The 229,091-nt window shown below is 68.3% G+C and carries 204 protein-coding genes and 2 pseudogenes (1 of these 206 only partly in view); 102 read left to right on the plus strand and 104 right to left on the minus strand.

Translation table 11 applies throughout. From position 1 onward, the window contains the following. From PQB87_RS30185 to PQB87_RS30225, 9 genes are all read right to left on the minus strand, one after another. A protein-coding gene (locus PQB87_RS30185) for an efflux RND transporter permease subunit (protein WP_489243147.1) crosses the window boundary here: on the minus strand, positions 1-2,342 show its 5' portion. The gene continues 883 nt to the left of window position 1, outside the view; the window shows 2,342 of its 3,225 coding nt (coding positions 1-2,342); its start codon is at positions 2,340-2,342; its stop codon lies off the left edge, out of view. Positions 2,343-2,503: 161 nt separating this feature from the next. Continuing rightward, on the minus strand, positions 2,504-3,979 hold the full coding sequence (locus PQB87_RS30190; protein ID WP_489243148.1) for an efflux RND transporter periplasmic adaptor subunit: 1,476 nt from the start codon (positions 3,977-3,979) through the stop codon (positions 2,504-2,506). 34 nt (positions 3,980-4,013) lie between these two features. Next, positions 4,014-5,324, minus strand: coding sequence for a TolC family protein (locus PQB87_RS30195; RefSeq protein ID WP_489243149.1), 1,311 nt, complete (start codon positions 5,322-5,324; stop codon positions 4,014-4,016). 250 nt (positions 5,325-5,574) lie between these two features. Continuing rightward, entirely contained in the window at positions 5,575-6,765 is a 1,191-nt protein-coding gene (locus PQB87_RS30200; RefSeq protein ID WP_021157392.1) for a phosphotransferase enzyme family protein, read from the minus strand. A gap of 36 nt (positions 6,766-6,801) precedes the next feature. Further along, on the minus strand, positions 6,802-7,434 hold the full coding sequence (pnuC, locus tag PQB87_RS30205; protein WP_021157393.1) for a nicotinamide riboside transporter PnuC: 633 nt from the start codon (positions 7,432-7,434) through the stop codon (positions 6,802-6,804). Positions 7,435-7,493: 59 nt separating this feature from the next. Further along, on the minus strand, positions 7,494-9,725 hold the full coding sequence (locus tag PQB87_RS30210; RefSeq protein WP_489243150.1) for a TonB-dependent siderophore receptor: 2,232 nt from the start codon (positions 9,723-9,725) through the stop codon (positions 7,494-7,496). A 616-nt stretch (positions 9,726-10,341) separates the two neighbouring features. Next, positions 10,342-10,545 (minus strand): DUF2970 domain-containing protein, encoded by a 204-nt coding sequence (locus PQB87_RS30215; RefSeq protein WP_059684670.1) that lies wholly within the window; start codon positions 10,543-10,545, stop codon positions 10,342-10,344. 123 nt (positions 10,546-10,668) lie between these two features. Next, positions 10,669-12,849 (minus strand): pyridoxamine 5'-phosphate oxidase family protein, encoded by a 2,181-nt coding sequence (locus tag PQB87_RS30220; RefSeq protein ID WP_489243151.1) that lies wholly within the window; start codon positions 12,847-12,849, stop codon positions 10,669-10,671. A 36-nt stretch (positions 12,850-12,885) separates the two neighbouring features. Further along, positions 12,886-13,530 (minus strand): glutathione S-transferase family protein, encoded by a 645-nt coding sequence (locus tag PQB87_RS30225; protein WP_021164120.1) that lies wholly within the window; start codon positions 13,528-13,530, stop codon positions 12,886-12,888. Positions 13,531-13,657: 127 nt separating this feature from the next. Between PQB87_RS30225 and PQB87_RS30230 the strand changes: the two genes are divergently transcribed. The 12 genes from PQB87_RS30230 (at position 13,658) to PQB87_RS30285 (ending at position 26,162) form a co-directional block, all read left to right on the plus strand. After that, a complete protein-coding gene (locus tag PQB87_RS30230; RefSeq protein WP_059684677.1) occupies positions 13,658-14,593 on the plus strand; it encodes a LysR family transcriptional regulator in 936 nt (311 codons plus the stop codon). Between the two features lie 230 nt (positions 14,594-14,823). Next, positions 14,824-16,518, plus strand: a complete 1,695-nt coding sequence (locus PQB87_RS30235) for a 5-guanidino-2-oxopentanoate decarboxylase (RefSeq protein WP_489243152.1) — start codon at positions 14,824-14,826, stop codon at positions 16,516-16,518. After that, positions 16,515-17,987 carry an aldehyde dehydrogenase family protein gene (locus tag PQB87_RS30240; protein ID WP_489243153.1) on the plus strand — a complete coding sequence of 491 codons (1,473 nt, stop codon included), beginning with the start codon at positions 16,515-16,517 and terminating at the stop codon, positions 17,985-17,987. Before PQB87_RS30235 ends, PQB87_RS30240 begins: the two co-directional genes overlap by 4 nt. Positions 17,988-18,137: 150 nt before the next feature. After that, positions 18,138-19,235, plus strand: coding sequence for an ABC transporter substrate-binding protein (locus PQB87_RS30245; RefSeq protein ID WP_059622354.1), 1,098 nt, complete (start codon positions 18,138-18,140; stop codon positions 19,233-19,235). A gap of 4 nt (positions 19,236-19,239) precedes the next feature. Beyond that, complete coding sequence (locus PQB87_RS30250; RefSeq protein ID WP_489243154.1) at positions 19,240-20,163, plus strand: ABC transporter permease; 924 nt, start codon at positions 19,240-19,242, stop codon at positions 20,161-20,163. Beyond that, entirely contained in the window at positions 20,160-21,002 is an 843-nt protein-coding gene (locus PQB87_RS30255; RefSeq protein ID WP_021162908.1) for an ABC transporter permease, read from the plus strand. The genes PQB87_RS30250 and PQB87_RS30255 overlap by 4 nt, the downstream gene beginning before the upstream one ends. Before the next feature lie 40 nt (positions 21,003-21,042). After that, positions 21,043-22,116 (plus strand): ABC transporter ATP-binding protein, encoded by a 1,074-nt coding sequence (locus PQB87_RS30260; RefSeq protein ID WP_489243155.1) that lies wholly within the window; start codon positions 21,043-21,045, stop codon positions 22,114-22,116. 40 nt (positions 22,117-22,156) lie between these two features. Beyond that, positions 22,157-22,975 carry a transporter substrate-binding domain-containing protein gene (locus PQB87_RS30265; protein ID WP_021162906.1) on the plus strand — a complete coding sequence of 273 codons (819 nt, stop codon included), beginning with the start codon at positions 22,157-22,159 and terminating at the stop codon, positions 22,973-22,975. A gap of 43 nt (positions 22,976-23,018) precedes the next feature. Beyond that, positions 23,019-23,783, plus strand: coding sequence for an amino acid ABC transporter permease (locus PQB87_RS30270; protein ID WP_153489939.1), 765 nt, complete (start codon positions 23,019-23,021; stop codon positions 23,781-23,783). Then, entirely contained in the window at positions 23,780-24,436 is a 657-nt protein-coding gene (locus PQB87_RS30275; RefSeq protein WP_059693821.1) for an amino acid ABC transporter permease, read from the plus strand. The genes PQB87_RS30270 and PQB87_RS30275 overlap by 4 nt, the downstream gene beginning before the upstream one ends. A gap of 41 nt (positions 24,437-24,477) precedes the next feature. Continuing rightward, complete coding sequence (locus tag PQB87_RS30280) at positions 24,478-25,203, plus strand: amino acid ABC transporter ATP-binding protein (RefSeq protein WP_091920165.1); 726 nt, start codon at positions 24,478-24,480, stop codon at positions 25,201-25,203. Between the two features lie 56 nt (positions 25,204-25,259). Further along, complete coding sequence (locus tag PQB87_RS30285) at positions 25,260-26,162, plus strand: LysR substrate-binding domain-containing protein (RefSeq protein WP_489243156.1); 903 nt, start codon at positions 25,260-25,262, stop codon at positions 26,160-26,162. 668 nt (positions 26,163-26,830) lie between these two features. Here PQB87_RS30285 and PQB87_RS30290 read toward each other — a convergent pair. Next, a complete protein-coding gene (locus PQB87_RS30290; protein WP_489243157.1) occupies positions 26,831-27,472 on the minus strand; it encodes a TetR/AcrR family transcriptional regulator in 642 nt (213 codons plus the stop codon). 103 nt (positions 27,473-27,575) lie between these two features. Between PQB87_RS30290 and PQB87_RS30295 the strand changes: the two genes are divergently transcribed. The 3 genes from PQB87_RS30295 to PQB87_RS30305 are packed head-to-tail and all read left to right on the plus strand — an operon-like array spanning position 27,576 to position 31,034. Beyond that, entirely contained in the window at positions 27,576-28,478 is a 903-nt protein-coding gene (locus PQB87_RS30295) for an SDR family NAD(P)-dependent oxidoreductase (RefSeq protein WP_021163138.1), read from the plus strand. Continuing rightward, positions 28,475-30,040, plus strand: coding sequence for a flavin-containing monooxygenase (locus PQB87_RS30300; protein WP_489243158.1), 1,566 nt, complete (start codon positions 28,475-28,477; stop codon positions 30,038-30,040). The genes PQB87_RS30295 and PQB87_RS30300 overlap by 4 nt, the downstream gene beginning before the upstream one ends. 7 nt (positions 30,041-30,047) lie before the next feature. Further along, positions 30,048-31,034: an alpha/beta fold hydrolase gene (locus PQB87_RS30305; protein ID WP_153489941.1), complete on the plus strand. Its 987-nt coding sequence runs from the start codon at positions 30,048-30,050 to the stop codon at positions 31,032-31,034. Positions 31,035-31,107: 73 nt separating this feature from the next. Here the strand turns inward: PQB87_RS30305 and PQB87_RS30310 are convergent, their stop codons facing one another. Next, positions 31,108-31,506, minus strand: a complete 399-nt coding sequence (locus PQB87_RS30310; RefSeq protein ID WP_059687689.1) for a carboxymuconolactone decarboxylase family protein — start codon at positions 31,504-31,506, stop codon at positions 31,108-31,110. Positions 31,507-31,865: 359 nt separating this feature from the next. On the opposite strand from PQB87_RS30310, the gene PQB87_RS30315 reads away from it, so the two are divergent. The 4 genes from PQB87_RS30315 to PQB87_RS30330 all read left to right on the plus strand — a co-directional run bounded on the left by PQB87_RS30315 (position 31,866) and on the right by PQB87_RS30330 (position 37,520). Beyond that, complete coding sequence (locus PQB87_RS30315; protein ID WP_489243159.1) at positions 31,866-34,052, plus strand: collagen-like triple helix repeat-containing protein; 2,187 nt, start codon at positions 31,866-31,868, stop codon at positions 34,050-34,052. A 120-nt stretch (positions 34,053-34,172) separates the two neighbouring features. Further along, positions 34,173-35,456 carry an isoprenylcysteine carboxylmethyltransferase family protein gene (locus PQB87_RS30320; RefSeq protein ID WP_111939098.1) on the plus strand — a complete coding sequence of 428 codons (1,284 nt, stop codon included), beginning with the start codon at positions 34,173-34,175 and terminating at the stop codon, positions 35,454-35,456. A gap of 759 nt (positions 35,457-36,215) precedes the next feature. After that, on the plus strand, positions 36,216-36,893 hold the full coding sequence (locus PQB87_RS30325; protein ID WP_489243160.1) for a histone acetyltransferase: 678 nt from the start codon (positions 36,216-36,218) through the stop codon (positions 36,891-36,893). A gap of 54 nt (positions 36,894-36,947) precedes the next feature. Next, positions 36,948-37,520 carry an NADPH-dependent FMN reductase gene (locus tag PQB87_RS30330; RefSeq protein ID WP_489243161.1) on the plus strand — a complete coding sequence of 191 codons (573 nt, stop codon included), beginning with the start codon at positions 36,948-36,950 and terminating at the stop codon, positions 37,518-37,520. A gap of 79 nt (positions 37,521-37,599) precedes the next feature. Here PQB87_RS30330 and PQB87_RS30335 read toward each other — a convergent pair whose 3' ends face one another. Then, positions 37,600-37,905 carry a DUF4148 domain-containing protein gene (locus tag PQB87_RS30335; protein ID WP_489243162.1) on the minus strand — a complete coding sequence of 102 codons (306 nt, stop codon included), beginning with the start codon at positions 37,903-37,905 and terminating at the stop codon, positions 37,600-37,602. 248 nt (positions 37,906-38,153) lie between these two features. On the opposite strand from PQB87_RS30335, the gene PQB87_RS30340 reads away from it, so the two are divergent. After that, positions 38,154-38,657, plus strand: a complete 504-nt coding sequence (locus PQB87_RS30340) for a DM13 domain-containing protein (protein WP_027790874.1) — start codon at positions 38,154-38,156, stop codon at positions 38,655-38,657. 34 nt (positions 38,658-38,691) lie between these two features. Here the strand turns inward: PQB87_RS30340 and PQB87_RS30345 are convergent, their stop codons facing one another. From PQB87_RS30345 to PQB87_RS30360, 4 genes are read right to left on the minus strand one after another with little or no spacing between them, the layout of a single operon-like run. Next, complete coding sequence (locus PQB87_RS30345; RefSeq protein WP_048020256.1) at positions 38,692-39,315, minus strand: DUF2894 domain-containing protein; 624 nt, start codon at positions 39,313-39,315, stop codon at positions 38,692-38,694. Beyond that, a complete protein-coding gene (locus PQB87_RS30350) occupies positions 39,312-39,956 on the minus strand; it encodes an OmpA family protein (protein WP_174413631.1) in 645 nt (214 codons plus the stop codon). Before PQB87_RS30350 ends, PQB87_RS30345 begins: the two co-directional genes overlap by 4 nt. Before the next feature lie 3 nt (positions 39,957-39,959). Next, the gene (locus tag PQB87_RS30355; RefSeq protein WP_489243163.1) at positions 39,960-43,007 is read right to left on the minus strand and encodes a DUF802 domain-containing protein; all 3,048 of its coding nucleotides are present in this window, start codon (positions 43,005-43,007) and stop codon (positions 39,960-39,962) included. 10 nt (positions 43,008-43,017) lie between these two features. Further along, positions 43,018-43,779 (minus strand): DUF3348 domain-containing protein, encoded by a 762-nt coding sequence (locus PQB87_RS30360; RefSeq protein WP_489243164.1) that lies wholly within the window; start codon positions 43,777-43,779, stop codon positions 43,018-43,020. A gap of 337 nt (positions 43,780-44,116) precedes the next feature. Here PQB87_RS30360 and PQB87_RS30365 point away from each other — a divergent pair, with 337 nt between their 5' ends. Further along, positions 44,117-45,328, plus strand: coding sequence for a DUF1444 domain-containing protein (locus PQB87_RS30365; protein WP_489243165.1), 1,212 nt, complete (start codon positions 44,117-44,119; stop codon positions 45,326-45,328). Between the two features lie 79 nt (positions 45,329-45,407). On the opposite strand, the gene PQB87_RS30370 is transcribed toward PQB87_RS30365, so the two are convergent. Beyond that, positions 45,408-46,046 (minus strand): LysE family translocator, encoded by a 639-nt coding sequence (locus PQB87_RS30370; RefSeq protein WP_489243166.1) that lies wholly within the window; start codon positions 46,044-46,046, stop codon positions 45,408-45,410. 282 nt (positions 46,047-46,328) lie between these two features. On the opposite strand from PQB87_RS30370, the gene PQB87_RS30375 reads away from it, so the two are divergent. Beyond that, positions 46,329-46,907: a hypothetical protein gene (locus PQB87_RS30375; protein WP_111939090.1), complete on the plus strand. Its 579-nt coding sequence runs from the start codon at positions 46,329-46,331 to the stop codon at positions 46,905-46,907. Between the two features lie 107 nt (positions 46,908-47,014). Here PQB87_RS30375 and PQB87_RS30380 read toward each other — a convergent pair whose 3' ends face one another. After that, the gene (locus tag PQB87_RS30380) at positions 47,015-49,309 is read right to left on the minus strand and encodes a Hint domain-containing protein (RefSeq protein WP_060065088.1); all 2,295 of its coding nucleotides are present in this window, start codon (positions 49,307-49,309) and stop codon (positions 47,015-47,017) included. 73 nt (positions 49,310-49,382) lie between these two features. After that, positions 49,383-51,860, minus strand: coding sequence for a phage tail family protein (locus PQB87_RS30385; protein WP_233342680.1), 2,478 nt, complete (start codon positions 51,858-51,860; stop codon positions 49,383-49,385). Positions 51,861-52,072: 212 nt separating this feature from the next. Here PQB87_RS30385 and PQB87_RS30390 point away from each other — a divergent pair, with 212 nt between their 5' ends. After that, positions 52,073-52,429, plus strand: a complete 357-nt coding sequence (locus PQB87_RS30390) for a hypothetical protein (protein WP_146756260.1) — start codon at positions 52,073-52,075, stop codon at positions 52,427-52,429. Between the two features lie 219 nt (positions 52,430-52,648). After that, the gene (locus PQB87_RS30395; protein WP_489243167.1) at positions 52,649-54,028 is read left to right on the plus strand and encodes an FAD-containing oxidoreductase; all 1,380 of its coding nucleotides are present in this window, start codon (positions 52,649-52,651) and stop codon (positions 54,026-54,028) included. Positions 54,029-54,238: 210 nt separating this feature from the next. Here the strand turns inward: PQB87_RS30395 and PQB87_RS30400 are convergent, their stop codons facing one another. Continuing rightward, entirely contained in the window at positions 54,239-55,132 is an 894-nt protein-coding gene (locus PQB87_RS30400) for an SDR family oxidoreductase (RefSeq protein ID WP_060317093.1), read from the minus strand. 95 nt (positions 55,133-55,227) lie between these two features. On the opposite strand from PQB87_RS30400, the gene PQB87_RS30405 reads away from it, so the two are divergent. The 3 genes from PQB87_RS30405 to PQB87_RS30415 all read left to right on the plus strand — a co-directional run bounded on the left by PQB87_RS30405 (position 55,228) and on the right by PQB87_RS30415 (position 58,510). After that, positions 55,228-56,067 (plus strand): helix-turn-helix transcriptional regulator, encoded by an 840-nt coding sequence (locus PQB87_RS30405; protein WP_489243168.1) that lies wholly within the window; start codon positions 55,228-55,230, stop codon positions 56,065-56,067. 297 nt (positions 56,068-56,364) lie between these two features. Continuing rightward, positions 56,365-57,594: a cyanate transporter gene (locus PQB87_RS30410; RefSeq protein ID WP_489243169.1), complete on the plus strand. Its 1,230-nt coding sequence runs from the start codon at positions 56,365-56,367 to the stop codon at positions 57,592-57,594. Positions 57,595-57,739: 145 nt separating this feature from the next. Further along, complete coding sequence (locus tag PQB87_RS30415; RefSeq protein WP_027790860.1) at positions 57,740-58,510, plus strand: ABC transporter substrate-binding protein; 771 nt, start codon at positions 57,740-57,742, stop codon at positions 58,508-58,510. 78 nt (positions 58,511-58,588) lie between these two features. Here PQB87_RS30415 and PQB87_RS30420 read toward each other — a convergent pair whose 3' ends face one another. Continuing rightward, entirely contained in the window at positions 58,589-58,972 is a 384-nt protein-coding gene (locus tag PQB87_RS30420; RefSeq protein WP_048020274.1) for a hypothetical protein, read from the minus strand. Positions 58,973-59,200: 228 nt separating this feature from the next. On the opposite strand from PQB87_RS30420, the gene PQB87_RS30425 reads away from it, so the two are divergent. After that, complete coding sequence (locus PQB87_RS30425; RefSeq protein WP_489243170.1) at positions 59,201-59,674, plus strand: GNAT family N-acetyltransferase; 474 nt, start codon at positions 59,201-59,203, stop codon at positions 59,672-59,674. A 134-nt stretch (positions 59,675-59,808) separates the two neighbouring features. Here PQB87_RS30425 and PQB87_RS30430 read toward each other — a convergent pair whose 3' ends face one another. The 5 genes from PQB87_RS30430 to PQB87_RS30450 form a co-directional block, all read right to left on the minus strand. Further along, positions 59,809-61,293, minus strand: coding sequence for an amidohydrolase family protein (locus tag PQB87_RS30430; RefSeq protein ID WP_489243171.1), 1,485 nt, complete (start codon positions 61,291-61,293; stop codon positions 59,809-59,811). 121 nt (positions 61,294-61,414) lie between these two features. After that, positions 61,415-62,893 (minus strand): sodium:solute symporter family protein, encoded by a 1,479-nt coding sequence (locus tag PQB87_RS30435; RefSeq protein ID WP_222155412.1) that lies wholly within the window; start codon positions 62,891-62,893, stop codon positions 61,415-61,417. Beyond that, positions 62,890-63,102: a DUF3311 domain-containing protein gene (locus tag PQB87_RS30440; protein WP_059687666.1), complete on the minus strand. Its 213-nt coding sequence runs from the start codon at positions 63,100-63,102 to the stop codon at positions 62,890-62,892. Before PQB87_RS30440 ends, PQB87_RS30435 begins: the two co-directional genes overlap by 4 nt. Positions 63,103-63,141: 39 nt before the next feature. Further along, positions 63,142-64,278: a porin gene (locus PQB87_RS30445; RefSeq protein WP_404842540.1), complete on the minus strand. Its 1,137-nt coding sequence runs from the start codon at positions 64,276-64,278 to the stop codon at positions 63,142-63,144. Between the two features lie 303 nt (positions 64,279-64,581). Beyond that, positions 64,582-65,478 carry an IclR family transcriptional regulator gene (locus tag PQB87_RS30450; protein ID WP_489243172.1) on the minus strand — a complete coding sequence of 299 codons (897 nt, stop codon included), beginning with the start codon at positions 65,476-65,478 and terminating at the stop codon, positions 64,582-64,584. Between the two features lie 294 nt (positions 65,479-65,772). Between PQB87_RS30450 and PQB87_RS30455 the strand changes: the two genes are divergently transcribed. The 8 genes from PQB87_RS30455 to PQB87_RS30490 all read left to right on the plus strand — a co-directional run bounded on the left by PQB87_RS30455 (position 65,773) and on the right by PQB87_RS30490 (position 74,112). Further along, entirely contained in the window at positions 65,773-66,855 is a 1,083-nt protein-coding gene (locus PQB87_RS30455) for an ABC transporter ATP-binding protein (protein WP_059687664.1), read from the plus strand. After that, complete coding sequence (locus tag PQB87_RS30460) at positions 66,856-67,836, plus strand: ABC transporter permease (protein WP_060065059.1); 981 nt, start codon at positions 66,856-66,858, stop codon at positions 67,834-67,836. After that, positions 67,833-68,627 carry an ABC transporter permease gene (locus PQB87_RS30465; protein ID WP_489243173.1) on the plus strand — a complete coding sequence of 265 codons (795 nt, stop codon included), beginning with the start codon at positions 67,833-67,835 and terminating at the stop codon, positions 68,625-68,627. The genes PQB87_RS30460 and PQB87_RS30465 overlap by 4 nt, the downstream gene beginning before the upstream one ends. Then, positions 68,627-68,974 carry a (2Fe-2S)-binding protein gene (locus PQB87_RS30470; protein ID WP_111939072.1) on the plus strand — a complete coding sequence of 116 codons (348 nt, stop codon included), beginning with the start codon at positions 68,627-68,629 and terminating at the stop codon, positions 68,972-68,974. The genes PQB87_RS30465 and PQB87_RS30470 overlap by 1 nt, the downstream gene beginning before the upstream one ends. Further along, positions 68,971-70,404: an FAD/NAD(P)-dependent oxidoreductase gene (locus PQB87_RS30475; protein ID WP_489243174.1), complete on the plus strand. Its 1,434-nt coding sequence runs from the start codon at positions 68,971-68,973 to the stop codon at positions 70,402-70,404. Before PQB87_RS30470 ends, PQB87_RS30475 begins: the two co-directional genes overlap by 4 nt. Then, positions 70,397-71,548 carry an NAD(P)/FAD-dependent oxidoreductase gene (locus PQB87_RS30480; protein WP_489243175.1) on the plus strand — a complete coding sequence of 384 codons (1,152 nt, stop codon included), beginning with the start codon at positions 70,397-70,399 and terminating at the stop codon, positions 71,546-71,548. Before PQB87_RS30475 ends, PQB87_RS30480 begins: the two co-directional genes overlap by 8 nt. Next, a complete protein-coding gene (locus tag PQB87_RS30485) occupies positions 71,545-72,591 on the plus strand; it encodes an ABC transporter substrate-binding protein (protein ID WP_489243176.1) in 1,047 nt (348 codons plus the stop codon). The genes PQB87_RS30480 and PQB87_RS30485 overlap by 4 nt, the downstream gene beginning before the upstream one ends. A gap of 165 nt (positions 72,592-72,756) precedes the next feature. Then, positions 72,757-74,112: an MFS transporter gene (locus PQB87_RS30490; protein ID WP_226214856.1), complete on the plus strand. Its 1,356-nt coding sequence runs from the start codon at positions 72,757-72,759 to the stop codon at positions 74,110-74,112. 122 nt (positions 74,113-74,234) lie between these two features. On the opposite strand, the gene PQB87_RS30495 is transcribed toward PQB87_RS30490, so the two are convergent. Both PQB87_RS30495 and PQB87_RS30500 read right to left on the minus strand, forming a co-directional pair. Next, positions 74,235-75,245, minus strand: a complete 1,011-nt coding sequence (locus PQB87_RS30495) for a 3-hydroxybutyryl-CoA dehydrogenase (protein WP_489243177.1) — start codon at positions 75,243-75,245, stop codon at positions 74,235-74,237. Beyond that, on the minus strand, positions 75,242-76,348 hold the full coding sequence (locus PQB87_RS30500) for an NAD/NADP octopine/nopaline dehydrogenase family protein (protein ID WP_489243178.1): 1,107 nt from the start codon (positions 76,346-76,348) through the stop codon (positions 75,242-75,244). Before PQB87_RS30500 ends, PQB87_RS30495 begins: the two co-directional genes overlap by 4 nt. A gap of 149 nt (positions 76,349-76,497) precedes the next feature. Here PQB87_RS30500 and PQB87_RS30505 point away from each other — a divergent pair, with 149 nt between their 5' ends. Both PQB87_RS30505 and PQB87_RS30510 read left to right on the plus strand, forming a co-directional pair. Continuing rightward, complete coding sequence (locus PQB87_RS30505) at positions 76,498-77,472, plus strand: AraC family transcriptional regulator (RefSeq protein ID WP_489243179.1); 975 nt, start codon at positions 76,498-76,500, stop codon at positions 77,470-77,472. After that, positions 77,469-78,503, plus strand: a complete 1,035-nt coding sequence (locus tag PQB87_RS30510; RefSeq protein ID WP_153489975.1) for a LysR family transcriptional regulator — start codon at positions 77,469-77,471, stop codon at positions 78,501-78,503. The genes PQB87_RS30505 and PQB87_RS30510 overlap by 4 nt, the downstream gene beginning before the upstream one ends. Before the next feature lie 47 nt (positions 78,504-78,550). Here the strand turns inward: PQB87_RS30510 and PQB87_RS30515 are convergent, their stop codons facing one another. Further along, positions 78,551-79,669 (minus strand): porin, encoded by a 1,119-nt coding sequence (locus tag PQB87_RS30515; RefSeq protein ID WP_174413613.1) that lies wholly within the window; start codon positions 79,667-79,669, stop codon positions 78,551-78,553. 411 nt (positions 79,670-80,080) lie between these two features. Between PQB87_RS30515 and PQB87_RS30520 the strand changes: the two genes are divergently transcribed. Then, complete coding sequence (locus PQB87_RS30520; RefSeq protein WP_059687652.1) at positions 80,081-81,478, plus strand: spinster family MFS transporter; 1,398 nt, start codon at positions 80,081-80,083, stop codon at positions 81,476-81,478. 156 nt (positions 81,479-81,634) lie between these two features. Beyond that, the gene (locus tag PQB87_RS30525; protein ID WP_489243180.1) at positions 81,635-82,624 is read left to right on the plus strand and encodes a PDR/VanB family oxidoreductase; all 990 of its coding nucleotides are present in this window, start codon (positions 81,635-81,637) and stop codon (positions 82,622-82,624) included. 25 nt (positions 82,625-82,649) lie between these two features. On the opposite strand, the gene PQB87_RS30530 is transcribed toward PQB87_RS30525, so the two are convergent. Continuing rightward, a complete protein-coding gene (locus PQB87_RS30530; protein WP_153489980.1) occupies positions 82,650-83,570 on the minus strand; it encodes a LysR family transcriptional regulator in 921 nt (306 codons plus the stop codon). Positions 83,571-83,708: 138 nt separating this feature from the next. Between PQB87_RS30530 and PQB87_RS30535 the strand changes: the two genes are divergently transcribed. The 3 genes from PQB87_RS30535 to PQB87_RS30545 all read left to right on the plus strand — a co-directional run bounded on the left by PQB87_RS30535 (position 83,709) and on the right by PQB87_RS30545 (position 85,944). Then, positions 83,709-84,992, plus strand: a complete 1,284-nt coding sequence (locus PQB87_RS30535) for an aromatic ring-hydroxylating oxygenase subunit alpha (protein WP_060317039.1) — start codon at positions 83,709-83,711, stop codon at positions 84,990-84,992. After that, complete coding sequence (locus PQB87_RS30540; protein ID WP_059687649.1) at positions 84,989-85,492, plus strand: aromatic-ring-hydroxylating dioxygenase subunit beta; 504 nt, start codon at positions 84,989-84,991, stop codon at positions 85,490-85,492. The genes PQB87_RS30535 and PQB87_RS30540 overlap by 4 nt, the downstream gene beginning before the upstream one ends. 65 nt (positions 85,493-85,557) lie before the next feature. After that, positions 85,558-85,944, plus strand: a complete 387-nt coding sequence (locus PQB87_RS30545) for a tautomerase family protein (protein ID WP_489243181.1) — start codon at positions 85,558-85,560, stop codon at positions 85,942-85,944. Positions 85,945-86,153: 209 nt separating this feature from the next. On the opposite strand, the gene PQB87_RS30550 is transcribed toward PQB87_RS30545, so the two are convergent. Then, a complete protein-coding gene (locus PQB87_RS30550; RefSeq protein ID WP_489243182.1) occupies positions 86,154-87,701 on the minus strand; it encodes an ATP-binding protein in 1,548 nt (515 codons plus the stop codon). Between the two features lie 166 nt (positions 87,702-87,867). On the opposite strand from PQB87_RS30550, the gene PQB87_RS30555 reads away from it, so the two are divergent. The 5 genes from PQB87_RS30555 (at position 87,868) to PQB87_RS30575 (ending at position 92,053) form a co-directional block, all read left to right on the plus strand. After that, entirely contained in the window at positions 87,868-89,061 is a 1,194-nt protein-coding gene (locus PQB87_RS30555; protein ID WP_489243183.1) for an acyl-CoA dehydrogenase family protein, read from the plus strand. A 113-nt stretch (positions 89,062-89,174) separates the two neighbouring features. Next, positions 89,175-89,552 carry a hypothetical protein gene (locus PQB87_RS30560; RefSeq protein WP_021161073.1) on the plus strand — a complete coding sequence of 126 codons (378 nt, stop codon included), beginning with the start codon at positions 89,175-89,177 and terminating at the stop codon, positions 89,550-89,552. Between the two features lie 8 nt (positions 89,553-89,560). Beyond that, the gene (locus PQB87_RS30565; protein ID WP_059687645.1) at positions 89,561-90,094 is read left to right on the plus strand and encodes a nuclear transport factor 2 family protein; all 534 of its coding nucleotides are present in this window, start codon (positions 89,561-89,563) and stop codon (positions 90,092-90,094) included. Positions 90,095-90,125: 31 nt separating this feature from the next. After that, entirely contained in the window at positions 90,126-91,250 is a 1,125-nt protein-coding gene (locus tag PQB87_RS30570) for an amidase (protein WP_489243184.1), read from the plus strand. Between the two features lie 59 nt (positions 91,251-91,309). Next, positions 91,310-92,053, plus strand: coding sequence for an SDR family NAD(P)-dependent oxidoreductase (locus PQB87_RS30575; protein ID WP_060065007.1), 744 nt, complete (start codon positions 91,310-91,312; stop codon positions 92,051-92,053). Between the two features lie 143 nt (positions 92,054-92,196). Here the strand turns inward: PQB87_RS30575 and PQB87_RS30580 are convergent, their stop codons facing one another. Continuing rightward, the gene (locus PQB87_RS30580; protein ID WP_048020328.1) at positions 92,197-92,829 is read right to left on the minus strand and encodes a response regulator transcription factor; all 633 of its coding nucleotides are present in this window, start codon (positions 92,827-92,829) and stop codon (positions 92,197-92,199) included. Between the two features lie 353 nt (positions 92,830-93,182). Between PQB87_RS30580 and hpaC the strand changes: the two genes are divergently transcribed. Further along, on the plus strand, positions 93,183-93,728 hold the full coding sequence (gene hpaC / locus PQB87_RS30585) for a 4-hydroxyphenylacetate 3-monooxygenase, reductase component (RefSeq protein ID WP_489243185.1): 546 nt from the start codon (positions 93,183-93,185) through the stop codon (positions 93,726-93,728). An 11-nt stretch (positions 93,729-93,739) separates the two neighbouring features. Here hpaC and PQB87_RS30590 read toward each other — a convergent pair whose 3' ends face one another. Together PQB87_RS30590 and PQB87_RS30595 are read right to left on the minus strand one after the other, a co-directional pair. Then, complete coding sequence (locus PQB87_RS30590) at positions 93,740-95,008, minus strand: YbfB/YjiJ family MFS transporter (RefSeq protein WP_489243186.1); 1,269 nt, start codon at positions 95,006-95,008, stop codon at positions 93,740-93,742. Between the two features lie 183 nt (positions 95,009-95,191). Continuing rightward, positions 95,192-95,737: an RBBP9/YdeN family alpha/beta hydrolase gene (locus PQB87_RS30595; RefSeq protein WP_489243187.1), complete on the minus strand. Its 546-nt coding sequence runs from the start codon at positions 95,735-95,737 to the stop codon at positions 95,192-95,194. A gap of 123 nt (positions 95,738-95,860) precedes the next feature. On the opposite strand from PQB87_RS30595, the gene PQB87_RS30600 reads away from it, so the two are divergent. The 3 genes from PQB87_RS30600 (at position 95,861) to PQB87_RS30610 (ending at position 97,839) form a co-directional block, all read left to right on the plus strand. Beyond that, positions 95,861-96,316 carry an Lrp/AsnC family transcriptional regulator gene (locus PQB87_RS30600; protein ID WP_011356102.1) on the plus strand — a complete coding sequence of 152 codons (456 nt, stop codon included), beginning with the start codon at positions 95,861-95,863 and terminating at the stop codon, positions 96,314-96,316. Positions 96,317-96,704: 388 nt separating this feature from the next. Next, positions 96,705-96,827, plus strand: coding sequence for a hypothetical protein (locus tag PQB87_RS30605; RefSeq protein ID WP_021158412.1), 123 nt, complete (start codon positions 96,705-96,707; stop codon positions 96,825-96,827). 58 nt (positions 96,828-96,885) lie between these two features. Further along, positions 96,886-97,839: a CgnE/CgnB domain-containing protein gene (locus PQB87_RS30610; protein ID WP_060317024.1), complete on the plus strand. Its 954-nt coding sequence runs from the start codon at positions 96,886-96,888 to the stop codon at positions 97,837-97,839. Between the two features lie 16 nt (positions 97,840-97,855). On the opposite strand, the gene PQB87_RS30615 is transcribed toward PQB87_RS30610, so the two are convergent. After that, positions 97,856-98,365 carry a GNAT family N-acetyltransferase gene (locus PQB87_RS30615; RefSeq protein WP_059687639.1) on the minus strand — a complete coding sequence of 170 codons (510 nt, stop codon included), beginning with the start codon at positions 98,363-98,365 and terminating at the stop codon, positions 97,856-97,858. Positions 98,366-98,420: 55 nt separating this feature from the next. After that, entirely contained in the window at positions 98,421-99,452 is a 1,032-nt protein-coding gene (locus tag PQB87_RS30620; protein WP_489243188.1) for an AraC family transcriptional regulator, read from the minus strand. A gap of 297 nt (positions 99,453-99,749) precedes the next feature. On the opposite strand from PQB87_RS30620, the gene PQB87_RS30625 reads away from it, so the two are divergent. The 4 genes from PQB87_RS30625 to PQB87_RS30640 all read left to right on the plus strand — a co-directional run bounded on the left by PQB87_RS30625 (position 99,750) and on the right by PQB87_RS30640 (position 104,924). Beyond that, positions 99,750-101,459 (plus strand): GMC family oxidoreductase, encoded by a 1,710-nt coding sequence (locus PQB87_RS30625; RefSeq protein WP_489243189.1) that lies wholly within the window; start codon positions 99,750-99,752, stop codon positions 101,457-101,459. Beyond that, positions 101,446-103,896, plus strand: coding sequence for a flavin-containing monooxygenase (locus PQB87_RS30630; protein WP_489243190.1), 2,451 nt, complete (start codon positions 101,446-101,448; stop codon positions 103,894-103,896). The genes PQB87_RS30625 and PQB87_RS30630 overlap by 14 nt, the downstream gene beginning before the upstream one ends. Positions 103,897-104,265: 369 nt before the next feature. Beyond that, positions 104,266-104,598, plus strand: coding sequence for a type II toxin-antitoxin system RelE/ParE family toxin (locus PQB87_RS30635; protein WP_059687635.1), 333 nt, complete (start codon positions 104,266-104,268; stop codon positions 104,596-104,598). After that, positions 104,595-104,924, plus strand: a complete 330-nt coding sequence (locus PQB87_RS30640; RefSeq protein WP_011356110.1) for a helix-turn-helix domain-containing transcriptional regulator — start codon at positions 104,595-104,597, stop codon at positions 104,922-104,924. Before PQB87_RS30635 ends, PQB87_RS30640 begins: the two co-directional genes overlap by 4 nt. Before the next feature lie 16 nt (positions 104,925-104,940). On the opposite strand, the gene PQB87_RS30645 is transcribed toward PQB87_RS30640, so the two are convergent. Continuing rightward, entirely contained in the window at positions 104,941-106,959 is a 2,019-nt protein-coding gene (locus tag PQB87_RS30645) for a VTT domain-containing protein (RefSeq protein WP_489243191.1), read from the minus strand. Between the two features lie 102 nt (positions 106,960-107,061). Continuing rightward, positions 107,062-107,514 (minus strand): hypothetical protein, encoded by a 453-nt coding sequence (locus PQB87_RS30650; RefSeq protein WP_027790814.1) that lies wholly within the window; start codon positions 107,512-107,514, stop codon positions 107,062-107,064. A 320-nt stretch (positions 107,515-107,834) separates the two neighbouring features. Between PQB87_RS30650 and PQB87_RS30655 the strand changes: the two genes are divergently transcribed. Together PQB87_RS30655 and PQB87_RS30660 are read left to right on the plus strand one after the other, a co-directional pair. After that, positions 107,835-108,479, plus strand: coding sequence for a response regulator (locus tag PQB87_RS30655; RefSeq protein WP_111939053.1), 645 nt, complete (start codon positions 107,835-107,837; stop codon positions 108,477-108,479). Next, positions 108,476-110,272 (plus strand): sensor histidine kinase, encoded by a 1,797-nt coding sequence (locus PQB87_RS30660; RefSeq protein WP_111939052.1) that lies wholly within the window; start codon positions 108,476-108,478, stop codon positions 110,270-110,272. The genes PQB87_RS30655 and PQB87_RS30660 overlap by 4 nt, the downstream gene beginning before the upstream one ends. Positions 110,273-110,319: 47 nt before the next feature. Here PQB87_RS30660 and PQB87_RS30665 read toward each other — a convergent pair whose 3' ends face one another. The 4 genes from PQB87_RS30665 to PQB87_RS30680 all read right to left on the minus strand — a co-directional run bounded on the left by PQB87_RS30665 (position 110,320) and on the right by PQB87_RS30680 (position 113,447). Next, complete coding sequence (locus PQB87_RS30665) at positions 110,320-110,568, minus strand: type II toxin-antitoxin system RelE/ParE family toxin (protein WP_489243192.1); 249 nt, start codon at positions 110,566-110,568, stop codon at positions 110,320-110,322. Between the two features lie 47 nt (positions 110,569-110,615). Next, positions 110,616-110,891 carry a YlcI/YnfO family protein gene (locus PQB87_RS30670; protein ID WP_111939050.1) on the minus strand — a complete coding sequence of 92 codons (276 nt, stop codon included), beginning with the start codon at positions 110,889-110,891 and terminating at the stop codon, positions 110,616-110,618. A 117-nt stretch (positions 110,892-111,008) separates the two neighbouring features. Then, positions 111,009-112,319, minus strand: coding sequence for an MFS transporter (locus PQB87_RS30675; RefSeq protein ID WP_104767379.1), 1,311 nt, complete (start codon positions 112,317-112,319; stop codon positions 111,009-111,011). A gap of 111 nt (positions 112,320-112,430) precedes the next feature. Continuing rightward, positions 112,431-113,447: an ABC transporter substrate-binding protein gene (locus PQB87_RS30680; RefSeq protein ID WP_027790810.1), complete on the minus strand. Its 1,017-nt coding sequence runs from the start codon at positions 113,445-113,447 to the stop codon at positions 112,431-112,433. 238 nt (positions 113,448-113,685) lie between these two features. Here PQB87_RS30680 and PQB87_RS30685 point away from each other — a divergent pair, with 238 nt between their 5' ends. Then, a complete protein-coding gene (locus PQB87_RS30685; RefSeq protein WP_021158397.1) occupies positions 113,686-114,351 on the plus strand; it encodes a response regulator transcription factor in 666 nt (221 codons plus the stop codon). After that, on the plus strand, positions 114,338-115,759 hold the full coding sequence (locus tag PQB87_RS30690; RefSeq protein ID WP_431208422.1) for a sensor histidine kinase: 1,422 nt from the start codon (positions 114,338-114,340) through the stop codon (positions 115,757-115,759). The genes PQB87_RS30685 and PQB87_RS30690 overlap by 14 nt, the downstream gene beginning before the upstream one ends. Before the next feature lie 125 nt (positions 115,760-115,884). On the opposite strand, the gene PQB87_RS30695 is transcribed toward PQB87_RS30690, so the two are convergent. The 7 genes from PQB87_RS30695 to PQB87_RS30725 all read right to left on the minus strand — a co-directional run bounded on the left by PQB87_RS30695 (position 115,885) and on the right by PQB87_RS30725 (position 125,219). Beyond that, entirely contained in the window at positions 115,885-116,856 is a 972-nt protein-coding gene (locus PQB87_RS30695; protein WP_489243193.1) for a formylglycine-generating enzyme family protein, read from the minus strand. Between the two features lie 75 nt (positions 116,857-116,931). Continuing rightward, positions 116,932-118,557: a sulfatase gene (locus PQB87_RS30700; RefSeq protein WP_489243194.1), complete on the minus strand. Its 1,626-nt coding sequence runs from the start codon at positions 118,555-118,557 to the stop codon at positions 116,932-116,934. 128 nt (positions 118,558-118,685) lie between these two features. Further along, on the minus strand, positions 118,686-119,096 hold the full coding sequence (locus tag PQB87_RS30705; protein WP_059687626.1) for a BON domain-containing protein: 411 nt from the start codon (positions 119,094-119,096) through the stop codon (positions 118,686-118,688). A 66-nt stretch (positions 119,097-119,162) separates the two neighbouring features. Then, entirely contained in the window at positions 119,163-120,200 is a 1,038-nt protein-coding gene (locus tag PQB87_RS30710; RefSeq protein WP_489244308.1) for a porin, read from the minus strand. Positions 120,201-120,360: 160 nt separating this feature from the next. Continuing rightward, the gene (locus PQB87_RS30715; protein ID WP_489243195.1) at positions 120,361-121,848 is read right to left on the minus strand and encodes a sulfatase family protein; all 1,488 of its coding nucleotides are present in this window, start codon (positions 121,846-121,848) and stop codon (positions 120,361-120,363) included. A 31-nt stretch (positions 121,849-121,879) separates the two neighbouring features. Further along, positions 121,880-123,127, minus strand: a complete 1,248-nt coding sequence (locus PQB87_RS30720) for an MFS transporter (RefSeq protein WP_489243196.1) — start codon at positions 123,125-123,127, stop codon at positions 121,880-121,882. 34 nt (positions 123,128-123,161) lie between these two features. Next, positions 123,162-125,219, minus strand: coding sequence for a beta-glucosidase family protein (locus PQB87_RS30725; protein ID WP_489243197.1), 2,058 nt, complete (start codon positions 125,217-125,219; stop codon positions 123,162-123,164). A 370-nt stretch (positions 125,220-125,589) separates the two neighbouring features. Between PQB87_RS30725 and PQB87_RS30730 the strand changes: the two genes are divergently transcribed. Then, the gene (locus PQB87_RS30730) at positions 125,590-126,210 is read left to right on the plus strand and encodes a TetR/AcrR family transcriptional regulator (RefSeq protein WP_021158387.1); all 621 of its coding nucleotides are present in this window, start codon (positions 125,590-125,592) and stop codon (positions 126,208-126,210) included. A 57-nt stretch (positions 126,211-126,267) separates the two neighbouring features. On the opposite strand, the gene PQB87_RS30735 is transcribed toward PQB87_RS30730, so the two are convergent. The 4 genes from PQB87_RS30735 to PQB87_RS30750 are packed head-to-tail and all read right to left on the minus strand — an operon-like array spanning position 126,268 to position 130,934. Continuing rightward, the gene (locus tag PQB87_RS30735; RefSeq protein ID WP_155629109.1) at positions 126,268-126,996 is read right to left on the minus strand and encodes an ABC transporter ATP-binding protein; all 729 of its coding nucleotides are present in this window, start codon (positions 126,994-126,996) and stop codon (positions 126,268-126,270) included. Positions 126,997-127,025: 29 nt separating this feature from the next. Next, positions 127,026-127,883 (minus strand): ABC transporter ATP-binding protein, encoded by an 858-nt coding sequence (locus tag PQB87_RS30740; protein WP_489243198.1) that lies wholly within the window; start codon positions 127,881-127,883, stop codon positions 127,026-127,028. A gap of 11 nt (positions 127,884-127,894) precedes the next feature. Then, entirely contained in the window at positions 127,895-129,706 is a 1,812-nt protein-coding gene (locus PQB87_RS30745) for an ABC transporter permease (RefSeq protein WP_489243199.1), read from the minus strand. A 34-nt stretch (positions 129,707-129,740) separates the two neighbouring features. After that, a complete protein-coding gene (locus PQB87_RS30750) occupies positions 129,741-130,934 on the minus strand; it encodes an ABC transporter substrate-binding protein (protein ID WP_175891054.1) in 1,194 nt (397 codons plus the stop codon). A gap of 298 nt (positions 130,935-131,232) precedes the next feature. Between PQB87_RS30750 and PQB87_RS30755 the strand changes: the two genes are divergently transcribed. From PQB87_RS30755 to PQB87_RS30770, 4 genes are read left to right on the plus strand one after another with little or no spacing between them, the layout of a single operon-like run. After that, positions 131,233-132,339 carry a LysR substrate-binding domain-containing protein gene (locus tag PQB87_RS30755; RefSeq protein ID WP_502291555.1) on the plus strand — a complete coding sequence of 369 codons (1,107 nt, stop codon included), beginning with the start codon at positions 131,233-131,235 and terminating at the stop codon, positions 132,337-132,339. Then, positions 132,336-133,769: an NAD(P)-binding domain-containing protein gene (locus PQB87_RS30760; protein WP_489243200.1), complete on the plus strand. Its 1,434-nt coding sequence runs from the start codon at positions 132,336-132,338 to the stop codon at positions 133,767-133,769. Before PQB87_RS30755 ends, PQB87_RS30760 begins: the two co-directional genes overlap by 4 nt. A gap of 44 nt (positions 133,770-133,813) precedes the next feature. Next, the gene (locus PQB87_RS30765) at positions 133,814-134,344 is read left to right on the plus strand and encodes a CMD domain-containing protein (protein ID WP_021158378.1); all 531 of its coding nucleotides are present in this window, start codon (positions 133,814-133,816) and stop codon (positions 134,342-134,344) included. Next, positions 134,341-134,934 carry a peroxidase-related enzyme gene (locus PQB87_RS30770; RefSeq protein WP_153490008.1) on the plus strand — a complete coding sequence of 198 codons (594 nt, stop codon included), beginning with the start codon at positions 134,341-134,343 and terminating at the stop codon, positions 134,932-134,934. Before PQB87_RS30765 ends, PQB87_RS30770 begins: the two co-directional genes overlap by 4 nt. A gap of 59 nt (positions 134,935-134,993) precedes the next feature. Here the strand turns inward: PQB87_RS30770 and PQB87_RS30775 are convergent, their stop codons facing one another. Further along, positions 134,994-135,425 (minus strand): Lrp/AsnC family transcriptional regulator, encoded by a 432-nt coding sequence (locus PQB87_RS30775; RefSeq protein WP_059687614.1) that lies wholly within the window; start codon positions 135,423-135,425, stop codon positions 134,994-134,996. A gap of 296 nt (positions 135,426-135,721) precedes the next feature. Here PQB87_RS30775 and ocd point away from each other — a divergent pair, with 296 nt between their 5' ends. Beyond that, a complete protein-coding gene (gene ocd / locus PQB87_RS30780) occupies positions 135,722-136,801 on the plus strand; it encodes an ornithine cyclodeaminase (protein WP_489243201.1) in 1,080 nt (359 codons plus the stop codon). Positions 136,802-136,859: 58 nt separating this feature from the next. Further along, positions 136,860-137,846 carry a citrulline utilization hydrolase CtlX gene (gene ctlX, locus PQB87_RS30785; protein ID WP_489243202.1) on the plus strand — a complete coding sequence of 329 codons (987 nt, stop codon included), beginning with the start codon at positions 136,860-136,862 and terminating at the stop codon, positions 137,844-137,846. Positions 137,847-138,372: 526 nt separating this feature from the next. Here ctlX and PQB87_RS30790 read toward each other — a convergent pair. From PQB87_RS30790 to PQB87_RS30810, 5 genes are all read right to left on the minus strand, one after another. After that, on the minus strand, positions 138,373-141,372 hold the full coding sequence (locus PQB87_RS30790; RefSeq protein WP_489243203.1) for a KAP family NTPase: 3,000 nt from the start codon (positions 141,370-141,372) through the stop codon (positions 138,373-138,375). 345 nt (positions 141,373-141,717) lie between these two features. Continuing rightward, positions 141,718-144,468 carry an Hsp70 family protein gene (locus tag PQB87_RS30795; RefSeq protein WP_489243204.1) on the minus strand — a complete coding sequence of 917 codons (2,751 nt, stop codon included), beginning with the start codon at positions 144,466-144,468 and terminating at the stop codon, positions 141,718-141,720. A gap of 5 nt (positions 144,469-144,473) precedes the next feature. Next, entirely contained in the window at positions 144,474-146,315 is a 1,842-nt protein-coding gene (locus tag PQB87_RS30800; RefSeq protein ID WP_048020397.1) for an Hsp70 family protein, read from the minus strand. Then, entirely contained in the window at positions 146,312-146,920 is a 609-nt protein-coding gene (locus PQB87_RS30805; RefSeq protein WP_111939038.1) for a DUF2760 domain-containing protein, read from the minus strand. Before PQB87_RS30805 ends, PQB87_RS30800 begins: the two co-directional genes overlap by 4 nt. 250 nt (positions 146,921-147,170) lie before the next feature. Next, positions 147,171-147,611, minus strand: coding sequence for an Rrf2 family transcriptional regulator (locus PQB87_RS30810; protein ID WP_042974024.1), 441 nt, complete (start codon positions 147,609-147,611; stop codon positions 147,171-147,173). Between the two features lie 139 nt (positions 147,612-147,750). On the opposite strand from PQB87_RS30810, the gene PQB87_RS30815 reads away from it, so the two are divergent. After that, positions 147,751-148,665, plus strand: coding sequence for an NAD(P)/FAD-dependent oxidoreductase (locus PQB87_RS30815; RefSeq protein WP_489243205.1), 915 nt, complete (start codon positions 147,751-147,753; stop codon positions 148,663-148,665). A 27-nt stretch (positions 148,666-148,692) separates the two neighbouring features. Here PQB87_RS30815 and PQB87_RS30820 read toward each other — a convergent pair whose 3' ends face one another. Then, positions 148,693-149,547, minus strand: a complete 855-nt coding sequence (locus tag PQB87_RS30820; protein ID WP_060064914.1) for a hypothetical protein — start codon at positions 149,545-149,547, stop codon at positions 148,693-148,695. Between the two features lie 230 nt (positions 149,548-149,777). Here PQB87_RS30820 and PQB87_RS30825 point away from each other — a divergent pair, with 230 nt between their 5' ends. From PQB87_RS30825 to PQB87_RS30840, 4 genes are all read left to right on the plus strand, one after another. Then, a complete protein-coding gene (locus PQB87_RS30825; RefSeq protein WP_104767397.1) occupies positions 149,778-150,704 on the plus strand; it encodes a LysR family transcriptional regulator in 927 nt (308 codons plus the stop codon). 131 nt (positions 150,705-150,835) lie between these two features. After that, the gene (locus tag PQB87_RS30830) at positions 150,836-151,966 is read left to right on the plus strand and encodes a DSD1 family PLP-dependent enzyme (RefSeq protein ID WP_233342633.1); all 1,131 of its coding nucleotides are present in this window, start codon (positions 150,836-150,838) and stop codon (positions 151,964-151,966) included. A gap of 109 nt (positions 151,967-152,075) precedes the next feature. After that, on the plus strand, positions 152,076-153,047 hold the full coding sequence (locus PQB87_RS30835; protein ID WP_489243206.1) for an ornithine cyclodeaminase family protein: 972 nt from the start codon (positions 152,076-152,078) through the stop codon (positions 153,045-153,047). Between the two features lie 23 nt (positions 153,048-153,070). Beyond that, positions 153,071-153,793: an HAD family hydrolase gene (locus PQB87_RS30840; RefSeq protein WP_489243207.1), complete on the plus strand. Its 723-nt coding sequence runs from the start codon at positions 153,071-153,073 to the stop codon at positions 153,791-153,793. A 108-nt stretch (positions 153,794-153,901) separates the two neighbouring features. Here PQB87_RS30840 and PQB87_RS30845 read toward each other — a convergent pair whose 3' ends face one another. Both PQB87_RS30845 and PQB87_RS30850 read right to left on the minus strand, forming a co-directional pair. After that, positions 153,902-154,519 (minus strand): glutathione S-transferase family protein, encoded by a 618-nt coding sequence (locus PQB87_RS30845; protein ID WP_059494557.1) that lies wholly within the window; start codon positions 154,517-154,519, stop codon positions 153,902-153,904. A gap of 88 nt (positions 154,520-154,607) precedes the next feature. Beyond that, positions 154,608-154,976: a hypothetical protein gene (locus PQB87_RS30850; protein WP_060208321.1), complete on the minus strand. Its 369-nt coding sequence runs from the start codon at positions 154,974-154,976 to the stop codon at positions 154,608-154,610. A gap of 81 nt (positions 154,977-155,057) precedes the next feature. On the opposite strand from PQB87_RS30850, the gene PQB87_RS30855 reads away from it, so the two are divergent. Next, positions 155,058-155,525 (plus strand): MarR family winged helix-turn-helix transcriptional regulator, encoded by a 468-nt coding sequence (locus tag PQB87_RS30855; protein WP_060331711.1) that lies wholly within the window; start codon positions 155,058-155,060, stop codon positions 155,523-155,525. Positions 155,526-155,543: 18 nt separating this feature from the next. On the opposite strand, the gene PQB87_RS30860 is transcribed toward PQB87_RS30855, so the two are convergent. Then, positions 155,544-156,155 carry a TetR/AcrR family transcriptional regulator gene (locus PQB87_RS30860; RefSeq protein WP_059624172.1) on the minus strand — a complete coding sequence of 204 codons (612 nt, stop codon included), beginning with the start codon at positions 156,153-156,155 and terminating at the stop codon, positions 155,544-155,546. Positions 156,156-156,272: 117 nt separating this feature from the next. On the opposite strand from PQB87_RS30860, the gene PQB87_RS30865 reads away from it, so the two are divergent. Together PQB87_RS30865 and PQB87_RS30870 are read left to right on the plus strand one after the other, a co-directional pair. After that, on the plus strand, positions 156,273-157,319 hold the full coding sequence (locus PQB87_RS30865; protein ID WP_301863329.1) for a saccharopine dehydrogenase family protein: 1,047 nt from the start codon (positions 156,273-156,275) through the stop codon (positions 157,317-157,319). Continuing rightward, positions 157,316-158,077, plus strand: coding sequence for an isocitrate lyase/PEP mutase family protein (locus PQB87_RS30870; protein WP_153490016.1), 762 nt, complete (start codon positions 157,316-157,318; stop codon positions 158,075-158,077). Before PQB87_RS30865 ends, PQB87_RS30870 begins: the two co-directional genes overlap by 4 nt. A 66-nt stretch (positions 158,078-158,143) precedes the next feature. On the opposite strand, the gene PQB87_RS30875 is transcribed toward PQB87_RS30870, so the two are convergent. Together PQB87_RS30875 and PQB87_RS30880 are read right to left on the minus strand one after the other, a co-directional pair. Next, positions 158,144-158,485: a hypothetical protein gene (locus PQB87_RS30875; RefSeq protein ID WP_196483172.1), complete on the minus strand. Its 342-nt coding sequence runs from the start codon at positions 158,483-158,485 to the stop codon at positions 158,144-158,146. A gap of 15 nt (positions 158,486-158,500) precedes the next feature. Next, positions 158,501-158,896, minus strand: coding sequence for a hypothetical protein (locus PQB87_RS30880; protein WP_489243208.1), 396 nt, complete (start codon positions 158,894-158,896; stop codon positions 158,501-158,503). A gap of 144 nt (positions 158,897-159,040) precedes the next feature. Between PQB87_RS30880 and PQB87_RS30885 the strand changes: the two are divergent. Further along, positions 159,041-159,196, plus strand: a pseudogene (locus PQB87_RS30885) (transcriptional regulator); the annotation flags it as partial. Positions 159,197-159,233: 37 nt separating this feature from the next. Here PQB87_RS30885 and PQB87_RS30890 read toward each other — a convergent pair. Then, the gene (locus tag PQB87_RS30890; RefSeq protein WP_059857390.1) at positions 159,234-160,133 is read right to left on the minus strand and encodes a LysR family transcriptional regulator; all 900 of its coding nucleotides are present in this window, start codon (positions 160,131-160,133) and stop codon (positions 159,234-159,236) included. A 95-nt stretch (positions 160,134-160,228) separates the two neighbouring features. On the opposite strand from PQB87_RS30890, the gene PQB87_RS30895 reads away from it, so the two are divergent. Next, positions 160,229-161,107 carry an aldo/keto reductase family oxidoreductase gene (locus PQB87_RS30895; RefSeq protein ID WP_059488999.1) on the plus strand — a complete coding sequence of 293 codons (879 nt, stop codon included), beginning with the start codon at positions 160,229-160,231 and terminating at the stop codon, positions 161,105-161,107. Between the two features lie 67 nt (positions 161,108-161,174). Here the strand turns inward: PQB87_RS30895 and PQB87_RS30900 are convergent, their stop codons facing one another. Beyond that, positions 161,175-162,377: an MFS transporter gene (locus tag PQB87_RS30900; protein ID WP_301863328.1), complete on the minus strand. Its 1,203-nt coding sequence runs from the start codon at positions 162,375-162,377 to the stop codon at positions 161,175-161,177. A gap of 70 nt (positions 162,378-162,447) precedes the next feature. Between PQB87_RS30900 and PQB87_RS30905 the strand changes: the two genes are divergently transcribed. Further along, positions 162,448-163,497, plus strand: coding sequence for an AraC family transcriptional regulator (locus tag PQB87_RS30905; protein WP_174393306.1), 1,050 nt, complete (start codon positions 162,448-162,450; stop codon positions 163,495-163,497). Positions 163,498-163,612: 115 nt separating this feature from the next. Here the strand turns inward: PQB87_RS30905 and PQB87_RS30910 are convergent, their stop codons facing one another. Together PQB87_RS30910 and PQB87_RS30915 are read right to left on the minus strand one after the other, a co-directional pair. Further along, positions 163,613-163,780: a hypothetical protein gene (locus tag PQB87_RS30910; RefSeq protein WP_181522981.1), complete on the minus strand. Its 168-nt coding sequence runs from the start codon at positions 163,778-163,780 to the stop codon at positions 163,613-163,615. A gap of 63 nt (positions 163,781-163,843) precedes the next feature. Further along, the gene (locus PQB87_RS30915; protein WP_489244310.1) at positions 163,844-165,727 is read right to left on the minus strand and encodes a DUF3857 domain-containing transglutaminase family protein; all 1,884 of its coding nucleotides are present in this window, start codon (positions 165,725-165,727) and stop codon (positions 163,844-163,846) included. 198 nt (positions 165,728-165,925) lie between these two features. On the opposite strand from PQB87_RS30915, the gene PQB87_RS30920 reads away from it, so the two are divergent. Beyond that, positions 165,926-166,084, plus strand: coding sequence for a hypothetical protein (locus tag PQB87_RS30920; RefSeq protein WP_155637249.1), 159 nt, complete (start codon positions 165,926-165,928; stop codon positions 166,082-166,084). Here PQB87_RS30920 and PQB87_RS30925 read toward each other — a convergent pair. Continuing rightward, a pseudogene (locus PQB87_RS30925) lies at positions 166,072-167,057 on the minus strand (hypothetical protein). The gene PQB87_RS30920 and the pseudogene PQB87_RS30925 sit on opposite strands and share 13 nt — an antisense overlap. A gap of 539 nt (positions 167,058-167,596) precedes the next feature. Here PQB87_RS30925 and PQB87_RS30930 point away from each other — a divergent pair. Continuing rightward, positions 167,597-168,460, plus strand: coding sequence for a crotonase/enoyl-CoA hydratase family protein (locus PQB87_RS30930; protein WP_021161677.1), 864 nt, complete (start codon positions 167,597-167,599; stop codon positions 168,458-168,460). A gap of 45 nt (positions 168,461-168,505) precedes the next feature. On the opposite strand, the gene pdeR is transcribed toward PQB87_RS30930, so the two are convergent. The 4 genes from pdeR to PQB87_RS30950 form a co-directional block, all read right to left on the minus strand. After that, the gene (gene pdeR / locus PQB87_RS30935) at positions 168,506-170,509 is read right to left on the minus strand and encodes a cyclic di-GMP phosphodiesterase (RefSeq protein ID WP_489243209.1); all 2,004 of its coding nucleotides are present in this window, start codon (positions 170,507-170,509) and stop codon (positions 168,506-168,508) included. A 587-nt stretch (positions 170,510-171,096) separates the two neighbouring features. Next, positions 171,097-174,735 carry a hydantoinase B/oxoprolinase family protein gene (locus tag PQB87_RS30940; RefSeq protein ID WP_489243210.1) on the minus strand — a complete coding sequence of 1,213 codons (3,639 nt, stop codon included), beginning with the start codon at positions 174,733-174,735 and terminating at the stop codon, positions 171,097-171,099. Between the two features lie 121 nt (positions 174,736-174,856). Then, the gene (locus tag PQB87_RS30945; protein WP_021161674.1) at positions 174,857-176,155 is read right to left on the minus strand and encodes an MFS transporter; all 1,299 of its coding nucleotides are present in this window, start codon (positions 176,153-176,155) and stop codon (positions 174,857-174,859) included. Between the two features lie 102 nt (positions 176,156-176,257). Then, complete coding sequence (locus PQB87_RS30950; RefSeq protein WP_027790773.1) at positions 176,258-177,031, minus strand: putative hydro-lyase; 774 nt, start codon at positions 177,029-177,031, stop codon at positions 176,258-176,260. A gap of 205 nt (positions 177,032-177,236) precedes the next feature. On the opposite strand from PQB87_RS30950, the gene PQB87_RS30955 reads away from it, so the two are divergent. Continuing rightward, entirely contained in the window at positions 177,237-178,169 is a 933-nt protein-coding gene (locus PQB87_RS30955) for a LysR family transcriptional regulator (RefSeq protein WP_021161672.1), read from the plus strand. A 222-nt stretch (positions 178,170-178,391) separates the two neighbouring features. Here the strand turns inward: PQB87_RS30955 and PQB87_RS30960 are convergent, their stop codons facing one another. The 6 genes from PQB87_RS30960 to PQB87_RS30985 form a co-directional block, all read right to left on the minus strand. Continuing rightward, entirely contained in the window at positions 178,392-178,718 is a 327-nt protein-coding gene (locus PQB87_RS30960; RefSeq protein ID WP_059494543.1) for an antibiotic biosynthesis monooxygenase family protein, read from the minus strand. A 65-nt stretch (positions 178,719-178,783) separates the two neighbouring features. Further along, entirely contained in the window at positions 178,784-179,770 is a 987-nt protein-coding gene (locus PQB87_RS30965) for a flagellin N-methylase (RefSeq protein ID WP_489243211.1), read from the minus strand. Beyond that, the gene (locus PQB87_RS30970; RefSeq protein ID WP_060320817.1) at positions 179,764-180,582 is read right to left on the minus strand and encodes a MetQ/NlpA family lipoprotein; all 819 of its coding nucleotides are present in this window, start codon (positions 180,580-180,582) and stop codon (positions 179,764-179,766) included. The genes PQB87_RS30965 and PQB87_RS30970 overlap by 7 nt, the downstream gene beginning before the upstream one ends. Beyond that, a complete protein-coding gene (locus PQB87_RS30975; protein WP_060064879.1) occupies positions 180,579-181,628 on the minus strand; it encodes a formylglycine-generating enzyme family protein in 1,050 nt (349 codons plus the stop codon). The genes PQB87_RS30970 and PQB87_RS30975 overlap by 4 nt, the downstream gene beginning before the upstream one ends. A gap of 15 nt (positions 181,629-181,643) precedes the next feature. Further along, entirely contained in the window at positions 181,644-183,602 is a 1,959-nt protein-coding gene (locus PQB87_RS30980) for an arylsulfatase (RefSeq protein ID WP_489243212.1), read from the minus strand. Positions 183,603-183,819: 217 nt separating this feature from the next. Further along, entirely contained in the window at positions 183,820-184,539 is a 720-nt protein-coding gene (locus PQB87_RS30985; RefSeq protein ID WP_059589405.1) for an SDR family oxidoreductase, read from the minus strand. 419 nt (positions 184,540-184,958) lie between these two features. Here PQB87_RS30985 and PQB87_RS30990 point away from each other — a divergent pair, with 419 nt between their 5' ends. Beyond that, positions 184,959-185,108 carry a curlin repeat-containing protein gene (locus PQB87_RS30990; protein ID WP_153490029.1) on the plus strand — a complete coding sequence of 50 codons (150 nt, stop codon included), beginning with the start codon at positions 184,959-184,961 and terminating at the stop codon, positions 185,106-185,108. Between the two features lie 70 nt (positions 185,109-185,178). Continuing rightward, entirely contained in the window at positions 185,179-185,499 is a 321-nt protein-coding gene (gene csgH, locus PQB87_RS30995; protein ID WP_153490031.1) for a curli-like amyloid fiber formation chaperone CsgH, read from the plus strand. Positions 185,500-185,696: 197 nt separating this feature from the next. On the opposite strand, the gene PQB87_RS31000 is transcribed toward csgH, so the two are convergent. Both PQB87_RS31000 and PQB87_RS31005 read right to left on the minus strand, forming a co-directional pair. Beyond that, complete coding sequence (locus tag PQB87_RS31000) at positions 185,697-186,590, minus strand: DMT family transporter (RefSeq protein WP_059687593.1); 894 nt, start codon at positions 186,588-186,590, stop codon at positions 185,697-185,699. A 241-nt stretch (positions 186,591-186,831) separates the two neighbouring features. Further along, positions 186,832-187,743, minus strand: coding sequence for a LysR family transcriptional regulator (locus PQB87_RS31005; protein ID WP_153490032.1), 912 nt, complete (start codon positions 187,741-187,743; stop codon positions 186,832-186,834). 127 nt (positions 187,744-187,870) lie between these two features. Between PQB87_RS31005 and PQB87_RS31010 the strand changes: the two genes are divergently transcribed. Beyond that, entirely contained in the window at positions 187,871-188,890 is a 1,020-nt protein-coding gene (locus PQB87_RS31010) for a zinc-dependent alcohol dehydrogenase family protein (protein WP_059687591.1), read from the plus strand. A 49-nt stretch (positions 188,891-188,939) separates the two neighbouring features. Here PQB87_RS31010 and PQB87_RS31015 read toward each other — a convergent pair whose 3' ends face one another. The 3 genes from PQB87_RS31015 to PQB87_RS31025 are packed head-to-tail and all read right to left on the minus strand — an operon-like array spanning position 188,940 to position 192,157. Then, the gene (locus PQB87_RS31015; protein WP_489243213.1) at positions 188,940-190,124 is read right to left on the minus strand and encodes a porin; all 1,185 of its coding nucleotides are present in this window, start codon (positions 190,122-190,124) and stop codon (positions 188,940-188,942) included. A gap of 51 nt (positions 190,125-190,175) precedes the next feature. Beyond that, complete coding sequence (locus PQB87_RS31020; protein WP_489243214.1) at positions 190,176-190,973, minus strand: ABC transporter substrate-binding protein; 798 nt, start codon at positions 190,971-190,973, stop codon at positions 190,176-190,178. A gap of 50 nt (positions 190,974-191,023) precedes the next feature. After that, on the minus strand, positions 191,024-192,157 hold the full coding sequence (locus tag PQB87_RS31025) for a M20 aminoacylase family protein (RefSeq protein ID WP_489243215.1): 1,134 nt from the start codon (positions 192,155-192,157) through the stop codon (positions 191,024-191,026). Positions 192,158-192,341: 184 nt separating this feature from the next. Between PQB87_RS31025 and PQB87_RS31030 the strand changes: the two genes are divergently transcribed. Then, on the plus strand, positions 192,342-193,301 hold the full coding sequence (locus PQB87_RS31030) for a LysR substrate-binding domain-containing protein (protein ID WP_059687587.1): 960 nt from the start codon (positions 192,342-192,344) through the stop codon (positions 193,299-193,301). A gap of 79 nt (positions 193,302-193,380) precedes the next feature. Here PQB87_RS31030 and PQB87_RS31035 read toward each other — a convergent pair whose 3' ends face one another. From PQB87_RS31035 to PQB87_RS31070, 8 genes are all read right to left on the minus strand, one after another. Next, a complete protein-coding gene (locus tag PQB87_RS31035; RefSeq protein ID WP_489243216.1) occupies positions 193,381-195,693 on the minus strand; it encodes a TonB-dependent receptor in 2,313 nt (770 codons plus the stop codon). A 212-nt stretch (positions 195,694-195,905) separates the two neighbouring features. Then, positions 195,906-197,123: an MFS transporter gene (locus PQB87_RS31040; protein ID WP_489243217.1), complete on the minus strand. Its 1,218-nt coding sequence runs from the start codon at positions 197,121-197,123 to the stop codon at positions 195,906-195,908. Next, complete coding sequence (locus PQB87_RS31045; protein ID WP_489243218.1) at positions 197,120-198,196, minus strand: ABC transporter substrate-binding protein; 1,077 nt, start codon at positions 198,194-198,196, stop codon at positions 197,120-197,122. Before PQB87_RS31045 ends, PQB87_RS31040 begins: the two co-directional genes overlap by 4 nt. 34 nt (positions 198,197-198,230) lie before the next feature. After that, positions 198,231-198,641: an ExbD/TolR family protein gene (locus tag PQB87_RS31050; RefSeq protein WP_009694203.1), complete on the minus strand. Its 411-nt coding sequence runs from the start codon at positions 198,639-198,641 to the stop codon at positions 198,231-198,233. Then, on the minus strand, positions 198,641-199,357 hold the full coding sequence (locus tag PQB87_RS31055) for a MotA/TolQ/ExbB proton channel family protein (RefSeq protein WP_091920302.1): 717 nt from the start codon (positions 199,355-199,357) through the stop codon (positions 198,641-198,643). The genes PQB87_RS31050 and PQB87_RS31055 overlap by 1 nt, the downstream gene beginning before the upstream one ends. 41 nt (positions 199,358-199,398) lie before the next feature. Beyond that, entirely contained in the window at positions 199,399-200,229 is an 831-nt protein-coding gene (locus tag PQB87_RS31060; protein ID WP_489243219.1) for an energy transducer TonB, read from the minus strand. Positions 200,230-200,262: 33 nt separating this feature from the next. Continuing rightward, positions 200,263-201,309 (minus strand): ABC transporter substrate-binding protein, encoded by a 1,047-nt coding sequence (locus PQB87_RS31065; protein ID WP_059687581.1) that lies wholly within the window; start codon positions 201,307-201,309, stop codon positions 200,263-200,265. A 44-nt stretch (positions 201,310-201,353) separates the two neighbouring features. Continuing rightward, entirely contained in the window at positions 201,354-202,526 is a 1,173-nt protein-coding gene (locus tag PQB87_RS31070) for an LLM class flavin-dependent oxidoreductase (protein WP_059687580.1), read from the minus strand. A gap of 475 nt (positions 202,527-203,001) precedes the next feature. Here PQB87_RS31070 and PQB87_RS31075 point away from each other — a divergent pair, with 475 nt between their 5' ends. Genes PQB87_RS31075 through PQB87_RS31090 form a run of 4 tightly spaced genes read left to right on the plus strand, consistent with a single transcriptional unit; the run spans position 203,002 to position 206,841 of the window. Then, positions 203,002-204,078, plus strand: a complete 1,077-nt coding sequence (locus PQB87_RS31075; protein WP_059676736.1) for an ABC transporter substrate-binding protein — start codon at positions 203,002-203,004, stop codon at positions 204,076-204,078. A 40-nt stretch (positions 204,079-204,118) separates the two neighbouring features. Beyond that, positions 204,119-205,216: a PhnD/SsuA/transferrin family substrate-binding protein gene (locus tag PQB87_RS31080; RefSeq protein WP_230953592.1), complete on the plus strand. Its 1,098-nt coding sequence runs from the start codon at positions 204,119-204,121 to the stop codon at positions 205,214-205,216. Further along, a complete protein-coding gene (locus PQB87_RS31085; RefSeq protein WP_059687578.1) occupies positions 205,216-206,031 on the plus strand; it encodes an ABC transporter permease in 816 nt (271 codons plus the stop codon). The genes PQB87_RS31080 and PQB87_RS31085 overlap by 1 nt, the downstream gene beginning before the upstream one ends. Positions 206,032-206,052: 21 nt before the next feature. Continuing rightward, a complete protein-coding gene (locus tag PQB87_RS31090) occupies positions 206,053-206,841 on the plus strand; it encodes an ABC transporter permease (RefSeq protein ID WP_489243220.1) in 789 nt (262 codons plus the stop codon). Here the strand turns inward: PQB87_RS31090 and PQB87_RS31095 are convergent. After that, on the minus strand, positions 206,832-207,959 hold the full coding sequence (locus PQB87_RS31095) for a sigma-54 interaction domain-containing protein (RefSeq protein WP_059687577.1): 1,128 nt from the start codon (positions 207,957-207,959) through the stop codon (positions 206,832-206,834). The genes PQB87_RS31090 and PQB87_RS31095 overlap by 10 nt on opposite strands. Positions 207,960-208,089: 130 nt before the next feature. Beyond that, positions 208,090-208,770, minus strand: coding sequence for a class II aldolase/adducin family protein (locus PQB87_RS31100; RefSeq protein ID WP_027790741.1), 681 nt, complete (start codon positions 208,768-208,770; stop codon positions 208,090-208,092). Positions 208,771-209,150: 380 nt separating this feature from the next. Between PQB87_RS31100 and PQB87_RS31105 the strand changes: the two genes are divergently transcribed. The 8 genes from PQB87_RS31105 to PQB87_RS31140 all read left to right on the plus strand — a co-directional run bounded on the left by PQB87_RS31105 (position 209,151) and on the right by PQB87_RS31140 (position 216,664). Next, positions 209,151-210,434 (plus strand): lipase family protein, encoded by a 1,284-nt coding sequence (locus PQB87_RS31105; protein WP_175830029.1) that lies wholly within the window; start codon positions 209,151-209,153, stop codon positions 210,432-210,434. 142 nt (positions 210,435-210,576) lie between these two features. Beyond that, entirely contained in the window at positions 210,577-210,867 is a 291-nt protein-coding gene (gene groES, locus PQB87_RS31110; RefSeq protein ID WP_027790739.1) for a co-chaperone GroES, read from the plus strand. 12 nt (positions 210,868-210,879) lie between these two features. Continuing rightward, the gene (gene groL, locus PQB87_RS31115; RefSeq protein ID WP_021156751.1) at positions 210,880-212,520 is read left to right on the plus strand and encodes a chaperonin GroEL; all 1,641 of its coding nucleotides are present in this window, start codon (positions 210,880-210,882) and stop codon (positions 212,518-212,520) included. 185 nt (positions 212,521-212,705) lie between these two features. Further along, positions 212,706-213,998: a hypothetical protein gene (locus tag PQB87_RS31120; protein WP_489243221.1), complete on the plus strand. Its 1,293-nt coding sequence runs from the start codon at positions 212,706-212,708 to the stop codon at positions 213,996-213,998. Between the two features lie 427 nt (positions 213,999-214,425). Continuing rightward, complete coding sequence (locus PQB87_RS31125) at positions 214,426-214,797, plus strand: DUF6697 family protein (protein WP_021156747.1); 372 nt, start codon at positions 214,426-214,428, stop codon at positions 214,795-214,797. Positions 214,798-214,844: 47 nt separating this feature from the next. Next, positions 214,845-215,063, plus strand: a complete 219-nt coding sequence (locus PQB87_RS31130; RefSeq protein ID WP_021156746.1) for a hypothetical protein — start codon at positions 214,845-214,847, stop codon at positions 215,061-215,063. A 137-nt stretch (positions 215,064-215,200) separates the two neighbouring features. After that, positions 215,201-215,722 (plus strand): PTS sugar transporter subunit IIA, encoded by a 522-nt coding sequence (locus PQB87_RS31135; RefSeq protein WP_489243222.1) that lies wholly within the window; start codon positions 215,201-215,203, stop codon positions 215,720-215,722. 48 nt (positions 215,723-215,770) lie between these two features. After that, positions 215,771-216,664: an amino acid kinase family protein gene (locus PQB87_RS31140; RefSeq protein WP_489243223.1), complete on the plus strand. Its 894-nt coding sequence runs from the start codon at positions 215,771-215,773 to the stop codon at positions 216,662-216,664. Positions 216,665-216,705: 41 nt separating this feature from the next. On the opposite strand, the gene PQB87_RS31145 is transcribed toward PQB87_RS31140, so the two are convergent. The 6 genes from PQB87_RS31145 to PQB87_RS31170 form a co-directional block, all read right to left on the minus strand. Further along, positions 216,706-217,854, minus strand: a complete 1,149-nt coding sequence (locus PQB87_RS31145) for a porin (protein ID WP_059687572.1) — start codon at positions 217,852-217,854, stop codon at positions 216,706-216,708. A 677-nt stretch (positions 217,855-218,531) separates the two neighbouring features. Next, a complete protein-coding gene (locus tag PQB87_RS31150) occupies positions 218,532-220,532 on the minus strand; it encodes a family 2A encapsulin nanocompartment cargo protein cysteine desulfurase (protein WP_489243224.1) in 2,001 nt (666 codons plus the stop codon). Next, the gene (locus PQB87_RS31155) at positions 220,507-221,439 is read right to left on the minus strand and encodes a family 2A encapsulin nanocompartment shell protein (RefSeq protein ID WP_021156739.1); all 933 of its coding nucleotides are present in this window, start codon (positions 221,437-221,439) and stop codon (positions 220,507-220,509) included. The genes PQB87_RS31150 and PQB87_RS31155 overlap by 26 nt, the downstream gene beginning before the upstream one ends. A gap of 138 nt (positions 221,440-221,577) precedes the next feature. Continuing rightward, a complete protein-coding gene (locus tag PQB87_RS31160; protein WP_021156738.1) occupies positions 221,578-221,799 on the minus strand; it encodes a helix-turn-helix domain-containing protein in 222 nt (73 codons plus the stop codon). Positions 221,800-221,807: 8 nt separating this feature from the next. Continuing rightward, positions 221,808-222,746, minus strand: a complete 939-nt coding sequence (gene epsC, locus PQB87_RS31165; RefSeq protein WP_489243225.1) for a serine O-acetyltransferase EpsC — start codon at positions 222,744-222,746, stop codon at positions 221,808-221,810. A gap of 28 nt (positions 222,747-222,774) precedes the next feature. Then, the gene (locus PQB87_RS31170) at positions 222,775-223,245 is read right to left on the minus strand and encodes a rhodanese-like domain-containing protein (protein ID WP_021156736.1); all 471 of its coding nucleotides are present in this window, start codon (positions 223,243-223,245) and stop codon (positions 222,775-222,777) included. A 217-nt stretch (positions 223,246-223,462) separates the two neighbouring features. Between PQB87_RS31170 and PQB87_RS31175 the strand changes: the two genes are divergently transcribed. Both PQB87_RS31175 and PQB87_RS31180 read left to right on the plus strand, forming a co-directional pair. Then, entirely contained in the window at positions 223,463-223,783 is a 321-nt protein-coding gene (locus tag PQB87_RS31175) for a hypothetical protein (RefSeq protein WP_489243226.1), read from the plus strand. 171 nt (positions 223,784-223,954) lie between these two features. Further along, positions 223,955-224,206, plus strand: coding sequence for a DUF4148 domain-containing protein (locus PQB87_RS31180; RefSeq protein ID WP_063806884.1), 252 nt, complete (start codon positions 223,955-223,957; stop codon positions 224,204-224,206). A gap of 91 nt (positions 224,207-224,297) precedes the next feature. Here PQB87_RS31180 and PQB87_RS31185 read toward each other — a convergent pair whose 3' ends face one another. After that, complete coding sequence (locus PQB87_RS31185; RefSeq protein WP_153490051.1) at positions 224,298-225,191, minus strand: LysR family transcriptional regulator; 894 nt, start codon at positions 225,189-225,191, stop codon at positions 224,298-224,300. A gap of 106 nt (positions 225,192-225,297) precedes the next feature. Here PQB87_RS31185 and PQB87_RS31190 point away from each other — a divergent pair, with 106 nt between their 5' ends. Genes PQB87_RS31190 through PQB87_RS31200 form a run of 3 tightly spaced genes read left to right on the plus strand, consistent with a single transcriptional unit; the run spans position 225,298 to position 227,232 of the window. Continuing rightward, positions 225,298-226,422 carry a TDT family transporter gene (locus PQB87_RS31190; protein ID WP_146252452.1) on the plus strand — a complete coding sequence of 375 codons (1,125 nt, stop codon included), beginning with the start codon at positions 225,298-225,300 and terminating at the stop codon, positions 226,420-226,422. A 12-nt stretch (positions 226,423-226,434) separates the two neighbouring features. Then, positions 226,435-226,611: a DUF5993 family protein gene (locus PQB87_RS31195; RefSeq protein WP_321880032.1), complete on the plus strand. Its 177-nt coding sequence runs from the start codon at positions 226,435-226,437 to the stop codon at positions 226,609-226,611. 12 nt (positions 226,612-226,623) lie between these two features. Further along, positions 226,624-227,232: a disulfide bond formation protein B gene (locus tag PQB87_RS31200; protein ID WP_111938999.1), complete on the plus strand. Its 609-nt coding sequence runs from the start codon at positions 226,624-226,626 to the stop codon at positions 227,230-227,232. A gap of 58 nt (positions 227,233-227,290) precedes the next feature. Here PQB87_RS31200 and PQB87_RS31205 read toward each other — a convergent pair whose 3' ends face one another. Then, complete coding sequence (locus PQB87_RS31205; protein ID WP_153490056.1) at positions 227,291-228,082, minus strand: alpha/beta fold hydrolase; 792 nt, start codon at positions 228,080-228,082, stop codon at positions 227,291-227,293. Between the two features lie 83 nt (positions 228,083-228,165). Continuing rightward, positions 228,166-228,492: a DUF4148 domain-containing protein gene (locus PQB87_RS31210; RefSeq protein ID WP_059488939.1), complete on the minus strand. Its 327-nt coding sequence runs from the start codon at positions 228,490-228,492 to the stop codon at positions 228,166-228,168. Between the last annotated feature and the right edge of the window lie 599 nt (positions 228,493-229,091).

A 229,091-nucleotide genomic window follows, 5' to 3' on the forward strand; every position in this document is an offset into this window, starting at 1 on the left:
CGCAGCTCGTCGGGCAGCCGCACGACGATGTCGAAACGGCGGTCGCCCTGGAACAGCGTGCCGGCCTTCTGCCCGCCGACGGCCGCGGCCACCGTATCCTGCAGGTCGGCCACGCTCACGCCGTAGCGCGCGAGCTTGTCGCGGTCGAGATTGACGGTCAGCACGGGCAGCCCCGTGGTCTGCTCGACCTTCACTTCGGACGCGCCCGGCACCTTCTGCAATGCCGCCGCGATCTGCTCGCCGGTCTGGTTCAGCACGGCCATGTCGTCGCCGAAGATCTTCACGGCGACGTCGCTGCGCACGCCCGAGATCAGTTCGTTGAAGCGCAGCTGGATCGGCTGCGAGAACTCGTACGCGTTGCCCGGCAGCTCGGCGAGCGCTTCCTCGATCTCCCGCACGAGCTGGTCGCGCGGCTTCTTCGGGTCGGGCCACCGGTCGGCGGGCTTCAGCATGATGTAGCCGTCCGACAGGTTCGGCGGCATCGGGTCGGCCGCGATCTCGGCCGTGCCGGTGCGCGCGAACACGCGCTCGATCTCGGGGAAGCGCGCCTTCAGCGTCTTCTCGATCGACTTCTGCATCTCGACCGACTGCGACAGGCTCGTGCCGGGAATCCGCAGCGCGGCGACCGCCAGGTCGCCTTCGTTCAGGCTCGGGATGAACTCGCTGCCGAGCCGCGTGGCCAGCCCGAGCGTGACGAGCACGATCGCGCCCGCGCCGAGCATCACGCGCACCGGTCGCGTCATGAATGCCGCGAGGACCGGCTCGTATGCGCGCCGCGCCCAGCCCATCAGCCGGTTCTCCTTCTCCTCGACGCGCTCGCCGATGAACAGCGCGACGGCCGCCGGAATGAACGTGACGGTCAGCACCATCGCGGCTGCGAGCGCCATCACGACGGTAATGGCCATCGGATGGAACATCTTGCCTTCGACACCGGTCAGCGCAAAGATCGGCAGGTACACGACCATGATGATCAGTTGCCCGAAGATCAGCGCGCGCCGCGCTTCCTGCGACGCGCCGAACACCTCCGCGAAACGCTCGTCGCGCGTGAGCGGCCGGCCGGCGGCGGCCTGCGCATGCGCGAGCCGCCGCACGCAGTTCTCGACGATCACCACCGCGCCGTCGACGATGATCCCGAAGTCGAGCGCGCCGAGGCTCATCAGGTTCGCACTCACCTTCGCGTTGACCATCCCGGTGAAGGTCATCAGCATCGACAGCGGGATCACGAGCGCGGTGATCAGCGCCGCGCGCATGTTGCCGAGGAACAGGAACAGCACGGCGATCACGAGGATCGCGCCTTCGAGCAGGTTCTTCTTCACCGTCGCGACGGCCTTCTCGACGAGCACCGTGCGGTCGTACACGGGAATCGCCTTCACGCCGGACGGCAGCGTGCGGTTCACGTCCGCCATCTTCGCGGCGACGGCCTTCGCGACCGTGCGGCTGTTCTCGCCCATCAGCATGAAGACCGTGCCGAGCACGACTTCCTCGCCGTTCGACGTCGCGGCGCCGGTGCGCAGTTCGCGGCCGATGTCGACCACGCCGACGTCCTTCATCCGCACCGGCACGCCACCGACGTTGGTCAGCACGATGTTCGCGATGTCGTCGACCGTGCGCGCCTGGCCCGGCACACGCACGAGATACTGCTCGCCGCGCTTCTCGATGTAGCCGGCGCCGACGTTGTCGTTGTTGCGTTCGAGCGCGCGCACGACGTCGGCGAGCGTCAGCCCGTAAGACATCAGCTTCGCCGGGTTCGGCGCGACACGGTACTCCTTCACGTAGCCGCCGATCGAGTTGACCTCGGTCACGCCGCGCACGTTCCGGAGCTGCGGCCGCACGACCCAGTCCTGCAGTTCGCGCAGGTCGGCCGCCGTATAACGCGTGCCTTCGGGCTTGCGCGCGGCGGCATCGGCCTCGACGGTCCACAGGTAGATCTCGCCGAGCCCCGTCGACGTCGGCCCCATCGCGGGCGCGATGCCGGGCGGCAGCTTGTCCTTCGCTTCCTGGATGCGCTCGTTGACGAGTTGCCGCGCGAAGTAGATGTCGGTGCCGTCCTTGAAGATCACGGTGACCTGCGACAGCCCGTAGCGCGAGATCGAGCGCGTCTGCTCGAGGCCCGGCAGCCCGGCCATCACGGTCTCGACCGGATAGGTGATGCGCTGCTCGGCCTCGAGCGGCGAATAGCCGGGCGCGGCCGTGTTGATCTGGACCTGCACGTTGGTGATGTCGGGCACCGCGTCGATCGGCAGCTTCTGGTAGCTGAACACGCCCAGTGCGGCCACGGCCGCGATCGCCAGCATCACGAGCCAGCGGTGCGCAATCGCAAAGCGGATCAGGCGTTCAAACATGACGGGGTTCCTTGAAGCGGGGCACGGTCACCCTCGACGGACGGGCCGCCCGGCCGGCCACCCGGCGGGCCGGAAATCTGGCCGGAAATCTGGCCGCGAATCTGGCCGCGAATCTGGCCACAAACCGGGCCGTGATTCGCACAACGGCGCACACGTGATGCTCATTCATGTTCCGCGCTCCCCTTGCCGAGTTCGGCCTTCAGCACGAAGCTGTTCGACGCCGCGTATTCCTGGCCCGGCTTCAGCCCCTTCAGCACTTCGGTCGCACGTTCGTCGCGCCGCCCCGTCTCGACGGCCTGCGCGACGAAGCCCTTCGGCGAACGCACGAAAACGGACGGTGCGCCGTCGACGTCCTGCAGCGCGTCGCTCGCGACCGCGAGCGGCACGCCCTGCTTGCCCGCGTCGACCGACACGTTCACGAACATCCCGGGCCGCCACACGCCGTCCGGGTTCGGCAGCACGACGCGCGCGGGCGCGGTGCGCGTCTGTTCGCCGAGCAGCGAACCCACGTACGCGATCGGGCCGCTCGAACGCGATTCGAACGCGGTCGCGACGACCGTCGCGTCGCGGCCCACCCGCACGTCGTTGAGCCGCTGCGCCGGCACGGCCATCTCGGCCCATACCGTCGACAGGTCGGAGATCACGAACATGCTGGCATCGGCGGCGATCGCTTCGCCGGGCGTCGCATGCTTCTCGACGATCGTGCCCGCGAACGGCGCACGCAGTTCGTAGCGGTTCAGCGCGCCCGCGCCGGCGGGCGCATTCAGCGCGGCGAGCTTCTGCCGCGCGTTCTGCACGGCGATCTCGGCTTCGCGCAACTGCACCTGCGCCTGCTGGTAGTCCTGCTCGGCCGAAATACGCTCCTGCCACAGCGTGCGTTCGCGCTCGTAGGTCGCGCGTGCGCCCGACAACCGGCGTTCGGCCGTCAGCAGCTCGCTGCGCCGGTCGGCAAGATCGGTGCTCGCGATCACGGCCAGCACCTGCCCCTTCGCGACGTTCTGCCCGAGCGACACCGACACCTGCTCGACGATGCCGGCCACGCGCGGCACCACGTGCGCGGTGCGATCCTCGTTGAACTTGATCTCGCCCGGCAACTGGAACGGTGTCGCGATCTGCGCGGGGCCGGCCTTCGCGAGCGCGATCTTCGAGGTCGCCAGCTGCGCGTCGGTCAACGCGATCGCGCCGTCGGCGCGTGCGAACGGGAACGAGGCGGCGTCATTGCCCGCCTTCACGTCGATCGTCGCATCGAACACGTGCGGCTTGGCGATCGACTGCGCGGACACGAACTTCTGGCCGGCCGCGTCGAAACGCAACGGCTCGTGCGTGCGGTCGTAGCGGACCAGCGTGCCGGACACGGTGACGCCCTTGCCGGCCGGCTTGCCGTCGACGAACGGATACACGACGAGGCGCGCGTCGCCGGGCTTCTCCGTCATCACGATTTCGACGGACAGCTTGCCGCGCCTGAGCACGACACCGCCGCGCTCGCCGGCGGCTTCGGTGGATGAAGCAGCTTCGGGCGCCGCCGACGCGGACGTGTCGTTGCCGCCGCCGTTGCGCGTGACGCCGAGTGCGCCGAGGACGATCCCGGCGGCGCCGAGCACGACCGCCGCGATGATCAGGATTCTGCTGCGTGACATGATGATCCTTCAGGTAATGGAGGCGTCTGTTGCGCTATTGCGTGACAGATACAAACGGTGCAAGCGGCGTACCGACGAGCCGGCCGATGTCGGCACGCGCGGTATGGGCGTCGGCGAGCGCGCGCACGTATTGCGACTGGCCCTGGAACAGCGTGCGCTGTGCGTCGAGCACGTCGAGGAAGCTGAACTTCCCGAGTTCGTAGCCGCGCGACATCGCGTCGAGCGCGACGCGCGCAGCCGGCAGGATGTCGTCCTTCAGTCGCTGCGCTTCCTGCGCGGCGGCTTCGAAATTCGCGTAGGCCTGCGTGAGCTCCAGCCGCAGGCGCGTGCGTTCGCGATCGAGATCGGCGTTCGCCCGCGCGGCCTTGTGCGTCGCCTCGAGCAGCGCGCCCTTGTTCGTGTTGAACAGCGGAATCGGGATCGACACGCCGACCACGGCCTGGTTGTCCGGCACGCCGCCCGTGGTCACGCGCTTCACACCCGCGCTGATCGTCACGTCCGGAATGCGCCGCGCGCGTTCGAGCGATACGGCCGCGTTCGAGCGCAGCATCTCGGCGCGCGCGATCCGCGCGAGCGGCGCGTCGTCGAGTTGCGCGGTGAGCGCGGGCAGCGATTCGACCGGCGGCACGGCTTCGAGATCGCCGAGCACCGCCAGCCGGCCGTCGCGCGCCTCGCCCATCACCGCGTTCAGCTTCTCGCGTGCGACCTCGACACGGCCGCGCGCCGTCACGACTTCGATCTGCACGCCGGCCGCCGCCACGTGCGCCTTGGTCGCCTCGACCGGCGACACCTTGCCGGCCTGTGCACGACGGCTCGCGAGATCTGCGGAGCGTGCGGCGATCGCGGCCGATTCCTCGGTGACCTGAAGCTGGCGCTGCGCGGCGAGCAGCCCGTAGAACGCGGCGATCACGTCGGCGCGCACGACGGCGCCCTGTTCGTCGAGAGACGCATTGGCCGCTTCCCTGCCGTACGACGCGACGTCGAGCCGCGCGCCGCGCTTGCCGCCGAGTTCGATCGTCTGGTTGATCAGCGCGGTCGACGTGCGTTCGGCGCGACGGAAGCCTTCCTGCAGGAACGACACTTCCGGATTGGGACGCGCACCGGCCTGCATCAGCGCGCCGGCCGACGCATCGACGTCCGCGCGCGCGCCGCGCAGCGCCGGATTGTTCCGGGCCGCGGCCGCGAGCGCATCGGCAAGCGTCAACGAGGTGGAAGGGCGTGCGTCGGGTGGCGGTGTGGCGCTGCCGGAGGCAGCCGGAGCCGGCCCCGGCGACAGCGACGGCTGCGCATGGGCCGTCGCGGCCATCGCGAAGACGACGGCCGCGGCGAGGTTGAGCTTGAGCATGTTCGGTTCTGCGGTAACGGTTCGCGACCGATGCTACGGCCCGGCCGCAGTGCGAACATGAGACGAAGATGACATTTCCGTCATCTTGGGGGCGGCCGCGCGCGAGCGTGCTGTGCCCTGCGGGAATGGCATCCCGCGTGGACGATCAGGAGGATCGGGTGAACGTGCAGCGCGACGGCTGCGAGGAAGACTGCGGAGGGTCGGAGGATCGGGGAATCGGCGCGCGTGCGCCGAAACCCCGGCACGCGAATCAGGCTGTCCCTTGCTTCGCGCGCCGGCGCTGCACGAGCCAGTCGAGCAACTGCCGCCCGTCGCGTTCACCGAACCACCGCGCGTGCCCGATCAGATACCCGTCGTATGCGATATCGACGATGGCCGGCGCATCGATGATGCAGCCGAAATACGCCACTTCCGACAGCGCGAACTCCGTATGCACGATCGGCAGCATCGCGACCAGCGCCGCATAGGCTTCGTCGCCCAGCGGTTCGAGTGACTCATACCCGTCGAGCAGCGCGTCGATCTGCGCGTACTCGACGCGGCGCGCGTCGGCCGGTGCCATCCAGTCGACCGTATTGCGCTCGATCGCGAGCGCGAGGTCCATCACCGCGCAGGTGCGATCCGACAAACCGAAATCGAGCACCGTCCGCACCTGCGCGCCGGGCCCCGCCTCGGTCCACAACAGGTTCGACGCGTGCCAGTCGCCGTGCGTCCACAGCGGCGGCAGCGCGGGCAACAGCGGCACGAGGCGCGCGTGATACGGGCCGATCGCGTCGGCCACGTCGCCGCGCCAGTCGCGCGCGCCGAGTGCGCGCACGAGCAGCGGCTGCGCCTCGACCCAGCGTTCGAGCGCGCCCGCCAGATCGTCGGAGGACAGCACGCGGAAGCTCGACAGCAGCGTGCGCACGGGCCGCGCCGGCGCATCGTAGCCGGCCGACGCGCGATGCAGCTCGGCCAGCGCGCGACCGGCCGCGTAAGCGTGCGACGCATGCGTGAACGGCTGCCACGACATCACGCCGCGATACGGGTCGACGCCGGGCGCGAGCACATGCACTTCGTAGGTCCAGTCGCCGGACGCGAATGCGGTCGCACCGTTGCGATCCGCGAGCACGTCGACCACCGGCATGCCGCGTTCGCGCAGGTGCGCGATGAAGCGATGCTCTTCCTCGAGCCCCGCGACATCGCGCAGGCTCGCGTGATGACGCTTGACGAACAGCCCGCGCCCGTCCGCCATCCGCACGAGCACGGCCGCCGCGAACTGTCGCGGGCTGTGCCACGTGAGCCGCTCGGGCTCGCCGGCGCCGTCGATGCGCGCGAGCACCGCCGCCACCTCGTCGTGCGTCATCAGCGGCCAGTCGCGTTCGGCCTGCTCGCCGTCGACACCGAATTGCGGCGGCGCGACGTCACGCGGCAGGGCTCCGTCCGGCTCGAGTGGGAATGACATGAACGACGTTGCTCCGTAGTTGAATCGGCGCGTGAATCAGCGCGCGCCGCCGCCCGTTGCCAGCGCACCGCCGGCCGCCGCGCGCAGCGCCGCGGCCGTGCGGCTCCAGTCGCGCCAGCCGACGACGGCCAGCCCGATGAACAACGCGTAGAGGCCGGCCGTCAGATACAGTTCCTTGAACACGAACATCCCGACATACACGACGTTCACGACGATCCACAGCCCCCACGATGCGATGTAGCGCCGCGCGGTCCAGTATTGCGCGACGAGGCTGAACGCGGTCAGCGAGGCATCGACGAACGGCAGTGCCGCATCGGTCCAGCGCGCCATCATGCCGCCGAGCAGCGCGCTGCCGACGACGGCCGCGATCAGGTCGGGCAGCATCTGCATCGGCCGCACGCCCGTGACTGGCGCGACATCGCCTGCCGGCGCCGCATTGCCGTCGGCCTCGCTCGCGCGCTGCGCGAGCCAGCGTTGCCAGCCGTACACCTGCAGCACCGCGAACGCGCCTTGCAGCAGCATGTCCGAATACAGCTTCGCGTCGAAAAAGATCCAGCCGTACAACGCGACCGACACGAGCCCGACCGGCCAGCACAGCATGCGCCGCTTCGCGGTCAGCCAGATCGCGAGCGCGCTGACGATCACGCCGGCGATTTCGAGTGGGGACATCGTCTGTGCTCTCCAGGTTAGCTGCCGGGGCTGCGGGTCACGCGGCCGGTTCCGGACGGTCAGAAATCATAGGTCAACGACACGCGGGCGGTGCGCGGCGCCCCCGGGAACAGGTACGCATCGCCCTGCTGCTCGCCCGCATCGCGCCAGTAGAACTTGTTGAACAGGTTGTCCACCGACACGCGCAACACCGTGCGATGGCCGCCGATCTTCGTCGTATAACGCGCGCCGAGATTGAACACGAACCACGCCGGCACCTGCGCGGTGCCCTCCTCGTTCGCGTTGCGGGCCGCGCTGTACTCGACGCCGCCCAGCACGTTCAGCCCGGCCACGCCCGGCACCGCATAGTCCGCATACAGCGACGCGCGCAGCGCGGGCACGTTGATGACCTGGTGGCCTTCGTAGGCCGGCGAACCCGAATCGTACGCGCGCGCGCGAATCGCCGCGACGCTGGCGGTCAACCCCAGCCGCTCGGTCACGCGCCCGGCCGCGCCGAGCTCGATCCCCTGGTGCCGCTGCGTGCCGCGCTGCACGAACGTGTAGGTCGTGCCCGATGCGTCCGGATCGGCGAACTGGAACGGCTTGCTGATCGAGAACACGGCGGCCGTGAGGCTCAGCCGGTCGAGCCAGTCGTATTTCGCGCCGACTTCGATCTGGTGCGATTCGACCGGCGGCAGGAACGCATACGCGTTGGTCGCGCGCACGGGCGCCTGGTCGCCGAGCGACAGTGCCTTGCTGTACGACGCGTACAGCGACAGCACGTTCACCGGCTTGTAGACGAGCGCGACCTGCGGCAGGAACACCGAGCGGTCGGTGTGCGTCGCGTCGCCGTCGACGCTGCTCCAGCTGCGCTGGCGCAGCAGCACCTCCTTGCCGCCCGCGAGCACCTGCCAGTGTTCGCCGATGCTGATGCGGTCGAGCCCGAACACGCCGTACTGCCACGAATCGAGCTGCGGATACGACGACCCGGGCGTATTCGGCGACGGTGCAAACGTGACGTCGGGTCCGTAGATGTTCTCGCTGCCGACATAGTCGTACACGGCGGTCGCCATGTGCACGACACGGCGCTGCACGCTCACGCCGAGCGTCAGCTCGTGCCGCAGCGGCCCCGTCGCGAACTTGCCGGTCGTGACGGCACGCAGGTCGTCGTTGCGCCGGTATTCGCCGGGGCTGCGGAAGTCGTACACGTCGTAGTCGCCGTTCGCGCCGAAGAAGAACGGCGACGTCGCGCCGGCCGTGCAGCTCGCCGCGTATGAGCAGCCGTACGCGAACGCGCTGTTGTCGTCGATCATCGTGCGGCTGCGGCCGGCGGCGATATACGCCTTCCAGTCGTCGTTGAACTGGTAGTCGAAGCGCGCGTTCAGGTTCAGCGCGTCGGTCGTCACCGGCTTCGCCCACGGCTGCGTGCCGAGCGCCTTCGACGTCGTCTTGACCGACGGCACGACGGTGCCGCCGAGCAGCTGGTAGCCGGGTGCGGAACGCTGGATCCACTGCTGGAATTCGGCGTTGAACTGCAGGCTCGCGCGCGGGCTGATGTCCCAGTCGGCGGCGATCGAGCCGAACGTGCGCCGTCCGTTCGTGCCGTCGATGTAGGAGTGCATGTTCTCCTTCGCGGCATTGATCCGGAAACCGAACTGATTGTCGGGGCCGAAGCGGCGGCCGAGATCGACGGCCGCCGACGTCGAGCCGCGGCTGTCGACGCCCCCCGTCACGCTCGCGACGTTCGCCGAGCGCTTCGTCACGAAGTTGATCACCCCGCCGGGCGCGACGACGCCGCTGTCGATGCCGGCGAGCCCCTTCAGGATCTCGACGCGCTCCTTGTTCTCGAGCGGCACGTTCTGCTCGCCGGACACCGTCAGCCCGTCGATCCGGATCGCGCTCGCGAGATCGACCGGAAAGCCGCGGATCGCAAAGCCTTCGAAATAACCGACCGGCGCATAGTCGTTGACGACCGACGCGTCGTTGCGCACGACGTCGCTCAGCCGCTTCGCCTGCTGGTCGTCGAGCTGCGCGCGCGTGACGACGCTCACCGACGCCGGCGTATCGCGCAGCAGTGCGTCGTCGAGCCCCGCGACGGATGCCGTGCGTGCGCGCAGCGCGTTGCCGCGCTCGCCGCTCACCGTGATCGTCGGCAGCGTCGCGCTGCCGGCCGCGCCGGCGTCCGGCGCCGGCGTGTCGCCCTGCGCCGCAGCGGCCTGGGCCGCGAAAAGCGTGATGCCGAAGCCGACACCAAGCCCGACCTTCGCGCGCCGCCGCCGTGCGGGCGACGCTGTTGTTCTATTCACCGTCATTGCTCTGGATGGAAAACTCGCCACTCGACCCTGTCGAAACCCGTTACGAAGCTGCGAAGCGTGCCCGCGACCGGATCTGCCTCCGCCGGACGCATGCGCCGGCACGACAATCGTCAGACGAACCGGGCGAACCAGACGATCCGGCACGCAAGCGGGCCGCTCGGTCGGGAAGACGCAGGATGGGACATCGGATTCAGGTGACGCACCGGGAACCGACGCTGCCGTCGACCGGTTCGTCGGGGCGTGTCGGGCGGCCGGCTGCATCGCGCGGTCTTGTCATGCGGGGGGACGCTTCGAACGCCCCGGTACGGGCGCGACGGTCTGGTGCGCGCCGTTCGCTGGAACGGCGGCGTGCCCGTCGCGCACGACATCGCGGCGCGGCGCGCATTTTACCCCGGGCGGGGCGGGCTGCCCTGGAATCGGGCGAATCGGGCAAATCGGGTGGGCGGGGAAGGCGGGAACGGGAACCGCGCGATTCGTGCGGCAAGGCGACGGTGCCGATATGCGCATGACTGGCGTCGTGCGCGGCCACCTCGATGACCGGCACTGTCACACGCCGGTCATGCGGCCGGAAACCGGAGCGGGAACGTTCGCCCGCTCGCGATTCGGCGGCCGGTCAGAATCCCTGCATCGTCGCGGTCGGGTCGACGACCAGGTGCACGACGCCGTAGATCACCGCGCCGACGAGCAGCGCGAGCACGATCGCCACGAACGGCAGCAACGTGTAGTTGACGTTCGCGAGATCGCTCGCGTGCGCCTTGCTGTTGCGTACGCCGAAGAAACTCCACAGGACCAGCTTGATCATGCCGAGCAGTTTCATGGTTGTGCTCCTTTCATCGAATCGGTTGACGCTATCGTCGATCCGACCGGCATCCGAAAAAAGAAGCAGTTGCGCGCGCTTTTCGCGCAGCAGGCCGTCTGCGGCCGCATGTCGCAGGGCGCGTCAGCGGTCGAGCACGAGCGGCTCCGACCCTTGCGCGGGCCGCGCGACGCACAGCAGCGCGCAGCCGGGTTCGACCGGCGCATCGGGCGCCTGCTCGTAGTCGACCGCGCCGGACAGCACGCGCGTCGCGCACGTGCCGCACGACCCGGAACGGCATTCGGACGGCACGGCCACGCGCTGCCCTTCCGCGAATTCCAGCAACGTGCCGTCGGCGGGCGTCCATGCGGCATCGCGGCCCGTGCGCCGGAATACCACCGGCACGCTCGCGACCGGCGCCCCGGTCGTGCGGGTCGCGCTGCGTGCCACGCTCGACGGCCCGAACGCCTCGAAGCGGATGCGTTCGTCCGGCACGTTCAGCGCGCGCAGCCCGTCGTACAGGTCGCGCATGAACGCCGACGGCCCGCACAGGTAGAAGTCGTAATCGTCGAACGTCAGGAGCCGCTTCAGTTGCGCGAGGTCGATGCGGCCTGCCTGCGCTGCCGAGCCATCGTGAGGATGGCTGTCGAACCAGTGGAGCGACAGCCGTGCGTCGGCGGCCGCGATGCGTGCCAGCTCCGCCGCGAACGGCCGGTCGGCCGCGTCGCGCGCGCCATGCACGAACACCACGCGGCGCGATGGCCGATCGTCCGCCAGCGCGCGGCGCAGCATCGCGGTCATCGGCGTGATGCCGATGCCGGCCGACACGAGCACGGCCGGGCGCGGGCTCGCGAGATCGAACGTGAAATGCCCGCGCGGCATCTGCGCGTCGAGCGTCATGCCCGCCTGCGCGTGATCGTGCAGCCACGCCGACACGCGCCCTTCGCGCTTCACGGTGATCCGGTAATGCGTGCCGCCCGGCGCATCGGAGAGCGTGTAGCTGCGGATCGTCGGCGCGTCGCTTCCCGGCAGCGCGACGCGCAGCGTCAGGTGCTGCCCGGCTTCGTAGGCGGGCAATGCAGCGCCGTCCGCCGGTTCGAAATGGAACGAGCGAATCGCGCGCGCTTCGTCGACGATCTTCGCGATGCGCAACGGCCGCCATGCGGGTGCGGGTGCGGGTGCGGGTGCGGATGCCGATGCCGATGCCGATGCCGATGCCGATGCCGATGCCGATGCCGATGCCGATGCCGATGCCGATGCCGATGCCGATGCCGATAGTGATTCTGATGCGGGTGCGATGACCGATGCGGTTGAAGTCTGCACCAACCCGCCCGCCGCACCCGCACCCGCGCCCGCCGCCATCGCCGCGAACTGCGGCGCACGTTCGACCGCCGACCACCGGAACGGCAGCACCGCGCGCATGCGCCGCACTTCCCGCACATGGAACCGCACGACCCGCTGCGCGCCGTCGAACGACGCGACGAGCGGCCCGTCCCACACGATCTCGGCGCGCGCGGCCACAACCAGCAGGTCGCCGTTGTCGAAATCGACGAACAGCAGCCCCGCGCGCGGATCGTGCTGCAGGTTGCCGAGCGTGTTGAAGAAGCGGTTGCCGCTGAAATCCGGCGTCGTCAGCGTGTGCGCATCGTCGACGCGCACGAAGCCCGGCATCCCGCCGCGATGCGACACGTCCGCGCCACGCGCAGCGCCCGCGTCGGTCGACATGTTCGCGCTCGCGACGAAAAACGTATCCGCCTGCGCAAGCAGCGCTCGATCGGCGTCGTTCAACGCGTCCGATACGTCAGGCCCGGCGGACGCGCCGGCTTCCCGGGCGATGAACGTCGGCTTGCGTCCCTGGATGTACTTCGCGCAGTTGCCGAAGCTCTGCTCGACCGCGATCGTCAGCGCATCGCCGTCGACCGCGCGCACGACGCCGTTGACACGATTGCGCCGCCGCGTATCGAATTCGATCCCGAGCCCGCCGAGCGGCGCGCCCGGCTGCCACGCGCCGTCCAGCGGATCGCCCGGCAACGCGTGCGCCGCGATGCGCAGCGTACGCGGGTCCGGCGACGTCACGAACCCCGGCGCGCCGGCCCGCAGCGTCGCCCACGGCTGGCCGTTCGCATCGACGCCGCCAAGCACGAAAAACGGCAGTTGCGCGAAAAACGTCCGGTGCTGGTCCGGCATGAAACGCCGGATCCCGCGCCGGCCGGCCGAGCCCGCGGCCTCCGTCACGCCCGCGCGCTGCTGCACGGCAAGCTCTCCCGCGTGAAACGGCGCGGTATCGAGTTCCCAGCCCGGTACGACGGCGGTCGGGGTGTTCATCGCGTTCTCCATGGGCAGGCGCGGCGTCGGTGGGCGTTACGCGGCAAGCAGGCCGGCGCGTGTCGTCGGCATCGCAACGAAGCCCGGCAGCGCCTCGACGCGTGCCAGCCACGCACGCACGTGCGGATACGGTTCGAGCGACACGCCGCCTTCCGGCGCGTGCGCGATGTACGAGTACGCGGCAACGTCCGCAATCGTCGGCTGCGCACCGGCCGCGAAAGGCTTGCCGGCCAGCTCGCGATCGATCACGTCGAGCACTTTCGCGGCCGTACGCTTGGCCGCTTCGTGGTCGAGCTTCGCGCCGAACACGGTCACGAGCCGCGCGGCAGCCGGCCCCGCTGCGATCGGCCCAGCCGCATACGAGAGCCAGCGCTGCACGACGGCCGCGCCGGCCGGGTCGTCGGGCAGCCAGTGCGCGTCGCCGTAGCGCTTCGCGAGGTACACGAGGATCGCGTTCGAATCGGCGATCACCGTGCCGCCGTCGTCGATCACGGGCACCTGCCCGAGCGGATTGAGCGCGAGGAACGCCGGCTCGCGCTGTGCGCCGGCCGCGAGATCGACGTCGACGGTCTGCGAAGGCAGGCCGAGCAGCGACAGGAACAACCGGACGCGATGCGCATGCCCGGACAGCAGGAACGAGTAGACGCGAATCGGCGAAGCAGGCTTGCGGACGGCAGACATGGAAAACACTCCGGAATCTCGCGCCGCCGGGGATCGGCGACGAACACCTGCAGCGTAGCGCTCGCCGTTCGTCGCCAGAAGACGGATAATCGTGGAAACATTATCCGCTTCCATAGGACAATCGACGATGGCCGATCTGCGCGACGTGAACCTGAACCGGCTGGCGGTCTTCGTCGCGGTGGTCGACGCCGGCTCGCTGACGGCCGCGGCCGAGCGGCTCGGCCTAGCGAAGACGGTCGTCAGCACGCACATGCAGCGCCTCGAGTCCGAGGTCGGCGCGAACCTGCTGGTGCGCACCACGCGGCGGCTGAGCGTGACCGACGCCGGGCGGGCCTTCTACGACGCGTGCCGCGACATCGTGCGCGCCGCCGAAAGCGCGCTCGACGCGGTGTCGTCCGACGCGGGGCCGCTGCGCGGCACGCTGCGCGTGAGCGTGCCGATCGACTACGGCGCGCTGGTCGTCGCGCCTGCCGTCGTCGCGTTGCGCGACCGGCATCCGGGCCTCGACGTCGAACTCGTCGCGAACGACCGCGTCGTCGATCTCGTCGCGGACAACCTCGACGTCGCGATCCGCATCGGCCGCCTCGCCGATTCGAACTATCGCGCGGTGCAGCTCGGCACCTACGAGAAATGGCTGGTCGCGAGCCCCGCGTTCGTCGCGCGCCACGGGCGGCCGCAGGATACCGATGCGCTCGCCGCGCTGCCGTTCGTGATGCTGTCGACGCTGCCGCGCCCGCATACGCTCGAACTCGAAGACGCGAACGGCGGCACCGCTTCGGTGCGCTGTGTCGCGCACGTCGTGTCGAACACTGCCACCGCGTGCCGGGCGATCGTGCTCGCGGGCGGCGGCTTCGGGCTGCTGACGGACTTTTCGACCGACGACGACGTCGCGGCCGGCCGCCTCGTGCGGCTGCTGCCCGCGTGGCGCTCGGCGCCGGCCGGGATCCATGCGGTGTATCCGTCGACGCGGCTGCCTTCGCCGAAGGTGCGGGCGTTCATTGATGCGATGAAGCAGAGGATCGACGACACGCGGCCGGCACGCAAGACGAAACGCGAACGCTAGCGCACGCCGAATTCCGTTGCGGCTGCGCGCCGCGCCGTTGCCGGCCCGCGCATTCCATTCCTCCGATGTATCGCGACATCCTCGCGACCACGCATCGCCATGCAAGGCGCTCATGCGCGGCATGAAAACTAATCGATTGTTGGCGCCCCGGATCGACGCCGACAATCCGCTGCATGCCCCCTCGTTTGCGGTACGGGCCACTCCCCCTCCCAATCGGCACGTCACGATCCATGAACCATCCAGTCCCCCTCTCCCGCATCGCCGAGGCCCGCACGGCCGCGCCGGCACCGTTCCTTGCCCGTCCCCGCACCTGCGGCGAAGCACTCGTCGACCTGCTCGAACGTTATGGCGTCGAATGCGTGTTCGGCATTCCCGGCGTGCATACCGTCGAGCTGTATCGCGGGCTCGCCGACTCGTCGATCCGCCATGTGACGCCGCGCCACGAACAGGGGGCCGGCTTCATGGCCGACGGCTACGCGCGCGTCACGGGCCGGCCGGGCGTCTGCTTCATCATCACCGGGCCGGGCATGACCAATATCGCGACCGCGATGGCCCAGGCCTACGCGGATTCGATCCCGATGCTGGTGATCTCGAGCGTCAACGCACGGCGCGAGCTCGGCAGCGGCGACGGCCGCCTGCACGAGCTGCCGTCGCAGCGTGAAGTCTTCGCGGGACTCACCGCGTTCTCTCACACGCTGCTCGACGCGGCCGACCTGCCGCAGGTGCTCGCGCGCGCGTTCGCGGTCTTCGAAAGCGCACGGCCACGGCCCGTGCACATCGAGATTCCGCTCGACGTGATCGTGATGCCGGCGCCCGCGCTGCCCGCCGCGCCACCCGCGCTGCCCGCCCGCCCCGCACCGGACGCCGGCGCGCTCGCGGCGGCCGCGGACCTGCTCGCCCATGCGCGCCGGCCGCTGATCCTGGCGGGCGGCGGCGCCGTGCATGCGGCGGCCGAATTGCGCGAGCTCGCCGAACGCCTGCACGCGCCGGTCGCGCTGACGATCAACGCGAAGGGTCTGCTGCCGGCCGGCCATCCGTTGCTGATCGGCTCCACGCAATCGCTGCCCGCCACCCGCGCGACGATCCGCGACGCCGACGTGGTGCTCGCCGTCGGCACCGAGCTCGGCGAAACGGATTACGACGTCACGTTCGACGGCGGCTTCGCGATCGATGGCCGGCTGATTCGCATCGACATCGACGCGCAGCAGCTGATGCGCAATGCCCGCGCGGAGATCGCCATCGCCGGCGATTCGCGGCTGGCGCTCGGCGCGCTGTCGACCCGCCTGCACGAAAAACCGACGACGCCTCCCGAAGCCGGCTGGGGCGCGCCGCGCGTGGCCGCCGTGCGCGTCGCGATCGCGGCGGGCCACGACGGCCCGGCGCGCGCGCAGGCGCGGCTGATCGACACGATCGTCGCGGCGCTGCCTGGCGTAATCGTCGCCGGCGATTCGACCAGCCCCGTGTACGTCGGTAATTTCACCCACGACGCGCACGCACCGCGCAGCTGGTTCAACTCGTCTACCGGCTACGGCACGCTCGGCTACGGGCTGCCCGCCGCGATCGGCGCGAAACTCGCCGCGCCCGCACGCCCGGTCGTCTGCCTGATCGGCGACGGCGGCCTGCAGTTCACGTTGCCGGAGCTCGCGAGCGCGGTCGAGGCCCGCGTGCCGGTGATCGTGATCGTCTGGAACAACCGCGGCTACGGCGAGATCCGCAAATACATGGTCGCGCGCGACATCACGCCGATCGGCGTCGATCCGTACACGCCCGATTTCCTGGCGCTCGCGCGCGGCTTCGGCTGCGCGGCGCACGCGGCCGCGACACCCGACGCACTGGCCGCCACGTTGCGCGACGCCGTCGCGCGCGCGATCCCGACCGTGATCGAGATCGACGAAGCGACATGGTTCGAGCAGGTGCAGCAATGAGTCAGGCCCCCGATTTCCACTTTGATCCGCCGCTGCGTACCGGGCTTTTCATCGCCGGCGCGTGGGGGGCCGGCGCCGACGGCGCCACGTTGCCGATCGTCGATCCGTCGACTGAAGCGGTCCTCGCGCATGTGGCTGCCGGCGGCAGCGCGGACGTCGAACGTGCCGTCCAGGCCGCGGCCCGCGCGTTTCCCGGCTGGAAACGCACGACGGGTGCCGCGCGCGCGGCCCTGCTCCGCGCGATCGCGCGCGGCGTCGACACGCACCGCACACGGCTCGCGACGCTGCAGTCCTTCAATAACGGCAAGCCGTTCGCCGAAGCGGAGATCGACGTCGCCGACGTGATCGCCACGTTCGACTACTACGCCAGCCTCGCGGAACGCATCGACACCGACGGCGAAACCGAGGTCGCGCTGCCCGGCGACGACCACCGCGCATGGATCCGGCGCGAACCGGCCGGCGTCGCCGCGCTGATCGTGCCGTGGAATTTCCCGATGGTGACGACCGCGTGGAAGCTCGCGCCGGCGCTCGCGGCCGGCTGTACCGTCGTGCTGAAGCCGTCCGAGATCACGCCGCTGCCGGAACTCGAACTCGTCGCGATCGCCGCCGCAGCGGGCCTGCCGCCCGGCGTGCTGAACGTCGTGACGGGCACCGGCCCCGACGTCGGTGCCCGGCTGTGCGCGCATCCGCTCGTCGCGAAGGTGTCGTTTACCGGCAGCACGGCGGTCGGCGCACAGGTCATGAAAACGGCCGCGGACACGATCAAGGGCGTCGGCCTCGAACTCGGCGGCAAGTCGTCGATCATCGTGTTCGACGACGCCGATCCCGACCACGCGGTCGAGCTGATCGCGGGCGGCGGCCTGTTCAACGCGGGGCAGATGTGTTCGGCGACCTCGCGCGTGCTCGTCGCCGCGCCGCTCGCCGACGACCTGATCGCACGCCTCGCGCGGCGGATCGACGCGACCGTCGTCGGCCCGCCGTTCGCGCCCGGCGTGCAGATGGGCCCGCTGACGAACCGCGCGCAATACGAACGCGTGAAGCGCCACATCGCGCAAGGCCGCGCCGACGGCGCGCGGCTCGTGACGGGCGGCGACGTGCCCGCCGGCCCCGGTTACTTCATCCGGCCCGCGCTGTTCGCCGACGTGCCGGCCGACAGCCCGCTATGGCGCGACGAAATCTTCGGGCCGGTGCTGTGCGTCCGCACGTTCGATACCGAGTACGACGCGATCGCGGCCGCCAACGATACCGAATACGGGCTCGTCGCGACCGTCGTCACGCGCGACGCGGCACGCGGCAAGCGGGTCGCCGACGCGCTCGAAGCAGGCGTCGTGTGGATCAACACGCCGCAACTGATCTATCCGCAAACCTCATGGGGCGGCTACAAGCGCAGCAGCGTCGGACGCGAGCTCGGCCCGTTCGGGCTGGCCGCATTCCAGGAGATCAAGCAGGTCATGATGCCGGCCCGCTGAGGCCGTCCGGCCCATGCGTTTATGTCATGCCGCGCATGCGGATATTTCGTTTGTTGCGGAAATTTGACCTCCCTACAGTTCATCCACACCCCGCGCCGCCGTTCGGCGACCGGCATCGAACCACCCGGCATCGTTCATCAGGAGACGGCCATGCAACACTTCAAGGCGGGCAGAAGGCAGGTGATCAAAACCCTCGGCACGGCACTCGCCGCATCCGCTCTTCCGATGCCGTTCATCAGTACTGCGAAGGCACAGACGAGCAGCTTCGCGGGCAAGACGCTGCGTATCCTCACCTGGTCTGACGATACCGGTGCGGCCGCGCTGCGCAACATCGCGGAAACGTTCAGCAAGCAGACCGGCGCACGCGTGATCGCCGACCGCGCGGACGGCACGTCGGGCATGGTCGCGAAGGTCAAGGCCGCCGGCGAGCGGCCGACCTACGACGTGATCACGCTGGCCGGCGTCGGTGCGGCCGGCCTCGCCGATGCAGGCCTGCTCGCGAAGCCGGACCTGAACCGGCTGCCGAACCTGAAGGACGTCGCGCCGCAGTACCGCACGGGCGCAAACGGGTTCGGTGTCGGCTACCTGCTGTGGTCGGACGGGCTGATCTACAACACGTCGACCGTCAAGACCGCACCGGCGAGCTACGAAGCGCTGTGGGATCCGAAATATGCGGGGCGCCTGTTTCTTCCGCCGCCGGAGTGGGCCGAGGCGGTCGATCTCGCGATCGTCGCCGCGAAGCTGGCCGGCGGTTCGCAGCAGAACATCGAGCCGGGCTTCCGCAAGCTCGCGGCGCTCAAGGATCGTGTGATGACGCTCGGCGAAAACCCGAACCAGGTCGCCGACCTGTTCCGCACCGGCTCGCTCGACATCGGCGGCATCTATTCGCCCGCGTTCTTCCCGGACCAGATCCGCAAGCCCGACTACAAGATGGGCGTGACCTACGGGATGAAGGAAGGCTTCGCGACGCAACTGATGTTCACGGTGATTCCGAAAGCGCACCCGGGCGACCTCGACCTGATCCATGCGTTCATCAACCACACGCTCGACGCGGGCGTGCAGGGCCGGATGGCGGCGGACGTGCTGAACGGGCCGGTGAATTCGAAGGCCGTGATCCCGGCGGAAAGCCGCGCATTCGTGCCGTCGCCGCAGCAGATCGCGGAAAAGGCCATCCTCCACGACGACAAGGCGCTCGCCGTCGTTCAGCCGGCGTGGATCAAGCGCTATACCAGCCTCTTCGCGGCCTGAAGACATGGCCTCGCTGCCTTCCTCCCGTCACGCGGAACCCGTCGCCGCCGGCCCGGCCGGCGGCGCTTCGGTCGCCGCTGCCGCGCGGCCCGGCGTGCCGGCGTGGCTGCTGCTTGCGCCGATCCTCGCATTCCTCGCGGTGCTCGCGGCGGCAACGCTCACCGTGCTGCGGATGAGCGTCGGTACGCCGGGCGACGAATGGCGCACGTTCACGCTGCAGAACTACGCCGACCTCGCCGACCCGTACTTCATGCACTCGCTGTGGCTCACGCTGCGCCTCGCGTTCCAGAGCATGGTATGCGCGGTGCTGCTCGCGATCCCGGTCGCGCTGGCGATGGCGCGCGCCGAATCGCGGCTCGCGCGGCGGCTCATGCTTGCCGGCGTGCTGCTGCCGCTGCTCGTCAACCTGCTGCTGCAGGGTTACGGCTGGCTCGTGATGCTCGGCCCGGCGGGCCTGCTCAACCGCTCGCTGCTGGCGGCCGGCGTCATCGAACGGCCGCTGCAGCTGCTGTACCGCGAACACGGCGTGCTGCTCGGGCTTATCCAGACCGCATTCCCGCTCGCCGTGCTGCCGCTGTCGAGCGCGCTGCGTGCCGTGTCCCGCGCGTACGACGAAGCCGCCGCGACGCTCGGCGCGACGCGCTGGCAGACGCTGCGGCACGTGACGCTGCCGCTCGCGATGCCGGGGCTCGTGTCGGGCGCACTGCTCGTGTTCGCCTACAACGCGAGTGCCTTCGCGGTGCCGCTGCTGCTCGGCGGCCGGCGCGTACCGATGCTCGCGGTGCTCGTGCATGACCAGGTCGCGCCGCTGCTGAACTGGCCGGCCGCGTCGGCCTCGGGTGTCGTGCTGATGGGCGCGACGCTCGTCGTGATGGCGGTTTCCCAGCGCCTCGTGCGCGCCCTGCAACGTGACGAGGTGAGCCGATGAATGCCCTTCTGCCGCGAGCGCCGCTGCCCGGCCGTCTGAGCCGCGCGACCGGCACCCTCGCGACGCTCGTGCTGTGCCTCGCCGCACTGCCGATCGTGACGATGATCACGATGTCGTTCGGCTCGTCGGGCACGCTCGAATTCCCGCCGCGCGATTTCAGCCTGCACTGGTACCGCGCCGCCTGGCAGACCTTCGTCACCGCCGATGCCGGCAGTGCGCAATCGATGGGTGCCGCGCTGACGACGAGCCTCGTCGTCGCGATCGCGACGATGCTGGTCGCGACTGCGGTTTCGGTACCCGCCGCCTACGCGCTGTCGCGTTATCGCTTCCGCGGCAAGACGTTCGTCGAGCAGCTCGTCGCGCTGCCGATCGTCTATCCGCTCGTCATGCTCGGCCTCGCGCTGCTGCTCGTGTTCAACGCACTGCCGGTCGAACTCGGGCTCGTGCGGCTCGTCGTCGCGCACGTGATCCTGACGCTGCCGTTTACCGTGAAGAACTGCGCGGCATCGGTCGCGTCGATCGGCCCGGAATTCGAGGAAGCCGCGTGCCTGATGGGCGCGAGCCCGCGCCGCGCGTTCGTCGATGTCGTCCTGCCGCTGATGCGGCCGGGCGTCCTCGCCGGCATGCTGTTCGCGTTCATCGTGTCGTTCAACGAGTTCACGGTGACGTTCTTCCTGTACAGCGTCGACACGATGACGCTGCCGGTCTGGCTCTACAGCCGCACCGTGTCGTCGCTCGACCCGACCGTGTTCTGTTTCGCGGTGTTCACCGTCGCGATCGATTTCGCGCTGATCTGGATGCTCGAAAAACTCGTCGGCGACAAGGGCGTTGCGCTCTGATACGCGCACGACTCCGCCCTCGCCCATCCAAGGACTCCCCATGACCCAGCTCACCCTTCAGAGCGTGACGAAGCGCTTCCACCACGCGTATGCCGTGGATCACGTCGACCTGTCCGTGCCGGACGGCAAGCTCGTCTGCTTTCTCGGCCCGTCGGGCTGCGGCAAGACCACGCTGATGCGGATCATCGCCGGCCTCGAGACGCCGACGTCGGGCACGATCACGTTCGCCGGCCGCGACCTCACGCACATGCCGGCCAACCGGCGCGACTTCGGCATGGTGTTCCAGTCGCTCGCGCTGTTCCCGCACATGACGGTCGCGCAGAACATCGCGTATCCGCTGCGGCTGCGCAAGACGGCCAGGACGGCTCAAACGCAGCGTGTCGCGGAGCTGCTGGAACTCATCCAGCTTCCGCACCTGGCCGACCGGCTCGTCACGCAACTGTCGGGCGGGCAGCGCCAGCGCGTCGCGATCGCACGCGCGATCGCTTCGTCTCCGCGCCTGCTGCTGCTCGACGAGCCGCTGTCGGCGCTCGACGCGAAGCTGCGCGAGGCGATGCAGGTCGAGATCCGGCTGCTCCAGCAACGGCTCGGCATCACGACGATCATGGTCACGCACGACCAGCGCGAAGCGATGACGATGGCCGACGAGATCGTCGTAATGGAGAAAGGCCGCATCCAGCAGGTCGGCCGGCCGCTCGATATCTATCGCGATCCGGTCAACGAATTCGTCGCGGATTTCATCGGCCTCGGCAACATCCTGCCGGTCGCGCGCGACGGCGACGACGCGATCGTGCTGCCGGGCGGACAACGGCTCGCGATCCGGCGCGCGCCCGACGCGCCGCGCGCGGACGACGCCGTGCGCCTGCTGATTCGCCCCGAGGACGTGTGCGTGCGCGCGGCCTCGGTCTCGCCGTCCGCGCCGAACACGCTCGCCGGCACGGTCACGTTCGTGCGCGACGTCGGCGCGTCGATCGAGGCGACGATCGATTGCCGCGGCTTCACGCTGACGGCAGCGACGACGCCGCGCGAAACGCCCGACCTGCACGTCGGCATGCCGGTCGCCGCCGAGCTACCCGCGCATGCATGCAAGCTGATCGCCGCACGCGGCGCCTGATTTCCGGTTCTTTCCCCAGCGCAGCAACAAGGACTCCATCATGAACGCATCGACCCAAGCCCACCGTCTCGTGCGACGCCTGCTCGCCCGCACCGCCCTCGTCTGCACCTGCGCGGCGGGTCTCGCCGCCATCGCGCCGCTCGCACATGCCGACGCACTCGACACGATCGCGAAATCCGGCGTCGTGCGCATCGGCGTGTTCGAGGACTACCCGCCGTTCGGCTCGATCGGCCCCGACATGAAGCCGCAAGGTTACGACATCGACATGGCGGCGCTGATCGGCAAGGCGCTCAACGCGAAGGTCGAGCTCGTGCAGGTCACCGGCGACAACCGAATGGCGTATCTCGCCGACCGCAAGACCGACATGCTGCTGTCGGTCGGCCAGACGCCGGAGCGCGCGAAGGTGATCGATTTCTCGAACGCGTATGCGCCGTACTATCTCGCGGTATTCGGCCCGAAATCGCTCGCCGTGAAAGGCACCGCCGATCTCGCCGGCAAGTCGGTCGCGGTCGCGCGCGGCACGCTCGAGGACCTGAGCGTGAGCAAGGTCGCGCCGCCGAACGCGACGATCAAGCGCTTCGACGATCCAAACGGCGCGATCGCGGCGTTCCTGTCGGGGCAGGCGCAACTGCTCGTGATCGGCAACGACGTCGGCGCGACGATCATCGCGCGCCATCCGTCGATCGATCCGGAGCAGAAGTTCTCGCTGTTCAGCTCGCCCGATCACGTCGGCCTGAACAAGAACGAGCCGCGCCTGATGCAGAAGGTCAATGACGCGATCGCCGGCGCGAAGAAAAGCGGCACGCTGAACACCCTGTCGCAGAAGTGGCTGCACGCGGCACTGCCGGCCGACCTGTGATGCGCGTCGCGCCCGCCCCGCATTCACGACGGAAGGTATCGTTATGACCTACGTGTTCGACTTCAGCGATTTCGGCCTCTACGCCGGCATGCTCGCACGCGGGATCGGCGTGACGCTCGGCCTCACCGCGGCCTCCACCGCGCTCGGCGGCCTGATCGGCACCGCCGGCGCGTGGGCCGCGCTCGCCGGCCCGCGCTGGGCACGCGCGCTGGTCGCGGCCTACGTCGAGCTGATCCGCAATACGCCGTTCCTGGTCCAGCTGTTCTTCATCTTCTTCGGGCTGCCCGGGATCGGCGTGCACATCGACGAAGCGCAGGCGGCCGTGCTGGCGATGACGGTCAACCTGGGCGCGTATGCGGTCGAGATCCTGCGGGCCGGCATCGAATCGGTTCCGCACGGGCAAACGCAGGCCGCACGTGCGCTCGGGCTGCACGGCCGGCAGGTGTTCGGTCAGGTCGTGCTGCCGCAGGCGCTCGCGAACGTGTACCCCGCGCTGCTCGGGCAGGTGCTGATCGTGATGCTCGGTTCGGCCGTCGTGTCGCAGATCTCGGTGCCCGACCTGACCTATGCGGCGAACTTCATCCAGTCGCGCAATTTCCGTGCGTTCGAGATCTACATCGTCGTGACTGCGATCTACCTACTGCTGTCGATCGCGCTGCGCATGCTGCTCAATCGCGTCGGCCGCCGCCTGTTCGCGGGCCGCGCACCGCACGGTGCGGCCGCCGCACCGCGCCGCTCGTGCGTTGCCCGCTTTACATGGCGCACGCGCTCCCCTGAAACCGGCCTCCCGACGGAGCGTGCCCGATGATCGAATTCACCTTCCAGGATATTGCGTGGAACCTGCTACTGGCCGCGCGCTGGACCATGCTGCTGTCGCTGATCACGTTCGTCGGCGGCAGCGTCGCCGGGTTTGCGCTGCTCGCGATGCGCATCTCGCCGATGCCGGCGCTGCGCCGCTTCGTGAGCCTGTACGTCGAGCTGTTTCAGGGCACGCCGTTGCTGATGCAGCTGTTCCTCGGTTTCTTCGGACTGCCGCTGATCGGCATCGACGTGACGCCGTGGACCGCCGCATCGGTCGTATTGACGTTGAACGCGAGTGCGTACCTGGCCGACATCTGGCGCGGCTGCGTCGACGCCGTGCCGCGCGGCCAGTGGAGTGCGGCGGCCAGCCTCGGCATGACGTGGACGCAACAACTCCGTTACGCGGTGTGGCCGCAGGCATGGAAAATCGCGCTGCCGCCGACCGTCGGCTTTCTCGTGCAGGCGGTGAAGAGCACGGCGCTGACGTCGATCATCGGGCTGACCGAACTCACGAAGACCGGCAACATCATCACCAATGCGGTGTTCAAGCCGTTTCCGATCTACGCGATGGTCGCGCTGCTCTACTTCGCGATGTGCTTCCCGTTGACGTGGTACGCCCGCGTGCTAGAACGCCGCTACCGCGTCGCGAAGGCACGCTGAACCGGCGCCGCGCGCGCCTCATTACGATGCAGGTATCCCCCATGATTTCCATCAGCAACGTTTCGAAGTGGTACGGCCCGTTTCAGGTCCTCACCGACTGCACGACCGAGGTCAGGAAAGGCGAAGTGGTCGTCGTGTGCGGCCCGTCGGGCTCGGGCAAGTCGACGCTGATCAAGACCGTCAACGGCCTCGAGCCGTTCCAGCAGGGCGAGATCCTCGTGAACGGCCAGTCGGTCGGCGACAAGAAGACGAACCTGTCGAAGCTGCGCTCGAAGGTCGGGATGGTGTTCCAGCATTTCGAGCTGTTCCCGCACCTGTCGATCACCGAGAACCTGACGCTCGCGCAGATCAAGGTGCTCGGCCGCGGCAAGGACGAAGCGAACGAGAAGGGCCTGAAGCTGCTCGATCGGGTCGGCCTGAAGGCGCATGCGCACAAGTTCCCGGGCCAGCTGTCGGGCGGCCAGCAGCAGCGTGTCGCGATCGCGCGCGCGCTGTCGATGGATCCGATCGCGATGCTGTTCGACGAGCCGACGTCCGCGCTCGACCCCGAGATGATCAACGAAGTGCTCGACGTGATGGTCGAACTCGCGCAGGAAGGGATGACGATGATGGTCGTCACGCACGAGATGGGCTTCGCGAAGAAGGTCGCGCATCGCGTGATCTTCATGGACAAGGGCGCGATCGTCGAGGACGACCGCAAGGACGATTTCTTCTCGAATCCGAAATCGGAACGCGCGAAGGACTTCCTCGCGAAGATCCTGCACTGAACGCTGCCGCGACGCATCCGCCCCTTCCGATCGCCCGTTCCATGCCGGCCTTTCCGATGAAACGACTGCCTTCCCTCAACGCGCTGCAGATCTTCGACATCGTCGCCCGCCACGGCAGCTTCACGCGCGCCGCCGAGCAGCTGTGCCTGACGCAGGGTGCGGTGAGCCGGCAGGTCCTCGCGCTGGAGGCGTTCTACCAGTTCCCGCTATTCAAGCGCACGCCAAAGGGACTGACGCTGACGGCGGAAGGCGAGCTGCTGTTACCGACGGTGCGCGAGAGCTTTGCGCGCATCGAAGAGGTATCGATGCGCCTGTCGCGCCGGCGCACCGAGCTCGCGCTGAAGGTGCCGACCTGCATGATGCAGTGGATGTTGCCGCGGATCATGCGGTTTCAGTCCGAGCACCCGGAACTCCAGGTGCAGATCACGACGACCTGGGGCCATCACGTCGATTTCCGCATGGAGCCGTTCGACGCCGCGGTGATCTACGCCCCCGGCGCCGGCCCCGACATGTACGCGATCCCGCTGTTCGAAGAGCGGCTCACGCCGGTATGCTCGCCGGACCTGCTGAACCGGCATTCGCTCGCAAGCGTCGACGACCTGGCCAACCATACGCTGCTGCATCCGACCCGCGATCACCGCGACTGGAAACGGTGGCTCGACCATGCGGGCGCACCGCACGTCGACTCGACGCGCGGATTGAGCTTCGAAACGCTCGACCTCGCCACCCACGCGGCGATCGACGGCTACGGCATCGCGATCGGCGACCGGACGCTCGTCGACGAAAGCGTGGCGGCGCACCGGCTCGTGACGCCGTTCGACGTGTCGATGCCGACCGGGATGGGCTATTACTTCGTGTATCCGGGCGGCGCCGAGCAGCAGCAGAAGATCCAGCTGTTCGGCGACTGGATCACGGACGAACGCGAGCGCCAGACCTCCGTTTTCAATCGGCGCGCGTGAGCCGGCTCATCGGCACGGCACGCAAGCGCTTGCGTACCGCATACGGCCGCCCGGCGCACCCGACCGGATCCGGCCCGCGCAATGCCGGCAGGCGGCGATTTCCCCTCGCTTCCAGTTCGCTTTCAAACCGCCCCGCAACCGTGAATAAACGGGATTATTGAATCCAAAGAATTCGATATTTTATTTTCGGATTATCCTCTAAACTTTTTCATGGCAATTCGCCGACCTGCGTTTGCCGAATCACTTCAATTCTCCGACTCATTAAATCAATCAAGGAGTTTGAAATGTAAGCTGCCGCAATTTCATCGGGAACCACACCGTCGATTCGTGTCGGCGACGTGCTGGCGGCTCGGCAGCGGCGGCACGACGACCGAGTATCGCCGGGACGGTGAAGGCCGAACCGGGGCGGATACACGGGTTCCTGATCGAGGTGCCTGGGCGCGAGGGTTTCGCGCCATGAACGGCGCAATGCGAACTGCCTTTTTGCATTGCGCCGCCTTTTTAATTTGATCCGGATTGCTTTAACCCATTCATCGTCACACGCAAACCGAATCAAATCAAAAAAGAAACAATCCAACGCGCCGTGCGCCGTGTAGTCGCTTCTTTATTTTGACTTTGAACCTGCAGTTTGCCGGCGGACATGCCGGGAACAACGCGACACCATCCGGTCAGCTTATCTCCCGCAACGTCCCCAGCAGCACCTTCCTGCAACTCGCGACCATCTGCGCTTCCGGATCGCGATATTCCGTGAGCAGCCACGCCGCGCCGACGTTCGTCATCGCGCCGACGAGCGCGAGCCCGATCAGCCGCTGCTCGGTGCGCTCCGCGGGCGTCGCCGCTTCGCGCGGCGCGCCGATCGCCATGATCAGCTTGCCGAAGTCGATCAGCATGCGCTGGTAGGTCATGTCGGTATCCGCGCTCACGCCCATCACCTCGAGCAGCAGCACGCGCGCCGCGCACGGGTCGCGCAGGAACGCGAAGAACGCGGCGAGCCCGGCATCGATGCTCTCGCGCAGATCGCCGCCGCGCTTGGCCACTGCCCGCGCGACCGCCTCGTGCAACTGCTGCGCGTGATGCAGGTAGGTGCAGCGCAGCAAATCCTCGGTGCTGTCGAACGCCGCATAAAAATAGCGATCGTTCAGCTTCGCTTCCTGGCAGATCGACCGTACCGTCGCCTTGCGGAACCCGACCGTGCCGAACACGCGCGTCGCCGCGCGGATCAGCGCGTCGCGCCGCTCGGCGGCCCGCACCTCGGGCGCCACGCCGCCATACGAGCGGCCCCGTTTTTCCGTTTCGAGTGCTTTCTCCATTCCGCTATTTGACATCAGGACACCCGAAAACTAAAGTGGTGACGATCAACACCACATTAGACGCGCCGCCGGTACAGGGCAAGCGGAACGGGAGGAGCAACGGATGAACGGGTTTTCCGGCAAGGTCGCCGCGATCACGGGCGCCGGTTCGGGCATGGGCCGCAGCCTCGCGGTCGAGCTTGCGCGGCGGGGCTGCGAGGTCGCGCTCGCCGACGTCAACGAAACCGGGCTCGCCGGCACGGCGGCCGCCTGCGCCCAGCATGGCGTGCGCGTGAGCACGCGGCGGCTCGACGTCGCCGACCGCGATGCGGTGTTCGCGTGGGCCGATTTCGTGCGCGCCGGGCATGGCAAGGTCAACCTGATCTTCAACAACGCGGGCGTGTCGCTGGCCGCCAGCGCCGAGACCGCGGACATCGCCGATCTCGAATGGATCGTCGGCATCAACTTCTGGGGCGTCGTGCACGGCACGCAGGCATTCCTGCCGCACCTGCGCGCGTCGGGCGACGGACACGTCGTCAATACGTCGAGCCTGTTCGGGCTCGTCGCGATGCCGACACAAAGCGCTTACAACGCGACCAAGTTCGCGGTGCGCGGCTTTACCGAGGCACTGCGGATGGAGCTCGAACTCGACGGCGCGCCGGTGAGCGCGACCTGCGTGCATCCGGGCGGCGTCGCGACGAACATCGTCGACGCGGGCCGCGTCGATACCAGCATCCATGCACTCACGGGCCAGGACGAAGCGACTCATCGCCGCCAGGCGAACCGGCTGATCAACGCGACGACGGCCGACGAGGCCGCGCGGCAAATCCTCGCGGGTGTCGAGCGCAATGCGCGCCGCGTGCTCGTCGGCGCCGACGCACGCCGGCTCGACAGGATCGCGCGCCTGCTCGGTGCCGGTTACCAGTGGCTGATGCTGCGCCACGTGCGCCGCGCCCGGGCCCGCAACCTCCGCCCGAAGGAAGTCCCGGCCGCGCTCCCGACCACGCCCACCAAGGACCCCGCATGACCTCGACGACGACCGACCGGCGCGACGCGCCGCCCGCCCCCGGCGACAACCGCGACCTCGACGTGCTGATCGTCGGTGCCGGGCTGTCCGGCATCGGCGCGGCGTATCACCTGAAGCAGCGCTGCCCGTACGCAAGCGTGGCCATCGTCGAGGCGCGCGATGCGATCGGCGGCACCTGGGACCTGTTCCGCTATCCGGGCGTCCGTTCGGATTCCGACATGTTCACGCTCGGCTACAGCTTCCGCCCGTGGCACAGCGACAAGGCGATCTCCGACGGCCAGACGATCCTCGACTACATCCGCGACACCGCGCGCACCTACGGCATCGACAAGACGATCCGCTACGGCCAGAAAGTCGTCGCGGCCGACTGGGATTCGAACCGCGCGCGCTGGACGGTACGCATCGAGCGCACGCAGGGCGGCACGACCGACACGCTCGTCTACACCTGCCGCTTCCTGTTCATGTGCAGCGGCTACTACGACTACGACGCCGGCTACCTGCCCGACTGGGCCGGGATGGACACGTTCGAAGGCAAGCTCGTGCATCCGCAGCACTGGCCGAAGGACCTGTCGTATGCGAACCGGCGCGTCGTCGTGATCGGCAGCGGCGCGACGGCCGTCACGCTCGTGCCGTCGATGGCGGCCGACGCGCAGCACGTGACGATGCTGCAACGCTCGCCGACCTACATCGTGTCGCTGCCCGCGCGCGACAAGATCGCGAACGCGTTGCGCCGCGTGCTGCCGTCCCGGCTCGCGCACCGGCTCGTGCGCGTGAAGAACGTGCTGCTGACGATTTACCTGTACAACGTGTCGCGCCGCAAGCCCGACCAGACGAAGAAGTTCATCATCCGCGCGGCCAGCAAGCAGCTCGGCCCCGACTTCGACGTCGCGAAGCACCTGACGCCGCGCTACATGCCGTGGGACCAGCGCGTGTGCCTCGTGCCGAACGGCGACCTGTTCAAGTCGATCCGCGCGGGCCGCGCGTCGATCGTCACCGACGAGATCGAGCGCTTCACGCCGACCGGCCTCAAGCTGAAGAGCGGCCAGCAGCTCGACGCGGACGTGATCGTCACCGCGACCGGGCTGAAGGTGAAGATGCTCGGCGGCGCGCGCGTCACGGTCGACGGCCGCGCGGTCGACCTGCCGGAGACCGTGTCGTACAAGGGAATGATGTACAGCGACGTGCCGAACCTCGCATCGTCGTTCGGCTACACGAACGCGTCGTGGACGCTGAAGGCCGAGCTGATCGCGCGCTACGTGTGCCGGCTGCTCAACCACATGCGCGCGAACGACTTCGACACGTGCGTGCCGCGGCTCGGCGCCGGCGAGCTCGGCGACGTGCCGGCCGTCAACCTGAGCTCGGGCTACATCCAGCGCGCGGCCGGCATCCTGCCAAAGCAGGGCCATCGCAAGCCGTGGAAATTCCACCAGAACTACGTGCGCGATCTCGCGTCGCTGAAGTTCAGCGCGCTCGCCGATTCGGCGATGCATTTCGAACGCCGCGCGAAAGCCGGCACGGCCGCCGCGGCGCCGGTTGCCGAACCCGCACTCGAACCCCGTTGAGGCCGACATGACCCCTACGCTCCATCTGATCCAGAACGTCCTGCTCGGCGTCGTCGCGGTGCTCGCCGCGCTCGCGCTGTTTACCGGTTACGTGGCCCGTCGCGTGACGCGCGCGTTTCCGCCCGAAGGCCGCTTCGTCGATGTCGGCGGCGACCGCATCCACTACGTCGAATACGGTAACGGCCCGCCGATCGTGTTCGTCCACGGGCTCGCCGGGCAACTGCGCAATTTCGCGTACCTGCCGCTCGCGCGGCTCGCGCAGCAGCATCGCGTGATCCTCATCGACCGCCCGGGCGCCGGCCGCTCGCTGCGCGGCGCGGCTTCGCAGGCGAACGTGTTCGCGCAGGCCCGCACGGTCGCCGCGTTCATCGACGCGCTGCGGCTCGACAAGCCCGTGCTGGTCGGCCACTCGCTCGGCGGTGCGATCGCGCTTGCCGTCGGCCTCAACCATGCGGACCGCGTGAGCCGGCTCGCGCTGATCGCGCCGCTGTCGCACCAGCAGACCGAGCCGCCGGCGCCGTTCAAGCCGCTGATGCTGCCCTCGCCGCTCGTGCGCCGCTTCGTGTCGTGGACCTTCGCGATCCCGCTGACGATCCTGACCGGCCGCAAGGCCGTGCGCCAGGTGTTCGCGCCGGAAGACGTGCCGCGCGACTTCCCGGTCAAGGGCGGCGGCCTGCTCGGGATGCGCCCGCACGTGTTCTACGCGACGGCGACCGACCTGCTGTCGGCCCCCGTCGACCTGCCCGCGATGGAACGCCGCTACGCGGACCTCGCGCTGCCGGTCGACGTGCTGTACGGCCGCGCCGATCCGATCCTGAACTGGCGCGAGCACGGCGACGCGCTCGCGAAGAAATCGGCGCGCGTGCGGCTGAAGGTCGTCGAGGGCGGGCACATGCTGCCGGTCACGATTCCGGAGGCTACCGCCGACTGGCTGCTCGAAGTCGCCGCCGCGCCGGCCGAGGTGGCACCGCAGGCAGCGCGCGTCGCGCACTGAGCCGGGAAACCGGCGAAACCAGCGAAACCGGGCCTGATTCCGCGCCCGCCGTGCAGCCGAAGCGGTGGCCGAATCAGGCTTCGTCGTCGGGCACCGACAGCCCGAGATCCGAGATTACCTCCCGCGCGCTGCGGAATGCCTCGACCGCGGCCGGCGCGCCCGCGTACAGCGCGCTGTGCAGCAACACCTCGCGGATCTCGACGAGGCTCGCGCCGTTGTTGAGGGCGCCGCGAATGTGACCCTTCAGTTCCGTGCTGCGGCCGAGCGCCGCCAGCATCGCGCACGTGCACAGGCTGCGCGTCTTCAGGTCGATCCCGTCCCGCTGCCACGTGCTGCCCCACGCGTGCTCGTTCAGCCAGTTCTGCAGCGGGCGCGAAAAACCGTCGAGGTCGCGCATCGCGCGCTCGACGAACGCCTCGCCCATCACGTCGATTCGTCGCGCCTTGCCGTTTTCCCTGTCCTGTTCGCTCATGTCCGGGTCCTGTATGGAGTCGTGGCCGCGTCGGCATCGTCGGCAGCCGGGGATTTCGCGCCATGTTCATCGGGCCGGCGCGTTTCGTCAAAGATGCGGCCCTCGGTTCGAGGCCATCCGCGCAACGCGATATCGAACGCTACGTAACATCGCGCCGCGCGTTACGGCGGCTTACGGGAACATCGCAACCGCCGCGCCCGCGCACCGAGCATGCCCGTCGCGCGAAAGCGCCGTTACTCCGTTTAAATCGCGCCGATATTCCCGATTCCCGCAATAAAGCGCGACACCGTTTCGCGAATGCTATCGTGGCGCGGAATTTGCAGAGGAGGCTTGGACACACTTCCAATGTCGAGGCCAACATGCACACACTCTTCAAGAAGACGACGGTAACGATGGCCGTCTCGTCGCTGCTCGCACTATATGGTTGCGGCTCGGTCGATGGACCGACGACCCCGCCGACGATCAAGCCGAGCACGTCAGGGACGGGCGGCAGCTCGGGGACTTCGGGTACGTCGGGCGGTGGGACGTCGGGGACTTCGGGGGGCGGGACTTCGGGTAGTTCGGGGACTTCTGGTACGTCGGGCACTTCCGGCACGTCAGGTACGTCGGGCACCTCCGGTACGTCGGGTACCTCCGGTACGTCGGGTACTTCCGGCACCTCGGGTACCTCTGGTACGTCGGGTACTTCCGGCACGTCGGGCACTTCCGGTACCTCTGGTACGTCGGGCACTTCCGGCACCTCGGGTACCTCCGGCACGTCGGGCACTTCCGGCACCTCGGGTACTTCCGGTACGTCGGGCACTTCCGGCACCTCGGGTACCTCCGGCACCTCGGGTACTTCCGGTACGTCGGGCACTTCCGGCACGTCGGGTACCTCCGGCACCTCGGGTACTTCCGGTACGTCGGGCACTTCCGGCACCTCGGGCACTTCCGGTACGTCGGGTACTTCCGGCACCTCGGGCACCTCCGGCACCTCGGGCACTTCCGGTACGTCGGGTACTTCCGGCACCTCGGGCACCTCCGGTACGTCGGGCACCTCCGGCACCTCGGGCACTTCCGGTACGTCGGGTACTTCCGGCACCTCGGGTACTTCCGGTACGTCGGGCACTTCCGGTACGTCGGGTACCTCCGGCACCTCGGGCACTTCCGGCACCTCGGGCACTTCCGGCACCTCCGGCACTTCCGGCACCTCCGGCACCGGCGTCACCCCGCTCGGCAACGTCCTCCAGAAATCCGGCAACCTCGTAACGGCAGTCGGTACGACGGTCGCAAACGGCGGCGGCGTGATCGGCGGCGTGCAGATCCCCGGCACGAACCCGACGACGGCCAACAGCGTCGGCAACGCGGTCACGAGCCTCGGCAACGGCGTGCAGGCGCTCGGCAACGGCGTCGCGGCCGGCCTCGGCTCGATCGGCGTGTCGGCGAACCCGCTCGGACCGACGCTGACGTCGACCACCGGCCTGCTGACCGGCGCCGGCGGCGCGGTCAACAACCTCGGGAACGCGGTGAAGAGCCTCGGCTCCGGCCCGCTGTCGCCGCTGTCGCCGGTCACGACGCTCGTCGGCGATCTCGTCAACACCGTGGGCGGCGCCGTCAACTCGACCGCGTCGGGCCTCAACACGGCGCTGAACAGCTCGCCGGTCCAGCAGCTCGAGACGCAGGTCGGCAAGGTGATCAACCCGATCACGAACACGCTGACCGGCGGTGTCACGACGCCGGGCGCCACGCAGACGCTCGGCGGCGTCACGCTGCTCGGCACGCCGCTCAACGGCCTGCTGAGCGCACTCGGCAACGGCCTCGCCCTCGCCGGCACGAAGGTCGGCGGCGCAACCGGCAACCCGGTCGGCACCGGCCTCGGCGGCGTCGTGGCACAGCTCGGCAACACGGTGACGTCCACCGGCGGCCTGGTCCACGACAACAACGCGGGCAGTTCCAGCAGCGGCACGGGCGGCAGCAACCCGCTCGCCCCGATCACGGGCCTGCTCGGCACGCTGACGGGCGGCCTGGGCGGCGGCAGCTCGAGCGGTTCGGGCGGCACGAGCGGCGCGAGCAGCGGCGGCCCGCTCGGACCGGTCACGGGCCTGCTCGGCTCGCTGACGGGTGCGCTCGGCGGCCTCGGTTCGAGCGGCACGAGCGGCACCGGCGGAACGAGTGGCACCAGCGGCACCGGTGGCGCGGGTGTCGGCGGCCTGCTGGCGCCGGTCACCAACCTCGTCAATTCGCTGACGCCGCTCGGCGCCAGCCTCACGGGCACGGTCACGACGCCGGGCGGCAACGTGACGGGCACGCTCGGCGGCCTGCTGTCGAGCGGCCCGGTCGGCACGGTGACGGGTGCGCTGACGACGCCGGCAGGCGCCGCCGGCGCCATCGGCACCGCGAGCCCGGGCGGCGCGGCCGGCACGGCCACGACGCCGGCTGGCGGCGGCTCCGTGGCGGCCGGCCTGACCGGCAGCTCGAACGGCGGTGCCGCGGGCGGCGCCGGCAACCTGCTGTCGCCGGTGACGAACCTCCTCGGCGGTCTGCTGGGCGGCGGCACCAAGAAGTAACGCTTTACCTATCAGAACCACAGGCCAATGGCCGGGCGCGCATCCATACAAAGCCCGGCCGATGGCCGGCGTCACCCGCCAAGCGGGGGCGCCGGCCTTCACCCGTACGAGGATCCGATCATGAACTCCACGCTTGACGGCATCGCCGCGGTCCAGGACCGCCCACCCCGTTCCGCCACGCCCCTGCGCGCCGGCCTGCTCGGCATCGCCGCCGGACTGTTCGCGCTGTGGATCACGCGCGGCCAGCCGACTTTCGATGCAGCCACGCGCGCGGTCATCGCCAGCCTCGCGATCATCGGCACGATCGCGCTGCACGAAATCTTCATCTCGCGCGTCTACCTGCGCCCGAGCGCGGGCCTGTCGCGGCAGGCCGTCCGCCCGCTCGGCATCGCGCGCGTCGCGACTCGGCTCGGCGCGTTGGCGTCGATCTATGCGGGCATCGGCGCGATCTACTGGCTGCTGCCCGAATACCACGGCGCGTTCTACCGGCCATTCTGGTCGCTGCTGCGCTCGCTCGCACCGTATGTGATCGTCGCCGCGCCGTTCTACTTCGCGTGGATGGATCGCCACCAGCGCGAGACCGACGACGCGTACCTGCTGTGGGGCCGCTTCCTGTTCCGCCGCGAGCGGCCCGCGAGCTGGAAGCCGGTGCGCGAGATGCTGGCCGGCTGGGGCGTGAAGGCGTTCTTCCTGCCGCTGATGACCGTCTACCTGTCGAAGGACGCCGATCACCTGACCGCGTCGCTCGCGAACGCGATGCACGCACCGGCGACGATCGCGACCTTCATGTTCATGTACGACCTGTCGTTCACGATGGACCTGATGTTCGGCACCGTCGGCTACCTGTGCACGTTCCGCATCCTCGACAGCCACGTGCGCACCGTCGAGCCGACGACGCTCGGCTGGGTAGCCGCGTTGATGTGCTACCAGCCGTTCTGGTCGCTGTTCTCGAACAACTACATCCGCTACGAAGGCACGTTGTTCTGGGACAACTGGCTGCTGTCGGCCCCGACGCTGCGCGTGATCTGGGGCACGGTGATCATCCTGCTGCTGCTGACCTATGCGCTGTGCACGATCTCGTTCGGGCTGCGTTTCTCGAACCTCACCAACCGCGGGATCATCACGTCGGGCCCGTACCGCTTCACGAAGCATCCGGCGTACATCACGAAGAACCTGTCGTACTGGATGGTGTCGGTACCGTTCGTCGAGCCGCTCGGCTGGCAGGTCGGGCTGATGCACTGCGCGGGGCTCGTCGCGGTCAACCTGATTTACTACACGCGGGCGAAGACCGAGGAACGGCACCTGATGCGTGACCCCGACTATCGCGCGTATGCCGAATGGATCGCGCAGCACGGGTTGTTCGCGCGGATGAGGCAGGCGTTCGGGCAGCGCGCGCCGGCCTGACACGGCGGCGCAAGGCGGGCCCTGCGGCCCCGCCCACGCTTGCGTCGGCGTTCGCACATCGACGTTTCGCCGGTTCCGGCACAATGCGCGCGCCCTTGCGACCAGGTACGCGCGCAGCAGTGCTCACTGCCGCGACTCGATTGCGATCGGCGCAACGCGAAGCTGTGTGCGTACTACGAGGCACTCGGCTTCGCACGCGTCGCGCTTCGTCCGCTGCCCGGCGGTTACATCGCTTCGCTCTACGAGCGCGGTGGCCGATTGACGGCACCGGCCATGCGCGCACTACCCGGCAGCGACTGTCCGGCTGGCCCACCCGCCGCTCAGGCTACGGCATGCGTCCATGCGGCCAATTGTCGCGAAACGATGCGATTCTCCGCGTTTCGTCGCTTTTCTCCACCGATACGATTGCCCGCTCCCGACGCCTCGCGTATGGTGCTGGCCGTCCGCGCCCGATCGGTCGCCCGGACACCCGACCGTCGTCGCGCACGACGGCCGCGCGGGCCGTGCCCGCCGTCACCGTCTCCGCGGCACCGCCCTTCGGCGCCGCGCATTCATGAGGAGAGAGACGTGATTCACAAAGTCCTGATCCTGTTCGCACTCTGCATCGCGGGCCTCGCCGCGATCGCCGCCGGTTTCCAGCACATCCCCAGCTGATTCGCGGCCCCGGCTCGCTTCGCCGAGCCCGGGGGCCGCACCCATTCCTCCCCCCTCTTGCGATGAACCACTTTCTCGGACCGCCCGGGACGGGCGCCTTTTGCCATGCGCATCGACGTACAGCATTCCCAGCACGACATCGACGATGAACTCGACTCGCTCTACACACGCCTGCACCAGCCGGGCCATCGCCTGCACGGCCTGCCGGCCGTCGCGCTCGGCCGCTCCGGCCTGATCGTCCGCCACCGCGAGGCCGACGGCGAATACTTCCTGTACGTCGAGGATCCGGCCGCGCGCCAGCTCGCCGGCTATACGGTATTCAACCGCCTGCCCGAAATCCCGCGTCGCGCCGACCGCTACCTGCGCGCGCCGCACACGCGGCTGCGCGGCACGTCGCAACGCAAGGGCCTCGCGACGACGCTGTATCGATGGGGACTCGACGCCGGCCTGTGCCTGATCAGCGGCGCACGTCAGTCGATCGGCGCGGCGCAGCTGTGGACCGCGCTGGCCCATGACTATCGACACGGCTTCGTCGACATCGAAGGCCGCGCGCTGCGCTATCTGGGCGAAGCCGTTGCCGACGACGTGCACGGCGCGCTGCATACGCGTCGCCTGCTGCTCGGCAACGGGTGGGAAATCGGCGCATTCGCGCGCGCGGCCGGGATGGCCGACGTCGTCGCCGCAGAATGTCGCCACCCGGGATTTCCGCGGGAAAGGCGCGAACCGCACCGCTTGCTCGGGGGCGCAAAAGCGCGCCACTCCGCCCGTGCACCGATGCGATAATCCGTCGGGCCCGCGCGCCCCCATCGCGCAAACCACCCAACGACACGCTCCTCGATGGCTACCGAACTCCAACCCGATTCCGAGCGCCGCATCGACATCGTCGCGTTATGCGGCAGCCTGCGCGCGCAGTCGTATAACGCGGCGCTGCTGGATGCGGCGGCACGCGTCGCGCCGCCCGGGACACACATCACGCGCTTCGATCGCCTCGGCGAATTTCCGCTGTTCAACCCCGACGCAGAATATCCGTCGCCGGCCGGGGTGCGCGACCTGATCGATCGCCTGAACGCCGCCGACGGCGTGCTGATCGCGAGCCCGGAATACGCGCACGGCGTGACCGGCGTGATGAAGAACGCGCTCGACTGGGTCGTGGGATGCGAAGCGTTCGTGTACAAGCCGGTCGCGGTGCTGAACGCGTCGCCGCGCGCGACGCATGCGGACGCGGCGCTGCGGGAAACGCTGTCGGTGATGTCGGCGCGCATCGTCGAGCGCGCGTCGATCACGCTCCCGATCCTCGGCAGCCAGCTCGACGCGGCAGGCATCGCCGCGCATCCGCCGTTCGCGGCGGCGCTGGTCGAGGCGTTGCACGCGCTCGGCGCGGAGATTACCGAAGGCGCGTCAACACGCTGACGTTGCGTAACCGGAAATCCATCGCAGTCCGGATCAATCGGACGCCGCGCCCATCGACGGGCGCAACGTCCGGCACGGATCATCGTCCGCGATAGATCGGTCTGTCGGCCGCCATCGGACCCGATTCGCTCGCGGCCGGTGCCGCCATGCCGTATCCGCTGGTATCGGCCGCCGACGTGCCGGTCGAACCGACCTTCTTCAGCGCCTCCGCCAGCCGCGCCGGATAGTACGGGTCTTCGCCGTTCTGGCGGTAGCCGGCCGCACGCAGGGCGGCCAGTTCGGCCTTCACCTCCGCACGCGTCACGGTGGACTGCGGCGCGGCCCACGCGGAAACGGAAGCGGTCGCGGCAACCGTCGCGAGAACATACAGGGCAAGCTTGTTCATCTGATCTCTCCTGAGCATCGACGACGTTGTCGACGGAGAGTGAGTCGAGCCGCGCGCGCAAAGATGACACTCGCCGAAGAAAAAATCCGGCGTCGCGTCACGGTGCAGCTGCCACGCGGCACGCCGGCAGGAACGGCGTGTAACGGCGTGTTGAACGAAAACCCGAACGGCTGTCAGATTCCGCCGGCTCGCGCGACTACCGGCATGTGGCCCGGCGCCACCCTCTGTTTTCGTTCAAAGGGTCCGACATGAAAACCAGAATCTGGATACTGATCGCGTCGCATCTCGCGACGGGGCTCGCGGCGTTTGCCGCGGGCATCTACGTGCTGCCGATCCTCACGGCGACGGAAGGCGCAAGCGCCGTCGAACTGCAAGTGGCCGCGGAAAACGCGCGCCATACCGGCCGCTTCGAACGCAACCTGCCGGGCAGCGACGCGCTGCACTGGGCGGACGGCAAGCTGACCGTCACCGATTCGTCGATCGCGTTCGAGGGCGACATCGCACCGGGCCCCGACTACAAGCTCTATCTCGTGCCGGCCTTCGTCGATACGCGAGCGTCGTTCCTCGCGATCAAGGCGCGCGCCGTGCGCGTGGGCGACCTGAAGACATTCGGCAATTTCGTCGTGGCGCTTCCCGACGACGTGAATCCCGCGCAATACACGTCGGTCGTGATCTGGTGCGAACGCTTCTCGAAATTCATCAGCGCGGCCCGCTATCAAAGCGCGCCGGCGTCGGGCCTGACGTCGATGTGACCGGCCCCCGGCGGCGGCGGTGCGTGCCCGCGCGCTACCGGCTCTTGCCGCGCGCGCCCTTCTTCACCGTCTTCGCGCGCGGGGCTTCCTTCTCGGGCTGCGCGCCGCCGCCGGCGAGATCCTCGAGCCATGCGAGCGCATCGACGTACGACAGGAACTGCTGCAGATATTCCGGCGACAGCTCGCGCATCGTCGCGAGCGACCGGTGCACGAGACTGTTCGAATTGAGCGGCCCCGCGTTGCGCGGCACCTGGTCGAGCGACTGGCGGTATTGCTGTTCGGTGCGGACCTTCGACCACATCGTGCGGAAGTAGTCGACCAGCTCGGGATCGAGCCCGCGCCGGTCGGCCTGCGCATCGCGGCCGAGCCGTTCGACGAGCGCCGCCAGCGACGGGCCGCGTCCGGCCGCACCATCGTCGGCTTGCGCGATGCCGCTCGCGGCGGCCTTCGCTTCGTCGGCCCGCGCGACGACCGCCGCGAAGCCTTCGATCAGCGCGGCGAGCCGCGCGTCGAGCAGCCCGCGCGCGTTGCCTTCGAGCGCGGCCGCACGCCGCTCGAGCGCGTCGATCCGGAGAAAGCGCACGGGGTCGAGCCGGTCGGCGCCCTGCTCGCGCCATGCGTCGAGCGTAGCGCGAACGTGCGTCGCGTCGTCGGTCACTTCGCGTTCCCTCCGTTCGATGCCGACTTGCGCGGCACCGGCGCGATCTCCACGCGACGGTTCTTCGCGCGGCCTTCATCGTCCGCATTCGAGCTGACCGGCTGTTCCGAGCCGAACGCGGCCGCGAACACCGACGACGCCGGCACGCCGGCGTCGATCAGCGCGCGCGTGACCGTCAACGCGCGCTTGGCCGACAGTTCCCAGTTGTCCGCGAACTGGCGGTTGCCGGCATGCACCTGCTGGTCGTCGGCGAAGCCGCTGATCATCAGGATCTCGTCGCGTGTCTTCAGGTAGGCGGCGAGCGGTGCGGCCAGCGTCTTCAGCAGGTCGCGGCCGGCGGGCTGCAACTGGTCGGAGTTCAGCGCGAACAGCACGTTGCCGCTGATGCCGATGCGTCCGTTCACGAGCGTCACGCGGCCGGCCGCGAGCGGCCCGGCGAGCGCCTGCTCGAGCGACTTGCGCTGCTGCGCTTCCTGCTGGCGCGCGCGCACGGCTTCCTCGAGCTTCGACGTGAGCTGCAACTGCATGCCGATCACGCCGACGAGGATCAGCACGAACGCGCCGAGCAACACCGACATCAGGTCGGCGAACGCGGGCCACACCGGCGCGGAGGACGCACCGCCGTCGATTTCGTCGTGCATGCGTTACGCTCCGACGGACGCCCGCCGGCCGGCGAGCTGCTGCAGGTCTTCGACGATCTGCTTCTGCGACATCATGCTCAGGTCGATCACCTCGCGCGCCTGCGCGACGTAGTACTCGAGCTGCTCGTCGCTGCGCGCGAGCGACTTCTCGAGCGCGGCCTCGATGCGTTGCAGATGGGTCAGCAACTTGTCGTTCGACTCGCCGAACACCTGCACGGCCATCCCGAACGCATCGCCGAGGCTCGCGACCTCGACCGCGCCCGCCGTCACTTGCGCGGCCACCGAGTCGAGCTTGCGCGTTTCGGCGTCGACGGTGTCGTTGAAGCGCGCCCCGACGCGGTCGAGCAGGTCGGCCGACGTGCTGACGAGCGCGTCGATCGCGGTGCGCTGTTCGGTCGACGCGTGATTGACCGCGCCGAGCAGCGTTTCGAGCGTCGCGAGCAGGCGGCTGCGTTCCTCGAGCATCGCGGTGTCGTGTACCAGGCTGTCGGACAGGCGCTGGCGCAGCTCGGCGACGACGTCGGCCGCGGCCTTCGGCGCCTCCGACGCAGCCTGCACGAGGCGCGCGATCTCGTTGATCGTGTCGCTCGCATGCACCTGCGCCTGCGCGGTGATGTCGTTCGCGGTGCGGGCCAGCGTGTCGCAGATGTCCTGCTGGCGCGTCGCGGCCTGCGCGCTCGTGTGCGCCCATTCGTCGCGCAGCGCGGCCGCCATCGCGGCGAGCGAGTCGTTCCACGCGGCGAGGCGTTGTTCGTCGCGGGCGGCCAGTTGCGTCTGCAGGCCCGTGTGCGAATCGCGGATCGTCGACAGCAGGTCGTTCGAGCGTTGTTCGAACGTTGCAGCCTGCGTGGTCAGGTCGCGCGTCGTTTGCGCGAGTGCGTCGCAGATTTCCTGCTGACGGCCCGCACTGTGTACACCCGCACGCTGCCATTCGTCGCCGAGCTTCGCGGCCATCGCGGCCAGCGATTCGTTCCACGCGGTGAGGCGTTCCTCGTCGCGCGCCGCCAGTTGCGTCTGCAGGCCCGTGTGCGACTCGCGGATCGTCGAGAGCAGATCGTTCGAGCGCTGTTCGAAAGCCGAAGCCTGCGCGGTCAGGTCGCGCGTCGTTTGCGCGAGTGCATCGCAGATTTCCTGCTGACGGCCTGCGCTGTGCACACCTGCGCGTTGCCATTCGTCGCCGAGCTTCGCGGCCATCGCGGCCAGCGATTCGTTCCACGCAGTGAGACGTTCTTCGTCGCGCGCGGCCAGTTGGGTCTGCAGGCCCGTGTGCGACTCGCGGATCGTCGAGAGCAGATCGTTCGAGCGCTGTTCGAAAGCCGAAGCCTGTGCGGTCAGGTCGCGCGTCGTTTGCGCCAGTGCGTCGCAGATTTCCTGCTGAAGACCTGCGCTATGCACGCCTGCACGCTGCCATTCGTCACCGAGCTTCGCGGCCATCGCGGCCAGCGATTCGTTCCACGCAGTGAGACGTTCTTCGTCGCGCGCCGCCAGTTGCGTCTGCAGGCCCGTGTGCGACTCGCGGATCGTCGAGAGCAGATCGTTCGAGCGCTGTTCGAAAGCCGAAGCCTGCGCGGTCAGGTCGCGCGTCGTTTGCGCCAGTGCGTCGCAGATTTCCTGCTGACGGCCTGCGCTGTGCTCGCCCGCGCGTTGCCATTCGTCGCCCAGCTTCGCGGCCATCGCGGCGAGCGATTCGTTCCACGCGGTGAGGCGCCGTTCGTCGCGCGCGGCCAGCTCGGTCTGCAGCCCCGCGTGCGACTCGCGCATCGCGGCAAGCGTCGCGCCCGAATGGCGTTCGAACGTCGCGGCGGCCTCGCCCAGCGCACGCGCATGCTGGCCGGCCAGCGTCTCGCCGACCTGCTCCTGGCGCGCCAGCGCATCGCGCCAGGCATCCGACAGGCGGCCTTCGGTCGATTCGAGGCGCGTCGCGACGCCGTCGAGCAGGTCCGTCGAACGCTGCGCGAAGGTCTCGGTGAACTGGCCGAGCGTCGTCTGCAACTGCTGCGCGACGGCGTCGCCCGCGCGGCGCTGTTCGTCGAGCGCGCGGCTCCAGACGGCCGTCACGTTGCCGGTGGTCTTCTCGAAACCGTCCGTCAGCCCGTCGAGCTGACGCTGCACGGCGCCCGTCACGGTGTCGCGCAGCGCGGCCATCTCCTGCGCGAGCCCCGTCATCGTCGCGGCGACGACCGGCTGCAGCGCGGCACCGGCCACGCGCGCGCTTTCGGCGGCGCTTTCCTTCAGCGCGTCCCCGACATTCGACGCGAGGCCCGCATACGCGCGCTCGGTCCGATCGAAGAACGCTTGCTGGCTCTCGATCTGGCGATCGTGCAGCGCGACGCTGCGCGCCTCGAGCGACGTCATCATCGTCTGCAGGCGGTCGACCAGCGCCGGCATCACGTCGGCCTGGCGCTGCAGCAGCCGGAACGATTCGTCGCGCTGATGCGCGGACGAGTACACACGCAACGTCGTCGCGATCTTCGCGTCGAGCTGCTGGGCCGCGTCGATCCGCTCGCGGCGCACGAGCGCGGACAGCAGGCCGAGCATCGCGGACGTCGCGACGCCGGCAATCGACGTGCCGAATGCGAAGCCGAGGCCCTTCACCGGCGCGATCAGCGACGCGCGGATCGCGTCGAGATCGGTCGCGCTTTCGAGCGCGGCGCCCGTGCCCTTCAGCGTGACGACCATCCCGAGCAGCGTGCCGAGCATGCCGAGCAGCACGAGCAGGCCGACGAGATAAGGCGTGAGCGACGGGCCCGGCAGCGCGACGCGCGCGCCTTCGACCCGCGCGCGCACGGCGCCGCGCAGGCCAGGGTGCAGCGTGTCGAGCCACGTGTCGAGCTTCGCGGGCGGCTCGGTCAGGCCGGCGACCGCGTGCGACAGCGTGGCGGTGGCCTGCCGGTAGCGCAGCAGTTCCCATGCGCCGGCGACGTAGCACGCGGCGATCAGCAGCGTGACGGCCGACGCCAGCGGGTTCGACGCGACATAGCCGACGCCGATCCAGCCCACAGCGAGCAGACCGGCGACGAAGACAACGAGATCAAGGCGAATTCTGGACATAGCGTGTTGATTAGCAGGTGCGAAGGGCCGCGAGCAGCCCGTCTACCGTTTGGAACCGGACTTCGAGTTCGGCAAGCAGGATGCTTTGCATCTCGTCGCGAAACGTATCGAGCCATGCGCCTGGCACGATCGCCGCGACGGCCGGGCTGTTGACGATCGCCGCGCCGTCATCGGCGGGATCGGCCGCGGCTTCGGCATCGGCCAGCGCCTGCCGCTCCGCGTCGCGCAGCCGCCCGAAGCGCGTACCGAGCAGCGCGGGCACGGCCGACAGCAGGCTGCGCTCGCGCGCGCCGAGCACGCGCTCCATGATCGCGTCGAGCGTCGCGAGCCGCGCCATCCCGGACGAGCACGCGGCGAGCGCGACCCGCAGGCGGCCACGCAACTGGCCGATCGCCGTTTCCATGTCCTGCTGCAGGGACAGGTAACGCTGGCGGAAGTCCGCGAAATCGGCCGTGTCGGCGGCCGGCGGCGGCGGATCGCCGGGCCGGCGCCGCGCACGCGGCCGGTTGGTGGCCGTGATCGCCTGCGCGAGCTCGTGGCGCACGCGTGCGCAGTCGCGCTCGGCGTCGTAGCCGCGCACGCCGGCCGCGACGCCGGGCGGGCTCGCATTCAGCGCGGACGACAGCGTGATCGCGTCGGTCCAGCCGAGCCACTGGCTCAGCCGGTCGGACAGCGTCTGCCGGGATTCCGCGACGTCGGCATCGGCCAGGCGCGCGAGCAGCCGGACGAGCGCCGGGCCGCTCAGCGCCGGGCGCGGAGGTGCTTGCACCATGCTGCAAACCGTCAAAAAAGGCAGCAGTTTACACGTCGCCGGGAGGTCGACCGCCAGAATCGGGGAAACGCCGCCCCCCGGTGGCGCGTGCGGCACTCGCGAACGCCCGCCACACAAGGCTTGGCGGCCGGCCGGGGGTTGCTGCGGCGACGGTTCTGCCGCCCTTGCCCGCCGCCGCGTCGCCCGCCGGTTGCGAATTCGGGCCGCCGATACCCGCCGCGTTGCGCTACCATCGCAGCACCCGTCGGGCCACGCGTGCCGGCCGCGGGCTGCGCCCCCGAGACCGGGTGCCACCGACCCACAACGACAACAAACGGGCCCGGCCCGACCGCACACGATGCTTGCCAACCTCGTCACGCGCCTGCGCGACCGTTTCGGCAAACCGCCGACCCCGCAGGCCTTCGCCGAACGCCTGATCGCCACGCTGCGCGCATCGGGCGACACGCGCACCTGGCGCCACGAGGACGAGAAGGGCTGTCTCGTCCAGTCGGATGCTCCGTCGACCATCATCAACCTGCACAACCTGTTCCGCGACTACGCGGCCGCGAAGCCGTCCGAGCGCGACACCGTGCTGAAACGGCAGGCGAGCGCGATGATGCAGCACGAGATCCCCGAGGATTTCGCCGCGGCACGCGCGAAGCTGCGGCCCGTGATCCGCAGCGCGACCGAGCGCGGCGTGACCGCGCTGCAACTGGCCGGGCAGCCCGGCGTAACGGAACTGGCATTCCGGCCGCTGTGCGAGAACATCGAGATCGGCATCGCGTACGACGGCGAGTTCAACATCGCGCGCCTGCCGACCTCGACGCTCGACGAATGGGGCATCTCGTTCGACGACGCATGCGAGATCGCGATCGACAACCTGCGGGCCGAATCGTCGGCGCCGTGGGCCGCGCTGCCGAACGGGGTGTTCCTGTCGCAATTCAACGATTCCTACGACGCGGCGCGGCTGCTGCTGACCGACCTGCTCCACCGGCAGCCGATCGCCGGCGCGCCGGTCGTGATGGCACCGAACCGCGCGGTGCTGCTGCTCACCGGCGACCGCAATCCGGCCGGGCTCGCCGCCATGGTCGACCTCGCCGAACAGGCGCAGGCGCAGCCGCGCCCGCTGCCGCCGCTGATGCTGCGCTGGGACGGCACCGCGTGGCGGCGTTTCGTGCCGGAAGGGCTCGAAACGAAGCTGGCCGCGCTGCGCGTCGGCGAGCTGGCGGGCGACTACCAGGATCAGCGGATGCTCCTCGACGACGTGCATGAACGCGACGGCACCGACGTTTTCGTGGCGACCTACTCGGTGTACAAGCGCCAGGACGGCAGCCTGTTCAGCGTCGGCGTATGGAGCGACGGCGTACACACGCTGCTGCCCGAGACGGATATCGTCGCGCTCCATCGCGAGTCGACCGGACAGTCGGCCTACGTGCCGATGGCCGAGCTGCTGAACACGTGCGGCGACCTGATGACGGCCACCGGGCATCGCCCGGTGCGTTATGAAGTGAAGGGGTTTCCCGACGACACGCGGTTCGCGGCGCTGCTGGAGCGGTTCAGCGAAGCCTGATGCCGACGCGCGGTGCGCGCCGGCTGCCGGCCGCTGGAATGGCCGGCCGCCGTGCGATGCAGATCAGGAATGGAAGCGCTCAGATTCCCGCTTTCGGCGCGTTCAGGATCAGCCGCAGCCCGAGCAGCGTGATCGCGCCGGCCGCGACGCGGTCGACCCACTTCTTCGCGCGCAGGTAGAGCTCGCGCGGCCGGCGCGTGGAGAAGCACAGCGCGACGATCGTGTACCAGCCGAACTCGACGCCGAACACGAGCGGCGGCAGCGCCAGATAGCACCACAGCGGCGGATGCTGCGGGAGCAGCGCCGCGAAGATGCTGCCGTACCAGATCGCCGTCTTCGGGTTGCTGAGCTGGGTCGTGAGGCCCGTCCAGAACGACTTGCGCGCGCTGCCGCCGCCCATCGCCCGCGGATCGTCCATCGCGATCGGCCGGTCGGCGCCGCGCCAGATCTTCGACGCCATGTAGATCAGGTACGCGCCGCCCGCCACCTTGAGGCCCACGTACAGCCATTCGACGGCCTGCAGCAGCGTATAGAGCCCGGCCAGCGCGACGCCGCCGAACACGATGCCGCCGATGCCCATGCCGAGCGCGGTGGCCAGCCCGTCGCGGCGCGACAGCCCGATCGCATTGCGGGCAACCAGCACGAAGCTCGGGCCCGGAATCATCGCGCCGAGAAACAGCGCGGCCAGGATCGCGAGTACGGCAGCCGATGCGCTCATCGAAGTCTCCTTGTCGAGCGACGCCGAAGCGCCGGCGCCTGCGTGTCGTGTCCGACGGTCGAGCCGCCGATTCTGGCACGCTTTGCACATGGCCGAAAGCCGCGTGGCGCTGCTATGCTGGCCCTCTTTCCCGCCATTCGCACCATTCGCGCCGCCCGCCATGATCGAGATCCGCGCCGCCCGTCGCGCTCAATCCGGTGCCGGGCACCGCGTTTCCCGGGCGGGATTCGTCGCCCCGCGCGATCGGCCACCCTCTTCCTCTTTTCGACCGGACACCCCGTCATGCGCGTTTTCCACCTGCCCATCGTGCTCGCCTCGCTGCTCGCCGTGCTTTCGCCCGACGCCCGCGCGGCCGACCTGCCGAAGTCGATCGCCGCGCAGCTGCCGGCCGGCTACCAGCCGCTGCTCGCGCAAGCCGGGCCGGATCTCGACAACGGACGGCACAGCTTCCTCGTCGTCGTGCACCGGGCGGTCGATACGCGCGAGCAGCCGTCGCCGCGCCCGCTGCTGATCTTCGAGGAGCAGGCCGATCACGCGTTCCGGCTCGCCGCGCGCAACGACCAGGTCGTGCTGCGCGCGAACGAAGGCGGCCAGTGCGATCCGTTCGATCCCGACGATGCCGCCGACAACGGCTTCGCGGTGAAAGGCCGCTATTTCACCGTGCAGAACTTCGTCGCGTGCGGACAGCACTGGACCGACTACGTGACGTTCCGCTACGACCCGCACACGCATGGCTGGGTGTTTTCGAACCGGATCGTCACCGAATCGTTTCCGCTCGACGACCAGCCCGATCACGTCACCGTCACGCGCGCCGACGCGCACCGGCCGGTGTCGTTCGGTCAGTGGCAACGCAAGGACTGAGAACGGCGCGAACAGCGGAAGGTCGACTGCATGCCCGGCGCGCTCGCCTGCGCGCTCTGCCCACGTTCCGCTCTGGAACGGACAGCATCAGCAATCCAGGAACCTCATCATCTGCCGGCCAAGCCTTCGAGCGTCGTGAGTATCGGCGCGATCATAGCTGTCCCGAGCGCGTTGGAATATGCCAGGGCTGCCTCCTCTGTCCAAAGACCGCTGTGTGCCAATTCGTCCTCGGCCGTCCGCCGCGTCAGCAAGCGAGTATCGAATCGGATCGTGCCGACGGCCGCCCCGGCCGCGTCGAAAAGCTGTGCCGACTGGAAGCAATGGGCTCGATCGCCGATGACGAGGGGAGCCGCACCTGACAACGCCGGAACGGAGGCGCCATCCATCACGACCGCGAAAGTCAGGCCGCCCGTCGCGCCCAGTTTGGCTCTGTCGAGGTGAATCAACTGATCGAAATAGTGATGAAAACGGGTGTTCGCCCTGCCGCTGCGGTTCCACATCATCGCGGATGCGGATTCGCTCTGTCCTTGCGCGCGAACTTCCATCCGGATTTGGCTGGCGGTCTGGACAGGCGTGCCGGGCGCCAGCGCCATATCAAATATCGTGACCACGACGATCTCGCCGGAGGGCTCGGCCGGTTTTCTCCAGCCCAATGCCACCGATGCCGTCAGCCACGTGACAATGGTGGACATGAATCCGTCGAAGAATGCCGCGATCGCACTGGCGCCGACGACGTCGACCGAACCGAGATCCCGATACAGCTTGTCGATCCGCTCGAATAGTGGCCGCACGGGCGTCGGCGAGCCAAACGAGGGCACCGTGCGAAGTGCTGCGTCGAGCCCGGCATCGAAAATCGCCGCGCCAAATCGATGCACGAGTTCCCGCGTTGTCACCGGCCAACCGGAGAGCGTCGGGCCGCCCGCAGCAATCAGCCCCTCTAGCGCGGCAACCACCGCGACGGCAGCCGCGCCCGCCTGAGCCAGCACGGGGAATTCCGGCGACACGAGATAGAACCGGCCGTCCTTGCCGGCCCAGAATTCTTGTCTGGCGCCTGTCGTGACAAGAAGATTCAGGTCGTACAAGTAGTCGTCGCCAGTTCCCCGAGGCACCGGCTCTACCGTGGTCACGTCCACCGGAAACGACTCGCTTGACTCGGGACGACGGCCGGTCAGCACACATCCCGTGGTCAGTTTTCCTATGCCGTCTTCGCTCAGTGTCGGTACCATCCAGGCCAGATGTGCGGGATCGGCGGCAAGAATCGCGGGGGCCATTGCACGGGAATCGGATGCGGACGCATTCAGGAAAGGATGCGTATCGGTAAACACGGGGCCACCGCCGTTGATCCGATAGAGTTTCCGTTCGCCGAGTTGAGGTCGCGCGACAAAAGCCACGACAGCCGCACCGTCGCGCGTCATCACGGTATCGCCCGGTTTTACCTGATTCAGCGGCACCGGAACCCCAGCCCCCGAGAGGACTTCCGTGTCGCCGGTAAAGCAGCAACTGCTTGGCGGAGCCCGAAAGGGACTTCCCGGCTGACCACCGGCGGTGAACTCATAGCAGTTGCCATTCGGCATCCGTGCGGGCATGCCTCGACCATAGCTGGGAAGATAAGTGGTTTCCTGAATGGGTTTCGCCGTATCGCCGCCGACATCGTCGAGGTCGATATCGGGTTTGTCGCGCAGTGCTTCGGCATAGCCTCGCCAGTTGCTGCGATTGACCTGTGGCGGGATCGGCAGGCCCGCTGCAGTCAGTTCATCGATCAATGCATCCACTTGGGCGTCATCCGCGCCTAATGCGATGTATTTCGCATATTGGTTGAACATCTCCCAATCCGGGCTTGTCCACATACCCGCCTGGTACCACAGCTGCCGATTGATGACGTTGCCGAGCAACGCGTCGTGAAACTGCTGCCTGGCCGTTGCATGGTCGACCTGATTCAACAGATTGATCAACGGCGGAAAACTGGCTGCGAGGACGCGTGCGTAGGGCCGCGCGCAGCGGCCGCGCACCGTCGCGTTGAACGAGGCGACGTCATGATTGATTTTGTCCGCTCTCATTTGCCCTCGAATCCGACTGCCAAGATCCTGAATCGACTGGCACAGTACCGCGACAGAGAAATTCGCCCACCAGCCGTCATCGAGACCCATGTCGGACATGAGCGGCAGCAGTGGATCCGGTTGGTAATCGGCAAAGAAAATGCTGCGAAACGACGGCCCCGTTCCGAATATCTGTGAATAATTGCCGGGCAACGCTCCCTTCAGCCGATTGACCAGGAGCGCATGCAGACGGCGGCCACCGCTGTAGTCAGGCAGTAAGTTGACCAATTGCTCGATAACGGAGTCGGGAGCCGAGTCGGAAGACCCGCTCAGCCGAATCGCGGATCGTTGAACGGTAAGCAGCAAGGCAATCTCCTGGCAACGTGCGATTGAAAGAGAGTGGGGGTCGAGCCGCCGTGCGGGGGCTCGACACTTGCCGTTACGCGGAAACCGCGAACCCTTGGTTGACCATCGGGCCATTGACGAACTCGGTGATCGGATCCGGTGCCGGGGTAGGCGGTTCGATCAGGTTCCAGATGAACTGCACGAGGATGACAATGACGCCGACCACTGCAATGGCGAGACCCACCGGCCCTGCCCAGCCGACGCTGAACAACTCGAGTCCGATGAACACGACGTCCGCCAGCGCAAAAAACGTATTCAACGCTTCAAAGACAATCTCCCTCACCGCGCCCGATTTGATTGCGTCGTAAAGCATGAAGGACGACAGGATCATACCGACGACGGCCAACGCCGGCCCGATTCGCCGTGCCATGAATTCGGCGCTGCTCTCTCCGAAAATGGTCACGAATGCTTTCCCGAGTTTGCCCTCGGGAACGATCTTCCCGCCCGCCTTGAACCATGTGGCAATGTCTCCGGCGAAAGCGCGAAACGCCCCGCCTTCCGCTGCCTTGGAAAAATTCTCGAGAAATCTTCCAACGCCGATGGACATCATCTTCTGCACGCCCTTGACCAATGTCGCGAGCGCAAGCAAGCCGAGATTGATTTTCTCGATGATTTCCTTCGGTGTAAGTGGCCTGCCGGGGTTGTCGGCAAGCGAGTAAATAAGGTATCCAGCCGAGGCGCCGTAAAACACGACTGTCAACACGCCGCCGACTTTGCCTTTCCTCGAGAGCTCGCCCCATGCCTTGTATTGCTGGCCGTCCAGCCTTTGACCGATCATTCCCTGCAGCTCGGGATCCTGCGCGATCCGTGATAGGGGCTGGTTTCCCTTCTTCAATTGGTACTCGGTAATCGCGGCGGCGATGCCGTCCACCAGATTGTGAATCGAATCCGTTGTCGTGATCAGCGTCTTGAGCAGTTCCTGATTTTCCAACGCCGCTTGTTGCTGGATCTGATCCATGAGTGTCGGATCGACCTTGCCGGCGATCGCTTGCTCGATGAGGCTCGTGAGGAATGGTTTCAGATCGTCGGACCAACGTGACTTCGAGTAATTGACACCGAGCAGCGCCGCATAAGCGATGGTCATGAAACGCTGGCCGTAATTGCTGTCCGGATCCAGAACCTGCAATTTCACGTACCACTCGTACATGCGCTGGCGGACGTTATCGAACATCTTGCTGGCGACCTGGATCGACCAGGTCAACAGGTTGGCCTCGTCCGAGAGCCATGCGAAGTAGTCCGCTGCCCACTTCTTGGGGTTGTCCTGCAAGTACGGTTGCATTTCCGGAACGCCGTCGCGATAGCCCTCGATGTAGAGCGCGTTGCTCGCCTCCTGGTACGCGAGGCTCTCGTCTTTGTCGCCGCCCTTGGTATCGCCCAGCGATTTCCAGCTCTGCTTCATCGCATCGCCCTTGATGCGCTTTATCAGGTCGGCGTAAGTCGGACTGGTGCCCAGGTTGTCGTACAGCATTTGCCCGGTGCCGAGGACCGCCTTCTTCTGGAAAAAGCTCTTCTTGTCGTTGAATACTTTCTGGACGCCGCCCGGAAGCAAATAGGCATGCCCGTATATCCCTTCAATCCACTTGCTGTCCAGCGCGTTGACCAGGCATTTGTTGAAGTATCCGCCGCAGGTCGTCTGCGCGTGATCGATGGTCATCCGGTTGCCGTCCTTGTCGGTGACGACAGTCAGTGACGATATGTTATCGAGATCCTGCAGCGTGCGCGTGGCGGCATCGCCTTCGAGAGGCGTCGAGATGTGCGCAGTCGTTGCCAGCGCCGCAGCACCCTCGCGCACTTCCGCGAAAACCCTGGACCGCTGCTCGGATATCGATGGCGTGGAACTGCCGAACCAGCAATACGCTTCTTCGTCGTCAGACGTGTATTCGCCGCCAAAGGTTCGGTTTCCGGAGTAAAGCGTGATAACGAAGCTGTCTTGCGGTCCTGGTGGATCAAGTTGAGGAACCATCTCCAGCGTGGTCTCGCCTTTTTGGCGATCGACGGCTGTGACGCGAACCCGGTTGCTGACATCGACGTGGCCCAGTAAATAGGTAACGGTCAGAACATTGTCAATCCACTGCGCCTTGATGCTGAATTGATCCCAGGCAACAGACGGTGCATTCGGATCGCATTTGACAGCCGGATCGTCTTTGGTTTTCGGTTTGGGTCTGAGATACCGTTTCGTGTCGAAGACATTCGCGAGCGCAACGCCCCGGATTGCCTGAGGTGCGTCACCCGCAACCGCCAGCGTTCCCACGAAGGCCGAGCCGCATTCCGTCAGATTCAAGCGAGCGTTATAGCGTTGCCGACCGGTGCCGCCCTGCAATACCAATGAATGGTTGGAACCGTTGTACCCGATATTGTGCGCATGCACACCGTTGTGGGTCACCGCGTCTTCCAGAACAACCATCTGCCCATGCGCGACCCATGACGTGCCGTCGTAGATCTCGGTTTCGTAGATATTCTGATGGGCGCACTTGCAGTCACTTAACGAATGCTCGACTCTCGTGAGAAACATTGCAGCTCTCCTTCATTGTGAAGTGGCAAATGACGTGCGCGCAACCGTCCCTCGCGATGTTTCAGTCGCACTCACGGGAACGACGCAAAAACCCGTCGAGGTTTTGCGTCGAAACATACGCGTGAATCAATGCTGCTTTTTCAGAAATCTGGAAATCAGGGGAGTCGGAAGGCGACTCGAGAAAGGCGGGCAAGACAAAGGAAGGGCACCCCGTGGAACCCTCGTTTGAATCCATCCTCGATTATTTAATTGTCGCAATTATGCGGAACGGAATGTCCGGGCAATTGTTGTATCGTGCCGAGAAAAAGTCAATCGAAGTCGTCGCGAAATGCATTTCCCCATGCGAATCGTCATGCGTTGATGCGAGCGTCACGATTATGGCAACGGTCTGGATGATTCATGCATTTCCGGAAACTGAATTTCAAACATCCGCCGCACCTTGCCAATCGTCGTCATCGCTATCATCCCTCGACACCCTGCCTGAAAAACAGGCAGGACAGGTTGATTGCCCGGCTCGATTTGCAGTCGGCGTGAACACTTCGAGTGGCCGTTTGTTCCAGTCGGCGTGAGCAAGGCCGCGCCAACGCGAAAGAAAGCCGGGCGGTCGAAGAATTGACACCCCGCCGCCCCGGGCGATCGATGCAGGGACGCATCACGCGAATCGGGACCGCTCGCGACGCCCCGTCAACAGGTCTACCATAGGCGCTCGTCGCCCGTCGGGCGACCGCCGGCACGGCATACACCCTGCGCCCGCCCCTTCCCTCGCTGCACCTGCACAGGAGGACGTCATGACGCAACACTTCGACGCGATCGTCATCGGCACCGGGCAAGCCGGGCCGCCACTCGCCGCGCGGCTGTCCGCCGCCGGAATGAAGGTCGCGATCATCGAGCGCAGCCGCTTCGGCGGCACCTGCGTGAACACCGGCTGCATCCCGACCAAGACGCTGATCGCGAGCGCGTACGCCGCGCACCTCGCGCGGCGGGCCGGCGAATACGGCGTGTCGGTCGGCGGCCCCGTCACCGTCGACATGAAAGCCGTGAAGGCGCGCAAGGACCAGATCTCCGGCCGCTCGAACCACGGTGTCGAGCAGTGGGTGCGCGGGCTCGCGAACACCACCGTGTTCCAGGGTCACGCCCGCTTCGAGCGCGCCGATGCGGTGCGCGTGGGCGACGCGCTGCTCGAGGCGGAACGCATCTTCATCAACGTCGGCGGGCGCGCGCAGGTGCCCGCGATGCCGGGCCTCGACACGGTGCCGTACCTGACCAACTCGACGATGATGGACGTCGACTTCCTGCCCGCGCACCTCGTGATCGTCGGCGGCAGCTACGTCGGGCTCGAATTCGGCCAGATGTATCGCCGCTTCGGGTCGCGGGTCACGATCGTCGAGAAAGGCCCCCGCCTGATCCGACGCGAGGACGAAGACGTGTCGCAGGCCGTGCGCGAGATCCTCGAAGGCGAAGGGATCGACGTGCAGCTCGATGCGACCTGCCTGAGCGCACGGCGCGACGGTGACGGCATCGCGGTCGGCCTCGACTGCGCGGGCGGCGGCCGCGAGGTCGCGGGCTCGCACCTGCTGCTCGCGGTCGGACGCGTGCCGAATACCGACGATCTCGGGCTCGACCGTGCGGGTGTCGCGACCGATGCGCGCGGCTATATCGAAGTCGACGAGCAGTTGCGCACGAACGTGCCCGGCATCTGGGCGCTCGGCGACTGCAACGGGCGCGGCGCGTTCACGCATACCGCGTACAACGACTACGAGATCGTCGCGGCCAACATGCTCGATAACGATCCGCGCAAGGTGTCCGACCGCATCACGGCGTACGCGATGTATGTCGATCCGCCACTCGGCCGCATCGGCATGACGCTCGCGGAAGCGAAGCAGACGGGCCGCCGGCTGCTCGTCGGCACGCGCCCGATGACCCGCGTCGGCCGCGCGGTGGAAAAAGGCGAAAGCCTCGGGTTCATGAAGGTGATCGTCGACGCGGACAGCCATGCGATCCTCGGCGCGACGATCCTCGGCGTGACGGGCGATGAAGTCGTGCACGGGATGCTCGACGTGATGGCCGCGGGCGCGCCGTACACGACGATCAGTCGCGCGATGCACATCCATCCGACCGTGTCGGAGCTCGTGCCGACGCTGCTCCAGGATCTGCATCCGGTCGAATGACGCGCGACCCGGCGGGCGGCCGCGCACGCTGAAGCCGGTGATCGATCGCACGTTCGCGTTCGCGCTCGCGCTCGCGTTCGACGACATCGTGCACGCGCATCGATACGGGGAAACCGGCGTGCAGGCCGGGAAGATCGTCGTCGCGGTCTGAAGGGTGTCGCGAAGGCGGCGGGCGCGGCCGTTGCAGGCGGCCGCACGACCGCCGCCCGCTCAGCCTTCGAAATACCGCGGCCGGTCGATATCGGCCAGCAGCCCCGGCTGCGTCGGTGCCCAGCCGAGCGATGCGCGCGTGCGCTCGCTCGTTGCCGGCGCATCCATTCCCGCGAACATCGCGAACCAGCCGAAGTGCTCGCCGGCTTCGGCCGCCGTTTTCGCGACGACCGGCACGTCGAGCCGACGGCCGATCACGTCCGCGATGTCGCGGAACGGCACGCCCGTATCGTCGACCGCGTGATAACGCGCGCCGGCCGCGCCGCGTTCGACCGCGAGCCGGTACACGCGCGCCGCATCGAGCCGGTGCACGGCAGGCCAGCGGTTGCCGCCATCGCCGACGAAGGCCGATACCCCCTTCTCCCTCGCGAACGCGATCAGGCGCGGCACGAAGGCGTGATCGCCGTCGCCGTGCACGGACGGCGGCAGACGCACGACCGATGCGTGTACGCCGCTCGCCTCCAGCGCGACCGCGGCCGCTTCCGACGCACGCGGATAGACCGACGACACCGGCACGTGCGGATCGTCTTCCGTCGCCGCACGGCCGGGCGCGACGAGCGCGAGGCCCGACGTGACGACCAGCGGCCGCGCCGAGCCCGCGAGTGCCGCGCCGATCGTCTCGATCGCGCGACGGTCGAGTTCGCAGTTCTGCGCGAAGCGCGAGAAGTCGTGATTGAATCCCGTGTGGATCACCGCATCGGCGGCTTCGGCGCCGCGCGTGAGGCTGTCGAGGTCCTCCAGCGACCCGCGATGGACGTCGGCACCCGCCGCCGCAACCGACGCGGCCGCCGCGTCGGACCGCGCGAGACCGAGCACCGAGTGCCCGGCGGCCACGAGTTCGGCAACCACGGCAGAGCCGACGAATCCCGACGCTCCAGTAACAAAGACACGCATGTTCAGTACCTCCGGATGGCATGGAGGCTTACTATCTGTCGACGGCCGCTCGCGGTGAAGTCGTGACGGTTTACCGGTAAACGAACTAACAGGATATGGCTGACGCCCCCGACAACCTGCTCGGCGCGTACCTGCGGGACCGCCGCGAGAAACTCGACCCGGCCGCGCTCGGGTTGCCGGCCACGCGGCGCCGCACGCCGGGCCTGCGACGCGAGGAAGTCGCGCAGCGCGCGCACGTGAGTGCCGCGTGGTACACGTGGCTCGAACAGGGGCGCGGCGGCGCACCGTCGGCCGACGTGCTCGACCGGCTCGCCCGCGCACTGCTGCTGAACGACGCCGAACGCGAGCACCTGTTCCTGATCGGTGTCGGCCATCCGCCGGAGGTGCGCTATCACGCGACCGACCACGTGTCGCCGCGCGTGCAAAACGTGCTCGATTCGCTCGACGCGAGCCCCGCGATCGTGCGCTCGGCGACGTGGGACGTCGTCGCGTGGAACAACGCGGCGGCCGCGACGCTGACCGACTACGCGACGCTATCGCCGGAACGGCGCAACATCCTGCGGCTCATCTTCGTCGATCCGCACGTGCGCGGCGTGCAGGCGAATTGGGCACGCGTCGCGCAGTTCGCGGTGGGCGCGTTTCGCGCCGACGTCGCGCGCGGCGGCGCAACGCAGGCCGTGCAGGCATTCGTGGACGAGATGCGCGCGACGAGCGCCGAGTTCGACGCGCTGTGGCGCGACCACGATATTCGCTCGCACGAGGAAGGGACCAAGGAGATCCACCATCCCGCCGTCGGGCGAATCGCGCTCGAATACGCGGCGTTCGCCGTGAGCGGCAGGCCCGACCAGACGCTCGTGATCTTTACGCCGGAGACGGCGGACGATCGCGCGCGCATTCGGGCGCTTGTCGCGGCCCGCGAGAAATTCGAAATCTAGCGATTCGCGTAACAATCGCCCTCTTCGATAAACGACGAATCTCCTTGATTGTGCGACGCGCCGTCACTATCGGCGCGTCGATTGTCAGCCTCGGGGCGGCGATCCCGCGTTCTGACAGGCGACACCGCCAACGCCAAAGCCAATCGAGCCTCGACGACCGACGGCAAGCTCACTACGCGTGGCCATCGCATTCCGCACTGATCCCCAGTCGAATATTTAATTTTCACCTGGCGTAACACGCGCTTACCCTTTCGGCATCGCATCACAGGGCCACCGGCCCCTCCCTGGAGCATCCCGATGTCCGACCCCGGCACCGCGCAAGCTGTCCGCCGCCCGCATGCGGCTTCCGTGTCCTATGGCGCGCTCGCGCTGCTGGTGCTGGCCGGCCTCAACCTGCGTCCGTTCCTGACCGCGTTCGGCCCCGTGCTCGACGTCGTGCGCGCCGACACCGGCCTCGGCTTTCGCGCGGCCGCGCTGCTGACCACGCTGCCGTTCGTGCTGATGGGTGTCGTCGCCGGAGTCGGTGTCGGGCTCGCGCGACGCGTCGGCGAGCAGCGTGCGCTGACCGTCGCGCTGGCGCTGATCGCGGCGGGCTGCACCGCGCGCCTGTGGACGGGCGGCAGCGCCGGCCTGATCGCGACCGCCATCGTCGCGGGCGCCGGCGTCGCCGTGGTCCAGGCGCTCGTGCCCGGCCTCGCGAAGCGCTGGTTCGCCGGCCGGCTGCCGCTCGCGATGGGCCTCTATTCAGCCGCGCTGGTCGGCGGCGGCGCCTTCGGCGCGGTCGCGAGCCCGTGGCTCGCCGCGCACGGCGGCTGGCATCTCGCGCTCGCCGTGTGGGCCGTGCCCGCGCTCGTCACGCTCGCGCTGTGGCGCGCGAAGGCACCGCGCGACGCCGTGCACGCGACGGCCGCGACAGCACCGCTCAGCGCGTTCGCCCGCATTCCGCGCGCGTGGCAGCTCGCGCTGTTCTTCGGGCTCAGCAACAGCGGCTACGCCAGCCTCGTCGCATGGCTGCCCGCGTTCTACCGCAGCATCGGCATGAGCCCGCAAGCGAGCGGCAACCTGCTCGCGTGGATGGCGCTGTTCCAGGCGACCGGCGCGCTCGCGATGCCGCTGCTCGCCAAAGGTTCGCCCGACCGCCGTGCCGTGCTGTGGCTCACGCTCGCGCTGCAGGCGGCCGGCTTCGCCGGGTTCGCGACGCTGCCCGCGTTCGCGCCTTGGTTCTGGGTCGCATGCGTCGGCCTCGGTCTCGGCGGTTTCTTCTCGATGAGCCTGATCGTCACGCTCGACCACCTGCCCGATGCGCGGCTCGCGGGCGCGCTCGCCGCGTTCGTGCAGGGCATCGGCTTCCTGATCGTCGCGGCGAGCCCCTGGCTGATCGGCTGGCTGCGCGACGCGGGCGGCGGCTTCGCGACCGCCTGGTGGATGCATCTCGGCGTGATCGCCGCGATGGCCGCGCTGAACGCCGTGTTCTCGCCCGCCGGCTACCGGCACAGCATGGCGCGCATCACCGGCGCCGCCCGCTAAAGCCCCCCTTTCGAATCCGGACGCTTCGCCGGCCGCTTCCGGCAAAGCGTCCAGCCGCCCGCGCGTGGCCGGGCGCGGGCAGTCACGCCTGTCGGCCGCCAGTTCGCTTCACCACATACAACATCGACCGGTATTGGAGACAATCATGAAAAAGCTCGTTCTCGCCATTGCGCTCGCGCTGACGGCAGGCGCCGCCGCCGCGAAGGACCCAGCGGTCCTGCGCCTCGGCGTCGACCCCAGTTATGCGCCGTTCGAATCGCTCGCGCCCGACGGCAAGCTCGTCGGTTTCGACATCGATCTCGGCAATGCGATCTGCGAACGGATGAAGGTGCGCTGCGTGTGGGTCGAGAACGCGTTCGACGGGATGATCCCGGCGCTGAAGGCGCGCAAGTTCGACGGCGTGCTGTCGTCGATGAGCGTGACCGAGAAGCGCCTCGCGCAGATCGCATTCACCGACAAGATCAACAACGTTCCGCCCCGGCTCGTCGCGCGGCGCGGCTCGAACCTGCAGCCGACGCCCGAATCGCTGCGGGGCAAGAGCGTCGGCGTCGAGCAGGGTTCGACACAGGAGACTTACGCGCGCACGTACTGGGAGCCGAAGGGCGTGATCGTCCGCACGTACCAGACGCAGGATCTCGTCTACCAGGACCTGCTGTCGGGACGGCTCGATGCATCGCTGCAATCGTCGGTGCAGGCCGACCTCGGTTTCCTGAAAACCGCGAAGGGCGCGAACTTCGAATTCGCGGGGCCGCCGCTGCACGACCCGAAGACGCTCGGCGTGGGTTCCGCGATCGGCGTGCGCAAGGATGACGACGCGCTGCGCACGCAGATCAACCAGGCGCTTGCGAGCCTGATCCAGGACGGGACGTACCAGCGGATCGCGAAGAAGTATTTCTCGTTCGATATCTACAACTGACGGACGCGTAGCGCACGACACGAAGAGGCGTCGCACATGAATGCGCACACCTCTTCTTCGTTCACCGAACGATATCGACTACGCCGCTCGCTGCAATAAATCCGTTGCGAAAGACCTCGCATGCTCGACGGCTTCCTGCGCGTCGCCGAACACGCCGAGCTGATCCCAGTGTTCCTCGGCGCCATACGTACCCTTCACGGCAAGCGCCCGCTGAACGCTCAACTGCGCTGCGTACTTGCCATCCTCCAGCGGTCGAGCCGTCGCCACCACCTTGTGCGGAGGACTGGCGCGCTCCGGCTGAATCAGTTCGACCGCACCGCCGGCCGTGTCGGCGTACATCAACTCGTTCCTGGCTTTGCAGTCCGGGCAGTAGAAGCACCACCCCGCGTCCTCCTGATGGGGTCTGACCTGCCCGCGTGCGAGCACGGCGCGGCATTCAACGTTTTCGCAGATGAACGGCATGGCAGTCTCCGAAGTTGTTTGCGGAAAATCCTAGCATGTCCGCCGAAGGACAACCACCGTCTTCGTCATCGACATGGGCACCGGGCGGGTGATGCGGATCGCCGGGCCGACCGGACGCTCGCGACCCCGACGTCACCCGGGCTAAACTGTCTGCCCGACCGACGAACCGAGCCATCCCTCATGTTGATCCGCGTTGCAACCCTGTCCGATGCCATCCCGCTTGCCGAATTGAAGCGCGACACGTTTCGCGAAACCTTTCTGCAGGACGGATTCGGCATCGACTACCCGCCGAACGACCTGGCTGCGTACGAGGCCCGAACCTACTCGGTAGAAACGATCACGGGCCAGCTCAACGATCCCGAATGCCGCACGTGGGTCGCTGAAAGCGACGACGGCACGCTGGTCGGCTATGCGCACGCGGGGCCGTGCAAGCTCCCGCACCCGGACGTCGCGGAAGGTTCGGGCGAGATCCATCAGATCTACCTTCGGCGGGGTACGCAAGGAACCGGCGCCGGACGCGCCCTGTTCGACTCCGCACTGGACTATCTGGCGACGGAACGGCCCGGCCCGGTATGGCTTGGCGTGTGGTCCGGCAACGCGAAGGCGATTGCCTTCTATGAGAAGGCAGGGTTCACGCGTGTCGGTACGTACGATTTCAAGGTCGGGGAATCGACCGATCTGGAATTCATCTATCGACGCTGAGGCGGTGGGCGAAAACGCGGGGGCAATCGACACGCTGCAGCCAACCACGGCATCGTCGCCGATTCGGCGGCGCTGCCGAACGAACAAGCCGGCCACGCCGGCCCGCCACCGCACGACAACGCCCACCCGCCCGCTCAATAGCGGCTCCGCCCCCACAGCGTCTTCGGCTCGTCGAGCAAATGACGCAACCCGCTGCGCTCGATCGTGATTGCCGCGACTTCATTCACCCGTTCGAGCACCGCGTTCTCGTCGACCGACAGCACGCGCCGATCCTCCATCAGCACCCTTCCGCCCACCATCGTCATGCACACGTCGGCCGCGTTCGCGAAGCACGTCACGCGATACACGGGCATGTTCATCGGCATCATGTGCGGCCGGAACAGGTCGACGAGGATGAGGTCGGCGAGCTTGCCGGCTTCGAGCGAACCGGCCTCGTGATCGATCGACAGCGCCTTCGCCGCGTCGATCGTCACCATCTCCAGCACCTTGCCGTGCGGCAGCACGTCCGGGTCGCGGAAATGCCGGCGGTGGTAATGCATGCACTGCCACATGTGGCGGAACATGTCGTAGCCGCGATCGGGCGCCGCACCGTCCGATGCGATCGCCACCGTCACGCCCGCATCGATCAGCTCGGGCACCGGGCAGCGCCCGATGATCGACATGATCGCGCTCGGGTTGTGGACGATCGCGGTGCCCGTCTCGACGCACGCCGCGATGTCGTCGTCGGTCAGGTCGATGCTGTGCGACATGAACGACGTCGGGCCGAGCAAGCCGAGCTCGCGATGCGCGAACGCGAGCGTGCCCGCGCGGTGGCCGTCCTGCGTGAACGTCAGCCCGCGCTCGCGTGCGAGCGCGCCGTAGCGGGCGGCCTGGTCGCGGAAGTCGTGCTCGTATCGCGCCAGCTCGGGATCGTGTTCGGGCCCGTACACGGGCAGCGTGAGCGCGATGCGGATCCGGCCGTCGGCATCGCCGTGGCATTCGTCGACGATGCGCTCGCATACGTCGAACATCGTGTCGAAACCGATGTCGCGCGTGTCGCTGCCCTCCGGCGTGTGGCGCGTATAGGCACGCGGCGCGGGCGGCCGCGACGGGCCGACCGCGACGATCGAGCGCGTACCGGTGCGCACGACCGCGTCGCAATGGCGTCGCGCGTAGGCCGGATCGTCGACGCGCATGATCGAATTGCCGCCGCCGAGCAGCGACACGCCGGTCGTCACGCCGGCCTTCAGGCGTTCGAGCGCGGCGAGATGCGATTCGGCCTCCCAGAACGCCTCGTCGGACGCGCGCGTGTAGATCGTCTCGGCCGCGGCCGACCACGCATCGCCGTCCGCGCCGCCGATCGTGCGCAGCATCGCGTGGCCCGCGTGCGCATGCGCATCGATCAGGCCCGGCAGCATGGCCTTGCGGCGCGCATCGATCGTGCGCGCGGCACGGTAACGCGCCTGCAGTTCATCGGTGCCGCCCACGGCGACGATGCGCTCGCCCTTGACCGCGACCGCGCCGTTCTCGATCACGCGCCGCTGCAGGTCCATCGTGATCACGCAGCCGTTCGCGATCAGCGTGTCGATCGCTTCGCGGTCGTCCTCTCGCATGCCCCCTCGCTTGTCCTCGGTAGTCATTGTTCAGTGTCCTGTTGTGGTTCGATGGGTCTTGCTGCCATCCAGTGGCCGAGTGGCCGAGCGGCCGGGCCGCCGGGTGGAACCCCGGCGGCCCGGCGACGGCGTCATGCACGAAAAACCGTCACGCCGAACCGACCGGCGCGGCGACCCGCGCCTTCAGCTTGCGCTGCACCGCGCTGATCACGACGAACACCAGCGCGTTCACCGCGAGCGCGACGAGCCCCGGGTTGATCGACGTCAGCGTGTTCGATGCGCCCGGGAACAGCGACGCGAGCGTCACGCCATAGTAGTTCGTCATCGCGATCACGATCGCGCCGGCGACGATGCCCGCGAACGCGCCTTCACGCGTGCCGAACGGCCGCTTCAGGAAGCTCGAGGCGAGCATCGGCACGAGCTGCGTGAGCAGGCTCGACGAGAAGATCGCGAGCGTGACGAAGGTCGCGCCGCCGCGCAGCACGAAGTAGACGACCACCAGCGTGAAGATCGGCAGCGCGATGCGCGCAACGCGCGTCACCTCGCGGTCGGTCGCGTTCGGCGCGAAGCCTTCGCGGTAGATGTTGCGCGCGATCGTCGTCGATGCGTTCAGCATGATCAGCGATCCCGGCACCAGTGCGGTGAGCAGCCCCGTGCCGCCGACGATGCCGACGAACCACGCAGGGAACGTCTGCTTCACGAGCCGCAGCAAAGCGAGATCGGTCTGCGCGCCTTCGAGCCCGTGCACGGTCATCACGGCCGCGAAGCCGACGAGGAACAGGAACGCGATCAGCACCTGGTACAGCGGCATCAGGATCACGTTGCGGCGCAGCGCGCGCTCGTCCTTCGCGACGTAGATCGCGGTGAAGCCGTGCGGATACAGGTAGTAGCCGAGCGACGTGAGCAGGATCGTCGAGTTGTACCAGCTCAGGTTGAAGCCGTGCTCCGGCATGCGCAGCAGTTCGGGATGCGCGGCGTCGATCTTCGCGAACATCTCGCCGAGCCCGCCGTAGTAGTGCATCGGCAGGTACAGGCCGAGGAAGATCGCGATCGCGAGGATCAGCACGTCCTTGAAGATCGCGATGCTCGCGGAGCCGTGGATGCCCGACACGACCATGTACACGGCCATCAGCGTCGCGGCGATCCAGATCGCGGCCGCCTGCGGAATCAGCCCATATGACATCTCCGACACGATCACACCGAGCCCGCGCAACTGGATCATCAGCAGCGACACCATCGCGAACACCGCGACGATCGACACCAGCACGCCGATCGCGCGGCTGTCGTACTTCGACGCGAAGTAGTCGGCGAACGACACGAGCCCGCGCGCCTTCGCGTAACGCCAGATCGCCGGCAACATCCAGTAGCCGATCACGAACGCGAGGCAGCCGTACGACAGGATGTAGAACGCGGGCACGCCCTTGCTGTAGGTCCAGCCGCTCGCGCCGAGGAACGAGAACGTCGAGAACGCCTCGCCGGCCATCAGCAGGAACGTGAGCAGCGAGCCGAAGCCGCGCCCGCCGACCGCCCACTGCTCGAGCGTGAGCTTGCGGCCGCGGCGCGCCATCACGCCGATGGCGAGCGCGAACACGGCGAACGCCGCGATGATGACGATCGACGCGTTCATCGCGCGTCTCCCGAACGGCCGGCGCGGGCCGCGTCGCGCTCGTCGAGATGGAACAGGATCGCGAGAATCGCGGCCGTGGCCGCCATCCAGACCAGGTTCCAGACGAGCAGGAACGGCAGCCCGAACAGCATCGGACGCGCCTCGGCAAGCGAGCCGCCCGCATACATCCCGACGAACGGCAACGCCGCCAGCAACAGTTTCAGTTTCATGAGTGCCTCCTCCGGAAGACGCGCGTGTGCGTCAGAACATCAGAACTTCTGGCGGATGCCGACCACCACCGCCACCTGCGACGTCGTCGTCGACGCGCTGTCGGTGCCGTCGATCCATGCGTGGCCGACACCCGACGACGCCTTCTGGTAGAAGCCGTTCACGTACACGTCGGTGCGCTTGGACAGCAGGTACTGCACGCCGGCCGATACCTGGTGGTAATGGCCGCTTTCGCTGGCGCGCGCGACCTGCGTATAGGTGTAGCCGGCCGCCGCCATCAGCGCGGGCGTGACCATGTAGCGCAGGCTGCCTTCGTAGTTGTTGAAACGCAGCGCGCCGCCCGTCGCCTGGCCGAAGTTCGAGCCCGTGTACAGCAGGCCGAGCGTTGCCGGCCCGATCGCGTAGCTGCCGCCCGCCCCCCAGATCTGCTGGCGGATCGCGCTCCCGAGGCTCGCACCGAACACCGATGCCGACGACGGATAGTAGTTGTCCGAAGCAACTGCGCCGCTCGTGCTGACCGCCGGATGGTTCACGCGCGCATACGCGGCGCCCGCGTTGAGCGGCCCGTTCACGTAAGTGACGCCCGCGCTCCAGCTGTTGTCGTTCGCGAAGCCGGTCGAGTTCGAGAAGCCGTATACGAGGTTCGCCTGCAGGCCCGCGATCGTCGGTGACACGTACTTCACCGCGTTGTTGAGACGGAACGTGTTGTTGATGTCGTCGTTGTCGAACGGGTGCGTCGAGTACTGCGCGAGGAAGCTGCTCATCTGCAGCGAGCCGAGGATGTCCTGCGTCGAGTTGTACTGGCGGCCGAGCGTCACCGCGCCCCAGTTCGCGCCGCTCAGGCCGACCCATGCCGAACGCCCGAACATCCGGCCGCCCTGCCCGAGCGCGCCGTTCGCGACGTTGAAGCCGTTCTCGAGGCGGAAGTTCGCCTTCAGGCCGCCGCCGAGATCCTCGGAGCCGATCAAGCCCCAGCGCGGCCCCGATTCGTTGCCGCCCGTGAACTGCCACAGCGAATGGCCTTTCGCGTTGTTCGTGTAGGTCACGCCCGCGTCGACGATCCCGTACAGCGTCACCGTCGACTGCGCGTGCGCGGCGCCGGCAAACAGCATTGCGATCGCGGCACCCATTGCGGCACCCGTCGCGACGCCCGTCTTCCCACCCTTCATTCGCACCATCTCCATCATCTCCTCTCCAAACCTGCTCATCGATGTTGTGTTTTGTCGGTCCTGCCCATGCATCCCGACCGGGTTGTATAGACAGTCGCTGGATGGTATCCAGCCGCAATCACATCAAGAAATGAAATGTTCAACTGGCCGGCAGTTGAAAATCGAATGAGAGGCGATGGAGGGGAAATGAGCGGGGGTCACGCGACCCCGCAAGGGAAACGAAAGCACGCAGGCCCGTTGGACGCGGTACGTTTTGATCGGACGTGAATGGCTTGCGTAAGCAAGCTGACGAAACGGCGACGCGTGAGGCGGCTATACGGTTTTCCCTGATAACCCGTGCATCGGCCGCCGCAACGCGGCATCGAACGGATTGGTACGTGGCCCGATCGCGTCGGCCTGGCGCCGCAGCAGTTCGACGACCATCGGCATCCGGTCGTCACCGAGGCGTGACGCGAGCGTGCCGACGCTCAACGCGCCGACCGGATAGCCAGTGCGATCGAGGATCGGCACCGCGACACCGGCCATCCCGTCGAGCACGCCGCTGTTGCGGCCCGCGTAGCCGAGCTGCCGCACGCGTTCGATCTCGGTACGCAGGTACACCTCGTCGAGCACGCCGTAGCCGCGAATGCGCGGCACGTTGAAGCGGATCACTTCCTCGCGTTCGGCTTCCGGCAGGAACGCGAGGATCGCAAGGCTGCCTTGTCCGACACCAAGCGCGATGCGGCCGCCGATGTCACCGGTAAACGAACGGATCGGAAACGGCCCTTCGCACAGGTCGAGACACACGGCGTCGAAGCCGCTCTTCACCAGCAGGAAGATGGTCTCGCCGAGGCTTGCGCACAGCCTCAGCAGCGCGGGACGACACAACGTGCGCATGCTGCTCGGGTTGCCGGCCTGCGCGGCGAGCGCGAAGAAATCGACACTCAGGCGGTACAGCTTCGACTGCTCGTCCTGTTCGACCATCCCTTCCGCGATCAGCGATTGCAGGATCCGGTGCGCGGTGCCCTGCGTGAGGCCGACGGCCTTTGCCAGATGCGTGACGCGCACGCCGTCCTGCTGCATGCCGGCCAGCGCGCGCAGGATCGCGAACGCGCGCTGCAGCATGCCGGTGCCCGGTGCGCCGGCCGCATCGGGCGCATCGACGGCGTCCTCGTCCGGGCGCGGCGCGCGTGCGGCCGGCGACGTTCCGGTCGAATTGGGTTCCTGCATGCCGGCTCTCCTCGATGATTTCATTGAACGGAATACGTGAGCCACCATTGTCGTCCCGCCGAAATTCCGCGGGCATCCGGGTGTGCACGGGATTGACGCGTGCATTTCGCGGCATTGCCACGCGCCACCCAGCGGAACGATCCGCCCGCGATTTCGCCAACCGTTCCGGTCAATAGAATTTTTCCGAAATTCCTCCCGTTCATCAGAATTCGAAATTGACGCGCCGAAATATGGCTGGCTAGAGTCCGCCACATCGGTACACCGGCCACGCGGTGTGCGAACCCGGAGCTTCCCATGTCGTTTCTCACGCTTACGGATCTGACGAAAACATTCGGCGAGCTCACCGCCGTCGCCGACGTCAACCTGTCGGTCGAACAAGGCGAATTCGTGTCGCTGCTCGGGCCGTCCGGCTGCGGCAAGACCACCACGCTGCAGATGATCGCGGGCTTCGTCGACGTCACGCGCGGCCGCATTGCGCTCGACGGGCAGGACATCACGCACCTGAAGCCGAACCGGCGCGGGCTCGGCATCGTGTTCCAGAGCTATGCGCTGTTTCCGCACATGAGCGTCGCCGAGAACGTGGGCTTCGGCCTCGACATGCGCGGCGTCGACAAGGCCGAGCGCGCCGAGCGCATCCGTGCGGCCCTCTCGCTCGTGCGTCTCGACGCGCTCGCGCACCGCTTCCCGCGCGAGCTGTCGGGCGGCCAGCGGCAGCGCGTCGCGATCGCGCGCGCGGTCGTGATCGAGCCGCCGGTGCTACTGCTCGACGAACCGATGTCGAACCTCGACGCGAAGCTGCGCGAGGACATGCAGTTCGAGCTGCGCGCGATCCAGCGCAAGATCGGCACGACGACGATCATGGTCACGCACGATCAATCGGAAGCGCTGTCGATCAGCGATCGCGTGGTCGTGATGGAAGCCGGCCGCATCACGCAAACCGATACGCCGTACCGCGCGTACGAACGCCCGGAGAACCGTTTCGTGTCACAGTTCATCGGCAAGGCGAACCTGCTGCCCGGCACGATCGTCGCGCACGACGGCGATGCGATCCGCATCGACCTCGGTCACGATCTCGCGGAAACGGGCCGGACCGCGCACCTGCCGGCGCGAGAGCGCGACATGCGCATCGGCGACGCCGTATCGGTGTGCATCCGCCCCGAAAAGCTGCGGCTGTGCGCGCCCGACGCGGGCCGCTTCGCCGCGACCGTCACGAGCCGCTTCTTCCTCGGCAGCCAGTGGCTGTACCGCGTCGACAGCGCGCTCGGCGAGGTGCTCGTGTGCTGCCAGAACGAAGGAGCGGAGCCGCTCGCGGAAGGGGCGCCGGTCGGGATCGACTGGCACAGCGACGCGGTGCGCGTGATGCGCCGGGAGGCCTGAATGGGACAGCCTACCCGTCCGCTCCCGACCGACGGCGCGCCGGCCGCGCTCACCCGCTCGGTCACGGTTTCCGCTGACGCCGCACCAGCACGCGCCGCCGCGCACACGATGCGCGCGACGTGGCGCGCACATGCGCCGCTGTGGTTGATGTGCGCGCCCGCGTTCGCGCTGTTCGCCGCGCTCGTGCTCGTGCCGCTCGCGATGACGTTCATGCTGACGTTCTACCGCTTCGATCCGGCCACCGGCCCGATCGCCGCGTTCCAGTTCGGCAACTACGCGGAAGTGCTCGGCTCGTCGTACTTCCACACGATCTTCGCGCGGACGTTCGGCATCGCCGCGTTGACCACCGCGATCTGCGTCGCGATCGGCACGCCGGAGGCATACGTGCTGTCGAAAATGCGCGACCCGTGGCGCTCGCTGTTCCTGCTCGCGATCCTCGCGCCGCTGCTGGTGTCGGTCGTCGTGCGCGCGTTCGGCTGGAGCATGCTGCTGAACACGAGCGGGCTCGTGAACCAGGCGCTCGGGCTCGCCGGCCTCGGGCCGTACAAGCTCGAATACACGACCTTCGCGATCGTGATCGCGCTGGTGCACGTGATGCTGCCGTTCATGGTGATCCCGGTGTGGACCGCGCTGCAGCGGCTCGATCCGCAGACCGAGCATGCGGCGCTGTCGCTCGGCGCATCGCCGTTCACGACGCTGCGCCGCATCGTGCTGCCGCAGCTGATGCCGGGCGTGCTGTCGGGTAGCCTGATGGTGTTCGGGCTGTCGGCGAGCGCGTTCGCGATTCCGGGCCTGCTCGGCGGACGCCGGCTGAAGGTCGCGGCCACGGCCGTCTACGATGAATTCCTCGGCTCGCTGAACTGGCCGCTCGGCGCGACGATCGCCGTGCTGCTGCTGGTCGCGAACCTCGTCGTGATGCTCACTTACTACCGCGTGCTCGAACGCCGCTACGCGCGCAGCCTCGGAGGCGCATCGCGATGAGAAAGAACGGCCCCTTTGCCCTCGTCTTCCACACGCTCGTGATCCTGTTCGTGCTCGCGCCGCTCGTGATCGTCGTGCTCGTCGCGTTCACGCCCGACGAGACGCTGACACTGCCGACACACGGGTTCTCGCTGCGCTGGTTCCGCGCGATCCTCGACTATCCCGACTTCGTCACCGCGTTCTTCAACAGCGTGAAGCTCGCGTTCGCGTCGGCGACGCTGTCGCTCGCGATCGCGCTGCCGGCGGGCCTCGCCATCGGCCGCGCGACGTTTCCCGGCCGCGCCTTCCTGAACGGGCTGCTGCTGTCGCCGCTCGTGATTCCCGGCCTCGTGCTCGGCATCGCGCTGCTGCGCTTCTTCGCGCTGATCGGCGCGACCGGCTCGTTCGCATGGCTCGTGCTCGCGCACATGGTCGTCATCACGCCGTTCGTGATGCGGCTCGTGCTCGCATCCGTCGCGGGCCTCGACCGCAGCATCGAGCAGGCCGCGTGCTCGCTCGGCGCGGCCCCGTGGACGACCTTCCGCCGCATCACGCTGCCGATGATCGTGCCCGGCATCACCGGCGGCTGGCTGCTCGCGTTCATCAACAGCTTCGACGAACTGACGATGTCGATCTTCGTCACGTCGCCGCAGACGGTCACGCTGCCGGTGCGCATGTACATGTATGCGACCGAGTCGATCGACCCGATGATGGCGTCGGTGTCGGCGCTCGTCATCTTCATCACCGCCGGCGCGATGCTGCTGCTCGATCGCGTGTACGGCCTGAACCGCATCCTGATCGGCCAACACTGATGACGACTTCCGTTTCCCGTTCCACCGGCATCCCGGACGACGGCGCGCAGTTCGTGCGCGTCGCCGAACGCGAACGTGCCGCCGTCGCGTTCACGCTGGACGGCCGCCCCGCGCTCGCGCTCGCCGGCGACACCGTGCTCACCGCCATCCTCGTTGCGCAGCGCCGCGTGCGCGTGAGCGAATTCAGCGGCAAGCCGCGCGCCGGCTTCTGCCTGATCGGCGCGTGCCAGGACTGCTGGGTGCGCACCGAGACCGGTGCGCGCGTGCGCGCATGCTCGACGCCGATCGCCGAAGGCATGCGGATTCTCACGTCCGCCCGGCCGGCCGCGACCGGAGACGCAGCGTGAGCGCCGCACTGCAACCGGTGATCGTCGGCGCGGGGCCGGCCGGCGTACGCGCGGCCGAAGCGCTGGTCGACGCGGGGCTGCGCCCGGTCGTGATCGACGAGAACGCGCGCTGGGGCGGACAGATCTACCGGCAGCCGCCGGCCGACGGCGCCTTCGCGCGCGGCAAGCGCACGCTGTACGGCTTCGAGGCCGCGAAGGCCGACGCCGTACACCGGACGATGGCCGCGCTGCTGCCGCATGTCGACTACCGGCCGAATACGCTTGCCTGGTCATGCGATGCAGGCCGCGTCGACACGCTGCAGGATGGCCGCGAAGTGACGGTGCCCTACTCGCACCTGATCATTGCGAGCGGCGCGACCGACCGCTTGTTGCCCGTGCCGGGCTGGACGCTCGCGGGCGTCTATACGCTCGGCGGCGCGCAAGTGGCGCTGAAGGCGCAGGGTTGCGCGATCGGCCGTCGCATCGTGTTCGCGGGCACGGGCCCGCTGCTTTACCTCGTCGCTTACCAGTATGCGAAGGCCGGCGCGCAGGTCGCGGCCGTGCTCGACACGAGCCCGCTGCGCCGCCAGGCCGCTGCCGCGCCCGCGCTGCTGCGCATGCCGTCGACCTTCGCGAAGGGGCTCTATTACATCGGCTGGCTGCGCGCGCACGGCGTCGCGATCGAAACGGGCGTCACGCTCGAGCGCGTGCTCGGCGACCCGCACGTGACGGGAATCGCATGGCGCGCCGCCGGTGACGGCGCACCGCCGCGCCTGCTCGACTGCGACGCGCTCGGTCTCGGCTTCGGCCTGCGCTCCGAAACGCAGCTCGCCGATCTCGCCGGCTGCCGGTTCAGGTTCGACCCGCTTAACCGCGCATGGCTGCCCGAGCGCGACGCGGCCGGCCGCACGTCGGTGCGCGGCCTCTACGTCGCCGGCGACGGCGCGGGCATCGCGGGCGCCGACGCGGCCGAGGCATCTGGCCGGCGCGCGGCACTCGCGTTGCTCGACGACGCCGGCATCGCGTCGCCCGTGCCCTCCGGCAAACCCGACGGGGCGACGCTCGAACGCACGCTCGCGCGCGTCGCCGCATTCCGGGCGGGCCTCGAAGCGGCGTTCGCGCCGCCGGTCGAGCAGGCCACACGCTGCGCGGACGACACGATCGTGTGCCGCTGCGAGGAGGTCGATGCAAGGACGCTGCGCCGCTGCGTCCGCGACGGCGCGGCAACCGAGCTGAACCGGCTGAAGGCGCTGACGCGCGTCGGAATGGGGCGCTGCCAGGGTCGCATGTGCGGCGACGCGGCCGCGCTCTTGCTGGCCGCCGAAACCGGTCGCCCCCTCGCCGACGTCGGACGGTTGCGTGCGCAACCGCCCGTGAAGCCGTTCCCGATCTCGGCCGCGCTGGCGGGCGACGATGTCGCGGCGATTCCCGACGAGGCACGCGATGAATGAGACCCGGCATTACGACGTCGCGATCGTCGGCGGCGGCCTCGTCGGCGCGTCGGCCGCACTCGCGCTGACGCGGCGCGGCTTGCGCACCGGGCTGTTCGAGCGGCGCGATTGCGGTGCGCAGGCGAGCGGCGTGAACTACGGTGGCGTGCGCTGCCAGGGTCGGCCCACCGAACAGCTGCCGCTCGCGCTGCGTGCGCGGCGCATCTGGGATCGCCTGCCCGAACTGATCGGCATCGACGGCGAATTCGTCGTGTCGGGCCACCTGCGGCTCGCGCGCAGCGACGCCGACCTCGACGCGCTCGATGCCTACGCGACGCTCGCCGGCGAACACGGCCTGCCGCTGCAGGTGATGCGCGGCGATACGTTCCGGCGGCGTTACCCGTGGCTCGGCCGTGCGGCGCTCGGCGGCTCGCTGTGCGAGACCGACGGTCACGCCAACCCGCGCCTCGTGTCGCCCGCGTTCGCGCGCGCGGCCCGCGCGGCGGGCGCGGACGTGTTCGAGCACACCCCCGTCGACGACGTTCACCACGACGGCACGCGTTTTCACTTTCAGGCAGGCGGCCGCGCCTGCACCGCGACGTGGCTGATCAACTCGGCCGGCGCGTGGGCGAACACGATCGCCGAACGCTTCGGCGAAGCCGTGCCGATGGAGCCGATCTACCCGAACATGTGGGTGACCGAACCGCTGCCGCAGTTCATCATGCACAACCTCGGCGTGTATGGCGGCGGCGTGTATGCGCGGCAAGTCGCGCGCGGCAACTGCGTGATCGGCGGCGGGCGCGGCCGCGGCGACGGCGAATTCGGCCAGCCCTCGGTCGATACGACGCGCGCGGTGATGCGCGATGCCTGCGCGCTGCTGCCTGCGCTGCGTGACGCACTGCTGATCCGCACGTGGAGCGGCGTCGAAGGCTGCACGCCCGACCACAACCCGATCATCGGCGCGAGCCGCACGACGCCGCGCCTGCTTCATGCGTTCGGTTTTTCCGGCGGCGGCTTCCTGCTCGCGCCGGGCGTCGGCGACGTGCTCGCCGATCTCGTCACGACCGGCGAAACCGCCACCCCGCTCGATGCATTCTCGATCGGCCGCTTCTTCCGCGAAGCCGAGCCGACCGCCCCTTTCCGTCAAGAGGAGACCCACAAATGAAACTGCCCGCAACGATCGCGGCGGCCGCCGCCCTCTGCATCGCAGGTGCCGGTACGCCCGCGTTCGCGCAAACGAAGACGATCTACGTCGGCATGAACGGCGGCCCGATGGAGAAGGCCTACACGAGCCAGGTACTGCCCGACTTCGAGAAGGCGAACAACGTGAAGGTCGTCGTCGTGCCCGGCACGTCGTCGGACGTGCTCGCGAAACTGCTCGCGAACCGCAACAAGCCGCAGATCCACGTCGCGTTCCTCGACGACGGCGTGATGGCGCGCGCGGTCAGCCTCGGCGTGTGCCAGAAGCTCGACGATTCGCCGGTGCTGAAGGAGTTGTATCCGTTCGCCCGGATGAAGGACGACGTCGGCGCGGGTGTGCAGCTCGGGATGACCGGCATCGCGTACAACAAGAAGCTGTTCGCCGAGAAAGGCTGGACGCCGCCGACGTCGTGGATGGATTTCGCCGATCCGAAATACAAGGGCAAGGTCGTGTTCCAGTCGGCGTCGAGCAGCACGTTCGGGCTGCACGGCTTCCTCGCGATCAACCGGCTGCTCGGCGGCAACGAGCAGAACGTCGAGCCCGGCTTCAGCAAGTGGGCAAGCACGGTCGGGCCGAACGTCGTCGAGTACATCCCGAACTCGGCGAAGATCTCGGAGATGGTGCAGACCGGCGAAGCCGGCCTGTTCCCGCTCACACCGACCGGCGTCGGCGACCTGCAGGACAAGGGCATCCCCGTCGCTTACGCGAACCCGAAGGAGGGCCCCGTGCTGCTGCTCGTCGACCTGTGCGTGGTCGCGAACAATCCCGATCCGCAGCTCGCGCAGAAGCTCGCGCAGTTCCTGCTGTCCGCGCCCGCGCAGACGAAGGCGGCCGAGGCCGGCAAGCAGATTCCGACCAACCGTCTCGCGAAGATGCCCGCCGCGATGCAACAGAGCCTCGGCAATGTCGACGATCTCGTGCGCAAGGTGACCGTGGTCGACTGGACCGCGATCAACGCGCGCCGCGCGCAGTGGGATACGCGCTGGAACCGGCAGATCGAGCGGTGACGGCATGCCGGGCGCGCGGGCACGGCCGCGCGCGGCATGACCATCATTTGCGGGAGTGATGACACTCCCCTTTTTCTGCGGATTTGACCGGGGAGCGGCGGGCCGACAACACTAGCCCGCAGTGCCGCAAAGACGGCACGCGCCCGCCCCCCTTCAGAGTCCGCCATGTACCCGACCGACACCGTGCAATCCCCGAGCGCCGCCCGGCCGCTCGCCGACCGGCAGCTGCGCCGGATCGTCATCGCCTCCGTCGCCGGCAACGCGATGGAGTGGTACGACTTTTTCGTGTACGGCACGGCCGCGGCGCTCGTGTTCGGCCACGTGTTCTTTCCGCCCGGCGCGTCGCCGCTCGCGGGCAGCCTCGCCGCCTTCGCGGCATTCGCGCTCGGCTTCGTCGCGCGGCCGCTCGGCGGGATCGTGTTCGGCCACGTCGGCGACCGCTACGGGCGCAAGGCGTCGCTCGTGTGGACGCTGCTGATCATGGGCGCATCGACCTTCGCGATCGGCCTGCTGCCAACCTATGCGCAGGTCGGCCTGTGGGCACCGGCGGCGCTCGTCGTGCTGCGCCTGCTGCAAGGCATCGCGTCCGGCGGCGAATGGGGCGGCGGCGTGCTGATGATCAGCGAGAACGCGCCGCCCGAGCAGCGCGGCTACTACGCGGCGTGGAGCCAGCTCGGCGTGGGCGGCGGCTTCGTGCTGTCGTCGGCCGCGTTTCTCGCCGCGCAGGCGCTGCCGGACGATATGTTCCGCACCTGGGGCTGGCGGCTGCCGTTCCTCGCGAGCATCGCGATCTTCGCGATCGGCATCTATATCCGTCGCCACCTGCCCGAAAGCCGCGACTTCGAGCAAGCCGGCCAGCGCGGCGCGCACACGCATCTGCCGATCGTCGAGTGCATCCGCCGCCATCCGAAGGAAATCCTGCTCGCGATGGGGCTGCGCGTGGCCGAGAACGGCGGCGCCTACATCTTTCTCGCGTTCTCGCTCGTCTACGGCAAATACGTCGGCATCCCGAACGGCGTGATGCTGACCGGCGTGATGATCGCGATGATCGTCGAGATGGGTGCGATGCTCGCGTGGGGACGGCTGTCCGACCGGATCGGCCGCAAGCCCGTGTACCTGATCGGCGCGCTGAGCCTCGTCGCGTGCGCATTCCCGTTCTTCTGGCTGCTCGACACGCGCGTGACGCCGCTCGTCTGGCTTGCGCTGACGGTCGGCACGGCCGTCAGCCACGGCGCGATGATCGGCACGCTGCCCGCGCTCGTCGGCGAGCTGTTCAGCACCGAGGTGCGTTACTCGGGCGTCGCGCTCGGGCATGAAGTCGCGTCGATCTTCGCCGGCGGGATGTCGCCGCTGATCGCCACCGCGCTGCTCGCGCGCTATCACGCATCGTGGCCCGTGTCGCTGTTTCTCGTCGCGCTCGGCCTCGTCACCGTCGCGACGCTGTGCGTGATGCGCGAAACGCGGATCGTGAGGGCCGCTCCCGCTGCTCCCGCTACCAACACGCGCGGCGACACGGCGTGACCCCGACGCTTCGATCCGCGCAAGCGGGCCGATCCGCACCGGCGGGCGGCGAACACGGCGGCGGCCGGCACGGCCGTTCCAGGCGCGTGCCACCGGCCGCGCCCGCCACCCCGGCGCGCCGCCTAGTTGCCGCCCTCCCGCCGCGCACCGTCGAACGCCGGCGCGAGCCCGAGGTGATCGAGGAGCCGCGCGAATTCGCCGAGCCGCTGCCGCATGTACGCGGGCACGTCGACCGCCGCATAGTCGTGGAAGCCCGCACCCGTGCGCACGCCGTCGCGCCCGGCTTCCATGTTGCGCACGACGCTCGCGGCCGGCGCGAAACGCGGGCCGATCTCGCCGGCCAGGTACTTCGACGCGTAGTACAGGATGTCGCAGCCGCCCCAGTCGATGAATTCGAGCAGCCCGAGCACCGCGAAGCGCGGGCCGAAACCGGTGCGGATCGCCGTGTCGATGTCCGCCGCGCTCGCGACGCCCTCCTCGACCATCCGTGCGGCCTCGTTCATCGCGAGCGCCTGGATGCGCGGCACGATATAACCGGGCGCCGGCCCGCAGATCACCGGCTTCTTGCCGACACGTTCGAGCAACGCGGCGAGCGATTCGACGACGGCCGGATCGGTCGCATCGCTGCGGCTGATCTCGACGAGCGGCATCAGCAGCGCGGGGTTCAGCCAGTGCGCGTTCAGCATCCGCTCCGGATGCGCGACGTAGCGTTGCAGCTCGGTGACGACGAACGTCGACGTCGTCGACGCGATCGTTGCATGCGCACCGACATGCGCGCCGAGCCAGCGCAGCGCGTCGGCCTTCGCATCGAGCACTTCGGGCAACGCCTCGAACACGATGCCGGCCTGTCGCACCGCATCGGCCGCACCGTCCCGGGCGACGAGCGCGATGCGCGCGACCACGGCTTCGGCCTGCGCGGCGTCGATGCGGCCGAGCGCGACCTGCGCATGCAGCGGCCTCTCGATCTCGTCGCGCGTGCGTGCCTCGAAGGCACGCCATCCGGCCGCGTCGCGCGGCTTGAAGTCGACCAGCGTCACGTCCAGCCCCGCGAACGCGAACACGAGTGCGATCCCCTGCCCCATGCGCCCCGCGCCGAGCACGTGGACACGCGTCACATCGGCGCCCGCCTTCATGCCGCGTACCCCGCGTCGAGCAGCGCGCGCATCGCGTCCATCGACAGCGCGGCGAGCCCCAGCCGCTCCAGCGTGCGGCCTTCCGCATACAGGTCGCGCACCGCGACCGCGCTCGCAATGCTCAGCAGCCCCTGCGCGACGGGCGTCGGCACACCGGCCCGGCGCCCGCACGACACGATGAACGACAGCCCGAGCCGGGTGTCTTCGAGCATGTAGCGATGCGTGCGCAGATCGATCTTCTCGCGCCAGTCGCCGCTATCGGTCAGCTTGCCGTGCGCGCCGCGCCCGTACATCCATTCGTCGCCGTCGGTCGCGTAGTGATCGGCAAGCGGGAAATGCGGCGCCGGGTAACCGAGCGCCTCGCGCACCACGATGCGTTCGGCGTCGAGCGCGTTCGTCACGCGGCGGATCGACGGCTGCGTGCCTTCGTTGTGGATGTCCCATGCGTCGAAGTGTTCGAGCGGCCCGGCGTTCATCAGGATCAGCGGCGGATGGATCACGGGGCCCGCGTTCATCAGCGCGCCGGACAACGCATCCTCGACCGGTTCGACCGACGGATAACCCGCGCGCAGCACGTCGAACGCCCAGCCGGACGCGTTCGCCGGAAACACGCCGGTCGGCAGCCGCGTCGCGTACGCGCTGATCACGACGTCGTTGTCGCCGTGCCTGCGCACGAGATACGGCAGCGTGCCCGTCTCGGCGAAGGCGACGCGCGAACGGTTGCCGGCATCGGCCGCCGCGCGCGCGAACACGACGCTGCCGAACGTGCCGGGCGGCAGGAACACGACCTGGCCGTCCTCCAGCAGCGGCGCGACCTGCGCGGCGAGCGCGTCGTGCGAGGTGGCCGGCAGCGGCACCACGACGAGCCGCGCGCCGCGCAACGCGGCCGCGAGATCGCCGGTCAGGCGGATCGCGCCGGGCGCGTCGCCGAGCGGCACCGTCCGCTTGCCGCGATAGTCGGTCACGTTCAGCACGCCAAGCTCGCGCAGCCGCGCGTGCGGCTCGCGGTCGCGCCGCCACCACGTCACGTCGTGGCCTTTCTCGAACAGGTCGATGGCCGCCGCATGGCAGCCGTGGCCGCCGCCCAGAACACATACCTTCATCGTCTTCTCCCGGTGAATGAGTGCTTCCGAGACTACGCGCCCGCCCCCGCCGCGTCGCTTCAAAACGCGCAACGGCGCGCCCGTTCGCGCAACGCAATCGGGGCGACACGCACGAAACCGCGCCCCTGCATCCGATACGAGGTCCGTGAATGGATATCGCCCTTTCCCGCCATGCGCCGAATAGGCTCGGCACGCTGCACGCCCCCGACGAAGTCGAACGCGCGGTCGCGCACCGGCTCGGGCCGCACCGGATGGCCGCACGCGGCCGCGATCCGTTTCATGCGGAGCTGTACGAAGTGCCGCTGCATCACGGCGCGCTGCTCGAACTCTGCTACGGCCGCGAAACGCGCATCGACTTCGGCGACGATGCCGGTCACTTCCTGTTCAGGCTGACGCTCGCCGGCGCCTGCGAGCTGCAGGCCGGCAGCGTCGTCGCACGCGCCGGCCCGGGCGAGCTGACCGTATCGTCGCCCGCGCTCGCCAGCCGCCTGAGCACGAGCCCCGATTGCCGCAACCTCGTGCTGCGGCTCGAACGCGGCGCGCTCGAACGCAAGCTGCAGCACATGCTGCGGGCAACGCTCACGCGGCCGCTGCAGTTCGATCTCGCGGCCGGCGGCACCGGCACGGGCGCCGCGCTCGTGCTGCCGACCTTCGAATACCTGTGCAAGCTCGGCGCACAACCGCGCATCGGCACGGCCTCGCCCCTCTTCGGCGCCGATCTCACCGCGTGGCTGATGTCGCTGCTGCTCACGCACCTGCTGCACTCGTACAGCGACGCGCTCGCACGCGGCACGCCGCCGTTGCCGGCGCACGTGCGCCGCGCGTGCGATCACGTCGACGCGCACCTCGGCGAGCCGCTCGCGCTCGCCGCGCTGGCGGCCGTCGCGGGCGTCGCGCCCCGCACGCTGCAGCACGCGTTTCGCGCGTTCCTGCACACCACGCCGGCCGCCTACGTGCGCGAGCGCCGGCTCGCCGCCGTGCACGCGGCGCTGCAACGCGGCGACGCGTGCAGCGTGACCGACGTGCTGATCGCGCACGGCATCCATGGCTTCGGCCATTTCGCGAAGGCGTATGCGCGGCGCTACGGCCATGCGCCTTCCGTCACCGCGAGGCAATCCCGATGACGCACACCGCAACCGGCCGCCCGGCGGCCCCGACCCGCGTGGAATCCGCGCCGCACGACAGCGACCTGTCGGAACTGCGCGTGCAGGATCTCGACCTCAACCTGCTGAAGACGTTTCGCGCGGTCTACGAGGAGCGGCATGTCGGCCGCGCGGCGCTGCGGCTCGGGGTCACGCAGCCGTCCGTCAGCCATGCGCTCGGCCGGCTGCGGCTGATGTTCCGCGACGCGCTGTTCGTGCGCACCGGCACCGGCGTCGAGCCGACGCCGCGCGCGCAGCGGCTGGCGATCTCGGTCGACAAGGCGCTCGCGATCCTGCAGGACGTGCTCGACGAAGGGTCGCGCTTCACGCCCGACAGTACGCAGCGCGTGTTCCGCCTGCACATGAGCGATTTCGCCGCGAGCGCGTTCCTGCCGACGCTGCTCGCCGCGTTCGACCGCCGCGCGCCGGGCGCGGTGATCGAGACGCTGCACGTCGACGAATGCCAGCTCAACGTCGCGCTCGAATCGGGGCGCATCGACTTCGCGCTCGGGCATTTCGCCGACGCGTCGAGCCACTTCCAGCGCACCGCGCTGCTGCACGAGCGCTGCGTGCTGCTGATGCCGCGCCGCACCGCGCAGCGCGTCGCGCTCCCCGACGATTACGTGCTCGATGGCGAGGCACCCGATACATTGCGCTTCGTCGCGGTCACGTCGCATCCGCAATCGATGCAGCTGCTGGAACGGCACGGGCTGATGCCGCGCGTGCGCGCGGCGCTGCCCGATTTCATGGTGGTGCCCGCGCTGCTGCGCGACGGCGACTATGCGCTGATCCTGCCGGAGACGATCGCGATCACGTTCGCGGCGCGTCAGCCGTGTGCCCTGTACGAGATCGCCGGTGCGGGCGAATGGGCCGTCAACGCGTACTGGCACCGGCGCTTCGACGCGGACCCCGGCCATCGCTGGTTGCGCGCGCTGCTGCTCGAACTGTTCCACATCGGCGAGCTGGCGCCGTTCGACGCATGGCTCGCGCCGCAACCGCCCGCCTGCGCATGACGGCGCGAAGGGCTCGGACGGCGCAAGCGGGCAGCGGCGCGCGCCGGTCAGAACGACGTGAGGATGCCCGCGACGATCGAGCTCGCGGTTGCGCCCGGCTTGGCGACCGCGACGCCGCCGCCTGCCGCGCCGTTGACGACGAAGCGCGCATGCGCGCCGTTGCGCACCATCGCGGCGCCCGTGTACAGCACCGTGCGCTTCGACAGCGGATAGTCGAAACGGATGCCGTACGAATCGGCGTTGCCGTCGCTGTCCGCGACCTTGCGGTAATGACCGACGCTCAGCAGCAGCGACGCACGCCCGATCGGCACCGTCGCGCTCAGCTCCATGATGTCGCTGTGCGGATACGCGCTCTGGCTGTCGATCGCGGTCGCGACGTCGGGGCCGCCGCGATGGCGCAGGTACAGCGCGGCGACCTTCACGACATTGAAGTCATACGAAATCGCGCCGAGCGTGTAGTTGCCGTTCGCGGCCGGGCTCGTGTCGCCGAGCGCGGCCGCGGCCACCGGGCTGAACTTCTGCTGCATGTAGTCGATGTCGACCGACAGGCCGCCGCGCACGTAGTTGAGCCCCGCGCCGTACGTATCGCCGAGCGTCGCCGGCTGCCCGGCCGCGCCGTTGGTGCCGCGCGCGGCCATCGCGCGCAGCAAGAGGCCCGCATAGCGCGGCGACGTATAGCGCATCGAGTTGCGCACGCGCAGGAACGCGGGCCCGACGAAGTTGTTCGTCGCGTTGCCCCACGCGAGCCCCGCGCCGAGTCCGGGCAGGCTGTACGTGACGAGCGTCGTGTGCAGGATCGTGTAGAGCTCGCCGAACTGCACGCCGCCGAACGGCCCCGTGATGCCGACCCACGCCTCGCGGCCGAACAGCGCGCTGCTGTTCGACAGCGCGCCGCTGGCCGCGTTGAAGCCGTCCTCCAGCTTGAAGATCGTCGCGTAGCCGCCGCCGAGATCCTCGACGCCCTTCAGCCCCCACTGCGAAGCGAACAGGTTGCCGCTGCCCATGCGCGTCACGTGGTTCGGCCCGGCGTTCGCGTATTCGATCGCGGTGTCGACGCGGCCGTAGAGCGTCACGCTCGATTGCGCGAATGCAGGGAGCGCCGCGCAGGCCAGCAGCGCGGCAAGCGGTACGGCAAGCCGGTCGGCCCGCCCGTTCGGTTGGTTCATCGTCGTCGTCCCGTAGAGGTTCCGGCGCCTGTCGGTATCGCGCCGGCTGGTGTGAAGCGCGTTCGCCGCGAAGGGCCAACGCTGCCGATCAAAAACGGGCCGAGTCTAGGAACGACAATTTCGGACGTCGACGCAATGCGCTCTATAACGCTTATAGATGCGCCGCATGATGCGCGCGCGCCCCGCTGCAAGCGCGCCGCGCGGCGGCCGGCGCGCGTCACCCTGGTGTTTTCTTTATCCGGGTCGGTAGATGCCCGTGTGGCGCGGCTGTCACTCCGGCTATGGCGGCCGGATTTGGCCGACTACGCTGCGTCTCCGACACGTGCCCTCCGCACGCTTTCGCGCCGCGACGGCGCCCGGCCCGCGAGGCCGCTGCCGCGCATCCCCACCGCCCGCTCCTGGAGAATCCGCATGTCCGCATCCACGGCCCGCGCTGCCGACGGCAAGCGCTATACGTACGAATGGTATGTCGTCGTCATCTGCATGCTCGCGTACGTCTTTTCGTTCGTCGACCGCCAGGTCCTCGTGCTGATGATCGAGCCGATCAAGCGCGACCTGCATCTGTCCGACACGCAGTTCAGCCTGCTCAACGGCTTCGCGTTCTCGCTGTTCTATGCGGTGATGGGGCTGCCGGTCGCGTATCTCGCCGATCGCTACGCGCGCCCGCGGATCATCTCGCTCGGCATCGCGCTGTGGAGCGTCGCGACCGCCGCGTGCGGGCTCAGCCAGCATTTCGTGCAGATGTTCATCGCGCGCATGGGCGTGGGCGTCGGCGAGGCCGCGCTGTCGCCCGGCGCGTATTCGATGCTCGCCGACTACTTTCCGAAGGAGAAGCTCGGGCGCGCGATCGCCGTGTATTCGCTCGGTTCGTTCATCGGCGGCGGCGTCGCGTTCCTGATCGGCGGTTACGTGATCGCGCTGCTCAAGCATGCGAGCGCGTTCACGCTGCCGGTGGTCGGACAGGTGCATGCGTGGCAGGTCACGTTCCTGATCGTCGGGCTGCCGGGGCTACTGGTCGCGCTGCTGTTCGCGGCGACCGTGCGCGACCCGCAGCGCAAGGGGCTCGCACAAGATCGCTCGGGCGCCGTGCGGCGCGTGTCGATGCGCGATTCGCTGCGCTTCGTCGGCACGCATCGCGCGACCTTCGCGTGCCACTACCTCGGCTTCTCGTTCTACGCGATGACGCTGTACTGCCTGCTGAGCTGGACGCCCGCGTTCTATATCCGCCGCTTCGGGATGACGGCCGTCGAAGCCGGCTACACGCTCGGCATCGTGCTGCTGGTCGCGAACACGGCCGGCGTGTTCTGCGGCGGCTGGCTCAACGACTGGCTGCTGCGACGCGGCCGCAGCGATGCGCCGATGCGCGCCGGCGCGATCGGCGCCGCGTGCATGGTGATTCCCGCGACGCTGTTCACGCAACTCGACTCGCTGCCCGCTTCGCTCGCGATGCTCGTCGTCGCGATGTTCTTCGCGTCGTTCCCGATGCCGACGTCGACCGCCGCGATGCAGACGCTCGCGCCGAACCAGATGCGCGCGCAGATCTCCGCACTGTTCCTGCTCGTGTCGAACCTGATCGCGCTCGGCATCGGTACGACCGTCGTCGCGCTGTTCACCGATCGCGTGTTCGGCGCGCCGGCGGCGGTCGGCCATTCGATGTCGATCGTCAACGTCGCGGCGGCCACGCTCGCCGCGCTGCTGCTCGCCGCCGGCTGCCGGCACTATCGCCGCAGCCTCGATCGCGAGCGCGGCCATGCGTCGGCAGCGGCACCGCAGGCAACCGAGGCGGGCAACGCAATCGCCGCGCGCTGAACAACGGGCGCACTCCGACGCCAGCCATCATCCATCCCACTGATTCAGGCATCGCTTTTTAATCGATTTGATTTATGCGATGCCCGTCCCTATTCTCGATCGCATGACGGCGCGGTGTCTGCCGCGCCGCTTTCCTCGTACCCCACGGAATTTCCCATGCAAGCGAACCGCCACCAGGTCCGGATCGACGCGCTGATCGACGCGGCGCAGGACATCCGCTGTTTCCGGGTTTCGCGCATCGACGGCCAGCCGTTCGACGCGTATGAACCCGGTGCCCATATCGACGTCACCGCGCCGTCCGGCGTCACGCGGCAATACTCGCTGTGCGGCAACCCCGACGAACGCGGCAGCTACCTGTTCGCGGTGAAGAAGGAGGCGCAGTCGCGCGGCGGCTCGCGTTCGCTGCACGACGACGTGCAGGTCGGCGCCGAGCTGTCGATCGGTACGCCGCGCAACCTGTTTCGTCTGACGGATGACGCGAGCGAGCACGTGCTGATCGCGGCCGGCATCGGCATCACGCCGCTGCTGTCGATGGCGTATGCGCTGCACCGGCGCGGCGCGCGCTATCGACTGCACTATTTCGCGCGCAGCCGCGACCATGCCGCCTTCGTCGACGAACTGTCGGCCGAGCCGTTCGCGTCGCACGTGACGTTCCACTACGGCGTCGAGCCCGACGCGCTCGCGGCCGCGCTGGGCCGCTGCGTCGAATCGGTCGACGCACACGCGCACGTCTATACGTGCGGCCCGGGGCCGTTCATGGAGGCGGTCGTCGCGGCAGCCGCGACGCGCGTGCCAGAAGACTCGATCCATCTCGAACGTTTCGCGGCGGAACCCGTCGCCGCCGATGCGGGCCCGGCAGAAACCGGCCCCACCCCGGCCGATGGATTCGAGGTGCGCCTGCAACGCAGCGGGCAATCGGTACGCGTCACGCCCGACACGTCGATCGTCGACGCGCTCGCCCGCATCGGCGTCGAGGTCGACACGTCGTGCGGCGAAGGCGTGTGCGGCACCTGCATGGTGCCCGTCGTCGACGGCGAGCCCGATCATCGCGACCACTGCCTCAGCAAGGCCGAGCGCGCGAGCAACACGGTGATCTGCTGCTGCGTGTCGCGTGCGCGCTCGGCGGTACTGGTGCTCGATCTCTGACACATCCGGCACGCGCCGGCCGCCGTCACGCGTTGTCGAACCCCTCGACAAGCTCGGCCAGCAGCGTGCGCATCCACGCGTTGCCTTCGTCTTCATGGAAATGCTCGTGCCAGTGCATCGTCACCGGCGCGGGCGGCAGCGTGACGGGCAGGTCGTACAGGCGGAACGCGTTGTCGCGGTTCAGGATCTGCGCGAGCCGCTTCGGCAGCGTCGCGTACAGATCCGTGACCGACAGCACGCTCGGCAGCGCGACGAAATGCGGCACCTCGAGCGCGATGTTGCGGCCCACGCCCTGCGCGCGCAACGCGTCGTCGAGCGCGTGGTGGCTGTGCTCGACCGATTTCACGTTGACGTGCGCGGCGCGCACGAATTGCTCGAGGCTCAGCGCGCCGCCGCTCGGCAACCCGCGCCGGCGGCCCGTCATGCACACATACGTTTCCTCGAACAGCACCTGGTGGCGCGTGCGCGGCATCAGTTCCGGCAGGTTGCCGATCGCGAAATCGAGCCGGCTCGCGCGCAGCGCTTCCTCGATCTCTTCCACCGGCAGCGGCTGCACGCTCAGCGTCACGCGCGGCGCGCGCTCGCGCAGCGCCTGGCAGATCGCCGGCAGGTACGCCATCTCGCCCGCATCCGACAGCGACAGCCGGAACGTGCGCGTGCTGGTGGCCGGATCGAAGCGCTCCGCGTAGCGCAGCGCCACGCGCACCATGTCGAGCGCCTTGCCGACGATGCCCGCGAGTTCGAGCGCGACCGGCGTCGGCTGCATGCCCGAGCGCGTGCGCACGAACAGCGGATCGTCGAACAGCGTGCGCAGCCGGCCGAGCGAATAGCTGACGGCCGGCTGCGACAGCGCGAGCCGCTCGCCGGCCTTCGTCAGGCTGCGCTCCTCGACGATCGCCTGGAATACGCGCAACAGGTTCAGATCGAGATGATCGACCGACGTCATCGTAGCCTCCATCATTTGCCGTATTTATTGATCCGCCAATTTTAGATCAATTTGACGGATATATAGCAGGAGACGAGACTGGGTGCTCGATACCGTGCGCTGCGCGGCCCGATTTCGCGACTCTTCCCCACGACAACGATGAGCGACATTCCCTACCAGACGATCGACACCCGTGCGTTGCACGGCCTCGCGCAACCCGACCGCATCGCGCCGGCGATGTATCACGATCCCGCGCTGTTCGAAGCCGAGCTCGAGCGCATCTTCTACCGCACCTGGATCTGGGTCGCGCACGAGAGCGAGCTGCCGAACCCGGGCGACTTCATCACGACGACGATCGGCCGCCAGCCGGTGATCGTCGTGCGCGACAAGACCGGCGAAATCAACGTGCTGCAGAACCGCTGCCGCCATCGCGGCGCGACCGTCTGCGAATCGCACAAGGGCAACGCAAAGGGCTTCACGTGCCCGTATCACAGCTGGTCGTACGCGCTCGACGGCACGCTGCGCGCGCTGCCCTACGGCGACGGCTACGAAGGCGTGTGCGAGAAAGGCGACCTGCCGCTCGTAAAGCTGCGCGTCGGCGTGTACCAGGGGCTGGTCTTCGCGAGCTTCAACGACACGATCGAGCCGCTCGAGGATTTCCTCGGCGGCGCGAAGCCGTGGATCGACCTGTTCATGAAACAGGGCGCCGGCTACCCGATCAAGGCGAACGGCGAGCACAAGTTCAAGTTCAAGGGCAACTGGAAGATCCAGCTCGAGAACACGACCGACCTCTATCACTTCCCGGTCGTGCACAAGTCGTGGATGAAGTCGATCGACGACGAGACGGCCGCCGCGATCACGAGCTTCATGACGAGCGAGGACGCGTTCTGCCGCGGGCTCGGCAACGGCCACAGCCTCGCGGTGCTGATGCCCGAGCTGATCGATCTCGACGAAGACGACGGCGCGCCGCTGCCCGAGCGCTTCGCGCCGCTCGCGGCGAAGCTCGCCGAGCGCCACTCGCCGGACGAAGTGCGCCGCATCGTGCGCTCGCTGATGGGTGTCGGCTTCAACCTGAACCTGTTCCCGAACCTCGCGCTGTCGATGGCGTTCTTCCGTGTGCTGCGGCCGATCTCGGCGAACGAAACCGAGATCCGCCACGTCGCGCTCGCAATGGACGGCGGCCCCGACGAAGCGAACCGCGAGCGGCTGCGCATTCACGAGCACTTCCAGGGCCCGTTCGGCTTCGGGAGCCCCGACGACGCGGAAGCGTGGGAGCGCGTGCAGCGCGGCGCGCACGCGGGCCCCGACGTGCCGATCCTCGTGAATCGCGGGCTGAACCGCGAGACGACCGCCGCGAACGGCGAAAAGACCGCCCATGCGACCGACGAAACCGGGATGCGCGAGGCCTACCAGCAATGGCGCAAGATGATGGAGCAGCAATGATGGACGACCGCAACGCCCTCTTTTCCGAGCAGACCTTCGCCCGCGCGGTCGAATTCGTGTGGCGCGAAGCCGAGATGCTCGACCGCCGCGACTATCGCGCCTGGCTCGACCTGTGGGCTCCGGCCGGCCATTACGTGGTGCCGATCGATCCCGACACGACCGATTTCGCCGCGACGCTGAACTACGTGTTCGACGACCAGGACATGCGCGAGAAGCGCGTGCAGCGGATGGTGTCCGGCTACTCGGCGTCGGCCGCCGACGCGGCGCGCACGGTGCGCACCGTGTCGCGCTTCACGCTGGAAAGCGGCAGCGCCGGCACCGTCGAGCTGAAATCGGCGCAGGTCGTCGTCGCGTACAAGCGCGGCGTCGCGACGCTGTTCGCGGCCGACGTCACGCACAAGCTGCACGTCGATGCCGAAGGCGAGATGCGGATTGCCGAAAAGGTCGTGCGCCTGATCGACTCGACCGAAGCGCTCAGCGCGATCGGCTTCCTGCTGTGAGCCGTGGCCGGTTCGCCGCTGCAAGCGCAAAGGTGAGCCGGCAACCTTCACCTTTCCGGACGACCATGCCCACACTCGAAGTATTCCTGCCCGCCGGCCATGACGATGCACGCAAGGCCGAACTGATCGCGCGGCTCAGCGGTGCGACCGTCAGCGCGATCGGTGCACCGCTCGAATCGGTGCGCGTGCTGCTCACCGAATTGCCCGCCACGCATATCGGCCTTGGCGGGCGCACCGCCGCCGACGGCGCGCCGCCGTCGCTGCCCGTGATCGTCGCGATCCTGATCGCCGGCCGCACCGATGAACAAAAGCGCGCGCTGATCGCCGCGTTGTCCGACGCGGGCGCGAACGTGCTCGATGCACCGCTGCAGGCCACGCGCGTGATCATCAAGGACATCCCGAACACCGACTTCGGCATCGGCGGCCGGACCGCGCGGGCGCTGGGGCGCTGACTATGGGCCGGGCGTCGCTCCATCATGCGCCGCGGGCGCGCCGTGATGTCCGTGATGTCCGTGATGTCCGTGATGTCCGTGATGTCCGTGATGTCCGTGATGCCCGTGATGCCTGCGATGCCTGCGATGCCTGCGATGCCTGCGATGCCTGCGATGCCTGCGATGCCCGTGACGCCCGTTGCGGCCTTAACGCGATGCAGCGGCTACGACTACACGCCCGCGAGCGGCAGCGTCACGCGGCAGTCGAGCCCGCCGCCCTCGGCCGGGCTCGCGCCGATCCGGCCGCCGTGGCGCGTCACGATGCTCTTGCACAGCGACAGTCCGATCCCGTTGCCGCCGGCCTTCGACGACGAGAAGCCGTCGAACAGCCAGCCGTGCGCGCCGGCCGCGATGCCGGGGCCGTTGTCGATCGCGCGCAGCTCGGCGTGCCCGGCCACGTTCGCGGTGCCGAGCGTCAGCATGCGCGGCACGCGATCGCAACCGGCAAACGCCTCGATCGCATTGAACGCGAGATTCAGGATCACCTGCCCGATCAGCACGCGCTCGCAACGGATCGGCAGCGGCGCATCGGCCTGCACGATCGCGACCGTCACGCCGGCATCCTTCGCACGCAGTTCGATGAAATACGCGACGTCCGCGAGGATGTCGCGCAGGTCGGCGAGCGCGACGACCGGCTCGCGCTTCACGATGAATTCGCGCACGCTCTTGATGATCAGCGCCGCGTGCTCGGCCTGGCGGTCCGCGCTGCGCAGCCCCCAGATCGCGTCGTCGACGGCGCCGCGCCCGTTCAGCCGCTGCACCGCCCCTTCGATGAAATTGCGCACGGCCGCGAGCGGCTGGCTCAGCTCGTGCGCGATCACGCTCGCCATCTCGCCCATCGCGTTGTAGCGGCCCGCGTGTTCGAGCATGCGCGCTTCGGCGCGGCGCGCGTCCTCGATCGCGACTTCGTCGCTCACGTCGCGGAACTGCACGAGCAGCCCGTCGAGATCGCCCTCGATCTCGACCTGCCGGCACAGGATGCGCAGCCAGCACGGCGAGCCGTCGCGGCGCACGATCCGGTAGCGCTGCGGCGCGGACGGGCACGCGGACGGCGCATCGTGCAATTGCGCGACGAGCCGGTCGCGATCGGCCTCGGAGCAGTAGTCGAGCACCTCGCCGAGCGCTTCGTCGGGCGCGAGCCCGAGCACGCGGCGGCCCGACTCGCTGATGAACTGCACGCCGCCGCGCGGCGTGACGACCGCGATACCTTCGTCGAGATCCTGCATGAATTCGCGCAGCCGCGCCTCGTAGCGGCGCAGTTGCTGGCGTACCGCCTCTTCCGCGCTGATGTCGCGGAACTGCACCATCACGACGTCGCGCCCGCGCAGCGGCACGTAGGTGGCGGTCGCCTCGGACAGCATGTCGACGCCCGTGCGCGACCGGTAGCACCATTCGTACACCTGCGGCCCGTCGACGAGCGCGCGATCCCATGCGCTCACGGCGATCTCGCGCTGGTATTTCGGCTCGGGACGCGTCATGTCCGGCGCCTTCAGCGGCAGCAGTTCCTCGACGGAAAAACCGAGCGCGATGCACGCGGCGCGGTTCGCCCACACGATCGCCTTCGTCTGCGCATCGTGCAGCAGCACGCAGGTGGTCAGCGCGTCGAGCAGCCGGTGGAAATCGTCTTCGTCAGGGAAACTCATGATCGGCTTCGGATGAAGGCGCGCGGCGTCGCGCGGCCGGAAAGCCAACATAGCACCGGCGCGCGCCGATCGCATCTGAAGATTTCTTTAGGCCGGCACGGAACCTCACCAGTCGCGCGGCCCAACGCACCAATTGCTGCGTGTTTTCGGCGTTTCTAGACTGGTTGCATCGTCGTGTTGCCACCCGAGACAGCACGCATGCCGCCCCGCATCCGAACCCCTATCCGTCCAGGAGACAACCATGCCGCAAGCCGCCCTCGCCATCGAACCCGCGCCGTCCTCCCAGCCCGTGGCAGGCACCGCGGCCGCGCGGTTGTCGCCGCTCGACGCCGTGATCGAAACCGTCGCCGCGCGCCGCGACGAATTCGATCGCCTGTCGCACGTGCCGCGCGACGTGATCGCGCTGTTCAGGCAGGCCGGCATCTATCGCGCGGGCACGCCGCGCCGCTTCGGCGGTGACGCGCTCGCGCCGACCGCCTTCCTCGACACGATCGAACGGATCGCGACCGCAGACGGCTCGGCCGCCTGGGTCGCGAGCTTCGGCTCCGCGAACGTCTATCTCGCCGCGCTGCCGCTCGAGACCCAGGCCGAGCTGTACGCGAGCGGCCCCGACCAGGTGTTCGCGGGCGGCCTGTTCCCGGTGCAACCGACGCAGGCCGCGCCGGGCGGCTGGCGCGTGAACGGCACGTGGAAATTCGCGAGCGGCTGCAAGGGTGCCGACTGGCTCGGCGTCGGCATCGCCGTGCCCGGCGCGCAGGACGCCGCGCCGAACAAGCCGCGCACGGCCGTGTTTCGCGCGGCCGATGTCGAGATCGTCGAGAACTGGAGCGTGGTCGGCATGCAGGGCACCGGCAGCCATGACCTGCGCGTCGACGACCGCTTCGTGGCCGAAGCGTGGACCTTCGTGCGCGGCGGCGAGCCGACCGTCGACGAGCCGCTGTACCGCTACCCGACCGTCGCGTATGCGGCGCAGGTGCTGGCCGTCGTCAATCTCGGCCTCGCGCGCGCGGCGCTCGACGTCGCGAACCGCATGTCGGGCGGCCGGCAGACGACGACCGGCGCGCCGCGCCTCGCCGATCGCGCGTATTTCCGCATCGAGCTCGCGAAGGCCGAAGCGCAGCTGCGCTCGGCACGCGCGTTCTTCTACGACGCAACCGACACGGTGTGGCAATCGATCCTCGCGGGCAATCCCGTGACGCCCGACCAGGTCAGCCTGTTGCGGCTCGCGGCCACGCATATCGCACGCGAAGGCGCGAGCGTCGTCGAACGCGCGTACCGCCTCGGCGGCACGGCGGCGATCTATCGCACGCATCCGCTTCAGCGGCTGCTGCGCGACGCGATGGTCGTCACGCAGCACGCGTTTCTCGCGGAAGGCAACTTCGACGGCGCGGGCGCGGTATTCACCGGCGTCACGCCGTTTCCCGGCTACCTGTAACCCGCGCAACCCGCGCCCGGGCGGCGCTGTTTCCCGAACGCGCATGGCGCCGATGCCGAAGCACCGCTACCGGCCGGCGCATGCGCCCAACCGTTTCCCCTGGAGAACCCGAGATGTCCGATTCGAATCCGCTGCCGCTGCGTGTCCTGTTCTGCTGCGGCGTGTCGCAGAACTTCTTCGACCTGCCGCGCGAGAAGATCGGCGAAGTGTGGCAGGCGTATGGCGCGATGCTCGCCGCCGTCGAGGCGATGCCCGGCGTGCGCGTGCTCGGCGTGATGGACGACGACCGCCTCGTGGTCGGCCAGGCCGACGGCGCGCCGTGGACCTTCTACATCATGGCCGACGTCGCCGATTTCGACACGACGGTCGCCGTGTGCAACCTGTATCGCACGACGCCGGTCGGCGAATACAACCTGTGGCGCTACGGCAAGATCGAAGCGCGGGTCGGCCGCGCGCTGACCGTGCCGCCGGCCGCGAAACCCGCGTCGTGAGGCGCGCGATGACCGACCTGTCTCCCGGCTCGTCCCCCGGCCCGATCGACGCACTCGCGCAGCGCGTGGCGGCGCTCGACGCCGAGCGCGCGGTACGCGCGACGATGACGCGCTACATGGCGCTGTGCGACGTGCCCGAGGATGCCGGCGACGGCCCGCGGCTCGCCGGCCTGTTCACACCCGACGCCGTGTGGGAAGGCATCGGCCCTCAATACGCGCAGAAGTTCGGCCGCCTCGAAGGCACGGCCGCGATCGTCGCGATGCTGGGCCGCTACCTGCCACCCGATCCGCATTTCTCGGCGAACCTGCACTTCCTGACGTCGGAGTCGATCGAGATCGGCGCCGGCAACACGAGCGCGCGCGGCCGCTGGATCATGCTGCAGGCGTCGCGCTACGCGAACGGCACGGCCGAGCTGATCGCCGCGCGGCTGACCGTCGATTTCATGCCGGCCGGCGACGGTGCGACCTGGCTGATCCGGCACTTTCGCACCGAACGCGTGCTCGACGGCCCGTGGCCGCTCGCCGCCGCGCCACGGCCCTGATGCTTTCCACCGCTTCCGCACGATATCGACCATGACAGGCTTCATCGACACCTTCACGCTCGGCGGCCCGGGCCCCACGATCGCGATCAAGGACACGATCGACATCGCGGGCCATCCGACCCGCGCGGCGAGCCGCGCGCTCGCCGATGCACCGCCGGCCGCGCAACATGCGGACGTCGTCCGCCTGCTGCTCGACGCGGGCTGGCAGATCGCCGGCAAGGCGAACATGCACGAGCTCGCGTTCGGCATGACCGGCATCAACGACTACACGGGCACGCCCGTCAATCCGCAGGACGCGACGCGCATCCCGGGCGGCTCGTCGAGCGGTTCCGCTTCGCTCGTCGGGCTCGGCGCGGTCGACGCGGCGCTCGGCACCGACACCGGCGGCTCGATTCGCGGGCCGGCCGCCTGCTGCGGCGTGGCCGGGCTGAAGCCGACGTTCGGCCGCGTGTCGCGGCGCGGCGTCGCGCCGGCCGATACCACGCTCGATTGCGTCGGGCCGTTCGCACGCGATATCCGCACGCTGGCCGCGGTGATGGCCGCGATCGCGCCGGGCTTCGATCGGGCACAAGCGGCGGCCTCCGTGGCGGGCTGCACGATCGCGCAGATCCGCGTCGAAGCCGATCCGGCGATCGCCGCCGCGCTCGACGCGGCCGTGCGCGCGTCGGGCCTGCGTTCGCACGCGCTCGTGCTCGACGAAATGCCGGCTTCATTCGCGGCGGGGCTCACCGTGATCAACGCGGAAACGTCGCGCGCGTTCGGCCATCTGGTCGACACCGGCAAGCTCGGCGCCGATCTCGATGCGCGGCTGCGCACCGCCGCGACGACGACACCCGCCGCCCTCGCGGAAGCCGAAGCCGTACGCGCACGCTTCACCGCGCAGGTCGACACCGCGCTCGAACTCGCGGACGTGCTCGTGCTGCCGACGCTGCCCGCGCTGCCGATCACGCTGCAGCAGGCGCGCGACGGTGTATCGGTGATCGCGATGTCGTCGCTGATCCGGCCGTTCAACCTGAGCGGCCATCCGGCGCTCAGCCTGCCGCTGCCGCTGGCCGGTTCGCCGCTGAAGGCGGGCTTGCAGATCGTCGGGCGCAAGGGCGCGGACGAGCAGGTCTGCGCGATCGCGGCACACTTCGAAGCGGCCCTCGCCGCATGAACCACGAAGCGGGCGCGGCTTCACCCTTCACGCGCCCGCGAACCAGGGAATCACGCACCATGTCAGATCGAGTCGTCCTCGTTACCGGCGCCGCACGCGGGCTCGGCGCCGTCATCGCCGACCGTTTCCATGCGGCCGGCTATCGCGTCGCGCTGGCCGACATCGCCGCCGACGCCATTCATGCGCATGCGCGCGAACTCGACCCGGGCGGCGAACGCGCGATCGCGCTGCCGCTCGACGTCACGTCGAAACGCGATTTCGAAGCGGCGCGCGATGCGCTCGTCGCGCGCTGGGGCACGATCGACGTGCTCGTGAACAACGCAGGCGCATCGAAGGTCGTGCCCGCGATGGAGATCACGGCCGAGCAGTTCGACCAGGTGATCGACGTGAACCTGCGCAGCGTGCTGTTCGGCTGCCAGGTGTTCGGCCAGTATTTCGCGGAACGTGGTGCGGGCCGCATCGTCAACATCGCATCGCTCGCCGGCCAGAACGGCGGCTCGGCGACGGGCGCGCACTACGCGGCCGCGAAGGGCGGCACGCTGACGCTGACCAAGGTGTTCGCGCGCGACCTCGCCGCGCGGGGCGTGACCGTCAACGCGATCTCGCCGGGCCCGCTCGACCTGCCGATCGTGCATGAAAGCGTCGCACCGGAGAAGCTGCGCCAGGTGCTCGCGAGCCTGCCGGGCGGCAAGCTCGGGCCGGCCGGTTTCGTGGCGGATGCGGCCGTGCTGCTCGCGTCGGGCGACGCGCACTTCGCGAACGGCGCGTGCTGGGACATCAACGGCGGGTTGTACATGCGCTGAGCGGCGGGCGGCATCGCTTGTGCGCTGCCGATCGGTGCCGCGCGCAGGACTCGTGCAGGACTCGTGTGGGACTCGTCCGGTACTCGCGCAGGACACGTGTGAGACTCTTGCGGGCAGGCGAACGTCGGCGTGCCCGCAGCCCCCTATCGCGACGGCTCCCCGTCGTCGCCCCACACGACCATCACGTCCCGCACGAGCGCGGCGATCGACGTCGCGCCGAGCTTCTCCTTGATGCTCGCGCGATGCACGTCGACGGTCTTCACGCTGATCGACAGATCCGACGCGATCTGCTTGCTGCCCTTGCCGTCCACCACGCCGCGCAGCACTTCCTTCTCGCGCGCGGTCAGCGCATCGAGCCGCTGGCGCAGCTCGCGGTGGCGCTGGCTCACCGCGTGCCGCTGCTGCGCGAGCCGCAGCGCGCGCTGCACGCGCTCGAGCATCTGCTGCGAGTTGTACGGCTTCTCGACGAAATCGATCGCGCCGTTCTGCAGCGCACGCACGGACATCGGAATATCGCCGTGCCCGCTGACGAAGATCACCGGCAGCGTCGCGCCCCGCGCGTTCAGTTCGGCCTGCACGTCGAAGCCGCTCTTCTCCGGCATCCGCACGTCGAGCACCAGGCACGCGGGCAGGTTCACGTCGAAGCGCGCGAGAAAATCTGCGGCGTTCGCGAACCCCTCGGACGCGATCCCGACCGATTCGAGCAGCCAGGCGAGCGACGTCCGCATGCCGCTGTCGTCGTCGACGATGTATACGATCGGTGCGGGTGACGTCATCGCGGGGGTCTCGCTGAATATCGGTATGGGTATCGCACGCGCCGCATACGGGGCCGGTTGCCGGCGCGTCGCGCACGTCGTTCGCTGGGGATGCGCGGCACATCATAACGAGCCGAAAACCCGCTGAAAACCCCTTCTCGGGCCGCACGAACGCACATTCCCGGTTTTTTTCGCGCGTCGCGCCGCGTACCTAGGTAGAACCTTTAGACGCGTTGGCGAGAACGCCATCTCCATCGTCAATCGTGCGAATGGTCGTCCGCCTTTTCGCGACGTACGCTTGGGTCATCGTCGGCGATCAGGCGCTGCATCCGCAGCGCCGCACGATCGCCGCTCTCGTCCAACCAGGAGCGCCCATGTCTTCCACGACCGATATCCAGCGACCGGCACGCGCCGAGCCGACCGACGCGCAGAAGGCCTTCCGGCAAGCGATGGCCCACCTCGGCGCGGCCGTCAACGTGATCACCACCGCCGGGCCGCACGGCCGCTGCGGGATCACCGCGAGCGCCGTGTGCTCCGTCACCGACACGCCGCCGACGCTGCTCGTATGCCTCAACCGGTCGAGCGCGATGCATGCGACGTTCGAACGCAATCGCCACGTCTGCATCAACGTGCTGCCGGCCGAACACGAACAGCTCGCGCGGCACTTCGCGGGGCTCACCGAGCTGCCGATGGACCGGCGCTTCGAACTGCCCGTGTGGGATCGCGGCGAGCAGGACGTGCCCGTGCTGCGCGACGCGCTCGCGAGCCTGCAGGGCACGATCGCCGACATGAAGGAAGTCGGCTCGCATTCGGTGATGTTCATCGAGGCGACGTCGATCCGCGTGCGCGACGACGGCGACAGCCTGATCTACTTCGGCCGTGCGTTTCATCGCGTATCGCGCACGGCGTGCGTGCGGTGAATCGCGCGTGACTACGCGGCGGCCCGCAACGCGCGCTGCCCGGCCGCGAGCGCGGCACCCGCGAACAGCGTCAGCGCCGAATACACGAGCCCGCGTGCAAGCCCCGCGCTGTCCGACACCCAGCCGATCGCGACCGGCCCGGCGATCTGCCCGAATGCAAAGACCGTCGTGAACGCGCTGATCCCTTTCGCCCAGCCGTCGGGCGGCAGGTTGTGGCGCACGAAGGCCGTCGTCGACGCGACGGCCGACAGGAACGTCGCGCCGAACAGCACGCCCGACGCGAACGCGGCAACCGGATGCACGAACATCGCCGGCATCAGCGTCGCGATGCCGAGCAGCGCATTGAGCACGGCCAGCGCCTGGCCGCCGCGCATCCGGTCGAGCAGCCCCGACCACAGCCGTGCCGAGACGACGGTCGCGACGCCGAGCATCACGTAGAACGCGGCGACCACCGTGCCGCTCATTCCCGCGCCGCGCAGCAGCGCGACGATGAACGTCATGTAGCCGATGTAGCCGACGCCGAACAGGCCGTAGCCGGCCAGCGCGAGGGCGAATCGCACGGGGCTCGCGGTCGCCGCCGGCACCGCACCGTCGCGCGGCGCGGCGGGTGCCGCGTGCACGCGCTCGATGCGGCGCGCGGCCGACACGGCCGCCGCCGAGAACAGCGCACATGCGAACGCGAGCGCGAACCACGCGGGCTGCCAGCCATGTACGCCCTGCGCGAGCGTCGCCGGCACGAGCAGCGACGAAACGACGATGCCCCATCCGGTACCGCCGTAGTAGAGGCCGAGCAGCAGGCCCGCATCGCGCGGCGACGCCGACGCGAGCCGCGCGGCCAGCACGCCGCCGCTGATGAAGATCAGCGCACTGCCGACGCCGGTCGCGAGCCGCTGCACGAGCAGCGCGTGCATGCCGGACGTGAGCCCGCACGCGGCCATCAGCAACGCGGTCAGCATGCACCCGGCCGCGAGCAGCGTGCCCGCGCGCCAGCGCCGCGACAGCAACGGAAACCCGAGCGCACCGATCAGGTAGCCGGCCGCGTTCGACGTGTTCAGCGCGCCGGCCTGCGCGAAGGTCCAGCCGAGATCGGCCTTCATCGGCGGCAGCAGCAGCGCATACGAAAAGCGCGCGAGGCCGAGCGCGATCGCGCTGCCGAGCGACAGGCCGATCGCGAGCCGCCACGCGGCCATGCGATCGGGGTCACGTTCGGGGGTATGGCGGGTCGCGCCGGTGTCCGGCTGCGACGGGCCGGCAGGCTCCGGTTGCGGCGCTGCGCGCATCGCGTGTCTCCTTTGTCGTTCGAAGCCGGGGGAGTCGACGCGACGGAACCGGCGTTTCGCACGCGCCGGTCCCGACTGTCCGTCGAGGCTTCCGATTCTGTCGACCGATCATACTCGAGCCGTCACGGGCAAGCACGCGCCGGCAGGCAGCACGCGCGGAAGGACGGCAGCCGCTTGCCGGCGCTAGCGCGGCAATCCGGCCACGAAGGCCGTCAGCAACGCACGCCCCTCCGGCCACTGCGCCAATCCCGCTTCCGCATTGAGGTGGCCGCGCGGGCCGAGCCGCAGCGGCGTCGCGCCACGTGCGCTCGCCCATGCGATACCGCTCCCGGACGGGTCGTACCCGTCGTCCGAACTGGCGATCGCCAGCACCGGCAAACCGCCGAAATCGCCGCCCGGCACGTTCGCGAACGCACGCGCCGCGGCCGGAAAACGCGGGCCGCCCGGATCGGGCACCGCAACGAGCCAGGCGCCGCGCACGACACGCGCCGACGCCGCGCGCCAGTGCGCGAACAGCAGGCACCCCAGCGAATGGCAGATCAACACCGGCGGTGCCGCGGCTTGTGCGACGGCTTCATCCAGCGCCGCCATCCAGTCACGCAGGTCGGGGGCATCCCATGACGCGGGCGCCATGCGGATGGCGCCCGGAATCGCGGCCTCCCAGTGGCTCTGCCAATGATCCGGTCCCGAGTTGCCGATCCCCGGCACGATCACGATCGTTTGGTCCATCTCCATCTCCGTCTCCATGAACAGGCGAGCGCTCAGTCTCGTCCGCCGGAAACCGGCCGGGAATGGCAAGTCATCGGTTATTGAGACAATATGCCGATGAATTAACGGAGCGGGAGAACGGACATGTCGAATGGAGAGCTCGATCGCCTGGATCTTTCGATCCTCGAGGCACTACAGGAAAACGCGCGGATGCCGCTGTCCGAGGTGGGCCGGCGCATCGGGCTGTCGCAGCCTGCGACGTCGGAGCGCGTCAAGCGGCTGGAAGAACGCGGCATCATCGCCGGCTACGGCGCGCGAATCGACCCGGCGGCGCTGGGGTTGGGGATGATGGCCATCATCCGGCTGAAGACGACGCACGAACACATCAAGCCCGCGCTGCGCGCATTCGCCGAGATGCCGCACGTCATCGAGGTTCACCGGATGACCGGCGAGGATTGCTTCTTGCTGAAGGTACTCGTGCCGACACCGGGACAACTGGAAACCATCATCGACGCGATTGCCCGGTTCGGCGCGGTCACGACGTCGCTGGTGCTCCGCTCCGAGCCGGCCAAACCGCTCGGCAAGGCGCTGCTCGGCTGACACGGCATCGGGCCGCCGACACGCCCGCGCCGACCGGCGATGCCTTCGTATGCAGCGCTGCCGCGCACGACGTCGGTCGCCACGATCGATGCCATCGAATTCCCGATAAAAATTCTCCGAATGCAATACATCGATTCCGATTCATTTCATTGAAAAAATGACATTGAATCCGTCACTCTATTTACCCGCTTTTTACCGCACTGGCCTCGTCAACCCCCGTTGTTTAGCACGCCGAGGCTAAAATCCTTGCAACGCATTGCATTCGTAAATTCGTCAGACTAATATCAACGCCACTCATCCGGCATTCACGAAATGCCTGATGAGGAGTGGCAACTTTTTAGCCGCGCTTTCATGTTGAAACACTCATGTTCACCACAGGAGAATTGACATGCAGGACACCCAGCAGATCGAATTGCTTGACTGGATGCAGGAAGACACGCACCCCGAGGCCATCGACATGATGGTCGAGGACGCCGTGGTGCCGTTCGGCACCGCGCTCTGGCCGGTCTGAGCGGGCCACCCGTTCTCGCGGAAGGGCCGCGGCCCTTCCGCCGCTTCCGGAGACACGCATGCTGAACCTGCACCGCGCACTCGGCTTCCACCCCGCGCTGCGCGACAAACTGGCGCGCGGCGAATCGGGAAAACTGCTGGTCGGTCACGACACCCGCAACCGCGACATCGCGTTGCGCGCATTTGCCGCCCTGCCCGATTCACTCGACGCCACGACCCTCTGCCTCGAAAGCACCCCGCCGGCCGATATCACCGCCGCACTCGATGAAGCCGACCTGTTCGTGCTGCTGTACGACTCGTCGTGCCTGCCGACACCGTCGCCGAGCGGGCCGCCGTTCCTCGCCGCGATCCGCCCGGCGATCGTCGAGCACTGGAGCAAGTCGGTGCTGTTCAAGGATTACGGCCCGCATCTCGACGAGGCGTTCGCCGAATCGCTCGACGACATCGCGGCACGCAACGGCCGGCTGATCGACGCGGCCGCGCGCGCATCGCAGATCCGCTTCATCGACGAAGCCGGGAACACGCTGACGGGCTCGCTCGCGCCGGACCAGAAATGGACGAGCGTGGACGGAATGGGCAACCTCGACGTCGTACCCGGCGAGATCGCGACGCACGTGACCGATCTCAACGGCACGATCGTCTTCAGCGGCACGTTTCTCGGCACCGTGCCGTTCGCGATCAAGTACAAGGTGGCCGAGCAGCTCGCGACGCTGCAGGTCGAGAACAGCACGATCGTCGGTTTCGATACCGACGACACGGGCTTCCGGCGCGATTTCTCGGCCTATCTCGACCGGCATCCGAATCACCGGCGGATCGAGGAATTCGGCATCGGCACGAACCTCGGCATTCGCGGGCTGTACGGCCGCAACGCGGGGTTCGAGGAACGTCATCCGGGCCTGCACCTCGGGCTCGGCGGCGGCGAAAACGGCAGCCACCATCTCGACCTGATCTTCGCGCGCGGTACGCTCGCGCTAGACGACCGGATCGTGTTCGACGGCGCGTTCGCCGTCTGATTCGGCCGTTGCGCGCTCAGGCTCCGGCGGCAGGTGTGTCGCCGAGCCACTTGAACATCACGAGGCAATCGACGAACCCGAGCCGGGCGTGACGATATGCACGCGGCAGCCGGCCGACGATTTCAAATCCCAGCTTCTGCCACAGCGCGACCGCCACCTCGTTCGTCGAGACGACCGAGTTGAACTGCATCGCGAGGAACCCGCGCTCGCGCGCAACCTGCTGCGAATGCTCGCACATCAGGCGCGCGACGCCACGGCCGCGCGCGGCCTCGCTCACCATGTAGCCGCAATTGCACACGTGATTGCCGGGGCCGGCCGCGTTCGCCTTCAGGTAGTACGAGCCCAGCACCACGCCGTCCTCCTCGGCGATCCACGTGCAGAGCGGCGCATCGAGCCATAACGCGCGCGCCGCTTCGGGTGTCGCACCGGGATCGAATGCATAGGTTTCCTGAGCAGCGACGATGGCGCGATAGGTCGGCCAGAAGCGCGGGAAATCGTCGTCGGTCATCGGGCGAATCGTGATCATGCGGGGTCTCTCTTGATTGGAATGCCGGCAGGACAGCCGGCGATCGTGGCGTGATTCAGGAACGGCTGCCGTCCCGTTGCGCCGCGCTGCGATACGCGCCCGGCGGCACGCCGTACCAGCGCTTGAACGCCTGCGAGAAACTCGACAGGTCGCTGAAGCCGAGCCGCTCGGCCACTTCCGCGAGCGACAGGCGTGCGTCGCCGAGCAGCGTCTCGGCCATCGCGCCGCGCGCCTGCGCGAGCAGCGCCCGGAACGTCGTGCCCTCCTCCTGCAGCCGGCGCTTGAGCGTGCGCGGGCTCGTGTTCAGCAGCCGCGCCATGTCCTCGAGCGAGAACGGCGCGGGGCCGGGCGTCGCGCCCAGGTACTGGCGCACCATCTCCGACGTGCCCACCCGCGCGCGCCGCGCTTCGAGCAGCTGGCCGCACATCTGCTCGCACATCGACACCGTCAGCGGATTCGCGTGCGGCAGCAGCCGGTCGAGCAACGCGCGGTCGAACGCGAGGCTGTTCGCGCGCGCCGAAAAAACCGGCTCGACGCCGGCAATGCGCGGCACCGGCACGGACGGCGCGCGCGTCGCCTGCACAGTGAAGCGCGACAGCTCGAATGCGTCGCCGCCGATTTCCCGCAGCAATACGGCCGCCGCCGTCATGTCGCGCTCGACGAGGAACCGGCTCAGCGCGCGATCGAGCTCCGGCGCGCCGAAACTGAGCACGCACGTGCTGTCCTCTTCACGATACGTGATCACGGTGAATGCGTAGGTGAGCGGCAGGAAGCGCATCGCCAGCGCGAGCGCGTCGCGCGCGGTCGCACTCGCGATCAGCCCGTAACCCCACACGCCGTAGGCGGAGAAGTGGTAGCGCAGGCCGACCTCGAACCCGAGGCCCGGCGCGCGCCCGAGCGCGCGCAGCAGGTTGCCGGTCAGCCGCAGTTCCTGCGCGGCCGTCACCTCGACCTTCGGATCGTCGAGCTGCGCGTTGGCGAGCCCCGTGCCGGCCAGCAGCGTCGCGTGCGGCACGCCGCGTTCGTCGCCGAAATCGACCAGCAGCCGGGCGCTGGCCGGACTCCGGGTGAAATCCCAGAAGCTCATGCGGAGAAACCCTCGATGCGCCGATTTGGCCCAAATACTAAAACAATTGTCCCGAAGCAGCATTGGTGTTTTCCCATGCGGCCAGCACCATCGGCGTCATCCAGTCGTCGCCCGAACGACGCCAACACCCTCCGGAGGAGACACCATGCGACGCAGTCGCCCGACCGATCCCGCAGCCCGCTTCGCACGCCGGCGCGCCGTGCTTGCACGAACCCCTGCCCCTGCCCGGCCCCGCGCCGGCCGCCCGTGCGCGCTGCCGCGCCCCGCCTGATCCGTCGACCATCGGAGGATGAACCCATGAGCAGGACTTTCGACTACATCGTCGTCGGCGGCGGGTCGGGCGGCTGCGTCGTCGCCGGGCGGCTGACCGAGGACCCGGCCGTGACCGTCTGCGTGCTCGAGGCCGGCGGCCGCGGCGACGGCACGCTCGTCAACGTGCCGACCGGCGCGGTCGCGATGATGCCGACCCGCGTGAACAACTGGGCCTTCGACACGGTGCCGCAGCACGGCCTCGGCGGCCGCATCGGCTACCAGCCGCGCGGCAAGGCGCTGGGCGGTTCGTCGGCCATCAACGCGATGGTCTATATCCGCGGCCATCGCGTCGACTACGACGGCTGGGCCGCGCTCGGCAACGAAGGCTGGGCCTACGACGACGTGCTGCCGTACTTCCGCCTGAGCGAGCACAACGAGCGCTTCGACGATGCGTGGCACGGCCGCGACGGCCCGCTGTGGGTGAGCGACCTGCGTACCGGCAACCCGTTCCATGCGCGCTACCTGGAAGCCGCGCAACAGGCCGGCCTGCCGCTCACCGACGATTTCAACGGCGCGCAGCAGGAAGGCATCGGCATCTACCAGGTCACGCAGAAGCACGGCGAACGGTGGAGCGCGGCGCGTGCGTACCTGTTGCCGCACATCGGCCGCCGCGACAACCTGGCGGTCGAGACCCACGCGCAGGTGCTGCGCATCCTGTTCGACGGCACGCGCGCGACCGGCGTCGAAGTCCGGCAGCACGGCGAGGTCCGCACACTGCGCGCCCGGCGTGAAGTCGTGCTCGCGGCCGGCGCGCTGCAAACGCCGCAACTGCTGATGCTGTCGGGCGTCGGCCCGGGCAGCGAGCTCCGGCAACGGGGCATCGCGGTGCACGCCGACCTGCCCGGGGTCGGCCGCAACCTGCAGGATCATCCGGATTTCATCTTCGGCTACCGCACGCGCAGCGTCGATACGATGGGCGTATCCGCGCGCGGCGGCGTGCGCATGCTGCGCGAGCTCGCGCGCTTTCGCCGCGAACGGCGCGGCATGCTGACGTCGAATTTCGCGGAAGGCGGCGGTTTCCTGAAGACCCGTGCGGACCTCGACGCGCCGGACATCCAGCTGCACTTCGTCGTCGCGCTCGTCGACGATCACGCGCGCAAGCTGCACGCCGGCCACGGGCTGTCGTGCCACGTGTGCCTGCTGCGACCGCGCAGCCGCGGCTCGGTCACGCTCGACAGCGCCGATCCGCTCGCGGCGCCGCGCATCGACCCCGCGTTCTTCGACGATCCGCGCGACCTCGACGACATGGTCGCGGGCTTCCGGCTCACGCGACGGCTGATGGAAGCGCCGGCGCTCGCCGGCTGGACCACGCGCGACCTGTTCACCGCGAACGTCGACACCGACGATGAAATCCGCGACGTGCTGCGGCGGCGCACCGACACCGTGTACCACCCGGTCGGCACGTGCCGGATGGGGCACGACGCGCTCGCCGTCGTCGATCCGCAGCTGCGCGTGCGCGGCCTGCAGGGGCTGCGCATCGTCGATGCGTCGGTCATGCCGACGCTCGTCGGCGGCAACACCAACGCACCGACAATCATGATCGCCGAGAAGGCCGTCGACCTGATCCGCGGCGTGTGCCGCACGCCCGCGCGGCCGCAGCGCGAAACCGTCAGGACAGCGACGGATACCGCTCCCGATTCGCGCGCCGCGCACGAAGCCGTCCAGCCGGAGGAGACCCGCCATGTCGTCGCGTGACGCTGCCCACCTGACCGAATCCGCCGCACCGCTCGCGGCGATCATCATCGGCGCCGGCTTCGCCGGCATCGGCATGGCGATTGCGCTGCAACGTGCCGGCATCCACGATTTCGCGATCGTCGAACGCTCGCACGACGTCGGCGGCGTGTGGCGCGACAACAGCTACCCGGGCGCCGCGTGCGACGTGCCCTCGCACCTGTACTCGTTTTCGTTCCAGCCGAATCCGGCCTGGTCGCGCGTGTTCGCACCGCAGCCCGAGATCCATGCGTACCTGCAGCATTGCGCGCGCAAGTACGGCCTCGCGCGCTACCTGCGCTTCGGCGCCGACGTCGCGCATGCGCGTTACGACGAAGCCGCCGCGCTGTGGCGCGTCACGCTCGCCGACGGCACGACGCTCAGCGCCGCCGTGCTCGTCAGCGGCACCGGGCAGCTGAGCCGCCCCGCGATGCCCGACCTGCCCGGCATCGACACGTTCCGCGGCCGCGCATTCCACTCCGCGCACTGGGATCACGACTACGCGCTCGCCGGCAAGCGCGTGGCGGTTGTCGGCACCGGTGCGTCGGCGATCCAGTTCGTCCCCGCGATCGCCGGCGACGTGCAGCGCCTGACCGTATTCCAGCGTTCGCCGGCCTACGTGATGCCGCGCCCCGACCGTGCGTACCGTCCGTGGGAGAAGGCGCTGTTCCGCACGCTTCCGTGGGCGATGAAGCTGCATCGCGCATCGATCTACCTGCGCTACGAATCGCGCGCGATCGCGTTCACGCGCCTGCACCGGTTGATGAAGGTCGCGGTGGGCCGGCCGTTTCGCAAGCTGCTCGCGCGCGACGTGCCGGACGCCGCGTTGCGCGCACGGCTCACACCCGACTACCCGATCGGCTGCAAGCGCATCCTGCTGTCGAGCGACTACCTGGCCGCGATGAGCCGCGACAACGTCGAACTCGTCACGCAGCGGATCCGGCGCGTGACGGAGCGCGGCATCGAGACTGTCGACGGCGTGCATCATCCGGTCGATGCCATTGTCTACGGCACGGGGTTCGCGGCGACCGAGTTCCTGTCGCCGATGCGCATCACGGGCCGCGACGGGCTCGACCTGAACGACGCATGGCGGCGCGGCGCGCAGGCGTATCTCGGGCTTACCGTGCCCGGTTTCCCGAACTTCTTCATGCTGTACGGCCCGAACACCAATCTCGGCCACAACTCGATCGTCTACATGCTCGAAAGCCAGATCGCGCACGTGATGCGCTGCCTGCACGCGATGCGGCGCGACGGCGCGCGCGAGATCGACGTCGACGCGCGCCGCTACCGGCGCTTCAACGCGCATGTGCAGCAGCGGCTCGAAGGATCGGTGTGGAACAGTTGCAAGAGCTGGTATGTCGATGCATCGGGACACAACAGCACGAACTGGCCGGGCTTCACGCTGACCTACCGGTGGATCACCCGCTTCACCGGGATGTCCGCCTACCGCTTCACGCATCCGGTGCCCGAATCGGTTGCCCCGACACGCGACGTCGTGGTCGCGCCGCCCGCCGGCCCGCTGGAGGCGCTCACGGCCGCCTCGCTGCGCGGTTTCCTGCGCGTGGCGTTCCGGCCGCTGATCGGGCCGCCGTTCGGCGCACGCATGCAACGCCGCGTCGTCGCGCTGCTGTCGCCGCTGATGCCCGGCACGGGCGGCACGCTGCGCTACCGTACGCACGCGCACCGCGTGCCGGTCGAAGTGGTTGCGCCGAAACGCGGCGACACGGGCGGCGCGATCCTCTACCTCCACGGCGGCGCATTCTGCCTCGGCGGGCCGCATACGCATCGCGGCGTGACGACGCGGCTCGCGAACGACGCCGGCCTGCCGGTGTGGGTGCCCGATTACCGGCTGGCCCCCGAGCATCCGAGCCCGGCCGCGCTCGACGATGCGCTGGCCGTCTATGACGCGATGCGCGCGCAGGGTCACGCGCCGCACCGGATCGCGATCGCGGGCGATTCGGCCGGCGGTGCGCTGGCGCTCGCACTGGCCATCGCGCTGCGCGAGCGCGGCGAGCCCGCCGCCGCCGCGTTGCTGCTGATCTCGCCCGTGACCGATCCCGCGCTCGGCGGCGCGACGCTGGCTTCGCGCCGCCACGACGATCCGATGATCCGCCGCGGCTGGCTCGAGCAAGGGCTGCGCTGGTATCACGGCGCCGGATCGGCGGCGGCCCGCGGCCCGCTCGATACCGACCTGCGCGGCCTGCCGCCGATGCTCGTCCAGGCCGGCGACCAGGAAGTGCTGCTGTCGGACGCGCAGCGGCTGGCCAGTCACGCGCAGGCCTGCGGCGTGCCGTGCCGGCTGGAGATTCATGCGGCACGCTGGCATGTGTTTCATCTGCAGTCGTTTTATCTGCGCTCGGCGCGGGACGCGTTGCGCACGCTGGCGGAGTTTGCGTCGGCGCGCGTTGCCGCGACGGCATGACGATGCAACGGTAACGCATGAGGATTTTCCGGCGGACGCGCCGCGCGACGCGCCCGCCGTCGGACTGTTCGCGCACTTGCTTCACGTCCCATTCATGGCGCGTGCCCTCGGCACGCGCCATCGACACCGGCCATTCGGCCGAATCGCCACGCCAGGTAACGGATGAAAGAATGATCTTCGTCCGGGAAGCCGGTTTCGCTGCCTGCCCGTCCCGAACGTCGACGATGCCGCCTGCACGGCAACTGCCACGCATGCGGCGTCCTGTGTCGTTCCGACTCGCCAATGTGCGCACGCCCCTGCGCACACCACCCGGCAACTCGCACGACCGCCTCCTTTCTCATCCACCTTTTTTGTAGCTTATAAGTTACAATGCTCTCCAAGTTCGAACTTCTTCGCTACCAGCGCGACGATGGTCGCGAGCCCTTCACCGAATGGTTGAACGCCGTGCGCGACAAGCTTGCACAGGCCCGGATTCGCGAACGCCTGCGCCGCGTGCAAACGGGCAACTTCGGCGATTGCGAGCCTGTCGGCGAAGGCGTGATCGAACTGCGCGTCCACGTCGGCGCCGGCTATCGCGTGTATTTCGGGCGGTACGGCGGCGCACTGGTGCTGCTGCTGTCAGGCGGCGACAAAAGCAGCCAACCCGACGACATCAGGCGCGCCAGGGAACACTGGTCGAACTGGAAACGGAGGCAAACATGACCAAGCTCAAAGGTGCGGTATCGCACCACGACGCGGAAGTCGCCGAACTCGGCGCCGACCGCGAACTCGCAGTGGCCTATCTGCGCGTCGCGATGGAGTCGCTCGACGATCCCGACAACCGCGCGGCCGGCCTGCTCGCGCTGCGCACCGTCGCGGAAGCGTACGGCGGGCTCGGCGCGGTCGCGGCCGAAGCCGGCATCAGCCGCGAATCGCTGTATCGCACGCTGTCCCCCAACGGCAACCCGACGCTGAAAACGCTGCTCGCGGTGCTCAAGACCGTCGGCTTGCGCCTGTCCGTCGTCCCCGCGCAGCCGGCGCACGCGTAAGCGGCGCACGGCCCGCTCACGGCCTGACCATCCATACCAGCAGCATCTCGGCCGGCGCGGCCGTCGTCCCCGCGGGTGGATGCCCGATCGTCGGCTCGACCGCCAGCGCCTTCGCGATCGACGCCGCATCGTCGATCGTCGTCGAGCGCACGATCGTCATCAGCCGCGCCGGCCGATGCAGCGTCTCGCGATACAGCGCGCCGTACCACAGCGGCCGCATGCCGAGCGCGTCCTGCAACACGTACGGATAACGCCACAGCCGCAGCACGAGGCGGCTTTCCGGCTGGCCCGGATCGACGCGCACGAACACGCGGCGCGTGCTTTCGCCGTGCGTGTAACGCGGCAGCACCGGCAGCGCCTCGGCCGGCGCCTGCGGCAGCAGCCAGCGCAGCGCGGTGGCGAGCGACCACGGCGTCGCGCGCTGCCAGCCGGCCTGCGCGAGATGCCGGTCGAGCGTGTCCGATGTCGCGCTCCATTGCAGCGGCAGATATTCCTCGCGGTCGCCGCCGATCTCGGTGCGCCGCACCGGCACGCGCTGCCATCCGCCGCGCAGCCACTGGTCGACGGTCATCGCGACCACGTCGCCGACATGCGGGCGGGCCGCGCGGTCGAGCTGCCATTGCGCGGGAACCGTCCATACGCCGGCCGTCGCGAGCACCACGGTCACCGCGACGAGCGCGCCCCTCGGCTGCACATGCTCGTGCACGCGCCAGTACGCATGGGCACCGGCCAGCAACGCGAACCAGGCCAGCCCGAGGCTCCAGCCGCCCAGCAGGCCCGACAGCCACGCGTCTCCGACATACAGCCGCGCGAAGCCGCCGAGCACGATCCACAGCACCACCGCGGTCACGACCGGGATCCGCCACGGCGCGGGCCGGTCACGCGTCAGCACCCAGCCGAGGCCACTGCTTGCGAGAATCGCGAACGCGGCTTCGGCATCGGGCAGCGGTACATGCAGCGCGCCGGGCGGCAGGCTCGCGGGCGTCGCGCCGGGTACGCCCGCACCGAACGCCGGCACGAGCACGACGGCAACGCCGACGGTCGCGAGCCACCACGCGGCGGTCAGCCAGCAGCGATGGATCATCAGCCAGACGAGAAACGCGGCCGCGACGATCAGCCCCGTATCGTGCCCGTGCAACACGGCAAGCGCGCGCATCACGGCGTCCACCGGCGGCGTGCGCAGGTTCTGCAGGAACGCATACAGCGCGATGTCCGCGTGCGTCAGCGGATCGTTCGCGACGACATCCTGCACGAGGCCCGCGAACAGCCACACGCAGCCGACGAACAGCAGCGCGAGCGCGGGCACCGCGCCCGGCAGGCCGCGCACGTATGCGATCGCGTCGTGCAGCCGCGCGCCGAACCGCGGCCAGCGGTGCGCGCATGCGTGCACCCCTTCGACGAGCGCACGACGCAACAGCGGCCAACCGCGCCGCAGCGCGACGCGCACGCCGATCCACACGAGCGCGACCAGCGCCGCGACCACCAGCAGGATCACGGCGACCCGCACGCTGATCGCCGCGGCCAGCGCGGTCGACGCGCCGAACACGATGCCCGGCGCGACATGCACCGGCGCCCAGATGAGTGCCGAGACGACGTTGACCGGATAGAACGACCGGCGCGGCAGCGTCGCGCAGCCGACGACGACCGGCACGACCGCGCGCACCGGCGCAAGAAAACGTGCGAGCACGATGCTTTTCACGCCATGGCGCAGCACGAACTCCTCGCCGCGCCCGTAGGCGCTCGCATAACCGAAGCGCGCCCATGCGTTGCGAATCATCCCGCGGTAGTGCCGCCCGAGCTCGTAGCTGATGCCGTCGCCGATCACGGCGCCGACTGCCGCGACGCCGATCGTCGTCCAGCCGTCGAGCGCGCCCGCGCCGATCAGCGCACCGGCCGCGAACATCACGGCGCCGGCCGGCACGACCGTGCCGATCAGCGCGATCGCCTCGGCGCACGCGGTCACGAACACGACCGCGAGCACGAGCAGCGGATGCGCGCCGATCGCGCCGATCCATGCGTGGATCGTGTCGCTCATTGCACGCTCCATGGCGAAGCGACCCGGCGTGAGAACACCGGGCCGGCGATGGCATGGCGAGCGTTCATCGGGCGGTGCGCGTGGTCGCGCCGACGTGGCGGATCAATCGAATTCGTGCTGCCGCGCGTCGGCCTCGAGCGGCGCGTCGTGGTAGCCGACCGTCGCGATCTCCTGCAGATAGCGCGCGAGAAACGCGCCGATCGATCCGGCGGCCTCGTACTGATGCACGTGGCGAAATTCGTGGGTCAGCAGGCGGCGCGTGTCCTGTCCGCGCAGCACGTACACCGCATGACCGAGCGTGAGCCCGATCGTCCCCGGCGACAACAGCCCCGTGTCGCGGGCGATCGCGGCGAGCGTCGGCGTCTCCGGAAACGGCATGCGCTCGACGATCACCACGCGGATCCGCTCCGGCTGCGCGACACCCACCGTGCGCGCGTCGTCGGCCTGCGCCGGCGTCAGCGGCGCACCCTGCGCGATCCCGCGCGCCGCCTCCGCTTCGGCCCACGCGACGGCGGCGGGCAGTGCGGACGGCAGGATATCGGCAAGATCGATCATCACGGGGCTCCTCGTTAGTGTCGTGGCATCGGGCACCAGTTTAGTCCCGAATCCGGACGGTTCGCGGGGCGGCTGGCGACCCGCCGCGCCGCCCGGTTCCCGCCGCCGCGATCACCCGGGAATACCCTGATTCGCGCCCGCCCCGCCGCGTACGTTTTCTCGGGAATTATTTCGTTTCAGTACACATTCGTCGAAAACCCGTCTCGAAAATTTCCCGGATGTGTACCGTTTTCGGATTCGGCGGAATATATTGATCAGAAGAACGGCCGCGGCGACCACCGGACAGCAGGGCGCGGCGTCATCCCGAAGAGGATCGCTAGATGATCAGGGTAATTCTGGCTGACGATCACGCAGTCATGCGGGACGGACTGCGTCACATCCTGGAAACGGCCGGCGGCTTCGAAATCGTCGGCGAGGCAAGCGACGGCTCGGCCACGCTCACGCTGGTCGAGCGCGGCGCCGCCGACGTGCTGCTGCTCGACCTGTCGATGCCCGCGCCGACCGGCATCGAGCTGATCCGGCTGGTGAAGCACCACGCGCCGTCGCTGCGCATGCTCGTGCTGACGATGCACGCGGAGGCGCAATACGCGGCGCGCGCGTTCAAGGCCGGCGCAACCGGCTACCTGACGAAGGACAGCGCGACCGCCGAGCTCGTGGAGGCGGTCGGCAAGGTCGCGGCGGGCGGCGTCTACGTGAGCCCGTCGGCGGCCGAAAGCCTCGCGCTCACGCTGCGCGGGCCGGCCGCGGCACTGCCGCACGAACGGCTGTCCGCGCGCGAGCTCGACGTGATGCGCCGCATCGTCTCCGGCCAGACCGTCACGCAGATCGCGACCGAACTCGCGCTGAGCGCGAAGACGGTCAGCACGTACAAGACACGGATCCTCGAGAAGATGGAACTGCCGCACGAAGCCGCGCTGGTCCGCTACGCGGTGCGCCACGACCTCGACCCCGGCGGCGACGCATGACGGCCGCCTTCCACCTTCCGCCCTCGCCCCCGGACGACGACACCGCCGACGCGTCGCGCCTGTTCATGTCGTCGCTGCCGCCGGGCCGGCGCGAACGGCGGCTCGCGCTCGCGACCGTGCTCGTGTCCGCGGTGATCTTCGCCGCGCTTGCGCCATTCGCGGGCAGGCCGCTTGCGCCGGGCTGGGCGTTCATCCCCGTGTACCAGTCGGCGATCGTCGTCAACGACATGGTGACGGCCGGCCTGCTGCTCGGCCAGTACGCGATCCTGCGCGAGAAGCCGCTGCTCGTGCTCGCGGGCGGCTACCTGTTCACGGGCTTCATGGCCGGCACCCACATGCTGACCTTTCCCGGCCTGTTCGCGCCGACCGGCCTGCTCGGCGCCGGCGACCAGACCACCGCCTGGCTCTACCTGTTCTGGCACGGCGGCTTCCCGCTGGCGGTCGCCGCGTACGCGCTGCTGCGTGCGGCATCGCGTGCCGCGGGCCCGATCCCGGCTCCGCAACGCCGCGCGGCGATTCCCGTGGTGCTGTGCATCGCGGCCGCGCTCGGCGCGACGGCCGCGCTCGCGCTGCTTGCGACGGCCGGCCACGACCTGCTGCCGCGCATCATGAACGGCAACCGGATGGCCGCGACGATGACGAACGCGATCACGATCGTCTGGGGGCTGAACCTGGTGGCGCTGATGCTGATGTGGCAGCGGCGGCGGCGGCATTCCGTGCTCGACCTGTGGGTGATGACGGTGCTCGTCGCGTGGCTGTTCGACATCGCGCTGTCGGCGATGCTGAATCACGGGCGCTACGATCTCGGCTTCTACGCGGGGCGCGCGTACGGTCTGGTCGCGTCCGGCGTCGTGCTGTTCGCGATGCTGTTCGAAAACGGCCGGCTGCATGCGCAGACGGTGCGCGCGCTGGCCGGCGCGCGCTACCAGCATCTGCTCGTCGTGCAGAAGAGCGCGCAGCTGAACGACGCGAACGAACGGCTCGAACAGCGCGTTGCCGCACGCACCGCGCAACTGAGCGCGTCGAACCGCGACCTGCGGCGCGAAGTCGAGGAACGCGTGCGCGCCGAGCGTGCGCTGCAGGCGTCGCGCGAGGAGCTGCGCGAGATCGCCGCGATCAGCGCGAGCGCACGCGAAGCCGAGCAGCGCCGCATCGCACGCGAGCTGCACGACGAACTCGCGCAGACACTCGCGACGCTGAAGAACGATCTGGAATGGCTGATCGATCGCGTGCCGCAGGACGATGCACTGCTGGCGCGCAAGATCGCGGCGATGCACACGCTGGCGCGCGGCGCGGTGGCCGCGACGCGCCGCATCGCGTCGGACCTGCGCCCGCTGATGCTCGACGATCTCGGTTTCGCCGCGGCCATGCAATGGCTCGTGGAGGATTTCCGGCACCGTCACGGCATCGACTGCGCGCTGCATGTCGACCCGCCCGAACTGCAACTCGACGAGCCTTACGCGACGGCGGTGTTTCGCATCGCCCAGGAAGCGCTCGCGAACGTCGCACGGCACGCGGCCGCGTCGCATGCGAACGTCGCGCTCGTGCAGGCGAACCAGGCGATCGAGCTGACGATTCGCGACGACGGCGCGGGATTCGATCCCGGCGTGCCGCGCAAGTCGGGATCGTTCGGGCTGGTCGGGTTACGCGAGCGCGCGTATCTCGTTGGCGGCACGCTGCGGATCGCGACGACCCTCGGCGAGGGGACGACGGTCGAGGTGGAGATTCCGCTGTCGCCTGCGCCTGCTGCGGTCGCGCATGGCGGGAATGGGGGGCCGAGGATTGATCGCTGATCGAGGCGGCAATGTCGGCAAATGCCGGCTGCCGCGTCGATCATGCGTCAGTGGTAGTCGTCTTCCCGTTGATGTCGCACGGCTGGAATCGTGACTTGCTCGGTCGCTTCAATCTCGAACAGCAGGACATAGCCCGACGTGCCGAAAGACACGATCAGCTCACGCAGAAACGGATTCCCATCGTCGATCTTGCGGCATGTGAACGGAAACATTCGGAGCATGGCGATACCTTGTTCGATCGCGTCCGCAGCCCGCGCCGCTGCATCGATATCGCGTTCGAGCAGGTATCGATACATCCGCACCAGATCCTCACGGGCCGCACGTGTATATCGGACCCGATAGATCAATCAGCCGCCTTCGCTGCTCTCGCAGCCTTCAGCATGCCCTCGAGTTCAGCCTGCACGTCGGCGGCATCGACGTATTCGCCGGTACGGCGCGCCTCGTCGCGCGATGCGAGGCCACGGGTGACAAACTCGCGCTGCAGGCGACGACGCGCGATACCATCGCGAAGCGCCGACTCCATGAACGCAGACAACGTCTCGTTTTCCTCAAGGACCGACTCTGCCGCCTCCCGCAATTGCGGATCGACACGCAGCGCCGGCATGGTCGCAGTTTTCATTGCACACTCCATGCATTACACATGTAATGCATGGTAGCACACCCTCTTTTACACGTGCAGTCGGCCATTTGGCCTAACCAACGTGTCCGGGACCACAATCCGGCCGCGCCGCGTGCCTCACGCCCGCACCGCCACCATCCCCCGCTCCGAGCGGGTCCACGCGACCAGCGCGCCGAATCCGAGCAGCGCGAGACACACGATCGGCACGATCATCGGCCCGAACGCGGTGCCCGTCACCTTGCCGGCAAACGGCATCAGGTTCTGGCTGAAGAAGCCGCCGAGGTTGCCGATCGAGTTGATCGCCGCGACGCTCGCCGCCGCCCGCGCGCCGGTGAAGTAGCGCGGCGGCATCGACCAGAAGCACGGATACAGCAGCGGGATACATGCGCCGCCGAGCACCAGCGCGATGAAGCGCAGCGGCGTCGACGGCAGCACGAGGCTCAGCAGGAAGCCGAGCGCGCCAAGCGCCGCGACGATCGCGATCGTGCGCAGGATGCTCTTCGCGCGGCGCAGTTTCCCCGGCAGCCACACCAGCAGCAGCACGGCAAGCGCCCACGGCAGCATGCTCAGGAAGCCGTTCGTCGTGCTCGACACGCCGAACGATTTCACGAGCGTCGGCAGCCAGTAGGTCACGCCGTACAGCGACGTCGACATCAGCATGTAGGTCGCCGCGAACAGCATCACGCGCGGGTCGAGCAGCGCTTTCCACGGCTGGCCGTGCTCGGCCTGCGCGGGTTTCTCGCGTTCGAGCGCGGCCTCGACGACCTGCTTCTCGCGGTCGTCCAGGAAACGGGCGTCGCGCACCGACGCGGGCAGCACGCGGAACACGACGATCGCGACGATCACCGCCGGGATGCCCGTCGCCACGAACACCCACTGCCAGCCCGCGAGCCCCCACACGCCGTTCAGGCTCAGCAACACGCCGCCGACCAGCGAGCCGAGCATGTTCGCGAGCGCGCTGCCGAGCGTGAAGATGCCGAGCACCTTCGCGCGATAACTCTGCGGAAACCACAACGTCAGGTAGTAGATCACGCCCGGATAGAAGCCGGCCTCGGCGATGCCGAGCACGAAGCGCAGCGCGCAGAACGCGGGCATCGACGTCGTGAAGCCCATCAGCACCGTGATCAGCCCCCACGTCAGCATGATCCGTGCGAGCCACACGCGCGCGCCGTAGCGATGCAGCGCGAGCGTGCTCGGCACCTCGAACAGCAGGTAGCCGATGAAGAACAGCGACGACGCGAGCCCGAACGCGGCTTCCGTCATCCCGAGGCTGTGCACCATCTGCAGTTTCGCGAAGCCGACGTTCTGCCGGTCGATGAACGCGATCAGGAACATCACGACGAGGATGGGCAGCAGGCGCCGCGCCATCTTCGACATGATGCGCTGTTCTTCGGCGGACGCGGGGTCCAGGGTGTCGGTAGCATTCACTTCAGGCTCCTTGCGTGAATCGGTTGCACAGCGGTTGCATGTCGGTTGAATCGGCGCCGCGCGCAACGATCGCGCGGGTGCGGGGCATGTCGGGGAAAGGAAGCGGCGGCATCAGCGCGACCGGTAGTCGTCGAGCATCGGCGCGAACATCTCGTGCCATGCGCGCGGCTTCGCCTTGATCGTGCCGGCCAGGTACAGGAATTCGACGTAGTCCATCAGCTGGTTCGGCAGTACCGAGAAACGTGTGTCGGGTGCGGCGAGCATCCGCATCACGTCGTCGTGCGACACGCCGACACCCGACGACGCCGCATACAGCGCGGCCGCCGCGCGCGGGTCCTGCGCGATCAGGCGGTTCGCTTCGTCGAGCGCGCCGAGAAACGCGACGGCCAGCGCGGGGTCCGTATCGACGAGCCGCTTCGGCGCGAATACGACGTCGAGCGTCAGCGGGCCAAGCACGTCGACCGAATTCACGACGCGGTGAATGCCCGGCTGCCGCAGCTCGAGCGTCGAGAACGGCGGCGACGTGAAGTGCGCGGTCACGCCGTTCTCGCGCCGGATCAGCGCCTGCATCGCCTGCGGATGCGGCAGGTTCACGGTGATCGAATCGAGCTGCGCGAAATGCTTCGCGCCGAGCTGCCGGCTCGCGACCATCTGCAGCACGACCGCCGACAGCGACGTGCGGATGCCGGGCACCGCGATCCGGTCGGACGGCGTGAAGTCGCGCAGCGACACGAGGCCCGCGCGGTTCGCGTTCAGCGACAGCGACGTGGTGGACAGCCCGCTGATGCCGATCACCTCGACGTTAGGAATGCCGCGCGCCCGTGCCCACAGCTCGATGAAACCCGGTGCGCCGGCGCCCGCGAAATCGAGCGTGCCGGCCATCATCGCGTCGTTGACGGAATTGCCGCCGTCGAGCAGCACCCAGTCGACCGCGACGTCGCGCACGCCGTGGCGCGCCGCGTGCCGCTCGAACAGCCGCTGCTTCTCCATCACGAGCAGCGGCAGGTACAGCACCCCGAAGCCTTTCGAGATCCGGACGGTGCGCGGCTTCGCGCGCACGAGCGGCGGCGCGGCCAGCATGCCGATGCCGGCGGCGATCAATGCGCGGCGGCGCGGCGACGTCGTCATGCGCGGGCCGCCGTGCGACGGACGGCAAACGGCCACGCGAAAACCCGCGTCGCGCTGCGCCGCGCGTTCGTCGTGCCCGTGACATGCTGCATGTTGCCGTCTCCTTGAATATTTCTGGTATTAATGCCGTCCTTGCGTGCTGCATCCGGCTCGACACAGGTTATCGACCGAGTCTGAGAAAATGCTGACATCCCGGCCCCGGGAAAACCCCTAACCCACTCATCTGCGAAACGGCACCATGCGCATTCTCGTCGTGGAGGACGATGCCGAAATCGGCGCGGCGATCCGCAGCCGCCTGGCGCGGCTCGGCCATGCCGTCGATCTCGAGACCGACGGCGCAACCGCGAACGGGCTGCTGCGCGTCGAGCGCTTCGACCTCGTCGTGCTCGACGCGAACCTGCCCGGCATGGACGGCTTCACCGTGCTGCGCAACCTGCGCGCGTCGGGCAGCACGACACCCGTGCTGCTCGTCACCGCACGCTCGGCGATCGACGACCGCGTGAGCGGCCTCGGCCTCGGCGCCGACGACTACCTGGTGAAGCCGTTCGACTACCGCGAGCTCGACGCGCGCGTGCAGGCGCTCCTGCGCCGCAACAGCGGCCACGCGAACGACGTGCTGACGCTCGGCGGCCTCGTGATCGACCGCAGCAGCCGCCTGGCGGAACTCGACGGCCAGCCGCTGTCGCTGTCGCGCCAGGAGTTCGCGCTGCTCGAAATCCTCGCGAGCCGCCCGCAACGCATCTTCTCGAAGGACGAACTGCTGAACCAGCTGTTCAGCTTCGGCAACGAGCCGACCGCGAATGCGGTCGAGCAATACGTGACACGCGTGCGCAGGAAGCTGCAGGGCAGCTCGGTCGAGATCCGTACCGCGCGCGGGATGGGGTATCAGATTGCGGCGCACTGACTGGTTTCCGAAGACGCTGTTCGGGCGCACGCTGCTGTTCATCGCGCTCGTGGTCGCATCCGGCGCGCTCGCGCTCGCGGCGATCGCGCGCTACTACGCGGGCGTCGCGGCCGAACGCGCGTACGACCAGCTGCTCGCCGGCGCCTCGATCCAGGTCGCGGAAAACCTCTACGTGCAGGGCGGCGTGCTCGCGCTGAATCCGCCGGTGGCCGCGCTGTCGACGCTGTCGCGCTACGACCTCGTCTACTACAAGGTCGTCGATTCGCGCGGCATCGTCGTGGCAGGCTACAACGATCTCGCGAGCCCCGTGACGCTCGCCGCCGCGAAACAGGGCCCGGCGTTCGCGAACGGCCTGTACCAGGGGCACCGGATCCGCACGGCAACGATTGCACGCTACATGCCCGAGGAAAGCACGCCGGGCTGGGCGCTCGTGACCGTCGCGCAAACCACCAACGCGCGCCAGCAGCTCACGAACGACATGAGCCTCAAGGTATGGACGCTGATCCTGCTGATGAGCGTGCTCGCGATCGGCGCGAGCGGCCTCGCGATCCGGCGCGGCCTGCGCCCGCTCGCGCAGATCGGCACGATCATCGCCGCGCGCGACCCGGCCGACCTGCGGCCGGTGGCCTTCGACACGCCGAGCGAGATCGACGCGATCATCGGGTCGATCAACGGATTGATACACCGCCTGGCCGAACGCATCAACGCGATGCAGCGCTTCATCGCCGACGCCGCGCACCAGATGCGCACGCCGCTCGCGCGGCTCGACGCGCAGATCGAGCTGCTCGACGGCGAATCCGATCCCGCGCGCCACGCGGCACGCCTCGACGCGCTGCGCGCGACCAGCGCGGACGTCGGTCGCCTCACCGGCCAGTTGCTCAATCACGCGATGGTGATCCATCGCATCGAGGCCGTGCCGCTGCAACCGGTCGAACTCGTCGCGCTCGCGAAGGACGTGCTCGGCCGCACGATTCCGCTCGCGGGCGAGCGCGATGTCGCCGTGGCGTTCGCGAGCGATGCGCCGCTGGCGTGGATCGACGGCGACGCGATCAGCCTGCAGGAAGCGCTGTCGAACGTGCTGCACAACGCGTTGCTGCACGGCCACGCGGACGACATCGTCGTATCGGTCGCAACCGCCGGTCACACCGACGGCGCGATCACGCTGACCGTCACCGACAACGGCCGCGGCATCCCTCGCGAACACTGGGACGCCGCATTGCAGCCGTTCGTGCGGATCGCGCCGGACGGCAGCGAGCGGCGCACCGGGTCGGGCCTCGGGCTCGCGATCGTGCAGGAAGTGATGAAGGCGCACGGCGGGCGCGTCGGATTCGCGTTTCCCGACGCGGGCGGGTTCGCGGTCGTGCTGACGTTTCCGCGCGCGGCGGTGGCCGGTACAAAAGAGACTTAGACTACCGGCATCGCGCGTGCGGCGGCACCTGATGCGGATGCGCGACAGCGGTCAAGCGACAGCGGTCAATCGTCGCTGTCGTCGCCAGAAGCCGTCGCGCTGCGCTCCGCATGCCGCGCCATCGGTTATTCGTGCGCAGCGTCGTACGCAATCCGGAAGCCCGTATGTCCGGTCGACGTATCCCGCGGCCGGCCGGTCCGGGCGGCGATGCGGTAGCGATAACAGTAGTCGCGATGACACAGATACGAACCGCCTTTCAGCGTGTGCTCCCGCTCCGCGAGCGCCTGACGGTTCCGGGCCTTTCCCGCGCTCGACAACGACTGCGTCAGGAACGGATCGGCGCACCATTCCCACACGTTGCCGCTGCAGTTGTACAACCCGGCGGGATTCGGCGAAAACGCATCGACCCGAACCGTGCCGGCATACCCGTCCGGCGACGTGTTCAGATGGGGAAACACGCCGTGCCAGATATTGCAGCACTGCATCTCGTCGGACGGCTCCTCATCGCCCCACGGATACCGGCGCGCCTGCGCGCCTCCTCTTGCCGCATGCTCCCACTCGGCCTCGGTCGGTAGCCGGCCGCCGCACCACGCTGCGAAGGCGCCCGCATCGTTCCACGAAACATGCACGACCGGATGCTGCTCGCGCCCGCCAAGCGACGAACCGGGCCCCTCCGGCGCCGCCCAGTTCGCGCCGTCGATCGCCAGCCACCACGGCGCGTCCGCGGTGCCCACCAGATGGTTCGCGGAAACGGCGGACGATCGAAACACGTAGCTCCAGCCGATGCGCTCGGCTTCCGTGCGATACCCGGTCGCGGCGACGAACTCCGCGAACCGCGCATTCGAGACGGCATAACGATCCATCCCGAACGCGCGCAGCGTAACGCGCCGCCGTGGCCCCTCGCCGTCCGCCTTGATGACGGGCGTATCCGTGCCGATCCAGCTCTTGCCTGCCTCGAACCAGACGATGTCCCGGTTCGACGGTACGCCGGCGCCCGTGCTGTGGGTGCCCGACGCGCACGCATGCGCCGAAACGGCGGACAGTTGCTGGCGCTTTCCCGCGCCGGGACAGCACGATCGATGCTTGTCGTTGTTCAATTTCCCTCCTCGCCGGACCACCGTTTCTCCGTATCTGCCGGCCACGGCATGTCAAAACCCGGATTGCATCGCACGTCAATCACCCGACGTCGCCCCGGCCTGCGCCGCGCGCTTGCGCTCGATCTCGGCGCGCATCGCCTGTGCCTGGACGGCCAGATGCGCACGCAACCGTTCGGCGCGATCCGCGTGGCTGCGGGCCAGGAGCTGTGCGGGCTCGATCGCGCCGGTGGACGGCAGCCCGAGCCGCGTGTATTGCTCCTGCGGCGCATCGTTGGCCCGCATCAGATCGCGCATGAGTCCGGCCATCCGCAGTTCGACCGACTCGTCGTACAGCGGCCGCTCCTGTTTCGGATCGTCATGCAGATCGAACAGCAGCGTCCCCGACCGGTACGCATACCCGATCGGCCGGCTCGCGATCTTCATCGTCCGCACGCCCTTCGTAAACGAAAAGGGTTCCGACAGTTCGATATCCTGCAGTTCCTCGACACCGAACATCTCCCGCATGTGAGTCGGCATCAACGTATATTCGTACAGCGGTTCGTTACGGTCCGGGTCGGCGCCCGAGCGCATGTACACGTAACGACCGTCGGTCACGTTCACTTGTTCGCCATGCATGCCGAACAGCGCGGCCTCGCGAACGGGAACGTCTTCGTCGATCGTTTTCCGGAGCGCGCCGCCCTGCATGTCCGGCGTGGGTTCCAGCCCGAAGAAATCGAGCAGCGTCGGCGCGATATCGATCATCTGAACGAGCGACTGGCGCCGCACGCCTGCCCGACGGCAGCGCGGATCCCAGATGAACAGCGGCGTGTTGGCGAGTTCGTTGAACCACGGCTGGACCGTCTTCGCCCACCATCCGTGTTCGCCGAGCATGTACCCGTGGTCGGTGCACACGATCAGCATCGTGTCGCGCCACAGATCGAGCTCGTCCATCAGGTCGAGAACCCGCCCGAGCGAACGGTCGCACATGGACACGAGCGCGGCGTACCCGGCTTGCGCGGTACGCATGTCGCCGTCCGTCTCGCCGGCGGAGACGGGGCCGTAGGGCGGCCAGTCGAAGTGCGCGTCGCCTCCCTCGCCCGGGTAAAGGTCGCGATATTTCGGATAGCTGGCGAACGGCTCGTGCGGATCGAACGTCTCGATCTGCAGGAACCACGAATCCTTGTCGTGATTTTTTCTCAGGAACGCTTCGCCCGCATCAAAGGTCAGCGTTTGCGGATGAAGATCCTCGGTCGGGTAATACTGGCGGTTCACGAAGTCCTGCCGCGCGGAGCTCTCCTTCAACGCGCCCTTGAGCCGGGCCGGCATCGGAGGCGGCCCGAGTTCCGCCTTCCATGGATCGCCCTCCTGCCCCCGGAAGAATTCCCAGCTGCTGTATCGCGTGTGGTAGGTCGCGCCGCCATCTTCCCAGTAGTGCGGATGATCGCTCGCCAGATGGGCATGAATGCCCTTCTTGCGCAGCATCGCCGGCATCGAATCGTCGAACGGCTCCAGCGGCCCCCAGCTGCGATGCAGAAAGTTGTAGCGCCCGGTATGCAGCTCCCTGCGCGCCGGTATGCAGGCCATGCTGCCGATATAGCAGTTGTCGAAAGTCGCGCTGCGGTCGGCGAGCCGCTGAAAATTCGGCGCGTGGACCCAGGTGTTGCCGTACGGCGGCAGCATGCGCCGATTCAGGCTGTCGTACATCACGAGTATGGCTTTCATGATCGGTTCAATTCACTCTACGTTTGATGCGTTGTGCGTGGCTGCCTCGTTCACGCGCGTTTCGCCGTCGGAACGGTCGCGCCGCCATGCCGGATGCAACGCATGCGACGATTCAAAGGGTGCCCGTCTTACCGGGTCTGCGGACTGATGCGCAGCCGATTGCGTACCTCGCCGACACCCGGCACGCGCTGCGCGGCCGACACGGCCAGCGCGGCCTGCTCGGCATCGGCCACCTCGCCGGACAGCGTGACGACGCCGGACTTCGCGAAGATGAGCAGACGGCTCGAATCGAGACGTTTCGTTCGCGCCAGCACGCCTGCCACCTGCTTGCGCAACTTGCGATCGGCCGCCTTCGTCGCCTTGCGCGACTCGCTGCCCGACGCCGACGCTGCCGCTACCGCCGGTGCCGCCGATACCGCCGATACCGCATCCGGCGTCGATGCCGCTCCACCCTGCGATTCCTGAGCCGCCGCGCTCAGCGCACTCAATGCGATCATCGCTGCCGCAACGTAGCGGCAACCCGTTCTGCAAACCTGCATGTCGTTTCTCCCGTGATGCCCCGGCAACGCGTCGCTTCATGCGCCGCGACGCCATGGGCTATATCTCTAGAACTGCGTCATGACGCCGATCGATACACCGCTCACCGTGCGCCCGTCGGGACGCAGGTTCAGTGCCGATACGTTCGTCGGATCCTTCTTGTAGGCCCCCGAGAAGCCGTTCCGGTCGAACTCCACATAGAGTTCCGACCGTTTCGACAGGAAATATTCGAGCATCGCGTACGAGGTCATCTTCCGGCCATCCGCCCCGGCAACGTTTTTCAGGTTGCTGGCCATGTCGTAATAGGTGGCGCCGGTGAACTGCAACGTCGGCGTGATCTGGTAGACGATGCCGACCCCGGGAATGTTGTCGCGCCGCTTGCTGCCGGTCGCGCTCGCCGCGGAAACCGCGAGCGTGCTGTAGTTCAGGTACAGCCGCGTCGGCCCGAGTTGCCACGTCGCGCCGCCCATGGCGGTTTGCGCCCACTGGTTGGTGGTGGCGCTGTAGGTCTTCTGATACGCGGCCGCGAGCAGCAGCGAGCGGAACTGATAACTGGCGCCGACGGACAGATTCGTACCCGTGTGCCAGTCGCCGGCCACGCCGCCCGGCGAATAACTGGCTCTCAGCGCGAATCCGCCGAGTCGGCCGACGTATTTGACCGTGTTGTTGAAACGGGCATCGAGCGTAAAGAAATTGCCGCCCCAGACAATGCCGGGCGTCATCGCAAGCGTCGAGCCATTGGCCTGGTTCGGATCGAGTTGAACACCGATATCTTCGGCGGCGTTCAGCTGGCGCCCGAGCGTCAGCCGGCCGAATCCCCCCTCCAGCCCGACGTACGCCCGCTGCGAGAAAAGCGTATTCGACGATTTCAACGCACCGGTGCCCAGGTTGAAGCCGCTCTGCAGCAGGAACACGGCTCTCACTCCGCCGCCCAGGTCCTCCTTGCCCGTGAAACCGAGGGTATTGCCCGCAATCGGATTGTTGTCGAAGCCAACCTGTTGCCCGCCCTTCCCGCCATCGGTCCACCGAACGCCGCCGCCGAGCGTGCCGAACAGCGTCACGCTCGACTGCGCTTGCGCGCTTCCGCCAATCACCAGCGCAACCATGCCTAATGTCAGTCTCCTCACCACACCGCTCCTCCAATAATTAATCATCCTTATTAAATTGCACGTTCAACCGGACTACATCGAACCGGGCTTCTCCGAGCCCTGTGCGAGCCGGACGCGAATGCGCGCTTGACGTGCCTCCTTCGCGCCCGGTTACTGCCTATCGATCGTCCTGCGCACGCCACTCGCCGGGTCGCGGCAAATCGACCGGCGGGAAACGGGAGCCTTTCGCGGCGGGCAGGACGTCAGCCGTCTCGACTTGCCAGCGCAACAGGCGCTCCAGCAGCCCGGCCTCGATGTCGGCAAACTCCGGCTGGCCGGCCAGGTTCGTCGTCTCGCTCGGATCGGTCGTGCGCCGATACAGCTCGGGTGCCTCGTAGAGTCGCCACACATACGTCCACTCCGGCGTCCGGATGACCGCGGCCTTGCCCACGGTCTCCGGTTGCCCGCTTTGCAGCTTCGCCTTGATGTCGTACGGAAAACCGGCCTGCTCGAAATGGTCGACTTCCCGGGTCAGGAAGCCGCCCTCGCTGAACACCTGCTCCCGATGCGTCTCCCCGGCCGCCAGAAGGCAGGGTGCGAAGCTCTTCCCGTAGTGCGCATGCGTCGCTTCCAGCCCCGCCAGCTCGAGCAGCGTGGGAAACACGTCGATCATCTCGACCATCGCGCTCGAGGTCGTGCCGGCCACGTCAGGCCCGGACGCGCCCGATACGATCAGCGGATTGCGCAACAGGCATTCGTGCACGCCCGACGGCCACTTCTCGGCGAGCCCGAAATCCCCGAGGTATTCACCGTGATCCGAAAAGAACGTGGTGATCAGGCGCCCCGGCTCGGTGGCTCGGGCAGCCGCGTCCATCACGCGGCCGACATGATGATCCAGTCTCGACACCATGCCGTAGTACACGGCGCGCAGTTCCCGCCATTGCGCATCGGTCAACTGGTCCCATCCATGCGCGTTGGACAGCGCATCGATATACGCCGGCATCCGGCCACTGCCGACGGCACGCTCGGGCACCGCGGCGCGGTCGTACATCGAGAACCACGGCTCCTCGGCTTCGAACGGCGGATGCGGCGCGAACAGCGGGACATACAGCACCCACGGCTCGCGAGGCGGAGCGGCAAGCCAATGCTCCGCCGTGCGGATCACCACTTCGTCGTATTCGATCGCGGCCTGCTCCTGCGAACGCTGCCCCCGAAAGAACGCGCGCACCATCGGGTCGGCAGGGTCTCCCTTTGTCTTGCTCTGCAGGAATTCCGCCGCGCTTCGCCGCGTCTCCTCCGGCAGGAAGCCGTACTCATGCGCCGACCGCTCGGTCGCGCCGGGCGCGAACGAGTCACCGCGACCGCCTGCCATCGCGACGTGATAGCCGTTTTCCTTGAAGACGCGCAGGAAATTCGGCTCGTCCGGCCCCAGCAGGTAACCGAGCGTGCGATGGCCGGCCACGTGCGGATACTGTCCCGACAGGAACGACACGCGCGACGGCGAACAGACGCTGTGTTGTCCGAACGCCTGCGTGAATGCGACGCCGCCGGCGGCGAGCCGGTCCAGGTTCGGCGTGAGGACGGGCGTCGCGGGATGGACCGCGTGAACGCAGTCGGCACGCAACTGGTCCGCGACGATGATGACGAAATTGGGCTTCGTGCTCATGAAATATCCGTTAGAAAAATACGAGTCAACGTCAACGAACCGACTTGATCGCGGCGATGACGACCCCGCCGAGCAACACCGCGCAACTTGCCGCGATGAACAGCGCGTCGAAGCGGATCGCACCGCCCGGCCCCGTCAGCCAGGTGGCGAGAAGGGACAGGAACAACTGCGGAACGACGTTCGCGAGATGGAACACGCCCATGTCCTTTGCCGCGGCATTACGATCGGGCAGCACTTCGGTGACCAGCGCAAGGTCGACGGCCAGATACGCGCCCTGCGCCACGCCGATCCACGCGATCACGACCAGCAATTGCGGGAACGTCGTGCAGAACAGGAGCACCGGAAACCCGAGCGCCATCCCGATGCCGGCCCCGATCACGAAGACCTTGCGGCGCCGCAGCCGATCCGACAGGCGACCGAACACCAATGCGCTGGCCGTCATGGCCGTCGTGGCCACCAGCAGGCACAGGAACATCGCGTGCGGCGTCTCTTTCGTCGACAGGCCGATCCGGTCGCGCAGATAGAACAGCAGGTAGTACTGCAGGCTGCTTACGCCGAACAGCACCAGCGCACGCGACAGCCACGCGATCGCGAAGTCGGGATGCCTGACCGGATTGGTCCAGAAACTCGCCGCCAGTTGCCGCCACTGCAGCGGTTTCACGTGGCCGGCATCCAGCTTCCGGTCATGGGTCAGCATGACGAAGCAGACAATCGCCACCAGCGCGATCGCCCCCTGTACCAGCGCGATCGAGACGAGGTCGGGCGCCAATTGCCTCGCGATCCCGACGCCCAGCAACACACCGATCGGCGGCGTGAATCCGACGAGCGACGAATAGACGCCGAGCTTTTCGGACCGAACCTGATCCGGCAGCACCGCGTTGAGACCGCTCAAGGTCGAATTGAAGGTCAACGCCATCAGCCCCCATCCGAGCGCGAGCTGCGCGGGCGTGCGAGCGGTCGCCATGACGGCCATCGCACCGAGCCCGCCCAGCATGCCGCCCAGGATCCACGGCTTGCGCATGCCCCAGCGCGAGCGCGTGTGATCGCTCAGCACACCGAAGATCGGCTGCGCGATCAGGCCGATGAACGAGCCGATGCCGAGTGCCCGCGCCAGCACGGCTGCCTTGTCGGTCGGCGAGATTCGTTCCGCCAGCATCGGCAGGATCACCATCGGATACGGCAACATCGCCAGCCAGACGCCGACGAAGGCGACCGTCAGCGTCACGCCGAGATACCGGTTGCCCGTTTTGCGGGCCGCTACAACCATCATTTCGTCCATACTCCCTCTCCACTCATCGTCCGCCGCCTTCCGCTCAGCGCCCGAACAGCCGCCCGTCGAGCTGCACCGACCCGACGATCGCGTGATCGGTCGCCGCATGCGCCAGCGCGACGCGATACGTGCCGGCCGCGATCCGCCACTGCCCTGCCTGCCCGTCGAACCGGGCCAGCAGGCGCGGATCGACCGTCAGCGACACACGGACGGATTCGCCCGCGCGCAGCGTCACGCGCTCGAAACCGAGCAACCGGATGCGCGACTCGCCGCATGCATCCGTCAGGTAGAGCTGCGGCACGTCGTCGCCGTCGCGCGCGCCGGTGTTGGTCACCGTGAAGCGCGCCATCACCGTGTCGCCACCGTCGAGCCGCAGGTTGTCGTATGCGAAGCGCGTATAGCTGAGCCCGAAGCCGAAGCCGAAACGCGGCGGCCGCCCCGTCTTCGCGAACCAGCGATAACCGACGTCCGCGCCCTCGTGATAGTGCACGTCGATCGGCGTGCCGAGTTCGACATCGGCGCCCGGCAACGCCGGATGCGGCGTATCCGCGACGTCCGTCGGAAACGTGACCGGCAGCCGGCCCGACGGGTTGACGCGCCCCGTCAGGATCTCGGCGATCGCCTGCGCGCCCGCCTGCCCCGGATACCACGCCTGCACGATCGCGGCGACTTCGCCGCTCCACGGCATCGCGACCGGATTGCCGGTCTGCAGCACGACGACCGTATTGGCGTTCGCGCGCGCCACCGCGTCGATCAGCGCATCCTGGCCGAACGGCAGCATCATGTCCGGACAATCGAAACGCTCGCCTTCGTGACGGATCGCGTTGACGATCACGACGTCGGCGCGGCGCGCGAGCGCGACCGCATCCGCGACGTGCGCGCCGCTGTCGTATTCGACGATCGCGTCCGGCCGTAGCGCACGCAGCGCCGCGAGCGGCGACGCGCCGCCGATGCACATCGCGGTCGGCCCGAGCAGCGGATGGCTGCGCATCGGCACGACCGCCGCATAACCGCCGTGCGGCATCACCTGGCTGGAGCCCGACCCGGACAGCACGCCCGCCTGCGCGAAACCGCCGATCACCGCGATGCGCCGCGCCGTTTGCGCGAGCGGCAGCACCTCGCGTTCGTTCTTCAGCAGCACGATGCCCTCGCGGGCAATCTGCAGCGCGATCGCGTCGTGCGCAGCGAAATCGACCGGCTCCGGTGCGCGCTCGCGATCGATGCCGACCGCGTAACAGGACCGCAGGATGCGCGTCACCATTTCGCCGATGCGCGCCGGCGGCACCTTGCCTTCGTCGTACGCGCGCCGCAGCGGCTCGTTGAACCACTCGGCCTCGTCGAGCTGCGCGCCCGAGTGCTGGTCGAGGCCCGCGAGCGCGGACTCCCAGCCGTACACCGCGCGCCAGTCCGACATGATCCAGCCCTTGAAGCCCATCGCGTCCTTGACGACGTCCTGCATCAGATGCCGGTTGCCGCTCGTGTACTCGCCGTTGACCCGGTTGTACGCGGTCATCAGCGCGCCGGGATCGCCTGCCTCGATCGCGATCTGGAACGCGAGCAGGTCGCTCTCGCGATGCGCATCCGGATCGATCACGGCGTTCAGGAAGAACTTGTTGGTCTCGCTCGCATTGAGCGACACATGCTTGAGCAGCGCGATCACGCCCTCGCGCTGCGTGCCCGCCACCACGCAGCCGCCGATCCGCCCGGACAGCAGCGGATCTTCCGATACGTATTCGAAATTGCGGCCGTTGCGCACGTCGCGCACCAGATTGATGCCGCCGCCCAGCGCCACGTTGAAACCGCGTGCGCGCGCCTCCTTGCCGATCGCCGCGCCCATCGTGCGCGCCAGCGCCGGATGGAAGGTCGCGCCGAGCGCCAGCCCGGCCGGGAACGCGGTCGCGCGCTCGTCCGCGGTTTCGGTATGGCGCAGGCCGAGGCTGGCGTCGGCCAGCTTCAGCGCCGGCACGCCGAGGCGCGGCACGCCGGGGACGTAGCCGGCGATGACGGGCAGGTCGGCCGGTACGCGCGGCTCGCGGCCGGTGCGGCCGAACACGCGCACCATCAGGCTGTAGAGCAGCGAAAACCGCTCGTCGTCGGTCATGCGGGCTTCGGTCTCCCGCGCACGGGCGTCGGGGCAATCCGCCGGCGCCATGCTCGCGGCGGCCGGGGATTCGATGGGGGTCTGCAGTCGAGTCGAGGATGTCATCACGCGTTACTTCGTATGAATGGGACCGGCCGACACCACGCTTGCACCGTCAGCCGAACTGTTTCCACCAAATAATTATCCGAGTGGATAATTATTGTTTTGAGCGTGAGTGTCAAGCGGGTAAAGGCGGCAACGACGACGGGGTTTTCCCCGACCCGGGCGGGCCAGGAGGTCGCCCCCGGCGCGCGGCAGCGGGTCGGGACGGCCCGTTGCGGCCGATCCGCGCGGACGGCACAATCCGGGGATTCGATCAAGGACAGGACAGATGCAGATTGCAAGGCAGGCACAGCAGGAACGCAGCGAGCAGACCCGTTCGGACATTCTGGGGATCGCGCTCGAACAGTTCTCGACCCGCGGTTTCGACGCGGTCAGCCTGCGCGACATCGCGGACGCGGCAGGCGTCAACCACGCGATGATCCGCTACTACTTCGGCAACAAGGAGAACCTGTGGCGCGCCAGCGTGACGCAGCTGTTCGACCGGTTCATGGAAGGCGTCGCGTTGCCGGACCCGGCGTCGGACACGTTCTCGATCGACGCCGTCAAGCAGTACATCCGCAACTACGTGCGCTATTGCGCGGCGCATCCCGAGCACGCGCGGCTGATGATGCAGGAGGCCAATCGCGATTCGGAACGCCTGAAGTGGATGGCGGAAACCTTCGTGCGGCCGCGCCATGATCGCTCGGTGCCGCTGGTGCGCTACGTCAGCGAAACGACCGACGGGCTCGCGCGGATCGACCCGGTCGTGCTGCTGTACATGATTACCGCGATCGCGCAGGTGCCGTACCTGCTGACCGCGGAAATGCGCTACGCGCACGGCATCGACGCGCTCGACGAGAAAGCGATCGATGCGCATTGCGACGCCGTCGTCGCGTTCATCTTCCGTTGAAGCGGCGGGTGCGCGGGCGGGCCATGCACCGCCGCGCCCCCGGCCCGGATCGCGCGATCAGGCCGCGACCTCGCCGCCGAGATACGCGTCCCTGATCCGCTCGTCGTCGAGCAGCGTCCTCGCCGGGCCTTCGAGCACGACGCGCCCGGTCTGCAGCACATACCCGTAATGCGCGATCTCCAGCGCGAGGCTCGCGTTCTGTTCGACCATGAACACGGTCACGCCCTGTTTGTTGATCGCGTCGATCAGTTCGAGCACCTTGTCGACGTAAAGCGGCGACAGCCCCATCGTCGGTTCGTCCATGCAGATCAGCTTCGGCCGCGCCATCAGCGCGCGCGCCATCGCCAGCATCTGCTGCTCGCCGCCCGACAGCGTGCCCGCCCGCTGCGTCAGCCGCTCGCGCACGCGGGGAAACAGGTCGAGCACGCGTGCGTAGTCCTCCGCCACCGCCGTGCGGTCGCCGCGCGTGTACGCGCCCATCAGCAGGTTCTCGCGCACGCTCATGTCGCCGAACAACCGCCGCGCCTCGGGCACGGCCGCGATCCCGCGCCGCACGCGCTGCGGCGTCGCGAGCGCCGTCACGTCGTCGCCGTCGAAGCGCACGACGCCGCGCTTCGGCCGCATCAGCCCGAGAATCAGCTTCATCGTGGTCGACTTGCCGCTCGCGTTGCCGCCGAGCAGGCTGACGATCTGGCCGCGACCGACTTCGAAGTTCACGTCGAAATGCACCTGCACCGGCCCGTAGAACGTGTCGAGGTGTTCGAGTTTCAGCAGCGCATCGGTCATGTTCATTCGCAATCCGGAAGAAGTGTCGGTCATGCGGCTGCCTGCGCCGCCCGACCGGCCGGCGTGCCGCCCGCATGGCGGCGGCCGAGGTACGCCTCGATCACGTGCGGATCGTACCGCACGTCACGCGGCGCGCCTTCGGCGATCTTCACGCCGTTGTCGAGCACCATCACGCGGTCGGACACGCGCATCACGAGTTCGAGCTTGTGCTCGATCAGCAGGATCGTCAGGCCGCGCGCCTTCAGCAACTGGATCAGTTGCAGCATCTCGGCCGTCTCCGTCTCGTTCATCCCGGCCGTCGGTTCGTCGAGCAGCAGCAGGCGCGGATGCAGCGCGAGCGCGCGGCCGATCTCCACGCGCCGCCGGTTCGCATACGACAGGCTGTGCGCCGGATGATCGATGCGCGGGGTGAGCCGTTCGCCGAACCCGGCGATGATGTCGCGCGCCTCGTCGCGCAGCGCCGCTTCCTCACGCCGCACCGACGCGGGCCGCACGAGCGCGCGCCACACCTCGGCCGCCGCGCCGAGCGCGGGCCAGCCCGGCCGCGCCGCACGCAGCCGCGCATGCGCGCCGATCAGCACGTTGTCGAGCACGCTCAGGTTGCCGAACACGCGGCCGTGCTGGAACGTGCGTGCGATGCCGAGCGCCGCGAGGCGCTCGGGCGCCGTACCGGTGATGTCGCGGCCGTCGAACGTCACACGGCCGGCGTCGGGCCGGTCGGCGCCCGCGATCAGGTTGAACAGCGTCGACTTGCCGGCGCCGTTCGGGCCGATCACGCTCAGCAGCTCGCCGTCGGCGAGCGTCAGGCTCGCGCCGTCGAGCGCGGTCACGCCGTCGAAACGGCGCGTCAGGCCCTGCACGTCGAGCAAGGGTCGATTGGTGGTCATCGCGTTCCTCCTCACACCGTGCCGAGCAGGCCCTGCGGCCGGAACCGGACGAGCAGCAGCAGCACGAGGCCATAGATCAGCATCCGGTAATCGGCCGCCCAGCGGAACAGCTCCGGCAGCCCGATCAGCGCGATCGCGCCGACGATGCCGCCGAGCACGTTGCCGAGCCCGCCGAGGATCACCATCGTCAGCGCGAGGATCGACACCTGCGAATCGAAGGTCTGGTGATTGATGTAGCTGTACAGGTGCGCGGCAATGCCGCCGCTCACACCGGCCGCGACGCCGCCGACCGCGAATGCGATCGCCTTGTAGCGGTTCGGCGCGATGCCGTGCGCACGCGCGGCGACGTCGTCCTCGCGCACCGCGCGCAGCGTGCGGCCGAGATGCGAGCGCAGCAGCCGCACCTGCACGAGTGCGAACCCGACGAGCACCACGAACGTGAACCAGTACGCGGCGCGCGCGGTGCTCGCCCACGGCAGCGGCGCGATGCCGGTGATGCCGAGCGGGCCGCGCGTGAGGCCATCCCAGTTCAGGATCACGAGGCTCACCACTTCGCCGATGCCGAGCGTCGCGATCGACACGTAGTGCCCGCGCAGGCGAAACGCCGGATAGACGAGCAGCGTGCCGAGCACGGCCGTGATGACGCCCGCGCACGGGATCGTCACGGCCGGCGACCAGCCGAGATCCGACGACAGCAGCGCCGACGCGTACGCACCGATCACGAGCAGCGCCGCGTGGCCGAGCGAGATCTGCCCGACCGTGCCCGCGACGAGCGTGAGGCTCAGCGCGAGCAGCCCGTACAGCCACGCGTTGGTAAGCGTCTGCAGCACGTACGGCGACGCGCCGAGCCACGGCAGCACGGCGGCCAATGCGATCAGCGCGACGAGCACCGGACGCGGCACGCGCACGGCCTTCGCGGCCGCGAGGAAGGTACCCGTCATCGGCTCGGGCGGCAGCGCGCGGTTCCCGCTGAACAGGCCGTTCGGCCGCCACACGAGGAACACGATCAGCAGCCCGAACGCGAACAGGTCGCGATAGCTCGTGCCGAACAGCGCGACGCCGTAGCTCTCGACGAGGCCGAGCAGCAGGCTGCCGGCGATCGCGCCCGGCACGTTGCCGAGCCCGCCGATCAGCAGCGCGACGACGCCCTTCAGCGTCGCCTGGAAGCCCATCGCCGGATCGATGCTGTTGTAGTACATGCCGACCAGCAGCCCGCTCACGCCGCCGAGCGCGCACGCGATCGCGAACACGGTCTGGTTCACGCGGTCGACGTCGACGCCCATCTGCAGCGCCGCGTCGCGATCCTGCGCGGTCGCGCGCACGGCCCAGCCGAGCCGCGTGAAGCGCAGGAAGCCGTACAGCAGCGCGGCCGCCGCGATGCCGATGCCCGCGATCAGCAGGTCGAGCGAGCCGAGCGTCGCGCCGGCAATGCGCAGATGCCAGTCCGGCAGCGGCGTCGGCACCGCACGCGGGTCCGCGCCGAAGGCGAGCTGCGCGAGCTGGTCGAGGATGAAGCTGATGCCGATCGTCGCGAGCAGCGGCGCGATGCGCGCCGCGTGGCGCAGCGGCCGCAGCCCGATCCGCTCGATCGCGACGCCGAGCGCGCCGCAGCCGACGACGACCGCCGCGAGCGCGACCGGCAGCGGCAGCCCGAAGCGGGTCAGGCACAGCCAGCCGATGAATGCACCGACCATGTACACCGAGCCGTGCGCGAAGTTGATCAGGTGCGACACGCCGAAGATCAACGCGAGCCCGACCGCGAGCAGCGCGTAGATGTTGCCGACGATGAGGCCGTTGAGCGTGTAGTCGAGCCAGGAAGCCATCACGATGCGTCCGTCACGTGCATGCGGTTCGGGGTCAGCGCGCGGCGAGCTGCGGTTTCGCGCCGTCCCACAGCGCCCACTGCCCCTGCTTCACGACGAGATACACGGTGCGCGCGCCCGCGACGCGGCGCGTCTGCGGATCGAAGCGCACCTTGCCGAAGATCACGCTCGGCACGTCGCTGATTTTCGCGAAGCCGTCGTGCGCGGCCTGGCGTGTCGTGCCGTAGCGGCGCAGCACTTCCGCCGACAGGATCAGCGCGTCGTATGCGCGCGCGACGAACGAATCGGGATCGGCATGGAATTTCGCGCGATAGCGCTGCACGAACGCCTGCACCTCGGGGCGCGGCTCGGCCGGGAAGAAGTTCGATTCGGTATACACACCGTCGACGGCCGCGCCGCCCAGCTCGAGGAATTTCGGCGAATACACGGAGCCGACCGCCGCGATCGGCAGCGTGACGCCCGACGTGCGCGCCTGCCGCACGATCTGCGCGCCGTCCGCGTAGTACGAGATCAGCACGATCGAATCGGGCTTCGATTCGCCGATGCGCACGAGCGTCGAACGGAAATCCTTCTCCGCCGGCTGGTAGCCTTCGGCCGCGACGACCTGCGCGCCGAGCCCGGCCACCGCCTTCGCGAAGATGTCCTTGCTGGTGCGGCCCCAGTCGGTGTTCAGGTACAGCACCGCGATCCGCTTGAAGCCGAGCTCCTTCACCGCGTAGCGCGCGAGCAGCGGCTGCTCCTCGGCCTGGCTCAGCGCGGTGCTCCACAGATAATCGCCGCCCTTCGTGAAGTCCGGATGCGAGTTCGTGAAGCCGAACTGGATCAGCTGCCCGCGCTGGTAGATCGGCGATGCGGCCATCGACGTCGCGCTGGAGAAGTCGCCCAGCTCGATCGCGACGCGCGGATCGGCGACGAACTTCTGCGCGATCGCGACGGCCTGGCGCGGGTCGCTGCGGCTGTCCTGGAAGTCGATCGCGAGCGGCCGGCCATGGATGCCGCCGCTGCCGTTGATCTCGTCGAGCGCGAGATCGAAGCCGCGCTTCCATTGTTCGCCGTATTGCGCGTCCTGGCCCGTGAGCGGCCCGCTCACGCCGATCACCACCGGCTCGCCCGATACGCCGGCGGCGAGCGCGCCGCCCGTCGACAAGCCCCATGCGGCAGCGAGCGCCGCCACCGTGCCCAGCACGCGCCGCCATGCGCCGCGTGCGTCGTTCCCCGAAACGTTCATGCGTCCCCCAGCTTCAGTCAGTCGAAAAGAGTGAGGGCATGTAACCATCCGGTTCAGGACGATCCAACGAAGTTTTGCGTATATCGATATCGGGCGCGGCGCGAAGCCGGCGACGCCCGCGAAGGGCCGCCTGCACGCGCTGCCGCGCGCGATGAGGCGGCACGCATCGCATCGTGTTGATTCGATTGGCGTTTCCTGTACGTCACGCGTCGCCACCGGCGTGCCCGCGCGCCCGTCCGGCCATCGCGACGATCGTGCGCTTCGCAGTTTTCGCGCTGTCGATAGCAAAATTCATTATATGAATCACGCATGCTCACACTCCTACAATGCGCAAATCGCATCATCGGAAGGTGTCATGGAGCTGCATCAACTCGAAGCGTTTTCCGCGGTCATGTCGGCCGGCAGCGTGACCGGCGCGGGCGAACTGCTCGGCCGCTCGCAGCCGGCCGTCACGCGGCAGATCCAGGAGCTCGAAGCCGATCTCGGCTACGCGCTGTTCGACCGGCACGGCCCGCGCGTCACGCCGACGCGGCGTGCCTTCCTGCTCTACGAGGAAGTCGAGCGCTCGCTGGTCGGCCTGCGTGCGATCGAGGCGCGCGCACGGGCGCTCGGCGACGAAACCGCCGAACCCGTGCGCATCGCGGCGACGCCTTCGCTCGCGGCGACGCTCGTGCCGGCCGCGCTCGCCGCGCTGCCTGACGGCGCGCAGGCGCCGCACTACCAGTTGCGCAGCGAATCGGCCGAGCATGTCGTGCACGAGGTGCTGGCCGGCACGGCCGACATCGGCGTCGTCACGCTGCCGATGGCGCATGCGGGGCTCGACGTGCACTGGATCGCGCAGACGCCCTGCGTCGCCGTGCTGCCCGCGGGCGACCCGCTCGCGGCGCAGCCGCGCATCGCGCTGCGCGATCTCGCGCGCCGCCGTATCGTGACGGTCGCGAACCGGCACCGGCTGCGCCAGCGGATCGATGCGGCATTCGCGGCCGCGCGGGTCGACGCACGCGTCTTCATCGAAACCAATGCGTCGCTGAATGCGGTGATGGCCGCGCGTGCCGGCATCGGGATCGGCATCGTCGATCCGGCCACCGGTGTCGCACTGCCGGTGGACGGCGTCGTCGCCCGCCCGCTCGACGTCGACATCCCGTTCGCGTTCGGCGTCGCGACGCCGGCCGGCAAGGCGCGCACGGCGGCCGTCGATGCGCTGCTCGACGCGCTGCACCGGACGACGCGCACACTGCTCGACGACGTGATCTTTCACGACGCCGCCGCGCACGACGCGCTGCTGCGCGGCGACCGGCTGCGTGCCGGGCGCCCGTCACGTCCTTCGAATCCTTCAAATCCTTCACGCCCTTCCAGCCCGCCACGCACGACACGATCGCGCCGCACGCGCCCGGAGGCCGCATGACGATGCTCCCCGATGCACTCCACGCACTCGAAACCCGGCTCGCTCAAGACCTGCGCTGGCTCGACCTGCCCGCGCCGTCGTGGGTGCTGCCGCGCGAGGCCGACGGCACACGCGTGCTCGACGTCGCGATCGTCGGCGGCGGCATGGCCGGGCTCGCGGCTGCCGCCGAACTGCGCCTGCTCGGCATCGACAACCAGTGCGTGATCGACCGCGCGCCGGCGGGTTACGAAGGGCCGTGGGTCACGTTCGCGCGGATGGACACGCTGCGCTCGCCGAAGCAGCTCGCGGGCCCTGCGCTCGGCCTGCCCGCGCTGACGTTCCGCGCCTGGTTCGAAGCGCAATACGGCCGTGATGAATGGGACGCGCTCTACAAGATTCCGCGCACGCAATGGATGGACTACCTGCGCTGGTACCGGCGCGTGCTCGACCTGCCGGTGCGCAACGACACCACGCTCGTCGCGCTGCGCCCGCGCGACGACGGCCTGCTTGCGCTCGACGTGCGCGGCAACGGCGAAGCGCAGACGCTGCTCGCGCGGCACGTCGTGCTCGCGACCGGCCGCGACGGGCTCGGCGGCCCTTATGTGCCGCCCGTCGCGCACCGCGCGCCGCGCGCGCGTTGGGCCCATTCGTCCGAGCCGATCGACTTCGCGGCGCTCGCGGGCAAGCGCATCGGCGTGGTCGGCGCGGGCGCGTCCGCGTTCGACAACGCGGGTACCGCGCTCGAAGCCGGCGCCGCGCGCGTCGACCTGTTTTTCCGCCGCGCGGACATTCCGCGCATCAACAAGCTGACGGGCATCGGCAGCCCGGGGCTCGTGCACGGCTACGCCGATCTCGACGACGCGACGAAGTGGCGCTTCATGCACTACGCGCTGACGTCGCAGACGCCGCCGCCGCGCGACAGCGTGCTGCGCGTGTCGCGTCACGAGCATGCGCATTTTCATGCGGGCAGCCCGATCGAGACGCTCGCCGAACATGCGGACGGCCTCGACGTGACGACGCCGCGCGGGCACTACACCGTCGATTTCCTGATCTTCGCGACGGGCTTTCATTCGGACTGGACGACGCGCGCGGAATTCGCGTCGTTCGGCTCGCACGTGCGGCGCTGGAAGGATCGTTATCGGCCGGCACCCGGGTTGTGGCTCGACGAACTCGCGGAGTCACCCGATCTCGGCCCCGCATTCTCGTTCCAGGAGCGCGAGCCCGGTGCATGCCCGGCCGTCACGCGAATCCATTGCTTCAACCATGCGGCAAGCCTGAGCCACGGCAAGCTGTCCGGCGATATCCCGGCGATCAGCGCGGGCGCCGAGCGGCTCGCGCGCGGCATCGCGAGCCGGCTGTTCGACGCGGATCGCGATCGCCACTACGACGCGCTCGTCGCATACGCGAACGCGGAACTGCAAGGCGACGAATGGCGCGACGCCGATGCATGAGCGCTCGTCCATCGACCACATCAACGACGAAGGAATCCTGAACGATGACTGAATCCATCACGCCGGCCGATGCGCCGGACACGATCGATGCGGTGGCCGGCCTGCACGACGGCGACGCGATCGCCGCACTGCGCCGCGCGCGCGAGAAGGTGCTGCTTCATACGCGGCTGAGCGAGGCTGCCCTGTTCGATCCCGCGCTGCCCGATCTTTCGTTGATCGAAAGACTGCACACGGCCCGGTATGTCGCGCACAAATCGAAGGCGCCGGCCTTGACCGACACCTATCGCGCACGGCTGATCGACGCGGGCGGCACGCTCGACGATATCGCACGCGCGGATGCCGATGCGTTCGACGCGCTGCCTCGACGCATCGGCGCGATCCTGGCGCATGCACGCCTGCTGACGCTCGCCCCTGTCGATGCGCGCCCGTCCGATCTCGACGCGCTGAAGTCGGCCGGACTCACGACGCCCGCGATCGTCGCGCTGTCGCAGCTCGTGGCGTTCGTCGCGTACCAGTTGCGCGTCGCCGTTGCCGCGCAGGCGCTTCAGGCACGCACTGCAACGGAGGCCGCATGACGACGACCGCCCACGGCTTCACGTCCGACACGCTCGGCTGGCGTGCCTGGCTCGACACCGTTTCGCTCGATGCCGCGACGCCCGAGCAGCTGGCCGTGCTCGACGCGAGCCACCCGCAAGCGAAGACGTCCGACTATTACCTGCTGCTCGTCCATCTGCCCGAGATCCTGCGGCAACGCTCGGGCGTGTTCAACGCGATCATGTACGGCCCCGGCGGGCTGTCGCGCGCCGAGCGCGAACTCGCCAGCACGGCCGTGTCGCGCGTGAACGGCTGCGTGTATTGCGCATCCGTGCATGCGCAGCGCTTCACGCAGCTCGCGAAACGCACCGACGCGATCGAGCAGGTATTCGACGATCCGGCGACGGCCGGCACGACGGCGCGCGAACGCGCGATCGTGCGTTATGCGATCGCGCTGACGGAGCGGCCCGAAACGGTCGACGCGAGCGATATCGCCGCGCTGCAAGCCGAAGGGCTGACCGATGAGGAGATTCTCGACCTGTCGCACGCGGTCGCGATCTTCGCGTGGGCGAACCGGTTGATGCTGACGCTGGGCGAGCCGGTGTTTCCGGAACCGGCGTCACTCGCCTGATGCCTGGCGCCTGACGCCCGACCCAACCCGAACACGGGCTGACGCAGGCGCCGCCCGCGTCATGCCTTGTGCGTCGACAGCAGGATACTCGTCTCGGTATTCGCGATCCCGTCGATCAACCGGATCGCGCCGAGCACGCGATCGAAGTGCTCGAGCGAATCGGCATGCAGCTCGGCGACGAGATCCCAGCGCCCGTTCGTGCTGTGGATCGACGCCACGTTCGGATGCCCGCGCAGCACCTTCACCACTTCCGCGCCGCGGTTGCCCTGCACGGCGATCGACATCAGCGCGCGGATCCGGTGGCGTTCCGCCGCCGGCTTGAGCCGCACCGTATAACCGACGATCACGCCGTTTTTCTCCAGCCGCGTCAGCCGGTTCTGCACGGTCGCGCGCGCGACGCGCAGTTCCTTCGCCAGCGTGACGACGGGCAGTCGCGCGTTGTCGCGCAGCAGTGCGATGAGCTGCCGGTCGACATCGTCGAGCGTGATCATGGGCGAAGCTTCCTGTTGAACGTGAACCGGCCGCCAGCGTGCCGGAGGCTGCGCATTCTGCGCCAGCGAAACCTGACAAAGTGCCGGATCGGGTTGGCATTCTGCCAAGTCTATCGATAAATCTGCCACTTTTGCTGTCTTTTTGTTGGCTCGACTCGCGGAAATAATGACGTATCGACCGGCCGGACACGCCGCGCCGCCGCTTTCCGGCAAGCCCGAGCCGCGCCGAAGCACCGCCCGGTCGACCAGAACGCCAGGGACATCCGTACCGGCACTGAGAACATGGAGACAGACGCATGACCCGCTTCCTCGACGTTCCCGCCACCGCCCGACTGATCGCCAAAACCGGCGTCACGACGTTCCTGCGCGAACTCGTCGACACGCTGCGCGCCGATTACCTGCACTGGGCCGACTTCGACAAGTCGCCGCGCGTCGCGTGCCACTCGCGCGACGGCGTGATCGAACTGATGCCTGTCGCGAACGCGTCGCTGTTCGCGTTCAAGTACGTGAACGGCCACCCCGTCAACGCCGCGCGCGGGATGCACACGGTGATGGCGTTCGGCGCGCTCGCCGAAGTCGACACCGGCTACCCGCTGCTGCTCGCCGAACTCACGCTCACCACCGCGCTGTGCACGGCCGCCACGTCGGTGCTCGCCGCCCAGGTACTCGCCCGCCCCGACGCGCGCACGATGGCACTGATCGGCAACGGCGCGCAGAGCGAATTCCAGGCGATCGCGTTCCACACGCTGCTCGGGATCGACGAAATCCGCGTGTTCGACGTCGATCCGCGCGCGACCGACAAGCTCGTGCGGAACCTCGCCGCGTACCCGGCACTGCGCGTCGTGCGTGCCGCATCGACCGCCGACGCCGTGCGCGGCGCCGACATCGTGACGACCGTCACCGCCGACAAGGCATACGCGACGATCGTCACGGCCGACATGATCGAGCCCGGCATGCACCTGAACGCCGTGGGCGGCGATTGCCCGGGCAAGACCGAGCTCGAAGCGGGCGTGCTGCATGCGGGCCGCGTGTTCGTCGAATTCGAGCCGCAGTCGCGCATCGAGGGCGAGATTCAGCAGATGCCGGCCGACTTCCCCGTCACCGAGCTGTGGCGCGTGCTGCAACGCGAAACGACCGGCCGCGAACACGCGGACGAAGTCACGGTGTTCGACTCGGTCGGCTTCGCGCTCGAGGATTATTCGGCGCTGCGCTACCTGTATGCGCTCGCGCAGCAGCACAACGCGGGCGTCGAGATCGCGCTGATTCCGCCGGCCGTCGACCCGAAGAACCTGTTCGCGCTGATCGACGACCCGGCCGCGATCGCGCAAGGTCACGCGACATACGTGACCGAAGCCGTCGCCGCGTTCGCGCGCTGACCGCGATACCCGGGCGGCCGGTGCGCCGCCCGTTTTCTGCCCTTCGTTCCTGCCTGTCATGAATCTCGTATCGATCCAGGCGCCGGCCGCCGTCGTGATGATCCGGCCGCACCGCTTCCTGCCGAATCCGCAGACCGCGGCCGACAACGCCTTCCAGCGCACGGCCGGCAACGGCGCGCCCGACCTGCCGTCGGTATCGGCCGCGGCGCGCGACGAAGTCACGGCCGCCGCGCAGACGCTCGCCGATGCGGGCGTGCGCGTGCATGTATTCGACGACCACGGCGAGCGCGACACGCCCGACTCCGTATTCCCGAACAACTGGTTCTCGACGCACCCGGGCGGCCATATCGCGCTGTATCCGATGTACAGCCCGAACCGCCGCCGCGAGCGGCGCGCGGACGTGATCGAGATGCTGAAGGCCGAATATCGCGTGCAGGACGTGATCGACTACTCGGGCCTCGAATACGATGACGTGTTCCTCGAAGGCACCGGCGCGATGGTGCTCGACCACGTCGCGCGGATCGCTTACACCGCGCGCTCGCGCCGCGCCGATCCGGTCGCGCTCGAACGCTTCTGCACGCATTTCAATTTCGAGCCGATCTGCTTCGACACGGCCGACGCCGACGGGCGCGCGATCTATCACACGAACGTGATGATGAGCGTCGCCACCGAATTCGCGATGGTGGGCCTCGACCTGATCGCCGACAGCCGGCGTCGCGGAGAAATCGCGCAACGCCTGACCGAAACGGGGCGCGCGGTGATCGCGCTCGATCCATCGCAAATCGCGAATTTCGCGGGCAATACGCTGGAATTGTCGGGCAAGGACGGGCGTGTGCTCGCGCTGTCGCGGCGCGCGCTCGATTGCCTCACGCGCAACCAGCGCACGGTGATCGAGCGCTCCGCGCGGCTGCTGCCGCTCGACGTGCCGACGATCGAGCTGGCCGGCGGGTCGGTGCGCTGCATGCTCGCCGGGATTCATCTCGCGCGGCGTTCGGCGGCGCAGGAGACGCAGAATAGATCGGCAATCGGACCAGCCGAGCGGTAGCTCGATCAGGACCGGCTTGTATTTCGGCATCGACAACAGCGCCGGCTCACACGAAGTCACGGCGTGGCGCGGCTCTCGTGCAAAGTTGTCGCCGTTCGATTACACGTATTTCTGCAATAGGAGAAAGCGAACACACTGAACGCCAATGCTGCGACGATTATCAGCACTTTCGTGACGCTGCACTTATGCCATTCAGGCAAGCTGTTTGCCTCAACCACACGCTTACGTACAACGAGCGCTGTTGCAATTAGCGGTGCAGACCGAAGGCAGGTTCAACGTACTGTAAAAGCAGGACCAACGTGGCCACCGCCGCGAGCCCCGCGCTGAGGCCAGCGCGAAGGGCCATGTAGATTGCTTCGAACCGGCCGAGCGTCGTCAGGATGACGATACGATCCCACCGAGCCCCCTGACTCGCTCGAGCCCAGCTCCGTCACACCAGTTGCTCGACGGAGCGCTACTTCGATGAAGTCATGCATGGTGTTTCCTCTCAATGGTATCCCCATGTCCGGAGTTTCGTTCGACCCATTCACGCGCGCGATCTGTCCGAATGAATTTGACCGTTCGGCACCGCTTCAGCAGCCAGCTCCTCAAGTACCTTGAAGACGCCAGCCATATCCTCTTCATACGAAGCACGGTAATTCAACGTCGTGACAAACCTGTCTTTGCTATCGCGGACTCGCTGTTGAATGAGTTCACTGAACTGACTCCAATACCGTCCCATTTCCTTAGGATCCAGGCCCCCTGGAAGTTCGGTCTTAGTTGCAACGAATCTATCTGCGTTCACGCCCGAAAAGATCGGATTACTCAGATGTGTCAGGCAGTGATCAACGAAATGAAAGATATTATCGGCGTGGAACTCGGGATTGAAGCACACTCCGAACACATACTGATTCATCTGCCTTGCTATACCGCCCTGATCGTCTTCCCCACCTTCGTCATAGAACCCACAGCCCACACCTTCCTGACTCGGAGGCCGTGAATTGCTCAACTGGTAAATCACGAAGGACTTAACAAGCGAGCGCGTGGCGGAAAGTTCATGGTCTGATGAAGGGATAGCTGAGGCGGATTGTCCGCCCGCAGAATTCTGCGGGACAGGCTGCGTCCTGCCGAAAAATGCATCCACTTGCGTGCTATCGACGTCCGCATAGAAATTTCGCTGCGAATCAATGTAGGCCCGCTTGAACAGCGCGAACACCTCCTGAGACAGCTTTCTCATCCCCTTCCGGGCAAGACCGATCACTACCCCATCTGTCGGCGCGCGACTATCTTGATCGAGAATGAGCGCACGATAGAGGTTGTACAACTGTCCCTGGCGATCCTCAGAGCACTGGAGTCTGAACAGCATCAGATCGTTCCAGCCAAGTACACCACGATCATCAGCGGCGAGACGCTCAAGCAGTCCCTTACCGGTGTACGATTTCGTGCCAAAAATACGCTGTGATATCTCGACGATGTATTCCGACCGGTTGTCCTGACGACGTCCCGACGAATCCACCCAGCCGGCCCGATCCAAGAGTTGCAGCAAGGAATAGATCGACCGCTGTCTCAATGACCGATCGAACGTGCCAACCGTCGAATAGTGCGGGAGGTAGTCAACAAGCGTGTCGATCGCATTGTTTGCGACTTCACGAGGAAAGGTACGGCACTGATTGACGAGCACACTCCAGAACTGGTCATGCACTCGATCTCCGTGTTCCAGCCGTAGGTCCGCTGACGTCAGAATCGCTGAAACTGACCTCCCCTTTTCGACCTGCTCGACAGCCTTCTGGTACAAGACGTATGTATCCTGCGGCACTGGCGTGGCGAAGCGCACAATCAACTTGAGGTAACCCTCCAGATTCCTCAGCCGGCCATTGTTGAAACAAGCCCGCGATCGGAATTCGGCCTCGTCGACTTCATTCCGGCCGGCAAGTTTCAGGCTCGACACATCGAAAAGCTGCTGCAACAAGAATCGTGCGGTCATCTGGTTGCTGTTTTCTAGTTCCGCGAGCAGCGTCGAGAATTCGTCGGTGTTGGCGAACCTTTTTCCTCCAACCTGCTGCTGCACCGAAAAGATCCCGCTTCGGCCTGCCGTCTCCTCCGCGTAAATGCGCCTAAACATCCCGGGATAGTTCAGATGCAGGAGCATCAGATGAATGAGGTCGCGCCTATTGAAATCCGTCAGGCCCAGCTCAGCCTTCTCCATTTGCATCATGAGCATGGCGTTGACAAAGCGCTTGACCTTGCGCAGGTCGCCTAGAACGGCCCGGTATTCTGCTGCGAGGTCGCTGTCGAGAATGTCCGCCAGCTCGCTAAGCACGGTGGCAAGTTTGAACATCGTATCGGCAGGAATTGAGCCGAACGTGTCTGCCTGTTGCCAGTCGCGCCGCAAGAAGTCCCGAAGGCTCGAACTGTCCACGAACAGGCTCATCTTGACGGTCACGAACTTCTCAAGGAACTCGCGTGCCCTCGTGCCCTCATCGTTGCCACCGGCGAGTACCTCTGTGTCATAGCAGAGGACATAGGTTGCCTGCGAGAGGCTAAACGTCCGCCGCGTCGCGAACAACAGGCTATTCGCGGTTTTTAGGTCCAGGCGGTCTAGATCGTCGATAACGACGATAACGCGACGGTCAATACGTCTGAGGACCTCGTCGATGTCCTCGAGCAAGTCCTCGATCGTCTCCTGCGACGGTTCCAGGGACAACTTGAAGCCAAGGAACGTAAAATCAGCTTTGCCCCTTATTAACCGTGCGTACCGTGATACGGCAGGCCGAAACTCCGGCGCGAAGACCTTGCGCTGGATTGCCGCGGACAGATCACGGATCAGGCGGTCCGCAAGGTCAGGCTCCGATGCATAACGCAGGGGTTCGAATCGACAGACAATCACCTGATCTTCAGCCCGTTCCCAGTGACGCGCCGCGAGATTGATGAAGCTTGTCTTGCCCACCCCCCATGGGCCGTCGACCCCGAACACTAATCCGGCGTGCGCACCGCTAGCAAGAACCGTCTGTGCGAACATCGCGGCCGGTACCTCGCTGGCAAGCACGTCGTCAGTCTCATCAAGGATTTCCTCATCCGGAAGGAAGTACGGTAGTAGCGGCGTCTGCCTGGATCGTGAACGTCGCACCAGCGGCGACACAACGATGAAAAAGAGCAACAGCAGGACTGCGGGTGCCCAAAGCGGATTAGCTTTCACCAAGAGCGCATGGAATCCGATCAACGACGGTGCGGCCAACTCGTTCGCCCAAATACCGACGCCGATCACGACCAGCAGATCGACGCGGAGACTACACGCCACCCGTGCCACAACGGTGTGCGCACCCCGCTTGATGCAATAGTCCAAGCACGCCATTAGCGTGACCAGTACGACGACCACCCTCGCCCAGTCCGGCACGCCGGGAAACTTCTGGATGAAGTTTGCACCAAGGTAGAAGGCTACCCGGAAAACTTCGGCGCTCACAAAACCGATGGCGAGAAACCGCGCAAACACCGGTAGCTCGGGGATCTTTATCGCCTCAGACTCCTTCATCGCACGCTTGGTCTCCATTCTCACTGCTCCCCATAATGCGGCGCGAGATCACCTCGCACTCTTGTATTGGCTGAACTGCCAACGTCAATGCTCCGCTCACGTATGACTGCTGCGACGAATCTCCAGGCTTTTCTCGCGCCAGTCCGTGTGCGCCTCTAACACCGCTACCACAACCGCGTGCATTATTGTGACCAGTGTGGGGACCGCCATTAGATCAAGACGGTCTGCCCTCAGGTCGCATTTCCTGTACATCGCGAAGTACGTTTCAGAGTGAAGACGCAAACGCCCCTTCGCAAAAAAGCCCGCCCTGATCGAGGCGGGCTCCCTTCCGTACCCTATCTGAACGATGCCGAACTGCGCCGCTCACCCTGCCAGCAACTTCAACCCGGCCGGCAGCGTCTCGCCGAACACGCGTACCGTATCGGCTTCGTCGAACGCGATCGCCTCACGCACCATGTCGATCCACGCCGGCGACGCATTCGCGGCCGACAGGCGCTTGATTACCGCGTCGCGCGTCACGTCCGGCAAATCCCGCGAACGGTCTCCGGTCATCCGCGCAATCTGCGCAGCGGCAAACGCGGCCGGCTCGACCTGCTTCCAGTCGAGCGCGAACAGCGCATCGAGCCAGCCACCGGCGACTTCCGCCGGCACGACGCTGTGCGCACTGCCGTAAAACGGCCGGCGCGCACCGATGCGCCCGAGTGCCCACGCGCACAGCGCACGCTCGGCAGGCTTCTGCAATTGCGCGATCAGGCGTTCGGCCAGTTCGACCTTGCGCTCGACGGGCAGCCGTTCGAGCGACGCGGACAGCCGCGTCATGTCGGCCGGGCCGACCTTGCCCGGATCGAACGGCAGCTTGCGCCGCTTGTCGTCGGACGGTTCGAGGAACGCGATCGCGTCGCGCACCTGCGTCTGCGCATCGTCGTCGAGGCCGCCGGCCACGCGCCGCCACAGCGTCCACCACTCCGACCACACCTGCCCGTCGGTCACGTACTGGATCCCGTCGTCGAACAGCGGCCACAGCTGCTCGATGCGCCAGGCATCAAGCGGATGACCGAAACCCGGACGCAGGCAATAACCCGCGAGGTTCAGCCACGCACGCTCGTGATCGGCCGAACGGCGGCGGCGGCGTGCGCGCGCGAGCAGCGCGTCGAACAGCTCGCGCGCGAGCGCGACGTCCCACGCTTCACGCGCGCCGAGCACCTGTTCGAGTTGCGCGCGCAACCGGCGCGTGTCTTTCGGCGCGACACCTGCAGCCTTGCTGCCGAACGAGCGCTCGATCAGCTCGATCGCCTGATCGAGCCGCGGATGTCGCGCGGGCGCGGCGGCGTCGCCGTGCACCGGCGCATCGCCGCGCAGCTGGAATTCGAGCTTCCAGCGGCGCGCCGCATCGTCGGTCGCGATGCAATGCATCTCGAGCGTGCCGACCTCGGTCAGCGACGCGGTGAGCTTCACCGGCGTTTCGCGTGCGTCGCCGCCCGCCTTCGCGTCGACAACCGTCGCGATCGGCGGCAGCCGCACGAAATCGCCGCCGTCGAGATCGACGAGATCGCCGGGCCGGTACGGGGTCTCGGCCACGGTCGACATCAAGTGAAAACGCACCGGCTGCCCGAGCTGCAACGCGAACGTGCGATCGTCGAGCCGGATCTCGCGGCCCTCTTCCGCACCGCGCGGCAGCAGGCAGACGCCGCGCGCGGCGGAATCGGCCGCGCCGTCGTCGAGCACGAGGAAATAGCTGCGTGCGGACCCGCCGCCGATGCGCGGCGCATGCCCGGCACGCGCGAGCCCGTACGCGACCGCGCCGCGTGCGACGGCCACGTCCGGATGCGCGTTGTGCAGCACGTCGAGCGGCGCGCCGCGCCATGCGCCGAGCGTCTGCGCGAGACGGCCGGCGAGCGCGCCCGCGCGGAACACGCCGCCGTTGAGCAGCAGCGTGTCGGGTAGCGGGCCTTCCGCATGGCGATGCAGGAACGCGGCGACATGCCGCGTGACGGCCGCGTCGCTCGCATACGGCAGACCGAATTCGACGATCGCGGCGCGCGCACGGCGCGGCAGCTCGCCGGCTTCGACCTGCGGGAAGAACCCGTCGACGACGATCTGCTCGACTTCCTGCCGCGTCAGCTCGGCCGAACGCGCGCCGCCGACGAGCCTGCTGCCCGCGCCGAGCAGCGTGACGGTGACCGACGCCGGCGCATCGTCGCCGAGCAGCCGCTCCTTCGCCGCGCGGCAGCGCTCGACGAGCTGCGACAGGCTCGCGGCCGACAGCCGCGTGCCGGGCTCGGTCAGCCGCGTCTCGACCAGGCGCGCGAGCGCGAGGTCCATGTTGTCGCCGCCGAGCATCAGGTGGTTGCCGACGCCGACACGCGTGAAGGTGGGCTCGCCGTCGTCGCCCGGCGCGACATCGACGAGCGTGAGGTCGGTCGTGCCGCCGCCGACGTCGCAGATCAGCACGCGCCGCGCGGCGGCGAACGTGTCGCGCAGCGTGTCGCGCTGGCCGTACAGCCAGTCGTAGAACGCGGCCTGCGGCTCTTCCAGCAGCCGCAGCGCGGGCAGCTTCGCGCGTCGCGCGGCCTCGACCGTCAGTGCGCGCGCGCCGTCGTCGAACGACGCGGGCACCGTCAGGATCACGTCCTGCTTCGCGAGCGGCGCATCGGGAAAACGCGCGTCCCACGCATCGCGCACGTGCGCGAGATAACTCGCGCTCGCGTCGACCGGCGACACCTTGTCGACGCCGTCGGCCGCGCCCCACGGCAGGATCGCCGCGAGCCGGTCGACCGACGCGTGCGACAGCCAGCTCTTAGCGCTCGTGACGAGCCGGCCCGGCACCTGCGCGCCGAGCGTGCGCGCGTAGCGGCCGATCACGGCCGGCGGATCGGCGGCCGCGTTCGCGTTTGCTTTCGCAGCGACCGCCCACGGCAGCCGCAACGTGTCCGGCGGCAGCTCGCCCGCCGCCGGGTGATAGCGCACCGACGGCAGCAGCGGCTGCGCGGCCACCGCGCCGGGGCCGACCAGCTGCTCGACGTCGAACACGCGGATCGCGTCGGAACCGGCCTCGACGTAAGCGACGACCGTATTGCTCGTGCCGAGGTCGATCCCGACCGTATAGCGCTTCATCGCGCTCAGGCGGCGCCGCGCACGTCGAACTCGACCTTCCAGCGCTCGTTCGTGCCGCTCGGGATCGCCTCGAGTTCGAGCGTGCCGGCTTCGGTCACGCGTGCATGCAGCTTCACGGGCACGACCTCGCCGACGGTGCGCCCTTCGGCCGGCAGCGTCGCCTGGATTTCCTCGAGCTCCTGCAGCTCTTCCGGCGACCAGTAGTCGAGCAGCGTACCGACCTGGTCCTGGCGGCGCACCGACGAACCGAAGAAGCGGAACTGCACCGGTTCGCCGACGACGAGGCCGAACTCCTGCGGCGGCAACGCCGCGTCCGAGCCTTCCTCCATCCCGAACGGCGCGACGCACAGCGCCTGCACCGGCGGCTCGAGCCCCGGCACCGCGGGCATCGCCGATTCGATCGCGACGTAGTACGCACGCGCCGTGCCGCCGCGAATGCGCACGCCACGGCCGCGCTTCACGTAGCCGTAGTACGCGGCGCCGCGCGCGACCGCGAGATCGAGATCCGCGCCTTCGAGCAGGCGGGCGGGCGGCGCGCCTTCGGCGGCGAGCCAGTTGTTGAGCGTATCGAGCACGCGCTGCGTGAGCAGCGTCGACTTGAACACGCCGCCGTTGAACAGCACGGCAGTCGGGTGCAGGAACGTCGCGCCCTGCGGCAGCGTGCGCTGCAGGCCCTCGAGCGAGTCGAGCGCCGCGACCTGGCGGCCGAGGAACGCCGCGAGATGGCGCGTGATGCCCGCATCCTGCGCATACGGCAGGCCGAGCTGCGTCAGGCCGACGCGTGCGCGGCTCACCGGGCGCGCGGCTGCGTCGACCTGCGGGAAGAAGCCTTCGAGGATCGTCTGCGTGAGTTCCGCGCGCGTGAGCTCCGTGCGGATCGACCCGCCGATCAGCTTCGAGCCGCGGCTCGGCACGACGAGCGGCACCGCGTCGGTCGACGGATCGGACAGCAGCGTTTCCTTCGCGGAACGGCATGCGTACGTGAGCGCCCGCAGCTGCCACGGATCGGCCTGCGTGCCCTGCTGCGCGAGCTTGCGCGCGACGACGTGCGCCAGCGCGAGGTCCATGTTGTCGCCGCCGAGCAGGATGTGCTCGCCGACCGCCACGCGATGCAGCTCGAGATTGCCGTCGCGCTCGACCACCGCGATCAGCGACAGGTCGGTCGTGCCGCCGCCGACGTCGACGCACAGGATCAGGTCGCCGACCTGCACCTGCTTGCGCCAGCCGCCCTGGCTCTTCTGGATCCAGCTGTACAGCGCGGCCTGCGGCTCCTCGAGCAGCGTCATCCGCGAATAGCCGGCGGCGCGGGCGGCCTCGGCCGTCAGCTCGCGCGCGGCCGGGTCGAACGACGCGGGGATCGTGACCGTCACGTCCTGGTCGGCGAACGGCGCATCGGGATGCGCGTGGTCCCACGCTTCGCGCAGGTGCGTCAGGTAGCGGATCGAGCTTTCCAGCGGCGACACGCGCGACACTTCCGGCGGCGCATCGCTCGGCAGGATCGCCGCGCGGCGATCGACGCCCGGGTGGCACAGCCAGCTCTTCGCGCTCGACACGAGGCGGATCGGCGTGCCGGCGCCGCGCGTGCGCGCCATCTCGCCGACGGCGAAGGCGCGCGAGGCCGTCCACGGCAGCGTCAGGTCGCCCTGCGTGAGTTCGCTTTCATGCGGCAGGTAGAGGAACGACGGCAGCAGGTCGCGCGACTCCAGCGCGCCGGGCGCGGTGAGTTGCGCGATCGGCAGCACCTGCTGCGTGATGGTTTCGCCGTCGCTCGCGGCGCTGTCGACATACGACAGCGCGCAATGGGTCGTACCGAGATCGATACCGATCGAATAGCGCGGATCGCTCACAGTTCCACCTCCGCCGGTGCGACGACCGAGGCGTCGTGGCTGCCCGTCAGCTTCGGCAGGCGCACGTCGGCCACCCGCCAGCCGCGATGGCTGACCGTGCCCGTGAACGGCGCCGAGCCGACCACGTTGCCGGTCACGCGCACGGCCGTCGCGTCGAAACCGGCCGGCAGCGTCACGCGGCTGCCTTCGGCTTCGTCGCGCACCGGCACGATCGTGAAGTGTTCGCGCAGCGCGGCACGGCAGCCGTCGTGCACGAGGCGCGCGGCCGCGCCGATCTCGGCGTCCGCATAGCCGGCAATGTCTTCCTCGACGAAGTCGATGAAGCGCGCATCGCGCTGCAGCAGGCCGAGCAGTTGCAGCGCGGCCTGCGGGCTCGCTTCGCGCAGCTCGGGGGCCGGCGCCTTCACGGGTGCGGGTGCGGGTGCGGGTGCGGGGGCCGGCGCAACGGGCGCGGCAGCCGGGGCCGGGGTCGGCGCGACCGGCGCCGGGGCGCCGTCGCGCACGCGCAGCACGCCGGCCGCGAACTCGCGGTTGCCGAGCACGGAGAAGAACGTGCCGACGGCCAGCGACAGCCGGCCGAAGAAGGACAGGTTGGATTCGGGCATGGGGTCTGGACTCCTGTGGGCTCGCGACACGGCGAGCGATCTTGCCTGGGCGCCCGGCGGCGGCGTGCGGATTGCGCACTGCCGCCGCCCGGCGCGTGATTCGGTCGCGCCCTCGCGGGTGCGGAAAACCCGTATTTTGCCCTGTGGCGGGCGAACCGGGCAGAAGTTGGGGGACAGAACATCGCGGCGCGACGGTTTCGGCCGCGCCGGCGTGCACGGCGGCCGTGCCCGGCCGCGATGCTGCAGCGCGTCAGCGCGGCTTGCGCCGCCGGGCCGCCTTCGCTTCGAAATCGCGCGACAGCATGCCGAGCGTGACTTCACCGAAGCGGGCGAGCAGCGTCGTCTCGGCCTCCTTCAGCGTGGCCGACAGGTGCGCGTTGACGGCCTGCTCGACCAGGCATTCGGCCTCGTCGTCGGTGACGAGATCGGAGAACAGCGGCGGCTCGCCCACCGCGCCATAGACGTCGAGCAGCGTGATGTCGTCGAGTGCGACACTCAGCGCCCATCCGCCGCCATGCCCCTTCTCCGACTGCACGTAGCCGTGGTCGCGCAAACCGCCGAGCAGGCGTCGCACGACCACCGGGTTCGTGCCCAGCATCGTCGCGATCGTCTCCGACGTCAGCGGGCCGTCGGCCTGGTCCATGTGGATCAGCACGTGCAGCATGCGCGACAGACGGCTATCGGTTCTCACGGGCGGCGCCCCTCTCTCGAAACTTTTGAAGTTGCGTGAATGATACCACCGCCCTATCATGCAACTTCTCGTGTTTCATGAGTTGGACGCCATCGGAACACGTCCTTCATTCACGCAGGTTCAGGAAAGGAGCGGGTGCATGCATGACCATCATGAAGTGATCGTGATCGGCGGCAGCTTTGCGGGGCTGTCGGCCGCGATGCAGCTTGCGCGGGCGCGCCGCCGCGTGCTCGTGATCGACGCCGGCCGGCCGCGCAACCGCTTCGCCGCGCACGCGCACGGCTTTTTCGGGCAGGACGGCAAGCCGCCCGCGCAGATCGTCGAGGAAGCCGCCGCGCAACTCGCCGCGTATCCGACCGTGCAGCGGATCGCAGGCGACGTGCGCACGGCCGAGCGCGATGCGGACGGCCGCTTCCACGTGACGCTGGCCGACGGCGGCCGGGCCAGCGCCGACCGGCTGATCCTCGCGACCGGCATCCGCGACGAACTGCCCGCGCTGCCGGGGCTGGCCGAACGCTGGGGCGTCAGCGTGCTGCATTGTCCGTACTGCCATGGGTACGAGGTGAGCGGCCGGCGGCTCGGCGTGCTCGCCACGCATCCGCTGTCCGTGCACCAGGCGATCCTGATTCCGGACTGGGGCCCGACGACATGGTTCACGCAGGGCGTGGTCGAAGCGAACCACGAAGAAGCCGCGTTGCTCGACGCGCGCGGCGTTCGCATCGAGCGCTCGCCGGTCGTTGAAATCCTGGGCGACGCGCCGCGTATCGAAGCGTTGCGGCTCGCCGACGGGCAGGTCGTGCCGGTCGATGCGCTGTTCGTCGGCGCACGTACGGCAATGGCGAGCGATCTCGCGCAGCAGCTCGGCTGTGCATTCGACGACGGACCGCTCGGCCCTGTCGTGCGCGTCGATGCGGGGAAAGAGACCAGCGTCGCCGGCGTGTTCGTGGCCGGCGATGCGTCGACGCCGATGACCAACGCCACGTTCGCGTCGGCGTCGGGCGTGATGGCCGGGGTCGCCGCGCATCGGTCGCTGATCGTCGGGCTGCGCGCGTGACGCGGCGCGCAGCCCCGGGGCACACGATCAGGACTTCGCGATGCTCTCGAGCATGTGGCGCGCATCGTTGATCAGCACGCCGAAGTCGACCGTATCCGGCGCGGTTTCGACACCGGTGATCACCGCCGTGATCACCGCCTTCGACCCGTTGTGGTACGGATACACCTGCGTGACATAGGTCATGTCGCGACCATGCAGCGTGGACACGAAGTAGCTGCTGTAGATCTTGCCCGTCACGGGATCGGCCCAGCCCTGCCGCGCGGTCATCGGACGCGCGAGACGCATGAAGTTCGCGGTCACCGATTCCGAGTTGTACGGCGAATCCACCTCGAAGCGGTAGACGATTTGCAGCGACGTCAACTGCGTGCGCAGGTCCGCGTCGTTGAAGTTCGGCACCGGAAACTTGCCGATCAGCCCCTGCTGATAGGCATTGCGCGTCATCGGCTGAAACGCGACCTGATAACCCTTCGGCGATTCCTGCACGTTGAAGTTGACGTCGTACTTCACGCCCGACCCGGCGACCCCGTTGTCCGTGCGCGCATGAACGACGAACGATCCGGGCGTCAGGTTCTCGAAGCGAAGCCGGTAGTACTGCGCGTTCGCGATGACCTGCACGCTGCGGCTGTCGTAGCCGACATCGCGGACGATGACCGTCGAATACGGCGCGACCTTGCGTGGCTGGATGCCGGGATCGTTCGGAATCTTCAGGACGACCGGCTTCTGGCTCGACACGTCGGTCCGGCCCGCGTCGGACGTCAGCGCGCCCATGATCCCCTGGCCGGCCTGTTGAAGCGGGTTCGTCGCGCCGCACGCGGCGAGCGAAGCGGCCGCGACGACGATTGCGAGGCGGCCTGCCAGGGGACGGGTAAAGACGGACTTCATAAGGTGAGAGGCTCCATTTTTTCGTTGGAATAGGTCTCGGCCTTCCACGGCATGCACCGTGCTGGTCTGGACACGTTGCACAGAAAGCCGGACATCGTCTCTTTATCGGCGCAACGCGACCGTTCTTTAAGCCGTCGACACCGGCCATGTCGCCCGCGCCGCCGCCTCGATGGCTACGACGCGTGATATGCGGTTTAATGCCCTGCATCGTTCACATTAAGAGACACGAAATGCTCGACCTCGACGACCTTCGGCTCGTACGCGCGATCGGTACGTCGCGCTCGCTGGCCTCCGCCGCCCGGCTGCTCGATCTCACGCCGCCCGCGGTCACGATCCGCCTGCAGCGGATGGAAGCGCGCCTGAACGCCAGGCTCGCGGTGCGGCAGCCGAAAGGGGTCGCGTTGACCGACGAAGGGCAACGGCTGTACCAGGAAGCCGTCGACATTCTCGAGCGCGTGGAAGCGCTGCCGGTCAGCATTTCAGGCGACCACGGCGACGTGCAGGGCACGCTGCGCGTCGTCGCCCCGCTCGGCTTCGGGCGAAAGTACGTCGCGCGGATCGTGCGCGACCTGCAGCGCGCGCACCCGAAACTCGACATCGCGCTCCACCTGTCGGACAGCCCGTTGACCAGCGCGTCGGGAGCCGACGTGGTCGTGCACGTCGGCAGCCTCAAGTCGTCGTCGTGGATCGGCTATCCGCTTGCGCCCAACGAGCGATTTCTGTGCGCGAGCCCTGCCTATGCCCGTCGCATCAAGGCATTGAATCATCCGTCCGACCTGGCCCGATACGACTGCCTGTGCCTGCGCGAGAACGACGAGGACATCCCGCGATGGCGCTTCTCGTCAGGCGGCGACGTCAAGGGTGCCCCACGCCGGTCCGCCGTGATCCGCGTCACCGGCGCGCTGTCCTCCAACGACGGCACCGTCATCACCGAATGGGCGCTGGCCGGGCTCGGGATCGTCGAGCGCTCCGAGTGGGACGTCGCTCCGCTGCTCGCGAACGGCAGGCTCGTCCGGTTGCTGCCCGACTGGCACCTGCCGCCCGCGCCGGTCACGGCGCTGCTGCCGTCGCGCACCGGCCGTTCCGCGCGGCAACGGGTATTCCTCGAAGCCGCGACGCGGTTGCTGAGCCCGCCGCCGTGGCGCGGCAAGGCATGAGTTGCGCCGGGCTCGGGCGCGCGATCCGGACGATTAAACCGTGTTTAATGCCGTATTAGCGTTGCGTTAAACACGCGGCCCATCGACGCCCCTACAGTGTTCGCATCGGCAACCTTCCGAGGCAACGCATCGTGGACCTTCAAACCCTCAACACCCCGGCCGCCCTGATCGACGTCGGCCGCATGCGTCACAACATCGGCCGCATGCAGGCACATCTGGACGCGCTCGGCGTCCGGTTCCGGCCGCACGTCAAGACCACCAAATGCACGCACGTCGTCGATGCCCAGATCGCCGCGGGCGCGCAAGGCGTCACGGTGTCGACGCTCAAGGAAGCCGAACAGTTTTTCGCGCACGGTATCCGCGACATCGTCTACGCGGTCGGCATGGTGCCCGCGAAGCTCGGCCAGGCGCTCGCGCTGCGCCGGCAGGGCTGCGACCTGAAGCTGGTCACGGACAGCCTGCCCGCCGCACACGCGATCGCCGAATTCGGGCGCGCGCATGGCGAGCGCTTCGAAGTGTGGATCGAGGTCGACGTCGACGGCCACCGCTCGGGGATCCCGCCCGACGCCGGCCTGCTGATCGACGTGGGCCGCGCGCTGGTCGACGGCGGGCTGGTGCTCGGCGGCGTGCTGGCGCACGCGGGCTCCAGCTACGAATACAGCACGCCCGAAGCGCTGGCGGCCATCGCCGAACAGGAGCGCAGCCGCACCGTGCAGGCGGCAGAACGCCTCCGGGCCGCCGGGCTGCCCTGCCCGGTCGTGAGTATCGGCTCGACACCCACCGCGCTCGCGGCGCGACACCTCGACGGCGTCACCGAGGTGCGTGCCGGCGTGTACGTGATGTTCGACCTCGTGATGCACAACATCGGCGTGTGCGACCTGTCCGACATCGCGCTGTCGGTGCTGACCACCGTCATCGGGCACCAGGAAGAGAAAGGCTGGGCGATCGTCGACGCAGGCTGGATGGCGATGAGCCGCGACCGCGGCACGCAGCGTCAGGCGCGCGATTTCGGCTACGGGCAGGTCTGCACCGAACACGGCGACGTGCTCGGCGACTACGTGATGAGCGCCGCCAACCAGGAGCACGGGATCGTGTCGCGCACGGGCGCGCCCGACTCCGGCATCGCGCAACGGTTTCCGATCGGCACCCGCCTGCGCATCCTGCCGAATCACGCGTGCGCCACCGGCGCGCAACATCCCGAGTATCAGGCGATCGGCGACGACGGCAGCGCACAGGCGTGGCCGCGCTTCTACGGGTGGTGAGCCGAACCGCACGCCCGCACCGTTTCACCGATACATTGACTATTTGTCCAAAACTGGACAAAATTTAAACACCCTCGTTTTGCGTTGCGCCGAAAGCGCTTGCCCGAACATGCCGACAGACGCCCGACTCCTGCTTCTCGACCGCGATGCCGTCGAACCCGCCCTCGAGGCCGCGCAAGTGACGGCGGCAGTTCGCGAAGCCTTCGTGCTGCACAGTCAACGGGCCGGGCGCGTGTTTCCGGTGGTTCGCGAGAAGCTGCACACGGGCGGCGTATTCGGGATCAAGTCGGGCGACATCGCGTGCCAGGAACTGCTCGGCTTCAAGGCGGCCGGGTTCTGGCCCGGCAACCGGGCGCTCGGCGGCGAACCGCATCAGGCCACCGTCGCGCTGTTCGATCCGGCCACGGGCCGCCCGCTGTGCATCATGGACGGCAATGCGATCACCACCGCGCGAACCGGTGCCGCCGGCGGCCTCGGGCTGCAACTGCTCGCGCGTCGCGACAGCACGCGAATCTGCGTGTTCGGCACGGGCGTGCAGGCGCGCGTCCAGCTCGACTACGCGCTCGGGCTGCTGCCGCAACGGTGCACGGTGCGGTACGTAAACGTCAGCGGCGAGCCCGACCCGGGGTTCGAATCGGCGTTCCGGGAGCGATGCACGATCGGCGTGGCACGCGACCGGAACGACGCGGTGGCCGATAGCGACGTGGTCATCACGGCCACACCGGGCGGCGGCGCGCTGTTCGATGCGGATGCGGTTCGGCCGGGCACCCACCTGACCTGCGTCGGCGCCGACACGGCCGGCAAGCGCGAGCTTCCGGCAGGCGTGCTGGAACGCGCGCGCATCGTCGTGGACGATCACGATCAGGCGCGCAGCATCGGCGAGTGCCAGTGGGCGCCGGATTTGCCACGCACTGAAATCGGTGACATCCTCGCCGGAACCGCGTCGGTCGACCGCGCGCCGCACGAGATCACCGTCTTCGACATGACCGGGCTGGCGCTTCAGGACCTGACCGTCGCCCGCTTCCTGTATCGACAGGCCCTCGAAAACGGCACCGGAATTTCCATTCCGTGGCCGTGGTAAACGAAACCCTCTCGTCAACCGCCATGCGTCTCGCCAAAGTTTCCGCCCTCTCGTTCGACCTGGACGACACCCTGTGGCCGTTCGGGCCGACCGTCGTACGGGCCGAAGCGGCGCTTCACGCATGGTTGATCGAGCACGCGCCCGGTACCGCGCGTGTGCTGCCCACGCAGCAGTCGCTGAGCGGGTTGCGTGAGGAATACGAACGATTGTGCCCCGGGCTCGCCGGCGATTTCCGTGCGATGAGGATCGGATCGATCCGGCTTGCGCTGGAGCGTGCGAACGAGGATGTCGCGCTCGCCGAGCACGCGTACGCGGCGTTCTTTGCCGCGCGCAACCGGGTCGAATTCTATGACGATGCGTTGCCGGCGCTCGCGTGGCTGAGCGCGCGGTTTCCGTTGATCGCGGTGACCAACGGCAACGCCGATCTCCGGATGACCGGCGGCGGCGAATACTTTCGTGCGACGCTCAGCGCGCAGGCGTTCGGGGTCGCGAAACCGGAGCCCGGGATCTTCCATGCGGCGGCGGAAACGCTCGACGTGCAGCCGGCGGAACTGCTGCACGTCGGGGACGACTATCACCTCGATATCGTCGGGGCGTTGAACGCGGGGCTTCAGGCAGCGTGGGTGGTTCGCGACACGCATCCGGAACCGGAACGTGTGCAGCAACAGGCCGCCGCGCCGCACCTGACGCTCAACGACCTGTCGATGCTGTGTCGCGCGCTCGGCGGGCCTGACGACGTAGCGTGAGCGCAAGCGCCTGCGTGCGCCGCGTGTGCGACGGACGCTTTACCGCCATGACACGCGGCCGACAGGCACTCGCCCACTGCGCAAATGGAACGGCCGGCCGCCGCACGCTCACGCCGCCTTGCGCGCGTCCGCGATCCGCTGCGGCGCCTTCGGCCGCGCATACAGCCGTTCGAGGTACGCCCGCAGCTGCGGGAACGATTCGATCAGGTTGCACTCGCCGGCCCAGTCGATCAGGTAAGCCGTCACGCAATCGGCCACCGTCAGCGTGTCGCCGACGATGAACTCGCGCCCTTCCAGATGCTTGTCCAGAATCGCGGCCATCGTCCTGAAATCCTCGCGCGCCAGCTCGATGTCGGCCGGCGAGCGCTTCTCCGGCGGATACAGGAACGAATGCCGCGTGATCCGCCACAGCGGCTGTTCGAGCTCGGTCACCGCGAACATCACCCACCGGTAGGCCTGCGCGCGCAGCGCCGGATCGACCGGCAGCAGCGCCTTCTCCGGGTACTTGTCCGCGAGATACAGCACGATCGCGGCCGATTCGGGAATCACGAGGTCGCCGTCCACCAGCACAGGCACCTTGCCGGCCGGATTGAGGCGCAGGAATTCGGGCCGCTTGTGCTCGCCCTGGAGCAGGTTCACCGAGACGAACTCGAAGTCGGCATCCAGCTCCTTCAGCCCCCACAGCGCGCGTTGCGAGCGGGTGCCGGCAAATCCGTAAAGCTTCATCGCCAGTCTCCATCCAGAATGTCGGAAATTTCCGCATGCCGGCCACGGCGCCTCGCCGATCCGCAACGCCTGGCCTCGCTCGTCTCGTTTACGCGCCGGGAATCGCCAGCACCGGCATCACGTCGATCGCCACGCCCGGGAACAGCGTGAAATGCGGATGGCCTTCGAACAGGGCGGCCGCCGCGTCGTGCGACGCCGCCCGCACGACGGTAAAGCCGCTCATCGCGTTCGCCGTGTCGGTGACGCCGGCCGCATCGATCGTCTTCGTCTTGCCGAGCGGCCCGCCCATCTCGACGATCGCGTCGCGATTGCGGTCGACCCATGCATGCCACGCGGCGATGCCGTCGCGCTCGCGGGTGCGCCGCTCGTCATCCGGCAGCGCCAGCCAGGCCTTCATGGCCGGGCTATCCTTGGCGCCGAGAAATACCGCGAGATACAACTGCTGTTGAGCACTCATGCCGCCTCCTCCGGTGACGGGCACGACGGACTGCCGCGCCTCGACCTTGACACGATAGGTTGATATCAACACAATTGCAACATGGCACGAAAAGAAAAGCTCCCTTTCGAAACGACGCTGATGGTGCGCGATTGCTGCCTGTGCCTGCACATGCAGCGCGCGGCGCGTAATCTTGCGCGGATCTTCGACGATGTGCTGCGCCCGCTGGACCTCACCAACGGCCAGTTTTCGCTGCTGATGTCGCTGAACCGGCCGCAGCCGGCGCCGATGAAATCGGTCGCCTCGCTGCTCGCGATGGATCGCACCACGCTCACGGCCGCGCTCAAACCGCTCGAGCGGCGCGGCCTCGTCACGATCGCGCAGGACCCGGACGACCGGCGCAGCCGTCTGCTCGAACTGACGCAGGCCGGCCACGACCTGCTGGCCGAGGCATTTCCGCTGTGGCAGCAGACGCATGCCGAGATCGAACGGCCGTTCGCACCGGGAGAAGTCGATCAGTTGCGCGGCCAGTTGCGTGTGCTGTCCGTCGATCCGGCCGCACGCGACTGAACGGAACCGGCGCGCGACTTACCGCGGCAGGCCGGCCGGCTTCCGGCCCTTCTTCGGCGACAGCAGTCGGGCGAATTCCTGCAGGAAGGCCACGGGCCCGTGCGCATGCAGCGCCTGCCCGCTGCTCAGCGCGCCGTCGATGACGGTCGCGAGCCGCAGGGCGAAGGTTTCCGGTTCGTCGACGCCCATCGCGCCCGCCAGTTCGGTCAGCCGGCGCCGCAGCTCCTGCTTGTGCGCGACGGCCACCTTGCGGGCCGGATGATTGCCGTCCGCGTATTCGGCGGCGATGTTGATCTGCGGGCAACCGCGATAGCCGGGGCGCGCGATGCGTTCACCGATCCATTGCAGCTGCGCATCCAGTTCCTCGCGCGGCGTGCGCCGGTACCGCGCGGCCACCGCATCCCAATGCGCCCAGAAATCGGCGTCCTCGCGCAGCAGGAACGCTTCGATCAGGTCGTCCTTCGTCGCGAAGTGACGATAGAGGCTCGTCTTCGCCACACCCGCCTGCGCGACGATCAGGTCCACGCCGACCGCGCGCGTACCCTCCCGGTAGAACAACTCGCTGGCCGTTTGCAGAATGCGTTCGCGCGTATCGGGCGCGTTCCCTGGTGTACCTGTTTCCTTTTTCATCCCGACCCGGCCGTGCTGGCCGCCCTTGCCGCAACAGTGAGCCGATCATAGCACCGCGGGATTGACGACGATACAGGTCTGTACTATAAAACAGACCGTTCTGTATCGGAGTTGATCATGGACGATCGAATGACGGTTGCAGTCTATGGCGCCACGGGTCATACCGGGCGGTTTGTCGTCGCCGAACTGGCACGGCGCGGCCTGCGCGCGATCCGCATCGGCCGCGATGCGGCGCGGCTCGCGGAAGGCGGCGGCGAAGCGTCGCTCGCGCGCGTCGCCGCAATCGACGATCCGGCCGCGCTCGACACCGCGCTGCGCGGCGCGGATACCGTGATCAACTGCGCGGGGCCGTATCTCGATACCGCGCTGCCGCTGGCCGATGCCGCACTGCGGGCCGGCATCCCCTATCTCGACCTGACGGCCGAGCAGCCGTCGGTGCTGGCGCTGGCCGAACACTGCGATGCCCGGGCACGCGCCGCGGGCGTGACCGTCGTGCCGGCCGCGGCGTTCTACGGCGGCCTGGCCGATCTGCTCGTCACGGCCGTCGTGGACAGGAACCTGCCGATCGAGCGCGTCGATATCGCGACCGGGCTCGACCGCTGGCACCCGACGCGCGGCACGCGCGTGACGGGCGAACGCAACCGCGCGGTACGGCTCGTGCAGAAGGACGGAAAGCCGACGCCGGTGCCGTCGACCGCACGCGAACGCGCATGGCCGTTCCCGCCGCCGATCGGCCGGGTCGACGTCACGCTGCTGCCGTTTTCAGAAGTGATGACGCTCTCGCGCCACCTGCGCATCGACACGATCGAATCGTGGCTCGCGACGCTCGCGCTGCGCGACGTGCGCGATGCCGCCACGCCGCCGCCCGAGCCGACCGACACGCTGGGCCGCTCGGCGCAGCAGTTCGCGATGGACGCGATCGTCGTGCAGGGCGGCACGACGCACCGCGCGACCGCGTCCGGGCGCGACATCTATGCGGTCAGCGCACCGATCATCGTCGAGGCCGCCGTGCGCCTGATGACGGGCCACACCGTGGTGTCAGGCGGCGTGCGCAGCCTCGGCGAACTGTTCGACGCACGCGATTTTCTCGCGGCGCTCGATTCGGTGGCAGTATCGTTCGGCACGACGACCGACCCGGTTTTCCACAAGGAGACACAAACATGAGCAGCAACGAGAAAGGCGCGTATTTCCGGTCGCTTCACCGCGCGGGCCAGCCGCTGGCGCTATTCAACGTGTGGGACGCCGGCAGCGCGCGCACGGCGGCCGACGCGGGCGCCGTCGCGCTGGCAACCGGCAGCTGGTCGGTCGCGGCGGCCAACGGGTTCGTCGACGGCGAGCAGATGCCGCGCGCGCTCATGATGGAGGTGCTCGAGCGCATCACGCGCGCCACCGACCTGCCCGTCACCGTCGATCTCGAAAGCGGGTACGGCGAGCGGCCGGAAGATGTCGCCGCAACGATCGCGCTCAGCATCGACGCCGGCGCGATCGGCTGCAACCTCGAGGACAGCTTTCCGGCGACGGGCGAATTGCGTGACGTCGAAGCCGCCGCAGCGCGTCTCGCGGCAGCACGGCAGGCTGCCGATCGCGCGGGCGCCGACTACTTCATCAACGCGCGCACCGACGTGTTCTTCAAGGCGCCGGCCGACACGCACGACGAGCGCCTGCTCGATGCCACGCTGGCCCGCGCACGCGCATACGCGGCGGCCGGCGCCGACGGGCTTTTCGTGCCCGGGCTGCGCTCGCCGGCGCTCATTCGCGCGCTGACGGCCGCATCGCCGCTGCCGGTGAACGTGATGCGCGTCGCGGAAACGCCGACATTGGCCGAACTCGCGGACTACGGCGTGGCCCGCATCAGTCACGGGCCGTATCCGTACCTGCAGGCGATGAAGACGCTGGCGGAGATGGTCAGGCAAGGCGGCTGACGCGCGTTGTCCCTTGGTACAGGGGGTGGCCGGCACGGCGATGCTGGCCGTACACGACGACGACCATCACAGGTCGCCGGGTTTCTCCCAGACCTTGACACGCGCCATCGCTCGCTCGACGTCATCCATGTCGTCGGCGCCGAGCGACAGGTCGAATTTCCCGGTGATGATCTTTCTGACCTCGGCCAGCCGCCGGGTCACGCCGCCCTCGTCGATGAACCGGTTGGTCTCCCGCGCATACTCCTGATCCGGGCCTGCGGCTGCCGCCGGGCCAGCGTGATAGTAGCGGCCGATATTGCGCAACGAAATGAGGATGTATTCGATCTCCGTGAGTACACGCAACGCCTCGTCGCCGGACAACCCGATCGTTTCGTTTTCCTTCTTCATTTCGCGTTCTGTCGCGCTCATTCGTCGGTTGCCTCGCTATTTGCGGACGTTGATTCCGTCAGGCCCGATGTCGTCCACGAGTTCGATCGCACGAACGTCGAACGTGGGATCGGGCGCCCTTCCGGCCAGCGCCTGAAAAAGATCGCGAACATATTTCTCCTTGTCCGTCACGTCGTCCAGCGGAATCGCGTGCGGCACGATGCCACGCCAGTGCGCCAGCCATGAACCCGAAGCCAGCACATACTCCAGTGCGTCGACGACACGCGCCCGGGATTCAGCGCCGTATAGCCCGAACCGGGTCTTCATCTGCCGGAGCAACCACGCCCTGCCGTCATCGGAGTTGATGTAGAAATTGTCCAGCTCGTCATCGGTCATGATGAACAAGCAGCCGTACAACGGCCTCAGATAGTGAAAATCGATTGCCTTCTTCATAGAACCGGGCACTCCACGAACGCAGTTGCCATGTGAAAAAGTCCAGGGAGCCCATCGTGCTGCGCATGCGAACGGCCAATGCGTTCGCCGCGCCCTCTTTGCCGGACCACGAGCGCCCGCACTTCCGGCTGCGGGCGCCAACACGGGTCACTGCTGCGCTACTTCTCGCTGGTCACGACGGTGGGTACGCCGCAAAGCGCCGCCGCGCAGGAATTGCGCATGGAATGCATGTTCCCCGCCGACGACGCAACCGACGCGCGCCACCGGCAGTTGCTCGACGCACACGCGCCGATGCGCTGAGCGAGGGCATCCGGCGCACGCGCGACACCTTCGAAACTCAGGATGCCTTGACGAAATCGATGAACGCGCGCAGCGCCGGCGGCACGAGGCGGTGCCCCGGGTAGTAGAGAAACGGCCCCGAAAACGGTCGCCACCACGGTTCGAGCACAGGCTCGAGCGCACCGCTGTCCATATGCGGGCGCAGCCAGTCTTCGAACAGATGGACGATCCCGGTGCCGGCGATCGCCGCGTCGACCATCAGGTCCGTCGCGCCGCCGATTTGCACCAGCAGCGGCCCGGGGGCCGGCTCGACCCGCACGACCTCGCCGTCGCGCTCGAACTCCCACGGCGGCATCGCGCCGCTCGCGAAGCGTCCGCGCACGCAGCGATGGTCGAGCAAATCGCGCGGGTGACGCGGCCGGCCATGACGGTCGAGATAACCGGGCGCGGCCGCGGTCGCGAAGCGCTGGACGCGCGGGCCGATCGGTACCGCGATCATGTCCTGTTCGAGCCGTTCGTCATAGCGGATGCCGGCGTCGCACCCGGCCGCCAGCACGTCGACGAAGTTCTCGTCGGCGATCACTTCGAGCCGGATATCCGGGTACGCATCGAGGAAACGCGGCACGATCGCGGGCAGCACGAGCCGGGCCGCGCTGACCGGCACGTTGAGCTTCAGCGTGCCGGCCGGCTTGTCCCGGAATTCGCCGACCCCGTCGAGCGCCGCTTCCACTTCGGTGAGCGCGGGCCCGAGGCGCAGAAGCAGCCGCTCGCCGGCCTCGGTGAGCACGACGCTGCGCGTCGTGCGGTGCAGCAGGCGCACGCCCAGTCGTGCTTCCAGCCGGCGCACGGCCTCGCTCAGCCCCGACGCGCTCAGGCCCGTCATGCGCGCGGCGTCGCGAAAGCCGCTGGCGCGCGCCACTGCCATGAACGCATTCAGGTCGCCCAGATCGGTTTGCATTGTTCGCCTTTTCGTACAACCCGTGCGGATTATGACGGCTTATCGCGCAGACGGCCAATGCCTATGCTGGGCGCACTTTCGACAGGAGCACAGTCATGTCCGACATCCGACACACCGCCGCCTTCCGGCTCGGCGATCGCCACGTCAAACGCATCGGCTACGGCGCGATGCAGCTCGCGGGACCGGGCGTATTCGGCCCGCCGAAGGACCGCGATGCCGCCCTGAACGTATTGCGCGAAGCCGTCGCGTCCGGCGTCGACCATATCGACACCAGCGATTTCTACGGCCCGCACGTGACCAACCGGCTGATTCGCGAAGCATTGCATCCGTATCGCGACGATCTCGTGATCGTCACCAAGATCGGCGCGCGACGCGGCGACGACGCATCGTGGCTGCCCGCCTTCGCGCCCGCCGAACTCGAACGGGCCGTACACGACAACCTGCGCAACCTCGGTGTCGACGTGCTCGACGTCGTCAACCTGCGCATCATGTTCGACCCGCACGGGCCGGCAGAAGGATCGATCGAGGCGCCGCTGAGCACGCTCGCCGACCTGCAGCGGCGCGGGCTCGTCCGCCACGTCGGCCTGAGCAACGTCACGCCCGCGCAGGTCGCGCAGGGCCGGCGGATTTGCGACATCGTATGCGTGCAGAACCACTACAACGTCGCCCATCGCGGCGACGACGCGCTGATCGACGCGCTCGCCCGCGACGGCATCGCCTATGTGCCGTACTTTCCGCTCGGCGGCTTCTCGCCGCTGCAGTCGTCGACACTGTCCGACGTGGCGGCGCGCGTCGGCGCGACGCCGATGCAGGTCGCGCTCGCGTGGCTGCTGCGTCGCGCGCCGAACATCCTGCTGATTCCCGGCACGTCGTCGGTCGCGCATCTGCGCGAGAACCTCGCGGCGGCCGGCCTCGTGCTGCCGGACGATGCGCTCGCGGACCTCGACCGCATCGCAGGCGCCGGCACCGCCTGACGCCCGACGGGCGGACGGCCGCCGGCGTGCCTGCACCACCGCGCCACCGTGCCGGCCTGCCGGCCGGTCAGGACGTGGCGACGCCGACCCGCTTCGGCACGCCCGTCACGATCGCCGCGACCGCGACGGCCAGCACGACGGCCGCGCCCACGAACACGCCAGCCGCGCCGTTCGCGTCGAACACGACGCCGCCGGCCGCCGCCCCCGTCGCGATGGCGAGCTGGATCGCCGCGACGATCAGCCCGCCCGCGCTTTCGGCTTCATCGGGCACGGTACGCGTGACCCAGGTCGACCACGCGACCGGCACGCCGCCGAAGGCCATCCCCCACAACGCGACGAGCACCGCATCGATCATCGGTGCGCGGCCGAGCGCGACGAGCGCGACGGCGAGCACGACCATCAGCGCGGGCATCGCGATCAGCATCGGCCGCAGCCGGTGTTCGAGCACGCGGCCCGCGAGCGACGTACCGACGAAGTTGGCGATACCGTAGCCGAGCAGGATCGCCGACAGGCCGTTCACGCCGACGCCCGCGACCTGTTCGAGGAACGGCCGCAGATACGTGAAGAACGCGAAGTGCCCGGTGAACACGAGGATCGTCGCGAACATCCCGAGGCCGACGGTCGGCCGGCGCAGCACGTCGATCAGCGTCCGCAGCCGCGTCGTGCCGCTCGGCGGCAGCGACGGCAGCGTGACGAGCTGCGACACGAACGCGATGCCGCCGAGCGCGCCCGCGATCAGGAACACGTTGCGCCAGCCGATCAGGTGACCGAAGTAGCTGCCCATCGGCGCGGACGCGATCGTCGCGACTGCCACGCCGCTGAAGATGATCGACAGCGCACGCGGCACCATCGCCGTCGGCACGAGCCGCATCGTGGTGGCCGTCGCCATCGTCCAGAAGCCGCCCAGCGCGACGCCGAGCACGACGCGGCCGATCAGCAGCATCGTCAGGCTGGTCGCGAACGTGACCGCGAGATTCGACGCGACGAGCAACACCGAAAACGCGAGCAGCACGCGCCGCCGGTCGATCGTGCGCGTCACCGCGGAGATCAGGAGGCTCGTGACGAGCGCCACCGTCGCGGTGGCCGTGACGGCCTGCCCGGCGACGCCTTCGGTCACGCCGAGGCTCTCGGCCATCGGCGTCAGCAGGCTCGCGGGCAGGAATTCGGCCGTGACGAGCCCGAACACGCCGAGCGCCATCGCAAATACCGCGCCCCAGGCCGGTTCGCGGGGGGCCGCCGTCGCGGCGACAGAGGAAATTCCGGGATTCATGCGTCGTTCCGTGTCGTTTAGGGAAAATACCGATGACGGCGTATCGTAAGGAACCACGGCAGGACGGTCTATGACATACAATCCGCTCTTGTTGATCGATCGTCCGAATCTCGCCATGTCCGAGCCCTTGCCTTCGTCCGCGTCCGACGTACACGACCTCGTCAGCGAACTGCTGCTGGGGATGCGCCTGAGCGGCGTCCAGTACCGCCGCATCCAGGTGGCGCGGCCGTTCGGGCTGAGTTTCGGCGATGCGCCGGGCCGCGCGCAGTTCCATTTCGTCGGGCGCGGGCCCGTGCTGCTGCGCGACGCGAACGGCGAGACGATGCGGCTCGAAGCCGGCGACGCGATCCTGCTGCCGCACGGCGGCATGCACGCGCTGGTCTCCGACCCCGATGCGCCGTGCCGCGAGATCAACGGCTTCGAGGTCGCGAAGATCTGCGATACGGTGGCGTCGGTGGCATCGGCGGGCGCGTCGCCGGCAAGCTGCGCGACGACCGAGCCGGGTGCCGGCGACGCGCTGATCTTCAGCGCGTGCATGGAGCTCGATCTCGGCGGCATGCAGCCGCTCGTCGGCACGATGCCCGAGTTCATGCACGTCGGCACGCTGCTCGCGCGCTACCCGGAAATCCGCCCGATGCTCGATGCGATGGAGCGCGAATCCTGCTCGGCGCGCGCGGGCTTCGCCGGCATCCTCGCGCGGCTCGCGGACGTGGTCGCGGCGTTCATCGTGCGCGGCTGGGTCGAATGCGGCTGCGGCGACGCGACGGGCTGGGTGCAGGCGCTGCGCGAACCGAAGCTCGGCCGCGCGATCGTCGCGCTGCATCGCGATCCGGGCCGCAACTGGAGCGTGGCGGAACTCGCCACCGAAGCGGGCGTGTCACGTTCGGTGTTCGCCGAACGCTTTCTCGCGGCCACCGGGATGACGCCCGTGCGCTACCTGACCGAGCTGCGGATGCGGCTCGCCGCGCAATGGATCACGCGCGACCACGAGACGATCGAGGCCGTCGCGTACCGGCTCGGCTACGGCTCGCTCGCCGCGTTCAGCCGCGCGTTCAAGCGCGTGGTGGGCAAGCCGCCGGGCGCCGTGCGTGCGGACGGCGAGGCGCGCGTCGAAGCGTAACGCGCGACGTGTCACGCGCCATGTATCGCGCGTGATGCCGGCCGCGGCCGCCGGCCGTCGCCCGAATTGCCGCCCGAATTGCCACCCGAATTGCCGCCACGCGTGATTGCCGCGCTCAGTCGCTGCGCGCTTCCAGCCTGTCGACCAGCGCCGTCGCGCACTGCACGGCAAGCGCCGCGCACTGCTCCGCATCCACCACCGCGCCGCCGGCAACGGTGCCTTGCACGATCCGGCCCAGCAATTCCTTCGAGAGATCGGCGATCTCGTGATCCCGTTCCGTCATGATGTCCCTCCTGCGCGTCGACCAATGGTCTCCACGCGCTCACGTCCCCTGCCCGATCAACGTTCAGCGCCCTTTCGCCCGCACGACGATCTGCGCCTGCGTGTCGCGCTCGATGCGTTCGAGCGACGCGCGCAACGCCGTGAATTCGTCCGGCGTACACACCTGGCGGCCGAAATCCGCCGTCATCCGCCGCGAGACCTGCACGACATGCGCGGCCGCGTCGAATACGTAATGCGACGTGAAGTCGACGAAGCGGTCGTGCACGGCCGTATCGGCCGGCAGGTCGGTCACCGCGACGTCGGCCGGCAGCGCGATCTGGCCGGTCTCGTCGAACGTGCCGCCGATACAGCCCCACGGCTGCGTGCGCACGGGTTCGGCCAGCCAGCTCTCGACCTGCGTCCCGATGCCGCCCGTCAGGCTCGACAGCGCGGGCAACGCGGTCGTGCCGTCGGGCCATACGAAATGATCGAGCGTGCCGGAAAGCGTCACGTCGAACGGCCCGTCGGTCACGCGCCGGTCGCTGGTCGACAGTTGCGCGCGGCCGCGCAAGCCGCTTTGCCGCAGACGGTTGTTCGCGAGCTGGACGATGGCGTCGGGTGTCGCGCGGCGAAACAGGTTGCGTTCGAGTTCGGCCGTCCAGCCGTCATCCTCGATGTACGCGTGGAAATGCGTGGCGCCCGGCCCGGCCGCATCGATTTCGACGCGCGCGACGCGGCCGCGCGGCTGCGTGGCCGGGGTGCGTGACAGCACGCCCGTATCGACGAGCAGCGCGGGGCGATCCATCACGATGGGCGGCAGATAGCCGAACGCGATGCCGGCCGTCGTCGTATCCGCATAGCGGGCGAGGTCGGGCAGCCACGTGATCGCGTGATTGATCGCCCCGCCGCCGTAACCGGGCACCGACGGCAGCGTGTAGACGGACCCGAGATTGATCAGCACCGGTTCGCTGCGGATGCCGACCGCCGCGAGCAGCGCGCCGAACAGCGCGACATGATCCTTGCAGTCGCCGTAGCGGTTGCGCAGGATGTCGGTGACGCGATGCGGCGCGGCAGCCGTTTCGCCGAGAAACAGCCCGACGTAGCGCACGTTCGCCTGCACCCAGTCGTACAGGATGCGCGCCTTGTCGCGCGGATCGGCGGCGCCCGCGGTCAGCGTGCGCGCCAGTTGCGTCACGGCCGGATCGGCCGTGCCCGGATCGACGGCCGCGTTGCGGTAGCGCGCGGCGAACGCCGCATAGTCGGGCAGCGTCGACACGACGAGCCGGTCGCCGTAGGTCGCGTAGCCGACCGCGCCGTTCTCGATGCGGTCGTACGGGCCGTGCCGGTAGTCGAATTCGTAGCGCGTGCGGCCGTTCGCGGTGACCGGCGGCAGCGCGACGTAGCCGCGCGCATCCGCGTACAGCGGCATGTCGGCCGGCAGGTCGAAGATCAGCCGCTGGTTGTCGACCGGCTCGCGCGACGGCTCCACGGTGTAGCCGAAGTAGCCGCGGTTGACGGGCTTCGTGCGGGTCTTGCGGAACGACACGCGCGTGCTCGACCCGGCTTCGACGCCGGGAAACACGACGGTGCGCAACAGCCCGTCCTGGAACGTCGGCGCGCCGGCCGAGCGCGGTTCCTGCACGTCGCGGATGCCGTCCACGCCGACCGGATGCGCGACACCGTCGCGGTCGATCGTCTCGGCCGCGAGCAGCTCCACCTTCTCGAGATTCTTGTCGAACCACACGTAGCGCTGCGCGACGGCATCGATGCCGTTCGCGTTGTTCGCGCGCAGCGTCGAATCGTCGTGCTCGTCGAGCGAACCGTCGTGCTGGATCACGAATTCGTGGACGTCGCTGACGAGCGTGACGGGCGCTGTGCCGACCGTGTCGGCCGCGTCGGCGGCCACGTTCGTGCCCGGGCCCGCACCGGCCGCATGCGATGCGCCGAGCGCAACAGCACATGCCAACATCCAGCCGGCCAGGCCGACAGAAAAGCGCACCACATCGCACCTCGTCGCGGTTCGGAAAACGCGGCCGCGCGGCGGGCAAGATCACGCGCGCGGCCCTCGTGCCGGCCAGTGTGGGCGACGCATCCGCACGCGTCAAGCCGGCGCTGGCCGACCTACAATGAGTCATCGATGTGTCATCGCGCGCGGCCGGGAGGCACCATGGAAAGCGCAATCGTGGAAGGCGTCGTCCTGCTGGCATTCGCCGCACTCGCCGCGCTGTTCTTCTTCAAGCGCCCGGGGCGCGACCGCGCAAGAGCCAGATTCCATCATCCGCTGCTGCGGCGGCCGAGCCGTCCGCATCGGCATCATCGGCCCTGACGGCCGCCAAGGGGCAGTCGCCGGCGGCGCTTGCCGCGTCGCGTCCACGCGGGCGTGCAACGCGGCTGCCCGTCCCGCCGACCGACGTTCATCGGCAGCAGCACCATCTGCTTGCCGTCGACGTGCAGGCGCGCCTGCAACTCGACCGGCGTCTGGTTGTGCAGCCAGGCCGGGAGGAAATTCACGCGACGGAAGATCAGCTTGCTCGCGAAGCACACGGCGTTCGGGTGCTCGTCGAGCGTCGACGACGCGAGGTTCATGAATTCGACGACGGGGTTCGTGCCGAACGCGATCCGGTAGTTAGCCGCGATGCCGCTGCGACGGCGATGCGCGACATCGTAGCCGAGCGCTTCGGTGATCGCGCGACGCAGCTGTTCGAGATGTTCGTGCCCATCGTATGCCTTCACATCGACCTCGCCGACCGCGAGGACGATCACGTTGCGGAAGTGCCCGGGAAACAGCCGGTTGACCCACAGCAGCACGCGCATGCTCGCGCCGCGATGCTTGCCGACCAGCGGCACGGCAGCCGGTTGCGACGGATCGGGCTTGCCCGGCGCGGCCGCCTCGTCGACTTCGGGCGGCTTGCCCGAGAACAGTTCGTCCTCCTTGGCGAGCTGCGCGCGTGTACGCGTAGTGGCGGTTGATCGTGAGGCACACGCACTCGTCACGAACAGCGACGTCGCGACGCGATAGCCGCCACCCGTCGGAAACAGCGCGATCCCCCGGTTGTAACCGAGCGCAATGATGAACACGGTGGCCGCCGTCGCGAGTGCGAGGAACAGCGCGAGCGGCGTGTGGTGCGCCAGCGCGAGGAACGCCTCCTCCGGGCCGTAGCACGACGACGACAGGCCGTCGGCGCCGAGCCCGACCCAGGCCAGCAGCGGCGTCACGGCGATCGCATGCCGCGTGTGCGGATCGAGGGGGCGAGCGGCTTGCCGACGAGCAATTGCCGCACCTTCCGGAAGGCGGTCATGGCCCCCTCCCGGAACGCCCGGTGCCACGCGCTGCGTGATCCTCAAGACTGATCGACGCACCGGCGCGGCGCCAGTCCACATCCTCCACAGGGGTCGCCCGGCGGCCCGGCACCGCAATCGGCGTGTAAACGAACGACGCCGGCAGCCACGCGCCGGATCGTCCGCCCGCACGCACTCGCGCAACACGACGAACCTGCCCCGGCGACCTTCGCGGTGATCTTCGCGGTGATCTTCGTGGCGACCTTCACGGCGATCTTCACGGCGACCTTCACGGCGACCTTGCCGGCCGCCTTCCCGCGCCAGCCGGCCCCACACGTCATACCGCCCGATACCGGCCCGCCCCGCTCGCCGCCACCTTCCCCGCGCGCCCCGGGCGCGATCGACCCTTGCGCCCCGTTCGTGCGTTGTTCCCCGCAATTCGACTTTTGTGCGCGCGCAACAATGGCGATGCCTCGCGCCCGGCGCCCTGCGGGAACCCGTCTCCCGCTCGGCACCGGGCGCGACGGTCTTCAAAAACCACATCTCTCGAGGACATACCATGCAACTCCAATCCCATCCCGCGTGCCGCCCGTTTTATGAAGCCGGCGAACTCACGCAACTGACTGCCTTTTACGAAGAAGGACGTAATGTCATGTGGATGATGCTGCGATCGGAGCCGCGGCCGTGCTTCAACCAGCAACTCGTTACCGACATCATCCATCTCGCACGCGTCGCACGCGACTCGGGCCTGCCGTTCGACTTCTGGGTGACGGGCTCGCTCGTCCCCGAGCTGTTCAACGTCGGCGGCGACCTGAGCTTCTTCGTCGATGCGATCCGCAGCGGCAAGCGCGACCTGCTGATGGCCTACGCGCGCTCGTGCATCGACGGCGTGTACGAGATCTACACGGGCTTCGGCACCGGGGCGATCTCGATCGCGATGGTCGAGGGCAGCGCGCTCGGCGGCGGCTTCGAGGCCGCGCTCGCGCATCACTACGTGCTCGCGCAGAAGGGCGTGAAGCTCGGGTTCCCCGAGATCGCGTTCAACCTGTTCCCGGGCATGGGCGGCTATTCGCTCGTCGCGCGCAAGGCCGATCGGGGCCTCGCGGAGCAACTGATCGCGACCGGCGAAGCGCACGCATCCGAGTGGTACGAGGATCGCGGCCTGATCGACCAGACGTTCGACGCGGGTGACGCGTATCTCGCGACGCGTACCTTCATCGACGTGACGAAGCCGAAGCTGAACGGCGTGCGCGCGATGCTGCGGGCACGCGAGCGGGTGTTCCAGCTGTCGCGCTCCGAGCTGATGGACATCACGGAAGCATGGGTGCATGCGGCGTTCACGATCGAGCCGAAGGATCTCGCGTACATGGAACGCCTCGTGATGCTGCAGAACCGGCGCGTGTCGAAGCTGCGCACGGTGTAGTGCGACGGGCGCCGCTTGCGGGCGGCGCCCTTTCATGAACGGAGCTCAGGCGATCAGCCTGAGCTTTCTCGTCTCCGCGAGCCACGCCTCGAACGCCTGTGCCGGCATCGGGCGCGCGTAGTAGTAGCCCTGCGCGTGATCGACGTCGAGCTGCTTGAGGAACTCGGCTTCCGCATGCGTTTCGACACCTTCGGCGATCACCGCGAAATTCAGCGCCTTCGCGAGCGACACGACCGAGCGCACCAGCGCCTGCGAGCGCGGATTGCGGTCGATGGCCGTGATGAAGCTGCGGTCGAGCTTGATCGCGTCGAGCGGCAGGCGCGACAACTGCGACAGCGACGAATAACCGGTGCCGAAATCGTCGAGATGGATCTCCGCGCCGAGCTGGCGGAACTGCCGCATCAGCCCGTTGGCGGAATCCTCGTCCTCGATGAAGCAGCTCTCCGTCAGCTCGATGTCGAGCAGGCCGGGCTTCAGCCCCGCGGCGTCGAGGATCGACGCCATCTGGTGCACGATGTTCATGTCCTGCAACTGCCGCGCGGACACGTTCACCGCGATCCGGATAGCGAGCCCCTTCGCCTTCCACGCGGCGGCCTGCGCGGCTGCGGTGCGCATCACCCAGCGCCCGAGCGGCGCGATCAGGCCCGACTCCTCCGCGAAGCGGATGAATTCGATCGGCGCGACGAGCCCGCGATCGGGCGACTGCCAGCGGATCAGCGCCTCGACGCCATGCACGTCGCCGGTCGCGATATCGACGACCGGCTGGTAGTGCAGCACGAACTGCTCCTCTTCGAGCGCCTTGCGCAGGTTCGTGTCGAGCCACATGTACTTCGCGACCTTCTGGTTCATCTCCAGCGAGAACACGCGGTACGTATGCTTGCCCTCTTCCTTCGCGACGTACATCGCGGTATCCGCGCTGCGGATCAGCGTCTCGAGCGAGTCGCCGTGCTGCGGATGCATCGCGATGCCGATCGAGCAGCTCGTGTAGACCTCCATCAGCCCGAGATGGATCGGCGTGCGCAGCCGCTCGAGGATGATCTGCGCGGTCGCTTCGAGCAGCGGCCGCGTGCCGTGCTCGAACAGCACGAGGAATTCGTCGCCGCCGAGCCGCGCGAGCGTCGCGCCGGACGGCAGGCAGCCGCTGATGATCGCCGACACGTCCTGCAGCAGCCGGTCGCCGGTGATGTGCCCGTAGTGATCGTTGACGCGCTTGAAGTTGTCGAGATCGAGGAACAGGATGCCGACCTGCCCGCGCGTCGCGGCGGTTTCGGCGGCGATCGCCGCGTGGATGCGCTCGTTGATCGCATGGCGGTTCGGCAGCCCGGTGAGCACGTCGGTGTTCGCGAGTTCGGTGAGCCGCTGCTGCGCGCTGCGCTCCTCGGTGATGTCGATGCCCGAGCAGATCAGGAACTGCTCGTCGACCCCGCTGCCGCTCTGGACGAACTTGTTGCGGAACTGGAACAGGCGCGGCCCGTTGACCGTATTGATGTAGCGCTCGACCGCGAACGAGTGGTTGCTCGCGAAAAAGCCGGTGATGTTGCTGCGCGACTGCGCGCCCTGCTCCGGGCTCATGAACAGCTCGAACGCGCTGCGGCCGATCACGTCGACCTCGCGCTTGCCCGTCACTTCCTCGCACAGGCGGTTGAAGCGCTGCACCATCCCGTTGCGGTCGAGGATCACGACGAGCGAGTTCACCTCCGACACGACCTGCTCGGCAAACGCGAGCCCGTGCGCGAGATCGACCGCGACGGACTCGGCATCGGAATAGGCGGAGGCCGTGCCGGCCCAGTTGGTCGTGTCGACCTTCCGGCCGACGAGATGGAGCCTGACCGATTCGCCGAACAGCGCGATGTCGAGCACGAGGTGCGACGTGACGCCGGTCAGCGCGCGGATGCTCGCGGCCTGTTCGGCCGTCAGCGCGACGGCGACGTTGGTCAGGCCGCGGACGGCCGCCAGTTCGAGTGCATTGCTGTCGCTGCCGAGACGCCAGCAGGGGCTGCGCGTACCGACGTGCGCCTCGAGCACCGCGCTATCGTTTTCGTCATCCATGGAGACGCCCCGATCCAGAAAAAACGCACAGTGTAGACGGAGGCGAGTCGGCCGGCCGCCCTTCCGGGCCGCGCAGCGCGCTCCCGGAAGGGCAACCGTGGTTGCCGTGATGATGGGCCTCGTCCCGTACTTGTTTCCAGCTAATGCGACCCGGCGTTCGCGCATGATGCGCGCAGGTTGTGCCTAACGAATGATGAGAGCCATCTTATCAAATGACGATCGAGAATGGCACTCACATTTAGAGCGGAGTGTCAAGGAATTGGGACTCGATTGGCAAGCCGGATTTTTCATGATTGGCAGCCCGCCTGAACGCGGGTGCGGCGGTGTGGAACGCGCGTGGCACGACAGGCTGAACGCCCGCCAGGCGGGCGTTTGCGGCCGATTCCGGAGTACGGCGACAGCGATGCGGCGGGATCGTGGCGGCAGGGTCGGATCGCGTTCCTGCGACCCGGTTTTCCGTATTTTTTGATTCCGTTCGGGCATTAATGCACGGCTTTATTCCACAGTCCGTTGCAATGTTTTCCGCGCGCCGGCGCGGGGCGCCGGCGCCGGTCGCCCACGCCGGTCGCCCACGCCGGTCGCCCGGCTCAACCCGCCGCGCCGTATCCGCCGCCGCCCGGGGTTTCGACGACGAACACGTCGCCCGGCGCCATCTGCGCACGGCCAATATGCTCGAGCGCCTCGACCGTGCCGTCCGCGCGCTCGATCGTGTTGCGGCCGAGCGCGCCGGCCTCGCCGCCCGCCGCGCCGAACGGCGCGTGGATCCGGTTGTTCGACAGGATCGACGCGGTCATCGGCTCGAGGAAGCGGATCCGCCGCACCGCGCCGTCGCCGCCGCGCCAGCGGCCGCCGCCGCCCGACCCGGCGCGGATGCGGTGCGAATCGAGCCGCACCGGGTAGCGCCATTCCAGCACCTCCGGATCGGTGAGCCGCGAGTTCGTCATGTGCGTCTGCACCGCGCCGACGCCCGCGAAGCCGTCGCCGGCACCGCTGCCGCCCGCAATCGTCTCGTAGTACTGGTAGCGATCGTTGCCGAATGTGAAGTTATTCATCGTTCCCTGGCTCGACGCAACGCAGCCGAGCGCGCCGTACAGCGCGTTGGTGATGGCCGACGACGTCTCGACGTTGCCCGACACGACCGCCGCCGGATACTCGGGATTCAGCATCGAGCGGGCCGGCACGATCACCGTGAGCGGCTTCAGGCAGCCGGCATTCAGCGGGATGTCGTCGCCGACCAGCGTGCGGAACACGTACAGCACGGCGGCCATGCACACGGCCTTCGGCGCGTTGAAGTTGTTGTCGAGCTGCGCCGACGTGCCCGTGAAGTCGATTTCCGCGCGCCGCGCGGCCCGGTCGACGCGGATCGCGACGCGAATCTCCGCGCCGTTGTCGAGCGGGTAGCGGTACGCGCCGTCCTGCAGCGCGCCGATCACGCGCCGCACCGCTTCTTCCGCGTTGTCCTGCACGTGCCCCATGAACGCGAGCACGACGTCGCGCCCGAACTGCGCGACCATCCGGCGCAGCTCGTCGACGCCCTTCTGGTTCGCGGCGACCTGCGCGCGCAGGTCGGCCATGTTCTGCTCGACGTTGCGCGCCGGGTAACGGCCCGACGCGAGCAGCGCGCGGGTTTCCGCATCGCGCAGCGTGCCGGCCGACACGAGCTGCCAGTTGTCGATCAGCACGCCTTCCTCGTCGATATGCGTCGAATCGGGCGGCATCGAGCCCGGCGTCGTGCCGCCGATGTCCGCGTGGTGGCCGCGCGAGCCGACGTAGAACAGCGGCGCGTCCGAGCCGTCCGCGAACACCGGCGTGATGACGGTCACGTCCGGCAGGTGCGTGCCGCCGTGATACGGATCGTTCAGCATGAACACGTCGCCGTCGCGCATGCGGCCGCGGTTGCGCTCGATCACCGTGCGGATGCTCTCGCCCATCGAGCCCAGGTGCACCGGCATGTGCGGCGCGTTCGCGATCAGGTTGCCGTCGCCGTCGAAGATCGCGCACGAGAAGTCGAGCCGCTCCTTGATGTTCACCGAGTACGCGGTGTTCTGCAGCCGCAGCCCCATCTGCTCGGCGATCGACATGAACAGGTTGTTGAAGATCTCGAGCCGCACCGGGTCGGCGTCGGTGCCGAGCGAGCGGCGCGTCGGCAGCGGCGTCGTGCGTGTCAGCACGAGGTTGCCCTGCGCGGTCATCTGTGCGCGCCAGCCGGGCTCGACGACGGTCGTGCCGTTCTGTTCCGCGACGATCGCCGGACCGTCGATCGCGTCGCCGGCCAGCAGCGTGTCGCGCACGTAGAGCGCCGCGTCGTGCCATCGGCCGCCGGAATAAAAGCGCACCGCCGAATGCGCGCGCAGTGCGTCAGCGCCGCCGCGCGGCGCGAGCGGGGCGATCTCCACCGGCGCGTCGGAGCGGCCGATCGCCTCGACCGACGCGAGTTCGGCCACCAGCGGCGTGCCGGGCATCAGGAACGCATAGCGCTGCCGGTACGCGGCCTCGAATGCCTGCTGCATCGCGGCGACGCTGCCGGCCGGCACGTCGAGCGTCGAATCGGTGCCCTGGTAGCGCAGGTGCACGCGGCGCTCGATCGCGATCCGCGCCTGCGGCACGCCCTGTTCGAGCAGCGCGCCGACGGCCTCGTCGGCCAGCCGGTCGAGCGCCGCGTTCAGCGCCGGCAGCGACGCGTCGGACAACACGGCCTCGACCGCACGCTCGCGCATCGCGGTCTGGTCGGCGAGGCCCATCCCGTATGCGGACAACACGCCCGCGAGCGGGTGCGCGAACACCTGCGTCATCCCGAGCGCGTCGGCCACGCCGCATGCATGCTGGCCGCCCGCGCCGCCGAACGTCGTCAGCACGTAGCGCGACACGTCGTGGCCGCGCTGCACCGAGATCTTCTTGATCGCGTTCGCCATGCTGCCGATCGCGATTTCCAGGAAACCTTCGGCGAGCGCCTCGGGCGTCTCGCGCCGCCCGGTCGCCGCGTGGATCTCGTCGGCGAGCGCGGCGAACTTCGCGACCACGCCGTCGCGGTCGAGCGGTTCGTCCGCGTGCGGGCCGAACACGCGCGGGAAATGATCGGGCTGGATCTTGCCGAGCATCACGTTGCAGTCGGTCACCGTCAGCGGGCCGCCGCGCCGGTACGCGGCCGGCCCCGGGTTCGCGCCGGCCGACTCGGGCCCGACGCGCAGCCGCGCGCCGTCGAAGCCCAGCACCGAGCCGCCGCCGGCGGCCACCGTATGGATGCTCATCATCGGCGCGCGCATCCGCACGCCGGCCACCTGCGTCTCGAACACGCGCTCGAACTCGCCGTGGTAATGCGACACGTCCGTCGACGTGCCGCCCATGTCGAAGCCGATCACGCGCTCGAAGCCGGCCGCCTGCGCGGCGCGCACCATCCCGACGATGCCGCCGGCCGGGCCCGACAGGATCGCGTCCTTGCCCTGGAACGCGTCGGCACGCGTGAGGCCGCCGCTGCTCTGCATGAACTGCAGGTTCACGCCCGGCATCTCGTGCGCCACCTGCTCGACATAACGACGCAGGATCGGCGACAGGTACGCGTCGACGACGGTCGTGTCGCCGCGCGACACCATCTTCATCAGCGGCGACACCTCGTGCGACACCGATACCTGCGTGAAGCCGATCCGGCGCGCCAGCGCGGCCAGCGCGCGTTCGTGCGCGGTGTAGCGATAGCCGTGGATCAGCACGATCGCGAGCGCGCGCACGCCCGAGTCGTACACGCGGCGCAGCGACGCCTCGGCCTGCTCCGCGTCGAGCGGCACGACGACGTCGCCGTGCGCGCCGATGCGCTCGTCGATCTCGACGACGGTTTCGTACAGCGCGTCGGGCAGCACGATGTCGAGATCGAACAGGCGCGGCCGGTTCTGGTACGCGATGCGCAGCACGTCGCGAAAACCGCGCGTCGTCGCGAGCGCGGTGCGTTCGCCCTTGCGTTCGAGCAGCGCGTTGGTCGCGACCGTCGTGCCCATCTTCACCATGTCGACGCGCTCGGGCGTGATCGGCTCGCCGGCCGCGAGGCCCAGCAGGTGGCGAATCCCGGCCACGGCCGCGTCGCGATACTGCTCGGGGTTCTCCGACAGCAGCTTGTGCGTGACGAGCGTGCCGTCGGGCCGGCGCGCGACGATGTCGGTGAACGTGCCGCCGCGGTCGATCCAGAATTGCCAGCGCGCGGCGTCGGAGGAAACGGGGGTGTCGTGTCGGTCAGTCATGATGTCGGGTCGATGCGTCGTGAAATCGAGGGACGAGCGCCGCCGCACGGCGCGCGCGGCGCGCCATGTCACGGGGGCGATGAAAGGGGGAGGACAACGCGGGGCGGACCGCCCCGCCGGTTCAGGCGGCGTCGAGTTCGCGGCCGCGTGTCTCGGGCAGCGTCAGCGCGGCGACGATCACCACGCCGTATGCGGCGACCGCGAAGATGCCGATGCTCATGCCGAGCCCGTATTGCTTGGACAGCGCGCCGATCAGGAACGGGAACAGCGCACCGATCGCGCGGCCCACGTTGTAGCAGAAGCCCTGGCCGGAGCCGCGCACGCGGGTCGGGAACAGTTCGGTGAGGAATGCGCCCATCCCCGAGAAGATGCCCGATGCGAAGAAGCCGAGCGGGAAACCGAGCCACAGCATCGACGCGTTGGTCAGGTTCAGCGACGTATACGCGAACGCGATCACCATCGAGCCGAGCGCGAACAGGATGAAGTTCGGCTTGCGGCCGAGGCGGTCGGTCAGGTACGCGCTCGTCAGGTAGCCGACCCACGAGCCGAAGATGATCATCGCCAGATAACCGCCGGTGCCCATCACCGTGAGGTGGCGCTCGGTCTTCAGGAAGGTCGGCAGCCACGTCGTGATCGCGTAGTAGCCACCCTGCGCGCCGGTCGTCAGCAGCGCCGCGCGCAGCGTCGTCGTGATCAGCTTCGGCGCGAAGATCTCGGTGAGGCGCGGCGCGTCGGCCACTTTCGCCTGCGCGGCCTTCTCCTTCTCGTAGACGTCCGGCTCCTTCACGTAGCGGCGGATCGCGACGACCAGCAGCGCCGGTGCGAGCCCGACGAGGAACAGCGCGCGCCACGCCTGCTCGGCGGGCAGCACCGAGAACAGCAGCGCATACAGCAGCGCGCACAGCCCCCAGCCGATCGCCCAGCCCGACTGCACGAGGCCGACCGCCTTGCCGCGGTCGCGCGCGCGGATCACTTCGCCGATCAGCACGGCGCCGGCCGTCCATTCGCCGCCGAAGCCGAAGCCCATCAGCGCGCGCGCGGCGAGCAGCTGATGGTAGTTCTGCGCGAGCCCGCACAACGCGGTGAACACGGCGAACCACAGCACCGTGAGCTGCAGTGTGCGCACGCGGCCGATCCGGTCGGACAGGATGCCGGCGATCCAGCCGCCGGCCGCCGACGCGAGCAGCGTGACCGTGCCGATGAAGCCCGCATCCGCGAACGAGATGCCCCAGGTCGCGACGAGGGTCGGGATCACGAACGACAGCATCTGCGTGTCCATCCCGTCGAGCATGTAGCCGACCTTGCAGCTCCAGAACGCGCGGCGCTCGCGCGGCTGCGCGTCGCCGTACCACGAGAACAGGCCGTTGCGTTCGGGGCTCGCGGGCTCCGCGGCGCTTGCCGCGAGGGTCTTGCTTTCCATGGTGATGCTCCTGTCGTGATGCGCCGTCAAACGGCGGTCGTGCGTGCGGTATGTGGTGCGGTATGTCGTGCGCTATGTGGTGCGGGCCGTCGTCGCCCCGGATCAGAATACGGCCAGCGACGCGTTCGTGATGTCGGTCATCAGCATGTGGCCGGGCGTGTGCGCGATCGCGATCGGCAGCTTCGCGTCCATCAGCGCGGTTTGCGGCGTCACGCCGCACGCCCAGAACACCGGCAGCTCGCCGTCGCGGATCGTCACCGCGTCGCCGAATTCGGGCGCGTTCAGGTCGGCGATGCCCAGTTCGCGCGGATCGCCGAGATGGATCGGCGCGCCGTGCACGCCCGGAAACCGGCTCGTGACCTGCACCGCGCGGATCGCGTCGGCGCCGCGCATCGGCCGCATCGACACGACGAGCTGGCCACCGAAGATTCCCGCCCGGCGGTTCGGGATCGACGTGCGGTACATCGGCACGTTGCGCCCCTCCTCGACGTGGCGCAGGCCGATCCCTTCGCGGGCCAGCATGTCCTCGAACGAGAACGAGCAGCCGATCGCGAACACGACGAAATCGTCGCGCCACAGCGCGTCCAGCGACTCGACGCGCTCGGTCAGGCGGCCGTCGCGGTAGACGTTGTAGCTCGGCACGTCGGTGCGGATGTCGAGATCCTCGCCGAGCGCGTCGACCCGGAACGCGCCCGGTTCGCCGACGCCCAGCAGCGGGCAGGCTTTCGGGTTCGCCTGGCAGAAGCGCAGGAAATCGTGCGCGTACGCATCGGGCAGGATCGCGAGGTTCGCTTGCGCGTACGGACCGCAATGGCCCGCGGTCGGGCCGCGGAATGCGCCGCGGCGCACGGACTGGCGGAATTCGGAAGGCGTCATGAGGTTCTGTCGCTTGTCGGTGTGTCGTCGGGATGACGGTGCCGTGTCATCGGATACGGCGAAGAATAGAAAAGAAAAAATTTTGTCGCCAACGAGTTTTTTTGCGCTTCGTGTATAGAATTTCTTAACAGATCTTCGGGTTTTCCCCGGCACCGTTCACTTTTCCTCACCGGCAAAGTGCGCATCCACGCTCCGTCCGACCGCCATGAACACGCGTTTTCTCGAAACCTTCGTCACGCTCGCGAAGCTGCGCAACTTCCGCACGACGGCCGCCGCGCTGCACGCGACGCCGGCCGCGATCTCGCAGCGCCTGAAGGCGCTCGAGGACGAATTGCAGACGGTACTCGTCGACCGCGACAGCCGCGAGTTCCGGCTCACGCCGAACGGCGAATACCTGCTCGGCTACGCGAAAGCCGTGGTCGAGGCGACGCAGGAACTGCTGGCCGCCGCGTCCGGCGAAAGTGCGCTGCGCGGGAAGCTGCGGCTCGGCGTGATCGAAACCGTCGTGCACAGCTGGCTGCCGCACTACATGCGGCGGCTGGCGGCCGACTATCCGCAGCTGGAAATCGACCTGACCGTCGACGTCAGCGTCGTGCTGCAGCGCCGGCTGATGGCCGGCGAGCTCGACCTGATCATCCGCGTGGAAGGCAGCGACGAAGCGTCGGTCGTGTGCGATGCGCTCGCGAACTATCCGGTGCGCTGGATCGCGCGGGCGGGGCTGCTGCCGAATACGCGCTCGGGCCTCGCGCGGCAGGTGCTGCGCCAGCCGATTCTCACGTATGGGCGCGGTACGGCGCCCCACCGCGCGCTCGAGGATATCGTCCGTACCCTTGCGCATGCGCACGGCGTGCCGCTGTCGGACACGCGCATCACCGGGTCGCCTTCCATCTCCGTGATCGTTCAGCTCGTGCGCGACGGTTTCGGTGTCGCGGCGATTCCGGTGCTGTTCGTCGATGCGCTGATCGAGAGCGGCGAAGTCGTCGAGCTGCCGCTGCAGCCGTCACCGCCGTCGATCGTCGTGTCGATGTCGCGGCGGGCGGATGCGCCGAGGTTCGTGCACGGCGCGTCGATTGCGGCGCGGGTCGCGTGTCACGAGTATTGCGAGAAGAGTACGCGGCGGTTGGTTGAAGCGCTTTGAGGCGTGGGTCGCGCAAAGCCGTGTTTTTCGGGTTCCTGAGCGTGTATCTCGCTTGTGACCAGGACGGGGGCGGGTCAGTGGCCCCGTAGACCGTGGGTAGGTGGAGCTTGATGAAGAATTGATTGCGCGCGTTGCCGCGAAAACCCGCGTTCAAGCGTGGGCTTCCAGACGCGGCGCTCCGTTACTTATCTGCAATGCGAAATAAATGAATCAGACAGCCATTCACGCGGATAACCCTGCATGCGGCTGCGTCAGCTTGCCGTCGCCGTACTCGCGCAGCACCTTCGAAATCACGACGCGATAGCCGTCCAGCCAGCGCGCCTGCTTCGCCTTTGCCTCGCGATGCGCCGGATGCTGCATCAACTGCTGCAGCGCCGCCTCCGACTCCCAGTAATAGACGTTCTGGATCAGCCCCGATTCGGCGTTTTCCCACGTCTCCTCGCCGAGATAGCCGGGTGTCGCGCGCGCCATGTCGGCGATCTGCCGGTCGAGCCGATGGAATTCGTCGTCGTATTGCCCGGCGCGAAAAATGAAGGTCGACGCGTACATGCCAGCTCCATCGAAAGCGATTGAAAGAGCGGCGATTGTAAGGCATGCGCGGCGTGGCGCGATCGTCACGCGGCCAGCGGATCGGCGCCGGCCCGGCCGGCGAGCCACGCGTCGATGCGCGGCGCATCTTCACGCAGGCCGGCCGCGGGCGCCGGCATCGCGGCCAGCGCGTGCCGTGCACGTTCGAGCGCCTCCCCGAAGCCGCGCAACTCGCGCGTCGCCGGGCGGTCGCCGGCGTGGCGGCGTGCGAGTGCCGCGTCGATATTCGCGGCGATCAATGCACGCTGAGCGTCGATGAAGTCGATGCACAGCGTGCGGCAATGCGCGGATACCGACGCAACGGCGAACAGGACGGGCACGATCGACACGGTCAGATACCCGCCGGGCGCGAGCCGCGACAGCGCGCGATGTCCCTCCTGCCCGCCGCCGGTCAACGATGCGAACACCGCGTCGCGCCACACCGCGCGCTCGAACACGAGCGCATCGCGATACGCATCGAGCGCCGCGCGGTCTGCGACCTGTCCGGCCGTCACCAGCGGAATCGGGAAGGAGGATTCGACGGGAGCCTGCGCGCCCGCGGTGTCGACAATGCAGTTCGCGCCAAGCCATCCCGCATCGTCGCGCCGCGCGGCCAGCACTCGGGACTGCAACCGGTCGGGCAGCATCGGATCGAGCGGCACCGCGCCGCAGATCGACGGCTTGTCCGCATGCACGCTGCAGCGGCCGTCGTCGGCCAGTGCCGCGCAACGGCCGAGCGACGGATAGTCGTAGCCCTGCAGCGTCAGCGCGATCCATTCGCTCCCCGCGCCGCCAGCGCGATGAAACAACTGCCCGGCCAGCGCATCGGAAGCCGCGACATCGTCGGCATCGAGCGCGTGCTCGCGGCCGCCCGCGCGCCAGCGCTCGCCGATCCGCCGCTTCGGCACGCGACGGATCGTCAGCGCACCGACGAAGCGATGCCGATGCCGGAACAGTTCGCGCAACGACAGCGTCGGCGCGCTGTTGCAGCAGCGTCCGCATGCGTTGCACGCGAGCAGGTAGGTGTCTACCACGGCCGTCGCACCGAATCCTGGTAGCGCGTAAGAATGAAGCGCGCGACGTCGTCCGAGTGATAGGCGGCGACGAGTTGCGTCACCCACGGCTTCGCGCGATCGGCATCGCGCACCGTCAGCACGTTCGCATACGGCGAGCGCGCGTCCTCGAGGCTGATGCTGTCGCGCGCGGGTTGCAGCCCGGCACGCGCCGCATCGTCGCTGTCGATTGCAACGAACGCGGCCTTGTCGAGCGCCGCGTAAAGGCGCTCGCGGCGCAGCGCGACGAGTTTCAGCCCGAGCCGGTTGCCGGTCACGTCGCGCAGCGTCGCATGCAGGCCGGCCTGCTCGCGCAGCGTCACCAGCGTGTCGTTCTGCAGCAGCACGAGCGCGCGCGCCATCCCGCGCGGATCGGCGGGAATCGCGACCGTCGCACCGGGTTGCAGTTCGTTCAGGTTCTTGAGCTTGCGCGAATAAAGCGCCATCGGCAGCGTGACGGTCGGCGCGATCCCGGTCAGGGCGTAGCGTTTCTGCGCGCGCGTCGCGGCAAGCTGTTGCGCATCCTCGAAGCTGGCCGCGTCGATCCGGCCATCGGCCAGCGCCGCGTCGATGCGCGACGCATCGTCGAATTCGACGACGTCGATGCCGAATCCGCGTGACGCCGCGACCCGCTTCACTTCGTCGAGGATCTGCGCGTGCACGCCGCGCGTCACGCCGACGCGGACGGCCGCTGCAGTCGCTGCAGTCGATTCAGCGGCGATGGCCAAAGCCGGATGAACGACCCCGCACGCAACCATCAGCCACGCGCCCAGGTAGTGCACGACGCGCTTCATGACGCATCCCTCAGAATCGTGCGAAACCCGATATGCGACGCGCCGAGATCGGCTTCCTGCTGTTCACGCGACGACGCGCGATAGCGCACGCAGTAATCGCGCGAGCACAGGAACGAGCCGCCCTTGATGACCATCGGCGTATCGTGCCGACGCGTCGGCGGCGCGACGGCCGCCGTGTCGCCGTTGGTATGCGACTGGTGCGGGCCCGTATAGGCGTCCTTCGTCCATTCCCACGCATTGCCGATCATGTCGTAGAGCCGGAACCCGTTCGCCGCGTAGCAGCCGACGGGCGCGAGCCCCGCGTGGCCGTCCTCGGCCGTGTCGAGCACCGGGAACGCGCCCTGCCAGTAGTTCGCGGCCGGCTTGCCCTGCGCGTCGCGCGGCGCCGCGTCGAGCGACGCGTCGTCGCGGCCGGCCTTGCCCGCGTATTCCCATTCGGCCTCGGTCGGCAGGTCGCGGCCGAGCCACCGCGCATACGCGAGCGCATCGCGCTGCGTGACGAGCGTGACGGGCAGGTTGCCGATCCCGTCGACGCCGCTGCCCGGCCCGCGCGGATGGCGCCACGACGCGCCCTTCACCCACGACCACCACGCGAGATCGCGCGCATTCATCTCGTCGCGTGTCGGCACATGGAACACGGCCGCCCCGCCCTGCTGCTCGGCCTCGGTTACGTAGCCGGTTGCCTGCACGAACGCGGCGAACTGCGCGATCGTCACGTCGGTCTGGTCGATCCAGAACCCGCCGACGCGCGTGCGGCCGTCGCCCACCGGGCGCTCGTCCGCGTAGCCGCGCGTGCTGCCGAACACGAACGCGCCGCCGCGCAGGTGCACCATCCCGGCCTTCGGGTCGTCGCGCCATCCGGCCGGCAGCCCCGAATAGCGCGCACACTGCCGCTCCGAGCCGAGCGGCACGAGCGCGCGGCCGCGATTCGCGTCGTCGAATGCGTCGCCCCCCGGCGCGACGGGATTCGCATAGCCGGCCGCGAACGCGGCGGCGAACAACGTGGCAGCCAGCGCCGCGCCGATCGTCCAGAACCGGAACCGCATCGTGTCGCCCCGGTATCAGTAGTAGCCGCGCGGACGCAGCGGTTCGACACCGCCGACGTTGCTCATGTAGGTCTTCCACTGGTCGACGAGCGTGCCGATCACCGACGGGTTCTGCGCCGACACGTCGGTCGTCTCGCCGCGATCCGACGCGAGGTCGTAAAGCTGCCAGTGCCCGTCGAGCGGCCCGAGCGGCGGTTCGGTCCACAGTGCCTTCCAGCGGCCGTCGGCGCTGCGCAGGTAGGCGCGGCCGTAGGCTTCGTCGCCGAACGGCGTCATATGCACCTCGCCCGTCGCCGCCCCCGTGAGCACCGGCAGCAGCGACTGGCCGGTGACCGGATACACGTAGCGGTTGTTGTAGACCACCTTGCCCTTGTTCTGGTCGACGCCCGTCAGCGTGTTGACGAGCGGCGGCGCCGGCTGCGACGGCGGCGTGACGCCCGCGATCGCGAGGAACGTCGCCGTGTTGTCGGTCACGTGCGTGAACGCGCGCAGCGTCGGCAACTGCTGCGTCTGGCCCGGCAGGCGCACGATCGTCGGCGTCGATACGCCGCCTTCGGCCGAATACCCCTTCGTGAGCCGGAACGGCGACGCGCTCACCTCGGCCCAGCGCAGACCGTACTGCAGGCGCTGCGCGTTCTGCTTGCCGTTGTCGGTGCCGAGGGTCGAGTAGACCGGCTCCTGCCCGTTCGCGGTGTCGGTCGCCGTCGGGTCCGCGCCCGAGTCGATCGGCCAGCCTTCCGAGCCGTTGTCCGACTGGAACATGATGAACGTGTTGTCGTATTCGCCGATGTCCTTCAGGTGCTGGATCAGGAGTCCGATGTTGTAGTCGAGGTTCTCGACCATCCCCGCATAGATCTCCATGTAGCGCGCCTGCGCCCGGCGCTCGGCCGGCGACAGGCTCGACCACAGCTTGTCGACCTTGCCGGCGCCGTAGTCGCTGTAGCCGTCGGCGGCCGAATGCACCGCGCTGATGTACTTCGCGCTCGCGGTGCCGTTGTTCGCGGTCGCGGGCGACGCCGCCGTCGTTTCGGGCAGGCCGTCGAACGGCTTGAAATCGGCGGGGATCAGGCCGAGCGCCTTCTGCCGTGCGATCCGCGCATTGCGGATCGCGCCGTAGCCGGCGTCGTACACGCCCGCGTACTTGTGCAGCCATGGCTCGGGCACCTGCAGCGGCCAGTGCGGCGACGTATATGCCGCGTACGCGAAGAACGGCTTGCCGTCGCGCTTGTTCGAATCGATGTACGAGATCAGCTTCTGCGTATAGAAATCGGTCGAATAGAACACGGCCGGGCTGCCGCCCGCACCGCCCGGCTGCCCGGGCTGGCCAGGCTGCACGTAACGGCCGTCTTCCGTGTAGTTCGACGAGCCGGCCGGCTCGTGCGCGAAGTGGTTGGTCGCCGCGCCGCCGAGCAGCACGTAGCTGCGCTCGAAGCCCCACTGGTCCGGCGTCTGCCCGCTGCCCGTCGCGCTGCCGACGATCCCCGAGCCGATATGCCACTTGCCCGCGATGTACGTGTGGTAGCCGGCATCCTTCAATAGTTGTGCGAACGACAGCGCGCGATCGTTCAGGTAGCCCTCGTAGCCGGGCAACCCGCGCCGTTCGTCGGTCGGTACCCCCATCGTGCCTTCGCCGACCAGATGGTGATCGGTGCCGGACACCAGCATCGCGCGCGTGATCGCGCAGACGGTGCCCGTGTGATGGTTCGACAGGATGCGGCCCGACGCGACGAGCGCGTCGAGGTTCGGCGTGTTGATCTCGCCGCCGAATGCATGGATGTCGGAATAGCCGAGATCGTCGGCCATGATGTACAGGATGTTCGGGCGTTTCGCCGCCAGCGGTGGCGCGGGGTTCGTCGATGACGACGGCGCATCGCTGTCGACGCCGCCGCACGATGCGAGCGACAACGCGCCGGCAATCGCGGCGCAGACGACACGGAAACGAAAAGCATGCAACGGCGAAGCGGACTTTTTCATCGTTCTGGAACGCACGATCTACGGGATCGGCGATCTTAGCGTCGCGCGCGCGGCACCCAAAGTCCGATTCGTCACATGCTAACGGGGCGGCGGAATATGCGCGCAAGCCGAATACCGGCCATCAGCACGCGCGTATGCACGCGCCCGCGCCGCGTGCCGAAGCCGGCCGCCGCCGGGCCGCGCGCGACGGCTCGGCGGCGCGGCGGCGCGTCGTACTTCAGCTGCGTCCGCCGAGGCTGCCGCCGCCGTCCACGGCCAGCACCTGCCCCGTGACGAAGCCGGCCTCGTCCGACAGGAAGAACGCGATCGCGGCCGCCACATCGTCGGGCGTGCCGAGCCGGCGCGCGGGAATCGTCGCGAGCACCTTGCGTTCGGCTTCGCTGCCGACGGGCCGCGTCAGCCGGAACAGTTCCGTCTCGATCGGCCCCGGCGCCACCGCGTTGACGGTCACGCCATGTTCGGCCAGTTCGAGCGCCCACGTGCGCGTGCAGCCGACGAGCGCGCTCTTCGCGGCGGAATACGCGGTGCGATCGAGACTGCCGAAAATCGCCCGGCTGCAGATGTTGACGATGCGCCCGTGGCCGCGCGCCTTCATCGCGTCCGCGAAGTGCTGCGTAACCTGGATCGCGGCCCGCACGTTGAGATCGAACACGGTCTGCAGCGACCGGAAATCGATCTGTCCGAGCGGTTGCGGCATCACGATGCCCGCGTTGTTCACGATACCGTCGACAGCGTGCTGCTCACCGATACGGGCAAGCGTTGCCGCCGTCTGTTCGATGTCGGCGAGATCGCACGCGCGCAATTCGCCGGGAAAGTCGATGCCCTGCACATTTCGCGCGAGGCCGATGACGTGATGACCGTGCCGTGCGAGCAAGGTGCTGACCGCGAGGCCGATGCCGCGCGTTGCGCCGGTGACGAGATAGGTGCGAGATGACATGCGTGCTCCCGAAGTCCGTTCACATGAATAGCGTGGAAAGAGGTTTCCAGGGTGAAGACCCGGAACCGGTGCTTTGGTCAGACGATTCTACGTGCGTAACGGAAGTTACGTCGTGTCGTTACGCGCCTGCCCGTAGCAACACGTTACGTTTGCTGCGCTTCAGCCGAGCAAGGAATTTCCAGATCACGATTGGCGAGAATTATAGTCTGATTTAACCCTAATGCACCGAATATGAAAGAAAGCTTGTCAATTAAATATCGCGCCCGCAAACGTTTTATTCGAATGAATTATGTATCTGAAAAGTTAGACGAATAATGACATTAAAATAAAATCCATTTGAAACGACAACAGGCACGCCTCTTGCTGAATCCCCTCACCATGTGCCGCGTTCGACCAGGAACGAATAACCCGAAAATCGGGTGCCGCCATATTGCGCACAAGTGAATCCGGGCTACGTGACGCAGACCGGCTACAACAACAACGCCACGCTGGTGCAACGAGGCAACGCCAACTACGCGAGCATCAACCGGAACGGCTTCAACAACACCGTTTCGGTCAAGCAGCACTAAACGCCGCCGGCATAACGGAAAGGCCGGACGGATACACGTTCGGCTTTTTTTCATTCGACAGGGGACGATCATGGTCGGCATTCACGATCTCAGCGCCTATTTCGACATCGCCGCCAGTGCCGGCGGCGTGAATATCGTGCCGCACGTGCGCGCGGCCGCACCGGTCGACGTGTCGTACAGCCTGCGCATCACCCGCACCGGCGGCACGGGCTCGGCCTCGCTGACGCGCTCCGGCGAATCGCGGCTCGCGGGCGGCGAGGATCAGCCGCTCGCGACGCTGCGGCTGAGCGTCGATTCGAGCGATATCTGCAAGGCGACCCTGGTTCTGCACGTCAACGGCGAGCAGGCGGAGTATTCGGTGGACTGCAATCCGCATCGGACGGCGGGTTGATACGGCGCGGCGTGGCGGCGTCGCGCCGCATGGCCAGCGCCTGCCGCGCGACGCGACCGGCATCGGCGCGCGCGGCGGTCAGCCGGCCCGCCCCTCCACCGTCGGCATCGCGCGCCGCGACGCGACGCGGCGCGATCCGCCACGCGCGAATCGGCCTGCATCGACACGCCGGCCCGCATCCCGCGCGGGTTCGGTATTCAGTAACGCATCACGAGAAACAGGCCAGCAGCCGCGAGCGCCATCCCCGGCCATGCGAGCGGGCCGATCGTCTCGCCGAGCGCCACGAGCGCGATCAGCGCCGTCGCGGGCGGGATCAGGAAGAACAGCGCCGACACGCGCGACGCCTCGCCGTACCGCACCATCGCGAGCAGCAGCGAGATCGCGATCAGCGAGTTGCAGATGACGAGGTACGCGAGCGAACCGGCGAGCCCGGCGGTCCATTGCACGTGCATCGGCTCGAGCGCGAACGCGAGCGGCGCGGTGACCGCGAGACCGACCGCGTACTGCACGAGGTTCGCGGTGACCGGATGGACGTCGGTGCCGAAGCGTTTTTCCCACAGCGTCCCGCCGGTGATGCAGGCGAGCGCGAACAGCGCGAACGCGAGCGCCCAAGGCGACGCGACATCGACCGACGAACGCGCGAGGATCACCAGCACCGCGCCCGCGGCGCCGAGTGCGAGCCCGATCCAGCGCAACACGCCGACGCGTTCGCCGGCAATCATCGGCGCGAGCAGCCCGACGAGGATCGGCTGCTGCGACGTGACGAGCGCGACGGCGCCCGCCGACATGCCGAGCTTCAGGCTCAGGTACGTACACGCGAAATAACCGGCCTGCAGCAACAGGCCGACCACGACGAGATCGCGCCATGCGCGCCCCGTGCGCGGCAACGCAGGGCGCAGCCACAGGAACGGGCCGGCGAGCAGCGCGACGACGCACGCATAGCGCAGTGCGAGGAACGTGAGCGGATCGGCATAACGCAAGCCGAGCTTCAGGAACACGAAGCCGCTTGCCCACAGCAGCAGGAACAGTGCGGGCGCGATGCGCAGCCAGCCGGGTTGCCGCGCGGCCTTCGTGGTATCGATCGTCGTCATGTACGCGCGCGCCGGGTTGTTGCAGGGATATCTGCCCCATGCGCACCGGGACTGCATGCCCGCCCGCGCATCACCGAAGAACCGTGTAACGGGTGAGGTTCGGAACGGTCGCTGAGATGGCGATGGCGACCTGCGGTTCGCGCTTCATCACGTCGTGCCCCCGGCGTATTGGGTGTGCGACGATCATACGCCGCACTGGCCGACCATGCTTCGCGGGGATACCGCAACCGTCGCGCCCGCCTCACCCATCCGACGCGAGCATGTTCGGTATCTCGTCGACGAGCGCATCGATGACGACACGCACCTTCGACGGCACGTGGCGCGATGCCGGCCGCACCGCGAACACTTCGGCGCCCGACACGCTGTTGCTGTCCATCACGAGCGCGAGGCGGCCGTCGCGCAGGTAAGGCGCCATCAACCAACAGGGGAGCCACGCGAGGCCCGCGCCGGCGGCGGCCGCATCCGCAATGGCCTGCAGGTCGTCGAGCCGCAGGCGCCCGGCCGGACGATGGTCGTGCACCGCGCCGTTCGCGCCGACTATCGGCCACGGCGTCGGTTGCCCGCCGCGCGAATACGCGATGCCGACGTGCGACGCGAGTTCGTCGAGCCCCGCCGGCCGGCCATGACGATCGAGATACGCGGGCGATGCGCAGATGCCCATGCGCTGCACGCCGAGCTTGCGGCCGACGAGCGCGCTCGTATCGGCGAGCTCGCCGATGCGCACCGCGATGTCGAAGCCGTCGTTGACGAGGTCGGCCACGCGATCGCTGAACGACACGTCGATTTCGAGCCGCGGATGGCGCTCCACGAGGCGCCGCATGAGGGGCGCCACGCATTGCCGCCCGAACAGCACGGGCACGCTGACGCGCAGCCGCCCCGCCGGCTCGCGCTGGCCCGCGTCGAGCGCGGCCTCCGTCTCGCCGAGTTCGGCGAGCAGCCGCCGGCACTGTTCGTAATAGACGAGCCCCTCGTCTGTCAGGCCGAGCTGGCGTGTCGTCCGCTGCAGCAGCCGGGTGCCGAGACGGCGTTCGAGCCGCGCGACGACCTTCGCGACCGCCGAGCGCGTGACGCCGAGCCGCAGCGCGGCCGCCGCGAAGCTGCCCGAATCCACCACGTCGACAAATTCGGCAACGCCTCTCAGCCGCTCGTCCATGCCATTTCGCTCCGGTTGGATAACAGGTTTGTGTCCATGCAGGCGACAGTCATCGGCCGAATTATCGTCAATGCGTCCCTGCGCGCAACACTATGATAGTCCGCACTATCTCTAAAAAGGAGTCGACATGCACGCATGGCAAGTGAAACCGGGCGACGGTGTGGCCGGGCTTCGGCGCATCGACGCGACACGCCGCGCGGTCGGGCCGACCGACGTCGTCGTGAAGATCCATTCGGCCGGCCTGAACTATCGCGACCTGATGTTCGCGCGCGGCGACTATCTCGGCATCGGCAACGAAGCGCTGATTCCGGTTGCCGACGGCGCCGGCGAAGTCATCGAAACGGGCCGCGACGTCACGCGCTTCAAGCCCGGCGATCGCGTGATCAACACCTACTTCCCGCGCTGGATCGAAGGGCCGCCGACGCCGCAGAAAACCTCGGGATCGCCCGGCTCGCATTTCGACGGCGTGCTGGCCGAGCACTTCGTGTCCGACGAAGCGGCGCTGGTCGCGATTCCCGCGCATCTGGACTACGACGAGGCGGCGACGCTGTCGTGCGCGGGCATCACCGCATGGAACGCGCTGTTCGCCGACGGCGGCCTGGGGCCCGGCGCGACCGTCGTGCTGCTCGGCACGGGCGGCGTGTCGATCGTCGCGCTGCAGCTCGCGCATGCCGCGGGGCTGCGCACCATCGTCACGTCGTCGAGCGACGCGAAGCTCGAACGCGCCCGCGCGCTCGGTGCGGACGCAACCATCAACTATCGCGCCACGCCCGAATGGCAACACGACGTGCTGCGGCTCACTGGCGGCGCGGGTGCGGATCTGGTCGTCGAAGTCGGCGGCAAGGATACGCTGCCGCGCTCGGTCGCCGCGACGAAGATGGGCGGCACCGTATCGGTGATCGGCGGCCTCAGCAGCTTCGGCGGCCCCGAGCTCGGGCTACTGTCGCTGATCGGCGGGATCCGGCGGCTGCAGGGGATCATGGTCGGCAGCCGCGCGATGCTCGACGACGTCGTGCGCCTCGTCGACGCGAAGCGGATCAAGCCGGTGGTCGATCGCGTGTTCGGCTTCGACGAAGCGCCGCAGGCGTATGCGTACCTGCAGTCGGGTCAGCACTTCGGCAAGGTCGTGATCCGCGTCGCGCGGTAAGCGCATCGGGGTGACGGGCAGCGGGCGGCTTCGCCCGCTGCCTCCAACGTCAGAACCGGTGACGGATCCCCGCGTGAATCATCAGCTGCTTCGAGGTCGACGACAGGTCCGCCGCGCCGGGAACATAGGCCTGGTCGAGCGACGAGCCCGTCGCGTCGCCCGCGATCCGCTGGTAGGCGCCCATCAGGTATACGTCCGTGCGCTTCGACAGCGTGTAGTCGGCCATCAGCCCGAGCGAATGGATCTTCGGCTTCGCGGTGCCCGTCGTCGCGTCGTAGCGCACCGTCGTGTACACGTACTGCGCCCCGACGAACAGCGCGGGCGTGAACTGGTATTTGCCGTTCACTTCGAAGTTCTGGTACTTGATCGACGTCACCGTGCCGCCTGCGAGCGGGCCGGTCACGGGCTCGATCGTTTCGTCGCCGAACAGGTAACCGACGTTCGCGGTCGGCCGCGTGACGTTGCTGTTCGTGTACGCGAACCCGACCGTCGCGAGCCCCGCCGTGTAGTTGATGCCCGCACCGAAGATCCGCAGCCGCGCCGACGCGAAGTTCGCATCGGCGCCGACCGATCCCGAGCCCGCGATCGCGCCGCCCGGCGTCGCACCCGGGTTGTCCGCATTCACGAAGGCCGCGCCGACGAGCCACCCGCCCTGCTCGTACTGCGCGCCGACGCTCCACTGCCGGTTGTTCGCAAAGCCCGTGTCGTTACTGAAGCTGTACGTGCCGCCGAACGAGAAGCCGGCGAAATCCGGGCTCGCATACTTGACCGTGTTGTTGACCCGAAACGTATTGCCGGTGTTGTCGTTGTCGAGCGGATGCGAGAACGGATAGACGCCCCAACTGCCGTTCGCGGTGGTCGGCGCGAGATAGTCGACCACCGCATCGTATTGCCGGCCGAGCGTCAGCGTGCCGAACCGCGCGCTGCCGAGGCCGACGTACGCCTGCCGCCCGAACATGCGGCCGCCCTGCGCGAGCGTGCCGCTGTTCACGTTGAAGCCGTTCTCGACCTGGAACAGCGCGCTGTAGCCGCCCCCCAGATCCTCGCTGCCCTTCAGCCCCCAGCGGCTGCCCTGCGCGAAGCCGCTCGCCATCTGCCACGCGCCGTGGCCGCCGACATTGTTCGTGTAGTCGATGCCCGCATCGACGAGGCCGTACAGCGTGACGCTGCCTTGCGCGAACGCGGGCGCGGCGCACAGTGCCGGCATCGCGACGAAAATCAGTCTCCAGTTCATCCGTCATCCTTATTTGTTTTGTCGTTACCGCGCCAGGCATGGCGCCACCGCTTACTTCGTGCCGTAGATGTCGAAGTCGAAATACTTCCGGTTGATCCGCTGGTACGTGCCGTTCGCGAGGATCGTCGCGAGCGCGCGGTTGAAGGCGTCGCGCAGGTCGTTGTCCTGCTTGCGCAGCCCGAGCCCGTCGCCCTGCCCGAAATACTTCGCGTCGTCGATCGCCGCGCCGACGAACGCGAAATCCCTGCCCTGCGGCTTCTTCAGGAAACCGTCGCTCGCCGCGATCGATGCCTGGAACGCCGCGTCGAGCCGGCCCGTCACGAGATCGGCATAGACCTGGTCCTGGTTCGGGTACGACACGATCTGCGCGCCGGCCGGCTGCCAGTTCGCGATCGCATAGTCGGCCTGCGTGGAGCCCTGCTCGACGCCCACACGCTTGCCCTTCAGCGCGTCGGCCGTCGGCAGCAGCGGCGAACCCTTGCGCGCGACGAGGCGCGCCGGCGCATTCGAGATCCGGTTCGTGAAGGCGATCTGCTGCTGCCGCTTCGGCGTAATCGTCATCGACGACGCGATGACGTCGAACTTGCGCGCGAGCAGCCCCGGAATCATCCCGTCGAAACTCGATTCGACCCACACGCAGCGCGCATGCAGCTCCGCACACAACGCATTCGTGATGTCGATCCCGAAGCCCGTCAGCGTGCCGTCGGGCAGCTTGTACTCGAGCGGCGGGTAAGTCGGATCGACCGCGAGGCGAATCTCCCTGCCCGCCCAGTCACCCGCATGCGCCGCCCCTGCCGCCAGCGCCAACGTGAGCGCCGCCATCCGTTTCCATTGCTTCCACTGCTTCATTGCCAGTCTCCTTCCTCGTGTGAATCGTCAGTCAAGATCATGCGGGCGCGTCACGCGAGATAGCGCTCCGCCAGCGCAATCCAGTAGCTCGCGCCGGTGGCCAGGCACGCGTCGTTGAAGTCGTAGCCGGGATGGTGCAGCCCGCATCCGGCGCCGCCTTCGCCGTTGCCGTCCCCGTTGCCGATCGACAGGTAGCTGCCGGGGCAAGCGTTCAGCATGAATGCGAAGTCCTCGCTTGCCGCAATCGGCCGCAGATGGGGGATCAACGCGCCGTCACCGCCCCATTCGCGGGCGACGTCGCGCGCAAAGGCGGTTTCCGCCGCGTGATTGACGAGCACCGGATAGTCGTGGCTGTAATCGATCTCGGCCGTCGCGCCGTAGCTCGCGGCCTGCCCGTGCACGATCTCGCGAATGCGCCGTTCGAGCAGCGCGCGCACGTCCGGCGACAGCGCGCGCACGCTCAGTGCCAGATCCGCGTGCGGCGGGATCACGTTCGACGCGGTGCCCGCATGGATCGAGCCGGCCGTCACGATCGCCAGGTCCTGCGGGTTCACGTTGCGCGACACGACGGTCTGCAGCGCCATCACGATCGACGCGCAGACGACCACCGGATCGATCGTCGTATGCGGCGCCGCGCCATGCCCGCCGCGCCCGGTCACGCGCACGCGCACCTCGTCGGCCGATGCCATCGCCGGGCCGTCGCAGAAGCCGAGCACGCCGGCCGGCAGGCCCGGCACGTTGTGCATCGCGAACACCGCATCGCACGGAAACTGCTCGAACAGCCCGTCGTGGATCATCCGCTTCGCGCCGCCGAGCCCTTCCTCGGCCGGCTGGAAGATCAGGTTCAGCGTGCCCGTGAAGCGGGCGCGCTCGGCCAGGCACCGCGCCGCCGCCAGCAGCATCGCCGTATGGCCGTCGTGGCCGCATGCGTGCATCACGCCGTCGCACCGGCTCGCATGCGGCAGCCCGGTCGCCTCGCGGATCGGCAGTGCGTCCATGTCGGCGCGCAGCCCGAGCCGCTTCCCGGCGCCTCGCGTCAACGTGCCGACCACGCCCGTGCCGCCGAGCCCGCGCGTCACCCGATAACCCCACGTTGTCAGGAAGCCGGCCACGAGGTCGCTCGTCGCATGTTCCTCGAAGCCGAGCTCCGGATGCGCGTGCAGCCGTCGGCGCAGCGCAATCATCTCTGTCTCGATGGCCGCCAATTCAGGCTGGACTGGTCTGTGGTTCAACCCCGATTCTCCTCGATGTACACTGGTTGACGATCGCCCGAATGACCGATCGTGGCCGCATCGTAGGCAGCGAAAATCCCGGCGAACAGCCGCGGTTTCGTTATGATGACAACCTTTCGTTGTCGGGTATCACGCCATGGGTACGATCAGGCTGCATCAGCTTCAGGCGCTCGTCGCGAGCGCGGAGGCCGGGAGCATCCGCGGCGCGGCGCGCACGCTCGGGCTGTCGCAGGCGGCCGTCACGCGCGCGCTGCGCGAACTGGAGGCCGGCGAGCGCCTGCCGCTGCTCGTGCGCGCGCCGGAAGGGATCGGCTTCACGGAATACGGCAAGACGCTGCTCACGCACGCGAAGCTCGTGCTGAAGCAGCTCGAACATGCGCAGAGCGATCTCGAACGCATGCGCGGCCGCATCGAGGGCCGGCTGAGCATCGGCGTGACGCCGTGGCTCACGATGACGTTCCTGGCGGAAACGGTGCTGCGCTTTCGCGAGCGGATGCCCGACGTGCGCCTCGAACTCTACGAGGCGCTGATGGCCGTCGCGCAGCCGCTGTTGCGCGACGGCAGCATGGATTTCGCGCTCGGGCACGTGCAACCGGGCGGCACGCAGGAATTCGCGTTCGAGCCGATGCTGCGCTACGAGACATCGGTGATGGTGCGCGCCGGCCATCCGCGCGAACGCGCGCGATCGATCCACGACCTGCTCGAGAACGACTGGGTGCTGAATTTCGCGGCCGACGGGCAGGCCGCGCTCGTCGACTACCTGTTCACGCGCCACGGTGCGGACATCGACGAACGGCGCATCGTCCGCGCGCAGTCGGCGGCGATGCTGCAGACGATGCTCGAACAGGCCGACATGTGCACGTGGTGCCCGACGATTCTCGCTGCGGTGCCGCCGTTCGGCGAACGGATGCGCGCGTTGCAGCTGAAGGAGACTTTCGAGCCGCGCGACCTCGGGATCGTCACGCGGCGCAGCAGCACGCTGAGCGACGCGGCGCGCTGCTTCATCGACTGCCTGCTGCACGTGATCCGCCGCCACGCGCGATCGGCACGCAAGGCGGATCTCGCGCTGTTCAGGACGCTGTCGCTGCTGATCTGACGCGCGGCGAACACGGGCGGGCCGCCGCGTCGCCGCATGCGCGGCGTGGCCGTGGCCGTGCCCGCGCCCGTGCCGCCCGTCAGATTTTCGCCGTCAGCGTGATCCCGACCGTGCGCGGATCGCCGTACAGCACCGGATACGCGCCATACGACGGCAGCAGCTCGAGCTTCTTGTAGACCTTGTTGGTCAGGTTCGTCACGTAGCCCGTCACGATGTACTTCTGGTTCGGCGTCGTGTAGGAGACGTGCGCGTTCAGCACCGTGTAGCCGCCCTGCCAGAGCTGCGGCATCGTCTGCCGGGTCGCGCTGAAGTATTCGCGGCTGCGGTAGTTCACGTCACCGCCGGCCGTCAGCGTGCCGAACGACACCGGTACGCGATAGTCGAAGCCCGCATTGATCGTCGTATGCGGCGAGCGCGCGAACGAGTTGCCGACGGCGGTCGGCACGTAGCGGAACTCCGTGTAGCGCGTGTTCAGCATCCCGAGGTTCGCGAACAGGTAGAGGCTGTTGACCGGCTGCGCCTTCAGCTCCAGTTCGAAGCCGTCCGCGCGCCCCTGCCCCGCATTCGACAGCGTCGACACCGGCGGGCCGCCGAACGGGTTCGGCGCGAGCGCGAACACCTGGATGTCGCGATAGTCGTAGTGGAACACGCTCGCGTTGACGATCAGCCGCTTGTCGAACCACTCGCTCTTGATGCCGACTTCATAATCGGTCAGGTACTCCGGCGACACGGTCGACACCGTGCTCTGCGTATACGCGTTGCCGTTGTAGCCGCCCGAACGGAAGCCGCGCGCATAGCGGAAGTACGCACGCACGTTGCTGCTGAGCGCGTATTCGGGCGTGAGGTCCCAGGTCGGCGCGCGCCAGGTGTTCGTCTGGTTCTGCCGCGCGCTGACCGCCAGCGGCGACGACACCGACGACGGCTCCCACCAGCTGCCCGGATTGCCGAACGTCACGTTGCCGGTGCCCTGCAGCCCGGTCAGGTTGATGTTCTTGCGCTCGATCGTGTAACGCAGCCCGCCCGTCACGTTGAAGCGGTCGGTAAACCGGTACTTCACGCTGCCGAAGATCGCCGCGCTCTGCGTGTGCTGCGTGAGGTCGGTCAGGTGGTAGAACGCGGGTGACGGCGAACCCGGCAAGCCGCCGCCGGCGCCCTGCTCGGCCAGTTGCTCGGTGAACAGGTGCGTGCCGACGAGCCAGCTCAGCCGGTCGTTCTGCGGCGATTCGAGCCGGAATTCCTGCGAGAACTGGCGGCTCGACAGGCGATCGTGCGAGCGTGCGGCGTCGAACGCCGAATAGTCCTCGTCGTCCTGGTACCAGCGGTGCAGCCCTTCGAATGCGGTGATCGACGTGAGCGTGACTGCCGGGTTGATGCGCCAGTGCGCGGTGAGCGACGTGCCCCAGGTCGAGATGTGATCGCTCGACGGCGCGTTGAGCGACACCGTGTACGGATCGCTCGAGCCGACGAAGCCGAACTGGTTCGCGCCGCCCGGCCCCGCGCCTTGCGCGTGCCACGCATTGCCGCCGCCCGTGTAGTTGCGGCCGTGGATGTTGAACAGGAAGTTGGTGTCCGACGTGGGCACGGCGAGCACCTGGAAGCGCACCGCGTTGTCGTGGAAGCCGCCGAAGCGCCCTTGCTGCACCGTATTCGTGTAGAAGCTGTCGGCGTTCTCGTGATACACCGACACGCGCGCGGCCAGCACGTCGTTCTTGCCGATCGGCCCGCCGATCGCGGCCTCCGCGAGCCGGCTGTTGTACTGGCCGAGCCCGATCTTGCCGTAGCCGCTCACGTCGAAGGTCGGCTTCTGCGACGTGATGCTGAGCGCGCCGCCGACCGTGTTCTTGCCCCACAGCGTGCCCTGCGGGCCGCGCAGCACTTCGATGCGATCGAGGTCGAACAGCGGGAAACCCTGCCCGAACACGCTGTTGATGTACACGTCGTCGAAGTACACGCCGATCGGGCTCAGCGACAGGTCCGACGGATCGTTGCTGCCGACGCCGCGCAGGAACCAGCGCGGCCGCTCGCGGCCCTCGGTCGATTGCCCGGTAAAGTTCGGCACGTACTTCGTCACGTCGTTGGCCACGCGCAGCTCGTTGTTCCTGATCGCGTCGCCGCTCAGCGCGCTCACCGCGACCGGCACGTCCTGGATGCTCTCCTTGCGCCGGCGCGCGGTCACGGTGACCGTGCCGAGGTTCGTTTCGCGGATGGCCGTGCCGCGGGTCGCACGGGCCGCCGTCGGTGCAGCCGCGGCTGCATCGTCCGTGCCCGGTTGTGCCGGCTTCGCGTCCGGTGCCGCCGTCACCGCACCCTCTTCCGCCCACGCGGGCAACGATACGGCTCCGCCCGTCAGCAGTCCCCCCAGCGCGGTGACGATTAGTTTTTTCCTGAACATCGATGAGTCATCCTGTTTGATCGGTTGAACGCACGTGCGTGCGCGACGCACGGGTTCCCTGTTGCAATTCGGATGCCAGCCTCGAAAGGCCCGTCGTATCGGGCTTCCGGCGGGTATGCGGCATGCGCGTTGCTGCATGCGCATCTGTGAACGGAAGCAAACTGCTTGTCACGCAACACTGCCGGATCGCGCGACACCCGCTCCGATGGTCGTCAGGAGAGCTTTGCAGTCACGGGCTGCGACGCATCGCGCCGCCCATGTGCGACGCGCAACGCGCATGCGACCAGCACGACGACAGGCAGCCAGCACAGAAACACGGCCTGCAACCCGACGGCCGGCACGAGCGCACTGCCGGCCAGCGGGCCGCAGAACGCGCCTGTCATCGACGCGAGGTTGTAGAGGCTCGACACCTGGCTCTTGTCCGCCGGGTGACGGCCGAGGCGCTGCATGTTGACGAGATGCAGCAGCGACGAGCCGGCGCACAGCGCGGCGAGCCCCGCGCCGACGATCCACGCGTCACGGGCGAGCCCGAGCGCGAGCAGGCCGGCCACCGCGCCGGCCAGGCTGAACCCGTGGCAACAGAGCGCGCTCAGCCGCTGCGCGACATGGCCGAGCCCGAACAGCGCGATCACCGCGACCACGCCCTGCAACGTCAGCAGCGCGACGGCGTGCGCCTGGGACAACCCGAGCGACTGGATCGCGAGCACGACCGTGTACGCGCCGGCAAGCGAACGCGTCGCACTGTTCACGGCCTCCAGCACGAGTTGCTCGCGCACGTCGTGATTCCATGCGAGCGCCAGCAACGCGCGCAGGCCGCCGGTTTCCGGTCGGGCGCCGCGCGGCGCAGCCTCGGCGTCGCCGAGCAGCGTCCGGCTGAACAGCGCCATGCCCGCGAAGCTCGCCGACGCCGCGCAGAACGTCGCGACCGCACCGTGCGCGCCGATCAGCCAGCTCGCGAGCCACGGCCCGACCATGCCGGTTCCGACCGACATCGCCGCGCGGTACCAGCCGGCGCGCGCGAGGCCGATCTGCGCGAGACGCGCGAGAAACACGCCGTTGATGGACACGATCCGGAACGGGATGCACAGCCCGATCAGCACTTGCGTGAGCGCGATCAGCGGCCATGCGCCGGTATACGGCACGACGAGGTTGAGCAGCATCGGCCCCATGCTCGCGGCGAAGTACACGCGCCGCGCGCCGTAGCGCGCGACGAGCAGCCCGGCCGGCAGCGTCATCAGCGCGATGCCGAGCGGCTCCATCGCGGCGATGATGCCGAGCCGCGCGCTGTCGACGCCGAGCGCGAGCGCGTACAGCGTCGTCGCGAGCTGCGCCATGCTGATCGTCGTGCCGCTCGCGAGCGCCAGCAGCATGAAGCCGCCGGTGAAGCGCTCGCGCCGCCATGCGTCGGCGACGCGTGTCGGCGCGCTCACCGCGCGGCGTCGCGAGACAACGGTGCGATGCCGTCGAGCGCGCGCCGGTCGATCCACGCGCGCACGTCGAAATCCGCAGGCAGGAACCGCCATTCGACGAGGAAGCGCTTGAAATCGTCGAGCGCGGCGATCGACGCCTCGTCGAGATCCGTGCGCAGCCGCCGGTGCACGTCGGTGCCGTACGCGAGCCGCAGCCAGTCATGGCCCGATCCCGTCTCGCGGCCGAGATAGCCGAGCACTTCCTGCTCGTGCTCGCGCGCCCAGCCTTCGACGTCGGTCACGCGCGCGAGGAAGCGGCGAACGATGTCGGGATGGCGTTCGAGCGTCGACGCATTGACGGTCAGCGGCCGAGGCGAGCCGTTGTTGATGCGGATCTGCGGATCGGGATGAAAGCCGATGTCGACGACCGGCTGCGCGCCGATCAGGTGCGCGGTTTCGAGCCCGAGCGAACCCTTCACGTAGATCGCGTCGACCTCGCCGCGCACGAGCGCGGCCGCTTCGGCCGCATAAAGGCGCCGGCTGGACAGGCTCGACGGATGGCTGAATGCCGCGTCGCGCGTCAGCGGCGTCGACACGGGCGCGCGCAGGTTCGACGCGGGCACCTCGACCCATTCGACGTCGGCGGGGCCGAGCCCGTCGAGCGACAGCGCGCTGACGAAGCCGCGCAGCGCCGCCGCGCGGAAGATGTCGATACGTTCGCCGTCGCGGCGCGGCAGCCCGATGCGGCGCCCGCGCAGGTCCCTCGGCCGCTTCAGGCCGGTTTCCGGCAACGCGACGATCGCCTGCGCCTCGTCGACCCAGGTCAGCGCGACCACCCGGGTATCGGCGCCGGAGGCGCGCGCCCACAGCGCGGGAATGCTGCCGCCCTGCCGGAACGTGTTGTCGAGCGAATGATCGACGTGCGCGCGATGCAGCGCCGCGTGCTGGTTCTCCTGCAGCGCGCGGACGGTGATGCCGTCGCCGGCGAACTCGCTGTCGAGCCAGCCGAGATGCGCGGCGATGCCGAGCGGCGTCGGCACCGGACAGCGCGTGTACCAGATCGACTGGACGTGATGGGAAGCCGTGATGCTCATGGATGCGCTCGGAAAAGGAGTCGTGAACCGCGCATCAGCCGCGCGGCGCGGTGAGCACCGACAGCCGCGTGATGCCCGCATGCTCGATCGCGGCCATCAGCTTCGCGACGGTGCCGTACGGCACGTGCTCGTCGGCCTGCAGGTCGAGCGCGACGTCGGGCCGGCCGGCCTTCAGCGCGGCGAGCTCGGCCGGCACCGCGGCGAGCGCGACCGCGCGCTTGTCGAGATACACGACGCCCTTGTCGTCGACGCTCACGGTGACGTTCGGCTTGCGGTCGGCCGGCGCCGTGGCGACGGTGTTCGGCAGGTTCACGTGCACCGCGTTGTTGAGCAGCGGCGCAGTGACGATGAACGCGACGAGCAGCACGAGCATCACGTCGACGAGCGGCGTGATGTTGATTTCACTGAGCACGTCGTCGTTGTCGGAGGAGGACGAGAAGGCCATTATGCGAACGCCTCCTGACGGGCGCCGTCGGCACGGCGTGCCGGCGCGGGCGCGGTGGCGGCGGCCGGCACGCGGAAACCGGCCTTCTGCGCGAGCGTGACGAAATCGGTTGCGAACGCATCGAGATCGGCCGACGCGGCCTTCACGCGGCGCACGAAGAAGTTGTACGCGAGCACGGCCGGCACCGCGACCGCGATGCCGATCCCGGTCGCGACCAGCGCCTCGCCGATCGGCCCGGCGACCACATCGATGCTCGCCGACGCACTGTGCGTGATCGCGGTCAGCGCGTGGATGATGCCGAACACGGTGCCGAACAGGCCGACGAACGGCGCGGTGCTGCCGATCGACGCGAGCACGGCGAGCCCCGCTTCCGCGCGCCGGCGCGCGTTGTGGATCTGCTGGCGCAGATGGCGTTCGAGCAGGTCGTGGCGGCTCCAGCTGTGTTCGAGATCGTGCGCGCTGCTTTCGTCGGCGCGGCGCAGCGCGTCGAAGCCCGTCGCGGCGAGTTCGCCCACGGGGCTGTCGGCGCCGTCGAGCGCGGCCGCCTCGTGGAAACTGTTCGCGGCCCAGAACGCGCGCGTGTAATGCCGGTTGCGTGCGCTCGCACGCAGGCTCTGGATCGTCTTCACGACGATCAGCGTCCACGTGACGACGGAGAAGACGACGAGCAGCCAGAGCGCGCCCTGGACGATGAAGGTGGTCGGGATACCGTTCATGATGTGAGTTCCTTGAAAAATGTGGCGGGCCGCCCGGTCGGTCAGCCCAGCTTGAAATCGATCGGCACGTTGACCCAGCCGTCGACCGCTTCGTCGCCGCGCTTCGCGGGCACGAACGTCCAGCGCTTCACGGCGGCCACCGCCGCGTTGTCGAGCATGCGGCGGCCGCTGCTCGTGCGGACGTCGACTGCATCGGGCGTGCCGTTCGCGAGCACGTGCACGCGCAGCACGACGCGCCCTTCCCAGCCCTGGTCCTGCGCAAAGGCCGGGTAGTCGGGCGCCGGGTTGCGCAGGTAGGCGGCGTCGCCGATCGGCGCGGTTTCGCGCACCGGCGCCGCCGGCGCGGCGGGTGCGGGAGACGGTGCGACCTGTGCGGCAGCGGCCGGTGCCGTCGGCGCGGGTGCCGCCTCGCGCGTGACAGGCTGCGCGGCAGCCGGCGCAGGCGCCGGATGCGCGACGGCCGCACGCGGCTTCGGCGGAGTCGGCGCCTGCTTCAGCGGCTGCTGCGGCTTCGGCGGCACCGGTGGCGGCGGATGCGCGGCCTGCGGCAACGGTTCGGGCGGCCGCGTCAGCTCGACCGTCATCGGCAGCGGCCGCGGCGGCTGCACGGGCTGTACGGGCGGCGCGGCGGGGGCGCGCGCGGCCAGCAGCGCGACGCCCGCATGCAGCGCCGCTACGGCGAGTGCAATCGCACCCGTGACGCGCCACCGGCCCGGCTTCGCCGCGCGCGCATCCGGCCGTGCGGCAGGCGAAGCCGACGGCGGCCATGCGGCAGCCACCGCAGCGGCCACACCCGCGCCCGTGCGCGGCGCCGCGCGTGCCGCATGCCGGCGCGCCGGCGGCACGCCGTATTCGATCGTCAGACCTGTCATGCTCGACTCCTTGCAATGACGCGCCGCGGCGCGCTACGCGACCCACGCATGGCGTTGCCGGTCGATGCGCGTGAACGGCGCCGGGTCGATCCATGCGCGCGCATCGAAATCCTGTTCGAGAAAGCCCCACTCGACGAGGAAGTCCTTGAACGCGACCAGCCCGTCGATCGATGTCTGCGCGAGTCCCGTCTCCAGATGGCGGTGCACGTCCGCGCCGTACGCATAGCGCACCCATTCGTCGGACGCGCGCGTTTCGCGGCCGATATAGGCCACCGTCTCCGCCGGATGACGCGCGGCCCAGTCGCCCGCGCCCACCACGACCGACAGGAAGCGGCTCACGAGATCGGGGCGCGCGTCGATCAGTGCGCGATCGACCGTCAGCGTGCGCGGCGTGCCGTTGCCGATCCGCACCAGCGGATCGGGGTGCGCGCCGAGATCGATGACCACCTGCGCGTCGATCAGGTGCACGGTTTCGAGCCCTTCGACCCCTTTCACGAACACCGCGTCGACCTCGCCGCGCACGAGCGCCGCGATCTCGAGCCCGTACTCGTGCGGGCCGCGCGTGAACGATGCCGGCCCGGTGTGGCGTTCGCGCTCGTCGGGCAGGTCGACCCATTCGGCGTCGCCGTGCCCGAGCCCTTCCAGTTCGAGCGCGCTCAGGAAGCCTTTCAGCGCGGCCGCGCGCCAGAAGTCGATGCTGATCGGATGGCGCGGCAACCCGAGCCGCCGGCCGCGCAGATCGCGCACGGTGCGGATGCCGCGCTCGGGCAGCGTGACGATCGCCTGGAACTCGTTGGTCCACGACAGGCCGATCACGCGCGTATCGGCGCCGCGTGCCCGCGCCCACAGCGCCGGAATGTTGCCGCCCTGCCGGAACGAGGACGGGAGGCTGTGATCGAAGTGCGATTCGCGCTTGCCGGCGTCGGCCGTTTCCTGCAGCGAATGCAGCGCGATGCCGTCCGGCCCGAACTCCTCGTCGAACCAGCCGCGGTGCACGGCGATGCCGAGCGCGGTCGGCACCGGGCAGCGTGTGTACCAGAGTGCGTCGCGGGCCGTGGCCTGCGCAGCGAGTGTCGTCATGGTGAATGTCCTTGTCGTTGGAATGCGGGGGAATGCCGTTGCGTTCACGCGCCGGCCACGCGCAGCGCCGCCTGCGTGCCGCGCGCGTTCAGCGCGCCGTCGACGAGCGGCAGCACTTCCTCGCCCACGCGGTACGCCTCCTCGAGATGCGGGTTGCTCGCGAGGATGAACGTCGACACGCCGATGTCGACGTATTCCGCGAGCCGCTCGGCCACCTGCTCGTGGCTGCCGACGATCACGCAACCGGGGCCGCCGCGAATCTGCGACATCCCGGCCCACAGGTTCGGGCCGACGATCAGGTCGTCGAAGTGCTGCGTGTTGCCCTGGTGCAGCGCGAACTGGCGTTTCGCACCGACCGATTCCGACGACTCGCCGCGCCCGCCGAAGCCGTTGCGCGTCGCGTCGCCCACCGTCGCGAACATCTGCCGCAACTCGGCCCACGCCTGTGCCTCGGTCTCGCGCGCCAGGATGTCGATGCGCATGCCGAAACGCAGGTCGCGCTCGGCGTTCTGGCGATCGAGCGCGCGGCGGGCCGCATCGATCACCTCCTTCTGTTTCGCGAGCGGCTCGCCCCAGCTCAGGTGCACGTCGCCATGCTTCGCGGCGACCGCGAGCGCGGCATCGCTCGCGCCGGCCAGGTAGATGCGCGGCGGTTTCTGGCCGCTCAGCGGCGGCAGCAGGCCGCCGCCTTCGACGCGGTAGAAACGTCCGTCGAACGTGAACGGCTCGCCGGCCGCGACACCCTTCACGACGTCGAGGAACTCGTCCGTGCGCGCATAACGGCTGTCGTGGTCGATGAAGTCGCCGTACGCGCGCTGGTCGGGGCCGCCGCCGCCCGTGACGACGTTCCACTCCACGCGGCCACGGCTGATCCGCTGCAGGCTCGCGGCCATCTGCGCCGCGTAGACGGGATGCACGAAATGCGGCTGCAGCGCGATCAGGAGCCGCAGCCGGCGCGTCTCGCGCGCCAGCGCGGCCGCCACGACCCACGGCTCCTCCGTGAAGCGGAAGATCGGGATCAGCGCGCCGTGGAAGCCGGCGATATCGGCCGCGCGCGCGACCTGCGACAGATAGTCGATGTAGCCGAATTCGTCGTCGTCGACTTTCGGCGCGACGCGCGATCCGCGCTGACGGTTCCATTCGCCGCGTGTATGCAGGTCGTGTGCGCGCCTGCCGTCGCCATGCATCGGCAGGCGCCACAGAAATTCAACAGCCATCGGGATTCTCCTGGTCGGGCCATTCGGATTGCGTGCGGCATCGGCGTGCCGCCCGTGTGCTGCGCTGTAAAGCACGCGGTGTGCCAACTTGCCCGACGCGGCACCTGCGCGGCCGCGTGCAAACCTGCGCGGCGCCTTGCACGCCGGGCGTCGACGGCAACCGGATCGCACCCGCCCGGCCGTGGCCGGCACGGTCGCGACAGGCCCGTGCCGTGCTGCTGCATCGGCCGCACCGCTGCTGCGCGCGCAACAGCGGCCCACGCGACTGTTGCTGGCGCAACAGGTCATACATCGACACACGCATCGCCCTTTCCGCGCGACGCCCGCACCGCGTGCGGCCGCGCCGTTTCCGTTCACTGGCCCGGAACTTGCAACGCTGACCGGCCCGCGCGTGCGCACCGACACCGAGCGGCACCGAGCGGCACCGCGCGCGACCGCGCTTCGACCATGCTTACGCAGAGAGGGAATCTCACACATGACAGACAGGCCCGATTCGTCATCGGACAAGCAGCAGACGTTCTGGTACGCCCGATCGCCCGTGCCGACCCCGCTCGGCATCGCCGTGCATCTCGGCTGGCTCAACGGCGAGACGTCGGCCGACGGCGTCGCGATCCGCTCGCCGCGCGGCGCCACGCGGCACGACGTGTCGTCGATCAGCGACCACACGCTGGCGCAGTCGTTTCGCCAGGGCGGCAGCATCCCCGCGATGTGGGCGCGCTCGAACGGCGCGAACACGCGCGTGATCGGGCTGTCGTGGGTCGACGAATCGCAGTTGATCCTCGCGCGGCCCGAGTCGGGCATCCGCTCCGTGAAGGCGTTGCGCGGGCGCCGCGTCGCGATCCCGAGCCGCCCCGACGACCGCATCGACATCTTTCGCGCGTCGGCGCTGCGCGGCTTCGTGAACGCGCTGAGCCTCGACGGGCTGACCACCGCCGACGTCGAACTCGTCGACGTGCGTGCGCGCACGCTGCAGGCCGTCGGGCCGGCGCGCGCGGCGGACCTGTTCGCGTCGCCGCACGGCTTCTCGAGCCGCGCGCTGTACGCGGCCGAAGCCGGCGCGCTGCTGCGCGGCGAGGTCGACGCGATCTACGTGAAGGGCTCGACCGGCCTCGAGATCGCGCAGCTGATCGGCGCGCACGTCGTGATCGACATCGGCTTTCATCCGGAGCGCTCGATCCGCAACAACAACGGCACGCCGCGCCCGCTGACCGTCAACGCGGACGTGCTCGCGAACCATCCCGACATCGTCGCCGGCTTCCTGAAGCTCGTGGTCGCGGCCGGCGAATGGGCCGGCACGCATCCCGACGAAACCGCGCACTACGTGGCCGGCGAAACCGCGTCGTCGATCGACTGGGTCCGCGCCGCGTACGGCAACCAGCTGCACCGGCACCTCGGCGTCAACCTCGACGACGAATCCGTCGCCGCGCTCGACGACTTCAAGACGTTCCTGCACGACCGGGGTTTTCTGGAAGCCGACTTCGACGTCGCCGACTGGATCGACCCGCGCCCGCTCGCCGACGTGCTGCGGCCGTCGCGGCAGAAACGCGCGTGAGCCTCTTTTCCGCCCACTGATCCCGACCATCATGAAACACATGCTCTCCCTCGCTTCGCTGCGCCGCCCGCTGCGTGCGCTGTTCGCCGCGCTGCCGCTTGCCGCGGCATCGCTCGCCGCACCGGCCGCGCACGCGGACGATGCGCCCAAGGTGGTGCGAATCGCCGTCGTCGCCTATTCGGGCGGCGGCAAGACGCAATACGCGGGCGCCTCCGCGCTGATCGACGCCGACAAATCGCTCGAGAAAGCGCTCGCCGCGCGGCACGTGAAGCTGCAATGGGTACCGGTGTCGACCGCGGCGGTCGGCACGCTCGTCAACGAGGCGTTCACGAACGGCAGCATCGACTTCGCGGGCTACGGCGACCTGCCGTCGGTCGTCGTCAACGCGTCGGGCACGCATACGCGCCTGATCGTGCCGGGCGGGGTCGGCAGCAATACGTATCTCGTCGTACCGGCCGGCTCGAGCGCGAAGTCGATCGTCGACCTGAAGGGCAAGCGCATCGCGCTCAATCGCGGCCGGCCGTGGGAAGTCACGTTCAGCAAGCTGCTCGCCGAGAACGGGCTGAAGCTGTCCGACTTCAGGATCTACAACCTCGACCCGCAGGCCGGTGCGGCAGCGGTCGCGGCCGGCCGCGTCGACGGCTTCTTCACGCTGTCCGACGCGTATTCGCTCGTCGACAAGAACGTCGGCAAGATCATCTGGTCGACCAAGACCGCGCCCGACGACTGGAAGATGCGCGCGGAACTGTGGGCATCCGACGATTTCGTGCGGCGCTACCCCGACATCACGCAGCTCGTCGCGACCGCCTACGTGCGTGCCGCGCACTGGATCTCGCAGCCGCAGAACCGCGATGCGTACGTGAAGATCCTGAGCGCGTCCGGCCAGCCGGAAAGCGTCGTGCGCCGCGAATACGCGGACGAATCGACGCCGTGGAAGGAGCAATGGACGCCGCTCTTCACGCCCGCGCTGACCGGTCACTACCGCGACGTCGTCGCGTACAGCCGCCAGGCCGGCCTGACGTCCGCGCCGGTCGACGTGAACGCGCTGCTCGCGCCGACGTTCGTCGCGACCGCGCTCAAGCAGCTCGGGCTCGACGGCTACTGGCGCGCAGACACGGCGCGCGTCGCGAGCCGCTGATGCCGATGCACGCCCTCGCGTCGAACGGCGCACGCGCGATCCGCCTGCCCGGCGTCGCGCGGCTCGGCGGGCTCGCGCTGTGGTGGGCCACGCCCGTCGCGTTCGCCACGCTGTGGTGGCTCGCGAGCGCGCAGCGCTGGTTCCCGCCGCAGCTCGTCGTGCCGCCCGGCCGGCTCGCGGCGACGCTGCGCACCCTGCTCGACACCGGTGAACTGCGCGACAACCTGCTGATCACGCTGCATCGCCTCGCGCTCGGGTTCGCGATCGGCGCGACGGGCGGAGCCGCGTTCGGCATCCTGCTGGCGCGCAGCCGGCTGTTCTCCGACTACCTGCGGCCGACGTTCGACCTGCTGCGGCAAGTGCCGACGCTCACGCTGATTCCGCTGCTGATCCTGCTGATCGGCGTCGACGAGCCGCTGAAGCTCGTCGTCGTCGGCAAGGCCGTGTTCTTCCCGGTCGCGCTGGCCGCGTACACGGGCGTGCACGACGCGCCGCGCGACCTCGTCGAGATGGCGCGGCACTACGGGCTCGGCCGCTTCGCGCTGCTGCGCGACGTGCTGCTGCCGGCCGCGCTGCCGCCGCTGCTGACCGGCGTGCGGATCGCGCTTGCGCGCGCGTGGCTCGCGCTCGTCGCGGTCGAGCTGCTCAGCGCCGACAGCGGGATCGGCCAGATGATGGAACTCGCGCGGCAGATGCTGCGGCTCGACGTCGTGCTCATCGACGTCGCGGTGATCGGGCTGATCGGCTTCGCGATCGACCGGTCGATCGCGCTCGTGCAACGCTACGCATTGCGCTGGCAAGCGCCCTCGCGCTGACCTGACTGGATACGCTTCGAAATGACGCTCGCCATACGCTCTCTCTCGCTCGCCCCGCTGCGCCACCGCGCGCGCGGCCTCGTCGTGCCGGCCCTGCTGGTGGCCGCATGGCAGTTCGCGTCGTTCGGCGACGCGGCCCATCAATACGCGTTCGTGCCATTGCAGCAAGTGGGCGCCGCGCTGGTCGAACTCGCCCGCAGCGGCGAACTCGCGACCGATCTCGGCGCGAGCCTGCGCCGCACGACGCTCGGGTTGGGGTTCGGCGTCGCGTTCGGGCTTGTATTCGGCGCGGCGATGGCACGCTCGACGCTCGCGCGCAAGCTCGGCGAGCCGGCGTTCCAGGCACTGCGCTACGTGCCGCTGCTCGGGCTGATTCCGCTGCTGAGCCTGTGGGCCGGCACCGGCGAATTCGCGAAGGTGCTCATCATCGCGCTCGCCGCGTTCTACCCGATGACCACCGCCAGCTTCGACGGGCTGCGCCGCGTCGATCCGCGCTACGTCGAACTCGCGCAGTCGTATCGCCTGACGCGTATCGGCCTGTGGCGCGACGTGCTGATTCCCGGCGCGCTGCCCGACCTGTTCGCGGGCGTGCTGCAAGCCGTGCCGTTCGCGTGGATCACCGCGACCAGCAGCGAGCTGCTGTTCAACGCGGGCGCGGGGGTCGGCAGCCTGATGCAGAACGCGCAGGCCGGCGCGCGCGCCGACGTGCTGCTGGTCTGCGTGCTGGGGGTGACGGCACTCGCCGTCGGCATGAGTGCGCTATGCGAGCGGATCGCGCAGCGCGCGCTGCGCTGGCGCGATCACGCCTGACGGCGCAGCCGCGCGTCGGCGTCGCCCCCGTCACCCGCGTCGCGCGGCTTCAGGATGCCGAGCTGCGCGAGCCGCGCACGCACGATGTTGCGCGACTGGTCGAGCAGGCGCGACATGCGCAGCTGGTTGTGCTCGCTGTAGTCGAACACGCTGCGGTAGACGGTGTCCTCGATGTGCTGCCAGAGCGACGGCGTGCCGAGATCCAGCAGCTCGATCACCGCATGGCGCAGCGCATCGGTCGCTTCGGCCACGTCGCGCGCACGGCGCGGCGGTGCCGCCGCCGGGGCGCGCGGGTCGTCGGCGTCGGGCGCGAGCGACAGCGCGGAGAACTGCAGGTCGCCCACATCGATCGCGCCACCCGCACAGATCAGCACCGCGTGGTGGATCACGTTCTCGAGTTCGCGGATATTGCCCGGCCACGCGTGCGCATGCAGCCGTGCGCGCGCGGCGTCCGTGAGCGTCGGCGCGGCGACGCGCAGCCGCTTCGCATAGGTGTCGATGAAGTGTTCGATCAGCGGCGCGATGTCGCCGAGGCGCTCGCGCAGCGGCAGCAGGCTCAGCTTCACGACGTTGAGCCGGTAGTAAAGATCCTCGCGGAAATTGCCCGCGCGCACCGCGGCTTCGAGATTCACGTTGGTCGCCGCGACGAGCCGCACGTCGATCTTCACGGTCTTGCGCGAGCCGACCGGCGTCACTTCGCGCTCCTGCAGCACACGCAGCAGCTTGACCTGCGCGGACAGCGGCAGGTCGCCCACCTCGTCCAGGAACAGCGTGCCGCGATTCGCGGATTCGAACCAGCCGGGCTGGCTGTTGATCGCGCCGGTAAACGCGCCGCGTTCGTGGCCGAACAGCTCGCTTTCGATCAGCGTCTCGGAGAATGCGCCGCAGTTGACCGCCACGAACGGGCCGTCATGGCGCTCGCTCAGCGAGTGCACGAGGCGCGCGATCAGCTCCTTGCCGGTGCCGCTCTCGCCGGTGACGAGCACGGTCGCGTCGCTCGGCGCGACGAGCTGGATGCGCTCGAGCAGCACCCGCGATTTGGGATCGTCGAACGTCAGCGCCTTCGCACGGATCGTGATCGCATGCGAATTCGGGTCCGGCAAACTGAAGATGGCCATGGCACGACCGGCGTGTTGAACGGGGAAGGTTCGACGATAGCAAGGCGCGCGCCGGGGACGAACCAATTCATCGAGCTATCGGTATGACGGCGGCCGGATTGCGCCGGCCGCCGCGCGAGCTCACGCGATGTCACGCGAGACCGGTCATTTTCCATTGCTGCTCGAGCGCGCCCGGCCCGAACTCGAGCGAGCCGCCGAGCGGCTCCGCGAGCGCCTGGAAATACGCGGCTTCCTCGAGGATCAGGATGTACTTCGACACGTCGAGGATCGATTTTCCCCAGAAGGTTGCGCCGCCGTTCGCCTCGATGATCGCCGGTACCTCGGGGTCGCGGCGGATCGTGTCGACGATGAAACGCGGCTCGCCGGGACGACGATCGACGTACACCGGAATCTCGCGGGCGCGCGTGTAGCGCGCGGCCGGCGCATAGCGGATCGGCAGCGGGCGATGCGCGCTCGCCCATGCGCCGAGATACGGGCCGTGCACGTGGATCACGACACCGACGTCCGGCGCCTCGCGGAACACGTCCGCATAACGCGGCCCGTTGCCGCCCGCGCGCGCGTCGCCATGCAGCACGTCGCCGTCGAACGTCACGACGACCGGCTGGATTTCCTGCGAGGCGGCCCACGGGCTCGGCGCCGACAGCGCGACGACGAGCTCGGTGCCCGGCACGCGCTGGAACGCCTGGAACGTGTTGGTCGCGGACAGCGTGCGCGTGTCCTTCAGCACGCGTGCAGCCTGCGTGAATTCGCGCGTGGCACGCTCGACGAATGCCACGAGTTCGCCGCTGTCGATGGTTGGGGTGACGGACATGAGGATGGTTTCCTTGATCGGGTGGACGGAGGGGATCGCAACGCAACGTCGCGACACACGCCGACCGGATCAGCAGCAATCGTGCCAGCCGGGCGCGCACGCATCGAACGCCCGCGCCGCGGTGCGGGCCGGTCATGCACGACGCACGCGGCACGATCCATGCACCTGCCTTTGTTGCGGGAGCAACAGCCCGCCGGCCCGGATTGCTGCGCGACGCGCAGCCGGCGCATGCGTGCGGCACACGCGGTACGACGCAACGGCCCATCGCGCCGCGCGCCGCACACGCAACGGATGCGCTGGTTCGAAACTTGCGTCGTGCTCGGCCCGCGCCATGCACCGTCCGGCGCTTCCGATCCGATCTCATCGACCTCCATCCGACCATGACGCTTCTCCCCCTGCGCGGCTGTGCCGCGCGCGCACTGCTGGCTTCGGCGCTCGCCGTATCGTCTTTCCTCTCGCACGCGGCTTCGCCCGGCCGCGTTCCCGCGCCCGACCCGCTGCAGGGCGACGGCCGCGTGTCCGCGTTCTACACGTGGGACCGCGACATTCCGGCGACGCCCGGCGCGCTGCTGCGCACCGAGCCGCTGCCCGCGACGCTCGGGCTCGCGAGCGCAGCGCGTCAGTTGCGGATCCTCTATGCGTCGACCGACGGTGTCGGCGGTCACACGCCGATCGCCGTGTCGGGTGCGCTGTTCGTGCCGCGCGGCACGCCGCCCGCCGGCGGCTGGCCGATCGTCGCGTGGGCGCACGGCACGTTCGGGATGGCCGACATCTGCGCGCCGTCGTGGTTCGGCCGCTCGTATCGCGACGTGCGCTACCTGAACGCGTGGCTTCAGCAGGGGTTCGCCGTCGTCGCGACCGACTATCAGGGGCTCGGCACGCCGGGCCCGAATCCTCAGCTCAACAACCGCTCGAACAGCTACACGCTGCTCGACAGCGTGCGCGCGGTGCTCGGCGGCGTGCCGGGGCTCGCGAACGAAGTCGTGCTCGTCGGCCAGTCGCAAGGCGGCTCGGCCGTGTTCGCGGCGGCCGGCTACGCGCCCGCGTATGCGCCCGAACTCGCGATCCGCGCGACCGTCGCCACCGGGACGATCTACAACGCATCGCCCGCCACGCTCGCGTCGCTGCCGAAGTTCGACAGTGCCTACCGGCGCGATCCCGAGCGCGTCGATCCGACGCTCGCGTACCAGTTCTACTCGGTGCTCTCCGCCCAGCAGATCGACCCGTCGCTGCGTGCGGACGAAGTGCTGACCGACCACGCGTTGCCGATCCTCGAACAGGCGCGCATCGGTTGCCTCGCGTCGCTCGAGGACGATGCGGCGCTCGCGCACCTCACGCACGCGAACACCGTGAAGCCCGGCGGCGATGCACGGCTGAAAGCGTGGTGGGACGCGTACCTGACGTACCCGACGCTGAAGATCGCGACACCCGTCTTCATCGGCGCGGGCGCGGACGACGGGCTCGCGCCGCTCGAACTCGCGCTCGCGAAGGACGCGTGCGCGGCGGGCACGACCGTCGAGGCGCACCTGTATGCGGGCCGCGAACACAACGGCACCGTGAACGCGTCGCTCGCCGATTCGATTCCGTTCGTGAAGCGCGTGCTTGCCGGCGAGACGATCCACCCGGTCTGCACGCCCGCCGCGCAGCAGGCCGTGTCGCGGTAACGCGCGCCGTGCGCTTTGCACGCCGGCGCGAATGCATTTCCGAATCCGTTATTGGATCGCGCCGCCGCGCATTTTTATACTCGTCAGCACTCTCTCCCAAAGAGTGCCAGCCAATCTCGACAGAACAGCACAGGACGAACCTATGAGCCTACGCCCCTTGCACGACCGCGTGATCGTGAAGCGACTCGACCAGGAAACCACCACCGCGTCGGGCATCGTGATCCCCGACAGCGCCGCGGAAAAACCCGACCAGGGTGAAGTGATCGCCGTTGGCCCCGGCCGCAAGGATGCGGACGGCCAGCGCATCGTGCCCGACCTGCAGGTCGGCGAGCGCGTGCTGTTCGGCAAGTACGCGGGCCAGGCCGTCAAGCTGGACGGCACCGAGTTTCTCGTGCTGCGCGAGGAAGACATCGTCGCAGTCGTCAACCAGTAACGGAGCGCAATCATGGCAGCGAAGGAAATCATTTTCAGCGACGTCGCACGGGCCAGGCTGACCGAAGGCGTGAACATTCTCGCGAACGCGGTGAAGGTCACGCTCGGGCCGAAGGGCCGCAACGTCGTGCTCGAACGCAGCTTCGGCGCGCCGGTCGTCACGAAGGACGGCGTGTCGGTCGCGAAGGAAATCGAACTCGCGGACAAGCTGCAGAACATCGGCGCGCAGCTCGTGAAGGAAGTCGCGTCGCGCACCAGCGATGCGGCCGGCGACGGCACCACGACGGCCACCGTGCTGGCGCAGGCGATCGTCCGCGAAGGCCAGAAGTACGTCGCGGCCGGGCTCAATCCGCTCGACCTGAAGCGCGGCATCGACAAGGCCGTCGCGGCGGCCGTCGACGAGCTGAAGAAGATCAGCCGTCCGACCACCACGAGCAAGGAAATCGCGCAGGTCGCGACGATCTCCGCGAACGGCGAGGAATCGATCGGTCAGCGCATCGCGGAAGCGATCGACCGCGTCGGCAAGGAAGGCGTGATCACCGTCGAGGACGGCAAGTCGCTCGCGGACGAGCTCGATGTCGTCGAAGGGCTGCAGTTCGATCGCGGCTACCTGTCGCCTTATTTCATCAACAATCCCGACAAGCAGATCGCCGAGATCGAAAGCCCGTACATCCTGCTGCACGACAAGAAGATCTCGAACATCCGCGACCTGCTGCCGGTGCTCGAACAGGTCGCGAAATCGGGCCGGCCGCTGCTGATCATCGCGGAAGACGTCGAAGGCGAAGCGCTCGCGACGCTGGTCGTCAACAACATCCGCGGCATCCTGAAGACGGTGGCCGTGAAGGCGCCGGGCTTCGGCGACCGCCGCAAGGCACTGCTCGAAGACATCGCGATCCTGACCGGCGGCCAGGTGATCGCCGAGGAAACGGGCCTGACGCTCGAGAAGGCGACGCTGGCGGAACTCGGCCAGGCGAAACGCATCGAGGTCGGCAAGGAAAACACGACGGTGATCGACGGCGCGGGCGATGCGAAGAACATCGAGGCGCGCGTGAAGCAGATCCGCGTGCAGATCGAGGAAGCGACGTCGGACTACGACCGCGAGAAACTGCAGGAACGCGTCGCGAAGCTCGCGGGCGGCGTTGCAGTGATCAAGGTCGGCGGGGCCACCGAGATCGAGGTGAAGGAGAAGAAGGACCGCGTCGACGACGCGCTGCACGCCACGCGCGCGGCCGTCGAGGAAGGCATCGTGCCGGGCGGCGGCGTCGCGCTGATCCGCGTGCGGCAGGCGATCCGCGAACTGCAGGGCGTGAACGCCGACCAGAACGCGGGCATCAAGATCGTGCTGCGCGCGCTCGAGGAACCGCTGCGCCAGATCGTCACGAACGCGGGCGAGGAAGCAAGCGTCGTCGTCGCGAAGGTGGCCGAAGGCTCGGGCAACTTCGGGTACAACGCGCAGACGGGCGAATACGGCGACCTCGTCGAGTCGGGCGTGCTCGATCCGACCAAGGTCACGCGCACGGCGCTGCAGAACGCGGCGTCGGTCGCGGGGCTGCTGCTGACGACCGATGCAACCGTGTTCGAAGCACCGAAGGATGCGGCACCGGCGGCTGCGCCGGGCGGCCCGGGTGCGGGCGGGCCGGGGTTCGATTTCTGACGGCGGGTCGCGTGTGCCGGTTCGCCGGCACGCGCGACTGGCACGCACAGCGAAACGCAGGCAACGCGTGGCGACGAAAGTCGTCACGCGTTTTTTGCATGGGGCTGGCGAAAACGGGCGGCGTGGCGGGCCGCCGGCACGCTCGGGTAAGATGAACCCCCGTCCGCCGCCCCGCCGTCCACGCCATGCCGACCGTACAAACCATTCTCGACGACTACGAACGCCTCGGCTGGACCGGCAACGATCCGATGTCGCGGATGCTGGCGCTGCGGCGCGACAACCCGGCCGCGCTCGCCGACCTCGTGATCGCATCGTTCGATCGGGCGTTGCCACATGCGACGTTCCTCGATGCCGCGCTCGACCTGATGGACGACCTCGCTTTCGCGAAGACTGCGGCCGAAGCGTGGCAAGACGTCCGCAACGGCGCGTGGAACGAGCGGCTCGCGAGCGTGTTGTCGAGCGTGGTGATGCAGACGCCGCAGGTATTTGCCGGTCACTGGGACATGTTCCTCGACATCGCCACCACGAAGCGGTCACCGCGCGTGTACTACGAGGAAAACGCGTGGCGGATGCTCGATCCGGCGACGGTCGAAGCATGGCGCGGCCGGCTTGCCGACGTCCCTTCCGGTAACAAGGCAGCGCATGCACGCGCCGTCGCGCTGCTCCATTCGCGACAGCCTGCAGCCGTTCACGACGCGGCAGCCTGGTTGTTTCCGGACAATCCCGGGGCGCGCGCCAACTGGCTCATGTCCGCCGGCTACGCTCAGGAATATGACACGTTGCGCGCATTGCACAGCGAAACGCCGCTGCATATCGACTTCGGATCGACGCTGGGCGCGCCGATACTCCGCGCCCAGCCGAAGTGGAACCGCGAGATTCTCGCGCATCACCCAACCTGGAACACGCGCGGCTCGCATCGATTAGGCGCACGCTTCGGCGGCGTGTCGTCGCATCGATGCGGCCTGTGTCACGAGCCGCTGCATCGACTGCTGACACTGCCCCAACCCGCTGCAGCAGGCATCGACAGCGCGACGCCCGTGTCGTTCGACACCTGCCTGTCGTGCGGTGGCTGGGAGAGCGACGGCCCGCTGTTCCACCGGCACGACGACGCCGGCAACGCCTGTGCGCACCCGTCCCAGCAACGCGACACCGCGATCCAACCGGACTATCCGGCGGCCCCATTCCTGGAGGCAGACCTTGCGCTTTTCACTGCGCCGGCACGCTGGACGCGGCAGGAATGGGGCATGTCGAACAGCCGACAGAACCTGAGCCGCGTCGGCGGCGCGCCGTCATGGGTACAGTCCGCGTGGTATCCCGACTGTCCGGATTGCGGCCGCAAGATGTCGTTCGTCATGCAGCTCGATTCCGGCCTCCCGCAAACGGACGGCGGCGAATGGCTGTGGGGCAGCGGCGGCGCGAACTACACGTTCTGGTGCGCGCCGTGCCGCACCAGCGCGCATCTCTGGCAGTGCACGTAACACGCACCGGCCACGCGACCTTTACGACCTTTTTACTTGCGCCCGCGCATGCGTTCACTAGAATGTGTTCGCAATCCATCACCGAGTACGCACCATGCGCATCCGAAGTCCTCGCCCTCCGAGTTGCTTTTCTGCCTGACAGGCAGGACGCCTGCGTCTCTCTTTTCCCGAGCCACCGTCCTGCCCGCAGGCGGACGGTGCGCGCCGTAGTCATTCCCGTGCACGCTTGAACACGACGTCGATGCGTTGATCGCGCGTCGTGCGGGCAAGCGTGTTCCCGCGGAACATCCCTTGCAACGTCGCGCCATCGATCCGCCCCCCCCAGGCAACGATCGACTGGCATGCCCGCATCCGGCATGTCGACCCAGTCGCATTGCTTCGCATCCCTTATTTAACCCACTGAAGTCCCCGATACCGGAGCCCGATCATGTTCGAGATCGACAAGCAGTACACCCGCGAATTCATCCACACCGCATGCGGCGGCAGCAAACAGGCATTCCTGCCGACGAAGAACGGCAAGGTCGTGGCCGCCTGCCTGCGCACGGACCTCAACCCGCATGCGCCCGACGTGATCCTCTGCGACGGCAGCGCGTCCGCGCGCGCGGCGGGCAGGACGCTCGCCGCGCAACGCGATGCGATTCCGGTGTTCATCCGCATGGCCACCGACGCGTACCGCTTCGTCGGCCGGTACGTCGTCAGCGAATCGCTCACCGCACCGCTCGACTGCGCGCCTTACGTGCGCAACAGCGGCTTCACGCCCGGGCAGATCTCGCGCGTGCTGAAGCTCAAGCGCTGCTGACGCGCGCAGCGCGCGCCTTCCCGGTCGCCTTTCATCAAGGAGCAATCATGCTTGGCCTGACGTTCTGGAAACACGTGATCGGCACACGACCCGATGCCGCCCGCGACGATCGCGCAACGGCACTCGGCCGGCACCGCGTGCGCTCGAGGACGCTGGTGCTGACGAGCGCCGCGGTGGCATTTGCGGCGATCGCGTTCGGTGCGCCGGTCGTCGGCATTTCGGTGTTCTTGCTGACGACGTTGCCGTTCGTGCTGTCGGGTACCTGACGATGTCCTTGTCGGGCACGCGGCGGGCGCCAGCGCAATCGATACGAAATTTTAATGCGGCACCCCCGCGTCTCTGACACCGTCTTTACGTGCTTTTGTCTAGGATTTCCCTGTCATCCCGACACGGAGAGATCCGCATGCAAACGCAGCAGGCCGCCATCGGCGGCCACCCCGACCTTCCCCGCCGCCGCGTCGCCACGCCTGCCGCGATCCGGCTGGCCGACGCGTGCCCGCCGGACAACATCCTGCTCGACGTGCCGGTCGAAAGCGCGATCCAGTTGTTCGACCTCGCCGCGCGATACATCGAGCGCGGCAGCGGCGTGCCGGCGGAGCGCATCAGGACCGAACTGATCAGGCGCGAACAGCTGGGCTCGACCGGCCTCGGCCAGGGTGTCGCGATTCCGCATGCGCGCATCGACGGGCTCGGCTCGGCCGTCGCGCTGTTCGTGCGCGCACTGTACCCGTTCGCGTTCAACGCGCCCGACCGCAAGCCCGTGCGCGAATTCATCGTGCTCGCCCTGCCGAAAGCGGGCGATCGCGCGCACCTCGAACTGCTCGCCGACGCGGCGCGGTGTTTCAGCGATCGCCCGTTCCGGCAAGCGTCGCGCGACGCGCTGACGCCCGACGATATTCACCGGCTCATGCAACGCACGCATTGACGCCGCACCGCGCGGCGTCAGGCACTCCCTTCATCCATCCGGATTCCCATGTTCCCAGACCCTGAAAGCTCCCCCCTTACGTCGCATCGCGTGGCCGGACTGGCGCGCTCGCTGCCGTTCATGCAGGCCCTGCACGGGCAGACCGTCGTCATCGTCGACGGCGGCACCGCGCGCGACGCACGCGCCCGCCACGCCTTCGCGCAGGATGTCGCGTTGCTCGCGCTCACCGGTGTTCGACCGATCGTCGTGCAGGGCTTGCCGACCGCATCCGGTACGCAATCGGTCGACACCGCGCGCGCCGCGATGACCGAGCGCAACCATGAGCTGGTGCGCCTGATCGGCAGCCACGGCGTGAAGGCGCTCGGCATCGACGGTCACGACGGCGGGCTGCTGGTCGCATCCGCCGCATCCGATCGCACGAACACGAGCGCGGTCGCGCGCTTCGACGGCACCGCGTTGGCTGCGTTTCTCGGCAACGGGCTGGTGCCCGTCGTGATGCCGGTCGCCCCGGACGACGCAGGCCATGATCACCTGCTGCGCGCGGAACGGCTCGGCAGCCTCTTCGCGCAGCGCACCGGCGCCGTCACGCTGGTGATGATGGTCGACGGCACGCTGCTGCGCGAACTCGGCGAGCTCGCCGGGCTCTATGGCATCACGGAACTCGAGCAATGGCTGGCCGAGCATCCGGCCGCAACCGCGGCGCCTTGCGTGCGGGAAGCGCTCGATGCGCTCGCGCACGGCGTGCAGAACGTCCATCTCGCCGATATCGGGCAACCCGAATCGCTGATCGACGAACTGCTGACGGAGGAAGGATCGGGGGTCGTGTTCTGCCGCCGCGGCAATACCGACCTGCTAGCGGAAACCCGCCGCTACTTCGCGGATTCGGCGAGCGTGCTGCGCGACGGCTTCAACGTCGAGCAGAAGCAGGTCGTGCGGTTCTGAATCTTGCAGCAGAAACGCTCGCCGCGCGGTGCGCAGTGCCGTCAGAACATCTGGCGCAGGCCGACGGCAGCCCCGACGTTGTTGGTCCTGCCGATCTGGTCGACCTTGCCGGTGAGCCGGTTGGTGGCACCCGGATAGTCGGCCGCGAACGCACCGTTGCCGCGCGAGAAATCGACCGTGCCGTAGACCTCCGTATGCTTGGACAGCGCATACTCGGCCAGCACGGTCGCCGAGTAGTTGATCCCCGAGCCGAGCGTGCCGTCGAGCCGCTCCGCGTTGCGTGCGTGGCCGTAATAGCCGGCCACCGTGATCAGCAGCGGCGCGGTGGCCTGCCAGTTGGCGCCGACGTAGAACGTGTCGTCGATGCGGTTCGGGCTCCCGCCGCTCAACGCCGGTGCGCCGGCCTGCTGCATGTTGAAGTCGGTCGTGCCCGTCTTGTCCTGGCCGTGCAGCCAGCCGGCCAGCAGGCGGACGGAGGGCGTCACCTGATACGCGCCGCTCACGTGCAGAAAGCTCACCTTCGCGCCGTTGGTCGCACTGCCGTTCACGGACGATACCGAGGTCTGCTGGAAGCCTGCGTTGATCGACGCGGGCCCCTGCGCGTAGGTGAGCTCGACGCCGTACGTGCTGTCGAGGCCCATCGCACCGGCATGATTGCCGAAGCCGTAGATCGCATCGACGCTGAACCCGTTGTACGTGAATGCGTACTTCACCGAGTTCGGCACCGTCAGGTAGTTGCCAATGCCGTTGTACGCCCAGCTGTCTTGCCAGTAGTCGCCGACGGTCATCGGATCGAATACGTCGCCCATCGTGTCGTACAGCGGCGCGTACTGGTTGCCGAACGTCAGCGTGCCGTATCGGCCGTTCGACAGGCCGACGTAGGCCTGCCGGCTGAACAGCGTGTTCGCGACGTGCAGCTTGCCGTCGCCCAGCTCGAAACCGTTCTCGAGACGGAAAATCGCCGACAGCCCGCCGCCGAGATCCTCGCTGCCGCGCAAGCCCCAGCGGCTGTGCGTTTCCGGGCCGACCGTCATTCCGATCAGGTCCTTGCCGTCAGGGCCGGCATTCGTCTGATAACGGATCGCCGTATCAACGAGGCCATACAACGTAACCGAACTCTGCGCGAACGCGCACGATGCTGACATGGTGAAAGCGGCGCCGATACAACCGGTGACAACGGTGCGTCTCATGAAAGGCCTCCCTGAGCAATTGATTTTGTAAGCAGTCCGACAGCATTCGTGAACGGACGCCATTACTGCGAACGGGAGAATAATCGGCCATATTCACGGCACCTATTACCGCTTCTGGATTGGACCTTTCCAGCGTCGTCAACAATCGCTGTCGTGCACGATGCGGCGGCCCGGCGCGATCGAGATCCGCTGTCGCGGCCTGCAGGACGGCAGGCAAATCACGTCCCGCCCCAATGAATCGCACCATGTCGAAGCGCGGCACCGATGGTTCGATGCCCGGCTGTCGGAGCATGGCCACGGCGCGCAGAGCGGGAACGATCCCGACACGGTGCGTCCTTCGCGACCGGATGCTCCGGCGTCGAATCAGGCTCGGGCGGCATCGATCCGGAATACCGCGATCGCGCAGCGTCGCGCCGGCGCGATGACCGGCTCTGGCCGCCGCGGCGGGATGCCAGGCGCAAGGCACGGTGCAATGGCGCTCCCGTCAATGCGCCGGTTGCCGATCCGCTGCCAGGCCGTGCCCGATACGACGGCCGGGCCATGGAGGATGGGGCGCGACGGATGGATGCTCACGGAACGCCGAGCGGCGCGCCATGCCCGCATCGCCACGCAAATGAGCCCGCTTGCGACAGCCCGTTGCCGGGCGCCGCAAGCGGGCTCCTCGCAGACGGCATGCGTCAGCGTCGCGTCGCCAGCCTTCTCACGACGCTCACCAGCGCGTCGACTTCGTCGCACGTGTTGTAGAACGCGAGCGACGGCCGCACCGTTGCCTCGAGCCCGAACCGCCGCAGGATCGGCTGCGCGCAGTGATGCCCCGAGCGCACCGCGATGCCCTCTTCGTTTAGCGCCTGCCCGACTTCCTCGGTCTCGTAGCCCTTCAGCACGAACGACAGCACGCTCGCCTTGTCGCGCGCGGTGCCGACGAGGCGCACGCCCGGCACCGGCGCGAGCACGCTCGTCGCATACGCGAGCAGGTCGTGCTCGTAGCGCGCGATGTTCTCGATGCCGACCCGGCTCACGTAGTCGAGCGCGGCACCCAGCCCCACCGCATCCGCGATGTTGCCGGTGCCGGCCTCGAACCGGTTCGGCGGCGGCTGGAACACCGTGCGCTCGAACGTCACGTCCGCGATCATGTTGCCGCCGCCCTGCCAGGGCGGCATGTCGTCGAGGATCGCGCGTTTGCCGTACACGACACCGATCCCGGTCGGCCCGTAGATCTTGTGCCCGGAGAACACGAAGAAATCCGCATCGAGCGCCTGCACGTCCACGCGCATGTGCGAGATCGACTGTGCGCCGTCGACGAGCGCCTTCGCGCCCGCCCGATGCGCAAGATCGACGATCTCCTTCACCGGCACGACCGTCCCCAGCGCGTTCGACACCTGCGTGACGGACACGATCTTCGTGCGGTCGTTGAGCAGCTTCCGGTATTCGTCGAGCAGCACCTGCCCCGAATCGTCGACCGGAATCACGCGCAGCTTCGCACCCTTGAGCGCGGCAAGCTGCTGCCACGGCACGATGTTCGCGTGATGCTCGAGGTTCGACACGATGATCTCGTCGCCTTCGCCGACGTTCTGCACGCCCCACGACTTCGCGATCAGGTTGATCGCCTCGGTCGTGCCGCGCACGAACACGATCTCGTCCGGCGACGAGGCGCCGATGAAGCGCTGCACGGTTTCCCGCGCATGCTCGTAAGCATCCGTCGCGCGGCCGGCCAACGCATGTGCCGCGCGGTGGATGTTCGAGTTCTCGTGTGCGTAGAAGTATGCGAGGCGGTCGATCACGGCCTGCGGCTTGTGCGTCGTCGCCGCATTGTCGAACCAGACGAGCTGCTTGCCGTTCACGCGCTCCTGCAGGATCGGGAAATCGCGGCGGATCGCATTGACGTCGAACGGCGGATGCGCACCGCGATACAGCTGGCCTTGCGGCTCGGCTGCGTGCGTATCGTCGATGAAATAACGCGGCACGTCGCCGCCCGATGCGCGCGACGCCGGCACGTCGCGATGCACGGCGAGCAGTTCGCGCAGCGCGTCGTCGCCCGGCAGCCCGAACGCTTCCGGCGACGCGAGGCCGTTCGACGGCACGACGATGTCCTGCGGCGTCGCCTGCCAGCCCTGCAGCGAACCGTCGGTGAAGTAGTACGGCGATGCCTTCGCCGCACCGTCCGGCGCCGGCGCATTCACTTGAGGCACACCGAGCGCCGCGCCGCCGACGCGCGGTTCGAGCGCGGGCGCGATCGACACGGCGTTGTCGGGCAGCCCGTTCTGCGCGGCCGCATGCGGCGCGAGCGCCGGTGCGCGGTTGCCGAGCGACAGCACGTGGGTCGGTGCGGACGGCGCGAGGTTCGCGCCGGGCACTTTCCCTTGCGGGGGCGCGAGACCGGGCACGCCGGTGCCCGCGCCGCCCGGCCCCGCGAGCGGCGAGCCGCCCGGAACCGGGTTGCTCACCGACGCAAGGATCGGTGCGGCGGCCGGCAAGGCCGACGGCACGCCGCCGACCGCACCGCTGCCCGCCGACAACCCGGGCGCGGTGGCCTGCCCGGGCGGCGTCGAGAAGAACTCGGACGCGAGCCGCGCAAGCGTCGCGGGATCGGGCAAGCCGGCCGGCAACGGCGCGTGCGGCAGCGCGTGCGCGTCGCCGCCGGCCAGGCCGGGATTAACGGTAGGTGTCGGGATAGTCATGGAACTTGGCGATTTCGACGTCATCGAGGACAGCCAGCGCATCCGGCGAATGGACCGCGAGCGAGCAATACAGCGAGATCAGGTACGACGCGATCGCCTGGTTGTTGATCCCCATGAAGCGCACCGACAGGCCCGGGCCCTGCTCGCCGGCGACACCCGGCTGATAGAGGCCGACCACGCCCTGGCGCTTGTCGCCGACGCGCAGCAGCAGGATCTTGGTCTTGCCGTCCGCGACCGGCACCTTGTCCGACGGGATCAGCGGAATGCCGCGCCACGTGAGGAACTGCGAGCCGAACAGGCTGACCGTCGGCGGCGGCACGCCGCGCCGCGTGCATTCGCGGCCGAACGCGGCGATCGCGAGCGGGTGCGTGAGGAAGAACGCGGGCTCCTTCCACACCTTGGTCAGCAGCTCGTCGAGGTCGTCCGGCGTCGGCGCGCCCGTCAGCGGGAAGATCCGCTGGTCGTCGGTCACGTTCGCGAGCAGCCCGTAGTCGGGGTTGTTGATCAGCTGGCTTTCCTGCAGCTCCTTGATCGTCTCGATCGTCAGGCGCAGCTGTTCCTTGATCTGGTCATGAGGACTGCTGTAAAGATCGGAGATCCGCGTATGCACGTCGAGCACGGTGCTCACCGCGTTCAGGAAATACTCGCGCGGCTGTTCTTCATACGGCACGAAGGTCTGCGGCAGCACGCTTTCGTCCTCGAGCTGCGTGCACGCGGCACGCACGGCTTCCGGGTTCTTCACCTGGTTCAGGCGATAGATGCCGGCCTCGACCGGCACCCATTGCAGCAGATGGGTCAGCCAGCGCGGCGTGATCGTGGAAAGCTGGGGGACGGTCTTGGTAGCGTTCGCTAGTTGGCGGGCGGCGTGATCGCTCAGCGCAGCCGTGCCGCTTGCAACGGTCGACATGTGTGGCTCCGGGTTCTTAAGATGAAAAACGGGATTGCTTATGACGCTGGGTGATTATCGGAAGCACGCACCTGCCGGCTCAACATGCTATAGCCGTCATGTCGCGTGCGACCGAAAGGGAAAGGTGACGAGGCGGCCTCAGGTGACGAACGTGCCCGGCAGCAGCGTCGAGATCGATACGTCGAACGCGCGCGCGATCTTGTCGGCCGTGACGATCGACGCGATCGCCTCGCCGCGCTCGATCTCGCCGACATACGAACGGTTCAGCCCCGCATGCTCGGCCAGCTGTTCCTGCGACCACGTGCGCGCTTCGCGCAGCCTGCGCACGTTGGCGCCGAAGTGATGGATGAGGTCGCTCATCGCGCCTCCTAGGCGACACGCGCCGCCGCGCGCGGCGTGGCGTTCGTTTCGCTGCGCAGCACCGCCTGCGTGACGTTCTCGCCGGCCGGCACGTCCTGCGTGAGCCACACGTTGCCGCCGATCACCGCGCCGCGCCCGATCGTCACGCGGCCGAGGATCGTGGCGCCCGCGTAGATCACCACGTCGTCCTCGACGATCGGATGCCGTGCGAGCCCTTTCTCGAGATGGCCGGCCGCGTCGCGCGGAAAGCGTTTCGCCCCGAGCGTGACGGCCTGGTACACGCGCACGCGCTCGCCGATGATCGCCGTCTCGCCGATCACGACGCCGGTGCCGTGGTCGATGAAGAAGCCCGCGCCGATGCGCGCGCCCGGATGAATGTCGATGCCGGTCTCCGCATGCGCCTGTTCGGCGATGATCCGCGCGAGCAGCGGCAGGCCGAGCCCGTACAGCTCGTGCGCGAGCCGGTGGTGGATCATCGCGAGGATGCCCGGATAGCACAGCAGCACCTCGTCGACGCTGCCGGCCGCCGGATCGCCGTGGAACGCGGCCAGCACGTCGCTGTCGAGCAGCCGGCGGATCTCGGGCAGGCGCGCGGCGAACGCCTGCACGGCCGTCGACGCGACTTCGTCGACATGATCGACCGGCCCGTCGGCATTGCGCTGCCGCGCCGCGTAGCGCAATTCCAGCTTCACCTGCGCGAGCAGCGCGTTCAGCGCCGCGTCGAGCGCATGGGCCACGTGGAAGTTCTCGCTCTCCTGGCGCAGCTCGGGCGGCCCGAGCCGCATCGGGAACAGCACGCCCTTCAGCGCGCCGATGATCTGCGCGAGCGCTTCGCGCGCCGGCAGGTCGCGCCCGCCCGGTTCGAGCGAGCGCCGCTGCTTCTCGCGCCATGCACGGCGTACGGTCTGCAGCGATTGAACGATGTCGTCGATGTCGAATGCGGCCATGCTGCGTTCTCCCTGTCTCGGCCGTGAATCAGTCCTGTGCCCACGGCAGGCCGCGAAAGCGCCAGCCGTTGCTGCCGCCGCGATGCTGCCGCTCGTCGAGGTCGCCCTCGAACCCTTCGAGCACGTTGAATACCTGTGTGAAGCCGCCCTTCGTCGCGGCCTCGGCCGCCTGCGCCGAGCGGTTGCCGCTACGGCACAACAGCAGCACGACGGCCGCCTTGCCCGTCTTCGCTTCCAGTTCGCGCACGAAGCGCGGGTTGCGCGTCAGGCTCGTGCCGGTCGCCCACGGCACGTGCAGCGACTCCGGCACGTGGCCGACGAATTTCCGTTCCTCGGCGGTGCGCACATCCACCAGCAGCGCGTCGCCGGACGAGAACAGCGCCCACGCGACTTCCGGCGCGACACCGCCCGCATAGGGCGTGCCGGCCGCCGCAGCGGCCGCGCGCGCGTCTTCGAGCGCCTGCTGCGCGGCAGTTCGTTCTTCCAGTTCAACCGTCATGACACTTCCTTGTTTTCGCGGATTCGTATGAACAAAAACACCGGGAATGCGGCCGTTGCAGCTTGCGTGCTGTCTATAGCCGTCAGCGCAACTATGCGAGCGCGTGCCGGGACGCAGAACCAATAAAAATTCATTTCCTAATCAGCGTTGCATGAATTGCTATCGCCGTTGTGCGCTATCGGGCGGATTGGTGCAATTCGTCGCACGACGGACCGGGATGGAAGCACGCTTGCGGAAGAAGTCTGGAAGGGACGCCGGGTACGACGACGCGCGCCGGGTGCCGATACCCCGGCGCGAAAGGCTGGAACAGGTGGAAGCATGTCGACCCGCCGGAAGGCGCGTCGTGATGGAAGCCGAACGCATGAAGCGCGTGGAGCACATGGCTCGCGTCGGCATTCGCATATCAGAAAAGCATCGAATTTATAGAAACGATATATTTTTCATCTACAAAACGTTCGCTCAAGATATCGACATTGCCCCGTCGATGCGATTGACGGGGTTTCAGACAGGCGAAGCGATCAACGCGTCCACGGTTTGATCTCCGTACCCGCAACGGATTCGGTACGGTTCGCTCATCGCCTTATTTTATTAAGGATACCGATTCGAACTTCCGACTCTCTTCCGGTGTTCGTTCGCGATGATCGCGCTGCCTGCGAACGCGTCGCCCGCATGTGTGGGCGACCATTCCTTACGCTTTCAGGAGAAGAACATGAAATCGATCATCGCTTTCGCACTGGCTGCTGCCGCGCTGACCAATGCCACCGTGAGCTTCGCGCAAACGACTTCAACACCCTTGACCCGCGCCGAAGTCATTGCCGACCTCGTGCGCCTCGAGCAGGCCGGCTACCGGCCCGCGGCAGGCGACGATCCGCACTATCCGGACGACATCCAGGCAGCCGAAGCGAGGGTCGCGGCACAGGCCGCCGCGCAGCAGCGCGATACGGTCCACGCCGGCCGTTGACAGGGAGCGCGAATGCCGCGCGCCAGAATACTTCGGGCCGGGATGCTACGTGCGTAGCGACCGGGCTCGGCTCCGGCGCTGCGATGAACGGTCAACGTGCGCGCTTGAACGAGTCGGTCGCGAGTTCGCGAAACGCGCGCGCGCTCGGACTCAAACTCCCGCCCTTTCGCCAGATCATGGAGAGATTGCGCTCGATCTTGAGATCCTTGACGGACAGTTGCACCAGCACGCCGGACGAGAGTTCTTCGATCACGGTGCTTCGCGACACCCAGGCGACCGCATTGCCGAGCCGCAGCAGTTGCTTGATCGCTTCGGCGCTGCCGACCGACAGCTTCGGCGTCAGCGTCAAACCCCGTTGCGCATAGGCCTGTTCGACGACCGTTCGCGTCCCCGAACCGGGTTCGCGCATGACCAACTCGGCTTGTCCGATTGCATCGGCGGTCAATTGACGTTTGCGCGCCAGCGGGTGCGTCGGCGCGGTGACCGCGATCAGCGCGTCCCGGCCGATGACAGCGGCATCGAATGCCGCGTTGTCGAAAGGCCCTTCGATCATGCCGATCTGGCATTCGCTTGCGAGGACGGCGTTCTCGATGTCCTCGCTGTTCGAAATCCGGAGATCGACCGTGATGCCCGGATAGCGCGTGCGGAATTCATTCAACACGGCCGGTAGCAGATAGACGCCGATCGTCCGGCTCGAACCGATGCCCAGTTGACCTCTCGCCAGGCCGGCGAACTCGCCGACGGCCGCCTCGGCCACCTCGGCCAGCGAAAAGATTTGCGCGGCGTATTCGGCAAGCAGCCTGCCCGCTTCGGTGGGCCGCATGCCGCGCGGCATGCGGTCGAACAAGGTCGCGCCCAGCCGCTCCTCGAGCTCCCGAATCTCCCGTGTAAGCGCGGGCTGACTGACGTGCAGCCGTTCCGATGCCGCCGTGACGCTGCCGGTTTCGACGACCGCGTAGAACGCGGCCAGGTGGGTGAAATTCATCGACATATATAGCGTTGATATAGGAAGTATCGAAACGATGTATTTTTATTATACAAAGCCGCTCCCTAGAATCCCGTCATGCAGTTCCTCGACACGGGAGAATTCCATGACCAAGATGAATTTGACGGCGCACGCGCCGCGCGGCCTGTCTGAACGCATCAGGCAATTCACGCCGAACTGGTTTGCGGTGACGATGGGTAACGGCATCGTGTCGCTGGTGCTCGGCGCCCTGCCGGTGCATTTCGCCGGGCAGCATGCGCTGGCGTCGGCGTTGTGGGTCATCGACATCGTGCTGTATCTCGCGTTTTCGGCGATGTTGATCGCCCGGGCGACCCTGTTTCCCGAAACGATCCGGCCGCTGCTGCATCATCCGGTCCAGTCGATGTTTCTCGGCGCGGTGCCGATGGGCCTCGTGCCGATCATCAACGGCATCGTGCTGTTCGCGGGCGGGCATGCCGAGGCCAATGCGCTCGCGTACACGTTGTGGTGCTTCGATGCGGTGCTGTCGGTCGTCGTCGCGATCGGCGTGCCGTTCATGATGTTCACCGAGCAGGGACATGCGTTCGAGCGCGTGACCGCGGTCCTGCTGCTGCCGATCGTCGCCCCGGAAGTGGCGGCGTCGAGCGCGGCCACGCTCGCGCCGCATTTCGTCGGCACGCAGGCTCGCCTGCTGATCGGCGCGGGATACGTGCTGTGGGCGATCTCGGTACCGCTCGCATTCGCAATCCTGACGATCGTGTTCTTCCGGCTCGTCATCCACAAGTTGCCGCACCGCGACCTCGGCGCGTCGAGCTGGCTGACCCTCGGCCCGATCGGTACCGGCGCGCTCGGTCTGCTGACGCTCGGTCAGGCCGCGCCCGCTGCGTTCGCCGGGACACCGTTGGCCAGCGTGGCACTGCTGGCGCGGGACCTCGGCATGGCCGGCGCACTGCTTCTCTGGAGCGCCGGTCTCTGGTGGCTCGCCTGCGCGGTGCTCTTCACGATCCGCTATTGCCGCGAAGGACTGCCGTTCAATCTCGGCTGGTGGGGTTTCACGTTTCCGCTGGGGGTGTACACCGCCGCGTCGCTGAGCCTGTACCACGCGACGGGTTTTGGCGGATTCGCCGTGTTCGGCACGGTGCTCGCGATGTTGCTCGGCGGATTGTGGGCGATCGTGATCGTGCGGACCTGCCGGGGAATCCTGCAGGGCGGCCTGTTCCATGCACCTTGCCTGGCGGCTGTTTCAAATTAATCGAGGTAGATCATGTTCATCGGATTCATTCCATTTCTGTCCGCCACCGTGGCGCTCCTGCTGTCCTTGTTCGGGCGCAACAGGGCGGCCGGTGCGACCTGGTGGCTGACCGCGCTGCTGGTTGCAGCCTGGGCCATCCATCACGGGTCGCATCACATTCCGCAATTCGCCACCTACGGCTCCTGGTAAGAGGTCAAAAATATGAAAGCCAATCGCCTGATCGATTCGTTGGCGCTGTACGGCGTCAATGCGGTGCTTCTCGTCGCGTTCTATTTCCAGCTGGCGCACGGCGAACTGCCGTGCTCGCTCTGCAATCTCCAGCGGGTCGCCTTCATGCTGCTGGGTGCAGGACTGATGTTGAACGTGTGGAACCGCGATCCCTCTCCCGCCAACTATGCGTTGAGCGCTGTCGGCGCGCTGGTCGGCAGCCTGATCGGATTGATGCAGATGTTCCTGCACGTGTTGCCCGGCACCCCGCCGTATGGCGGTGCGATTCTGGGCATGCACATGTACACCGCGTCCTATCTCGTACTGACCGCGAGCATCATCTATTGCGTGCTGATGCTCGCCTTCCGGACACGCCTGCAGGCGATCCAGGTCGGCACGGCGCGGCCCGGCGAAGAAGAGCGGTCGCCGTTCGTCAGGCTCGCGGTCTGGCTGTTCGCGGCGCTGGTGATCGGGAACCTGGTATCCGTGTTTGTCGAAACGGGTTTCCACGCGCTCTACAGCGATCCGCAGCACTATCACCTGCTGTACTGCGGCGATCCGGAAACCCTCGCCGCTCCTGGTTCGACGGGCTGCAGTCAATGACAATCGGTGCCGCGGCGGCGCGGGCGGCATCGCCGCACGTCGGCGGCACCGCGCTCACTCACTGCGCATCCTGCTTCGCGCGTTCGGCCGCCGCGATGATCGCGTCGGCCACGGCCTTCGGCTGGCTCAGCATCGACACGTGGCTGCCGTTCACCCGCGCGACCGTCGCGCCGATCCGCTTCGCCATCGTTTCCTGCAGCTTCGGATCGATCATCCGGTCCTGCGTCGCGACGACGAACGTCGACGGCTTCACATGCCACGCGGCCTGCGTGACCTTCTCCGATATGCACCCGCCGTACCACGGCCCCTGGGTCGCCGCGACGATGCGCTGCTGCGCGGGCGGCAGGTCCGGCGCGAAATCCTGCGCGATCGCCTTGTCCGACAACGTGGCGAAGCCGCCCGCGTCCTTGCGCAGTTCGCCGGCCCATGCGGGTGCCGGCAGCCCCTGCGTGACGTCCGCGATCGACTGGCCGTTGTCGGGTGCGAACGCGGCGACGTACACGAGCGACTTCACCTTGTCGTTGTTGCCCGCGTCGCTGATCACGACGCCGGCCCACGAATGGCCGACCAGCACGACCGGCCCCTTCTGCTCGTCGATCGCGCGCTTCGTCGCGGCTGCATCGTCGGCGAGCGAGCTCAGCGGATTCTGCACCGACACCACGTGCAGCCCGCGCGCCTCGAGCAGCGGAATCACGCGGTTCCAGCTCGAACCGTCGGCGAATGCGCCGTGCACGAGCACGACGTTCGTGCCCTTCAGGTCGTCCTTCTGCGCAGCCTGCGCCGCGACCGCACCGAACAGTCCGCCGATCACGGCGGCGGACACCAGAACGCGTTTCATCAAACCGGCCATCGTCTTGCTCCTTGCTCTGTTGTGTTGTTTGAACGTGCCGCGGTAGCGGCTGCGCCTGCGCGCGAGGCAGGCGCGGCACCGGATCACGAATGCGCGTACAGGTCGTCGTATGCGTTGTGCGCGGAATGCGCTTGCGCCGCGTCGCGATGGCCGGCACGCGTCGATGCGTCGGCCACGTTGTCGCCTTGCGACTTCGACGGGCCGTTCTGGTCGGAACGCGCGACCTGCAGCGCGGCGGCGACGTCTTCCGGGTAATGCGGTTCGCTACGCGCCGGGTTGTAGCCGGCCTGTTCCAGGCGGACGAGTTCGGCGCGCACGTCGGCACGCGTGAGGCCGTGCCCGGTATCGGCAAACGACAGGGCGGGGACGGCGGCGAGGACGGCAACGGCGAGGATGCGAGCGGCTTTCATGAGGGTTCTCCTTGAAGGAAGTAGGTCGGTCGATCATTCGGCATCCGATCCAGATCGTCTGGTATCGAACGTTTCCTGCATGTCGACAGTAGAACCCGCCCACGTATCCGGCATGTTTCTGAAGCAGGGTTTCAGTGCAATCCGATGTTTCCGGAGCAGCGCTAGATACAGTGCGATACAAACTCGTCGAATTCGCCATGCAGGTACGGACGATAGCGACTCGATCACTGGTCGATCAGGACGCGACGCCGCGTACAAGCGCGTCACCCGGCGGCATCGGCGGATGACGGACCTGACCGTCTCAACGGATTGAAAAACCGCTCGCTTCTGCCGAGCTTTTCCGGTGACGAAGCAACACGCCTGACTCCTGCCCGGAAACACATTCTGACAATTTCCGTTCGTCGCCATCGCCCCTGAGCGCATTTTCTCCGCATCAGCATTTCGCAAACGCGTCATTTCGTTATGCTCGACGCCGCTCGTCCTTTCCCGATTACTTCGGACACTTATCGGTTCGTTTCGCAAAATTCCCGATAGCGGTCGAGCTTTGAATGCCTGCTCAGGAGTTTGGATGACCAATTCATTTCTCGACCCACGACTGG

This window comes from Burkholderia sp. KL41 (genome assembly GCF_057005415.2).

Bases quoted from the DNA above. Each gene is read 5' to 3' on its own strand.
- PQB87_RS31180 (WP_063806884.1), top strand. From the start codon at position 223,955: ATGAAATCGATCATCGCTTTCGCACTGGCTGCTGCCGCGCTGACCAAT.
- groES (WP_027790739.1), top strand. From the start codon at position 210,577: ATGAGCCTACGCCCCTTGCACGACCGCGTGATCGTGAAGCGACTCGAC.
- PQB87_RS30580 (WP_048020328.1), bottom strand. From the start codon at position 92,829: ATGACGTCACCCGCACCGATCGTATACATCGTCGACGACGACAGCGGC.
- PQB87_RS30555 (WP_489243183.1), top strand. From the start codon at position 87,868: ATGCCGCAAGCCGCCCTCGCCATCGAACCCGCGCCGTCCTCCCAGCCC.
- PQB87_RS30590 (WP_489243186.1), bottom strand. From the start codon at position 95,008: ATGCGCGCAGCGCCGCAACCGGAGCCTGCCGGCCCGTCGCAGCCGGAC.
- PQB87_RS30365 (WP_489243165.1), top strand. From the start codon at position 44,117: ATGCTTGCCAACCTCGTCACGCGCCTGCGCGACCGTTTCGGCAAACCG.
- hpaC (WP_489243185.1), top strand. From the start codon at position 93,183: ATGTCTTCCACGACCGATATCCAGCGACCGGCACGCGCCGAGCCGACC.
- PQB87_RS30630 (WP_489243190.1), top strand. From the start codon at position 101,446: ATGTCGTCGCGTGACGCTGCCCACCTGACCGAATCCGCCGCACCGCTC.
- PQB87_RS31085 (WP_059687578.1), top strand. From the start codon at position 205,216: ATGCCGATGCACGCCCTCGCGTCGAACGGCGCACGCGCGATCCGCCTG.
- PQB87_RS30490 (WP_226214856.1), top strand. From the start codon at position 72,757: ATGTACCCGACCGACACCGTGCAATCCCCGAGCGCCGCCCGGCCGCTC.
- PQB87_RS30930 (WP_021161677.1), top strand. From the start codon at position 167,597: ATGCAACTCCAATCCCATCCCGCGTGCCGCCCGTTTTATGAAGCCGGC.
- PQB87_RS30230 (WP_059684677.1), top strand. From the start codon at position 13,658: ATGGCCGATCTGCGCGACGTGAACCTGAACCGGCTGGCGGTCTTCGTC.
- ocd (WP_489243201.1), top strand. From the start codon at position 135,722: ATGACCCGCTTCCTCGACGTTCCCGCCACCGCCCGACTGATCGCCAAA.
- PQB87_RS30720 (WP_489243196.1), bottom strand. From the start codon at position 123,127: ATGGACGAAATGATGGTTGTAGCGGCCCGCAAAACGGGCAACCGGTAT.
- PQB87_RS30960 (WP_059494543.1), bottom strand. From the start codon at position 178,718: ATGTACGCGTCGACCTTCATTTTTCGCGCCGGGCAATACGACGACGAA.
- PQB87_RS30840 (WP_489243207.1), top strand. From the start codon at position 153,071: ATGCGTCTCGCCAAAGTTTCCGCCCTCTCGTTCGACCTGGACGACACC.
- PQB87_RS31145 (WP_059687572.1), bottom strand. From the start codon at position 217,854: ATGAGACGCACCGTTGTCACCGGTTGTATCGGCGCCGCTTTCACCATG.
- PQB87_RS30855 (WP_060331711.1), top strand. From the start codon at position 155,058: ATGGCACGAAAAGAAAAGCTCCCTTTCGAAACGACGCTGATGGTGCGC.
- PQB87_RS30245 (WP_059622354.1), top strand. From the start codon at position 18,138: ATGCAACACTTCAAGGCGGGCAGAAGGCAGGTGATCAAAACCCTCGGC.
- PQB87_RS30460 (WP_060065059.1), top strand. From the start codon at position 66,856: ATGGGACAGCCTACCCGTCCGCTCCCGACCGACGGCGCGCCGGCCGCG.
- PQB87_RS30665 (WP_489243192.1), bottom strand. From the start codon at position 110,568: ATGTATCGATACCTGCTCGAACGCGATATCGATGCAGCGGCGCGGGCT.
- PQB87_RS30795 (WP_489243204.1), bottom strand. From the start codon at position 144,468: ATGAAGCGCTATACGGTCGGGATCGACCTCGGCACGAGCAATACGGTC.
- PQB87_RS31035 (WP_489243216.1), bottom strand. From the start codon at position 195,693: ATGTTCAGGAAAAAACTAATCGTCACCGCGCTGGGGGGACTGCTGACG.
- PQB87_RS30860 (WP_059624172.1), bottom strand. From the start codon at position 156,155: ATGAAAAAGGAAACAGGTACACCAGGGAACGCGCCCGATACGCGCGAA.
- PQB87_RS30600 (WP_011356102.1), top strand. From the start codon at position 95,861: ATGTCGAATGGAGAGCTCGATCGCCTGGATCTTTCGATCCTCGAGGCA.
- PQB87_RS30750 (WP_175891054.1), bottom strand. From the start codon at position 130,934: ATGAACGTTTCGGGGAACGACGCACGCGGCGCATGGCGGCGCGTGCTG.
- PQB87_RS30765 (WP_021158378.1), top strand. From the start codon at position 133,814: ATGACTGAATCCATCACGCCGGCCGATGCGCCGGACACGATCGATGCG.
- PQB87_RS30240 (WP_489243153.1), top strand. From the start codon at position 16,515: ATGAGTCAGGCCCCCGATTTCCACTTTGATCCGCCGCTGCGTACCGGG.
- PQB87_RS30670 (WP_111939050.1), bottom strand. From the start codon at position 110,891: ATGAAAACTGCGACCATGCCGGCGCTGCGTGTCGATCCGCAATTGCGG.
- PQB87_RS30510 (WP_153489975.1), top strand. From the start codon at position 77,469: ATGACGCACACCGCAACCGGCCGCCCGGCGGCCCCGACCCGCGTGGAA.
- PQB87_RS31015 (WP_489243213.1), bottom strand. From the start codon at position 190,124: ATGAACTGGAGACTGATTTTCGTCGCGATGCCGGCACTGTGCGCCGCG.
- PQB87_RS30945 (WP_021161674.1), bottom strand. From the start codon at position 176,155: ATGGAAAGCAAGACCCTCGCGGCAAGCGCCGCGGAGCCCGCGAGCCCC.
- PQB87_RS30905 (WP_174393306.1), top strand. From the start codon at position 162,448: ATGACATACAATCCGCTCTTGTTGATCGATCGTCCGAATCTCGCCATG.
- PQB87_RS30815 (WP_489243205.1), top strand. From the start codon at position 147,751: ATGCATGACCATCATGAAGTGATCGTGATCGGCGGCAGCTTTGCGGGG.
- PQB87_RS30335 (WP_489243162.1), bottom strand. From the start codon at position 37,905: ATGAACAAGCTTGCCCTGTATGTTCTCGCGACGGTTGCCGCGACCGCT.
- PQB87_RS30740 (WP_489243198.1), bottom strand. From the start codon at position 127,883: ATGACCACCAATCGACCCTTGCTCGACGTGCAGGGCCTGACGCGCCGT.
- PQB87_RS30320 (WP_111939098.1), top strand. From the start codon at position 34,173: ATGAACTCCACGCTTGACGGCATCGCCGCGGTCCAGGACCGCCCACCC.
- ctlX (WP_489243202.1), top strand. From the start codon at position 136,860: ATGAATCTCGTATCGATCCAGGCGCCGGCCGCCGTCGTGATGATCCGG.
- PQB87_RS31100 (WP_027790741.1), bottom strand. From the start codon at position 208,770: ATGTCCGTCACCCCAACCATCGACAGCGGCGAACTCGTGGCATTCGTC.
- PQB87_RS30700 (WP_489243194.1), bottom strand. From the start codon at position 118,557: ATGAAAGCCATACTCGTGATGTACGACAGCCTGAATCGGCGCATGCTG.
- PQB87_RS31135 (WP_489243222.1), top strand. From the start codon at position 215,201: ATGCAAACGCAGCAGGCCGCCATCGGCGGCCACCCCGACCTTCCCCGC.
- PQB87_RS31095 (WP_059687577.1), bottom strand. From the start codon at position 207,959: ATGGCCATCTTCAGTTTGCCGGACCCGAATTCGCATGCGATCACGATC.
- PQB87_RS30775 (WP_059687614.1), bottom strand. From the start codon at position 135,425: ATGATCACGCTCGACGATGTCGACCGGCAGCTCATCGCACTGCTGCGC.
- PQB87_RS30465 (WP_489243173.1), top strand. From the start codon at position 67,833: ATGAGAAAGAACGGCCCCTTTGCCCTCGTCTTCCACACGCTCGTGATC.
- PQB87_RS31120 (WP_489243221.1), top strand. From the start codon at position 212,706: ATGCCGACCGTACAAACCATTCTCGACGACTACGAACGCCTCGGCTGG.
- PQB87_RS30620 (WP_489243188.1), bottom strand. From the start codon at position 99,452: ATGAGCTTCTGGGATTTCACCCGGAGTCCGGCCAGCGCCCGGCTGCTG.
- PQB87_RS30295 (WP_021163138.1), top strand. From the start codon at position 27,576: ATGAACGGGTTTTCCGGCAAGGTCGCCGCGATCACGGGCGCCGGTTCG.
- PQB87_RS30235 (WP_489243152.1), top strand. From the start codon at position 14,824: ATGAACCATCCAGTCCCCCTCTCCCGCATCGCCGAGGCCCGCACGGCC.
- PQB87_RS30575 (WP_060065007.1), top strand. From the start codon at position 91,310: ATGTCAGATCGAGTCGTCCTCGTTACCGGCGCCGCACGCGGGCTCGGC.
- PQB87_RS30195 (WP_489243149.1), bottom strand. From the start codon at position 5,324: ATGCTCAAGCTCAACCTCGCCGCGGCCGTCGTCTTCGCGATGGCCGCG.
- PQB87_RS30190 (WP_489243148.1), bottom strand. From the start codon at position 3,979: ATGTCACGCAGCAGAATCCTGATCATCGCGGCGGTCGTGCTCGGCGCC.
- PQB87_RS31175 (WP_489243226.1), top strand. From the start codon at position 223,463: ATGGAAGCACGCTTGCGGAAGAAGTCTGGAAGGGACGCCGGGTACGAC.
- PQB87_RS30545 (WP_489243181.1), top strand. From the start codon at position 85,558: ATGCCCACACTCGAAGTATTCCTGCCCGCCGGCCATGACGATGCACGC.
- PQB87_RS30315 (WP_489243159.1), top strand. From the start codon at position 31,866: ATGCACACACTCTTCAAGAAGACGACGGTAACGATGGCCGTCTCGTCG.
- PQB87_RS31080 (WP_230953592.1), top strand. From the start codon at position 204,119: ATGCTCTCCCTCGCTTCGCTGCGCCGCCCGCTGCGTGCGCTGTTCGCC.
- PQB87_RS31125 (WP_021156747.1), top strand. From the start codon at position 214,426: ATGTTCGAGATCGACAAGCAGTACACCCGCGAATTCATCCACACCGCA.
- PQB87_RS31090 (WP_489243220.1), top strand. From the start codon at position 206,053: ATGACGCTCGCCATACGCTCTCTCTCGCTCGCCCCGCTGCGCCACCGC.
- PQB87_RS31070 (WP_059687580.1), bottom strand. From the start codon at position 202,526: ATGGCTGTTGAATTTCTGTGGCGCCTGCCGATGCATGGCGACGGCAGG.
- PQB87_RS30405 (WP_489243168.1), top strand. From the start codon at position 55,228: ATGGCTGACGCCCCCGACAACCTGCTCGGCGCGTACCTGCGGGACCGC.
- PQB87_RS30850 (WP_060208321.1), bottom strand. From the start codon at position 154,976: ATGAGTGCTCAACAGCAGTTGTATCTCGCGGTATTTCTCGGCGCCAAG.
- PQB87_RS30640 (WP_011356110.1), top strand. From the start codon at position 104,595: ATGACCAAGCTCAAAGGTGCGGTATCGCACCACGACGCGGAAGTCGCC.
- PQB87_RS31065 (WP_059687581.1), bottom strand. From the start codon at position 201,309: ATGACGACACTCGCTGCGCAGGCCACGGCCCGCGACGCACTCTGGTAC.
- PQB87_RS31055 (WP_091920302.1), bottom strand. From the start codon at position 199,357: ATGAACGGTATCCCGACCACCTTCATCGTCCAGGGCGCGCTCTGGCTG.
- PQB87_RS30520 (WP_059687652.1), top strand. From the start codon at position 80,081: ATGTCCGCATCCACGGCCCGCGCTGCCGACGGCAAGCGCTATACGTAC.
- PQB87_RS30920 (WP_155637249.1), top strand. From the start codon at position 165,926: ATGGAAAGCGCAATCGTGGAAGGCGTCGTCCTGCTGGCATTCGCCGCA.
- PQB87_RS31050 (WP_009694203.1), bottom strand. From the start codon at position 198,641: ATGGCCTTCTCGTCCTCCTCCGACAACGACGACGTGCTCAGTGAAATC.
- PQB87_RS30485 (WP_489243176.1), top strand. From the start codon at position 71,545: ATGAAACTGCCCGCAACGATCGCGGCGGCCGCCGCCCTCTGCATCGCA.
- PQB87_RS30770 (WP_153490008.1), top strand. From the start codon at position 134,341: ATGACGACGACCGCCCACGGCTTCACGTCCGACACGCTCGGCTGGCGT.
- PQB87_RS30895 (WP_059488999.1), top strand. From the start codon at position 160,229: ATGTCCGACATCCGACACACCGCCGCCTTCCGGCTCGGCGATCGCCAC.
- PQB87_RS31210 (WP_059488939.1), bottom strand. From the start codon at position 228,492: ATGAAAGCCGCTCGCATCCTCGCCGTTGCCGTCCTCGCCGCCGTCCCC.
- PQB87_RS30710 (WP_489244308.1), bottom strand. From the start codon at position 120,200: ATGGTTGCGCTGGTGATTGGCGGAAGCGCGCAAGCGCAGTCGAGCGTG.
- PQB87_RS30955 (WP_021161672.1), top strand. From the start codon at position 177,237: ATGAACACGCGTTTTCTCGAAACCTTCGTCACGCTCGCGAAGCTGCGC.
- PQB87_RS30445 (WP_404842540.1), bottom strand. From the start codon at position 64,278: ATGGTGCGAATGAAGGGTGGGAAGACGGGCGTCGCGACGGGTGCCGCA.
- PQB87_RS31190 (WP_146252452.1), top strand. From the start codon at position 225,298: ATGACCAAGATGAATTTGACGGCGCACGCGCCGCGCGGCCTGTCTGAA.
- PQB87_RS30360 (WP_489243164.1), bottom strand. From the start codon at position 43,779: ATGGTGCAAGCACCTCCGCGCCCGGCGCTGAGCGGCCCGGCGCTCGTC.
- PQB87_RS30480 (WP_489243175.1), top strand. From the start codon at position 70,397: ATGAATGAGACCCGGCATTACGACGTCGCGATCGTCGGCGGCGGCCTC.
- PQB87_RS30610 (WP_060317024.1), top strand. From the start codon at position 96,886: ATGCTGAACCTGCACCGCGCACTCGGCTTCCACCCCGCGCTGCGCGAC.
- PQB87_RS30980 (WP_489243212.1), bottom strand. From the start codon at position 183,602: ATGAAAAAGTCCGCTTCGCCGTTGCATGCTTTTCGTTTCCGTGTCGTC.
- PQB87_RS30470 (WP_111939072.1), top strand. From the start codon at position 68,627: ATGACGACTTCCGTTTCCCGTTCCACCGGCATCCCGGACGACGGCGCG.
- PQB87_RS30375 (WP_111939090.1), top strand. From the start codon at position 46,329: ATGCGCGTTTTCCACCTGCCCATCGTGCTCGCCTCGCTGCTCGCCGTG.
- PQB87_RS30385 (WP_233342680.1), bottom strand. From the start codon at position 51,860: ATGTTTCTCACGAGAGTCGAGCATTCGTTAAGTGACTGCAAGTGCGCC.
- PQB87_RS31045 (WP_489243218.1), bottom strand. From the start codon at position 198,196: ATGAGCATCACGGCTTCCCATCACGTCCAGTCGATCTGGTACACGCGC.
- PQB87_RS30255 (WP_021162908.1), top strand. From the start codon at position 20,160: ATGAATGCCCTTCTGCCGCGAGCGCCGCTGCCCGGCCGTCTGAGCCGC.
- PQB87_RS30305 (WP_153489941.1), top strand. From the start codon at position 30,048: ATGACCCCTACGCTCCATCTGATCCAGAACGTCCTGCTCGGCGTCGTC.
- PQB87_RS30680 (WP_027790810.1), bottom strand. From the start codon at position 113,447: ATGACGACGTCGCCGCGCCGCCGCGCATTGATCGCCGCCGGCATCGGC.
- PQB87_RS30985 (WP_059589405.1), bottom strand. From the start codon at position 184,539: ATGTCATCTCGCACCTATCTCGTCACCGGCGCAACGCGCGGCATCGGC.
- PQB87_RS30535 (WP_060317039.1), top strand. From the start codon at position 83,709: ATGAGCGACATTCCCTACCAGACGATCGACACCCGTGCGTTGCACGGC.
- PQB87_RS30275 (WP_059693821.1), top strand. From the start codon at position 23,780: ATGATCGAATTCACCTTCCAGGATATTGCGTGGAACCTGCTACTGGCC.
- PQB87_RS30285 (WP_489243156.1), top strand. From the start codon at position 25,260: ATGAAACGACTGCCTTCCCTCAACGCGCTGCAGATCTTCGACATCGTC.
- PQB87_RS31025 (WP_489243215.1), bottom strand. From the start codon at position 192,157: ATGATTGCGCTGCGCCGACGGCTGCACGCGCATCCGGAGCTCGGCTTC.
- PQB87_RS30730 (WP_021158387.1), top strand. From the start codon at position 125,590: ATGCAGATTGCAAGGCAGGCACAGCAGGAACGCAGCGAGCAGACCCGT.
- PQB87_RS30635 (WP_059687635.1), top strand. From the start codon at position 104,266: ATGCTCTCCAAGTTCGAACTTCTTCGCTACCAGCGCGACGATGGTCGC.
- PQB87_RS31200 (WP_111938999.1), top strand. From the start codon at position 226,624: ATGAAAGCCAATCGCCTGATCGATTCGTTGGCGCTGTACGGCGTCAAT.
- PQB87_RS30310 (WP_059687689.1), bottom strand. From the start codon at position 31,506: ATGAGCGAACAGGACAGGGAAAACGGCAAGGCGCGACGAATCGACGTG.
- PQB87_RS31205 (WP_153490056.1), bottom strand. From the start codon at position 228,082: ATGGCCGGTTTGATGAAACGCGTTCTGGTGTCCGCCGCCGTGATCGGC.
- PQB87_RS31020 (WP_489243214.1), bottom strand. From the start codon at position 190,973: ATGAAGCAGTGGAAGCAATGGAAACGGATGGCGGCGCTCACGTTGGCG.
- PQB87_RS30685 (WP_021158397.1), top strand. From the start codon at position 113,686: ATGCGCATTCTCGTCGTGGAGGACGATGCCGAAATCGGCGCGGCGATC.
- PQB87_RS30420 (WP_048020274.1), bottom strand. From the start codon at position 58,972: ATGCCGTTCATCTGCGAAAACGTTGAATGCCGCGCCGTGCTCGCACGC.
- PQB87_RS30975 (WP_060064879.1), bottom strand. From the start codon at position 181,628: ATGCGGTTCCGGTTCTGGACGATCGGCGCGGCGCTGGCTGCCACGTTG.
- PQB87_RS30595 (WP_489243187.1), bottom strand. From the start codon at position 95,737: ATGGACCAAACGATCGTGATCGTGCCGGGGATCGGCAACTCGGGACCG.
- PQB87_RS30265 (WP_021162906.1), top strand. From the start codon at position 22,157: ATGAACGCATCGACCCAAGCCCACCGTCTCGTGCGACGCCTGCTCGCC.
- PQB87_RS31150 (WP_489243224.1), bottom strand. From the start codon at position 220,532: ATGACTATCCCGACACCTACCGTTAATCCCGGCCTGGCCGGCGGCGAC.
- PQB87_RS30560 (WP_021161073.1), top strand. From the start codon at position 89,175: ATGTCCGATTCGAATCCGCTGCCGCTGCGTGTCCTGTTCTGCTGCGGC.
- PQB87_RS30330 (WP_489243161.1), top strand. From the start codon at position 36,948: ATGGCTACCGAACTCCAACCCGATTCCGAGCGCCGCATCGACATCGTC.
- PQB87_RS30910 (WP_181522981.1), bottom strand. From the start codon at position 163,780: ATGACGGAACGGGATCACGAGATCGCCGATCTCTCGAAGGAATTGCTG.
- PQB87_RS30940 (WP_489243210.1), bottom strand. From the start codon at position 174,735: ATGACTGACCGACACGACACCCCCGTTTCCTCCGACGCCGCGCGCTGG.
- PQB87_RS31130 (WP_021156746.1), top strand. From the start codon at position 214,845: ATGCTTGGCCTGACGTTCTGGAAACACGTGATCGGCACACGACCCGAT.
- PQB87_RS30410 (WP_489243169.1), top strand. From the start codon at position 56,365: ATGTCCGACCCCGGCACCGCGCAAGCTGTCCGCCGCCCGCATGCGGCT.
- PQB87_RS30495 (WP_489243177.1), bottom strand. From the start codon at position 75,245: ATGAAGGCGGGCGCCGATGTGACGCGTGTCCACGTGCTCGGCGCGGGG.
- PQB87_RS30355 (WP_489243163.1), bottom strand. From the start codon at position 43,007: ATGTCCAGAATTCGCCTTGATCTCGTTGTCTTCGTCGCCGGTCTGCTC.
- PQB87_RS30875 (WP_196483172.1), bottom strand. From the start codon at position 158,485: ATGAGCGCGACAGAACGCGAAATGAAGAAGGAAAACGAAACGATCGGG.
- PQB87_RS30540 (WP_059687649.1), top strand. From the start codon at position 84,989: ATGATGGACGACCGCAACGCCCTCTTTTCCGAGCAGACCTTCGCCCGC.
- PQB87_RS30500 (WP_489243178.1), bottom strand. From the start codon at position 76,348: ATGAAGGTATGTGTTCTGGGCGGCGGCCACGGCTGCCATGCGGCGGCC.
- PQB87_RS31005 (WP_153490032.1), bottom strand. From the start codon at position 187,743: ATGGACGAGCGGCTGAGAGGCGTTGCCGAATTTGTCGACGTGGTGGAT.
- PQB87_RS30325 (WP_489243160.1), top strand. From the start codon at position 36,216: ATGCGCATCGACGTACAGCATTCCCAGCACGACATCGACGATGAACTC.
- PQB87_RS30530 (WP_153489980.1), bottom strand. From the start codon at position 83,570: ATGACGTCGGTCGATCATCTCGATCTGAACCTGTTGCGCGTATTCCAG.
- PQB87_RS31155 (WP_021156739.1), bottom strand. From the start codon at position 221,439: ATGTCGACCGTTGCAAGCGGCACGGCTGCGCTGAGCGATCACGCCGCC.
- PQB87_RS30655 (WP_111939053.1), top strand. From the start codon at position 107,835: ATGATCAGGGTAATTCTGGCTGACGATCACGCAGTCATGCGGGACGGA.
- PQB87_RS30615 (WP_059687639.1), bottom strand. From the start codon at position 98,365: ATGATCACGATTCGCCCGATGACCGACGACGATTTCCCGCGCTTCTGG.
- PQB87_RS30880 (WP_489243208.1), bottom strand. From the start codon at position 158,896: ATGAAGAAGGCAATCGATTTTCACTATCTGAGGCCGTTGTACGGCTGC.
- PQB87_RS30845 (WP_059494557.1), bottom strand. From the start codon at position 154,519: ATGAAGCTTTACGGATTTGCCGGCACCCGCTCGCAACGCGCGCTGTGG.
- PQB87_RS30400 (WP_060317093.1), bottom strand. From the start codon at position 55,132: ATGCGTGTCTTTGTTACTGGAGCGTCGGGATTCGTCGGCTCTGCCGTG.
- PQB87_RS30300 (WP_489243158.1), top strand. From the start codon at position 28,475: ATGACCTCGACGACGACCGACCGGCGCGACGCGCCGCCCGCCCCCGGC.
- PQB87_RS30370 (WP_489243166.1), bottom strand. From the start codon at position 46,046: ATGAGCGCATCGGCTGCCGTACTCGCGATCCTGGCCGCGCTGTTTCTC.
- PQB87_RS30350 (WP_174413631.1), bottom strand. From the start codon at position 39,956: ATGCACGACGAAATCGACGGCGGTGCGTCCTCCGCGCCGGTGTGGCCC.
- PQB87_RS30715 (WP_489243195.1), bottom strand. From the start codon at position 121,848: ATGAGCACGAAGCCCAATTTCGTCATCATCGTCGCGGACCAGTTGCGT.
- PQB87_RS30565 (WP_059687645.1), top strand. From the start codon at position 89,561: ATGACCGACCTGTCTCCCGGCTCGTCCCCCGGCCCGATCGACGCACTC.
- PQB87_RS30200 (WP_021157392.1), bottom strand. From the start codon at position 6,765: ATGTCATTCCCACTCGAGCCGGACGGAGCCCTGCCGCGTGACGTCGCG.
- PQB87_RS30705 (WP_059687626.1), bottom strand. From the start codon at position 119,096: ATGCAGGTTTGCAGAACGGGTTGCCGCTACGTTGCGGCAGCGATGATC.
- PQB87_RS31185 (WP_153490051.1), bottom strand. From the start codon at position 225,191: ATGAATTTCACCCACCTGGCCGCGTTCTACGCGGTCGTCGAAACCGGC.
- PQB87_RS31030 (WP_059687587.1), top strand. From the start codon at position 192,342: ATGGGTACGATCAGGCTGCATCAGCTTCAGGCGCTCGTCGCGAGCGCG.
- PQB87_RS31105 (WP_175830029.1), top strand. From the start codon at position 209,151: ATGACGCTTCTCCCCCTGCGCGGCTGTGCCGCGCGCGCACTGCTGGCT.
- PQB87_RS31060 (WP_489243219.1), bottom strand. From the start codon at position 200,229: ATGACAGGTCTGACGATCGAATACGGCGTGCCGCCGGCGCGCCGGCAT.
- PQB87_RS30515 (WP_174413613.1), bottom strand. From the start codon at position 79,669: ATGAACCAACCGAACGGGCGGGCCGACCGGCTTGCCGTACCGCTTGCC.
- PQB87_RS30605 (WP_021158412.1), top strand. From the start codon at position 96,705: ATGCAGGACACCCAGCAGATCGAATTGCTTGACTGGATGCAGGAAGAC.
- PQB87_RS30570 (WP_489243184.1), top strand. From the start codon at position 90,126: ATGACAGGCTTCATCGACACCTTCACGCTCGGCGGCCCGGGCCCCACG.
- PQB87_RS30900 (WP_301863328.1), bottom strand. From the start codon at position 162,377: ATGAATCCCGGAATTTCCTCTGTCGCCGCGACGGCGGCCCCCCGCGAA.
- PQB87_RS30250 (WP_489243154.1), top strand. From the start codon at position 19,240: ATGGCCTCGCTGCCTTCCTCCCGTCACGCGGAACCCGTCGCCGCCGGC.
- PQB87_RS31010 (WP_059687591.1), top strand. From the start codon at position 187,871: ATGCACGCATGGCAAGTGAAACCGGGCGACGGTGTGGCCGGGCTTCGG.
- csgH (WP_153490031.1), top strand. From the start codon at position 185,179: ATGGTCGGCATTCACGATCTCAGCGCCTATTTCGACATCGCCGCCAGT.
- PQB87_RS30835 (WP_489243206.1), top strand. From the start codon at position 152,076: ATGCCGACAGACGCCCGACTCCTGCTTCTCGACCGCGATGCCGTCGAA.
- PQB87_RS30645 (WP_489243191.1), bottom strand. From the start codon at position 106,959: ATGAGCGACACGATCCACGCATGGATCGGCGCGATCGGCGCGCATCCG.
- PQB87_RS30220 (WP_489243151.1), bottom strand. From the start codon at position 12,849: ATGAACACCCCGACCGCCGTCGTACCGGGCTGGGAACTCGATACCGCG.
- PQB87_RS30210 (WP_489243150.1), bottom strand. From the start codon at position 9,725: ATGACGGTGAATAGAACAACAGCGTCGCCCGCACGGCGGCGGCGCGCG.
- PQB87_RS30790 (WP_489243203.1), bottom strand. From the start codon at position 141,372: ATGGAGACCAAGCGTGCGATGAAGGAGTCTGAGGCGATAAAGATCCCC.
- PQB87_RS30865 (WP_301863329.1), top strand. From the start codon at position 156,273: ATGGACGATCGAATGACGGTTGCAGTCTATGGCGCCACGGGTCATACC.
- PQB87_RS31075 (WP_059676736.1), top strand. From the start codon at position 203,002: ATGACAGACAGGCCCGATTCGTCATCGGACAAGCAGCAGACGTTCTGG.
- PQB87_RS30825 (WP_104767397.1), top strand. From the start codon at position 149,778: ATGCTCGACCTCGACGACCTTCGGCTCGTACGCGCGATCGGTACGTCG.
- PQB87_RS30435 (WP_222155412.1), bottom strand. From the start codon at position 62,893: ATGAACGCGTCGATCGTCATCATCGCGGCGTTCGCCGTGTTCGCGCTC.
- PQB87_RS31170 (WP_021156736.1), bottom strand. From the start codon at position 223,245: ATGACGGTTGAACTGGAAGAACGAACTGCCGCGCAGCAGGCGCTCGAA.
- PQB87_RS30820 (WP_060064914.1), bottom strand. From the start codon at position 149,547: ATGAAGTCCGTCTTTACCCGTCCCCTGGCAGGCCGCCTCGCAATCGTC.
- PQB87_RS30395 (WP_489243167.1), top strand. From the start codon at position 52,649: ATGACGCAACACTTCGACGCGATCGTCATCGGCACCGGGCAAGCCGGG.
- PQB87_RS30550 (WP_489243182.1), bottom strand. From the start codon at position 87,701: ATGCGATCGGCGCGCGCCGGTGCTATGTTGGCTTTCCGGCCGCGCGAC.
- PQB87_RS31140 (WP_489243223.1), top strand. From the start codon at position 215,771: ATGTTCCCAGACCCTGAAAGCTCCCCCCTTACGTCGCATCGCGTGGCC.
- PQB87_RS31160 (WP_021156738.1), bottom strand. From the start codon at position 221,799: ATGAGCGACCTCATCCATCACTTCGGCGCCAACGTGCGCAGGCTGCGC.
- PQB87_RS30745 (WP_489243199.1), bottom strand. From the start codon at position 129,706: ATGGCTTCCTGGCTCGACTACACGCTCAACGGCCTCATCGTCGGCAAC.
- PQB87_RS31195 (WP_321880032.1), top strand. From the start codon at position 226,435: ATGTTCATCGGATTCATTCCATTTCTGTCCGCCACCGTGGCGCTCCTG.
- PQB87_RS30735 (WP_155629109.1), bottom strand. From the start codon at position 126,996: ATGACCGATGCGCTGCTGAAACTCGAACACCTCGACACGTTCTACGGG.
- PQB87_RS30870 (WP_153490016.1), top strand. From the start codon at position 157,316: ATGAGCAGCAACGAGAAAGGCGCGTATTTCCGGTCGCTTCACCGCGCG.
- PQB87_RS30225 (WP_021164120.1), bottom strand. From the start codon at position 13,530: ATGTCTGCCGTCCGCAAGCCTGCTTCGCCGATTCGCGTCTACTCGTTC.
- PQB87_RS30650 (WP_027790814.1), bottom strand. From the start codon at position 107,514: ATGATCGATCTTGCCGATATCCTGCCGTCCGCACTGCCCGCCGCCGTC.
- PQB87_RS30625 (WP_489243189.1), top strand. From the start codon at position 99,750: ATGAGCAGGACTTTCGACTACATCGTCGTCGGCGGCGGGTCGGGCGGC.
- epsC (WP_489243225.1), bottom strand. From the start codon at position 222,746: ATGGCCGCATTCGACATCGACGACATCGTTCAATCGCTGCAGACCGTA.
- PQB87_RS30950 (WP_027790773.1), bottom strand. From the start codon at position 177,031: ATGACGCCTTCCGAATTCCGCCAGTCCGTGCGCCGCGGCGCATTCCGC.
- PQB87_RS30755 (WP_502291555.1), top strand. From the start codon at position 131,233: ATGAATCACGCATGCTCACACTCCTACAATGCGCAAATCGCATCATCG.
- PQB87_RS30430 (WP_489243171.1), bottom strand. From the start codon at position 61,293: ATGACTACCGAGGACAAGCGAGGGGGCATGCGAGAGGACGACCGCGAA.
- PQB87_RS30525 (WP_489243180.1), top strand. From the start codon at position 81,635: ATGCAAGCGAACCGCCACCAGGTCCGGATCGACGCGCTGATCGACGCG.
- PQB87_RS30290 (WP_489243157.1), bottom strand. From the start codon at position 27,472: ATGGAGAAAGCACTCGAAACGGAAAAACGGGGCCGCTCGTATGGCGGC.
- PQB87_RS30505 (WP_489243179.1), top strand. From the start codon at position 76,498: ATGGATATCGCCCTTTCCCGCCATGCGCCGAATAGGCTCGGCACGCTG.
- PQB87_RS30340 (WP_027790874.1), top strand. From the start codon at position 38,154: ATGAAAACCAGAATCTGGATACTGATCGCGTCGCATCTCGCGACGGGG.
- PQB87_RS30970 (WP_060320817.1), bottom strand. From the start codon at position 180,582: ATGAAGCGCGTCGTGCACTACCTGGGCGCGTGGCTGATGGTTGCGTGC.
- PQB87_RS30440 (WP_059687666.1), bottom strand. From the start codon at position 63,102: ATGAAACTGAAACTGTTGCTGGCGGCGTTGCCGTTCGTCGGGATGTAT.
- PQB87_RS30270 (WP_153489939.1), top strand. From the start codon at position 23,019: ATGACCTACGTGTTCGACTTCAGCGATTTCGGCCTCTACGCCGGCATG.
- PQB87_RS30725 (WP_489243197.1), bottom strand. From the start codon at position 125,219: ATGACCGACGACGAGCGGTTTTCGCTGCTCTACAGCCTGATGGTGCGC.
- PQB87_RS30450 (WP_489243172.1), bottom strand. From the start codon at position 65,478: ATGCAGGAACCCAATTCGACCGGAACGTCGCCGGCCGCACGCGCGCCG.
- PQB87_RS30455 (WP_059687664.1), top strand. From the start codon at position 65,773: ATGTCGTTTCTCACGCTTACGGATCTGACGAAAACATTCGGCGAGCTC.
- PQB87_RS30915 (WP_489244310.1), bottom strand. From the start codon at position 165,727: ATGTTGGCATGTGCTGTTGCGCTCGGCGCATCGCATGCGGCCGGTGCG.
- pnuC (WP_021157393.1), bottom strand. From the start codon at position 7,434: ATGTCCCCACTCGAAATCGCCGGCGTGATCGTCAGCGCGCTCGCGATC.
- pdeR (WP_489243209.1), bottom strand. From the start codon at position 170,509: ATGGATGACGAAAACGATAGCGCGGTGCTCGAGGCGCACGTCGGTACG.
- PQB87_RS31000 (WP_059687593.1), bottom strand. From the start codon at position 186,590: ATGACGACGATCGATACCACGAAGGCCGCGCGGCAACCCGGCTGGCTG.
- PQB87_RS30805 (WP_111939038.1), bottom strand. From the start codon at position 146,920: ATGCCCGAATCCAACCTGTCCTTCTTCGGCCGGCTGTCGCTGGCCGTC.
- PQB87_RS30660 (WP_111939052.1), top strand. From the start codon at position 108,476: ATGACGGCCGCCTTCCACCTTCCGCCCTCGCCCCCGGACGACGACACC.
- PQB87_RS30260 (WP_489243155.1), top strand. From the start codon at position 21,043: ATGACCCAGCTCACCCTTCAGAGCGTGACGAAGCGCTTCCACCACGCG.
- PQB87_RS30415 (WP_027790860.1), top strand. From the start codon at position 57,740: ATGAAAAAGCTCGTTCTCGCCATTGCGCTCGCGCTGACGGCAGGCGCC.
- groL (WP_021156751.1), top strand. From the start codon at position 210,880: ATGGCAGCGAAGGAAATCATTTTCAGCGACGTCGCACGGGCCAGGCTG.
- PQB87_RS30890 (WP_059857390.1), bottom strand. From the start codon at position 160,133: ATGCAAACCGATCTGGGCGACCTGAATGCGTTCATGGCAGTGGCGCGC.
- PQB87_RS30760 (WP_489243200.1), top strand. From the start codon at position 132,336: ATGACGATGCTCCCCGATGCACTCCACGCACTCGAAACCCGGCTCGCT.
- PQB87_RS30215 (WP_059684670.1), bottom strand. From the start codon at position 10,545: ATGAAACTGCTCGGCATGATCAAGCTGGTCCTGTGGAGTTTCTTCGGC.
- PQB87_RS30280 (WP_091920165.1), top strand. From the start codon at position 24,478: ATGATTTCCATCAGCAACGTTTCGAAGTGGTACGGCCCGTTTCAGGTC.